The 230686-nt window shown below is 56.9% G+C and carries 182 protein-coding genes, 1 tRNA gene and 1 riboswitch (2 of these 184 cut by a window edge); of the genes, 84 read left to right on the forward strand and 99 right to left on the reverse strand.

Annotation, left to right across the window (positions count from 1 at the left end):
• The 3 genes in view from I2E69_RS01135 to I2E69_RS15425 are tightly spaced (at most 15 nt apart) and all read right to left on the reverse strand, a layout consistent with a single transcriptional unit that may run on beyond the window.
• Positions 1 to 196: the beginning of a relaxase/mobilization nuclease domain-containing protein gene (locus I2E69_RS01135; protein WP_229095318.1), read on the reverse strand. The gene continues 1115 nt to the left of window position 1, outside the view; the window shows 196 of its 1311 coding nt (coding positions 1–196); it begins with the start codon at positions 194 to 196; the stop codon falls past the left edge of the window.
• A 15-nt stretch (positions 197 to 211) separates the two neighbouring features.
• Positions 212 to 334, reverse strand: coding sequence for a hypothetical protein (locus I2E69_RS15340; protein ID WP_262894096.1), 123 nt, complete (start codon positions 332 to 334; stop codon positions 212 to 214).
• Positions 319 to 525 (reverse strand): hypothetical protein, encoded by a 207-nt coding sequence (locus I2E69_RS15425; protein WP_222705222.1) that lies wholly within the window; start codon positions 523 to 525, stop codon positions 319 to 321. Before I2E69_RS15425 ends, I2E69_RS15340 begins: the two co-directional genes overlap by 16 nt.
• On the opposite strand from I2E69_RS15425, the gene I2E69_RS01140 reads away from it, so the two are divergent.
• Entirely contained in the window at positions 451 to 735 is a 285-nt protein-coding gene (locus I2E69_RS01140; protein WP_195458310.1) for a hypothetical protein, read from the forward strand. The two genes, I2E69_RS15425 and I2E69_RS01140, sit on opposite strands and share 75 nt — an antisense overlap.
• A 471-nt stretch (positions 736 to 1206) precedes the next feature.
• On the forward strand, positions 1207 to 1656 hold the full coding sequence (locus tag I2E69_RS01145) for a ParA family protein (RefSeq protein WP_229095319.1): 450 nt from the start codon (positions 1207 to 1209) through the stop codon (positions 1654 to 1656).
• Between the two features lie 223 nt (positions 1657 to 1879).
• Here I2E69_RS01145 and I2E69_RS01150 read toward each other — a convergent pair whose 3' ends face one another.
• The 6 genes from I2E69_RS01150 to I2E69_RS01175 all read right to left on the reverse strand — a co-directional run bounded on the left by I2E69_RS01150 (position 1880) and on the right by I2E69_RS01175 (position 10459).
• Positions 1880 to 4264: a DUF4906 domain-containing protein gene (locus I2E69_RS01150; protein ID WP_195458311.1), complete on the reverse strand. Its 2385-nt coding sequence runs from the start codon at positions 4262 to 4264 to the stop codon at positions 1880 to 1882.
• A gap of 1 nt (position 4265) precedes the next feature.
• Positions 4266 to 5408, reverse strand: coding sequence for a hypothetical protein (locus I2E69_RS01155; protein ID WP_195458312.1), 1143 nt, complete (start codon positions 5406 to 5408; stop codon positions 4266 to 4268).
• Positions 5409 to 5422: 14 nt separating this feature from the next.
• Complete coding sequence (locus tag I2E69_RS01160; protein WP_195458313.1) at positions 5423 to 6457, reverse strand: FimB/Mfa2 family fimbrial subunit; 1035 nt, start codon at positions 6455 to 6457, stop codon at positions 5423 to 5425.
• A gap of 201 nt (positions 6458 to 6658) precedes the next feature.
• Positions 6659 to 8395 (reverse strand): Mfa1 family fimbria major subunit, encoded by a 1737-nt coding sequence (locus tag I2E69_RS01165; RefSeq protein WP_195458314.1) that lies wholly within the window; start codon positions 8393 to 8395, stop codon positions 6659 to 6661.
• A gap of 40 nt (positions 8396 to 8435) precedes the next feature.
• Positions 8436 to 9872 carry a DUF3868 domain-containing protein gene (locus I2E69_RS01170; protein ID WP_195458315.1) on the reverse strand — a complete coding sequence of 479 codons (1437 nt, stop codon included), beginning with the start codon at positions 9870 to 9872 and terminating at the stop codon, positions 8436 to 8438.
• A gap of 11 nt (positions 9873 to 9883) precedes the next feature.
• The gene (locus tag I2E69_RS01175) at positions 9884 to 10459 is read right to left on the reverse strand and encodes a DUF3575 domain-containing protein (RefSeq protein ID WP_410489082.1); all 576 of its coding nucleotides are present in this window, start codon (positions 10457 to 10459) and stop codon (positions 9884 to 9886) included.
• Between the two features lie 950 nt (positions 10460 to 11409).
• Between I2E69_RS01175 and I2E69_RS01180 the strand changes: the two genes are divergently transcribed.
• Positions 11410 to 12597, forward strand: a complete 1188-nt coding sequence (locus tag I2E69_RS01180) for a helix-turn-helix domain-containing protein (RefSeq protein ID WP_195458317.1) — start codon at positions 11410 to 11412, stop codon at positions 12595 to 12597.
• Complete coding sequence (locus I2E69_RS01185) at positions 12594 to 13721, forward strand: helix-turn-helix transcriptional regulator (RefSeq protein WP_195458318.1); 1128 nt, start codon at positions 12594 to 12596, stop codon at positions 13719 to 13721. The genes I2E69_RS01180 and I2E69_RS01185 overlap by 4 nt, the downstream gene beginning before the upstream one ends.
• Before the next feature lie 169 nt (positions 13722 to 13890).
• Here I2E69_RS01185 and I2E69_RS01190 read toward each other — a convergent pair whose 3' ends face one another.
• From I2E69_RS01190 to I2E69_RS01265, 16 genes are all read right to left on the reverse strand, one after another.
• Entirely contained in the window at positions 13891 to 15849 is a 1959-nt protein-coding gene (locus I2E69_RS01190) for a hypothetical protein (RefSeq protein ID WP_195458319.1), read from the reverse strand.
• Between the two features lie 9 nt (positions 15850 to 15858).
• Complete coding sequence (locus tag I2E69_RS01195; protein WP_195458320.1) at positions 15859 to 17796, reverse strand: discoidin domain-containing protein; 1938 nt, start codon at positions 17794 to 17796, stop codon at positions 15859 to 15861.
• A 16-nt stretch (positions 17797 to 17812) separates the two neighbouring features.
• The gene (lepB, locus tag I2E69_RS01200; RefSeq protein WP_195458321.1) at positions 17813 to 18679 is read right to left on the reverse strand and encodes a signal peptidase I; all 867 of its coding nucleotides are present in this window, start codon (positions 18677 to 18679) and stop codon (positions 17813 to 17815) included.
• A gap of 1 nt (position 18680) precedes the next feature.
• The gene (locus I2E69_RS01205; protein ID WP_195458322.1) at positions 18681 to 20552 is read right to left on the reverse strand and encodes an O-antigen ligase family protein; all 1872 of its coding nucleotides are present in this window, start codon (positions 20550 to 20552) and stop codon (positions 18681 to 18683) included.
• Positions 20549 to 23728, reverse strand: coding sequence for an efflux RND transporter permease subunit (locus I2E69_RS01210; RefSeq protein ID WP_195458323.1), 3180 nt, complete (start codon positions 23726 to 23728; stop codon positions 20549 to 20551). The genes I2E69_RS01205 and I2E69_RS01210 overlap by 4 nt, the downstream gene beginning before the upstream one ends.
• Positions 23725 to 26781, reverse strand: coding sequence for an efflux RND transporter permease subunit (locus I2E69_RS01215; RefSeq protein ID WP_195458324.1), 3057 nt, complete (start codon positions 26779 to 26781; stop codon positions 23725 to 23727). Before I2E69_RS01215 ends, I2E69_RS01210 begins: the two co-directional genes overlap by 4 nt.
• Before the next feature lie 12 nt (positions 26782 to 26793).
• On the reverse strand, positions 26794 to 27870 hold the full coding sequence (locus I2E69_RS01220) for an efflux RND transporter periplasmic adaptor subunit (RefSeq protein ID WP_195458325.1): 1077 nt from the start codon (positions 27868 to 27870) through the stop codon (positions 26794 to 26796).
• 8 nt (positions 27871 to 27878) lie between these two features.
• On the reverse strand, positions 27879 to 29429 hold the full coding sequence (locus I2E69_RS01225) for a TolC family protein (RefSeq protein WP_195458326.1): 1551 nt from the start codon (positions 29427 to 29429) through the stop codon (positions 27879 to 27881).
• Between the two features lie 13 nt (positions 29430 to 29442).
• Positions 29443 to 31353 carry a transglutaminase domain-containing protein gene (locus I2E69_RS01230; RefSeq protein WP_195458327.1) on the reverse strand — a complete coding sequence of 637 codons (1911 nt, stop codon included), beginning with the start codon at positions 31351 to 31353 and terminating at the stop codon, positions 29443 to 29445.
• Positions 31354 to 31403: 50 nt separating this feature from the next.
• Positions 31404 to 31871: a DUF1573 domain-containing protein gene (locus I2E69_RS01235; RefSeq protein ID WP_195458328.1), complete on the reverse strand. Its 468-nt coding sequence runs from the start codon at positions 31869 to 31871 to the stop codon at positions 31404 to 31406.
• Positions 31872 to 31878: 7 nt separating this feature from the next.
• Positions 31879 to 32442, reverse strand: coding sequence for a hypothetical protein (locus I2E69_RS01240; protein WP_195458329.1), 564 nt, complete (start codon positions 32440 to 32442; stop codon positions 31879 to 31881).
• 16 nt (positions 32443 to 32458) lie between these two features.
• Positions 32459 to 32992: a hypothetical protein gene (locus I2E69_RS01245; protein ID WP_195458330.1), complete on the reverse strand. Its 534-nt coding sequence runs from the start codon at positions 32990 to 32992 to the stop codon at positions 32459 to 32461.
• The gene (locus I2E69_RS01250; protein ID WP_195458331.1) at positions 32985 to 34127 is read right to left on the reverse strand and encodes a 6-bladed beta-propeller; all 1143 of its coding nucleotides are present in this window, start codon (positions 34125 to 34127) and stop codon (positions 32985 to 32987) included. Before I2E69_RS01250 ends, I2E69_RS01245 begins: the two co-directional genes overlap by 8 nt.
• Before the next feature lie 62 nt (positions 34128 to 34189).
• Complete coding sequence (locus tag I2E69_RS01255; RefSeq protein ID WP_195458332.1) at positions 34190 to 34444, reverse strand: NVEALA domain-containing protein; 255 nt, start codon at positions 34442 to 34444, stop codon at positions 34190 to 34192.
• Between the two features lie 70 nt (positions 34445 to 34514).
• Complete coding sequence (locus tag I2E69_RS01260; RefSeq protein ID WP_195458333.1) at positions 34515 to 35534, reverse strand: BF3164 family lipoprotein; 1020 nt, start codon at positions 35532 to 35534, stop codon at positions 34515 to 34517.
• Positions 35535 to 35540: 6 nt separating this feature from the next.
• Positions 35541 to 35759 carry a hypothetical protein gene (locus tag I2E69_RS01265; RefSeq protein WP_195458334.1) on the reverse strand — a complete coding sequence of 73 codons (219 nt, stop codon included), beginning with the start codon at positions 35757 to 35759 and terminating at the stop codon, positions 35541 to 35543.
• A gap of 128 nt (positions 35760 to 35887) precedes the next feature.
• Between I2E69_RS01265 and I2E69_RS01270 the strand changes: the two genes are divergently transcribed.
• The 4 genes from I2E69_RS01270 (at position 35888) to I2E69_RS01285 (ending at position 39384) form a co-directional block, all read left to right on the forward strand.
• Positions 35888 to 37243, forward strand: a complete 1356-nt coding sequence (locus I2E69_RS01270; RefSeq protein ID WP_195458335.1) for a sensor histidine kinase — start codon at positions 35888 to 35890, stop codon at positions 37241 to 37243.
• Positions 37230 to 37913 (forward strand): response regulator transcription factor, encoded by a 684-nt coding sequence (locus I2E69_RS01275; protein WP_195458336.1) that lies wholly within the window; start codon positions 37230 to 37232, stop codon positions 37911 to 37913. The genes I2E69_RS01270 and I2E69_RS01275 overlap by 14 nt, the downstream gene beginning before the upstream one ends.
• A gap of 130 nt (positions 37914 to 38043) precedes the next feature.
• The gene (gene dinB, locus I2E69_RS01280; protein ID WP_195458762.1) at positions 38044 to 39114 is read left to right on the forward strand and encodes a DNA polymerase IV; all 1071 of its coding nucleotides are present in this window, start codon (positions 38044 to 38046) and stop codon (positions 39112 to 39114) included.
• 60 nt (positions 39115 to 39174) lie between these two features.
• Positions 39175 to 39384: a hypothetical protein gene (locus I2E69_RS01285; RefSeq protein ID WP_195458337.1), complete on the forward strand. Its 210-nt coding sequence runs from the start codon at positions 39175 to 39177 to the stop codon at positions 39382 to 39384.
• A gap of 90 nt (positions 39385 to 39474) precedes the next feature.
• Here I2E69_RS01285 and I2E69_RS01290 read toward each other — a convergent pair whose 3' ends face one another.
• The 3 genes from I2E69_RS01290 to I2E69_RS01300 form a co-directional block, all read right to left on the reverse strand.
• Complete coding sequence (locus I2E69_RS01290; protein ID WP_195458338.1) at positions 39475 to 40659, reverse strand: hypothetical protein; 1185 nt, start codon at positions 40657 to 40659, stop codon at positions 39475 to 39477.
• Positions 40660 to 40795: 136 nt separating this feature from the next.
• Positions 40796 to 42088, reverse strand: coding sequence for a threonine synthase (thrC, locus tag I2E69_RS01295; protein ID WP_195458339.1), 1293 nt, complete (start codon positions 42086 to 42088; stop codon positions 40796 to 40798).
• Positions 42089 to 42103: 15 nt separating this feature from the next.
• Complete coding sequence (locus I2E69_RS01300; RefSeq protein WP_195458340.1) at positions 42104 to 43030, reverse strand: homoserine kinase; 927 nt, start codon at positions 43028 to 43030, stop codon at positions 42104 to 42106.
• A gap of 802 nt (positions 43031 to 43832) precedes the next feature.
• Between I2E69_RS01300 and ilvD the strand changes: the two genes are divergently transcribed.
• From ilvD to I2E69_RS01330, 6 genes are all read left to right on the forward strand, one after another.
• Positions 43833 to 45659, forward strand: coding sequence for a dihydroxy-acid dehydratase (ilvD, locus tag I2E69_RS01305; protein ID WP_195458341.1), 1827 nt, complete (start codon positions 43833 to 43835; stop codon positions 45657 to 45659).
• Positions 45660 to 45672: 13 nt separating this feature from the next.
• A complete protein-coding gene (ilvB, locus tag I2E69_RS01310) occupies positions 45673 to 47409 on the forward strand; it encodes a biosynthetic-type acetolactate synthase large subunit (RefSeq protein ID WP_195458342.1) in 1737 nt (578 codons plus the stop codon).
• A 13-nt stretch (positions 47410 to 47422) separates the two neighbouring features.
• Positions 47423 to 47953: an acetolactate synthase small subunit gene (gene ilvN, locus I2E69_RS01315; protein ID WP_195458343.1), complete on the forward strand. Its 531-nt coding sequence runs from the start codon at positions 47423 to 47425 to the stop codon at positions 47951 to 47953.
• Positions 47954 to 47976: 23 nt separating this feature from the next.
• Complete coding sequence (gene ilvC / locus I2E69_RS01320; protein ID WP_195458344.1) at positions 47977 to 49023, forward strand: ketol-acid reductoisomerase; 1047 nt, start codon at positions 47977 to 47979, stop codon at positions 49021 to 49023.
• Positions 49024 to 49190: 167 nt separating this feature from the next.
• Positions 49191 to 50297: an ROK family protein gene (locus I2E69_RS01325; protein WP_195458345.1), complete on the forward strand. Its 1107-nt coding sequence runs from the start codon at positions 49191 to 49193 to the stop codon at positions 50295 to 50297.
• Positions 50298 to 50307: 10 nt separating this feature from the next.
• Positions 50308 to 51273: a type I phosphomannose isomerase catalytic subunit gene (locus I2E69_RS01330; RefSeq protein ID WP_195458346.1), complete on the forward strand. Its 966-nt coding sequence runs from the start codon at positions 50308 to 50310 to the stop codon at positions 51271 to 51273.
• 73 nt (positions 51274 to 51346) lie between these two features.
• Here the strand turns inward: I2E69_RS01330 and I2E69_RS01335 are convergent, their stop codons facing one another.
• Genes I2E69_RS01335 through I2E69_RS01355 form a run of 5 tightly spaced genes read right to left on the reverse strand, consistent with a single transcriptional unit; the run spans position 51347 to position 62026 of the window.
• Positions 51347 to 53623, reverse strand: a complete 2277-nt coding sequence (locus tag I2E69_RS01335) for a PL29 family lyase N-terminal domain-containing protein (RefSeq protein WP_195458347.1) — start codon at positions 53621 to 53623, stop codon at positions 51347 to 51349.
• A 19-nt stretch (positions 53624 to 53642) separates the two neighbouring features.
• Positions 53643 to 56219 (reverse strand): DUF4955 domain-containing protein, encoded by a 2577-nt coding sequence (locus I2E69_RS01340; RefSeq protein WP_195458348.1) that lies wholly within the window; start codon positions 56217 to 56219, stop codon positions 53643 to 53645.
• A gap of 11 nt (positions 56220 to 56230) precedes the next feature.
• The gene (locus I2E69_RS01345; RefSeq protein WP_195458349.1) at positions 56231 to 57769 is read right to left on the reverse strand and encodes a sulfatase; all 1539 of its coding nucleotides are present in this window, start codon (positions 57767 to 57769) and stop codon (positions 56231 to 56233) included.
• Between the two features lies 1 nt (position 57770).
• Entirely contained in the window at positions 57771 to 60800 is a 3030-nt protein-coding gene (locus I2E69_RS01350; RefSeq protein ID WP_195458350.1) for a chondroitinase family polysaccharide lyase, read from the reverse strand.
• A gap of 11 nt (positions 60801 to 60811) precedes the next feature.
• Positions 60812 to 62026 (reverse strand): glycoside hydrolase family 88 protein, encoded by a 1215-nt coding sequence (locus tag I2E69_RS01355; RefSeq protein ID WP_195458351.1) that lies wholly within the window; start codon positions 62024 to 62026, stop codon positions 60812 to 60814.
• A 184-nt stretch (positions 62027 to 62210) separates the two neighbouring features.
• Here I2E69_RS01355 and I2E69_RS01360 point away from each other — a divergent pair, with 184 nt between their 5' ends.
• From I2E69_RS01360 to I2E69_RS01400, 9 genes are all read left to right on the forward strand, one after another.
• Complete coding sequence (locus I2E69_RS01360) at positions 62211 to 65162, forward strand: chondroitinase family polysaccharide lyase (protein ID WP_195458352.1); 2952 nt, start codon at positions 62211 to 62213, stop codon at positions 65160 to 65162.
• A gap of 30 nt (positions 65163 to 65192) precedes the next feature.
• A complete protein-coding gene (locus I2E69_RS01365; RefSeq protein ID WP_195458353.1) occupies positions 65193 to 68324 on the forward strand; it encodes a SusC/RagA family TonB-linked outer membrane protein in 3132 nt (1043 codons plus the stop codon).
• 23 nt (positions 68325 to 68347) lie between these two features.
• On the forward strand, positions 68348 to 70180 hold the full coding sequence (locus I2E69_RS01370; RefSeq protein ID WP_195458354.1) for a RagB/SusD family nutrient uptake outer membrane protein: 1833 nt from the start codon (positions 68348 to 68350) through the stop codon (positions 70178 to 70180).
• Positions 70174 to 71199: a DUF5017 domain-containing protein gene (locus I2E69_RS01375; RefSeq protein WP_195458355.1), complete on the forward strand. Its 1026-nt coding sequence runs from the start codon at positions 70174 to 70176 to the stop codon at positions 71197 to 71199. The genes I2E69_RS01370 and I2E69_RS01375 overlap by 7 nt, the downstream gene beginning before the upstream one ends.
• A 143-nt stretch (positions 71200 to 71342) precedes the next feature.
• Entirely contained in the window at positions 71343 to 72440 is a 1098-nt protein-coding gene (locus I2E69_RS01380; protein ID WP_195458356.1) for a phosphotransferase enzyme family protein, read from the forward strand.
• Positions 72441 to 72443: 3 nt separating this feature from the next.
• Positions 72444 to 73085, forward strand: a complete 642-nt coding sequence (locus I2E69_RS01385; RefSeq protein ID WP_195458357.1) for a carbohydrate-binding family 9-like protein — start codon at positions 72444 to 72446, stop codon at positions 73083 to 73085.
• A gap of 136 nt (positions 73086 to 73221) precedes the next feature.
• Positions 73222 to 75171 carry a 6-phosphogluconolactonase gene (locus I2E69_RS01390; RefSeq protein WP_195458358.1) on the forward strand — a complete coding sequence of 650 codons (1950 nt, stop codon included), beginning with the start codon at positions 73222 to 73224 and terminating at the stop codon, positions 75169 to 75171.
• Positions 75172 to 75217: 46 nt separating this feature from the next.
• A complete protein-coding gene (gene nagB / locus I2E69_RS01395) occupies positions 75218 to 76018 on the forward strand; it encodes a glucosamine-6-phosphate deaminase (RefSeq protein ID WP_195458359.1) in 801 nt (266 codons plus the stop codon).
• Between the two features lie 164 nt (positions 76019 to 76182).
• Positions 76183 to 77208, forward strand: coding sequence for a LacI family DNA-binding transcriptional regulator (locus tag I2E69_RS01400; protein WP_195458360.1), 1026 nt, complete (start codon positions 76183 to 76185; stop codon positions 77206 to 77208).
• 90 nt (positions 77209 to 77298) lie between these two features.
• On the opposite strand, the gene I2E69_RS01405 is transcribed toward I2E69_RS01400, so the two are convergent.
• Both I2E69_RS01405 and I2E69_RS01410 read right to left on the reverse strand, forming a co-directional pair.
• Positions 77299 to 78390, reverse strand: a complete 1092-nt coding sequence (locus I2E69_RS01405) for a DUF4465 domain-containing protein (protein ID WP_195458361.1) — start codon at positions 78388 to 78390, stop codon at positions 77299 to 77301.
• A gap of 3 nt (positions 78391 to 78393) precedes the next feature.
• The gene (locus tag I2E69_RS01410) at positions 78394 to 79458 is read right to left on the reverse strand and encodes a DUF4465 domain-containing protein (RefSeq protein WP_195458362.1); all 1065 of its coding nucleotides are present in this window, start codon (positions 79456 to 79458) and stop codon (positions 78394 to 78396) included.
• Positions 79459 to 79601: 143 nt separating this feature from the next.
• Positions 79602 to 79803, reverse strand: a riboswitch (cobalamin riboswitch).
• Positions 79804 to 79852: 49 nt separating this feature from the next.
• On the opposite strand from I2E69_RS01410, the gene fabD reads away from it, so the two are divergent.
• From fabD to I2E69_RS01430, 4 genes are all read left to right on the forward strand, one after another.
• Positions 79853 to 80734, forward strand: a complete 882-nt coding sequence (gene fabD / locus I2E69_RS01415; protein WP_195458363.1) for an ACP S-malonyltransferase — start codon at positions 79853 to 79855, stop codon at positions 80732 to 80734.
• 162 nt (positions 80735 to 80896) lie between these two features.
• Positions 80897 to 82126, forward strand: a complete 1230-nt coding sequence (locus I2E69_RS01420) for an ROK family transcriptional regulator (RefSeq protein ID WP_195458364.1) — start codon at positions 80897 to 80899, stop codon at positions 82124 to 82126.
• Positions 82126 to 82653, forward strand: a complete 528-nt coding sequence (locus I2E69_RS01425) for a GNAT family N-acetyltransferase (protein ID WP_195458365.1) — start codon at positions 82126 to 82128, stop codon at positions 82651 to 82653. Before I2E69_RS01420 ends, I2E69_RS01425 begins: the two co-directional genes overlap by 1 nt.
• Positions 82654 to 82664: 11 nt before the next feature.
• Positions 82665 to 83627, forward strand: a complete 963-nt coding sequence (locus I2E69_RS01430) for a hypothetical protein (RefSeq protein WP_195458366.1) — start codon at positions 82665 to 82667, stop codon at positions 83625 to 83627.
• A 63-nt stretch (positions 83628 to 83690) separates the two neighbouring features.
• Here I2E69_RS01430 and galK read toward each other — a convergent pair whose 3' ends face one another.
• Positions 83691 to 84821, reverse strand: coding sequence for a galactokinase (galK, locus tag I2E69_RS01435; protein WP_195458367.1), 1131 nt, complete (start codon positions 84819 to 84821; stop codon positions 83691 to 83693).
• 230 nt (positions 84822 to 85051) lie between these two features.
• Here galK and I2E69_RS01440 point away from each other — a divergent pair, with 230 nt between their 5' ends.
• On the forward strand, positions 85052 to 85816 hold the full coding sequence (locus I2E69_RS01440; RefSeq protein WP_195458368.1) for a glycerophosphodiester phosphodiesterase family protein: 765 nt from the start codon (positions 85052 to 85054) through the stop codon (positions 85814 to 85816).
• 66 nt (positions 85817 to 85882) lie between these two features.
• Here the strand turns inward: I2E69_RS01440 and I2E69_RS01445 are convergent, their stop codons facing one another.
• Positions 85883 to 86677, reverse strand: coding sequence for a DeoR/GlpR family DNA-binding transcription regulator (locus I2E69_RS01445; protein ID WP_195458369.1), 795 nt, complete (start codon positions 86675 to 86677; stop codon positions 85883 to 85885).
• A gap of 202 nt (positions 86678 to 86879) precedes the next feature.
• Between I2E69_RS01445 and I2E69_RS01450 the strand changes: the two genes are divergently transcribed.
• Positions 86880 to 88454 carry a glycerol-3-phosphate dehydrogenase/oxidase gene (locus I2E69_RS01450; RefSeq protein WP_195458370.1) on the forward strand — a complete coding sequence of 525 codons (1575 nt, stop codon included), beginning with the start codon at positions 86880 to 86882 and terminating at the stop codon, positions 88452 to 88454.
• 158 nt (positions 88455 to 88612) lie between these two features.
• Positions 88613 to 90001, forward strand: coding sequence for a phosphoglycerate transporter protein PgtP (gene pgtP, locus I2E69_RS01455; RefSeq protein ID WP_195458371.1), 1389 nt, complete (start codon positions 88613 to 88615; stop codon positions 89999 to 90001).
• Positions 90002 to 90020: 19 nt separating this feature from the next.
• Here the strand turns inward: pgtP and I2E69_RS01460 are convergent, their stop codons facing one another.
• From I2E69_RS01460 to abc-f, 4 genes are all read right to left on the reverse strand, one after another.
• The gene (locus tag I2E69_RS01460; RefSeq protein WP_195458372.1) at positions 90021 to 90596 is read right to left on the reverse strand and encodes a M48 family metallopeptidase; all 576 of its coding nucleotides are present in this window, start codon (positions 90594 to 90596) and stop codon (positions 90021 to 90023) included.
• Entirely contained in the window at positions 90593 to 92323 is a 1731-nt protein-coding gene (locus I2E69_RS01465) for a DUF4153 domain-containing protein (RefSeq protein WP_195458373.1), read from the reverse strand. Before I2E69_RS01465 ends, I2E69_RS01460 begins: the two co-directional genes overlap by 4 nt.
• 90 nt (positions 92324 to 92413) lie before the next feature.
• A complete protein-coding gene (gene rlmB / locus I2E69_RS01470) occupies positions 92414 to 93145 on the reverse strand; it encodes a 23S rRNA (guanosine(2251)-2'-O)-methyltransferase RlmB (protein WP_195458374.1) in 732 nt (243 codons plus the stop codon).
• Between the two features lie 83 nt (positions 93146 to 93228).
• Entirely contained in the window at positions 93229 to 95169 is a 1941-nt protein-coding gene (gene abc-f / locus I2E69_RS01475) for a ribosomal protection-like ABC-F family protein (RefSeq protein ID WP_195458375.1), read from the reverse strand.
• 78 nt (positions 95170 to 95247) lie between these two features.
• On the opposite strand from abc-f, the gene I2E69_RS01480 reads away from it, so the two are divergent.
• The gene (locus I2E69_RS01480; protein WP_195458376.1) at positions 95248 to 95808 is read left to right on the forward strand and encodes an HD domain-containing protein; all 561 of its coding nucleotides are present in this window, start codon (positions 95248 to 95250) and stop codon (positions 95806 to 95808) included.
• A gap of 5 nt (positions 95809 to 95813) precedes the next feature.
• Here I2E69_RS01480 and I2E69_RS01485 read toward each other — a convergent pair whose 3' ends face one another.
• The 5 genes from I2E69_RS01485 to I2E69_RS01505 form a co-directional block, all read right to left on the reverse strand.
• Positions 95814 to 96308: a DUF4375 domain-containing protein gene (locus I2E69_RS01485; protein WP_195458377.1), complete on the reverse strand. Its 495-nt coding sequence runs from the start codon at positions 96306 to 96308 to the stop codon at positions 95814 to 95816.
• 5 nt (positions 96309 to 96313) lie between these two features.
• Entirely contained in the window at positions 96314 to 96964 is a 651-nt protein-coding gene (gene rpe / locus I2E69_RS01490) for a ribulose-phosphate 3-epimerase (protein WP_195458378.1), read from the reverse strand.
• A 115-nt stretch (positions 96965 to 97079) separates the two neighbouring features.
• Positions 97080 to 98279, reverse strand: a complete 1200-nt coding sequence (locus I2E69_RS01495) for an ABC transporter permease (protein ID WP_195458379.1) — start codon at positions 98277 to 98279, stop codon at positions 97080 to 97082.
• The gene (locus I2E69_RS01500) at positions 98276 to 98923 is read right to left on the reverse strand and encodes an ATP-binding cassette domain-containing protein (protein ID WP_195458380.1); all 648 of its coding nucleotides are present in this window, start codon (positions 98921 to 98923) and stop codon (positions 98276 to 98278) included. Before I2E69_RS01500 ends, I2E69_RS01495 begins: the two co-directional genes overlap by 4 nt.
• Positions 98924 to 98995: 72 nt before the next feature.
• Complete coding sequence (locus I2E69_RS01505) at positions 98996 to 100570, reverse strand: DUF4836 family protein (RefSeq protein ID WP_195458381.1); 1575 nt, start codon at positions 100568 to 100570, stop codon at positions 98996 to 98998.
• A gap of 180 nt (positions 100571 to 100750) precedes the next feature.
• On the opposite strand from I2E69_RS01505, the gene I2E69_RS01510 reads away from it, so the two are divergent.
• Both I2E69_RS01510 and I2E69_RS01515 read left to right on the forward strand, forming a co-directional pair.
• Complete coding sequence (locus I2E69_RS01510) at positions 100751 to 102181, forward strand: DNA recombination protein RmuC (protein ID WP_195458382.1); 1431 nt, start codon at positions 100751 to 100753, stop codon at positions 102179 to 102181.
• Between the two features lie 83 nt (positions 102182 to 102264).
• A complete protein-coding gene (locus I2E69_RS01515) occupies positions 102265 to 104880 on the forward strand; it encodes a glycoside hydrolase family 31 protein (RefSeq protein ID WP_195458383.1) in 2616 nt (871 codons plus the stop codon).
• A gap of 70 nt (positions 104881 to 104950) precedes the next feature.
• Here the strand turns inward: I2E69_RS01515 and I2E69_RS01520 are convergent, their stop codons facing one another.
• Positions 104951 to 105502, reverse strand: a complete 552-nt coding sequence (locus I2E69_RS01520; RefSeq protein WP_195458384.1) for an RNA polymerase sigma-70 factor — start codon at positions 105500 to 105502, stop codon at positions 104951 to 104953.
• A 264-nt stretch (positions 105503 to 105766) separates the two neighbouring features.
• Here I2E69_RS01520 and I2E69_RS01525 point away from each other — a divergent pair, with 264 nt between their 5' ends.
• The 7 genes from I2E69_RS01525 (at position 105767) to I2E69_RS01555 (ending at position 116734) form a co-directional block, all read left to right on the forward strand.
• The gene (locus I2E69_RS01525) at positions 105767 to 106111 is read left to right on the forward strand and encodes a BACON domain-containing protein (RefSeq protein ID WP_195458385.1); all 345 of its coding nucleotides are present in this window, start codon (positions 105767 to 105769) and stop codon (positions 106109 to 106111) included.
• Positions 106112 to 106151: 40 nt separating this feature from the next.
• Positions 106152 to 107129, forward strand: a complete 978-nt coding sequence (locus I2E69_RS01530) for a FecR family protein (RefSeq protein ID WP_195458386.1) — start codon at positions 106152 to 106154, stop codon at positions 107127 to 107129.
• Positions 107130 to 107229: 100 nt separating this feature from the next.
• Positions 107230 to 110649 carry a SusC/RagA family TonB-linked outer membrane protein gene (locus I2E69_RS01535; protein WP_229095321.1) on the forward strand — a complete coding sequence of 1140 codons (3420 nt, stop codon included), beginning with the start codon at positions 107230 to 107232 and terminating at the stop codon, positions 110647 to 110649.
• Between the two features lie 17 nt (positions 110650 to 110666).
• Positions 110667 to 112037 (forward strand): RagB/SusD family nutrient uptake outer membrane protein, encoded by a 1371-nt coding sequence (locus I2E69_RS01540; protein WP_195458387.1) that lies wholly within the window; start codon positions 110667 to 110669, stop codon positions 112035 to 112037.
• 28 nt (positions 112038 to 112065) lie between these two features.
• On the forward strand, positions 112066 to 114093 hold the full coding sequence (locus I2E69_RS01545) for a fibronectin type III domain-containing protein (protein ID WP_195458388.1): 2028 nt from the start codon (positions 112066 to 112068) through the stop codon (positions 114091 to 114093).
• 61 nt (positions 114094 to 114154) lie between these two features.
• Complete coding sequence (locus I2E69_RS01550) at positions 114155 to 115021, forward strand: sugar phosphate isomerase/epimerase family protein (RefSeq protein WP_195458389.1); 867 nt, start codon at positions 114155 to 114157, stop codon at positions 115019 to 115021.
• Positions 115022 to 115039: 18 nt separating this feature from the next.
• Positions 115040 to 116734, forward strand: a complete 1695-nt coding sequence (locus I2E69_RS01555; protein ID WP_195458390.1) for a DUF6528 family protein — start codon at positions 115040 to 115042, stop codon at positions 116732 to 116734.
• An 88-nt stretch (positions 116735 to 116822) separates the two neighbouring features.
• On the opposite strand, the gene I2E69_RS01560 is transcribed toward I2E69_RS01555, so the two are convergent.
• The 5 genes from I2E69_RS01560 to dnaG form a co-directional block, all read right to left on the reverse strand.
• Positions 116823 to 117377 (reverse strand): hypothetical protein, encoded by a 555-nt coding sequence (locus tag I2E69_RS01560; protein ID WP_195458391.1) that lies wholly within the window; start codon positions 117375 to 117377, stop codon positions 116823 to 116825.
• 91 nt (positions 117378 to 117468) lie between these two features.
• Positions 117469 to 118176, reverse strand: coding sequence for a tRNA (adenosine(37)-N6)-threonylcarbamoyltransferase complex dimerization subunit type 1 TsaB (tsaB, locus tag I2E69_RS01565; protein ID WP_195458392.1), 708 nt, complete (start codon positions 118174 to 118176; stop codon positions 117469 to 117471).
• A gap of 4 nt (positions 118177 to 118180) precedes the next feature.
• Positions 118181 to 118966, reverse strand: coding sequence for a Cof-type HAD-IIB family hydrolase (locus I2E69_RS01570; protein ID WP_195458393.1), 786 nt, complete (start codon positions 118964 to 118966; stop codon positions 118181 to 118183).
• A gap of 41 nt (positions 118967 to 119007) precedes the next feature.
• Positions 119008 to 119472 (reverse strand): SsrA-binding protein SmpB, encoded by a 465-nt coding sequence (smpB, locus tag I2E69_RS01575; RefSeq protein ID WP_195458394.1) that lies wholly within the window; start codon positions 119470 to 119472, stop codon positions 119008 to 119010.
• A 326-nt stretch (positions 119473 to 119798) separates the two neighbouring features.
• Complete coding sequence (gene dnaG, locus I2E69_RS01580; protein ID WP_195458395.1) at positions 119799 to 121772, reverse strand: DNA primase; 1974 nt, start codon at positions 121770 to 121772, stop codon at positions 119799 to 119801.
• A 99-nt stretch (positions 121773 to 121871) separates the two neighbouring features.
• Between dnaG and uvrB the strand changes: the two genes are divergently transcribed.
• On the forward strand, positions 121872 to 123917 hold the full coding sequence (uvrB, locus tag I2E69_RS01585) for an excinuclease ABC subunit UvrB (RefSeq protein ID WP_195458396.1): 2046 nt from the start codon (positions 121872 to 121874) through the stop codon (positions 123915 to 123917).
• Between the two features lie 25 nt (positions 123918 to 123942).
• Here uvrB and I2E69_RS01590 read toward each other — a convergent pair whose 3' ends face one another.
• From I2E69_RS01590 to I2E69_RS01615, 6 genes are all read right to left on the reverse strand, one after another.
• Entirely contained in the window at positions 123943 to 124434 is a 492-nt protein-coding gene (locus I2E69_RS01590) for a GtrA family protein (protein WP_195458397.1), read from the reverse strand.
• A complete protein-coding gene (locus I2E69_RS01595) occupies positions 124434 to 125357 on the reverse strand; it encodes a hypothetical protein (protein ID WP_229095322.1) in 924 nt (307 codons plus the stop codon). Before I2E69_RS01595 ends, I2E69_RS01590 begins: the two co-directional genes overlap by 1 nt.
• Positions 125358 to 125368: 11 nt before the next feature.
• Complete coding sequence (gene lgt, locus I2E69_RS01600) at positions 125369 to 126241, reverse strand: prolipoprotein diacylglyceryl transferase (protein ID WP_195458764.1); 873 nt, start codon at positions 126239 to 126241, stop codon at positions 125369 to 125371.
• A gap of 159 nt (positions 126242 to 126400) precedes the next feature.
• Complete coding sequence (locus I2E69_RS01605; protein WP_195458399.1) at positions 126401 to 127453, reverse strand: sensor histidine kinase; 1053 nt, start codon at positions 127451 to 127453, stop codon at positions 126401 to 126403.
• Between the two features lie 4 nt (positions 127454 to 127457).
• Entirely contained in the window at positions 127458 to 128054 is a 597-nt protein-coding gene (locus tag I2E69_RS01610) for a riboflavin synthase (protein ID WP_195458400.1), read from the reverse strand.
• A gap of 5 nt (positions 128055 to 128059) precedes the next feature.
• Positions 128060 to 128689: a helix-turn-helix transcriptional regulator gene (locus I2E69_RS01615; protein WP_195458401.1), complete on the reverse strand. Its 630-nt coding sequence runs from the start codon at positions 128687 to 128689 to the stop codon at positions 128060 to 128062.
• A gap of 42 nt (positions 128690 to 128731) precedes the next feature.
• Between I2E69_RS01615 and I2E69_RS01620 the strand changes: the two genes are divergently transcribed.
• A tRNA-Arg gene (locus I2E69_RS01620) sits at positions 128732 to 128806 on the forward strand.
• Between the two features lie 246 nt (positions 128807 to 129052).
• On the opposite strand, the gene I2E69_RS01625 is transcribed toward I2E69_RS01620, so the two are convergent.
• Together I2E69_RS01625 and I2E69_RS01630 are read right to left on the reverse strand one after the other, a co-directional pair.
• Positions 129053 to 130360 carry a hypothetical protein gene (locus I2E69_RS01625; protein ID WP_195458402.1) on the reverse strand — a complete coding sequence of 436 codons (1308 nt, stop codon included), beginning with the start codon at positions 130358 to 130360 and terminating at the stop codon, positions 129053 to 129055.
• Positions 130361 to 130428: 68 nt separating this feature from the next.
• Positions 130429 to 130977, reverse strand: coding sequence for an RNA polymerase sigma factor (locus I2E69_RS01630; protein ID WP_195458403.1), 549 nt, complete (start codon positions 130975 to 130977; stop codon positions 130429 to 130431).
• A gap of 135 nt (positions 130978 to 131112) precedes the next feature.
• On the opposite strand from I2E69_RS01630, the gene I2E69_RS01635 reads away from it, so the two are divergent.
• The 4 genes from I2E69_RS01635 to I2E69_RS01650 all read left to right on the forward strand — a co-directional run bounded on the left by I2E69_RS01635 (position 131113) and on the right by I2E69_RS01650 (position 135492).
• Positions 131113 to 131826, forward strand: a complete 714-nt coding sequence (locus I2E69_RS01635; protein ID WP_195458404.1) for a hypothetical protein — start codon at positions 131113 to 131115, stop codon at positions 131824 to 131826.
• 160 nt (positions 131827 to 131986) lie between these two features.
• Entirely contained in the window at positions 131987 to 132994 is a 1008-nt protein-coding gene (gene ruvB, locus I2E69_RS01640) for a Holliday junction branch migration DNA helicase RuvB (RefSeq protein WP_195458405.1), read from the forward strand.
• A gap of 37 nt (positions 132995 to 133031) precedes the next feature.
• Complete coding sequence (locus I2E69_RS01645) at positions 133032 to 134045, forward strand: hypothetical protein (RefSeq protein WP_195458406.1); 1014 nt, start codon at positions 133032 to 133034, stop codon at positions 134043 to 134045.
• A 163-nt stretch (positions 134046 to 134208) separates the two neighbouring features.
• Positions 134209 to 135492, forward strand: coding sequence for a malic enzyme-like NAD(P)-binding protein (locus I2E69_RS01650; RefSeq protein ID WP_195458407.1), 1284 nt, complete (start codon positions 134209 to 134211; stop codon positions 135490 to 135492).
• A 133-nt stretch (positions 135493 to 135625) separates the two neighbouring features.
• Here I2E69_RS01650 and I2E69_RS01655 read toward each other — a convergent pair whose 3' ends face one another.
• Together I2E69_RS01655 and aroB are read right to left on the reverse strand one after the other, a co-directional pair.
• Entirely contained in the window at positions 135626 to 136717 is a 1092-nt protein-coding gene (locus tag I2E69_RS01655; protein WP_195458408.1) for a hypothetical protein, read from the reverse strand.
• Between the two features lie 99 nt (positions 136718 to 136816).
• Positions 136817 to 137830, reverse strand: coding sequence for a 3-dehydroquinate synthase (gene aroB / locus I2E69_RS01660; protein ID WP_195458409.1), 1014 nt, complete (start codon positions 137828 to 137830; stop codon positions 136817 to 136819).
• An 81-nt stretch (positions 137831 to 137911) separates the two neighbouring features.
• Between aroB and typA the strand changes: the two genes are divergently transcribed.
• The 5 genes from typA (at position 137912) to I2E69_RS01685 (ending at position 142422) form a co-directional block, all read left to right on the forward strand.
• Positions 137912 to 139714, forward strand: a complete 1803-nt coding sequence (gene typA, locus I2E69_RS01665) for a translational GTPase TypA (RefSeq protein WP_195458410.1) — start codon at positions 137912 to 137914, stop codon at positions 139712 to 139714.
• 2 nt (positions 139715 to 139716) lie between these two features.
• Positions 139717 to 140034, forward strand: coding sequence for a hypothetical protein (locus I2E69_RS01670; RefSeq protein ID WP_195458411.1), 318 nt, complete (start codon positions 139717 to 139719; stop codon positions 140032 to 140034).
• A gap of 90 nt (positions 140035 to 140124) precedes the next feature.
• Entirely contained in the window at positions 140125 to 140769 is a 645-nt protein-coding gene (locus I2E69_RS01675) for a DUF4377 domain-containing protein (RefSeq protein ID WP_195458412.1), read from the forward strand.
• Between the two features lie 361 nt (positions 140770 to 141130).
• A complete protein-coding gene (locus I2E69_RS01680) occupies positions 141131 to 141382 on the forward strand; it encodes an NVEALA domain-containing protein (protein ID WP_195458413.1) in 252 nt (83 codons plus the stop codon).
• Between the two features lie 5 nt (positions 141383 to 141387).
• Positions 141388 to 142422 (forward strand): hypothetical protein, encoded by a 1035-nt coding sequence (locus I2E69_RS01685; protein ID WP_195458414.1) that lies wholly within the window; start codon positions 141388 to 141390, stop codon positions 142420 to 142422.
• Positions 142423 to 142470: 48 nt separating this feature from the next.
• Here the strand turns inward: I2E69_RS01685 and I2E69_RS01690 are convergent, their stop codons facing one another.
• Positions 142471 to 142836 (reverse strand): YbaN family protein, encoded by a 366-nt coding sequence (locus I2E69_RS01690; RefSeq protein ID WP_195458415.1) that lies wholly within the window; start codon positions 142834 to 142836, stop codon positions 142471 to 142473.
• 184 nt (positions 142837 to 143020) lie between these two features.
• On the opposite strand from I2E69_RS01690, the gene I2E69_RS01695 reads away from it, so the two are divergent.
• Both I2E69_RS01695 and I2E69_RS01700 read left to right on the forward strand, forming a co-directional pair.
• Positions 143021 to 143464 carry an RpiB/LacA/LacB family sugar-phosphate isomerase gene (locus tag I2E69_RS01695; protein ID WP_195458416.1) on the forward strand — a complete coding sequence of 148 codons (444 nt, stop codon included), beginning with the start codon at positions 143021 to 143023 and terminating at the stop codon, positions 143462 to 143464.
• Positions 143465 to 143493: 29 nt separating this feature from the next.
• Positions 143494 to 144450, forward strand: a complete 957-nt coding sequence (locus I2E69_RS01700; protein WP_195458417.1) for a DUF3667 domain-containing protein — start codon at positions 143494 to 143496, stop codon at positions 144448 to 144450.
• Between the two features lie 47 nt (positions 144451 to 144497).
• Here I2E69_RS01700 and ispE read toward each other — a convergent pair whose 3' ends face one another.
• A complete protein-coding gene (gene ispE / locus I2E69_RS01705) occupies positions 144498 to 145346 on the reverse strand; it encodes a 4-(cytidine 5'-diphospho)-2-C-methyl-D-erythritol kinase (RefSeq protein WP_195458418.1) in 849 nt (282 codons plus the stop codon).
• Positions 145347 to 145379: 33 nt separating this feature from the next.
• Between ispE and I2E69_RS01710 the strand changes: the two genes are divergently transcribed.
• From I2E69_RS01710 to I2E69_RS01770, 13 genes are all read left to right on the forward strand, one after another.
• A complete protein-coding gene (locus I2E69_RS01710; protein ID WP_195458419.1) occupies positions 145380 to 146345 on the forward strand; it encodes a GSCFA domain-containing protein in 966 nt (321 codons plus the stop codon).
• Between the two features lie 23 nt (positions 146346 to 146368).
• A complete protein-coding gene (locus I2E69_RS01715) occupies positions 146369 to 147931 on the forward strand; it encodes an alkaline phosphatase family protein (protein WP_195458420.1) in 1563 nt (520 codons plus the stop codon).
• 146 nt (positions 147932 to 148077) lie between these two features.
• The gene (locus I2E69_RS01720; RefSeq protein ID WP_195458421.1) at positions 148078 to 148494 is read left to right on the forward strand and encodes a SufE family protein; all 417 of its coding nucleotides are present in this window, start codon (positions 148078 to 148080) and stop codon (positions 148492 to 148494) included.
• 3 nt (positions 148495 to 148497) lie between these two features.
• Complete coding sequence (locus I2E69_RS01725; protein WP_195458422.1) at positions 148498 to 148818, forward strand: metal-sulfur cluster assembly factor; 321 nt, start codon at positions 148498 to 148500, stop codon at positions 148816 to 148818.
• 1 nt (position 148819) lies between these two features.
• Positions 148820 to 149773 carry a DUF2851 family protein gene (locus tag I2E69_RS01730; protein WP_195458423.1) on the forward strand — a complete coding sequence of 318 codons (954 nt, stop codon included), beginning with the start codon at positions 148820 to 148822 and terminating at the stop codon, positions 149771 to 149773.
• A 195-nt stretch (positions 149774 to 149968) separates the two neighbouring features.
• Positions 149969 to 153262, forward strand: a complete 3294-nt coding sequence (secA, locus tag I2E69_RS01735) for a preprotein translocase subunit SecA (RefSeq protein ID WP_195458424.1) — start codon at positions 149969 to 149971, stop codon at positions 153260 to 153262.
• Positions 153263 to 153307: 45 nt separating this feature from the next.
• Positions 153308 to 153757: a dCMP deaminase family protein gene (locus tag I2E69_RS01740; protein WP_195458425.1), complete on the forward strand. Its 450-nt coding sequence runs from the start codon at positions 153308 to 153310 to the stop codon at positions 153755 to 153757.
• 116 nt (positions 153758 to 153873) lie between these two features.
• Positions 153874 to 154608 carry an SDR family NAD(P)-dependent oxidoreductase gene (locus I2E69_RS01745; protein WP_195458426.1) on the forward strand — a complete coding sequence of 245 codons (735 nt, stop codon included), beginning with the start codon at positions 153874 to 153876 and terminating at the stop codon, positions 154606 to 154608.
• A gap of 72 nt (positions 154609 to 154680) precedes the next feature.
• A complete protein-coding gene (locus I2E69_RS01750) occupies positions 154681 to 156213 on the forward strand; it encodes a histidine kinase (protein WP_195458427.1) in 1533 nt (510 codons plus the stop codon).
• Positions 156214 to 156342: 129 nt separating this feature from the next.
• The gene (locus tag I2E69_RS01755; protein ID WP_229095326.1) at positions 156343 to 158976 is read left to right on the forward strand and encodes a zinc-dependent metalloprotease; all 2634 of its coding nucleotides are present in this window, start codon (positions 156343 to 156345) and stop codon (positions 158974 to 158976) included.
• Positions 158977 to 159125: 149 nt separating this feature from the next.
• Positions 159126 to 162485 (forward strand): SusC/RagA family TonB-linked outer membrane protein, encoded by a 3360-nt coding sequence (locus I2E69_RS01760; protein ID WP_195458428.1) that lies wholly within the window; start codon positions 159126 to 159128, stop codon positions 162483 to 162485.
• A gap of 12 nt (positions 162486 to 162497) precedes the next feature.
• Positions 162498 to 163853, forward strand: a complete 1356-nt coding sequence (locus tag I2E69_RS01765; RefSeq protein ID WP_195458429.1) for a RagB/SusD family nutrient uptake outer membrane protein — start codon at positions 162498 to 162500, stop codon at positions 163851 to 163853.
• A gap of 89 nt (positions 163854 to 163942) precedes the next feature.
• Positions 163943 to 164692, forward strand: coding sequence for a LytR/AlgR family response regulator transcription factor (locus I2E69_RS01770; protein WP_195458430.1), 750 nt, complete (start codon positions 163943 to 163945; stop codon positions 164690 to 164692).
• Between the two features lie 182 nt (positions 164693 to 164874).
• Here I2E69_RS01770 and I2E69_RS01775 read toward each other — a convergent pair whose 3' ends face one another.
• The 3 genes from I2E69_RS01775 to lpxK are packed head-to-tail and all read right to left on the reverse strand — an operon-like array spanning position 164875 to position 167198.
• Positions 164875 to 165360 (reverse strand): single-stranded DNA-binding protein, encoded by a 486-nt coding sequence (locus I2E69_RS01775; RefSeq protein WP_195458431.1) that lies wholly within the window; start codon positions 165358 to 165360, stop codon positions 164875 to 164877.
• 4 nt (positions 165361 to 165364) lie between these two features.
• The gene (locus I2E69_RS01780) at positions 165365 to 166171 is read right to left on the reverse strand and encodes a purine-nucleoside phosphorylase (RefSeq protein WP_195458432.1); all 807 of its coding nucleotides are present in this window, start codon (positions 166169 to 166171) and stop codon (positions 165365 to 165367) included.
• A complete protein-coding gene (gene lpxK, locus I2E69_RS01785; protein ID WP_195458433.1) occupies positions 166155 to 167198 on the reverse strand; it encodes a tetraacyldisaccharide 4'-kinase in 1044 nt (347 codons plus the stop codon). The genes I2E69_RS01780 and lpxK overlap by 17 nt, the downstream gene beginning before the upstream one ends.
• Before the next feature lie 213 nt (positions 167199 to 167411).
• Here lpxK and I2E69_RS01790 point away from each other — a divergent pair, with 213 nt between their 5' ends.
• The 4 genes from I2E69_RS01790 to rd are packed head-to-tail and all read left to right on the forward strand — an operon-like array spanning position 167412 to position 170180.
• Positions 167412 to 168710, forward strand: coding sequence for a peptidoglycan DD-metalloendopeptidase family protein (locus I2E69_RS01790; protein WP_195458434.1), 1299 nt, complete (start codon positions 167412 to 167414; stop codon positions 168708 to 168710).
• Positions 168711 to 168714: 4 nt separating this feature from the next.
• Positions 168715 to 169452: a 2-C-methyl-D-erythritol 4-phosphate cytidylyltransferase gene (gene ispD / locus I2E69_RS01795; RefSeq protein ID WP_195458435.1), complete on the forward strand. Its 738-nt coding sequence runs from the start codon at positions 168715 to 168717 to the stop codon at positions 169450 to 169452.
• Positions 169436 to 169960, forward strand: a complete 525-nt coding sequence (locus I2E69_RS01800) for a PH domain-containing protein (RefSeq protein WP_195458436.1) — start codon at positions 169436 to 169438, stop codon at positions 169958 to 169960. Before ispD ends, I2E69_RS01800 begins: the two co-directional genes overlap by 17 nt.
• Before the next feature lie 55 nt (positions 169961 to 170015).
• Positions 170016 to 170180, forward strand: a complete 165-nt coding sequence (gene rd / locus I2E69_RS01805) for a rubredoxin (RefSeq protein WP_015547243.1) — start codon at positions 170016 to 170018, stop codon at positions 170178 to 170180.
• Positions 170181 to 170401: 221 nt separating this feature from the next.
• On the opposite strand, the gene I2E69_RS01810 is transcribed toward rd, so the two are convergent.
• Positions 170402 to 172423, reverse strand: coding sequence for a dipeptidyl-peptidase 3 family protein (locus tag I2E69_RS01810; protein WP_410489084.1), 2022 nt, complete (start codon positions 172421 to 172423; stop codon positions 170402 to 170404).
• Positions 172424 to 172493: 70 nt separating this feature from the next.
• Positions 172494 to 173276, reverse strand: a complete 783-nt coding sequence (locus I2E69_RS01815; RefSeq protein ID WP_195458437.1) for a DUF1080 domain-containing protein — start codon at positions 173274 to 173276, stop codon at positions 172494 to 172496.
• Between the two features lie 157 nt (positions 173277 to 173433).
• On the opposite strand from I2E69_RS01815, the gene panC reads away from it, so the two are divergent.
• The 5 genes from panC to I2E69_RS01840 all read left to right on the forward strand — a co-directional run bounded on the left by panC (position 173434) and on the right by I2E69_RS01840 (position 181634).
• A complete protein-coding gene (gene panC / locus I2E69_RS01820; RefSeq protein WP_195458438.1) occupies positions 173434 to 174270 on the forward strand; it encodes a pantoate--beta-alanine ligase in 837 nt (278 codons plus the stop codon).
• Positions 174270 to 174629: an aspartate 1-decarboxylase gene (panD, locus tag I2E69_RS01825; RefSeq protein WP_195458439.1), complete on the forward strand. Its 360-nt coding sequence runs from the start codon at positions 174270 to 174272 to the stop codon at positions 174627 to 174629. The genes panC and panD overlap by 1 nt, the downstream gene beginning before the upstream one ends.
• Before the next feature lie 172 nt (positions 174630 to 174801).
• Positions 174802 to 175314, forward strand: a complete 513-nt coding sequence (locus tag I2E69_RS01830; RefSeq protein WP_195458440.1) for a DUF456 domain-containing protein — start codon at positions 174802 to 174804, stop codon at positions 175312 to 175314.
• Positions 175315 to 175325: 11 nt separating this feature from the next.
• Positions 175326 to 178226 (forward strand): M16 family metallopeptidase, encoded by a 2901-nt coding sequence (locus tag I2E69_RS01835; protein WP_410489085.1) that lies wholly within the window; start codon positions 175326 to 175328, stop codon positions 178224 to 178226.
• Between the two features lie 303 nt (positions 178227 to 178529).
• Positions 178530 to 181634: a response regulator gene (locus tag I2E69_RS01840; RefSeq protein ID WP_195458441.1), complete on the forward strand. Its 3105-nt coding sequence runs from the start codon at positions 178530 to 178532 to the stop codon at positions 181632 to 181634.
• Between the two features lie 70 nt (positions 181635 to 181704).
• On the opposite strand, the gene ahcY is transcribed toward I2E69_RS01840, so the two are convergent.
• The 24 genes from ahcY to I2E69_RS01960 form a co-directional block, all read right to left on the reverse strand.
• Positions 181705 to 183114: an adenosylhomocysteinase gene (gene ahcY, locus I2E69_RS01845; protein WP_195458442.1), complete on the reverse strand. Its 1410-nt coding sequence runs from the start codon at positions 183112 to 183114 to the stop codon at positions 181705 to 181707.
• Positions 183115 to 183120: 6 nt separating this feature from the next.
• On the reverse strand, positions 183121 to 183486 hold the full coding sequence (locus tag I2E69_RS01850) for a riboflavin kinase (RefSeq protein WP_195458443.1): 366 nt from the start codon (positions 183484 to 183486) through the stop codon (positions 183121 to 183123).
• Positions 183486 to 184592 (reverse strand): AI-2E family transporter, encoded by a 1107-nt coding sequence (locus I2E69_RS01855; protein ID WP_195458444.1) that lies wholly within the window; start codon positions 184590 to 184592, stop codon positions 183486 to 183488. The genes I2E69_RS01850 and I2E69_RS01855 overlap by 1 nt, the downstream gene beginning before the upstream one ends.
• Before the next feature lie 4 nt (positions 184593 to 184596).
• A complete protein-coding gene (locus I2E69_RS01860; protein ID WP_195458445.1) occupies positions 184597 to 185280 on the reverse strand; it encodes a phosphatidylserine decarboxylase family protein in 684 nt (227 codons plus the stop codon).
• Positions 185281 to 185299: 19 nt separating this feature from the next.
• On the reverse strand, positions 185300 to 186136 hold the full coding sequence (locus I2E69_RS01865; RefSeq protein ID WP_195458446.1) for a phosphatidate cytidylyltransferase: 837 nt from the start codon (positions 186134 to 186136) through the stop codon (positions 185300 to 185302).
• A 45-nt stretch (positions 186137 to 186181) separates the two neighbouring features.
• The gene (gene ftsH, locus I2E69_RS01870) at positions 186182 to 188278 is read right to left on the reverse strand and encodes an ATP-dependent zinc metalloprotease FtsH (RefSeq protein ID WP_195458447.1); all 2097 of its coding nucleotides are present in this window, start codon (positions 188276 to 188278) and stop codon (positions 186182 to 186184) included.
• Between the two features lie 8 nt (positions 188279 to 188286).
• Positions 188287 to 188637 (reverse strand): ribosome silencing factor, encoded by a 351-nt coding sequence (gene rsfS, locus I2E69_RS01875; RefSeq protein ID WP_195458448.1) that lies wholly within the window; start codon positions 188635 to 188637, stop codon positions 188287 to 188289.
• Between the two features lie 279 nt (positions 188638 to 188916).
• On the reverse strand, positions 188917 to 189657 hold the full coding sequence (locus I2E69_RS01880) for a DUF805 domain-containing protein (protein ID WP_195458449.1): 741 nt from the start codon (positions 189655 to 189657) through the stop codon (positions 188917 to 188919).
• 11 nt (positions 189658 to 189668) lie between these two features.
• The gene (locus I2E69_RS01885) at positions 189669 to 193889 is read right to left on the reverse strand and encodes a BACON domain-containing protein (protein ID WP_195458450.1); all 4221 of its coding nucleotides are present in this window, start codon (positions 193887 to 193889) and stop codon (positions 189669 to 189671) included.
• Between the two features lie 19 nt (positions 193890 to 193908).
• Complete coding sequence (locus I2E69_RS01890) at positions 193909 to 195480, reverse strand: FtsX-like permease family protein (RefSeq protein ID WP_195458451.1); 1572 nt, start codon at positions 195478 to 195480, stop codon at positions 193909 to 193911.
• Positions 195477 to 196349: an ABC transporter ATP-binding protein gene (locus I2E69_RS01895; protein ID WP_195458452.1), complete on the reverse strand. Its 873-nt coding sequence runs from the start codon at positions 196347 to 196349 to the stop codon at positions 195477 to 195479. Before I2E69_RS01895 ends, I2E69_RS01890 begins: the two co-directional genes overlap by 4 nt.
• Positions 196350 to 196354: 5 nt before the next feature.
• Positions 196355 to 198799: a type VI secretion system protein TssR domain-containing protein gene (tssR, locus tag I2E69_RS01900; RefSeq protein ID WP_195458453.1), complete on the reverse strand. Its 2445-nt coding sequence runs from the start codon at positions 198797 to 198799 to the stop codon at positions 196355 to 196357.
• Between the two features lie 24 nt (positions 198800 to 198823).
• On the reverse strand, positions 198824 to 199456 hold the full coding sequence (locus I2E69_RS01905) for a hypothetical protein (protein WP_195458454.1): 633 nt from the start codon (positions 199454 to 199456) through the stop codon (positions 198824 to 198826).
• Between the two features lies 1 nt (position 199457).
• The gene (locus I2E69_RS01910; RefSeq protein ID WP_195458455.1) at positions 199458 to 200318 is read right to left on the reverse strand and encodes a hypothetical protein; all 861 of its coding nucleotides are present in this window, start codon (positions 200316 to 200318) and stop codon (positions 199458 to 199460) included.
• Positions 200319 to 200398: 80 nt separating this feature from the next.
• On the reverse strand, positions 200399 to 201949 hold the full coding sequence (locus tag I2E69_RS01915) for a hypothetical protein (protein ID WP_195458456.1): 1551 nt from the start codon (positions 201947 to 201949) through the stop codon (positions 200399 to 200401).
• Positions 201946 to 203052, reverse strand: a complete 1107-nt coding sequence (locus I2E69_RS01920; RefSeq protein WP_195458457.1) for a serine/threonine protein kinase — start codon at positions 203050 to 203052, stop codon at positions 201946 to 201948. The genes I2E69_RS01915 and I2E69_RS01920 overlap by 4 nt, the downstream gene beginning before the upstream one ends.
• Positions 203053 to 203077: 25 nt before the next feature.
• On the reverse strand, positions 203078 to 204346 hold the full coding sequence (locus tag I2E69_RS01925; RefSeq protein ID WP_195458458.1) for a hypothetical protein: 1269 nt from the start codon (positions 204344 to 204346) through the stop codon (positions 203078 to 203080).
• Between the two features lie 19 nt (positions 204347 to 204365).
• Positions 204366 to 205799, reverse strand: coding sequence for an FHA domain-containing protein (locus tag I2E69_RS01930; RefSeq protein ID WP_195458459.1), 1434 nt, complete (start codon positions 205797 to 205799; stop codon positions 204366 to 204368).
• 33 nt (positions 205800 to 205832) lie between these two features.
• Positions 205833 to 206399: an FHA domain-containing protein gene (locus I2E69_RS01935; RefSeq protein WP_195458460.1), complete on the reverse strand. Its 567-nt coding sequence runs from the start codon at positions 206397 to 206399 to the stop codon at positions 205833 to 205835.
• 9 nt (positions 206400 to 206408) lie between these two features.
• Positions 206409 to 207566, reverse strand: coding sequence for a PP2C family protein-serine/threonine phosphatase (locus tag I2E69_RS01940; protein WP_195458461.1), 1158 nt, complete (start codon positions 207564 to 207566; stop codon positions 206409 to 206411).
• On the reverse strand, positions 207567 to 208556 hold the full coding sequence (locus I2E69_RS01945; protein WP_195458462.1) for a serine/threonine-protein kinase: 990 nt from the start codon (positions 208554 to 208556) through the stop codon (positions 207567 to 207569).
• A 42-nt stretch (positions 208557 to 208598) separates the two neighbouring features.
• Positions 208599 to 209342 (reverse strand): FHA domain-containing protein, encoded by a 744-nt coding sequence (locus tag I2E69_RS01950; RefSeq protein ID WP_195458463.1) that lies wholly within the window; start codon positions 209340 to 209342, stop codon positions 208599 to 208601.
• A 308-nt stretch (positions 209343 to 209650) separates the two neighbouring features.
• On the reverse strand, positions 209651 to 210874 hold the full coding sequence (locus I2E69_RS01955) for a site-specific integrase (protein WP_195458464.1): 1224 nt from the start codon (positions 210872 to 210874) through the stop codon (positions 209651 to 209653).
• 260 nt (positions 210875 to 211134) lie between these two features.
• Positions 211135 to 212034, reverse strand: a complete 900-nt coding sequence (locus I2E69_RS01960; protein ID WP_195458465.1) for a hydrogen peroxide-inducible genes activator — start codon at positions 212032 to 212034, stop codon at positions 211135 to 211137.
• Between the two features lie 291 nt (positions 212035 to 212325).
• Here I2E69_RS01960 and trpS point away from each other — a divergent pair, with 291 nt between their 5' ends.
• From trpS to I2E69_RS01975, 3 genes are read left to right on the forward strand one after another with little or no spacing between them, the layout of a single operon-like run.
• On the forward strand, positions 212326 to 213450 hold the full coding sequence (trpS, locus tag I2E69_RS01965; RefSeq protein ID WP_195458466.1) for a tryptophan--tRNA ligase: 1125 nt from the start codon (positions 212326 to 212328) through the stop codon (positions 213448 to 213450).
• 3 nt (positions 213451 to 213453) lie between these two features.
• Entirely contained in the window at positions 213454 to 215235 is a 1782-nt protein-coding gene (locus I2E69_RS01970) for a chloride channel protein (protein WP_195458467.1), read from the forward strand.
• A complete protein-coding gene (locus I2E69_RS01975) occupies positions 215236 to 215574 on the forward strand; it encodes a PAS domain-containing protein (RefSeq protein ID WP_195458468.1) in 339 nt (112 codons plus the stop codon). It begins immediately after the preceding gene.
• 30 nt (positions 215575 to 215604) lie between these two features.
• Here the strand turns inward: I2E69_RS01975 and I2E69_RS01980 are convergent, their stop codons facing one another.
• From I2E69_RS01980 to lon, 6 genes are all read right to left on the reverse strand, one after another.
• The gene (locus I2E69_RS01980; RefSeq protein WP_195458469.1) at positions 215605 to 215889 is read right to left on the reverse strand and encodes a YciI family protein; all 285 of its coding nucleotides are present in this window, start codon (positions 215887 to 215889) and stop codon (positions 215605 to 215607) included.
• 6 nt (positions 215890 to 215895) lie between these two features.
• Positions 215896 to 216861 (reverse strand): SIS domain-containing protein, encoded by a 966-nt coding sequence (locus tag I2E69_RS01985; protein WP_195458470.1) that lies wholly within the window; start codon positions 216859 to 216861, stop codon positions 215896 to 215898.
• A complete protein-coding gene (gene kdsA / locus I2E69_RS01990) occupies positions 216862 to 217614 on the reverse strand; it encodes a 3-deoxy-8-phosphooctulonate synthase (RefSeq protein ID WP_195458471.1) in 753 nt (250 codons plus the stop codon).
• Positions 217615 to 217636: 22 nt separating this feature from the next.
• Entirely contained in the window at positions 217637 to 218476 is an 840-nt protein-coding gene (locus I2E69_RS01995; protein ID WP_195458472.1) for a DUF5919 domain-containing protein, read from the reverse strand.
• Positions 218477 to 218490: 14 nt separating this feature from the next.
• Entirely contained in the window at positions 218491 to 219246 is a 756-nt protein-coding gene (kdsB, locus tag I2E69_RS02000) for a 3-deoxy-manno-octulosonate cytidylyltransferase (RefSeq protein ID WP_195458473.1), read from the reverse strand.
• A 170-nt stretch (positions 219247 to 219416) separates the two neighbouring features.
• Entirely contained in the window at positions 219417 to 221846 is a 2430-nt protein-coding gene (lon, locus tag I2E69_RS02005) for an endopeptidase La (RefSeq protein WP_195458474.1), read from the reverse strand.
• Positions 221847 to 221963: 117 nt separating this feature from the next.
• Between lon and I2E69_RS02010 the strand changes: the two genes are divergently transcribed.
• The 6 genes from I2E69_RS02010 to ileS all read left to right on the forward strand — a co-directional run.
• Entirely contained in the window at positions 221964 to 224591 is a 2628-nt protein-coding gene (locus I2E69_RS02010; protein WP_195458475.1) for a valine--tRNA ligase, read from the forward strand.
• A gap of 124 nt (positions 224592 to 224715) precedes the next feature.
• Positions 224716 to 225180, forward strand: coding sequence for a ribonuclease HI (gene rnhA, locus I2E69_RS02015; RefSeq protein ID WP_195458476.1), 465 nt, complete (start codon positions 224716 to 224718; stop codon positions 225178 to 225180).
• Between the two features lie 133 nt (positions 225181 to 225313).
• Positions 225314 to 227143: an ABC transporter ATP-binding protein gene (locus I2E69_RS02020; RefSeq protein ID WP_195458477.1), complete on the forward strand. Its 1830-nt coding sequence runs from the start codon at positions 225314 to 225316 to the stop codon at positions 227141 to 227143.
• Between the two features lie 3 nt (positions 227144 to 227146).
• Positions 227147 to 227713 carry a sugar O-acetyltransferase gene (locus I2E69_RS02025; RefSeq protein WP_195458478.1) on the forward strand — a complete coding sequence of 189 codons (567 nt, stop codon included), beginning with the start codon at positions 227147 to 227149 and terminating at the stop codon, positions 227711 to 227713.
• Positions 227714 to 227835: 122 nt separating this feature from the next.
• Entirely contained in the window at positions 227836 to 229680 is a 1845-nt protein-coding gene (locus I2E69_RS02030; RefSeq protein ID WP_229095327.1) for an ATP-binding protein, read from the forward strand.
• 229 nt (positions 229681 to 229909) lie between these two features.
• Positions 229910 to 230686, forward strand: partial view of an isoleucine--tRNA ligase gene (gene ileS, locus I2E69_RS02035; protein WP_195458480.1) — the 5' portion only. The gene runs 2619 nt beyond the window's last position; the window shows 777 of its 3396 coding nt (coding positions 1–777); its start codon is at positions 229910 to 229912; the stop codon falls past the right edge of the window.

Genomic DNA, 230686 nt, shown 5'->3' on the forward strand with positions numbered 1-230686 from the left:
CGATGTCGCGGTGCTTGAATACATAGTAGGGCTGGTCGCCGAAGCCCATGCGCTCCATGTATTCGCGGGCAATCTCCGTAAGCTGTTCATCGGTCAGCTTATCGCTGGGGTCGGGATTCAGCGATACGTGGAATACCGGGTCTTTGATCTTCCGGGTATTGAGGTAGGGCTGAAAACTCAACAGGGCGCGCCGCATGTCGAATGTGTCGGACTATTCGCAGTCGCCTAAAACCTGATTCCCGTACAGAACGGACGCTTCGCCGTTCAGCACTTTCCCGGCGTTGTATTCCAATACGCCGCGAATGGATGCGCCTTTGGTTATTCGACCGACCATCTGCGATTGAATTCTTCGGTCAGACGAATGACCTGCCCGAAAAGCACGGTCAGCTCTTGGGTATGCTTCTCCAGCCGTGACAATAGAGCCACGGCCCGGCGGTCGTTAAAATTCGTATGGATGGCTTTGACGGTCTGGTTGTAATTGACCCCGACGGCCCGGATTTGAGCGTAAAGATTCGTCAGACGCAGGTAGTAGTCGTGCGCGTCCTTGTTGGTCTGAACGACCCGGAACGGTCAGCCGAAGATACGGCTGATGATAAACTGCGATCTGCTTCTCACTCCGGCTTTGAGCATCATGTTCCGAAGCTGGGTTTCCTGCTGATGATTCAGCCGGAAATTGTGGTAGTACGTCTTGGGGTCGGCGACCCGCTTTTTGTTCTCCATAAACTGATATTTTAAGGTTAATCGACTTGGGAGATTGACCAGCTCGGTTTTTCGGCCTTCCGTTAGTGTGGCACAAAACGTAGTTTGTGACACAATAACACACCTTGCTATTTGCCCTACGCAAATAAAATCCGTCCCCACGGGACGAAAAGGAGTTGCCGCGGGCAACGACCTTTGACCTTTGGACCTCTATACCGAATTGGTGATCTTCCCGCTGCAAAGGTACGGCCTTTTTTCGCTCGTGATTCGGGTCAATTATGACCGTTCATAACCGTTCAGTGCCCTCCGGGTACCTTTTCGCGGTTTCCACCCCTTTATTTGTGACGTGTTTCCAAGGATTCCGGCGCGGAGTTGGTCGAACCTCGGGGTCGGACGGGCCGCAGGGTCGAACGGGCCGCAGGGTCGAACGGGCCGCAGGGTCGAACGGGCCGCAGGGTCGAACGGGCCGCAAGATATACGAATAATGATAACCTAAAAAAATAAATTATGAACAAAGAACCTATTTCTATTTCATTCGCCAATCAAAAGGGAGGTATTGGCAAATCGACACTCACGATTCTGGCCGCTTCCTGGCTGCACTACGTTCGGGGACTGAATGTGCTGGTCGTGAATTGCGACTTTCCGCAGAATAGTATCTATGAGTTGCGGGAGCGTGAGAAAAAAGCCGTCATGGAGAGTGATACCTACAAGCTGCTGCTCCAGCGGCAATTCGAGCGGCTCCAGAAGAAAGCCTATCCGGTGCTTCGCTCTACACCGGATTATGCAAAGACCGACGTGCGTGTATTCCTCGACAGTGAACCGGAAGCCTACGACGTGGTACTTTACGACCTGCCGGGAACCATGAACACAAATGGTGTGCTCTACACGATTTCGCAACTCAATTACCTGAGGGGGGGGGTACAAAAAATGCTAAAAGCCGGCACGAATAAGTGCTAAACAACGGCCAAAGCAACGTAAAAGCCTTATAGTAAACAACTATAAGGCTTTTTTCTTTTGCGGTTACAACAGCAGCAGGCCAAACTGCGACAAAAAAGCATCACTAATTCGTAGCTAAAACTAAAAAATCATCTTGGTTACGATTTTTCCCTGTTTCAGGTTACGAATTTCGTGAAACATTCGTCACTCTCCACTGGTTATCAGAATTTTAAAGCACACTGCTTTATTTCGAATCGCGCACGCATCGGACCGGTCCTGCCACCGACTTTACATAATAAAAATAGAATTGGTATTCGAATATATGGAACAGGCTATGATCCTTATGGATATGCAAAATGTTCACTCGATTGTCTGTGTCCGTGGTTGCATTATGGTAGTTCCCGCAACTGCTTGTACGAATACCTCCTCCGTCGCCTACACGTGTTCCCTGTGTCGGAAAATAAGATGTCGGACCATCTTTCCATTTCTGCATATACATATTCATTCCATATCCGTTCGCAAACTTGTCGTCATAATTGATATCGCTCATAGATGCCGGATTGATTCCCGTATCTGTAAATTCGAGCCATAATTCACCCGAAGCAACCCTCCAGCCTGTGGGACAGGGGTCGAAAATGGATTTCTCCGTCCCGTAGTTGTCGTATATATGGACATTATTATTCGAATTAACCGTGTAGGCTTTCATTCCATCGGCGGCCGGTTCCAGTCCACCCCAAAGTTTGTTGTCGCTTTCTCCGGTCGGACACCAGTCGCCATTATTGAAGTAGTTGTTCTTTGCTTGTACATAGGCTTCATTTTGTTTGACTGCGTTCGTTCCGCTGATAAAAACGGTGGGATTGGCGATGGCGTGTCTGACGGCTCCGGTCAGGGAGCTTCCGATCACCGAATGGAACAGCTTGGTTTCATCGGCAGCGGATGTCTTATGCACTTCGACCTGGTTGGAGTTGTCATAATGCAGATCCGTATGCTCGTCGTTATAATCCTGATACTCGCTTGCGATATACCGTAAAGGCGGAAACGGGTCCTTTCGTCCCCACTGGTACAACATGCCGAAAGCCTGCGTCATCGGATCCGGATACCGGTGGAGACCGTTTCCTACGCCTTCCTGATTCTCCGCCAGCGCTCCGAGATTGCATGACATGACGGCATAACCCTGAATGCGAGGTTTTTCGGGATATATGCCGTTCTGGTCCCAGTCGTATGTGTAATAAGTAACGGCCCTGCCGAGATTGTCCGGCTCATCATCCGTAACCCAGATGTGCCAGGACCATATAATGTCGCCCGTGCTATTGTAAGCACCGATCAGGGCATTGCCTTTCTTTTGCGTTCGGACATAGATTTTCTGATGAATGTCGCCCGTATTCTCACCGAGTTGCACCAGCGTCCCGTTCGTATTATCGCCGATGCAGTCTTTGGTTTGCCAGATAATGCCGACGCGGGCTATTTTCAGATTCTCGTCATGGGGACTCAAATAGTCTGCAAAATTGTATCCGCCTCCTGTCTCTACACGGTAATAGGGCTCAAAAGAGAGGAAACCGTCGGGTTTGACGACAAAACAGTTGGCCGACGGATTGTTTTGGCCTTTCTCCCCCGTGATAGTCACCGTTATGCGGTAAACCTGATTGCGCTGGATATTGAAATTGTTGAAGGAGTTTCCTCCGGGATAAGCCTCATAGAGATATCTTTCACCGCCGACTTCGGTGGTTATATCCACCACAAGCGCATTGGAGGGAGCTGCATCGGACTTGCTGCCGCCCTGGGTTTCCGTTTCCCCTTGCAGGTTTTCAGGGACATAGAAGACGGCCCATTCCTTATCTTCATTCTTCTCCAAATCCGAGGCGGCAAAGGCTATGGAACCGAATGTCGTTCCGTCGGGAAACGGAACCGCATCCATCGGTTCGTCATTGCCGTCGCCGGCCAAGGTCTCTACCCGGCAAATATTCGGGATTTGCCTTACGTTGACGTTGTTCAGTTTCATCTCCGCCTTCAGCATCTCTACCTTTACTTTGAGTTTGGCATACATGCGCGTAACCGGCACTGTGACCGTAATACCCGTCATCACCTCCACCTCTTCGCTCGCTCCGGCCATCGGTATCGACACCTTGTCTATCGACCGTAACGGGAAAGCCGTAGGCAGGGTTTGCTTTTTCAGTTGCTCCAACTGCCGGAATTTTTGCCAGGAAGCATCCGTGCCGTCGTTGGCCCAGTTGTCATAGCCCGTGTTGGTCACGACATGTACGACGGACGGAACTCCGGCTTTCAGGTATACGGGCAGGTCTTGCAACATCGCCTGGTCGGTGACGGTATAGTAGCGCGGCTTTATCAGCAGTTCTTGCGTTGCCGCATCGTACTGGAATACCCAGATGTCGTGTATCTCCTTTTCCTCCGCAGTTTCCTGCTCGGGGGTGCCGCTCGGCATGGATGCCCTTGTATCTACCTGAGCTTCAACGACAAATGTATTGACGGATAAATTCAATAGGGCTTCCGCCAGTTCGCCCTCATCGAAAACCGCACCGTTTGTTCCGTTTGTCTCCGGTTGCAGTTCTTCTGTGCAACCGCCCGTTGCGGCGGCAGCCAATAAAAGTATGAATAAAAAGTAATGTTTCATATCAGTCGAAAGTATATTCGTTGTCATAAGCATATTGCCATTCCTGCACGTTCACCGTGAGCCGGTTGTCGCGGACGGTGACGGTGAAACGGTAGAGATTGTTGCGAGAGATGTCGAAACGCCTGGCATTGTCGTTATTATCCGTCTTTCCGCTCTCATCGTAATTTGCGAAATAAACTTTATACGGCTCATCCTCACCGGTTTGTACATCGAGTCTGACTTCAATGCACGAGTACTTGTCTCCAGCATCGATGTTTCGGTATTCGGGCAGGTAGGCAATCCATTTCTCATATTTGCTCCCGTCAGCACCAATCGACTGGTATGCGAAGCAGAAATTTTGTATTTTCTCTTCCGCATCGTTGCTATTATCCACGAGGTGCAGGTCGCTGACGTAATCGCTGTTCCACTCACCGCCGTGATCGTAGTCGTCCTGCGAGAAAACGTCTTTCGGGGCACAATATCCCTTGTTATTGTAGCGACGAATCTTCACCTCGCTGAACGACAGGTCGAAATGGCCGTCCGTTTTGAGTATCACCTCCGTCTTTGCCACGGCACGGAGCAGGGTGACAGGCTCGGGCAGCAATGTGGCCTCCCCGGACCTGAACGCTATATTGTTGTATTCGCGAACCCCATAGAAAGGAATCAGTCGTTCCGGCCCCAACTCGAACGAAGAAAAACTATCGAACTGCCCCCATCCGGCATCGCAGATATCCGCAAGCAGCGTTTCTCCTGCCTTTATCGTATCGTCGCCGTATTGCGGCCAGTTGGCAAGTACGACCATCTTGAAATTCTGGTGAGCGGCCAACGCGGCGGGGGCCTTGCCAAGCATACTGTAATCCCTGTAATCGCTTTCTTGGGTCACCACGAAACCGTCCGGCTCAAAACGAGCGATGAGCTTATTGTCGGAGGTGAAAAAATAAATCCTGTAGTTGTTGTTCTCTATGTCTATGTAGTTTTCATACGTTTCGCCAACTTCATAGCCTTCACCGGGCTCCGGGCTTCTTGTGGGCAATCTGAAACCGATGCTGAGAACTGGTTCTTTATCGGATACGCCGAAGGCCTCCGTGTCTTGGCTGCACGAGCTCCCCCACAACACAAGGAGCAGCAGAGTCCCTGTGATGATATGTCTTGCCACATTCTTCATTTGCATTCCTCCTATTACAATTCGCTGTTTTGCAGCACCACTTTCCAAGAGTTGATGTAGATGTAGGTATCGAGCCAACGGTCGCCTTCATCGAGGAAGAAGACCATGTCGTACACGTCTTGCCTGTCGAGATACTCCTGATCGTCCATATCCCGGTTATAGAAACCTTTCACGAGCAAGGCGTAGTCGATAAGGGGAATGGAGAAAACCGTTCCTCCTGTTTCCTTGTTGGTCACGGTGAGCCGAGGCTCCTGTTCTTTCACGAGACGCGGCACGGTCAGTTCGGCTATGGCCGCACTGAAAGCAGCGCGAAAGACGGTCTGCGTCCCTTCGGACCGGGAGGCTACGCCCGCTTCCCCGGCGTCGGTATGCCAAGCGTAGAAAGTCACCTGCTCGTCGGGCAGCAGCGCGTTGTCCCAATCCATACTTCCGTTGGTGTCGGTAATGGTGAAAACGAACTTGTCTTTGTCCACGGCCTCTCCCGAAAGGTGCTGCAACACCACTCGCACATTGTTGGTGTTCTTCACCAACGGCACGGTATAAGTGTACGTACCTTCTGTTTCTCCGAACGTCTGTTCAGGCAGCCATCCGTGAAACAGGCGGTCGAGGTCTTCGGCGACGAATGCTTTGTTCCCGGGATCGTGCTGCCGGTTAAGCGTGCAGGTCAGTTCTTTACCGACGGCTGTTTCGGGTATCGAGAAAGAGCCTTTGTCGGTAGTGCCGCACCAAGCAAGCAGGTCGTATTTACCCGGTTCTACGTCTACAGTCATGACATAGCCGTCGGCCGCAAGGGCTTCTCCCTGTTCAGTACGCTGCCAGACCACTCTGCCTTCGGCATCGAGCAGGTAGAGTGTCACTGTGTTCACCTCGTGGGCAAAGGCATCGGCAAACTTCATGTTGTAATCGTAACGGAACGTCACACGGTAGTTCACCGAGCAGTCGCCCTCATCATCATAGATTAAGCCGTCGCAGGCATATAACATCGAAGCGCAAGCGATGGCCGCCAGCATCTTGCCGCTTGAATTTCTTATGTAAGACCGTATATCCATTTGACTTATGTTTTTATATTATATCGTATGCTGCGGAAAATGCCGCAGGGGATTTTCATTTTCGGAGGGAAATGGCAAATGCGCCCTTTCCGATTCCGTCCTCTCTTTGCGCCGGAGCGGAAGCGCTTTTTTAACCATTCCATGAGAGTGAACCCCCTCATGGAATGGTTGTTTACATGATAATGATCGATTCCGGAAAAATTAAAGTTCCACATTCTGGCTGACAATCTTCCACGAGAGGATGTTGATTTTCGCGCCAACGTAATACGTGTCATCATCCGGATCGCCGGGCACGATCTTTTCGTTCCCGTCAAAGATTCCCTTGCCTATTTTTTCCAATTTGTCAATGGTGACTACGTAGTGGTGATTGCGCACAATGCCGTATTTGGCTTCCGGAATAGTTCCGTTTTCTGCGACATCGGCATTGTTGAGGTGTTCGATCGGAATGTTGTAGTACATCAATCCGCCGTCGTAAGCGGTGGCGCCTGCGGATGCTGCCGCCAAATCGTCGTTGAGAGCGGTAATAATCTGATCCGAGCAGTCAGAGCCGTCCTCTGCATACAACGGGGTTGCATTCTCATTGACAAATACCACTTTCACTTCTCCGTCGCCCATATTCTCCAGTTTCACATACTCTTTGCCGATCTGGGTGTATTTTGTGTTGCCTTGATCGTCTTTGCCGTTCTCATACCACACGGTGTGTTGGTTTCTCGTCTTCAGTACGCTGAGCACGTATTCGAGGAAGGAGTCCTGTTTGAACAGCACGCCGTTGTAACGCACGAGGTCGAGCGCATTGCCGCTCGCGTCGCAAACCCTGGCTTTCAGCAGGATGCTTGTAGCGGCGGACGGGAAGTTGGCGGAAACGACCGTACTGGTGTTGGTGTTCTCGGCGCAATAGGCCGGAGTTCCCAATGCGGTCAGGCCGTTTTCCAAATCGACATAGTTCAGGTATTCGGAATTGGCAGGGACACCCGCGGCATTTTCGGGATAGCCGGAAAAACCGTAGTTGAATGACTGCCCCCAGTGGCTGCGGTAGTCGATCGGTCTGTTCCAGGTAAAGCCCAAATCATCGTTCGCCCAGGTTGCATCTATATTCTTGACCATGTACGATCTCTTTGCCGTGGCGTTCAGTTTCCATCCGAGCAGTTCCACATAAAGCTCTTCCGAAGCAATGCCGCCACTTACAGCCGAGTTTTCTTCGCCCGCCACGGTGACCTTTATCGGATAACGTCCATTGGCATCGCTTACGAGTTGATCGGACACGCCCAGGGTTACTTTGGCTGCCAAACGCTCCACATAGACGGTCACGGTATTGACGATGGCATTGACATCCGTCATCGGTTCGAGCGAGAAATTCTCCTCGTTGACTTCCGTTACGAAATACACAGCCCGATTGGCTTCGGTATAGCTCGTCGTGCTCATGGTAAAGTAATCGGTCGTGACGTTATCGGTTGTCGACGGGTAATAAATGCCTTCCGCATTCCCGTCCGCAAGCACCGTTTGCATCTCCTCGAGCGTGTTTCCATGCAGGAAGCCCGTCGGTTTGTTGAGCACCGCTACCATATACCTGGGATAGTTTTTCCTGCCCAGTTCTTTCAGCACGACGACGTTGTTGCTCGTAAATTCAATGTTGCCGGTAGGATTTGTCGTCGAGGGGTTGCCACCCGTCCAGACATCACCTTGTGTAACGAATACGCCGTCGGCATCGTAAAAATAGAAATAGGCGTTTTTAACGGACTGTTCGTTCGTCCCGTATTCGAATTCGCCTTCCTGCGCCCTCGTAAGGGAGCTTGCATCGGCGAGCCGGACATTGATGTATGCCTCGTCTGCCGTGAAAATCTTCGGGGTATCATCCGGAATGGTTCCCGATTCATCGTTCGAGCATGCGCACAATGCGGCACATGCGAACAAACCTAAAAATAATTTTTTCATCTTCATAAATGTGTGTTTTTGACTGTGTTAATGATATATATTTTTGTTAACGCCTCCCTTTTTCAAGCTGTTCGAGTGTGATGCCGGCCTGCTCCAATCCGAGCGATTGCGCTTCGTTCAGGTAGCGCCTGGCGCTGTCGTAATCCTTTTGCCGGACGGCCAGCGCACCCCGGGCATAAACCGCCTCAGGCGAATCGCCCGCTTTGGCAAGGTAACGTTCCGCCCCTGCGAGGTCACCGCGGCGCATTGCGGCGTTGGCGGCATTGAGGTTGGCAGCGGTGTCATCCGGGAACATGCGCACCGCAGTCTCGAACACCTCGGTGAACTCGTCCGTACCGGGTTCATACTCCTGCGCCACGAGGTAGAACTCGTTCAGACTCAGCTTCTGCGGCCGCTCGCGCATGATCCGTTTTATCTCTTCCACGTCGCTGTAACTGCGGATGGTGTAAGCGATACGGTAGTCGGTGCGGCGCAGCGCCGGATAACAGTTCTGTAACAGAAAGCGGTATTCCTCCGGACAGGTGCTTTTTATCTTCCACTCTTTGGCATCCGGCTCCAAATCGCCGTCTATCAAAGCGATGATCCTCGTGCGATGTTCAAGGTTCGACCGTTCCACGTAACGACGCAATCCGGCCCAGTCCTCCGGTTCATAATCGGTCGTTATCATATCGCCTTCAAACCGGTAGAGTTGCTGTATGTGTTTCTTCAATGCGGCGGTACGTCCGATAGCCAGTTCTTTGTTATGCGCATACGGACTTTCGGGCGAAGCGTAACCTTTCAGCCATACCGAAGTGATGGTTATATCCATGTCGCTTCGCACGGAGTCGATCGATGACTGTATTTTCCCAAGTTCGGCAGTGTTGCGTCGATAGCCCGGATAAATCACCGTTTGGTCGACCGGGAAGTCGATGAACGCCGAACCTTCGAGTGAATCCCGTTTTTCGATCTGCCCTTGCGGGCGTACATATACCAGTTCGGGGAAAAACGCCTCGGTGTGTCTTCCGAGCATCCCCCTCTGCTCATCCAGCAACGTGCTGCAACACCCGTAGTCGCTGCGATGAAGCGACAGCACGGAGCCGTTCATCCATTCGGCGTACGGTACCAAGTTGTGGTATTCGATGGTATCGGGCTTTTCCGAGACCTTATAGCTCTTTTCATCCTTACCCGAGAGCATGCTCTCGCCGTTACGTACATAGAAATAGTAGCGCCGTCTGCCGTAAACCCCTACCGATTGTAGGTTGAGCGAGTCGTTGCCCTTGACTAACCATGGCGTAAGAAGCACAGCACGGTTATTGTCCACGTCGAGCCCTGACAAATCCCAAAGCATGTCTATGGCGATGTACCCGCCGTTGCGTTCGATCCTGAGATTCTCAATGGCAACGCCGTCCACGATGTCCTGTTTCCGCGTGTCGATTGCGGTCTGCGCTTCCGCTGTCGTAACCATGCCCAAAAGGGCTGAAAGGATATATAATCTCTTTTTCATCTTGTACACGATTAAAATACATAAACAAGGTTGATTGCCGCTTTCGTCGGCCCCACGTAATGGTGCGGCTTGTCCGATTCTATCTTCCTGCCGCACCCGGTGCACCGGAAGCGGTCATAGCGCGTATAGGCATAACCAAAGCCTATCTCCGCCTCGAGGTTCCAGTGCCGCCCCAGTATCCACGCATAACCATAAGCGATACCTGCGCCGACGAACCAGCCCTGATAGCGGCTGTCCTTCAGCTTACGGGCATCCGTGCCGAGAAAGTTGATTTTTCCGTCGAAACCTCCGATGTTATACCGTCCGCCGTGAATGTGAGCACCCACGAAGTGCCCCGAGAAGCGGTCGCAGAACCAGTATCTGGCTTCGGGTTGAACAACCCAGTGTTTCCAGCGCCGGTCGTGCGCGAGCGTCCATGCGTTGAACTGCCCCGTAATGTCCAAAGTCCATTTCGGTGCGAGTCCGACTTCTATTCCCAAATTCGGATTCAGGAAAGCATCTGCCAGAACATTACTCTTGACAGCCACGTTCTGGGCTTTGACGCCCTGCGTCATACCGGTGGCGGCAACTACCAGCAGGACGAACATTCGTTTTATAACTCCATTATTCATATCTTTATGGCTATGGTTAATTATTGCGTTGCAAATTTTACAGTCTGTCCTTGCATGGACAGTCTCAAAAGGACAGTTACGGTGTCCTTGCTTTTTTTTAACATGATTTTCGTGATTTTAAACCTGGTTAAATTGTTCTGAGAATATTTTGCAGCTACTTCCGGAGTGTTCCGGCAATTCATTTTGGGCCTGCCACGTATCTATGGAAGTGCCTTTCTGCCGGCGGAATGTCCGGGTCGGTCTCGGAAAAGGCAGCTGCTGTTATGATGGTAAAATGAACGGGAATACGAACTTCCGGTCGGACATGAGGTCGTGCAATGCCTTCAATCTTTTTTTGCGTTGTCCGTAAAGCTGCTGTAGATGTCAGCTCTGCTGATACGGAACAGCATGGCGAGCGTCCCGGCAGTATCCGGCATTACCGGCTCGGCGGCGGGAAATTGCCTCCACATGTTCGCAGCGACGATAAAACAAAAGGTATATAGCGATATTTTTTCATTATATATGTAGGACGGATGAAATGACTAAAAAACGATTTTACATTTTACAATGGAATTGTGTTTACCCGATTCGTGTTTTTTTCTGAAAAATAGCAGGGTATATTTTTTGTTCTGCACAAAGGAAACGATATATTTGCTATCGCATAATGTCAAAACGTATAAATCACATCGGCAAAATCGTAATGACCATTATACGCAAACTGCAATTTTGTAACGGATATGTCAAATCAGCAAAACCAACTCGTTTCGAGACGACCGAAGTTTCACAATCGATAGTCTTAATACAAACAAAGACAGCAAATTAAGCCACCCTTACGCGCCATAATGCCGGAAACATGCAGCCTGTGACCGTCTACCTGAATAATTTTTAGCACACCGAAAAAAACAGCAGAAATACACACTCGAGAGCGGTAATTTGAATTCGACGACATGGAAGCATTTGTCACATACGGCAACTTGATGATCTATATTTTACCGATATGTTGTTCGGCCATATGCTCGGTCTTCTCCTTATTATTGATATGGAATTATCGCAATCTCGCCGAACGAAAGTTAAGGCGGGTCGTGAGCATCTATTGTATTCTGATAGCCGTGTGGTGGGCGTCCGTTTTATGGCATACGCTCTCCGACGATCCGGTATTCCTTCCGGTCGACATTCCTTTTGCCCTGTCGTATATCTATATTCCCGTATTGTTCTACAACATCGTTTATTACCTAACCTATTTGGGGAACAAAAGAAACTTTCCCGTACTGAATTACCTTTGGCCGCTCCCTGCGCTGGCAATTATCCTGACAGCGGCCGTCTGGATATTGCCACATGGGGAAGAAATTGCCGGATTGTCGCTGGCCGAGCGCTATGCGAATTTTTACATCTCCAGCTTTTTGCTGCGGTTCATCACGGCAATAGCCTATATCGTTCCGACCTGCCTGCTGTTGTCGCGGTATTATAAGCAGGCGGTAGTACAAAAGGTCGACACGGATCGGAAATCTTTCAGTATAAGATCATCGCATTGGCTCGTCGTGCTCTTCGTGCTTTTCATCGCTATATGGCTGATCGCATTTTTGCCTTCGGTAGTCTGTTCCACCCGATGGCTCGTCCGCCTGAACGCGTTATGTATCATGGCCCAGGAGATCCTGCTTACGTACCATGTTATCCGCAGGCAGTATCTCTCTTACAAAACCTCCGATTTGTTCCCGCCCGCCGGAAAAAAGAGCGAGAATAACGGGTTGATCGCCAAACAGCGCCTTGTGCCGTCCGACACGCGAGGACAATTGAACAGGAGGGCGTTCGAAAACTATTTGTCTCAAAAAAAACCATACCTCGACCCCGATTTCAAACTGACCGACATGGCTGAGGCGATGGGGGTGAACCGTACCGTCATGTCCAATTTTATCAATCAAACTTACGGCATGAATTTCAACCGCTACCTGAACCAGTGGCGGATCGAGGAGTACCAGATTCTGATGGCCCTTCCTTCGAACGAACGTAAAAATCCGTATCAGGTAATGGTTATGGCAGGATTCAAAGACTCCCGGCATTTCCAGCGTGCGGTTCAATTGGAGAAAACACACAAAGAACAGGCTAACGGCGAATTGCAAACAGATAAAAAAGAATGAACCAAGATATCGGACGTGCAATAGTTTTCTCAATTCCAGTGGTAAGCGCGGCGGTCGGCCTGATCCTGATTTCGCTCGATACGACCCGCTCTTCCAATACGGTCGACCGGAAGATACATTACAACATGATCGCTGTATACAGTCTGATTATGCTGTTCTGGAGCGGATTGGTCATGCATTCCATCGCCCGCGATATGTTCATCGCATACCTGCCCGTCTTCTTTTCCTCATTCGGTTTTATTCCCGTATTCCTGTACCAGATTACTTATCTTATTACAAGTATAAGTGAACGGAAACGTTTCCCTGCATGTCATTTCGTCCTCCCGGCATGTTTAACCTTAATTATCTGCGCGATTGCTTTGACAGTTCCGTTCCGGCAGCGATGGGCTGCCATTTATGATAACGAGACAAGCCTGATAGCCGTGCTCGTCGACAGCACGTTCATCGTCTGTATTTTGCTGTGTATTCTATATTCCTGGCTGAGCCTGCTCCGCATAAAGTCGTATAAACGCAGGATAATCGACTATTCCGCAGATATCTACCGGATGTCGCTGGATTGGCTCTCCTTTATCGTCCTCTTCAGGGTCGTGCTGCAAACCCTGCCGATAGCCGGATTGATATTGGGCGTCGCCCTGTTCAATAAGTTGGGGTTTATCTGGACATTTACGACATTGCCGGCGGTCTTCACCCATATCGTGCTCTGCCTGAGTATCCTTTCAGAGAATTACGTGATTTTCGAGCCGGTTACCGCCAAAGAAAAGGAAACGGCCGTGTCGGCAAATAATGTGCTGTTGGAACGGCAACAGGTCGAAAAATATTTGGAGGATCGGAAACCTTATCTGAATCCGGAATTCAAGATAACCGACATGGCCAGGGACCTTTTTTCCAACAGGACTTATATATCGGCTTTCATTAACCGGGAATATGGCGTGAATTTCAATCGTTTCATCAATAATTACCGGCTGAAGGAAGTGGAAAGATTACAGTCGGAGGTTGTGCAGCGAAAGCAAAAAATATCTATGTTAGAGATCGTTATCCATGCTGGATTTAGTAATTATCGCAGTTATTTCCGGGCCAAGAACATGGTGAAAAACGAAGCCGTTTCGATAAATCAGAAAATATAACCGGAGCCGATCTGAGAATCAAGTGAGGAGCGCCAATACGATCTGCGAACTTCAGAGAGCTTTTAATGATGAGCGATACCATAAAAGATAAGGTTACTCTAACTTACCTCATAAATTTTGCGATATAAACATCGGTCTTTTGCCTTGCATCTATTCCTTACCGCGAGACTCAATACCATACCGGAACGCCGTCCGCATAAAGGAACACACGGTCCTGCTCTCCCCGGGAGAGTCCCTTTATATAATACAGGCCGCCAAGGGGAACCTGGTCGAAGTCGATGTAGATACGTTCGGCCCTTTTACGCTCAAGTAGTTTCCAGCCGCCATCCTGCCAATAATACAACCCATATTCGTCGCCGGGACAAATCGCATTGCCGTCGCCGCGCCTGATATAGGCAATCTTTTCCAGGGCAACCGGCTTCCCGAAATCAAAGCCTACCCATCTTGTCGAATCCTGTACTGCAAAATAGGTCAGCGGATCGTTATCGTTGATGTGCCCGGGGGTATCGTAATTCGGATTACGGATCGGCACAGAGGGAGAAAAGAGCGTACCGGTTATCCGTTGCCCGGTCTCTTTTTCGTAAAAATACAGTTCGGCAAAATCGGTCGATTTGTTCGAAGACGACATAAGCCGCCAATAACGGCGAGGCAACGTGTCGGAGGGGGCTATTTCGCCCGAGAGGAGATTCCATTCGGGGAGTTCCGCGACCGTTTCAGCCCGCCTGAAACCGGGGTTGTCAGCCGCCTGTATCCGCCCCTTCTGCAAATACCGTTTAATGGAATAGATGTGGGAAAACGCCGGAAACTTGCGATCCAGCCGAATGGTCCCGAATCGGGTCGTATCCGCATGCGGGAAAGCGATGCCGCCGCGCGAATCGACGATAAACGGTTCCGATATCGGGATAATCGTCCCGTCACGGAATCCGACGACCAGGTAGAGGATATCCCGCCCGACGCTGGTAAACGACGCCCGGTTGCGCCGGATTCGGCCGATATCGACAGGAACCCACTGGCTGTTGTCGAAGACGGCGAGGTAAGCATATTTCGTCCCGGCTCGCTTGCCGGACAACGGGACGGAGATGTCGACGGTCCGGCCGTATTCATCGGTAACATCTTTCATAAACAGGCGGGACAGCGACTTCGGGATGCTGCCTTCGCGTTCGAGCGCCTCCAGAAGAAGCGGATGCGGGGCGTATGTCTCGCGGAAGACCTTCGCCAGCCCGTTATCGGTATAATGATAACTCCCGGGATAGGATCGGAACGGTTCGTAATCGATATTCCGCCGTTTGGTAGCGAGGATATTGTTCCAGTAATGCCCGCCCGAACGGTCGGGCCAGTTCGGCGTGAAGTCGAACGCCACCGGAATCCCCTTGCTCCGGCAATTCAGCAACCCGAAACGGGAACGGTCGAAGCAATCGCCATAGGGTTGTTTGGCCAGGGTGTTCAGACGCAGGACTTCGATAAGTTTTACGTCCTTCACTCGCTGCATTTTCACGCTATCTTCAAAATGCGCATTGACGGCCTCTGCGGCACGCCGCGCATTGAATTTGTAGTCCTTGATCTGGCCGATATAATCCAACTCTCCGCGTCCGAAATCGACCCAGTCCCGTTTCCAGGTGTCGAGCGGTTGTTTCTCCGCGCATTTATACGGCAGTATGTATTCGCAGAAATCCTCAAACCGGAGATGCCGTAGGTAATCCAACGTCTGCCACTGGGTAAACGAATAGTCGATGTTCCAGATCAGGTAATCGGCTTCGATTACCTGTATATCGAAGGACAGGGTGAGCAAAGGCTTGAACTCTGCGGCAATCGCGTTCGTTTTCGCCAGGAGTTCATCGCCGTCGGTATCGCTTGAAAACAGGGAATCCAACGCATCGCAATAGGCATAATAGGATTCCGCAGAATAGGACGTATGATAAGGCATGTGACGGATCAGGTATTCCGCGGCACGGTATTTCTGGCTGTCGGCCGGATTCTGCCGGTAATGGTCCAGCACTTTCTCCAGCTCCGCACGGTTATCGCCGGCGTAACGCAATGCCCTGTCGACAGCCGCACCGTAGCGACTGCAGGCGCAGACCGCCGCAACGGACAGGATGGCGAGGGTCCGCCGGAATGCTAATCTCAACATCTCGTTTTTTTAATGCCAGTGTACACGGTCGTTTTCCCAGGTAAAAATCCGCTGCGAATAACCCCGGTCACCGCGGATAAAATAGAGGCCGTCGGCAGGCAGCCGGTCTGTTTCGAGCATCACATCGGCAACCGTCTGCGTATCGGAAAGCACCCATTTGCGGTTATCCCAATAGTAAATGTCATACCTGTCGCCGACACAGATCGCATTGCCGTCCCCGCGGCGTATGTAGGAAATCCGGTCCAGGCCGACCGGCTCACCGAAGTCGAATCCGACCCAGTAATCCGTCCCTTTCACCCGGCAATAGGTCTCCGGATCGTTATCGGCGATATGCTCCGCCCGGTGCTCCCGGTCGAGCGATTTGCCGGAGTCGATCAGGCGTCCCTTTACGGGCTGTTCGTCCCCTTTCCTGTAAAAATAAATCTCGGCCATGTTGTATTCATCCTTGCCGACAGCCCTCAGCCGCCAGTAACGATAGGGACGGCAGGACAGGGATTCCGTTCCCGAGGTCATCTTCCAGCGGGAAATCGAAGCCACGATGTCGGCATCACGGAAATCCGGACGATCCGAGGCCTCGATCAATCCGTTGCCGAGGTATTCCGTTTTGTAGAATACATGCTGGTACATCGGGTTTTTCCGGTCCAGCACGACCCGCTGCCGGCGGGTCGTATCGGCCTCGATATATCGGGTTTCACCCAGGGCGCTGAGCGTAAAAGGCAGGCTGGCCGGTTCCAGGTTCTTGTTGCGGTACACCATAGCCATATACGTTATATCACGCCCCATGTTCCTGAACAAGGCATATCCCCGGCGAACTTCGCCCCAGTAGACCGGAACCCACTTATTGTTGTCGAAGGTGGCGATGTAGGCCAGTTTCTCGTGCTTGTATTCCGGGAACAGGCGGATTTTCAGATCCGAAGTCTGCTCGTATTCGTGCGTTACATCCTCCGCACACAGGTGGATTACCGACTCGGGCATCTCGACGCCCTGCGACAGCAAACGATACAACTCCCCGTTGACTTTATACGTCTGGCGGAAAATTTTCGAATACCGGGCATAGACGTAATGCGGATAGTTCGGATTGCTGGCGAACGGATTGAACATCAGGTTGATTCCGCGCGTCGTATGGACCGAGCACCAACCGTGCCCGTAAATCCGGTCGGGCCACTGGGGCGTGAAGTCGATAGCCACGGGCAGGCCCTTGCTGCGCATGAGCTGGATGGCCGAAGTCGCATAGTCCCAGCAGGTCCCGCCGCTCATCTTCATAAAGGTCGTAGGCCGGGTTATCGGCATGAATTTCAGGTCATGGAGCCAGATTTGCGGAGAAATGCCCGACTTCATCGTACCGTTCACCCGGGAAACGGGCGCAAGCGGATTGAACTCATAATCGTAATTCTGCTGTATCTGGTCGTAAGATTCCGACCGGCAGACGTTTTTCATCGCTTCGCGCCAATCGTCCAAAGGCTGCGTGTCGATACATTTGTAGGGCAGCAGGTATTCGCAGAACTGATCGAAGTTCAGGTGACCGGCCCATCCGGTATGCTTCCAGTCCTCGAAAGCCGCTTCGATATTGCGGATCAGATAATCGGCAGAGACCACCTGAATATCCCGCTGGGTGTAGACCTGCGGTTTGAGCGAGTCCGACACCCGTTCTATCTGTTTCATCACCCCCGTCCGGTCGGGAAGCGACAACAACGAATCCACTATATCATAATAGGCTTCGTACGCCCCGCCGACGGAGGTATGGAACGGCATGTAACGGATCAGGTATTCCGCCGCGCGGTATTTCTGGCTGTCGGCCGGATTCTGCCGGTAATGGTCCAATACTTTCTCCAGTTCCGCACGGTTCTCCCCGGCTTGCCGCAAAGCCTGGTCCAACGTCGGCGCATTATGCCGGCAGGAAACAGATAATAACAGGATCAGGCTGAAAAAACGGATAAATCTTGTCATACGCTTGAAATTTTATTTACTCTACCCTCTTCCACCAGCGGCCCGAGCGGCGATTGCGGGTATAGGGGTCCTCGGAATAGCTGATACGGCGGACTACGCCGATGATAAATTCCTCAGGGACAAATCCCAGGTAGCGGCTGTCCTTCGAATCGGAGACGTTATCGCCGCAAAAGAAGTAATAGTTATTGCGGAACGTATACACCGGAAGGGGTTGGCCGTCGAGCAACGCCCGGCCTTCGGTGTATTTCAACTGCCCGCCGGTTTCATATTCGATCACCGGTTTATAGAGTTTGCAGTTACGCCAATCGAGGTCGATACGGGCCCCTGCCTGCGGAACATACAGCGGACCGAAATTCTTGATCGTCCAGCCGAAACGACGGTCGTCGTAGGGCATCGCCCGAAGTACCTTGGGATGGATCAGCGAATCGGGCGTTTCAGCGAGACGGCGCTGCTGTTCGAGATTCCCGATCGGATGAGGATAACGGTTGTTGCAGAAATAGCTGTCCCGGACAGATACGGAGTCCCCCGGGGTCCCGATACACCGTTTGGAATAGACGTAATTGATCCGGAACTCGATCCGGTTGCGGTCGTACCCGCGCGGAGCGTTGAACACGACCACATCGTTGACCCGCACCTTCCTGATACCGGGCATCCGAAAACTGCGGAGCGGAATATCCTTCCCGAATTCGAACTTTTTGTAGATGCGCGCCCCGGCGATCAGTTTGTCGACCAGGATGCGGTCCCCGACGATCAGCGTCGGCGTCATCGAATCCGAAGGGACAACGAACTGGTCGCAAACGAAAATCCGCAACAACAGCCAGCCTGCAAACAACAGACATCCCACACTGAGGGTCCAGAACAGGTATTTCAGAATTCGCTGCATATTAATCCTTTATTTCGGAAGAATCCGGACAATCCGACAACTCACGCAATTCGGCCTGCATCTCCCGCGTTTGAACGGACTCGACCTTGGGCTTATAAGCGGCCACGCGGCAGGCAGTCGCCCGGGCTTTCTCCGTTTGTCCGGTCGAGAAGTAGAGTTTTGCGAGGAGGTATAACGGATAGACACGATCCGGAATCATAGAATGGGCATGCAGATATGCCTGCTCCGCCGCCCCCTGGTTTCCCAGGACTTCGTAGTTCTTACCCGCTATATTCCAGAACATCGGATCGCTGCTGATCTGCATGCCAAGTCCAAGGATTTCGTTGCTCCGCCGGTAATCGCCCGCCTTGTGCAACGCATAGCCATAGTCGTAAAGAAACCGGAAATCCCACTGCATAGCGGTCAGGAAACGGGCTCCGTCCTCAACGATATAATCATACCGTCCGGAAGAGGCCCAGATGCGGACATCGCTCCATTGCCGGCTGGCATTCACCCGCAACTTGCTGCGGCCGTACAACCCCGGCCAGCAGGCAAAGCATCCCGCAAACAACAGCACGCCGAGTGCAAACAGCGCCCCTTTCCGGAAATGGAATACCGGCTTGCCGCCAACAGCCGCCAGCAGCAGAACGAAAAGCAGGCGCAAGGGCAGTACGCTCCACGGATAGGAGAAGCAGGCAAACAGCGCAGCCGTCAGCAGTCCGTAGCCGAGCGGATTCCCCTGCCGGATCAGGTTCAGAAAGGCCGTTAGCGTCAACAGGATCAGCAGAATAAACCCGCCGACTCCGGTCTCTGCCCCGAACTGGAGGTATTCATTGAATCCCGATTCGGGACATCCCGCAACCTGTATCTCTTTTTCAGAGCGTTCTTCTGCGGCAAAATAGGCGGCCTGTTCCTCTCCGAACGCCCCGGCAAAGTTCCCGAGTCCCACGCCGCAAAGCGGATGGCGAAGCATAATGCGGGTGTCGATCTTCCACATCAGCAGACGCCCGTCCGCCGAAGGGCGTTTCAGCAGGTATGCCCCCGTGGCGCCCCCTCCCAGCAGAAGCAGTCCGAGCCCCGAAAACAGGGCCACACGCAGCGGATTCGCCTGCCAGGCCCGGCGGAAACGGCCGATAAACCCGAGTTCGCAGAGGATCAGCGCCACACATCCGACCGCCGCGGCGATAAGTCCGGCCCGGCTCATCGTGGCCGGGAGCACGACCACTGCCAGAATCGCCGCTCCCCAACCCAGCAGGTAAGGGGCGACACCCAGGATCAGGACGGCCGGACGCTGTCGGCGGAACCGGGACCACGAACTGAATACGCGGGTTGCAAGACGTTGCCAACGGGCGACACAGGCGAGACCGCAGACACCGGCGACAGCGACAAATCCGGCATAAGGACCCGGATTGAAGAACGTGCCGGTGATTTTGAACAGGCCGTGGTTCGAATAGGCAAAACCGTAAATCTGGCGTATGCCGATCCATGCCTCGTACATCCCGAAACCGCACAACAGCATCAGCAGCACAGTCATGGTCCGCCGCTCGGCCATATAAACGATGCGCAATGCAATGTAGAGCATCGCAAGCTGCAACAGGTCGTCGTACTTCACGGGGCCCGACAGCCCGGCACAGCAAAACCGGCTGATCGTGACCCCGGCAAAAAGGAGGGCGGCCAAAAAGTCCGTGCGATTAAGCCGCAGGACCGGACGGAAAATCGGGCAGAAACAAACGGCCAGCACCAACAAAGCGAGCGTCGCATGGAGCGTCGAAAGCACATTGTCCTGCAAATCCTGGGTCGGCACGTCGATGGCCGCAGCCAGCAGACACCAACAGACGGCTCCGAAAAGGAACAGCGACAAGTAACGGGGCAACCTATTTACATGCTTGATCATCGTGTTTTTCGGGTTTTATTCGTACGCATCGGAAGAAAAATCGGCAGGTAGACGACCAGCGCCACTATCGAAAACAGCGTTCCGCTGATGGCGGCGACGGCGAATGCGAACCAGAAAACTTCCTCGGGACCATCGTAAAGGAACGGGACCAGCCCCAACACGGTAGAAACGACGGTCAGCATAATGGGGACGATTTTGTGGTTGTAAGCTTTCAGGTAGAGCGGGATTCCCCGTTTCAGGGAGGTTTCGGCCCAGTTGTCTTCCTCGTTGATCAGGTAGATACCGGCATTGACGACAATGCCGCACAGCAGGACGAAGGCGGCGAATCCGCCCTGATCGAACACGAAATCCGACCATCCGAACGTCAGGAAAACCCCGATGAACGAGATCGGGATCATCAGAATGATGACGACCGGTTTGCGCAGCGATTCGAAGATGATGGCGCACATCGTATAGATGATGGCGATAACCAACAAGATCAGCCACACCTGCTGTTGTTTCTGCTTCTGCCCGAAGTTGTGCGAGGGAGAATCCGCGCGGAATCCGATCGGCAGCACCTCCTCGTTGAGTCGTTTCACCGTGCGTTCGATCAGGCGCTTCCCGAGTTCGTAAGAACCGATGAAGTCGAATCCGACAAGGATTTCGTAGGATTGTTTGTAACGGCGGATCGAAACGCCTGTACGTTGTTTCTCGATCGTCCCGACAGCCGAGAGCTTCGTGCGCAGCGAGTCGATCCGTACCTGCGCATTGGTTATGTGCCAGCGGTCGAAACGATCTCGGTCGCCCGATTCAAGCACGACCTGTTGCAGTTCGTGGCCGTCGTAAACCGGCGTCAGGCGCGATTTATAGAGCATCGTACTGAGAATGCGGTAATAATCGGTCACATCGAGCCCGGCCACGGCGATGCGTTCATCGTCATAGCGGATGTTAAACTCGTTGTGAGGCAGCGTCCAGGCATTGCCGTCCATGATCTCGGGCTCCGCGACACGGCGGTTGAGCGACAGGGAGTCAATCAACGCATCGGCATAGGCCGACAGTTGGTCGTAATTGTAACCCCGGAGCCGGATCTGGTTGGGACGGTAACTGCTTACGACGTTGTTGTTGAACGAATTGTCGTCGATGCCCCAGACGCGCCACGTCGCACCGCCGAAATTGATCGCCGCCGCCGTGAGTTCCTGCTTGAGCATCAGGGGAAAAGACGTATAGACAAATTCGGGTTTAAACGTGATTTCGATCCGGGCGTTATCGTACGAATAGACGCGCGTGCGGAACATCTCCACCTCGTCGAAACGGCTGATGTAATTTTCCATATGCCGCACGACTTCGTTGAGTTGCTGCACGGTGCACCCTTCGGCCATGCCGGCATTGACATACAACACCTTCTGTTCCGGTTCGCGGAAATTGTTGTAACGTCCCGTCGCGGTATTGAACAGGTGGAGCGACGAGCCGAAAACCTTGTCGATGGTCGAGCGATGATCCGACACGAACCGGCTCTGCATGACGCTGTTATACCATTCGGAGCGTTTCGGGAGCGGTTTTCCGCCCTTCGCTTCGATCTTGTCGGGCAACAGGAAAACGGGGATGCCGAAGCCCCAGACCAGGATTACGATGAAAATCCAGCGGTGGCGGCGTCCCCAGGCGATAAAGCGTCCGTAGAGGTGCGAAAACCGCACGGCGAACCGTCTCCGGCGGACGGAGGAAACCGTCATGCTGCGCCCCAGCGGGAATTTGTCGAGCAATGCGGGGATGAAGAGCAGCGCCACGAGCAGGGAAACGACAAGGTTGATAACGATCACCAGCGAGAAATCGGTCAGATTGGCCTGTTGTTTCTCGGGCAGCAGCCAGACGATTCCCAGCGCCCCGATCGTGGTAAGCAGGGCTCCGAGGATCGAGACGAAAACCCGCCGGTCGCGGTAGTAGCTGTAATGATCGACCATGATGATCGACGTGTCGATGATGATGCCGAGCGATACGGTGATGCCTGCCAGCGTATAGATGTGAATGTCCAGCCGGAACAGGTTGTAGAAGACCACGGCCACGAGGATATTCACGACGAGCGTCGCCGTGATGATCAGCAGGTAGCGCAGATCGCGGCTGACAAGGTAAACGAACAACAGCAGGATGGCCACGCACAGCAGCGTACGGAGGTATATCTTCTGCAACTCCCCCGTGACATATTCGGAAGCGTCGTAGGTCAGCGTCGCCGAAAGTTCTGGCGGGAAAGCCGCCTGCAGGCGGTCCATCTCCTCCCTTACCGCCGCAGTGACGCGCAGCATGTTCGTATGGCCTTCGCAGGAGACGGCAAGGTTGATGGTGTTCAGTCCGTTGATCCGGAAATAACTCGTCGGCAAGGCTTCGTTCCAGCGCACCGACGCAAAATCGCGCAGGTAGTAAATCCGGTCGCTGCGGCGCAGGATGGGGATTTCCCCGAAATCGAGCGACGCGCGGTTGCGCAGCTTCAGGACGATACTGTGATCGCTCCCGTCCTCCCCGGGGAGGGTCGTGAGGCCGACCACCTCGCTGCGGAAATAGTCCCTGAAAGCGGATGCGAGGTTCGAGGCCGTGATCCCGGTCGCCTCCATGGCCTTAGGATCGAAGGTTATCACCCATTCGAAGGGCGTAACTCCCGAAAGGGAGACTTTCCCGACCCCTTCGATCCGCGAAAGCGGTGCGGAAACATAATTGGAAACATACTCCTCGATGCGTTCGGACGGAAGGTCGGCCTTGATGGTGTAGATCAGGGTTTCGGACTCCCGGCTGCCCGACGTAGCAAGCGAAATAGCGGGATAGCTGACCTCTTCGGGGAGCTTGGCGTAGAGGTTACGGATTGCCGAAGCCACCTCGAAACGAGCCGCCGACATATCCGTACCTTTGCGGAACCACACCGTGACGCTTCCCCGCCCTTTCGACGAACGCGACGAAACGCTTTCACAGCCGGCGACCGTCGAAAGCGTCCCCTCGATGCGCGAAGTGGCGCCCTGCTCGACCAGCCGCGCCGAGGCGTCGGGCCACGAGAACGAGACATCGATCTTCCGTTCGGAAACCGTCGGCGTGTACTGGATATTGAGCATAGGAAGCATCGCGACGCCGATAACCGTCAGCGCCGCCATGATCAGCAGCACCGAGAAGGCCGGAATTCCGCGGCGCGGGGAGGATATGTTCCGCGGGGCATTCATCGGCGGGGTCTGTAAATCTCGTAGTAAGCCAGCGGAATGAAGAAGACGCTGACCAGCGTACCGACGATCATACCGCCGATAATGACCAGCGACATCGGGAATTGTAGGTCGGAGCCCATGTCTCCCCGGGAAAGGAAGGGCACTTCGGCCAAAATCGTCGTGAGCGATGTCATCACGATCGCCTTCAGACGCCGCTTGCCGGCCTCCATGATGGCATGTTTGAGTTCCAACCCCTGCCGCCGCAGCGTATTGATCGTATCGATCTTGAGGATCGAGTCGTTGATGACGATACCCGACACCACGATAAGGCCGATCATCGACATCAGGTTGAGCGTCTGGCCGAACAGCCACAATATGACCAACGCCCCGAACAGGTCGATGATGATCTCCGAGAGGATGACCCACGGCTGCACCAGCGACTCGAACTGCGCTGCCAAAATAAAAAACAGCAACAGCAGGGCTACGACCAGCACGCCGACGAGTTGCCCGACCATGCCGCGGTTGGAGAAATAACTGCCGCTGAAACTCACCTCGAAATGCTCGTCCCCGGCAACGCACTGCCGGATTGCGGCGATGACGGCCGGCACATCCTTGGCCCGGGGCGCCAGATCCAACGGATAATAGTTGCCCTCAGCCCCTGCAACGACACTTTTCAGATCACGGGTCATCGTCTGCCGCATCAGGATGCTCACCGGGATTTCAGCCTTGGAGGTATGGATAAAAGTGTTGCCGAGCAGGTCGTCGAGATTGCGCAGGTTGTTGCCGATCACGACCGGAAGCGACTCGTCGCCCGTCGTCACCGTGAAGAGCGTATTCTCGTTCAGGGCGTTACGCAGCGTCGTGAGCAAATCCCCGAACGAAACCCCGTAAAGCGCCATCTGCTCGGGCTGTGCGACATAGAGAATGTCTTCCTGCATCGGAACGGGAGGTATCTCCAGGCCGGGCAATGCGTCCCGGATGCGGTCGATCAGCCGCTGCAACTGGTCCGGATCGGCGCTGCGGCCCGTCGTCGAGCGTAGCCGCGCCGTGAGGACAGCCTCCCTGTCGGCAAAGATCATGTCGAAGATATTACCCGACACCCCGAACGAACAGCGGGCTTCGGGCGCATGGGCCGCAAGGTAATCGCTCACCGACTGCTGCACGGGTTTCACATCGGCGGCATCGTGGCATTTCAGATAAATGGTAGCCTCGGCCACTCCGTTCTCCTCGGTGTGCGAAAGAATGAACTGCTGGATACCGGCCATGGTCGTGGATTGCAGAATCCGGTCGCCCAGCGACGCGACGAGCGCCTGTGTGCGCCGGCCGTTCTCCTCGGCCGAAATCCGGTCGTTCCAGTCGATGCGCACCAGCATGTCGCTGTAAGTCATCTGCGGCAGGCGCTCCTTGTCGATGTCCCAGAAAAGGGCCGCCAGCCCCACGATGGAAACGGCGTAGATCGCCCACATCAGCCAGCGGCGGCGGAAGAACCATTTAAGCCCGGTCTCGTAATATCCGACGATCCGGTCGAACGAAAAACGCTGGAGCCACGGGGTAGGCCGGAATGTCTCCTGGCGGTTGTACCACCAGCGGTAATAGACCGGCAGCAAGGTGATGGCGACCCCGTAGGCCACGAAAAGCGTGATAGCGACGGCCATCGCCTGGTCGTAGAAAAGCGCCCCGGCCATACCGTTGATGAAAATCAGCGGAACAAACACCGCACAGGTCGTGAGTACGGACGAAAGCATCGGGGCGACGACCTCTTTCGTTCCCCGGGTAACGGCCCGGGTCAGCCCTTCGCCCCGCTGCCACCGGGCGGTAATATTGTCGATGACGACGATCGAGTTGTCGACCATCATACCGATTCCGAGGATGAGCCCCGAAAGCGAAACGATGTTGATCGAAATGCCCAGCAGGTAGAAGACCAGCAGCGAAACGATCAGCGTCACGGGGATGGTCAGCACCACGAGCGTCGGCGACTTGAGGTCGCACATGAAAAAAAAGATGATCAGACAGGCGAGCAGCGTTCCGAAGAGGATATTGTTCACCAGGTTCGAGATCGAATAGTCGAGCAGTTCGGTCTGGTCGCGCGTAACCGTAAATTCGATATTCGGATAATCGCGGCGGAACTGCCTCAACTGCTTGTTCAACTCCTCCTTGAGCTTCGACATCCGGGCGTCGGCCTGTTTGATGACTGCCAGGGAAACCGCATCCCGGCCGTCGGAGAGGACCATCCCCTGCCGTTTGCGGGAATGTTCGACAACGTCGGCCAGTTCCTTGAGACGGAACAGGCGTCCGTTGATCTTCAGAAAGATGTTCTCAATGTCGCCGCGACCGCTCACTACCGAACGAAACTTCACGCTGTACTGGTACTCGCCGTCGCGGATCGTGAGGCTGCCCAGCGTCACGTCGGCCTTCTTAAGGGCGCTTTCGATCGTCCCCATCGTAATCCCCGCCTGCCGCAGTTTTGCTTCGTCGGGGATAATCAGCAGTTCCGGGGCCACCGTGCCGCTCAGGTCCACCATCGCCACTTCGGGCAGTTGCTCGATGCGCTTGGTGATCACCTGCGAGGCAAAACGGCTCAGGGCCGAAAATTCGTCCGACACCGGGTGCAGTTCATCCCTCGCTCCGGCCGGACGCTCGCCCCGCACCGTCAGGTTGATATAGAAGGCCGGAATGTCTGTAACGCTGGCCTTGATCACCTTGGGGCGTTCCAGGTCGCGCGGCAGGGAGGAGACCGAACGGTCGATCTTTTCGTTGACTTCGATAAACAGGTAGTCGATATCCGCCCCCTGCTCGAACGTGAGGCGAATGATGCCGCTGCCTTCGCGGGCCTCGCTGCGAAGATCGGTCAGTTGCGAGAGCTGGATCAACTGCTGGCGCAGCGGCGTGATGACCGTCTCGTCCAACTGCCGCGCCGGAGTACCCTGCGCCGGAATCTGGATCGTGATATACGGCGCGTCGACATCCGGGACGAGGGAAACCGGCAGCAGACGGGTGCTCACGACGCCCAGGATGATCAGGACAACGGTGATCATCGTTACGGCAATGGGCCGGTCAAGAAGTTTGCGCAACATAAGCGTTCCCGTTTAGCGATTGCCGCCGAGCGTGACTTCCGAACCGTCGGCCAGATTCAGGTTTCCCGAAACGATCACCAGGTCGCCCGGATTGAGTTCGGCCCCGCGATCGGTATTTGCCTCGACGACGTATTCGCGGCTGTTGGCCAGCGAGGTGTGGACGTAGGTCCACTGCGCCTTACCGTCCTTATAGCGGAACAGGACTTCCAGGTTGTCGCGGATGACCACCGCGTTCTTCGGCACGACCAACCGGCCGGGAACGCGCTGCCGCACGGCGACACGCACGTTCATACCGTCGGCCAGCGTCCCGTCGTTGCCGACCTCGGCGTCGACCTGCACCTGTCCGTGCTCGTCGATCGAGGGATTGACGGCCAGAATGCGGCCCCGAACCTCTTTGCGCAGATCGGCGAACGGACTCACGGCGACCTCCATGCCCGGACGCAGCAATCCGTATTCGGATTCGAGTACCGTAAACCGAACGTTGAAACGACTGTCGTCGAGCAGGGTGCAAAACTCCCCTTTCGATTTTTCATAGACCTGCTGTTCCACGTCGGCTACTTTCCCCGCAAAAGGAGCCCGCAACGAACACTGCTCCAGACTCCGGAGGGCGCTCCGGAGCGAAGCCGTAGCATCGGCGTAGCCCGAGCGGATACGCGCCAACTGTACGACTTCGGCCGGAGGAGTGACGGTGTCGCCGAGCGAATAACCCTGCCCTACGAGCACGTCGAAAAATCCCAGCCGGGCTTTGTCCAGGGCCAGTTGCGCCTTGTGCAACTGAAGGGCGTATTCCGTCGTATCGAGCCGGGCGATCAAACTGCCCTGCCCCACCCGGGCGCCGTTTTTCGCATCGATAACGGCGATAACTCCCGAAACCGGAAACGACAGCGTACTGCGCCGCGAGGCGATCAGGCGGCCGTTGCTGATCAACTCGCGCTGGAAATCGCGCCGCTGCAACGTGTCGACCGTCACCTGGTTGTATTCGATCCGGTGCTGCATCCGGTCGGCCGAAGCATCCGTTTTCTCTTTTTTCGTCTTGCCGCAGCTCCCGAGAAGCGCGGCACAAAGCATCCACAGCGTGTATTGTTTCATGGCAGGGGTTATTCTTTGATGAGTTTGTCGAATTCAGCGTTGATGTCGGTATGCGACAGGAAGTCGTAGAGTGTCTTGCGTCGCAGCGAATAGTAGTAACTCCAGAAATCGGCCAGCGCCGAAACATAAGTCTGATTGGCCTGGTCCTTCTCGGTCTGGGCCGTATTCATCTCCGTCACGGAAACCGTTCCCCGGCGGAAATTCTCCATCGCGATCGTATAGCGGCGTTCGGCAACCTCCCGGGCCCGGGCGGCCACGGCGCACTGGTTGCGCTGGTTGTGGAATTGCTCGATCAGCGTATAAACCGTATGCCGGAAGTCGATTTCGTTCTGCTCGATCTGGTTGCGGACCATCTCGGCCTTGGCTTTGGCCATACGGACGCGTCCTTTGCCCATGCCCCAGTCGAAAATCGGGATCGAGAATTGCAGCCCGACGACCTCCTGGTCCAGCAGGTTCGAATAGGCCGTCCGGAACGTCTCCCCGGTCTGCGACAGACCGAAGCGGGCGTTTATCGTCGCCGACGCACCCCGTTCGGCCTTGGCCTGGGCCACACCGGCCTCGGCATTGAGCGACTTGATCTCATTGCTGATATCGAACGACGAATTTTCGAGCGCCTTGTTCAGGACGAGGACGTAATCGATCTCGATAGCCGGAATCCGGTCGTCGAGCACAGGATCGACATCGACATTCTCGTTATAACGCAGGTAAGAGTTGAGTTTCATCTGCTGCTCGCGGACTGCCAGCGCCGTGTCGTTGATCGACAGGCTGTCGTTGAGCATGCGCAACTGGAGTTGCAGCAGCTCGTCCTGCGTAATGCTGCCCAACCGGAGCCGCTGTTCGGCGATTACGTGCAGCGCCGTGGTATTGGCGTAGTTCTTAACGGCAATGGCGTGCTTGGTTTTGGTGAGCAGCAGGTTGAAATAATAGTTCACGGCCTGGGTCGTGACATCTTCCATCGACTCGATGTAAGTACGCTTCGCCAGTTCGTACTCCTTCGGGGCGATCTTCTTGTTCCATTTGAATTTGTTGTAGGCAAAAAGCGGCTGCGTATAGGAAAGCGTGATCGGTTGGGAATAGTAGGACTTGGTTTCTTTGGGGGCAAACTGGTCCAGCCGGTTCAGCGACGAATAGAGTTGCAGGGTTCCGCCCGTCAGTGCGATGTTCTGACGGATGGAGATTCCCAGCGTATTTTGCAGGTTGTAGTTGTCCAGATAACGCAATTCGCCCGTATCGTAATCCTGCAACAGGCGCAGCGAACGGTCGAAACTCAGCACTTCGCCCGACAGGTTCAGCGACGGAAGCCGGCTGGCCTGAAACGACCGGAACGACCAATAAGACGAAAGAAAAGTATATTTGGCGACCATCGCCGCAATGGACTGGTTCTGGGCGGCATAGATCGCTTCGTCGAGCGTCAGCCGGACGTGGATCGCCTCCGGCTGCGAAGGACGCGCTACCCCGGCATCCGGCCGTGGCGAAGGTTGAGACTGTGCCATCGCGGGCAAAAAGCAGAGCGGTCCGGCCACAGCGGCCAAAAATAGTTGCAGTATTCTGAATCCCATGTCTTTCTTTATTTTACAACCACATTATAGTTCCGTTATGGTGGGTAAACGGACGGTTTTCGATTCCTTTCGTATCGCAGACGAGCAACAGCAGCGCATCGTTCGGAATATCGTCAAATTCCAGCCATGTCTGGTTCCCGGCCCGTCGACCGCCGACGGTCTCCCATTTTTCCCTGTTCCAGGCATAGAGCGTATATTCATAGCCGGGATAGACATTGTTCCCGTCGCTCCGCCGGAACCAGAGGATTTTCGAAACATCGGCCGGACGCCCGAAATCGAATCCGATGCGGATATTCGGTTCCCGCATCGGGGCGAAGGTAAGCAGGTCGCCATCGTCGATCATCAGAATACGCGCTTTGCTTTTTTCGTCTGTCACATCCGCGAAAATACGCTCGGGACTGAGTTTGCGGTCGCCGTCGAAGAACAGCAATTCGGCGATGTCGCACCACCACGTCGTCGTCGACCGAATCCTCCAGTAACGGAACGCATCCCCGAGTTCGACCGGTTCGGTCCCGGCGAGGACCAGGGTATCCACCGGTAATTCGAACACGGTCCGGGCATTGCGGAATTGCGGATTATCGGCCGCTTCGACGATGCCGCCCATCAAACTGCCCGACAAATTCGCGTTGTTGATCGTTTCATACATGCCGTATTTCCGGGTGACGCGAATCGTCTGGCGATGAAGCGTATCCGGACGGAAGAACTGCATCGTCCCATCGGACTTCAGGAAAAAGGGATCGCCCGCAGGATGCATCACCCGCTGCTTGTCATATACTACCGGCATATAAAAAATATTCCGCCCGATTTTCTCGAACCGGGCCTTGCCGCGGCGGTATTTTCCCCAGCAGACCGGAATCCAGTCCTGATTATTGAAAACAGCCAGGTAAACGGTCCGCCCCAGTTCCGGCAAGTCGTAAATCGCACACTCGACCGTATCGGCTTTCGTATACTTCTCGGTAATATCGCGGGAAAAAAGGCAGGGCAACGAAGGTGGCATCCATCCGTCCTGTGCCAGGATCCGTTCTACCTCGGGATTCGAACGATACGTCATTCGGAAAACCTTGGGCAAAGGCCGGTCTGCAAAATACGACTCGCCTTTCGTGTCGTAACCGGTAAAAACCTCATCCTGATGTCGGTGGTTGATAACCGTCATCCAGCAATGACTGCGCGGCCGTGTAGCCCAGTTGGGGATGAAATCGACCCCGACCGGAATGCCTTTGCTGCGCATGATCTGCGCCGTTGCAATGCTGGTTTCGGTACAGGTTCCTTTGGGCAGGTTGGTTATCGTCGTCGCCCGGAAGACCGGGCAGGGATTGGGATCGGCGGTATACGAGCGTTTGAGTTTATACAGCACCTTGTTGACATCTTTCGCCGCAATCCGCGGATTGTCGCGCCACAACTCGCTCGGATGTTTCCCCAGTTCCCCGTTATACAGGCCGGCCAGTTCCGTCCGCCAATCGGTCAAAGGCTGCATATCGGCGCATTTATAGGGAAGCAGGTATTCACAAAATTCGTCGAAATCAAGCAATCCGGCCCAAGGTTTATTCCTCCATAAATCAAACGCCTGCTCAATATTACGGATCAAATAATCCGAGGAAACAGTTTGTATATCGAAATGAGTTCCGATCTGCGATTTGACCCGTAAATATTCGTCGGCAATAGCTGCTGTTAACGAATCGGGATCTCCATAGCAGGGAATCATCGAATCGATGCGGTCGTACATCGCTTCGATCGCTGCGTCGTAGGACCTGTGCAGCGGCATGTACCGGATCAGGTATTTCGCCGCACGCAGTTTCAGGGAATCCGCGTCACTTCGATAATGGTCCAGCACTGCCTCCAGTTCCGGTCGGTTATCCCCGGCAGCCCGGAGCGCCTGCCTCAACTCCCGCCGCTCGGTGTCGCAGGCGACAAAAAGTAGGATCAAACAGAAACAAGGCAAAAGACGGCGCATCGTCCGGGATGGGTTAAGGGTTTCTAATTTTCGGTTCGGGGGCTGTTCGCGACAACACCCTGGATGGCAAAAGTTACGGGATTGGGATTGGCGCTGTGACGCACGGCGATTTTTTTGAAGAACGTTCCCGGCTGCTCGGCGGAAAACTGGATTTTGAATACGGTTTTTCCGCCGGGCGGAACGGGCTTTTTATCCCACACGACCTTAGTGCAATGGCACGACGTATAGGCGTCGAGCAGCACTAGCGGCTTGTCCGACCGGTTTACGGCCTCCAGCGACAACTCGCGGCTTTCGCTGACAGGAATCTCGCCCAAGTCGACGACCGACTGACCGAATTTCAGCACATCGTCCGTTTCGACCGTGTTATTCTCCATATCCACAGTCTGCTCCAATGCAGCCATATTGGCTGCCGCCAACGTATCGGAAGGCTTCGGGGCGGTTCCGCAGGAGACGATGAAAAGCAAAGGTGCAAAAGTGCAGAAATGTTTCATTTTGCAATTATTTTTCGGGAACATAGACGCCGTCGTGAGCCAGCATGTTGTCTAAAGTCGATTTAAACAAGGACCACATCGCGTCGCTATATATAGGGTTACCGACTAAAACAACTTTATTTTTTTTGTCCAAAAGGAATGTGTGAAACCGAGTATCTGATGGGATTTGAGTATTTTTTTTTCGCAACTCATTCAATTTATCAATATATACTGGAAATTCAAATGATTGTTGCTCTAATAGTGTTATAACTTCGTGATATTTATCACTTTCCGGAGCAAATATAATAATAGGTGCAAATCGCTTTTGTGAATCTATTTTGAATAGTTTCTCGAAATCATATAAATGACTAACTCGACATGGGGTACAACCATCAGAAGTATTATATATTACTAACTTGATATCATTAACGATCTTTTTAGGCAAAGAATCAGACAATTGCCCATTCTGGACAATTTCCATATTAGATGGGATATATATTGCTGTCATATTTAATAGTTCAAGTTCCTTACGGACTTGTCGCTGTGAACAGCCAACAAAAAATATCCAAATGAGTATTATAATCAAACGCATAAAGCATCCTATTTTATTATAAACCATTATGATCTGTTTGAATGTTTTTCTTAGCAAGAATAAATTGAGATGGAAACATAGTTAAACGTTGTCCCATAGGAGCTCCTCCATATATTGTATTATCGGCTCCTAATATCCAACCTGATAATGTACCAAAAAGAGACAAGCCTTTGTTAGCTTCTAAAAATTCATTCCCATAATCAAAAAACACAGGATAGTCAATTGTGCATTTTTTTAGTAATGCTAATAAATCGTTTTCGTCATTTGGGTGAATTCCACATATATAAAAAAGGTATTCAAATTCCGGATTTGCTTGCATGAACTTTTCGTTTTCCCCATTAATTAAAATTGTTGAAGAAAAATATACACGAGTAAGACCAATACCATACATATAAGTAACAACTTTGGGACGCTGGGAATCAAATTGATATCCTTCCAAAATCCCATATTGATTGTATACATACTTTGGAATTGGCGTTCTTATCTTCTGAGAAAAAGAATTGCATCCTTCTGATAGAAACAACAATAATAACAATAAGTATCTATACATTTTTCAATTTCAAACAAATAATTACTGGATTATCAGTTTCTTGTAACATATCTATAACATCTGGATTAGCTAATAATGTATTTTGTTTCCAATTACTATCAATTAATCTTGCAGCATCTACAATTCCCAATAAAGTATTAGACACAAACGATTGTAATGCAGAATGTTTCGCTAATGGAGACGATAAATCGTCATTAGATTCGTAAGCAGCCCAATGCCATTTTCCAGTTTTCTTTTCACCAATACCATATGCAAATATAACATTACGCTGAGGGTCTTGCAAATCGGCCTCAACTAACCAATAATCTTTATTTTGGGCGGCATATGAAATAGAAGCAAACGACCTGTCTAATAAAATATGAGCAGCTTTCATAGGGTCATTCTGTTCAAAAAAATCCCGAGGAATAGCATATTTACCAAAATCAAATTTATATACAGTATGTATCAGATTATCTTCGATTTGATAAATGCAATTTGTTAATTGTTCTCGCAAGAATAATTGTTTTCCTGCCGATATAAACACGGGAGAGATATCTCCAAACGAAAATATTCTAGCCTCAGAAAAGAGATATTTTTCAACGATTTCATCATTTTGAATTCGAAGTAAACGTTCTGGATAGGCTCCATTTGAGAATCCACTATAAGCCCACAAAGTTTTTCCGTTACGATATATTTGTCGAGCCTTTGCTTTGACAACCATTTTTTCAATAAAAACACCAGCCAAATTATAAATATATTCGCAACTATTGGGACTTGAATAAACGTGAATCTGCCGTTCTTCATCTACAAATACATTATCTATTGTAACATATTCATTACCACCTCTACCGTGCCGTCCAATATGATTAAGGAATTGACCATCAGATGAAAACCGAGTTATCTGATTCTTTGAAAGATCCACTATTAAAAAATTATCGCCAATCGCTACCACCTGCAATTCGGATCCCAACAATGACTCCGAAATTGTTTGCAAAGGAACAATAGTTATCGACTCAATTAACTCCTTTTTGTTTTCTAGCTGTTGAGAATTCGAGAAATTATACGAAACCACATAATCAGCCTCGTCAACTGATAATCGATTAGAAGTACATGCGCTGCAAAGCACCATAAGAAATAATATGAAAAAATGCTTCATATTTAAAATAATTAAAGTAAAAACGAAGGACAAAGGCTAGAAATTAGCCTTTGTCCTTTTAATCAACAATCTGTTATACAATAAGCCTCACTACAATAATATGCCAATGAACACCTTACACATTTCAGATAAATCCCCAATAGGCCAGGACAACGACCTGTATCCTGCCATAAAGTCGAAGATTCTCCACTCGCTAGAGCCTCGACATTTGCATTCAGCAAATCAGATACATTCGTTTTGTTGTAGACCGAGAACCCGGTTACAGCGGCGGCGGCCATCAATGCGACAGCCCCCGCGAGAAGAATTTTTTTCTTCATTTTTGTAAATTTTAAAAGGTTAACTAATAAATAAGGCCATGCGTTATGGCTTCTCTATCCCAAACCGTAGTCACCGGTTCAAATCCAACCTGTAAATTAAAGAACGAGACGGGGTATGCGCCAATCCATACAACAGACCTTGACTGTTGTCGAACCGAATCGCACTAAGGGCCTGCGAAACGTGGAAAGCTTCGATATAGTTGCCCGACCAATCGAAAGTGACCAGATAGTCACAACTTTCCAACCCTAACCCCGCCTCGTTATATGTTTTTCCCGAGTAAATCGTATATATATATTCATCGCTGCACGTCACGCCAAAGAACCCGTTGACATTCGATTTCCGGATTGCCGCGACATGCATTTTCCCGGCAGTCGTCGGTGCGATATCCGGATAATGATATGCGATTCGGGCAATGGCGGCGATCGAATCCCCCTCTATCGCATTAATCTCGATAATCCCGCAATTGCTGTTTACGCAGACAAAACGGGAACAATCCGGCTTCATCGCTAAACTGCTGTTTATGTATGCCGTCGGCAGCAATTCGCTCTCGATCTTGCGGTCCCCCTGCGGATACTCCCCGAAAAAACCGACCTGTCCGGATTTCAGGTTTACAAGCCGATAGCGTCCTTCGGGATAAATTCCGGTAGAGATAACCCGATCCCCGTCGGTAATGCAGGTAACCAATCTTCCGGAAGGGAGTTGCTGCTGCGAAACGACATCCTGAACCACCGATACCATCATATTCGTGTTACAATCCGCAACTACGATATGTCCGTTATTATCCAGATTTGTAGTCGTAATCATTTCCCCGGGGCCCCGGCCGCGCTTTATAATACTGGTGTAGGAATCGTCGTTCAATCCGTAACGGACCAGCAGGTCTTCGCTGCCAGGACGCTGGGACAAAAGCCACAGTACACTATCAACCACGGCAAAATCGGTTACACCGAACGCTTCAATCGAATCAAGACATAGAAACTCCTCCATAGCAGCTTCGGGGGCTTTATCCAGATTTGCCAATGGATTTTCACCCGTAGAACCACCCTTACAGGCAACAAAAAGCAAAAGCGCTATGAATAGAAAGAGTCTCATACAAATTTAGTCGGCATATCTCATTCCGTATACATAATTCCCGTAATCATCAAAACAAGTCCCATTTATAACGACGCAGCCATCACCTAATTCTTCATTAAGGCTTAATGCCTCCACATTTAAGAGTAATAATTCCGTTGTAATATTTTTGTGAGTTGCGATTAAATAGCTCAATACAGATAATCCAACCAACAGACCGCAAAACAAAATTTTAATTTTCTTCATAGTAACACACGCTTTGTTTGACGGATTCAAAGGTACTTGACCCGAACGAGAGTTATGTTATTTATAAGTTATAAATATTTTTTTCAGTCGTTTTTTTACTACTTTTGAAAACGTTTTCCCCATGCAAAATGAACAAACGAGTAAAAATAGCGATTCTGATAGCCCTTATAGGAGTAATTGCTATTCTGGCATTACAGGCATTATGGGTATCGACATCGTACAAACTGGAACAGAAAAAACTTATCCAAAGAGCCGCCCCATTAACTGAAGAAGCCGTACACGCTGTCATTTTAAAGAATTCACATACCTGGTGGCATGTAATACAAAATCAATATGGTAAAAATATAAAACCATACATAGGCGGTTTTAATTATGAGGATAGTACAGTCACAATAAAAGTCTATAATTCAGAAACCGGCCTCTATAATCTATTCGGCAGAAAATGTTCAAAAACAGACTTGGCTAAATATGGAATGGGATCACATATGCTTTATCATGTATGCGGATTAGATATGAACCAATTCAATCAACAGTTGGACAGCATATTTCGGGCAAACGACATCCAAATTCCTTATATTATTGAAAAAGTAAATACCCAGACCGGACGGGTTGAAAAAAGTACGAACGACGAGTTGGACGATGGCGTTTTTACGGTTGTCTGCGACACTCTGCACCTGGGGATAACTCAAACGGACGGCGTCGTTGTGAAATTCGACGGCTCCTATTCGGGAATGTTCGCCCAGATTCGTTTTATCCTTCTGTCGTCGTTTGCCATCACGCTGTTGGTGGCAGTGATTCTGTTCGGCATTATCCGGATCATCGTTTACCAACAAAAGCTGTCGGATTTTCGCGAGAACTTCGTCCGGCATATGATTCACGAAATAAGGAATCCGATCGGTTACCTGAAACGGGTTCTGAATCTTTCCTCCCGGACCAACGATGACAAGAACCTGCAAACGGCATCGAAAAAGATCGGCCATATCAACCTGCTGATCGAAAAGCTGCTTTCGACAACCTCGAACAGCCTGAAAATCCAAACCCAGAAGATCGACATCCGATCCGTTCTGGAAAACATCCGGGAATCCTATCCCGATGCCGATATAAGATTGGAAATCGCACCGGACATCTCAACGTTCAAAGCCGATCCCTTACACTACGGCAACGCTTTGCTGAACCTGGTCGACAACGCCATTAAGTATTCGCCCGACGAAAAACGGGTTCTGATCCATTGCTATAAAGAAAAAAGGAGTGTCTGCATCCTGGTTCAGGACTGGGGAATAGGCATCCCGCTGGAATTCCAGTTGATGATTTTCGACCGGTATTTCCGGGTTCCACTCAAAAAATCGGTCAATGTCTCGGGATTCGGCCTGGGGCTCGGCTATGTCAAAATGGTCGCCGAAGCGCATGGCGGAACGATCGCTTTTTCAAGCATCTATAAACAAGGCAGCGAATTTATAATATGTATTCCGTATGACAGCGAATAAATGTACCATTTTATACGTCGAGGACGATGTCGATTTTGCAGAACTCAACATCCGATGGTTCGAACAGCAGGGATACGAAATAGTACATGCCCCGAACGGAGCCGAAGCGATCAAAGCATTCAAAGAAACGGCTCCGGACATCGTCCTGCTGGACATCATGCTTCCCGATATGATGGGATTCGAAGTATGCAAACAAATACAGGAGATCGACGAAAATATCCCGGTCATTTTCCTGACATCGTTATCCGACACCAAGAATGCAATCAAGGGGCTTGAGTCAGGGGCTTACGATTATATTCGCAAGGACACGGACCTGGAGGAAATAGAGGTGCGCATCAAGGCGATCCTGGCCCGTACCGGATACAACAACATAGTTCCCATTACGGACACCTGCCACATCGACAACAGAAAACTGGCGGTTGTCATCCAGGGCAACGAGTATCCCCTCAACAATCGAAGCATCCGGCTGCTGCAACTGCTCCTGCAACAGAAAAACCACATCTGCGAACGGGACTTTCTGACGGCGAAGATATGGGGCGACAACAAGATCAACGCCGATATTTACCTCAATCAGTCGATAGGTACTTTGCGGCGTATATTATCCGCCGACAAACGGATAACGTTGAAGTCGTTCCGGAATACCGGCGTCATGCTGGAAATCGACAAATAAACAGGACCTGCCGTCCTGAATGCGAAACGACGCGGCGACCTCCCGCAAAGCCCGGTTCGCCGGAAAGGAAATCCGGACGGCGGAAACGAAATAATTTACGCTATTTTTGCGTTATCAGACGTACGCCCCGATGTCCCAACGCAAGATTATCCATATCGACATGGATGCTTTCTACGCATCCGTAGAACAGCGCGACTGCCCCCGATACCGGGGCCGTCCGATTGCGGTCGGACACGACGGGCCGCGCGGAGTCGTCGCCACGGCAAGCTACGAAGCCCGTCCCTATGGAGTACACTCGGCCCTCTCTTCCGCATTGGCCAGGCGGCTATGCCCGGAACTGATCTTCGTCCCGGCACGGTTCGATGTCTACAAAGCCGTTTCGCAGCAGATTCGCGCCATCTTCCGTGAATATACCGAACTCGTAGAACCCCTTTCGCTCGACGAAGCGTTCCTGGACGTAACCCATGCCCGCTCGGCAACGCTGGTCGCCCGCGAGATCAAAACGCGCATCTTCGCTGAAACCGGATTGACGGCTTCGGCCGGAATCTCGGTCAACAAGATGCTGGCAAAGATCGCCTCCGACTACCGGAAACCCGACGGATTGTTTACGATTCCGCCGGACCGGATCGAGGAATTCGTAGCCGGGCTGCCCATCGAGCGCTTCTTCGGCATCGGCGAGGTAACGGCCGAAAAGATGCACCGCCTCGGTATCCGTACCGGAGCCGACCTGCGTCTCTGGAACGAGGCGGCACTCGTGCAGCATTTCGGAAAAGCCGGACACAGCTATTACGGCTATGCCCGGGGTATCGACGAACGGGAAGTTACGCCGAACCGCATCCGCAAATCGCTCGGCGCAGAAACGACCTTCGAGGAGGACACGGACGACCGGGAACAGTTGCGCCTCGATCTGTCGGCCGTACGCGAGGAGGTCTGGAACCGCCTGATGCGGCATGAATTCAAGGGTAAGACCGTGGTCCTGAAAATCAAGTTCGACAATTTCAGGCAGATAACCCGCTCGAAAACCCTTTTCGCACCGGTCGATTCTTCCGAAACGCTCCGGCAGGTATCGGAAGAACTGCTGGCGGCGGTGGATTTTCACGGGCGCAAAATCCGGCTGATAGGCCTTACCGTCGGCAATTCACCGGAAGCCTGCGCAGAGTGCGTGCAACTCCGTTTCGACTTCGATAATCCGGAACCGTAACAACCCCTGTCATCACCGGAAACGGTACGACCTTTGCACCGCTTCGGCCAAAACGAAACGATGAAACGTACCGACGACCAAAAAGCAAAACGACGTGCGGCCGACCTGCCGCAGGAAACCACCGTAACGCAAATCACCCCCGATGACATACTCGCCGACGGCGGCCCGATTGCGCCCGCAACCGACGACGGCACTCCGACCGAACGGCAGTTGGAGGAGGACGTAGTAACGGTCAACCCCTCCATCGACAGCATGAAAAGCCGGGGATAACAGCTTATTGCAAACGCTCTGTTCCTTCCAGTTTATAAAACTACCCGGCTGCTCGCAGGAGCAGCCGGGTAGTTTTACTGTTGAAAACGATTATTCGACCAACTGGAAGGGAGCATCCGCATCGCCGGTCCACCGATAAAGGCAGACGGTGCTGCTCTGCTGTTTGGTCTCCTTCGACCGGGCGTTCTGCGAGATGTAGAAATAACCTCCCCCGAGCGGACACAGGCCGGTCGTTCCCCATTTGAAATCCCAGCCGTAGATGCCGTCGGCCGATTTTCCGGCAGGAAGCAACGAGAGCACCTCGCCTTCGGTAGGCGTATCGAAACCCTGCAAAAGTTCCTTTCGGGCGGGTTTGCCGCCGTCGATCACAAAGAGCGAATAATTGGGGTATTGGGATTTTTTACCTTTGTAAACCGCGGCATAGCAGTTTCCCGACGCCGGATCGTAAGCCAGGTTCTGGATTCCCCACGAGGTGTTGCCCGTGCGGACGAAATACTTGCGGTCGGGCGTCGCAGGACCGCTTTTATGGAGATTGTTCTGCGAAAGCGGCTGCTCGAAGCGCTTCCAATCCTTCGTATCGTAAGCGAGCAGTACCTGGTAATCGTTGTCCGTACGCAGCGTGTCGCCGTAAATGCCGTAAGCCACATAGAGATAATCGCCGCCCTCCTTGCTGCCGAAGCGGGGTGCGAACGTCACGCCGTCGATACCCGAGCAGCCGAACCGGTGCTCGACCGTCCGACCGCCGTTCTCCGCCGTTGCGAAATAATCGTCTACGGCCTCCTTGATATAGACGGTCGTCATCACATGGTCTTTTTCGGCATCCATATCGGGACGATCGATGCGGTCTACATCGAAAATAGCAACGTAGAAACCCGTTTGGTCCTTTTCATCTTCCGGAGCGACCTGGCCGGCGTCGAGCGTCTTGCGGATGCCCTTGCCAATCACATCGTCCTTGTATTCGAGCGAACCGTAAACACGTCCGTCGGCAGGATTCATCGTCAAACAGCCCAAATGGCCCGTCACACCGTCCACACTGCCGATCAAATTACCTTCGAGGTCCATCTTCAGCAGTTTGGTCGTAAAAGAGAAATAAATGTAGCCGCGTTCGAGGTCGACGGCAATGCCCTGCACATGGAACGGACCTTGCTCGCCCGAGCGGATTTCACGCGGGAGTTTACTCAGGTCGGGGGCGTTTTTCGCACGATTAGCGCCGGACGGGCAGGCCGTCAGCAACAACGGAACGATCAGCAACGGAAGCAGACGTTTGAAGTTCATCGGAAGTTTTTTTACGTTAGGAAACAGTTTGTTTGCTTTTTCGCAACAAATATAAACAAAAGCAACCTAAAATACAACCCGAAACGAAATAAAAAGAAAGAATCCCCGACTTGAAGAAGTCGGGGATTCTTTCTTCTCAGACGTTTGCAACGAACTCTTCAAGGGCGGCAAGGTCGACCGCCAGCGGTTCGGAGGACTGGGGCCGTTGCGTGAGTCGTTCCAACCGCTCCGGAAGCGGAACCCGGGCTCCGGTCACCGACTCGATGACCTCGCCGAACTTGGCGGGATGCGCCGTAGAAAGGTAGAAACCCGGCTTATTCAAAGCCATCGAAGCCGCATAGCCGACAGCGCTGTGCGGGTCGGAGAAATAGCCGTAACGCTCGTACAACTCGTCGATCGTGCGGCGGATGCACGCATCGTCGCAGCGGAATCCCGCCAGTTCGGCGCGCAGCATCTCCGGATCTCCGGCGCAGAGCCACAGCATCCGTTCGAAATTGCTCGGCGCACCGACATCCATCGCATTGGCCGGGGTCCGCACCGAAGGCCGCGGGCGATAGATGCCCGTGCGGATAAACTCGGGTACGACATCGTTGACGTTCGACGCGGCGACGAAGCCCCCGACAGGCAGCCCCATGCGCTGGGCCAGCATACCTGCCGCGAGGTTGCCGTAGTTGCCGCTCGGCACTACGACGACAGGGCGGTCGCCACCCGTGGCCTGCCGCCACTGGCAATAACCGTAGAAATAGTAGAACGCCTGCGGAATCCAGCGCAGCAGGTTGATCGAATTGGCCGACGTTACCCGCCGCCGGGAGCGGAACACCGCATCGGCGAAGAGTTCCTTCACGAGCCGCTGGCAGTCGTCGAACGTTCCGGCCACGCGCAGCGGATGGATGTTGCTGCCGAGTGCGGTCATCTGGCACTCCTGCAGGCGGCTGATTTTCCCTTCGGGATAGAGCACCACGACCTCGACGCCCGGCACGTTGTAGAATCCGTGCGCCACGGCACTGCCCGTATCGCCCGACGTGGCGGTGAGGATCACCAGTTTTTCATCGGCGGCGCCCAGCAGACCGATCATCCGGCCCATAAACCCGGCGCCGAAATCCTTGAAAGCACAGGTCGGACCGTGGAACAGTTCCAGCGTATAACGCCCCCGCCCGACTACGCGCAGGGGTACGGGAAAGTCGTAAAGGCCGTCCAATTCCCGCTGCATGACCTGCGAATCGAAATCGTCGCCGAAGAACAGCCCGGCCAGATAGCCCGCCAATGCGGGATACGATTCAGCGGCCAGACGCTCCACCTCCGCCATGTCGGCCTGTGGAATCCGTTCCGGAACAAACAGTCCTCCGTCGGGAGCCAGTCCCATCAGCGCGGCCTCGCGCAGCGAACAGCCGTGTGCATATTCGGTATCTCTCGTACTGTAAAATTTCATCGTCGTCCGTTTTTGTTATACGATAACCCGCGCCCCGGCATTCGACACACGGCCCGCATAGATATTACAACCGATTCCCTGCCCTTCGAAATGCCGCTTCATCGCTTCAGAAATCCGCACGGCGATCTCGTAATTGGATGCCAGGGCAAAAACCGAGGGTCCCGATCCGGCGATATTCATGGCCAGCGCGCCTCCGGCCAGCACCTGCTCCTTCAACGCATCGTAACCGGGAATGAATCCCTTGCGGTAAGGCTCCGCAACGACATCGTGCATCGAACGGCCGATCAGCGCCACGTCCCTCAATGCAAACCCGGCGACCAGTCCGCCGACGTTGCCCCACTGCGCAATGGCATTCGACAGGGGGATCTGCTTGGGCAGAACCTCGCGCGCGTCCTTGGTGCTGACCACGATGCCGGGATGCGCCACGGCATAGAAGAAGTTATCGGGCACAGGCAGTCTTACGATGTCGAAAGGTTCGTAACCGCGGACCAGCACCACACCGCCCAACAGGGCCGGACCGACATTGTCGGCATGGGGCGTGCCACCGTTCAGCGCTTCGCCCATCATGGCGAACTCCACCAACTGCTTGCCCGAAAACGGACGGCCCAGCAGTTCGTTGATACCATAGACCGCCGCAGCCGACGACGCGGCGCTCGACCCGATACCGCTGCCGGGAGCGATCTTCTCGACCAGTTCGATTTCGACACGCACGGGACGGCCGTATGCTTCGAGCATGGCCCGCACCGCGGGCGTAATGACGTTACTCTCGATATCCTCGGGGAGCTCCACCCCACTGCGGTTGCGGATTTCAAATCCTTCGGCATTCTCCTCGACACCTACTTCCAGCACATCGCCCACTCCGTCGAGCGTAAGGCCCATTACGTCGAAACCGCATCCCAGATTCGCAACCGTTCCCGGCGCGAAAACCTTAATATATTTCATAACATTTTTTTTGATGAATTAAACTACCGTTATCTGATTTCCTGCTTCCGCTCCCGGCAGCCTCGGCCGGAATATGCATACATGTATGCGACGGATATTGACTACTGAACCCCCACAGGGGTCGTGGTAGTCGTCGTGGTAGTTGTGGTGGTCGTGAAGATACCGGTATAAACACAGCCTACGGGATTGCCGATAAATCCGCAACCTCGTCCTGTCGTCGTTATATGCCGTTTGGTAACCATCATCGGCAAATATAAAACAAATATTTTAATAATCCAAATCGTTGTAACAATTTGTAAGCACCCCGCAGCCGCACAGACAACCCTTTATATATATAGGAGTAGCACAAAAGGACCGTAAAAGACGCTTCGGGAACAAAAAATGAAAGCCATTCAGTGCATTCCAGCCGGGACAGATCGCAAAAAGCCCCTAAAACCGCACTCGGAGGCCAAAAACAAGCTTTCGGATTGTAAGTAAATACGAGATATCACAGACAGTTACGAATCCAAGAAGAGGATATGCTTCCGGACTGTTACAATATTAAATTTTTTTAGGAAATTATTTGTTCAAATAATTTAATATCCATACCTTTGGTCCAGACAAAGAAGAAAAACCGGCAATGAACGCCCTGAATCATTCGAATATTATCGTCATTACCCTGCTGCTCGTCGTCCTTAGAAGATAACGGGAGAAAGGTGGCGTATATATTTGATCGACAAAATAAAGCCTTTCTCCCAACCGGGGAAAGGCTTTTTTGTTACAGGGCCGCAGTCCGGCGGGAGACTGAAACGAAAACGGAAAGATGAAACACACACTCAGAAGCGCCGTCACGACGACGGGCCGCCGGATGGCGGGAGCCAGGAGCCTCTGGCGCGCCAACGGCATGCGCGAAGAACAATTCGGCCGACCGGTCATCGGCATCGCCAATTCGTTCACCCAGCTCGTACCGGGGCATGTGCACCTGCACGAGATCGGACAATATGTCAAACAACGCATCGAAGCCCTCGGGTGCTTCGCTGCGGAGTTCAACACCATCGCCATCGACGACGGCATCGCCATGGGCCACGACGGTATGCTCTACTCGCTGCCTTCGCGCGAAATCATCGCCGACAGCGTCGAATACATGGCCAATGCCCACAAGGTCGATGCACTGGTCTGCATCTCCAACTGCGACAAAATCACGCCCGGCATGCTGATGGCCGCCATGCGGCTCAACATCCCCACGGTCTTCGTCTCGGGAGGACCGATGGAGGCCGGAAAATTCGGCGACCGCAGCGTCGACCTGATCGACGCCATGGTGATGGGCGCCGACGACTCGTGCAGCGACGAGGACATCGCGCGCATCGAACGCTGCGCCTGCCCCGGCTGCGGATCGTGCTCGGGTATGTTCACCGCCAACTCGATGAACTGCCTCACCGAAGCGCTGGGACTTTCGCTGCCGGGCAACGGCACGATCGTCGCCACACATGCTTCCCGCCGCCGCCTGTTCGAGGACGCCGCGGCGCTCATCGTCCGCAATGCCGAACGTTACTACTTCAACGACGACGATTCGGTGCTCCCGCGCTCGATCGCCACAAAGGCGGCTTTCAACAACGCCATGTCGCTCGACATCGCCATGGGCGGTTCGACCAACACGGTCCTGCACCTGCTGGCCGTGGCCCACGAAGCCGGGGTGGATTTCACGATGCAGGACATCGACCGCCTCTCGCGCCGGGTTCCCGTGCTCTGCAAGGTCGCACCCAACTCGCACTACCACATCCAGGATGTCAACCGCGCCGGAGGGATTTTCGCCATCCTGGGCGAACTCGACCGCGCCGGACTGCTCGACACCTCGGCGCAGCGCGTCGACGGGCGCACGCTCGGCGAGGCCATAGCGGCCTGCGACATCCTCAGCCCCACGGCTTCCGATGCAGCCCGGCGCCGTTCGCTGAGCGCCCCGGCAGGTCATTACAGCCGCGAACTGGGCGCCCAGCACTCCTATTACGAAGAGCCGGACACCGACCGCACGGCGGGCTGTATCCGCGATGCAGAGCACGCCTATTTCCGCGACGGAGGACTGGCCGTACTGACGGGCAACATCGCCCGTTCGGGCTGCGTGGTCAAAACCGCGGGCGTCGACGAGAAACTGTTCGTCTTCCGCGGACCGGCACGCGTCTACGAGTCGCAGGAACAGGCCATGAACGGCATCCTCGCCGACGAGGTGCAGGCCGGCGAAGTGGTCGTCATCCGTTACGAAGGCCCCAAAGGCGGGCCGGGCATGCAGGAGATGCTCTACCCCACGTCGTACCTCAAATCGAAGAAACTCGACAAGGCCTGCGCGCTGATCACCGACGGGCGTTTCTCGGGCGGCACGTCGGGCCTTTCGATCGGCCACGTCTCGCCGGAAGCCGCCTCGGGCGGGGAGATCGCCATCCTGCGTACGGGCGACGAGATCGAGATCGACATCCCCGCACGCACGATCCGCCTCGTAGCGGACGACGCAGAGATAGCCGCCCGCATGGCCGCACAGAAACAGTTCCGCCCCGTAAACCGCAACCGCCACGTACCGACCTCGCTGCGCGCCTATGCGCAACTGGTCAGTTCGGCCGACAAAGGCGCAGTACGCATCATCGACGAAGACGAAGAATAAAACCGCATCGACTATGAATACTCCCCAATCCTCCCGCCCCGAAGAGCGACGCACGGCCTCCGACCCCGTGATCACAGGATCGAAGGCCCTGATCGAATCCTTTTTACACGAAGGTGTAGACATTCTCTTCGGCTACCCCGGAGGCGCGATCATCCCCGTTTACGACGCGCTTTACGACTACCGCGACCAGTTGCGGCACATCCTCGTCCGCCACGAGCAGGGCGCCGTCCACGCCGCACAGGGCTATGCCCGCGTCAGCGGCCGCGTCGGGGTCTGCCTCGTAACCTCCGGCCCCGGGGCCACGAACACCGTGACAGGACTCGCCGACGCGCTGATGGACTCCACGCCGCTGGTGCTCGTCACCGGGCAGGTAGGCTCGTCACTGCTGGGAACCGACGCTTTCCAGGAGACCAATTTCGTCGGCATCACGCAGGCCGTCACCAAATGGAACTGCCAGGTCAAGCGCACCGAGGATATTCCGGCGGCCATCGCCAAAGCCTTCTACATCGCCCGTTCGGGCCGTCCGGGTCCCGTCGTAGTCGACATCACCAAAGACGCGCAGTGCGGAACGGCCCCCTTCCGCTACGAAAAAATCACGTCGATACGCAGTTACATCCCTTCGCCCGAGCCCGACGCAGAGCGCATCGCCGAGGCTGCGCGGCTGATCGACCAGGCCCGCCGCCCGCTGGTAATGGTGGGCCAGGGTGTCGTCCTGGGCAATGCCGAAGCCGAATTGCAGGCACTGCTCGACAAGAGCGGCATGCCTGCCGCCTCGACCCTGCTGGGCCTCTCGGCCCTGCCGACCGACCACCCGCAGAATGTAGGCATGCTGGGCATGCACGGCAACTACGGCCCCAACATCAAGAACCAGGAGTGCGACCTGCTGATCGCCGTAGGCATGCGTTTCGACGACCGCGTGACGGGAAGCCCCGCGCATTTCGGCGCCAATGCCAAGGTGATCCACCTGGAGATCGATCCCGCGGAGATCGACAAGATCGTCCATGCCGACGTTCCTGTCGTGGGCGACGTGAAACGGTCGCTGCCGCTCATCACCGAACGCATCCGCAAGCGCGACCACAGCGAATGGATCGCCGGATTCCGGACCTGCGACAAGATAGAATACGAAGCGGTGATCCGCAAAGCGGTGCATCCCGCCGAAGGGCGTATCCGCATGGGCGAGACGGTCGACGCCGTGAGCCGGGCCTACGGCAACGACGCGGTGCTGGTCACCGATGTCGGCCAGCAACAGATGAACGCGGCCCGTTATTTCGGATTCCGCCGCAGCCGCAGCATCGTCACCTCGGGCGGTCTGGGAACAATGGGATTCGGACTTCCGGCGGCCATCGGGGCCAAACTCGGCGCACCCGACCGTGAAGTGGTGCTCTTCGTCGGCGACGGCGGCCTGCAAATGACCATCCAGGAGCTGGGCACGATCTTCCAGTCGCACGTTCCCGTGAAAATCGTCCTGCTGAACAACTCGTTCCTCGGGATGGTCCGCCAATGGCAGGAACTCTTCTACGACCGCCGCTACTCTTTCACCGAGATGGTCAACCCCGATTTCGGGCTGATCGCCCGCGGCAACGGCCTCAGCTACCGCTGCGTCGAACGGCGCGAGGAACTCGGCGAAGCGATCGCCGCCATGAAAGCCTCGGAAGGCGCCTTCCTGCTGGAAGTACGCGTCGAAGGCGAAGAAAACATTTTCCCGATGGTCCCGGCAGGCGCCCCCGTATCAGAAATCCGGTTCGAGTAAAATGCAGAAACCTATGGAACAAGAGTACATCATCACCGTATTTTCGGAAAACAAAGTGGGCCTGCTGAGCCAGATCACCACCGTCTTCACCTGCCGCGACGTGAATATCGAGAGCCTCACGACCTCGGAATCGGCGCTTCAGGGCATCCACAAATTCACCATCGTGGTCCGCACCACGCCCGACCAGGTCGACAAACTCGTACGGCAGGTCGAGAAGAAGATCGACGTGCTGAAAACCTTCGTCTACACCTCCGACGAGGTGGTACAGCAGGAGATAGCCCTCTACAAGGTCACCCGCAGCCGGAATGTCGAACAACTGGTGCGCAAGCACAACGTCCGCATCCTGGAGATCGACGAGGACTACATCGTCGTCGAAAAAACCGGACACAAGGCCGACACGCAGGCGCTGTTCAAGCTGCTGCAACCCCACGGCGTACAGCAATTCGTGCGCAGCGGCACGGTGGCCATCATCAAATCGCGGCGCGAACTGCTGAACGAATACCTCGAAGAGATCGAACGACTCAACAACAAACAACATAATTAATCAATCTTAAATCACAAAAAACTATGGCACAGATCAATTTCGGCGGCGTTGAAGAGAACGTCGTAACCCGCGAGGAGTTCCCCCTGAAAAAAGCGCTCGAAGTCCTCAAGGACGAAACCATCGCCATCATCGGCTACGGCGTACAGGGCCCCGGACAGTCGCTCAACCTGCGCGACAACGGATTCAACGTCATCGTAGGCCAGCGCGAAGGATCGAAGAGCTGGGACAAGGCCGTTGCCGACGGCTGGGTTCCGGGCGAGACGCTCTTCGGGATCGAAGAGGCCGCCGAGCGCGCCACGATCATCCAGTACCTGCTCTCCGACGCCGGACAGATCGCCGTATGGCCAACCATCAAGAAGCACCTCACGCCGGGCAAGGCGCTCTATTTCTCCCACGGATTCGGCATCACCTACAAGGAGCGTACGGGCATCGTGCCCCCGGCCGACGTGGACGTGATTCTGATCGCCCCGAAGGGTTCGGGAACCTCGCTGCGCCGCATGTTCCTCCAGGGCCGCGGACTCAACTCCAGCTATGCGGTATTCCAGGATGCGACGGGCCGCGCTTTCGAGCGCGTCGTGGCGCTGGGTATCGGCGTGGGTTCGGGCTACCTGTTCGAAACCGATTTCAAGCGCGAGGTTTACTCCGACCTGACAGGCGAACGCGGAACGCTGATGGGCGCCATCCAGGGCATCTTCGCGGCCCAGTACGACACGCTGCGCGCCAACGGCCACACCCCCTCGGAGGCCTTCAACGAGACGGTCGAGGAGCTGACGCAGTCGCTCATGCCGCTCGTCGCCGAAAACGGCATGGACTGGATGTATGCCAACTGTTCGACCACGGCCCAGCGCGGCGCGCTCGACTGGTGGAAGAAGTTCCGCGACGCCACGAAGCCCGTTTTCGAAGAGCTCTACAAAGAGGTGGCCGCCGGCAACGAGGCCCAGCGTTCGATCGACCTGAACAGCAAGCCCGATTACCGCGAGAAACTCAACGAGGAGCTGCGCGACATGCGCGAAAGCGAGATGTGGCAGACCGGCGCCGTTGTACGCAAGCTGAGGCCCGAGAACAACTAATCGCATCTGCGACCCGGTTCTTTTTGATTCAAAATCTTGGCCGGACGGAATTTTATACGTAATTTTGTACCTGCAAATGAAGCAGGTCCCTGAACGGGAGACGAGTTGGGAAAGCAATTTGCCAACTCGTCTTTTTTTAGATGAACTAACCATAAAACCGCGATAAAATGTATAGTTACGACAACCGGGTGGTCATCACCCTCGACGCAGGCGGCACGAATCTCGTGTTCGGCGCCATGCAGGCCAATAAATTCATTGTGGAGCCCATCACGCTGCCTTCGAACGCCAGCAGCCTGGACAAATGCCTCGCTACGATGGTAGAAGGTTTTCAGCAGATTATCGCCCGCCTGCCCGAGAAACCCGTGGCTATCAGTTTCGCGTTCCCCGGCCCGGCCGACTATCCCAACGGCATCATCGGCGGTTACCTCCCGAACTTCCCTTCGTTCCGCGAAGGCGTGGCGCTCGGACCGTTCCTCGAAGCCAAATTCGGTATCCCAGTTTTCATCAACAACGACGGCGACCTGTTCGCCTACGGCGAGGCGCTGGGAGGCGCACTGCCCGAGGTCAATGCCCGGCTGGAGGCGCTGAACAGCCCCAAACGCTATAAAAACCTCGTCGGCTACACCTTCGGCACGGGTCTCGGCGTCGGCATCGTGGTCGACAACCAGCTTAACCGGGGCGACAACTCGTGCGTCGAAACTTTCTGCCTCAAGCACAAGAAGATGCCCGAAATCATCGTCGAGGACGGAGCGTCCATCCGGGCCGTGAAACGGGTCTACGGCGAACTGACGGGCAACCCCGACCACGGGCTAGAGCCGAAGGATATCTGTGAAATAGCCGACGGAACGCGCGAAGGCAATGCCGAGGCCGCCCGCAAGGCTTTCGCCGAAATGGGCGAAATCGCCGGCGACGCCATGGCTACGGCCGTGACGCTGATCGACGGTCTGATCGTCATCGGCGGCGGCATCACGGCAGCCCGCAAGTGGATCATGCCGAGCCTGTTGAAGGAACTGCGTTCAAAGATGCACACACTCACCGGCGACGAACTCAACCGGGTGCAAATGAAGGTTTACGACCTGGACGACGAAGCCGAATTCAAGGAGTTCGCAACGGGTGCACAGCGGCCGTTGCAGGTCTACGGAACGGACCGTTACGTAACCTACGACCCGCAGAAACGCATCGGCGTGACGATCTCGAAGCTGGGGGCCAGCCAGGCCATCTCGGTCGGCGCATATGCTTTCGCCCTGAGCCAACTGGATGCAGAAAACGCATAAATACAAAGTCATGTACAAGTTTCAACCGATTTTAAAATCCCTGATCTGGGGCGGCGAGAAGATCGCCCCCTACAAAGGAATCAGCACCGACCAGCGCAACATCGGCGAGAGTTGGGAACTTTCCGGCGTAAAGGACAACGAATCCGTCGTCGCCGAAGGCCCCGAAGCCGGGACGACGCTCCCGGGTCTGATCGCCCGCCACGGCGCGGCGCTGCTCGGCAAAGAGAACTACGAACGTTTCGGCGAGGAGTTCCCGCTGCTGATCAAATTCATCGACGCCCGGCAGGACCTCTCGATCCAGGTGCACCCGAATGACGAACTGGCGTGGGAGCGCCACAAATCGAAGGGCAAGACCGAAATGTGGTATGTGGTGTCGGCAGACAAGGATGCGCACCTGCGTTCGGGATTCTCGAAGCAGGTGACCCCGGCCCAATACGAGGCCAGCGTGGCCGACAACACGATCACCGACATCCTGGCCGACTACAAGATTCATCCGGGCGACGTTTTCTTCCTGCCCGCAGGCCGCGTGCACTCGATCGGAGCCGGTTCGTTCATCGCCGAGATCCAGCAGACCTCGAACATCACCTACCGCATCTACGACTTCAACCGCCGCGATGCCGACGGCAACACCCGTGAACTGCACACCGAGCAGGCGAAGGGCGCCATCGACTACACCGTGCTGCCCGACTACCGTACGCACTATGAAGCGGCGCAGGACGCCCGCGTGGAACTGGTTTCGTGCCCCTATTTCACCACGTCGCTCTACGACATGACCCGTCCGCAGACGCTCGACCTCGCGGCGCTCGATTCGTTCGTCGTGGCGATCTGCATCGAGGGACGCGGAACGCTCACCGACGACAGCGGTGCGACGGTGACGGTACACCAGGGTGAAACGGTCCTGATCCCGGCCTCGGCCCGGTCGCTTACCTTCACGCCCGACGGGGGCATGAAAGTCCTGACGAGCTGGATCGGCTGATTCTTCCCACCCCAATAAAAAACTCCGGCCTGCTTTTCGCAGGCCGGAGTTTTTTCGTCGCGGCAGGCCGGAATTACTCCGCCTTGAACCACGCCTTCGTGTCGTAGGTCGCTCCCGCACCCGTCTTCACCACCGAAGCATCGACCGGGAAATACCCTTTCGCCGCATTCATCGACGAGAACGGCACTTGCACCCCTTCGCCCATCTGGTTGTTCTCAGGAGTGTAGTTTCCGGTATGCTTCACCGACCAGAAATTAACATTGGTCTCAACAGGCGTCGTATAGAGGTAGTTATACGACACGTCCGCCTTATCATTGGTGAAATCCGCCGTATTGTAGACCGCTGTCAGGTAGTTCTTGGCGCTGACCCCGGTGTAGTAACCCACATTCTTGGTCACGGTCAGCCCGGCAAGAATATACGCGCGGACCAGGATATTGGGCTGGTAAATGTCATAGAGCGTATTCTCCGTAATCTCAATCCGGAGGTTCTTCGTATCGTACTGCGCATTGTTTCCGCATTGCAGGATATAGGCCTGCGTCGGCGCGGTTGCATATAGCACGTTATTTGTCAGCTTGATGCTCTGCATCGGATAGCCTCCGGCCTTGGCGGTCGTCGTGATCGCATACAGCGCCGGCTGGTCCCCTGCGCCCGCAGGATACATGACGAACGAATTGTCGACCAGAATGTCGTTGAAACTCCAGTTCGCATTATTGTCGTAGATGAAGTAACGCTTTATGTCGAGCGTACAATCCACCAGCAGCAGATCGGGGTTCAAGTTCTGCGCATTAGTCGTCGTGAAGGTGTTGGAGGTGTTTCCGATCAGGTGGAGGTTCATTACGGCCACATTCCGGTTGCAACGCATCTCAGGCAGGGTCAGCGCCGCCTGTTCGCGCTCCTTGTAACGGCCTACCAGCACGAGATCGGCCGTTCGTCCGGCATTTACCGAACCTCCGTCGACCGTATGAGCCAGCGCCGACTCATCCGAGTTGTCGACAAAGATCAGGCCGCCCGCCTGGAGAATGGCAGCGGTAAGTTCCGCCGGTTTGAGCAGTTGCGCATCGGGATAAGCCGTCTTGTTGATCGTCAGGCTGCCCAGCGTGATGTCTTTCCCGTCCTGATAATCCTGATAGTAGTCCGTCTCGGTGGAAACGGGAGGCGCCGCCGTCGTATTCTGCACGCTTGCGACCTCGCTCGTCAGTTCACCGGCATAGGCAACCACATAGATCGTGTAGGCCGTATTCGCCTCCAGATTTTCGACCGTCACACTCGTACCCACGCCGGCCGTACCGTCGGCAAGGACCTTGGCAGCGTCGGGGGCCGCCTCCGTCGATTTCTGGCAGATGTATTTCCAACCGTCGGCATTGGCCGAAGGAGCGATGTCGAAGGTCAGTGCCGACTGCGTAGGCTCTACCGTTACAGAAGCAGTCACCGCAACCGTCGGGGCGACAGGCGCCGTCCCGGAACTCTCGACCTGAATCTTGGCGACCGTCGAAAGTCCGTTGGCCGCAAATGCTTCGATAGCCACGTCTTTCGACGTATCGGCCGTAGCGCGGGTCGTGGCGGCAGGCGCCGTCACGATCAGTTCGGCCTTCTCACCGACAGCATCGGTAAGGCGTGCCGTCCAGCCTTCGGGGGCCGACAGCTTCGTCTGCTCGACGCCCTTGATCTCCACGTCGAAACGCTTGGTAGCCCCGGCGTCGAACGTCTGCACGCCCGGGGTCGGCATAACGATCCGGCAGAAGAAATCGCTCAGGATCGGGATGCGCAGTTCTGTACCGTCGAGCAGTTTGATGTAAAAATCGTCGCCGTCGACCTTCACCGTATCGAAAAACTTGTCGGTCACCGTGCCCGAACCGATGGCCTCGACCGGTTTTTTATTGGTGTCGAGCACATTCTCGAAGGTCTTACCGCCGTCGTAGCTCACCTGCCAGTAGCCGGTAGCCTCGTCAATGCGGAACTGGGGCGTCGTGCCATCCTCGGCCACAGCCTTGACACCGAGCGACGTAAAGGTCGCACCGTTGTCGGTCGAGACCTGCCATTCGCCCTTGTCGCTGATCGAAATGATCGGAATCACGGCCTCGGCCTCGCTGCCCTGCACCAGTTCGATAATCTCACCGTTGGTCAGCGTGATGGTGTATTTGCCGCCGGAGTTCTCGACCTTGGAGATCGTGGCTCCGCCGTAGAGTTTCTGCAACGCCTCGATGTTGCCGTTAAGCGCGTCGACCTGCGTCTCCAACGCCTGCACGCGGCTCTTCAGGTCGTCGATCGCATCCCACAGGTCGTCGTTGTTGTCGCACGACTGGAATACCGCAGCCACCGCGACGAAGAACAGGATCAGATACTTTTTCATAATTTATCGTGTGTTTTATTTATTTTAAAGAATTGAGCCATGCAGGAACATACCCCAGCCGTTCGCGCAACTGCGCTTCGTAGAGCGACAGCGGTTCGACGGCTGCACCGTTGCTTTCGAGGTATTTCACCTGTTCGGCGCTTTCGTCGAAAGCGACCGACGCACCGTGGAAACCGACGATGATCGGCGGCATGGTTTTCCACCACTTGTCCGAAGAGAGCCACCACTTGAACGGACCGGCTCCGAAATCGTGTGCGGCACGCGTAGCATTCAGGTTCCAGATCGTCAGGTCGCCCAGGTGGTTGGGTACGTTGGTCTCGTCGCCGCCGAAACGCCATTGCACGAATCCGCCCGTACAACGGTCGACAAGCGTAGCGCGCGGCTGTTTGGAATGCGATTCGAAGAAGGCGTCGTCGCCCCACGTGTTGTTCCACAGTACGGCCCCCAGCGAGGTGTTCGAGACGCCCGAAGCGTGATACTGTCCGGCATTCTCAAAATACCCCGTACTCGTATAGGGAGGCGACACGGCCTGCCCGCGGCTGTGGTCGTAAACCTTGCCGATAAAGATACGCGAGGACGACTGCGAACGTACGCCCGAATGGCCGCGGTTCCCGCTGATCTCGATGTCGTAAGCCGAGCAGTTGGCGCTCGACACGATCGAAAGCGCTTCGCTGACGCCCTTGAAATCGACGCGGCGGATCCACGAATTCGTCAGCCGCATCATGTTGAGCGGCTTGTAAGCCCCGTCGTCCTGCCACGAGGCGTGATGTCCGAAATTCTCCTTCGAGCGGCCCTCGAAGGTCACGTCCTCGACGCCGACGTTCTCGTAATGCGGAAATTTACGGATTTTCCAGTTCCATTTGGCTTCCACGGCGTACATGATCGGCTCGGCGAAGGTCAGGCGGTTGCCGCTCACGGATGCCACCTGGTGGTAATCCTCGACCGTAACGGTCAGGATATCGGTCATGTTGCCCTCGACCCGGTGCGGTGCAAGCTCCTGGGCTACCAGCACCGGATCGTTGTTCGAAAGCGAGAGGCACACCCAATCGCCCGACGAAATGCCGGCCGCCGAGGCCACCTCCACCGAGAACGCGCCGCGGGGCGCATCGCCCGTCACGGCCGTAAGGTCCGAAAGCCCCGAATTGTGCTTGATATTGATCATCACGGGCGACGACCACATGTTCTGCGGATTGGCCGGAAGATTCGGCGTGTCCATTACCAGCGTCGTCTTGCCGCGGCCTGCGCCCTTGAGCACGAAATTGCCGCCGCGGATGAAAATCTCCTCGCTGACGTTGTTGCCCTTCGAGTCCTTCTCCGACTGGTTTACCGCCGAAGCATCGTAGCTGTTGTCATCGTCGTCGTGGAGGATGAAACGCCCCTCGGGAAAATAGATCACCGCCCGGGCATTGGCGTTGGCCAGATTGGCCCCCGCATCGCTCTGTCCCGAGAGTTTCAGCTCCTTGAGCAGCTTCACGAACGCTTCGCGCGACGACTTCACTCCCGTGGGATCGGCGCCGTAATCGACGACGTTGTAAATTTTATAGCCCAGTCCCCAGGCATCGGCCGGAGCCTCTTCGCCGTGTTTATAACCGGCATACGAATAATCCAGCAGAACGTTATCCGCAGTTCCGGCCTTAAAATTTTTCCACGCCTCGGCGGCGTTGGCATCCATCTGCTCATTGAGCAGCGTCACTTTCAGCGTTACGAGTTTCCGGTATTTCCGGTCCGAATAGATCGTCATCGAAACAGCCGCCTCCTGCGAAGCGGCGTTGAACGTCGCAGGGGCCGTGACGGTCAGCGTCGTCTCGCCGAGCACCGCCGACCACCCCGCAGGGGCGTCGATCACCGCTTCGGCGACCCCCGTCTGCACGACCTCGAACGCCCGGGTCTCCCCGAGGAAGAACGTCTCGTTGTCGGAAGCCGTCACCGTCAAGGAAAACTCGTCGAGGACGGGAAGCGTGAGCTTCTCACCGCCGAGCAACTCGACGGAGAGCAGGCCGGTCTTCGTATCGTACACCACCGACTTGAAAGCCGAACTGTAACTGACGACGACCTTGTCACCCACGGCATTGACAGGCTTGTTATCCTGCAAAAGCAGTGTATAGGTCACTCCGCCGTCGAGGCTCACGAGCCACTCGCCGTCGGCCGAAACTTTCAGTTGCGGGGTAATTCCTTCGGCGCCGGGTTCGTGCTCGCCGCCGGCGACAGGCCATGCCGAAACATATTCACCGTCGACTTCCAATCGCTTGGGGTTTGCACCGCCTTCGAGACTTACAGTCCAGTAGCCCTCGGCGTCGATACCCATAACGGGAACCAGCGCCTCGATCTTCTCGCCGAGGATGACGGGCAACCTGGTCCCGTCGCTCAGTTCGATCTCGTAGCCCGTGGCATTGGACTTGACGCCGACGATAATCGTCGATTCGTCCATCAGGCGATGGAGCGCCTCGATCGAGGTATTCACGCTGCCGATCTTCGATTCCAGCGCGGCCACGCGGTCGCGCAGGTTTTCGATCTCGTCGCGGATACCGTCGGTATTTTCACACGATTGCAGAACCAAGGCCGAAACCGCTGCAATCCACAAAAACAATTTGTTCATATCCGATATTATTAGTTACTCGTATCATAAGGAACCACGTCGGCCAGCACGCGTTCGCGGAACCACACATCGTCGTTATCGCGCAGCAGCACGGCCAGTTCGCGGCACAGCGAGGCGAACAGTTCGGGGTTCTCCTCCGGCGCGAGGTTGTGCAACTGGTAGGGATCGGCGGCATCGTCGAACAGCAATACGCGTTCGAGCCGGCCGTCGCGCCCGATGCGCAGCTCCATCGTATGCGTCGAAGTCTTTACGCCGCGCGCCTGGGCGAAGAAGCCGCGGACCATTCCGTCGGCATCGCGTTCGCCGTCGAGGTTGCGCATGTAAAGCGCCGCGCGCGGACGCCGGGGCTGCACGGCGTCCTGCCGCAGCAGGGCCGAATAGTCACGCCCCTCGACGCTCGCGGGAATCCGTTCGCCGAGGCCCGCCAGTCCCAGCAGTGTGGGCATGATGTCGGGCGTCGACAACAGCATGTCGTCCACACGGTGGGGAACCCGCCCGGGATAGCGCACCAGGAAGGGAATGTTCAGCGATTCGCGCCAGATCGAATTTTTGGGGTCGGCGGTCGAATGGCTGGTCATCGTCTCGCCGTGGTCCGAGGCGAAGACGACGATCGTATTCTTCGTGAGTCCGGCTTTGTCCAGCGCTTCCATGAGGCGGCCGAACTCCCGGTCGATACCGCTCACGTTGGCAAAATAGTAACGCGCGGCGGCAGCCTTGTCCATCGTCGTATCGGCGTTGTCGCGCACGAGCAGTTCGGTCAGCGACTTATCCTTGTAAAGTTCATACCCCTCCAGGTCGCAGTCGTCGGTCGAGGCATAGGGCGAATGCGGCGGATTCATGCCGATCATCATCAGGAACGGCTTTTTAGGATCGCGGACGCCGCCCTTGTTTTCGATATATTCGATGGCTTTGGAGACCTCGTGCTGCGGCGACCACTCGTCGATATCGTGGCGGTTGCCCGCGGTGTCCCAGTAATGGGGATGCTTGTGCACGTCGTACGTGCCGTAGGAATACCAGTAGTTGAAGCCGTGGCGGCGTTCGGGCGGGGTGTAGGCGTCCCACTCGGGAACGTCGTCACTGACATAGGTCCCCGGACGCTGGGGGTTGTTCCTGGTCGGGAAATCGGCGTGCAGTTTGCCGATGTAGGCGCAGTCGTAACCCGCCGCCGAGAAGACATCGCCGATACACTCGGCATCCTCGCGCAGCGAACTCTCGGGCCGCTCCGACATGCAATTCAGCACTACGCCGCTCCGCTCGGGATACATACCCGTCAGCAGCATGCCCCGGTGGGGACTGCTCACGGGGAAGTTACTCACCGCCTCGGTCAGCACCGTGGCTTCGCGGGCAAAACGATCGAGGTTGGGCGTCACAACCGGATCGCCCTTCCACCCCACCTCGGCGGCAAACTCCGGATCGCTCCAGAAGCCCAGCGAGGAGTTGCGGTACTGGTCGGGAAAGACATAGATCACGTTGGGGCGCTCGGCCGCCGACTGCCCGCAGGCCGTCAGGGCAAGGCCCGCAAACGGAATTACAGTTTTTACTTTCAACATTTTATCGTATTTCAATCAGATTCACTTCGCGCGTCGCGCCTTCGCGGCACGTGAAGGTCAATCGGGTGTTTTCGCCTTCGGCCTCGGCACGGCATCCCGGCGTATCGCCGTCCGGCTGCCAGCGGCCGCGGATCACGACCGCCAGTTCCGATGCCTCCGAGGGGTTATCGATCCACGTGCGGGAGTAGATGCTCCGCTCGACGCGTTTTCCGTCGGCATCGAACACTTCGTCGCTCGGCCCCTCGTAAAACCGCAGGTCGGGGTCCGCGACGCTCACCGTCAACCCGCCTTTGCCGCCGCCGATCATTACCAGCGAAGGCAGCGACACGCTTTCCAGCACACCCACACCCACCTTACCGGCGGCAAAGAGCGCATAGCCCGTAATACCCGACGGCCTGTCGCGCAGGATGTGCGCCGAAGCGTCACGGCGCAACACCTCGTAGGGCAGTTCCCGGCCGTAACGCGCCACGTCGTCGTCCGACGCGTGCACGACCAGCATGTATTCGTACCCGCCGCCGCTGACCACGCCGCCGTGGTCGATCCATGCCGTTGCGAAATTATTTTCGGTCGGAGCATCGGTCTCTTCGTCGAGCGAGTGCTGGAGCGTCTTTTGGATATGCACCCGGCCCTGCGGCACGAAGTAAGCGTTGCGCAGGTTGTCGCGCAGGACCGCACCGCCCGAAAGTTCGGCCCGGTAGGGGAATTCCGTCGCAGCAACGCCGTTCACGATGACCGGATCGGCCTCATTCTCCAGAAAATTCTGGAACAGCGTCGTGTGCAGGCCGCCCTCGGCCTTGTTTTCGATGTCCGAACCGAGGCATACAACCCGGTCGTCGAACAGGAAAACCGATTTGAGCGCCCGGAGCGAACCGTTGTATTTGTCGTGCTCGTGCAGTTTCATCGCGAACATTCCGTCGCGGCCCCGGTGGCTCACACCTCCGGCAAATGCTTCGTCCGAAAGGAGCATCTCCTCGTAGCCCGAACAGGTGTCGACATTCAGGATGTCGGCCTTCATTCGCTCCATCGGGATTTCGAGCGCCGTCGTCCCGGGAATGTGACGCCAGTCCCAGCCCTCCTGGCGGAATCCGCTGCCCAAAGCACTCACGGGATCACCGTCGGCAAGCAGTTGCACGCTGCCGTGCGTCAAATAGCGGCCATAGTGGTTGGCGCCCTGATAAATCTCCGCCGCCCAGAGGTAGCGGCTGTGTCCCGCAACCGTAACGAGCCAATCGCTGCGGCGGTGCGACACCGAGGCGTTATATCCGTAAACGCGGGTTCCGACGGGCGAAGGCTCGGGGACAATACCTTTTTCGGCGAACAACCGCGTATAAGCATCTTTTCCTTTGGCCACACGCAGGTAGGCCGCGGCCAGTTCCGCGTCGACCGCCTCACGGCCATCGGGCGACCCGGCGAGGGCCAGCCGGGCATAGTGCCACGGAATCAAGGCTCCCTTTCCGTCGGGATGGCGGCCCGAGAGGGCCAGCGGGAACGACCGCAGATTGCAGTAGAAACGCATTTCGAGCAGCGCGCGTTTCAGGTTTTCATGGCTTTCGGCACTCACCGCGAACTGCGTGTTGGAGAGCAGCCACACGGCATTGACCGCCCCGCCGCTGAACCCGTCCACGGCATAGGCCGGATAGTGGCGGCGGTGGTGGAAAACCGTACCGTCGCTCTTGAAGCAGGGCCCGGTTCCCTCGGTAACCTTATAGCCGTTGTCGACCCAGCGGGAGAAGGCTTCCAGATAGGCCGCCTTGACCGGAGTGTCGGGCAGCATCACGATGCTCGCCAGACGGCCGATGAGCGACGTATTGAAGGCGTCGATGTCCATGCCCGGCTCCGCAGGCGGAAGTTTCACCTCGCCTACGCCCGAGAACCACTCCATTGCCTGCTGCACGTCGTGCTCCAGCCCCGCACGGCGCAGTACGTCGCGCATGATGACCGGAGCCGTATAGAAATTGCGCATGCTGTAACCCAGATGGTGCAGGGTTCCCAAAGCACTTCCCGCGGCAAAACCCTGATCCAAAAGATGCCGCGTCAGCAGCACGTACATCCGTTCCAGCTCGGCCCGTTCGGCGGCGTTGGCAGCGGCATCGTGGGCCACGGCGACCTGAAACATGAAATCGTTGTATTTGCGCAGCGTCTGGTCGTTGTCGTTGAACAGTTTGCCGATAGCGGGGTGTCCGAGGTTGATGTAGGTTTCGGCATAACGTACGAACCAGATCGGTTTGCCTTTAACCGTCCCGTCGGGATTCTCCGTAATGCCGTAACCGGCGAAGCGTTTACGCAGGGCATTCATTGCCGCCGGCTTTTTGTCTTCCAGCAACAGCTCCCGCAGGCGTTGTCCGACGGTCGCCATATCGCGCCTCTCAGCCTCGCTGATCACGGCCGGGACCGCGGGCATCGGGTTGCGCCACGATCGCAGCAGCGTGAGCCAGTGGCTCGTGGTCGCAGCGTTGATGAACGGAGCCTGGAAATCGGCCGTATGGTGTCGCACGTCCTGGAACGACGAGAGGATCAGGTGGTCGAAGAACAACTCGCCTTTTTTGACGCCTTCCGCCCTGATCACCAGTTCGTCCATGCCCTCCTCGGGGCGGCCCTGCATGTCTCGGTCGAAAGCCACCCATGCGCCGCGCCAGCCCGAGAACTCCAGTCCGTAGTCGAACCACGCGCAGGTGCGCCCCGCCTTGCGGAACTCGAAGTGCAGTTTGCCCGTCAAAGCCTTCGGGGCGTAGACCCAGAAAACGAAGGTCGAGACGGAAGTCTCCTTGGGATTGGGATTTTCCGACAGGTAACCCACCGGGGATTCGATACGCACCCCGGCCCCCTCCCGCGACCATTGCCAGCGGACCGAACGGGCGCCGTGCTTGTAATGGTCGCCCGAAACACTCAGCGACGAGCCTTTCGATGCCGTAAAAGGCGCCGCAGACTCTTCGAACGAGAGAATCCGTGCATCGGCGACCTCCCGCACCGACTGAGCCGGTGCGGCCAGCGACCATACCGACGCAGCGGCGAGAAATAACAGTTTACGCATGGGCATCGGGTTTAAAACAAGGGCTCACCCGCCTCCACGCGGCCTTTGCGAATCAGCGCTTCGAGGAAATAGTAATCGGCATAGTTCAGCGGCACGTCGACGTTGCTGCCGTGCGGAATGCTGCCCACGGAGTGCATCAGCAGAAAACCGCCGTTCCCGCCCACCGGGGCGCGGTAGGCCGGCGAAGAAAGCGACTCGATGATCTTGTCGGCCTTCTGCTTGTAAAGGTCGTTGCCCGTATAGGTGTATATTTCATAGAATGCCGATGCGATAATGGCGGCCGTCGAAACGTCGCGCGGTTCGTCGGGGATGTTCGGCGCATCGTAGTCCCAGTAGGGAACCAGGTCGGCAGGCATATTCTTGTCGTTGAGCATGAAATTCGCCACCTTCTCCGCATGGTCGAGGTAGCGCTTGTCGCCCGTGTAGCGGTAGCAGGCCGCATAACCGTAAACGGCCCACGCCTGCCCGCGCGCCCATGCCGAATCGTCGGCATAACCCTGCGCCGTGCAGCGTCCGCGCACATCGCCCGTCGTCAGGTCGTAGTCTACGACATGGTAGCAACTGAAATCATCACGGAAATGCTCCTTCATCGTCCGGTCGGCATGCTTCACCGCGATATTATAATAGGTGCTGTCGCCCGAGAACTCCGTAGCCTTGAACATCAGTTCGAGGTTCATCATGTTATCGATGATCACCGGGACCTGCCAGCCGCGCTCGCCCTGCCAGCCCCGGTCGGAATCCCACGACTGGATAACGCCCGGAACGGGACGGTAACGCGTCGCGAGCGATTTGGCCGTCTGGACGATCACGTCCTTGTAGCCGGGAACGTTTTTCAGGCGCAGCCCGTTGCCGTAGCTGTCGTAGATCATGAAGCCCACGTCGTGATGCCACTGGAGGTATTGCACCGAGTCGAGGATTTCGGTGTGTTTCTGCGCACGCGCAGCCCACTGTTCGTCGCCCGTCAGTTCGTACATATACCACAGCGTTCCGGCAAAGAAACCGCTCACCCAGTCGTCGACGGGCACGTAGTCGATCCGGCCGTTCTTCCAGGTCGAAGGAATGCGGATCACACCGCCCGTTTCGCTCGAATCGGCCAGCATGCCGATCTGCTTTTCGGCGATGGCAATATTCTCGCCAATAATCGACGCGCGCTTCCCGGGCTGCGAGCAGGCTGCGGCTCCTGCGAGGAGGAGTGCGGCGATCGTGTATTTAAATACAGTCTTCATAAATAGGTAATTAACGTTTTATTTTGGTAAACCAAATCAACTTTCCGGACAAAGATAAAGTTTTTTCCAGACTTTCAACATATTTTAATAACTTTTTCTGATGAAAATAAAATTTTTATTATTTTCTATCGTTAAAATTTTGGTTATCCAATTTCTTTATCTACATTTGGCCAAATAAGATTCTATGAAAAAAGTATTAAATTACGGAGTGTCAGCGATTTTAGGGTTATTCGCCACTCTTTGGAGTCAAAACGCCGCAGCAGCGATAGATGCTAAAATCAGCTTTGAAACGGAAATTCCCAAAGCTTTCGTATGCGGCGAAAACAGCACAGCCGAACTCAGCGGCCTCCGCTACAAGGACGGAACCCATTCGCTGCGCTGGTCGTGGAGCGCCCCTTCGACGCTTCGTTACAACGATTTCGGACAACTGATGCGCTCGATGCGCGTCAAAGGCGCAGGCGTCATGCTCTGGATCTACAACCCCAAAGCCGTCGACGCCGACATGCGTTTCTCATTCGAGACGCCCACCGGCGAAGTCCCCTACTGGTTCGATTTCCACATGGACTTCACGGGCTGGCGCGCCTGCTGGATCAAGTACAACGACATGCCGGGCGACCACGCCTCGCAGCAGGTTTCGCGGCTCATCGTTTCGACGCCCGCCGGAGTCGAAAGCGGGGAGCTGTTCCTCGACCGCCTGACCTTCTCCGAAGTCAAACTCCACGACCAAATCACCCCCGACAAGCAGATTCCCGACAACAACTGCAACCTCAAGCGCGAATTGTGGCACTGGGCCCGCCTCTGGGAATGGGAACAGTATGCCTACGAAGAGCCGTTGCGCGAGATCACCCCTGCGGAGAAATCCCAGCTCGACGCCGTGAAGTCGCGCATCGAAAGCATCGTCGCGGCCAACATGTCGAGCACCAACTACATCAACGGCACGATCATCCCGCGCGCACTGGCGACCTATGAGAAAGCAGAAATCCGCCGCACCGCCGACGGAGGCGTACTCGGCGCACCGCTGCTCTCGAACGACGAGTGCAACCGCCCGAAAGGCGAACTGCGCCTCGACGACATCGAAAACATGCTCAACGCCTTTGCGCTGAACAGCTACATCAACAAGGATTCGAAATACGACGACGACTTCTTCCTGGTGATAGACCACGCTATCGACCAGGGCTTCGCCTTCGGCCACGGCAACGGAACCAACCACCACTACGGCTACAACGTGCGCAAGATTTACGACGCCATGTGGCTCATGCGCGACAAGATCGCCACCCGCGGCAAAACCGACGAATACGTCAAGGTCCTGGCCTACTGGAGCGGCCTTGCGGAGACGCGCAAGCCCTATGTCTACGGGCGCGACGAGTTGCTGGACTCGTGGCACACGCTGCTCATCCCCAAGATTATCAGCGCCCTGATGCTTCCCTCCGAAGCCGAACAGTACCGCGCCATGAAGGGCCTCGGAGTGTGGCTCTCGGGCAGCCTCGACTTCACGCCGGGCACGATCGGCGGCATCAAACCCGACGGCACGACCTTCCACCACGGCGGCTTCTACCCGGCCTACTCGACCGGAGCGTTCGCCATGATCGGCTACTACTGCAAAGCCACGGCCGGGACCGATTTCATCCTCTCCGAGCCGGCTCGCCGCAACTTCAAACTGGCCCTGATGACCATGGCCAACTACACCGACCTGCGCGACTGGGGCCTCGGTCTCGCCGGCCGCCATCCCTTCGGCAAAAACGGCCGCATTCCCGACGCCGATGTCAACGCCTTCGGCTATCTGGCCACGCAGGGCGATCTGACGGGCAGCGGCAAGGGCGCGGACACCGAACTGGCAGGCGCCTACCTGCGCCTGAAAGGCACGGACAAGGAGCTGAACAACCTTTTCAAGAAAGAGGGCATATCGGCAGGACCTACGCCGTCGGGCTTCTTCGTCTATAATTACGGCGCTGCAGGCATTCACCGCCGAGACAACTGGATGGTGACGCTCAAAGCCTACAATTCTGATGTCTGGGGCTCGGAAATATACACCAAAGACAACCGCTACGGACGTTACCAGAGCTACGGCTCGGCGCCGATCATCGGCTCGGGCAATCCCGTGACGGCCGCCGCGAGCGGATTCGTACAGGACGGCTGGGACTGGAACCGCGTACCGGGCGCCACGACCATCCACCTGCCCTACCCCGAACTGGAAAGCCCGCTGCCGGGAACGCTCATGGAGCGCAATCTCGAGCGTTTCTCGGGCGCCTCGTCGCTCGAAGGCCGCAATGGCGTACTGGCCTTCCAGTTCGTCGAGAAGGATCGCAAGAACTTCACCCCGGGCGCTACTGCCCATAAGTCGGTCTTCTGCTTCGACAACCGGATGGTCTTCCTCGGCAGCGGCATCGACAACGACAACTCCGCTTATCCCACCGAAACGACGCTCTTCCAACTGCAACTGGACAGCCCGGGCGAACAGCTGGAAGTCGACGGACAAGTCTACGACGCCTTCCCGCTCAACCTCACGAAGGGCGGCGAACGGCTGGCACTCTCCGACACGAAGGGCAACTTCTACGTGGTGAAGAACGCCGGGGCGGTGAACATCGTCAAGCAGGAGCAGACCTCGCCCAACGACAAGACCCGCGCACTCCAGACGGGCAACTTCGCCACGGCTTGGATCGACCACGGCCGCGCGCCCAAGCAGGCCGAATACGAATATGCGGTCTACATCCAGCCCTCGAACAAAGAAATTACACGCTTCATCAAGAAAGACGGCTACGAGGTGCTGCGCAAGGACAACACGGCCCACGTCGTAAAGGACTTCGCCACGGGCATCACGGGCTACATCTGTTTCGGGGAGTACACGGGCGAAGGCCTTGTGCGCAAGGCGACTGAAGAGACGATCTTAATGGAGCGCACCGACGCGGACGGGCAGGTCGTGATGAGCGTCTGCACACCCGATCTCGGCCTCACGGAGAAGACCTACACCACGCGCCAGGAGAGCCAGCCCATCGAAAAAGAGGTGCTCCTCGACGGCGCATGGGAACTCGCCGCACAATATCCGGGCGTCACGGCCGTTTCCCACGATACCGGAACACTGCTGAAGATAACCTGCCGCCACGGACAGCCCGTGGAGTTCCGGCTTAAGAAGAAATAACCATTTTTATCCCACAACCTATCTATTTTTATGAAAAAAGCACTTAAACGCATGGCTGCGGCAGCGCTGCTGACCCTGTCGGTATTCCGGGCAGGGGAAGCATTCGCTCAGAGCACCGTGGACGGACGCGTGGTCGACGCCAACGGTGCACCGCTGGTGGGCGTAACCGTACTGATCAAGGGGACGCAGTCGGGAACGGCCACGGGCGCCAACGGCAGTTACTCGATCAAGGCGAAGGAGACCGAAACACTCGTCTTCTCCTACCTCGGTTACACGACCGTCGAGGAATATGTCGGCAAACGCACCGCGATCAACGTCAAAATGACCGAAGAAGCTTCGCAGATCGGCGCCGTCGAGATCGTCAACATCGGTTACGGAACCACCACGCGCCGCGACCTCACCGGATCGGTAGCCAAAGCCGACCTGGGAACGATGATGAAGGCCAACGTCACCAACTTCGACCAGGCGCTGGGCGGACGCATCGCCGGCGTGGTAGTCACCACGGGCGACGGCTCGCTGGGCTCCGAGGCCAATATCACCATTCGCGGCAACAACTCGCTCACGCAGAGCAACGCCCCGCTCTACATCATCGACGGATTCCCGTCCGAAGGTTCGTTCGCCGCGTCGATCAACCCCGCGGACATCGAGTCGATCGACGTACTGAAAGACGCTTCGGCGACCGCCATCTACGGTGCGCGCGGCGCCAACGGCGTCATCGTGATCAACACCAAGCGCGGCAACGAGGGCAAGCCCACGGTGAACTTCAGCGCCGCATTCTCGCTCAACAAGATCGCCAACAAAATGGACCTGCTCGACTCCTACGAGTTTGTGAAATTACAGCAGGACTGGGGCGTCGACATGGACAAAACCTATTTCAGCGAAGGCCTGACGCTGGACGACTACCGCAACATCAAAGGCATCGACTGGCAGGACCGGCTCTACCGCACGGCTTTCCAGCAGAACTACAACGTCTCGCTCTCGGGCGGCAACAAGGAGGGCATGCGCTACAACGTGGGCTTCTCGGCACTCGACCAGGACGGCATCATCATCCGGTCGAACTTCCAGCGTTACCAGGGCAAGGCCAATTTCACGCTGCCCATCTCGAAGAAACTGTCGCTGAACGTGAACACCAACTATTCGCGCACGGTAACCAACGGCGTGACCCCCACCACGGCACAGACGACCTCGTCTTCGTCGGGCTGGCTCATGTTCTCGGTCTGGGGCTACCGTCCGGTGACCTCCCCGGGGCAGGACATCCTCGACTCGATGCTCGACGCGGACGTAGCCGGATCGGACGACTATCGTTTCAACCCGGTGAAGACCGCTAAAAACGAGTACCGCAAAACGCTCGTGGACTACCTCAACGCCAACGCGGCGCTGACGTGGAAGATCACCCCCGAACTGACGTTCAAGACGACGGGCGGCTACGTGCTCAACAAGCGCCGCCGCGAGGAGTTCAACGGCAGCCAGACCTACACCGGATACGCCGGATCGCCCAGCGGCAAGGGCGTCAACGGCGCCATCTACTGGACCGACCAGACGAGCTGGTCGAACGAAAACACGCTCAACTACAAGAAACGCGTGGGCCGCGACCACAACCTCGACCTGATGGCCGGCCTCTCGCTCCAGGGACAGAAGAACACCTACGACGGCGTTTCGTCGACACAGATCACCTCCGAGGAACTGGGCATCGCGGGTATTTACACGGGTAACTACCAGAAGGTCCAGAGCAACTATTACGACTGGCGGATGATGTCGGCTTTCCTGCGCGCCAACTACAACTTCCGTTACAAATACTACTTCACCTTCTCGTTCCGCGCCGACGGTTCGTCGAAATTCCCCTCCGACAACCGCTGGGGTTACTTCCCCTCGGCCGGTCTTTCGTGGAACTTCAACCGCGAGAACCTGCTGAAAAAGAGCGAATGGATGAGCAATGGCAAGCTGCGCCTCTCGTGGGGCCTCACAGGTAACAACCGCACGCAGACCCCCTACGACTTTTATTCGCAGATCACCGTCAACCCCGGCTCGGGCAGCTCGCTCGACTACGTGTTCAGCGGCGAGCGCGTGCCGGGCTACTACGTTTCGAACATGGCCAACGAAAAGCTCAAGTGGGAAACCACCGAGCAGTGGAACGCCGGCCTCGACCTCGGATTCTTCGAGGACCGCATCAAACTGACGGCCGACTGGTACGACAAGGTGACGCGCGACCTGCTGCTCTACGCCCTGCTGCCCGCCTCGTCGGGCTTCGAACAGGGGATGCTCAACATCGGCAAAATCCGCAACCGCGGGTTCGAACTGACGCTCGAAACGGTCAACGTCAAGAACCGGCAGTTCCAGTGGTCCACCTCGTTCAACATCGCTTTCAACCGCAACAAAATCCTCGGACTGGTCGACGGGCAGAACACGCTCCAGAGCTCCGTGTCGTGGGAGACGCGTTTCAACTCGCAGTTCCCCTACATCTCGCAGGTGGGCAAGCCCACGGGCATGATGTACGGTTTCATCTACGACGGAACCTACAAGGCCGAAGATTTCGACGACAAGGGCAACCTCGTCGGCGGCGTTCCCTCGTTCAAGGGCAACACGATGCAGCCGGGCGACATGAAATACCGAGACATGAACGGCGACGGCGTCGTCGACGACTACGACCGCACGATCATCGGATGCGGACAGCCCCTTAACACGGGCGGTTTCGGCAACAACTTCAACTGGAAGAATTTCGACCTGAATATCTTCTTCGCGTGGAGTTACGGCAACGACATACTCAACGCCAACCGCCTCGTCTTCGAATCGGGCTGGAAGAGCCAGACCAACCAGTTGGCCTCCTACGCCAACCGCTGGTCGCCGGAGAATCCCACGTCGAACATCCCGCGCGTCGGCGCCACGGGCCGCGAGGAGTACTCGTCGCGCGTGATCGAGGACGGTTCGTTCCTGCGCCTGAAGAACATATCGCTGGGCTACACGCTGCCGAGCCGTTCGCTCCGCAAAGCGGGCATCAGCCAGATGCGCGTCTACGTCTCGGCCGACAACGTCTGGACGCTGACGGGTTACAGCGGCCCCGACCCCGAGGTTTCGACCCGCAATTCGGTATTGACCCCCGGATTCGACTGGTCGGCATATCCCCGCGCATTCGGCTTCACGGCCGGCGTAAACCTCACTTTCTAACGGTTTAAACGCAACATTACGCTATGAAAATCAAACGCATATACAGACTGGGAACACTGGCGCTGCTCGCAGCGGCCTTCTCGGCATGCAGCTTCCTCGACACCGATCCGCAGATCATTCCCGACGAAGGCTACTACAACAGCGAGAAGAAGCTGATCTACGGCCTTGCCGGCGTCTACGGCGTGCTGAACAGCGAGGCGCTCTACGGCCACTATTACTCGCTGCAAATCGCCAACGCCGACGACCTCTGCTATTTCAACAACTACAACAACGGCGAATCGCGTCCGGACCGGTACAACCACAGCGCCGGCACGACGGTCATCTACGACGCCTGGTCGAAACTCTACGAGGGTATCAAGAACGCGAACCGCTACATCGAAGCCGTCGAGAAGACGAACATCGATCCCGAAGAACTTTCGGTCGACATCGGGCTTTACATCGCCGAAGCTCGCTTCCTGCGGGCCTACTACCACTTCCTGCTGGCACAGGCGTGGGGCGACGTGCCCCTGCGGGTCAAGGCGACCACCTCGCCCAACCCCAACGACGTGCAGATGGCGGCAACGCCGCAGGAGCAAATCCTCAAATGGTGCGCCGACGAGATCGAAGCCACGATTCCCGACCTCTACGAGACTGTCGAAAACACCCCGTCGCGCGTCAGCCAGACCGTCGCCCAAGGCATCCTGGCCCGCGTCTACCTCTTCATGGCCGGGGAGACGGTGAAAGAGATCGAAGGGCTGAGCAAGAAGGAGATGTACAACCAGGCAGCCTACTGGGCAAACCAGGTGATCATCTCCAACAAACACGACCTGAACGACAGCTACGAAGAGGTCTTCATCAACATGATCCGCGACCAGTACGACACGCAGTACCACGAGTCGATGTGGGAAGCCGAATTCCTCGGCGACCGCACCAGCGCTACGAACTGGACGAACGGGCGTATCGGCGATCTGATCGGCCTGCGTTCGCAGTCGGGACTGACCAACTATTCGGAGTGGGCCTGCAACTACTCCTACGGTTACTACAACGGCTCCTACACCCTGTGGCAGCTCTACTGGACCGAAGATCGTACGGCCGACGAAGCGTCGGACGCCACGAAGATCACCGACGTACGCCAGGAATGGAACCTGCCGGGCTACAACTTCCGCGGCCTGAACAACCAGAAGATCACCTACAAGAACAAGGAAGGCGTAAGCGTGACGCGTTACCTGAAGCAGGCGCAGAGCATGTACAAAACGCCGTGGCTCTACAACAACGGCTTCGCGACGCCCGACATCGAAGGTCTCGACCAGACCATCACCGATGCGTTCGACCCCGCCGACCTCGTATACGATCCGACAATCATGTGCGCGATCCGCAACGCCGGCAAATGGCGCCGCGAGACGGTTTACGAAAAGCAGATGTCGGCCAAGAGCCTCTATACGACGATCAATTTCCCGATCCTGCGTTACGCCGACGTGCTGCTGATGTATGCCGAAGCGATCAACGAATACGCCGGGGCGCCGGACGACCAGGCCAAGGAGGCCATCCGGAAAATCCGCCGCCGTGCAGGCATCAAGACCGACGAGAGCCAACTCAGCGACTATCGCTCGTTCCGCGATCTGGTGCGCAATGAACGCGGACGCGAACTGGCTTTCGAGGGGCTCCGCAAATGGGACCTGATCCGCTGGGGCATCTTCGTCGAGAAGATGCACAACGCCGGGACCAACGCCCCGACGGAGAACAAGTACCACAACGTCAGCTACACGAACTACCTGGCCGCGAACTACGCCAACGTCGCCGCCCGCCACATCTACCTCCCGATCCCGACCAAGGAACTGGCGGTGAACCATGCGCTCAAACAGAACTCTTTATGGTAAAACGCATAATTGCAGAGCATACGATGAATACGAAACGAATCACATACCTCGCAGCGGCGCTGGCCTTCGCCTCCGTGGCAGCCTCGTGCGAGCACGATGAAATCTACGAGCCGCTGGAATTCTCGGTACAACTGGCGCCAACGAACACCTACCTCACGGGCGACCCCGTCGCCTTCAATTTCAGCGGCAACGCCGATTTTATCACCGTCTGGACCGGCGACACGGGACACGAATACAAGCACAAGGACCGCACGACGGTCGACGTTGCGGACATCGAGTCGTGCGAACTGGAGATCGAGATCAGCCAACAGTACGGCACGCTGAACAACCTCGACCTGTTCGCAGGCAACAAGTTCGCAGGACTCAACGGCAGCGACGCCGCCACCGACCGCCCCGTGGTCGAAGCCATCGCGGCAAGCAGTTACGCCGACTGGAAGCAACTGGCTTTCACGCCGAACAGCGCCAACAAGTTCGAGACCTACACCTTCGACATCACAGAGTTTGCCGACAATTTCTCATGGGGCATGCACCTCTATTATCCGGACCCCAAGACAACGATGCGTACCTACCGTATCAACCCGAAAATTACGGTGCGGTTCAAGGGTTACGACACGCAGGTATACAACTACCTGGACATGGAGTTCGTGCCCTTCTCGCTCGCCGCACAGCACGCCGAAGACCCCTACATCCACAATGTTTCGGGCAACGGCAACCTGAAATTCCAGGGCCAGCCGGGAGCGAACAATACAGCGAACATCGTCTTCCAGGGCTTCAGCGCCGGGGCTTTCCCCGAGATCGAACAGTGGGCTTTCATGCAGCCGATCGCGCTCAACACGATTTCGCCCGACACCGGACAGAACATCAAGGGCGTAACCGACGACCTGCCCAGCTACGAGTACACCTACACCAAGCCGGGAACCTATACGGCGACCTTCATCGTCGCCAACGGCAACTACCAGGGACAGTCGGCCCCGACCCGGTACGAAGTGACGTTCACGGTGATCGACCGAATCGAATAACCCGGCCGAAAGCTTTCGAAAGCCCGCCCTTCCACAAGAAAGGCGGGCTTTTTCATAACATCCGGTTGCATTTCTGCGTTCTTTTCAGTAACTTTGGAGGTGCAACGTAACCTTAACAACCAAAACCGAAACAACCTGATCGTATGAAGGCTGAATTACAGGAAATAGCATCGCAGTTCGCGCTGGAAGGCGCCATCACGGCAATCGACTCGCTGGGCGAGGGTTTCATCAACGACACGTTTATCGTCCGCACGGCGGGCAACGCGCCGGATTATATCCTCCAGCGTAAAAACAAGAACATCTTTCCCGATGTCCCGGCCATGATGGAAAACATCCGCAAAGTGACGGACCATATCCGCCGCGGCGTCGAAGCCGCCGGAGGCGATCCCAAGCGCGAGGCGATGACGGTCGTAGCCACACACGACGGGAAGCTCTACCATGTAGACGCCAAAGGCGATTACTGGGCCGTTTCGGTTTTCATCAGCGACACGATTGCTTACAACAAGGCCGACTCCCCGGCGCTGGCCCGCAAGGGCGGCGAGGGCATCGGTAAGTTCCAGGCCCAACTGGCGGACTTCACCGAGCCGCTGGCCGAAACGATCAAGGGCTTTCACAACATCCGCCACCGTTTCGTGCAGTGGGACGAAGCCTTGAAGCGCGACGCCGCCGGCCGCGTGAAAGACCTCCAGGAGGAGATCGGCTGGATCGAGTCGCGCCGCGGCGAGATGCTCGCCTTCTGGTCGAAGGTCGAGGACGGCACGATTCCCACGCGCGTGACACACAACGACACGAAGATCAACAACATCCTCTTCGACAAAAACGGCGAGGTATTGTGCGCCATCGACCTCGACACGGTGATGAACTCCACGTCGCTCAACGACTTCGGCGACGCCATCCGTTCCTACACCAACACGGGCGACGAGGACGACCGCGACCTTCAACGCGTCGGCATGTCCCTCGACATGTTCCGCGCCTACACCGAAGGATTCCTTTCGCAGCGGGCCAAACAGCTCAACCAGGCCGAAATCGACCACCTGGCATTCTCGGCGCGTTACATCACCTTCGAACAGGTGCTGCGCTTTTTGATGGACTACATCGACGGCGACACCTATTATAAGATAAAATACCCCGAACACAACCTCGTGCGCACGCACGCCCAGTATAAACTGCTGCAAAGCATGGAAGAGCAGTACGGCACGATGTGTGAAATCGTACGGGAAACCGTAGCCAAATACAAATAAACAATGGACATTCGCAAGATAGCGGGAATCGCGCCCGATGACCGGGCGGCCGTGGAAGAGGCGTTCGCCGGCATCGACTCCCAGCCGATCGCGTGCTGCAACTGGCCCGCCGAATTTCCCTATGCACCGGAAGTAAGTTTCCGGATGTTCCATACGGGCGACTACCTGATGCTGCGTTTCGACGTTGCGGAACGCTACACCGCTGCGCTCGTCACGGAGGACAACGGCGAGGTTTGGACCGATTCGTGCGTGGAGTTCTTCATCGCCCCCGACGACGGGATGTACTACAACTTCGAAACCACCTGCATCGGGCGCATGCTTCTCGGAGCGCGCAAATCGCGGACCGAAGCCGAACACGCCTCCCCCGAGGTGCTGGCGAGCGTAAAGCGCTACACGACGCTGCCCGGCGAGCCTTTCGCCGAACGCGAAGGCGACAACCGCTGGTCACTCACGCTGGCCATTCCCCCGCAGGCGCTTTTCCGCCACGGATTCACCGACTGGAGCGGCGCGGAGGCCCGCATGAACCTTTACAAATGCGGCGACAAGCTCTCGCACCCCCATTTCCTGTCGTGGCGGCCGATCCGGACCGGGAAACCCGATTTCCACCGTCCCGAGTTTTTCGAACGGGTCGTATTTGAAAAGTAAAACGCATAGAACCGAGCCGGCGAATAATCCGGCCGCGATGCGCCCCTTCCGAGGAAGAAACACAGGGCCGGGCCGAAACCATGGAAACAACCGGAAACGATGCTAAAACAGAGAAAAGATTAAATAATATCAAGCAATGAACAACAAGTATTCACTCCCCAAAGACGGAGGCCTGATTTCGGAATCGGCTCCCCGTGACATCATCCACCGTTACGAGAAAATCCACACCAAAGTCTACGAAAACGAGTACGAAGGCGTGCAGTACGTTGCCGACAACATCGTCAAGGCAATCCGCACCTACAACGAAATCCACTGCTCGAACGAAGTTTACGAGGAGTCGCAGCCCTTCGTACTGGGCCTCACGACGGGGCGCACCCCGCTGGGACTCTACCGCGAACTGGTAAAACGCCACAACGAAGGCCAGATCAGTTTCCAGAACGTCGCCGTTTACAGTCTCGACGAGTTCTACCCGATCAAATCGACCGAACAGCAGAGCCGCAACTACCGCATTCACGAGGAGTTCCTCAACCACATCGACATTCTGCCCGAGAACGTCCACATTCCCGACGGTACGATTCCTGAAGACCGGATTTCGGAGTACTGCGCATCGTACGACCACGCTGTGCGGCACATCGACCTGATGATCATCGGCGTCGGCGAGGACGGCCAGATCGGCTTCAACGAACCTGGGTCGTACTCCCGTTCGCGCACACGGCTGGTGCAGTTGACCTACAACACCCGCAAAATCCAGTCGGGCGCCTTCTTCGGCCTGGAGAATACGCCCAAGATGGCGATCACGATGGGTATCGACACGATCATGCGCGCCAACCGCATCATCCTGATGGCCTGGGGCGAGGAGAAAGCCCGCATCGTCCAGCGGGTCGTCGAGGGCGAAATCACGGACCAGGTTCCGGCCTCCTATCTGCAGGCACACCCCAATATCGAAGTAGTTATCGACGAGAACGCCGCACAACTCCTGACCCGCGAGCAGACGCCGTGGATGGTAGGTCCCTGCGACTGGACGCCGAAGTTCGTCCGCAAAGCCGTGGTGTGGCTCTGCGGCGTAGTGAAAAAGCCCATCCTGAAGCTCACCTATAAAGATTACATCGAAAACTCGCTGGGCGAACTGCTCGAGCAGGGCCGTGCCTACGACCAGATCAACATCGACGTGTTCAACGACCTCCAGCACACGATCACGGGCTGGCCGGGCGGCAAACCCAATGCCGACGACTCGACACGTCCCGTCTCCTCGTCACCCTTCCCCAAACGGGTGATCGTTTTCTCGCCGCACCCCGACGACGACGTGATCTCGATGGGCGGTACGTTCATCCGCCTCGTGCAGCAGGGCCACGACGTGCATGTAGCCTACGAAACCTCGGGCAACGTAGCCGTACACGACGACGTGGTGCTGCAAAACATCGACACGGCCCGCGAACTGGGCTATGGCAACCACTACGCCGAGGTCGAGAAGATCATCGCCGGCAAGAAAAAGGGCGAACCCGAGCCGCGTCCCCTGCTCGACCTGAAGGGCGCCATCCGCCGCGCCGAGGCACGGGCCGCAGTCCGCTCGTTCGGCCTGAATCCCGACACCAACGCCCACTTCCTCAACCTGCCGTTCTACGAAACAGGCGGCATCAAGAAGGGCCTGCTCACGGAGAAGGACATCGAAATCATCGTCAAACTGCTGCGCGAAATCAAGCCTCACCAGATCTACGCCGCCGGCGACCTGGCCGATCCCCACGGCACGCACCGCACCGCCATGGAGGCCATCCTGGGGGCCCTCGAAGTCGTGAAAGACGACGAATGGCTCAAGGAGTGCCACCTGTGGCTCTACCGCGGCGCCTGGATGGAATGGGACCTCGGCATGGTGGACATGGCCGTGCCCCTGTCGCCCGACGAACTGATCATGAAGCGCCACGCCATCTACCGCCACCTCTCGCAGAAGGACATCATGCCGTTCCCGGGCAGCGACCCCCGCGAATTCTGGCAGCGGGCCGAGGAGCGTACGCAGAACACCGCAAAGCTTTACGACCAGCTCGGCATGGCCGAATACCAGGCTATCGAGGTTTTCGTGAAGATGTTCTAAGCCTCTTCGCAAAAACGAATGAACATATAACCAAAACAATTACCCCATGCGCTTAATTATCGAAAATACCCCGCAGCAGGTGGCCCAGTGGGCAGCCAACTACATCATCGCCCAGATCAAGAACAAGGAGCAGTATACCTCCTCCCCCTTCGTGCTGGGACTCCCGACGGGTTCGACCCCACTGGAAACCTACAAGGAACTGATCCGCCGCCATAAGACCGGCGAAGTGTCGTTCAAAAATGTCATCACGTTCAACATGGACGAGTATGTGGGCCTTCCCGAGGAGCACCCCGAGAGCTACCACTCGTTCATGTGGAACAACTTCTTCAAGCATATCGACATCAAGCCCGAGAACGTCAACATCCTCGACGGCAATGCCGAGGACCTGGTGAAGGAGTGTGCCGACTACGAGGCCCGCATCGTCGAGGCCGGAGGCATCGACCTCTTCATGGGCGGCGTAGGCGAAGACGGCCATATCGCGTTCAACGAACCGTTCTCGTCGCTCAACTCCCGCACGCGCCTCAAGACCCTGACGCAGGACACCATCCAGGTCAACGCCCGTTTCTTCGGCGGCGATATCAACCTCGTGCCGAAAACCGCCCTGACGGTAGGCGTGGGCACGGTGCTGTCGGCCAAGAAGGTGCTGATTCTCGCCACGGGCCACAAGAAAGCCCGCGCAGTGCGCCACGGCGTCGAAGGTTCCTACAACCACCAGTGGACCATCTCAGCCCTGCAGGTGCATCCCAACGGAATCCTCGTGTGCGACGACCCGGCTGCCGAGGAGTTGCGCGTAGCTACCTACCGCTACTTCAAGGACATCGAACGGGAGAACCTGATCTCGAAATAAGCGCATTTTCGAATACGACGAATCCCGCAGGGTTTTGCCCTGCGGGATTTTTTTCAATGCCCCGAACCGGAAAACGGAACATCCGGCTGCATTTCAGGGCCTGATAATTTGTTAATTGCGGGAAAAATTTTATCTTTGTAGAGCATTGCTTATATGGTGAAATCGTGGGAGTATCGCTCAAAGACATAGCCTGCAAGCTCAATCTCTCGAAGACGACCGTCTCGTGGGTCCTCTCGGGTCAGGGTGCAAAGAAAGGAATCAGCGCGGAGACCCAGAACCGCGTATTCGCCTGCGCCCGCGAACTCGCCTACGAACCCAACCTGCTGGCCCGGAGCCTCAACACGGGCGCCTCGAAAACCATCGGGCTGATCCTGCCCTCGATCTCGGACACCTTCTTCGCGCACATCGCCGACCGGATCGAATCGGAGGCCGAAAAGGAGGGCTATTCGCTGATGATCGCGGGCTCGGGCTCCGAAGCCGAACGCGAAAACGCCCTGATACGCCTTTTCCGTTCGAAACAGGTCGATGGCATTATCATCGCCCCGGCAGACGCTTCGGGAAGCGAAATCGACAATCTCGTGGCGAGCAATTTCCCCGTGGTGCTGTTCGACCGCTGCCTTGCTAAAACAGAGGCCAGTTGCGTCGTTATCGACAACGAACTGAGCAGCTACGCGTTGGTCAGCCACCTGACCGCCCGGGGATTCCGCCGGATCGCCATCATCACGACCGTTCCCCACCTCCCGACCATGCAACTACGGCGCGAAGGCTACCTCCGGGCACTGGCGGAAGCAGGCCTTCCGGCCGATCCCCGCCTCTACGGGGAAGTCACCTATGCCGGTTACCGGGAAAACACCCGCGACACGCTCGACCGCATCCTCCGCGCGGCGCCCGATACGGACGGCTTTTTCTTCACCACGCACATCCTCGCCACCGAAGCCCTGCGCTATTTCCACGACCGCGGCATCAGCGTCGACGACGGCAGCCGGGGACTCGCCTGCATGCACGCGGACCCGCTCTTCCGCCTGGCGGCTCCGCGAATGAACGTCGCCCGCTTCCCGGTCGAGGAGATCAGCGCGAACGCCGTGCGCCTGCTGCTGCGGCAAATCCGCGAAAGCCAATCGCCCGGCTCCGCCCGCCCGGCTCCCGAATCGGTGGTGCTGCCCTGCCGCATGGAATTCCGGGACGAATAACTCATAAAAAGCCGATACGAAGAACCCGCAAGACTTGTCTGTCCTGCGGGTTCTCACCGGAAACCAATCTCTAAATAATCCGGTTCCCAATTATTCCTTAGCGGCCAATATGATCCTGTCGACGGCAAAATAGGCCGGAGCAAGTAATCCGAACTCATTTACCTCGTTCGAATCAGGCGAGAAGGTCAGGCAGTCCACTTCACCCAAAGCCGAAAGATCGACCATTTTCCAGTCCGACACTTTTTTCGTCCCCTCGATCAGCGTACACTCCACACGACCGGTCTCATCCCCATTGAGCGAACCGGTAATTTTCACCTTATAATAATAAGAGGCGGCATCCACCTGCATCGGTTCGTAAGGGTACGTAATCGCAGTGTTGGCCATATAGAGGTAGCGCACCTGACGCGGCTCCACAAATTCGATTGTCGGAATTGCATAGCCTTCCGTATAACCGTCGAAAAAACCGATCATGCAGTTCGAAGAACCCTTTGCACCCTTATCTGCCCATACCATGAACTGATTCGCGTAATCAACGCTGGTTGCGGTTTTCCCATAATTGGCGGTGACCACGAAACCAGCCCAGTAATCCCCGTAACCGGTGTCAGCCGAAAAATGGGTCCCGAACCAGACATTCTGGTCCGAAGTCGAGCAAAGATACCCGTTATAAACGCCGCCTTCAGCCAATTCGTCGTAATAACCGCCCTTCGCCCAGAAAACATGATGGTGGTTACCTGCCGCAGAACCGCCGCTAACGGTAACATCACCGAGCTGCACGGGTTCGCCGTCGATAGCGAGCATGCCCTCTTCGGACTCAAACGAGATCACATCGTCAGTCTCGGGAGCGGGACCGGGTTCAGGTTCGGTTACATGCACAGTGCAGGTTGCCGACACCGAACCGTATGTCGCCGAGATTTTGGCGGTTCCGGCAGCCACCGCTGTCACAAGGCCTGCGTCCGAAACCGACGCGAACTGCGTGGCGTCCGAGGACCATACTACCTTGTCGTCCGTATCGGCCGGTGTCGGCGTAGCGGAGAGTTGCAGGGTTTCGCCGACGACGAGGTCCTTTTCCGTGCAGTCCAGCACGACCGCAGTCGCCGGAACCCGCGTGTTGTCATCGTCCGAGCAAGCCGCAAACACGGCGGCAATCAATGCAATGCAGAAAAATTTCGTCAGTTGTTTCATTTTTTATTTTTTTAAGATTATGTCATCCACACAAAAATAGTAAGGAGCCGACCGGTCGCTGCTCTTCACGGTAAAAGTCAGGCAATCGACCTTGCCCAACGCCGTGAGGTCGAAGGTCTTCCACGAATCGACCTTCCCGGCGCCTTCGACGAGCGGACACTCCACCACCCCGGTCTGCACATCGTTCAGTTTTCCCGTGATATTCACGACATAACTGTCGCCCTCACGGCCTTTGAAATAATGATATGTCCAACCCGAATTGGCCAAAGCGATCGAAACGACTTCACATGCGCCGCCCGTGAAGTCGATCTGCGGACTGGTGTAATCGCCTGGCATTGCCATTCCTGAAGAACGGATGTCGTAGCAAACTGCAAAAATCGCCGATCCGCCGGCTCCGCTTTCGGCATACGCCTCGAACTGGTTTTCAACGCCGCCCGAACTGCCCCGGTTCGCATTGGACGAAAGGACAAAACCGCCCCATGTATCGAAACGAGCGTCGTAAAGCGTTCCATCGCAATAATACGATGAAAACCAAACAGCATCGTCGGCGGTCGAAAAATAGGGACCGGCATAATAAAGCTGGTCGTAATCATCATATATATCTCCCGCCTCGGTATACTCCTTGGCCCAGCAGACATTGGAGTAAGTGTCCGTATTTTTACCGCTCACTACAGAAATCGTCCCGAGGGTTACCCCCAGTCCATCGACAGTTGTCATTTTTTCAGATGCCTCGAATGAAATCAGTTCATCGACGCGAATCGTACAGCGGGCGGAAAAATCCCCGCACGAAGCCGTTACGACAGCCGTACCCGAAGCCACTGCTTCGACCAGGCCCGTATCCGATACCGTAACCACATCCTCATCGTCCGAGCTCCACGCCACAGGATCGGCAACGTCCCCGGGCGTCAGTGTTGCTGCTAACTGCAAGGTCTCTCCGGGAACGATTTGCGCCTTGTCCTTGTCAAGTGAAATACCGGTAACGGCAACAGGCGGCACATCGGATTTCTCATCCGAGCAAGCCGTCAGCAAGAGGACTGCAAATGCAAAAAGGAAAAATTTTTTCATCATAATATGTGCGTAAAAATAAAAAATCCGGTCCCGGAACCTCCCGGAATCGAACCTTTTTCACGCCCATACCCGCATTCCGATAATGAAATACAGAGACTTATGACGGTCCGTTCTCCGCAGACGCATCCGAAAAAAAGATTCTTCCCCTCGGGAAGTCACAAGGCAGGTCTTCTGGCTCGTTCCTGCCGCAACGCCTTCCCGGTTCTGGAACCAGTGGCTTAAAGCGTGTTGCGGCAACTCTCGGAACTTACAGCAGCGGGAACTGCTGCCGATTTTCACGGCATTCCCTTTTAATCACACGGGGCCTTGCCCGGCCCTTTGTGAACCATTGCGGTGCAAATTTAGGAAATTAATTTATATCTTTGCCCCCGCAAACATATAATTCGTGAAAATTATGAAGCACGCATACGTATTCCCGGGCCAGGGAGCCCAGGCTGTCGGAATGGGTAAAGACCTCTACGACAACGTTCCCGCAGCAAAGGAACTCTTTGAGAAAGCCAATGAAATCCTCGGCTTCCGTATCACCGACATCATGTTCGCCGGTACGGACGAGCAGCTCAAGCAGACCAAAGTCACCCAGCCTGCCGTATTCCTCCACTCGGTCATCATGGCCAAGGCGCTGGGCGTAAAGCCCGACGCAGCAGCCGGACACTCGCTCGGCGAATTCTCGGCACTCGTCGTTGCCGGAGCCCTTTCGTTCGAGGACGGCCTGAAGCTCGTTTCGAAGCGTGCGATGGCCATGCAGGCAGCTTGCGAGGCCCAGCCGGGCACGATGGCCGCTATTCTCGGCCTGGAGGACAGCGTGGTCGAGGAGATTTGCGCATCGACCGACGGAGTCGTCGTAGCCGCCAACTACAACTGCCCGGGCCAGTTGGTCATTTCGGGAGCCGTAGAGGCCGTAGAGGCTGCCTGCGAGAAGGCCAAGGCCGCCGGAGCACGCCGCGCGCTGCGCCTGCCCGTAGGCGGGGCATTCCACTCGCCACTGATGGAGCCCGCCAAGCAGGAACTTGAAAAAGCGATTGCCGAGGCGCCGTTCCAGACCCCCGTATGCCCGATTTACCAGAACGTAGACGCCAAACCGTATATCGATCCCGTCGCCATCAAAGCAAACCTGATCGCCCAGTTGACGGCTCCCGTGCGCTGGACCTACATCGTGAAGAACATGCTGGCCGACGGTGTTACGGAATTCACCGAACTCGGTCCCGGCAATGTGCTCCAGGGCCTCATTCGTAAGGTAGACGCCAACGCGGTTGTGGAATCGAAATCGACTTTATAAAACAAAAAGTCGCGCTTAAAAAAATAACGCCCTGATTTTCAGGGCGTTATTTTTTATTATCTCATTTTAAAACAAAATTTATTAAATTTTATTAATAACTTGTTGCATTTATTAAATATACTTATTATATTTGCAGAGTTAGTTAAAAATGAGACTGGAAGGATGACATCACTGACCGAGTTTTTCAACAAGCACGAAGACGATGCCCTGAAGGGCATTACGCACAAGAACAGCATTATTAAGCGCAACATTATTGCGCACATGGCCGTCAACGGCGAATGCACGCTCTCGGAGTTAACGAAGGAGCTTCACATCAGCGTTCCGACGATCACCAAGCTGGTCCAGGAACTGGTCGACGAGAACATCGTCACCGACCTGGGCAAGGTGGAGACCCCGGGCGGACGACGCCCCAACATCTTCGGCCTGGCCAACTCGGCCATCTATTTTGCCGGAGTGAACGTCGGCCGTGACAACATGCGGTTCATGATCACCGACCTGCAAAACAACATCATCAAGGAGGAGAACGATTTTACGTTCGAACTCCTGGACCGTCCGCAGTGCTTCGAGCGCATCTGCTCGGGAATCGAGAATTTCATCGGCACGTGCGGTATCGACCGCGGCAAGATTCTCGGACTGGGCGTCTGCATGTCGGGCCGTGTGAATCCCGAAACGGGGCGCAGCTACAAATATTTCACATCGAGCGAGCAATCGCTGCGCGACGTACTCGAAGAGCGTGTCGGCATCCGCGTACTGCTCGAAAACGACACCCGGGCACGCTGCTACGCCGAGTACACCTGCGGCAAATCCAAGGACGAGAGCAACGTGCTCTACCTCCACATGGGCCGCGGCGTCGCCATCGGCATCGTGGTCGACGGACAGCTCTACTACGGCAAGAGCGGCTTCGCGGGCGAGTTCGGCCACATCCCCTTCTTCGACAACGAAATCATCTGCTCGTGCGGCAAGAAAGGCTGTCTCGAAACCGAGGTTTCGGGTATCGCCATCGAGGACAAGATGTGCCACCTGATTCAGAAAGGTGTGAACACCATCCTCAAAGAGAAATACGACCAGCAGAAAACCATCCACATCGACGACATCATCGCGGCGGCCAAAAACGACGACAACCTTTCGATCGAGCTGATCGAGGAGGCCGGCGAGAAGGTCGGCAAAGCGGTGGCGTTCCTGATCAACACGTTCAATCCCGAGACCGTCATCGTGGGCGGTAACCTCGCGGCGGCAGGCGACTACATCATGCTGCCCCTTAAGTCGGCCACCAACAAGTATTCGCTCAACCTGGTGTACAAGGACACCAAGTTCCGCGTGTCGAAGATGACCGAAAACGCCAACGCCTGGGGCGTGGCGATGCTTATCCGCAACAAGATCATCGGACTGTAATGAATATCGAAGGCCGCACCATACGGCTGCGGGCCGTAGAACCGGGAGACGCCGACCTGATGTACGAGTGGGAGAACGACTACGACATCTGGGCGGTCAGCGGCACGACGGAGCCTTTTTCGCACTACCAGATGCAGCGTTTCGTCGAGCGACACCAGAACATCATCGGGGTTCTCTGCGACGGACAGTTGCGGCTGATCGTCGAAACACTGCTGAGTGCCAAGCCGGTCGGGGCGATCGACCTGTTCGAATACGACCCGATCCATCGCCGGGCGGGCGTCGGCATCCTCATCTACGAGCAGAGCAACCGGGGCCGGGGCTACGCCTCCGACGCTTTGGAAACCCTCTGCCGTTATACGCACGACACGCTGCGCGTTCACCAGCTTTGGTGCAACGTCGGAGCCGACAACGAAGCGAGTCTGCGGCTGTTCCGCGGCGCGGGATTCATCGAAGTCGGCGTCAAACGCGATTGGATGTGGCGGCCCGACGGCTATCACGACGAGGTGATACTGCAAAAAATACTGTAATCGTATCCACGATGAAATACCTGCAAGCCGTATTGGGGATACTGTTTTTGACGTTGACCGTCTATGCTCATAATCCCGGCGCAGATGACAGTCTTCCATGGATACCTTTCACCTGGGAACCCGAGAATCCGAATAAAGGCATCCCAGAGAAAACTCAATTTTCAATTCCTGTAAAAATCACAGGAATTTCGCAGCAATTCGAGGCGCTAATCAATTTAAATTCCATGGCGAGGACCATGCTCAATGGATATGCATTCGACCGCTGTTTAAAAAAATACCCAGCCCTAAAACAGCGTATCGACACAACACGCATCGCTTACATCCAAGACATTTTTTGTCCATTCCTGACAAAGATTGAATTAACGCTCGGGGAAATCGTTTTTCCAGAAACAGACATACCTCTATTCTACAATTACCTGTATACAGCGGCAGATTCATTGTCAGCAAAGTCTGAAAAACGAATCGCCACTATCGCCACGGACTTTTTCGCCGATGGAGTCCTTGTCATCGACTACCCGAATGAACGGCTATGCCGACTCAACGAAATAGCCGAGTCGTGGAAAGAGAAGTTCTATTTCGTCGACATCAGAAAAAGCAAGGATTATCCGAAAGTAATCCTGCCTTTGAAAATTGCCGGATCAACCCGCAACGTGATCTTCGAAACTGATTGCAATATGTTCCCATTGCTTTCCACACCATCAAAGATATCTAAAATCATCGATGCAAAGTGCTGTACCGATACCCTCTTGCTCGGATATGGAGCGGAGCGGATCGAACTGTACGGTTACAAGATCAAGGGAGCCGTACGATTGGGGCCAATCGTTTTCGATTCGTGTCCGATATATGAAGTCGAATATATCGACGACGACGATTTGAACAAAGCGAAAGTCTGGGGAATCATCGGTAACCGGTATTTTCTGAACCGGACAATCGTCATCGACTATAAAAACGGGAAATTCGGAATTTCTTATTAACCTATAAAAACCAAAATACCCGGCCTGGTTTCCAGCCGGGTATTTTATAGCAAACACCGGAGTTTACTCCAGCCGCCGCGAGCCGTCGGAGATCACCACGTCGTAGACCTTCGGTTCGTGGCCGTACTTCGCGTTGAACTTCTCTTTTGCCGTAGCGATGAACTTATCGTAGAGGGAGTCCTTCACCAGGTTGATCGTGCAGCCGCCGAAACCGCCGCCCATGATACGAGAACCCGTTACGCCGCACTCCTCGGCAACCGTAGCCAGGAAATCCAACTCCTCGCACGACACTTCGTAGTCCTTCGACATGCCCCAGTGGGTTTCGTACATGCGCTTGCCGACCGTTTCATAGTCGCCCTTCTCGAGCGCGTCGCACACATCCAGCACTCGTTTTTCCTCGCCGATCACATAGCGCGCGCGCTTGTAATCCTCCTCCGAAATCTGGTCCTTGACGGCATCCAACTGTGCCATCGTAGCGCCGCGCAGGAACTCCTGGCCCAGCACCTTCGCAACGCGCTCGCACGAAGCACGGCGGTCGTTGTAGGGAGAACCTACCAGTTCGTGCTTCACGCGCGAATCCAGCAGCACCAGCTTATAGCCCTTCGGATCGAACGGGAAATAGGCATACTCCAGCGAACGGCAGTCCAGGCGGATCAGGTTGCCTTTCTTGCCGAATACCGAAGCGAACTGGTCCATGATGCCGCAGTTCACGCCGCAATAGTTGTGCTCGGTCGACTGGCCGATCTTGGCGAGTTCGAACTTGTCGATGCCGCAGTTATAAAGGTCGTTGAGTGCAAAAGCGTAAGTCGACTCCAGAGCCGCGGACGACGACATGCCAGCGCCCAGCGGAACGTCGCCGGCAAATACCGTGTCGAAACCGCCGATCTTACCGCCGCGCTTCTGCACCTCACGGCACACGCCGAAAATATAACGAGCCCAGCTTTCGGCCGGTTTGTCCGCCTCGTTCAGCCCGAATTCCGAGCTTTCGCCCAGGTCAAGCGCATAGGCGCGAACTTTATCCGTGCCGTTGAGTTTGATCGCAGCGACGATGCCTTTGTCGACAGCGCCCGGGAAAACGAAACCCCCGTTGTAGTCCGTGTGCTCACCGATCAGGTTGATGCGGCCCGGGGATGCGAACAGAATGGCGCCTTCACCGTAAAGTTCCGAAAATTTCTTGCTGACTTTTTCTTTCATTATCGAGAGGTTTTAAGTTATGATTAGCTGATAAATCATACGAAGATAGAAAAAAATCCGCTTATCGCCGCATTTTCCGCCCGAAAATTGCATATCCGAAACCAATAAAAACCCATATCAACAGGATGAAAGTAATCGTTTCGGCCGCCTTTCGACTTGTAAATCCGGAAATGTTTACTAACTTTGTAATGCTTTCGTTTCAGAAGCTACCAACTAACATTTCAAACGATATGACAAAAAACCTTATTCTGGCCGCCGCCATGTTGCTCGCAGGAGGCGCCGTCGTCGCACAACCCAAAGTAATTTCGCACCGCGGTTACTGGACTGCACCCGAATCGGCGCAAAACTCGATCGCATCGTTCACCAAGGCTGACGCCATCGGCGTTTTCGGTTCGGAGATCGACGTATGGCTCACTGCCGACAACAAACTGATCGTCAACCACGACCGCGTTTACAAAGGCACGAATGTCGACATGGAGAAATCCACCGCCAAGGAGATCACGGCCATCAAGCTGCCCAACGGCGAAAACATTCCCACCTTCGACGCCTACCTCAAACTCGTGGCCTCGAAACCCAACACGCGCCTGATCCTCGAAATGAAGTCTCTTTCGGATTACAACCGCGAGGACCTCGCAGCCGCGAAGATCGTCAAGCAGCTCAAAAAGTACGGTGTACTGGACCAGACGGATATCATCGCCTTCTCGATCAACGCCTGCATGGCTTTCAAGAAGCTTATTCCCGACACCAAAATCTACTACCTCAACGGCGACCTGGCCCCCAAGAGCATCAAGAAACTGGGACTGGCCGGCATCGACTACTCGATGAAAGTGCTCCGCAATAACCCCGAATGGGTGAAGCAGGCCCACGACCTGGGACTCGAAGTCAACGTCTGGACCGTGGACGAAGAGGAGGATATGAAATACTTCATCGACCTGGGTGTAGACTACATCACCACCGACTACCCCGAACGCCTGCAGGCTCTGCTGAAGAAATAAAGGCTTCGAATCATAAAAAAGAGCGGCAAATTATTTTGCCGCTCTTTTTTATATTATAGGTATGTCTCAGACATCCACCACCGTCACCTCGATGCCGCGCTCACGCAGGCGGTCCAGGTAAAGTGGCTGCACGCCGCTGTCGGTGATGATGCGGTCCACCGCCTCCAGGTCGCAGATCTTGCTGAATCCGCGGCGGCCGAATTTCGAAGAGTCGGCCAACACCACGACCTTCTGCGCGGCATTGATCATCGCATCGTTCAGCGAGGCTTCCAGCATGTTGGTCGTCGTCAGCCCGAACTCGGTGTCGATGCCGTCTACACCGACGAACAGTTTGCTGCAGTTGAAGTTGCGCAGCATCGACTCGGCGAAGGGTCCTACGACCGACACCGAACTGCTGCGGGTGATACCGCCCAGTTGGAGGACATCCACATCGGCGTGCTGCGAAAGGATCTGGGTCACGGGGACTGCCGCCGTGATGACCGTCAGGTGGCCGATAGGCTTGATCTCGCGGGCCAGGAAAGCCATCGTCGTTCCCGAAGCGATGATGATCGAATCGTCCTGCGAGATGAGCGCAGCGGCAGCAGCACCGATGGCACGCTTCTCGGCCACGTTCTTCTTCTCCTTCTCATTGACGTGACGGTCGCTGATATAGGGACTTATGAGGATGGCACTGCCATGGGTACGGTAGAGCTTCTTCTGCTGTTCGAGGTACGACAGGTCCTTGCGGATGGTCACTTCCGAAACCTTGAAGAGTTCGGAGAGTTGCGTCACCGAAATCGAACCGTTCTGCTGCAACAGCGCCAGAATGCGGCTGTGCCGCTCCGGAAGGCTCAAAAGGGGTTCTTCGCCTGATTTATTCATGCGCAATTTAAATTTTAGTGTTTAGAAGTACTAATATACGAAAATTATTCGAAATACACACATTTCACCGCGATAATTTTCCTTCCCGGAAGAAATAATCCAGGCCATCAGAATATTTCAAAATAAAAGCTATTTTATTTTGAAATAGCCAAAATCATTTGTACTTTTGTTCCGAAACGAAATGAATCAACAAACAGATACTATGGAAAGAGCGTCACAAATCAAAAAATTGTCCGAGAAGGGCAAAATCTGGGACATGGTAGTCGTAGGCGGCGGTGCAACCGGACTCGGCGTTGCAGTCGATGCAGCCACACGCGGAATGAGCGTAGCGTGTCTGGAGAAAACCGACTTCGCAAAGTGCACGTCGAGCCGTTCGACCAAACTCGTGCACGGCGGTGTACGCTACCTGCAGAAAGGCGACGTGATGCTGGTGCTCGAAGCGCTGCGCGAGCGCGGCCGCATGAAGGCCAACGCCCCGCACCTGGTGAAGGACCAGGCGTTCGTCATTTCGAACTACCGCTACTGGGACAATTTCCTCTACTTCTGCGGCCTTACCTTCTATGATATGCTTTCGTTCGGCTTCGGCTACGGACGTTCGAAATACATCTCTGCCAAGAAGGTGATGAAATACATTCCCACCTCGGTCGAGAAGGGACTCAAAGGCGGTGTCGTATACCACGACGGCCAGTTCGACGACTCGCGTATGGCCATCAACCTCGCCCAGACCTGTGTCGAGAACGGAGGCACGGTCGTGAACGAGGCCACCGTAACGGCCATCGTACACGATGAGGCGGGCAAAGTCGCCGGCGTGAAGTTCGTCGATAACACCACCGGCGAAGAGTATACCCTCAAGGCGCGCAGCGTCGTGAACGCCGCCGGCTGCTTCGTCGACGACATCATGCACATGGACAGCCCCGACCACAGCAAGATGGTCACCCCGAGCCAGGGTGTACACATCGTCCTGGACATGAAATTCCTCCAGAGCGACTATGCGATCATGGTCCCCAAGACCTCGGACGGCCGCGTGCTGTTCGCCGTGCCCTGGCACGACAAAGTCGTCGTCGGAACCACCGATATCGTGCGTCCCACGCCCGAAGAGGAACCCCGCCCGCTGAAGGAGGAGATCGACTTCATCCTCGGCACGGCCAGCCTTTACATGAACCCGGCTCCCACCTATAAGGACATTCTTTCGGTATTCGCAGGCCAGCGCCCGCTGGCAGCGCCCAAGAAAGAGGGCAAGAGCACGAAGGAGATTTCACGCAGCCACAAGATCATCACCTCGGACAACAACCTGGTAACGATCACCGGCGGCAAATGGACCTCCTACCGCCTGATGGCCGAGGACACCGTAGACAAGGCTATCGAGATCAACGGCCTTCCCAAGCGGAAATGCGTGACCAAGAAACTGCACATCCACGGCTACCGCAAGAACCCCGACCTGGCCGACCACATGTACGTTTACGGTTCAGACGAGCCGAAGATCCTGAACATGATCAAGGACAACCCGGCGCTGGGTGAAAAGCTTTCGCCGAAATACGGCTACACGCTGGCCGAGGTGGTTTGGGCTGTACGCGAAGAGATGGCCCTCTCGGTCGAGGACGTGCTGGCACGCCGCGTGCGACTGCTGTTCGTCGATGCCCGCGAAGCGATGGCCGCAGCCCCGAAAGTTGCCGAAACGATGGCACGCGAACTGGGACACGACCAAGCCTGGATCGACGCGCAGGTCGAAAGTTTCACCAATCTGGCAAAAAATTATATCTTTGCAGGAGACAAGTAGGCGCACCGGTTGCCTATCCTGAATAAAATGAAAACCGCCTAATCCCCGAAATCCGAATATCCCCGAAGCCCCGTCCCGACAAGGAGGGGCTTTGGGGTAAAGTCGGAGCCGCAGCAGCGGACACGGCGGAAAGGCCCTAAAACTATCAACCTAAATCTATGTGGAAATTGCTACAACCCCCTGCGTATAAACCGGAAATGGAGGCCGACAAAGTAGACGCGAAATACAAACGCATGCGCCTGCAAGTGTTCCTCGGCATCTTCATCGGGTATGCCGGATTCTACATCGTCCGAAAGAATTTCTCGATGGCGATTCCGGAGCTTACGCTCCTCGGCTTCGACCAGAGCGAACTGAGCATCGTTCTCTCGATGAACGCCATCGCCTATGCCCTGTCCAAATTCCTGATGGGAAGTGTCTCGGACCGCAGCAATGCGCGGGTGTTCCTGCCGCTGGGACTGGTGCTGGCCGCCGTGTCGATGATGTTCATGATCGTTCCGGTCACGCTGCTCGGCCCCGAGCACAAGCGACTGGCCATCATCCTCATGGCAGTCCTGAACTTCCTGGTGGGCTGGTTCAACGGAATGGGCTGGCCTCCGTGCGGCCGCGTCATGACCCACTGGTTCTCGATCAAGGAACGCGGTACGAAGATGTCGATCTGGAACTGCGCCCACAACGTGGGCGGCGCGCTGGTAGGTCCGATGGCCGTCTACGGCGCCATCTGGTTCGGCTCCTGGTTCTACGGCAACCACTCGGAGTTCTACTTCCTGATAGGTACTTATCTCTTCCCGGCGGTCGTCGCCATCTTCGTCGCGATCCTGGCCTACGTGCTGATCCGCGACACACCGCAGTCGTGCAGCCTTCCGTCGGTAGAAAAATGGCGCAACGACTACCCGAAAAATTACAGCGCCAAGCAGGAAGAGGTGCTTTCGACCCGCGAAATTTTCTTCAAGTATGTCCTCAATAACAAACTGCTGTGGTTTATCGCCATTGCCAACGCTTTCGTCTATATGGTACGTTACGGATGCCTCGACTGGGCTCCGACCTACCTCCGGGATGCACAGGGTTATGACATCAAGCAGGCAGGCTGGGCTTACTTCGCGTATGAGTTCGCGGCCATTCCCGGCACGCTGATCTGCGGCTGGCTGAGCGACAAGGTATTCCACGGGCGGCGCGCCATCCCTACGATCCTCTTCATGGCGATCGTCGCGGTATTCATTTTCCTCTACTGGCAGTTCTCGTCGAATTACGTCATCGTCACCATGTCGCTGATCGCCATCGGGTTCTTCATCTACGGCCCGGTAATGCTCATCGGCGTACAGGCTCTCGACCTGGCCCCGAAAAACGCTGCCGGAACGGCTGCCGGACTGACCGGATTCTTCGGCTACTTCCTCGGCACGGCTATCCTGGCAAATATCGTGATCGGCTCGGTGGCCGACGCGGCGGGCTGGGACTGGACGTTCATACTGCTCATTGCAGCCTGCTTCCTCTCGATCGTCTTCATGGCGTTCACCTACAAGGACGAAAAGGAGATGCTCGGCCAAAAATAGCACGGCCGTCCGAAGCGACTCAACGGATTACGAAACCCCTTAACTCCCGGTTAAGGGGTTTTTCGCGTCCTCCGACCAGGCGGTCGACCAGAGCGTGAAACCGCGGCGAATGGTTGTGATGAACCGTGTGGCAGAGTTCATGGACGATCACATAGTCGCGCAGATGCTCCGGGAGCGTCATCAAAAAGAGGCTCAGCGAGATATGGTTCTGCCCCGAACAACTCCCCCACTTGGTGCGCGAGGCGCGGATAGTCAGTTTGGCGTATTTCAGTCCCGTCTGGGCGGCAATACGTTCGATACGTGCAGGGAGGTCGGCTTTGGCGGCGCGGCGCAACTCCTCGATGCGGGCCTTCGCTTCGGCAGGCGGCAACTGCTCAGGCAGCGCGGCGCGCTTGCGGGACAACCGTTCGCGTGCCGCCTCGATCCACCCGGCTTTCTGTTCGAGAAAAGCCAAAGCCCGCTTCTGCGACACTCCATAGGGGAATGACAGCCGCACGACGCCCGTCGCGCGTACGCTGATCGAAATCCGGCGAGCACGCAGCGTCTGCGAGAGCGTCACCTCGCCCAACCGGGGATGCACATGGACCGATGTCATCGCATCCAGAGGGAATGGACCAGCACGCCGGACAAGGTCGTAAGCGAATCTTCGTGGGAGATGTCCAGCCGTTCGAATACGATCCGGCAACGCTCGGTACGGTAATCGAGCAATCGGAGCGTTTGCCCGTCAGTAGGAACGGCATCCTCCGCAGGAACGAACCCGCTTTTTTCCAACTGGGCACTCAGCAGTTCAGCACCCGGAATCAGCAGTACCGGCTGTTCTTCGCCCAGCCAAAAACCCAATGTATCGTTATCAAAGCGATAACCGTCCTCGCCCCAGTAGTTCAAATTCGTGTAGTAACGCGAATAGCCCGCAACGGTTTCGAACGAAGCATTGGCAGGCAGCGTAACGTCGATCCTCCGGCCGGTATCGTACGAGGAGACGTATTCATAATCATAACCCCACTTCACATAATCGCGCATCCCGTCCGGGAAGATTGCGGCGAAGTCATCAAGGTTCTTCACGCCGAAACGGCTGAAAGCCGCACTGTCGTGCCGGATGTAGTCGAGCGATTCGTAGAGACGACGATACTCGGTTTTATAAACCGTATCGGCCAGCGGCATCGGAGCCAGCATCAGCCGTCCGTCGGCATCGAGACGGTCGAGCGACCGGGCGATCCGCTCCGCACGCTGCATCTGCGACTTCACGGCGACATGCTCCGGTTCGAGTACCGGGACATAAGCCAACGCTGCAAAACTCACCCATGCCGCAAGGCATACCCACAGGTAGCGGCCCGTACGCTGCGACAGGAACAGCAGCACACAGAGAGTCATCAGAGAGCCGCATACCAGGAGATAAACGCGCGGTTCGGTCAGCCCGTATTCACTCGTACGGCGAACCACGCCGATCCAGAACAGCACCAGCACGGGCAGCGACACGAGGCTGAAACGGTCGAAAAACCAGTCGTACATCCGCTTTTCGGAGAGTTGCTGCAACGCTTTGACCGCGAGGGCCGTCATCGTGAACCCGAAAGCCATGTAGGCCACACCGCCCTCGGGCAGCGACCACGTAAAGAGGATTTTGGCCATGTAAAGATAGAGGATTGCGGTATAGATCAGCAGCGCAGGCGTCACAATGTAGTTCAACAGCACTTCGAGGATGCGGCCGCCCCGGCATTCGGCGCCGCGCCAGCGGTCGGCCATCATCAAAAAAAGCAGGGGCACGCCCAGCGTCTCGCCGATCGAAGCGGCCCAGACCGCAACATGTTCGATCCATTTGCCCTCGAGCCCGAAGATGTAGGTCGTCGAATAGAGTATCGCGTAGAAAAGCCCCAGCGCAACACCGACAAATACAAAGGCCAACAGGCCCGAGCGCAGCCAAATAATCGCCCCGCTGACGAAACGGTCGTTCTGCACGGCACGAAGGCTCAGCAGGAGCAGCAGCGGCGCCAGAATGCCGACCGAAATAAAGTAAGGCGCGCTTTCCACCCAGGCTTCAAGCCCGCTCCATAATGTCAGCGGCACAATCGGCATCCAGCAAACCCAGTAAACCCGCCGCCACGGCCCCCGCCCCGCCAGGACGTTAAGCGCCAGCGCCAGTGCAAAGAACAGCGGCACGGGAGCCAGTTTTTCGAACAGGTCGTTCCCGCTCCAATCCAGTTCGTAGGTCAGCAGACACCATACGCAGGCATAGAGCGCAAGGAGCATTTCGACCGGATACGACCGCACGACCCGCACAGCCCCTTCGCGGAGCCAATGCAGGTATAATTCCAATTTCGCTTTCATCGCTTTGTAAGAATCTATATGGTTATCGGATTCCGAAGGTTTCATTCGCGGCCTTTCGGCCCCTGTTCGCTGATCCGGGCTTCCAAAGGGTTACCCGATGCGCTGGCGAACCACCTCGAAAAGCATCACCGCGGCAGCAGCCGACACGTTCAGCGACTCGATATGTCCGATCAGCGGAATGGCCAGCTGCTCGTCGCAGAGTTTCAGCACCTCTTTCGAGATACCCGTATCCTCAGCGCCCATCACGATCACGGTAGGCTTGCGGAAATCGGCGTCGTAAAGCAGTTTACAACTCTTTTCCGTAGCGCCGACGATCTGGTATCCTTCGGACTGCAACTGTTTGAGCGTATTGCGGACCGACCCCACACGGCACACCGGGATCGCCGTCAGCGCCCCGGCCGACGAACGGATCGCCTCGGCATTCACAGGAGCCGAATTTTTCAGCGGCGTGATCAGCCCGTGTACCCCGGCACACTCGGCCGAACGGGCGATAGCTCCGAAATTGCGAACGTCGGTCACCCCGTCGAACAACACGATGAGCGGCGTCTCGTCCTCGGGCACTCGTTCCAGGATGTCTTCCAACTGAACATACTCGATGGCTGCCGTCTGCGCCACGACTCCCTGGTGGTTGCCGCGTGTCAGGCGGTTGAGTTTTTCGACCGGAACCTCCTGGTAACGGAGGCGGTGGCGCATGCAAAGGTCTTTCAGCTCCTGCATCAGCTGCCCTTCGGCCCCTTTGCGGACGTAGAGTTTCTCGATCTGGCGTCCAGCTTCAATGGCTTCGGCCACGGGACGAATCCCGAAAATAAGGTTATTATCCATTATCGTAAAAGCATTATCTATTCATTGTGCGGCTTCGACCTTTGATCTTCCCGCTGCTGATTCCGGGTTTCGTAAGTTGGGAATCACTCGTTTTCGACGATTTCCAGTTCATACGAAGCCTTCTCCCACTCGTGCATCAGGTGTTCGTAGCGGGCTTTCAGGTCGTTGTAAGCCTTGTAGTCGGCTTCGTTGTATTCGACCGCGGCGGCGAACCGGGCATCGTACTCCGCAATCTGCTTCTCGACGGCCCCCAGATCGGCCTCCACGGCCTCCACGGCCTTCCTGAGCTTGCGAAGCTGCTTCTCCTGCTCTTTCTTCTGCTCGTAGGAGAGTTTGCCCGACGCGACCGTTTCCTCACCCTTCGGAGCCGCGGTTTTGGCGGGAACGTCCTTTCGTTCGATCTCCTGCAACGACTCCAGCTTGCGCTTTTCGAGGAAGTAATAAATGCCGCCCAGGTACTCCTTCACCCCGCCGTCGCGGAACTCGTAGACCTTCTGCACCATACCGTCGAGAAATTCGCGGTCGTGCGATACGATAACCACCGTACCGTCGTATTTCATGATGGCGTTCTTGAGGATATCCTTCGAACGCATGTCCATGTGGTTCGTCGGCTCGTCGAGCACCAGCAGGTTCCGCGGCTCCAGCATCATGCGGGCCATCGACAGACGCGCCCGTTCGCCGCCCGAGAGGACTTTGACCTTCTTATCGATGTCCTCCCCGCGAAACAGGAATGCACCCAGAATATCGCGCAAACGGGTCCGGATGTCGCCCACGGCCACGCGGTCCAACGTATCGTAAACCGTAAATTCGCCGTCCATCAGGTCGTCCTGATTCTGGGCGTAGTAACCGATATTGACATTCGCCCCGAGGCGGACCGACCCTTCGGTCGGCGCCAGTTGTCCGACCAGCATGCGCGCAAGGGTCGTCTTGCCTTCGCCGTTGCGGCCCACCAATGCAATTTTGTCGCCCTTTTCGATCACGAAATTCGCGCCGCTGAAGACGTGCTTCGCGCCGAACGACATCCCGACCTCGTTGATCTCGGCCACAATCTGGCCCGAACGGGGCGCAGGCGGGAACTTGATATTGAGCGTCGCCAAATCCTCCTCTTCGATTTCGAGACGGTCCAGCCGCTCCAACTGCTTGATGCGCGACTGCACCTGGTTCGACTTGGTGGGCTTGTAGCGGAACTTCTCGATGAACTCCTCGGTTTTCTCGATCATCCGCTGCTGGTTTTCGTAGGCCGCCATCTGCTGCGCCCGGCGCTCGGCGCGCAGGACGACATATTTCGAGTAGGAAACCTTATAGTCGGTGATCTTACCCAACGACAACTCCACCGTGCGGTTGGTCACGTTATCCAGGAAAGCACGGTCGTGCGAGATGAGCAGCACCGCGCCGTTGTAATTCTTCAGATACTCCTCCAGCCACTGGATCGACTCGATGTCGAGGTGGTTCGTCGGCTCGTCGAGCAGAAAGATCGACGGACGCCGCAACAGCAGTTTCGCCAACTCGATACGCATGCGCCAACCGCCCGAAAACTCGCTCGTGGCGCGTCCGAAATCCGACCGTTTGAATCCGAGGCCCAACAAGGTCTTTTCGATGTCCGCGTCGCGGGTCTCACCGCCGAGGATATGGTAATGATCCTGCGCATCGTTCAGCCGGTGCAGGAGCTGCTCGTATTCGGGACTTTCATAATCGGTGCGCTCGGCGATCTCACGCGTCAGGGCCGCAATCTCGGCCTCCAGCCGGAGCACTTCCTCGAAGGCCTTGGCGGTCTCCTCCACGAGCGTCGTGGTATCCGCAACGCGCATCGTCTGCGGCAGGTAACCGATCGTGCAGTCGCCGTTGGGCGTCACGGTTCCCGACGTGGGCTGCTGCTCGCCCATGATGATGCGCAGCAGCGTGGTTTTGCCCGCGCCGTTCTTACCCACCAGACCGATGCGGTCCTTCGGATTGATCAGCAGCGAAATATTGTCGAAGAGGGTCCAGCCCCCATAACTTACGGTAAGGTTATCGAGTGAAATCATAGCGAATCTAAAATCACGGCAAAGTTAGCGATTTAATCCGACATATCGTATCTTTGCGACCTGAAACAGACCCCTGTTATGGAAAAGTTGAAGCGCTACCTGCGGTTCATCCGCGAAGCCGAACGGCTGAAAAACACCCTGCGTTCGGCCCACACTTCGGCCGGACGCCACGAGAGCACCGCCGAACATACGTGGCGGCTGGCCCTGCTGGCCCTTGTCCTTGCGGACGAGAAACCGGAACTCGACCTTTCGAAGGTGCTGTCGATGTGTCTGGTCCACGACCTCGGAGAGGCCTATGAAGGGGATATTCCGGCCGTCGTACAATGCGATCCCGCCGCCAAAGCCACGGCGGAACAGTCGGCCGTGGACCGCCTGAGCGTCCTGCTGCCCAACGCCGCAGGAATCCGTATCCGGGAAATATGGGAAGAGTACGAAGCGTGCGCCACACCCGAAGCCCGCTGGGTCAAGGCGCTCGACAAGGCCGAGACCATCCTCCAGCACAACCAGGGTGCGAACCCCGCCGGATTCGACTACGAGTTCAACCTAAGCTACGGCGCGGAATGGTTCCGCGACGACGACCTGCTATGCAAACTGCGCCGCCTGCTCGATGCAGAGACGGCGCAGCATGTCGAACGCTAAGCGTCTTATTTTCCAGGAACAAACTCTTCGGCACGGCTCCGGACGAACCCGGCAAGAAGCGCCTGGAACCGGTTCTTCTCCACTGCCGCGTAATAGGCCGCATCGAAGCGGTCGAACAACTTCTCTTTATAACTGGCCGAGAAGCCCTTCATCGTCCCGTCCCACAACTCTGCAAGCCGCTCCCGGCTGGCGTCATAACAGTCGTTAGCCTGCCGGACGATCTCCGCCAGGTCCGCGGCTCCGGCCCTGCCAAACGCCTGTTCGGCTCTGCGGCCCTCGTCGCCCATATTGTAATAATACTGGTTGAACCCGCCGTTGCGCACCTCGCCGTCGAGCATCACCATGCTGACGAAATCGCGCTGCGCGTCGTTCGCCTCCTCCGCATCGGGAAGGCTGTAAAGCACCCGGAAGTACAATTTTTTGGGAGGCAGCGTCCCGATCTCTTCCCGTGTCAGGGCGGAGCTGCCGCCCCCGAAAAAACTTTTCAGGAACCCGAACATGACCGTCAGGCGCTGAGTATCTTCACGATTTCGGCCTGCGGGTCCGCAGCGCCGAAAACGGCATTGCCGGCCACCAGCACATCGGCCCCGGCCCCGTAAACCTCGCCGGCATTGTGCGACGAGAGGCCGCCGTCGACCTCGATAATCGTTTCGAGGCCCATTTCGCGGGCTATGGCGCGCAGTTCCCGTATCTTCCCGAACGACCCCGGAATGAACGACTGTCCGCCGAATCCCGGCTCGACGCTCATCACCAGCACAAGGTCCACGAGCGGCAGCACGCCGCGCAAGGCCTCGACCGGCGTCGCGGGCTTGATCGAAATGCCCGCCTTAGCCCCGGCCTGGCGGATCATCGCAACGCATCCCGCGGGATCATCCGTCGCCTCGAGGTGGAAAGTCACCAGGTCGGCGCCCGCCTCGGCGAAGCGTGCAACGTATTTCTCCGGCTCGACGATCATCAGGTGCACGTCGAGGAACTTCGGAGTGGCCTTGCGAATGGCTTTCAGCACCGGGAAGCCGAACGAAATATTGGGGACGAAAACACCGTCCATCACGTCGATATGAACCCATTCGGCCGCACTGGCGTCGACCATCCGGGTATCGCGCTCCAAATGGCCGAAGTCGGCCGAGAGCATTGAAGGAGCTACTATTCTGTTCATTGTGCAGTTCTCTTTTTCCTACCTACAAAGATAGGCATTTTTCGCGGAATCCCGCATATCCGGGCGGGGTTTCAACACACAATCCGCTCGTACGGACCCCCGCTCCGGCGACCCGTCAGCGTTTTCCGCAGCCGAGACCTGCGATCTTCCGGCGGATCGCCAACCCGTTCAGCAGCGAAAGCAGCAGTGCAAGTCCGATGCCGCACAGCAGCGTGACGCCCATGCCTGCCGGACGATACCCCTCCTGCAACGCCTCCAGCGACGGCAGGTAACTCAAACGCACCAGCCACACGGCCAGCAACGCGGCGAACAGCACTCCGAAATTCAGCCCGAACGTCAGCATCCGGTAAGGCTTCGCCACACGCGCCGGGGCATATCCCAGCAACAGCAGGGTTTCGAGTTTGTCGCTGTTTTTCTGCAAGAGCAGGAAAATGCTCAGCAGCAGTATGTAGAACGACATCGCGCTGAACGCCAGCCCCACCCCGGCCACGCCGCTTGCCGCGAGTTGCAAAAAACGGGTCGCCTTGCCGTCGTCGCGGCGGTCGCCCTCAGCCTCGTACCCCTTGCGGGCGAGGTAATCCGAGATGGCGGCATCGACCGGACGGTCGGTTTCGACAATGACCCGCGCCGGAAGTTTTTCCCCGGTCCCCGTTCCGAACCGTTCGTTCGACCAGCGGATGAACGCATCAGGCACGAGGATCGTATTCAGGCGGTTCGACAGCCCGACGATACGGCCCCGGAACTGCTCCGCGCGACCGTTCCCGGCAATGTCGATACCGAGGCTTACCCGGCGGAAGATACCTTCCGAAATCTGCGGCAACCCCTGCGACCGGGCAAAACCATAGTTATAGAGGTTCACATAGTTGCGCGGAATGATGATGGGAATATCCCGGCTGCCGGGCTCATAGTTCCATTCGGCGGGCTCCACGTCGAGAAACCGGTCGGGAACCGATTCGAAAAACAGGTAGGTCGAAAGGTTGATGCTTCCCACACCGACCGACCCCGTTATCCGGTAATCCGCCGCAGTCAGCGCCCCGACCTCCCGGACAAACGACTGTGCCCTAAGGTCGTCCACTTCTTCTGCCGTAAAATCGCTGTTACCCAATCCGAGCGTATTGAACGCACTGACACGCTTCGAAAGCACCAGGTAGTCGCCGCGCAGGAACGAATCGGGCTGGTCCAGAATCGGCACGATATCGCGGTAAGCCTGCAAGGCCCCCAGCACGACGGTCATCCCCACCAGCCCGGCGAGGGCGAAACCGACCATTTGGGCCGTACTCAGATGACAGCGGAGCAGTTTCCAGAGCAGTCTCATAACGTCAGGATTTTATGGTACGGCAGCCCGAGCCGACAGCCGACCGAGGTTACGATTACACCTGCACCCCGGGCCTGCGCCTCCTCCAGCAGCAAGCCGGCGAGTATCTTGCCGTTTGCGGCATCGAGATGGCTCACGGGTTCATCGAGCAGGATGAAATCGAACGGCTGGCACAAACAGCGCACGAATGCGACGCGCTGCTGCTGCCCGAAGGAGAGTTTCCCGGCAGGCGTATCCTTCTTATCGGCAATCCCGGCCGTTTCGAGCAGGCGTCCGATCTGTTCGGGTGTCTTAAACGAAGTCAGCTCGTTTTTCAGGCCGAGGTTCTCGGACACGGTCAACTCCCCGAACAATCGCAGGTCCTGGAAAAGCAGGCTCAGCGACCGCCTCCGCAGGTCGCCCCACCGGGCTGCGGAAAAAGCCCGGCAATCCGCATCGCCGAACAGGATACGGCCCGCATAATCGTTTCGCGAACCGTACAGGAAACTGCACAGCGAAGATTTTCCGGTTCCCGAAGCGGCTTCGACCAGATAATACTCCCCCTTGCGGAACGTCACATCGCGTCCCCACACGTCCGACTCCCGGGAAACCGGATCGTCCGCAAACGCATCGGGCACTACCTGCTGTAAAGTTATCGACTCCATAAACTCCATATTTCGAAGAAGCGGCCGTTCGATTCCGGACGGCCGCTTCTCGGTATTACCACCGGTATTTTTTTACAAATCACCCGTTTCCGGCACGTACTGGCGAATCAGTTCGCCGGTTTTGTCGCAAATGGTCTTGAACGCATTCTGCTCCTTGTCGGTCATGTTGACGACGAACGTTCCGCCCTCCATCGTACCATAGGCTTCCATGTTATCGAAGATGCCGAGAATCGAGAACACTACTTCCACCTGCGGCGTATCGTTCGCTCCGGCGAACTGGGCCACCAGAGCATTCACGCCCTTGAAATCGAGGTAGAACGTACCGGATTTACCTTTCACGATGCGGTCCAGCGATGCCAGCGACTCGAAATCGACGCCGTCCAGCGCCGATTTCACGGCAGCATCCGTCGTACAATAGAACACGTTGCCCTTCACGCCGAACAGCACCGAGATATCGCCCATGCTGAACAGATATTCGCCCTCGGCAGTCTGCTGGATAGGCATGCCTGCCAGGCTCGTAACGATCGTCTGCAACACGACCGGGTCCTTGACCTGAGCCAGCACCGAACCGATCGGATAGCGTCCGTCAGCGGTTATCCCCGAGAACGAAATCACGCAATCGCCGTTGAAAGCATCCATTACCTGTTTGATCATCGGGTTGGTCAGCATCATCCCGTAACCGGGCATTGCAGCCAGCATCGCATAGAGTTTTTCGCCGTCGAGTCCGTAGGAAACCGTGCCGATGGTGTTGGCAGGCACATAACGCAGCAGGTCGCCGGTCTGGGGTTTCACGTATGCGTAATACTCCATCGCCTTCTTCTCGCTCTCCTTGTCTTTATACGCCATCGTAGCGTTGCAAACGACACTGCCCTTCTCGAAATTGAGGGAGCCGATCATTGCCGATCCTTTCAGTATATCCATCATGGGCATCGTGCTCAGCATCGGATTATTCGTCAGGAACGATGCATTGGCATACGACATTACGACGTTAACGTCGTTCTGCCCGGCCAGTTGCGCCGCGATGGCCTTGTTCCCCATCAGGCTTTGATCCTGCTTCTGGGCAAACAGTTCCCGGACCTTCGCTTCGATGCCGCCGCAGGGGTTCGTCCTAAAAAAGAGCATGCAGGCAATGTCATTATAGGCACAGACTCCGCTTTCGGCCGACTCCTCGCCAATCTTAACGACGGAAACGCCGTTCTCGGTCACCGTCTCGGTTCCGCTCTTCTCGTTGACCCGGGCGATCAGGGCGTCCAGCTTAGCCTTATCGCCGACCGGGAACAGCACACCGCCGCTCACTTCGGGATTATTGATGTCGGCGCCGCCCATCGACATGAACAAGAAAAGGTCTTTTTTCAGGTCGAGGCCCGATTCTGCGGGATTCTCCAGCAGTGAAAGCAGGTATTCCGTCTCTTCGGCGGACAGGTTCTCCGCTTTGTCCAGTTCCGCCTTGAGACGGTTGAAAAGCGGATTTTGGGCGGCATCGCACGAGCCGCTCTTCTCCATTAGCGATGCGGCGTTGACCGACACCGTCATGAACGAATCGGCAGGCAGGACGTTCCGGTAATCGGCCCCGCCGCCGCAGGAGACGATCAACACGGCCACCGCCGCAAGGCAGGCAGACTTGATGATGGGTAAAAGGTTCTTCATAAACGAAAAAATTAAGGGTATATTCTATTCAGCAGCAAAGGTATAAAATTCGGGAAAGGATATGCCGTTCCGGGGCAAATAAAATTGCACATTACCCCGAAAATTCCGATCCGCCGCACGAGCGTGTCGTTTTCCGGGAATAATTTGTTATTTTTGTAGGAAATACACGACCGAACAACCATGACCCTTTCCCTGCTTTCCATACTGGCAATCTGCTGCCTCGCGGCAATCCTCGTCATCGTCCTGCTCCTGTGGCGCCGGGAGTCGCGCAAACTCGCCGACTCGGAAACGCGCGAACGTGACGCCGTAACCCGCCTTTCGGCGGCCGAAGCGCGGCTGGCCGCCGCCGAACAGGCCGCCTCGGCCGAAAAAGAGTTCCGCCTGCGGTACGAGGAACAGATACAGTCGCTGACCGAACAGCGCACACGCACCGAAGCCGAATTGGCGGCACTACGCGCTGCATCCGACACAGAGCTTTCGGCCCTGCGGGCACGGAACGCCGAGGAGCGCGCCGCCGAAAAAGCCGAACGCGAACAACTCGAAGAACGCTTCCGCCAGCAGTTCAAGAACCTCGCGACGGAAATCCTGGGCGAGCAGTCGCAACGGTTCAAGGAGACGAACAAGGAGTCGATCGACATCCTCCTCAAACCGTTCCGGGAAAACATCGTCGACTTTCGCAAACGCGTCGAGGAGATTTACACCACGCAGACTTCCCAGCGCGGCGAACTGAAATCGGAACTCAAACGCCTGATGGAACTCAACCAGACGATTTCCGCCGAAGCCCAGAACCTGACCAACGCCCTGAAAGGCAATTCGAAGGTCCAGGGCGACTGGGGCGAGATGCTGCTCGAAACCATCCTCGACAGTTCGGCGCTCTCGAAAGGCATCCACTACGAGACGCAATACAACATCAAGGACGAAGAGGGACGCAACCTGCGCCCCGACGTGGTGCTGCACCTGCCTGAAAAAAAGGACATCGTCATCGACTCGAAAGTCTCGCTCACGGCCTTCGTGGGTTACTCCTCGGCCGACAGCGACGAAGAACGGCGGCGCCATCTCGCAGCGCACGTCGCCTCGGTGCGCCAGCACGTCACCGAACTGGGCCGCAAGGAGTACCAGCGGCGGCTCAATTCGCCCGACTTCGTCATCATGTTCATCCCCAACGAACCGGCGTTCCTCGCGGCGTTGCAGAACGACACGACCATCTGGTCCGACGCCTACGACAAAAAGGTGATCATTTCGTCGCCGACGAACCTTTTCGCGCTGCTCAAACTCGTCGCCGACCTCTGGAAATACAACGACCAGGACAAAAACACCAAGGAGATCGCCGCCTGCGGGCTGAAACTCTACGAACAGCTCGTGGCCTTCACCTCTTCGCTCGAAGGGGTCGGCACGGCGCTCGACAAGGCCCGCGACGCTTACGAGGATGCCCACAAACGCCTCTGCTCGGGCAACGACAACATCATCCGCGTCGGCGAACGCCTGCGCAAGACCGCCCGCCTGCAAACCAAGCGGCAGCACGCCGCGCGGACACTCGAAATCGCCGGCAGCGAGTCGGACGGGGACGATCTTCCCGAAAAACCCACGGCGCTGCCCGGCGGCGAGGCATAGTTCCTCTGCTAAAAAATACGTCCGCAGGCTCATCGTTTTGCCTGCGGGGTGTGTCTATTATGCAAACTAACCTTTCTAAAAATATGAAAAGAGCTACAATTCTTTTTACGGCGTTGTGCCTGACGCTGGGCGCGGCAGCAGCCGGCAACCCCAAAGCCGACCCCAAGGCGGTCGTCGAAGCGGGGAACGCCCGTTTCACGGTGCTCACGCCGCAACTGATCCGCATGGAGTGGAGCGAAGACGGACGTTTCGAGGACCGCGCCACGCTGACGTTCGTCAACCGCGAAACCCCGGTCCCTGCCTTCAGGGTCCGCGACACGAAATCGAAAGTGACCATCACCACCCCGGCCCTCACGCTCACCTACGTCAAAGACGGTAAATTCACCGATAGGAACCTGAAAGCCGTCTTCCGGCTCAACGGTAAAGAGGTCGTCTGGACCCCCGGCCTGGAAAACCCGCAGAACCTGATGGGCACGACCCGTACGCTCGACGGCTGCGACGGCCGCAATCTGGGCCGCGAACCGATGGAGCAGGGACTCCTGTCGCGCGCAGGCTGGTCCGTGGTAGACGACAGCCGGCGGCACGTGCTGACGCCCGACGGTTCGAAATGGAAGGAGTGGGTGGAAACCCGCCCCGAGGGCGACCGCCAGGACCTCTACCTCTTCGCCTACGGCCACGACTACAAACAGGCGCTCGCCGACTTCCAACTCGTCGCAGGCCGCGCGCCGCTGCCCCCGAAGTACACGTTCGGCTACTGGTGGAGCCGCTACTGGCAGTACTCCGACAACGAGTTCGTCGACCTGGTCGGGAAACTCAAATCGATCGACATCCCGATCGACGTACTGATCGTCGACATGGACTGGCACGAGACCTGGGGACTCCGGAAGAAGAATCCCGCCAAGGACGAATACGGACAGCGCATCGGCTGGACTGGCTACACCTGGCAGAAGGAGCTGTTCCCCTCGCCGGCGAATTTCCTGAAATGGACCGAGACCGAAGACCTCAAAGTGGCGCTCAACCTCCACCCGGCTTCGGGCATCCAGCCTTATGAGGCTGTTTACGAACCCTTTACCAAAGAGTACGGATGGACCGGGAAGGGCAAACCCGTGCCGTTCCACATCGACGAGCAGAAGTGGGCCGACGCCTATTTCAAGACCGTGCTGAACCCCATGGAGCGCCAAGGCGTCGATTTCTGGTGGCTCGACTGGCAGCAGTGGATGGAGTCGAAATTCACTCCGGGGCTCTCGAACACCTTCTGGCTCAACTACACCTTCTTCCACCACGCCGAACAGCAGAACCCCGCCCTGCGTCCCTTCATCTACCACCGCTGGGGCGGACTCGGCTCGCACCGTTATCCGCTGGCCTTCTCGGGCGACACCTACGCCAAATGGGAGACCCTGGCCTTCCTGCCCTACTTCACGGCCACCTCGTCGAATGTCAACTACGGCTATTGGGGCCACGACATCGGCGGGCACATGTTCAAAAAAGAGACGAAGGAAACCGATCCCGAACTCTATACCCGCTGGCTGCAGTACGGCGTCTTCACCCCCATCTTCAAGACCCACTCCACGAAAGACCCGCGCATCGAGCGCTACCTCTGGTTCTTCCCCGACCACCTGTTCGTCATGCGCGACGCCATCCGCCTGCGCTACACGCTCGCACCTTATATCTACGCCGCAGCACGCACCAATTATGACACGGGCGTCGGCATGTGCCGCCCGATGTACTACGACCACCCCGAGCAGGACGAAGCCTACAACGTTCCCGAGCAGTTCATGTTCGGCGACGACATTCTCGCCACGGCTATCGTCGAGCCGGTCGACAGCGTCACGGGACTCGCTGCACGCAAAATATGGTTCCCCGAAGGCAACTGGTACGACTGCGCCACGGGGGCGATGTACCAAGGAGGCCGCACCGAAACCCTGCATTATACCCTTTCGGAAAATCCCTGGTACGCCCGGGCCGGAGCCATCCTCCCGATGAATCCCGCGAACGTGAAAAACCTCCAGCAGCCGTGCGACACGCTGGTGCTGACCTTCATCCCGGGAGCCGACGGGGAACTCAGCCACTACGAGGACGACGGCGTCAGCCAGCAGTACACGACCGCCTACGCCGTCACGAAAGTCACGAAACACCAGGAAGGCAACACCGTCCGCGCCGTCATCGCACCCCGCAAAGGCTCTTACGAAGGAGCTCTGGCCAAACGCAGTTATGAACTGCGATTCCCCGCCACCTTCCCGCCCGAATCGGTGACGGTCAACGGCCGGGAGATTCCCTACGCCCGCTTCCCGAAGGCCGGCCAGTGGACTTACGACGCCTACACGCTGGCCCCGGTCGTCTACACGGGCGAAGCGGCCTGCGACCGTCCGCTGGAGGTCGTGCTGACTTTCAGCGAGCATGCCGTGACGCATCAGGCCGATCTCTACGGCAAGAGCGGCGTTTTCAAACGCTGCGTCGACCTGACCGTCGAATTCAAAACCGAACAAGGAAAGGTGGAGCCCTACCTGATGCTGCCCGTCGAATACCTCAACGTATCGCAGTGCCCGAACTTCATCCTCGAAGACCCGTTCCGCATCGCCGACTACCTCGCAGCCTACGAGAAAAACAAGTCGGTGCTGTTCGACACCACCGACAGGATGACGATCATCGGCGACAATTTCAAAAAACGCCTGCGCGAAGTGATCGGAAGCGTGAAATAACCGCGCACCTGCATAGAAAATCCCCGGAAGTTCATTCCGGGGATTTTTTATTTGAAGGTGAGATGAACCGCTACACGAAGAACGCAATCGCCGAAAGCAGTTTGCGCAATTCGGCCAGCGCTCCCGAGATATGATACTGCACGGTCTTGGGGCTGATATTGAGCGCCTCGGCAATATCGTTGTAAGACATATTTTCGTAACGGCTCATGCAGAACACCTTACGCCGCTGCTCGGGCATATTGCTCACCGCCAGGTCGATCATCTCCATCAGGTCGTTCGTCGATACGCGGTCGTCGGTATCGGCAGGCGCTTCCGTCCCGCCCGCCACAGCCTGGGCCTGGTATTTCGACTCCACCTGCCGGTGTTTGAAAGCATTGAAAATGGCGTTGCGCGTCATCCGGAAAAGATACCCCTTGAACGACATGACGTTGCCCACGGTCTTGCGCTGTTCCCACACCCTGAGAAAAATATCGTGTGTAATATCCTCTGCCTCAACGCTATCTCCGAGCAGCCGGAACGCAAAGTCCCGTACCTTCGCGGCATAACGCAGGTAAAGGATATCGAGAGCCTCGGTATCCCCTTCCCGCAGTTTCCGCAACAGGATATGTTCGTCGCTATTCATGGTCCGTTTATGCAAATATAGATTTAACTCCAAAGAATCAAAAACCTTTTCGAATTATTTTTTTATTTATTCACGACTATTTTATAAAATATTCACGGTTTTCACCCCGTCCACCATGGCTCCGAACGGCTCCAACGCGCAAAACAGCGGCCATGCAAAAAAAATGTAAAAAATATCGCCGGACAGACTGGCATCCTGCCGCCGAAAGTTGTCTTATTAATAGAAACGGATCCGAAAAAATCGTTTAACCCGAAAAAACCTAACATGAAAAAACATCTACTACTCCTACTGACACTCGTATGCGTGTGCCTGGCAAGCAGTTGTAAGGACGAAGATGAGGCGGCTCCCGACAGTGTGTACATGTACAGCACGACGGGAACGGTGGATGCCGCCGCCGGCACGCACTCCGTGACGATCTTCACCACCTGCGCCTGGACGGCCTCCGCAGACACCTGGATCACCGTCGACCCCGTCGCCGGCGGCGAAAAAGGCATCCATGTCGTGAAACTCGGCTACACGGCCAATCCGTCAGCCGGTCCGCGTACCGGAACTGTCACGTTCAAGGCCGGAACCTATACGGAGACCTTCACGCTGACACAGAAACAGTAACTGTCCGCAGGCAGCATAAACCCCAACACGCCCGGCTACCATGAGCAAACAGCAGCGCAAACAAATCATCGACTACATTTTCAACAATCCGAATGTTCCCGCAGAAATCCGCCGGGCATTCGAAGAGTGGATGCTCACCCGTGAAAACGAGGCCGAGATCGACGAAATCCTGTTGGAAATGTGGAACAGGCATACGGCCGACGCCACGATCGAAGAGACCCGGCTGGGCCTCCAGCGGCTCCATGCCGCGATCAAACCCGGACGGGTCCGCATGCTGGGACGCCGCATACTGCGCTACGCCGGCATGGCCGCCGCTGTCCTGCTCATCTTTGCCGGAGGTTACTACTTCGCCGCACGGACCGTCCGGCCCGCCGAAGAGATTACCCTGCTGACGGCCAAAGGCAATGTCGGCGAATTCACGCTGCCCGACGGCTCCCGTGTCTGGCTCAACGGCGAAAGCCGGCTGAAATACTCGGCGGAGTTCTCCGGCCCGACGCGTGAAGTCGCCCTCTCGGGCGAAGCCTTCTTCGAAGTCCGCAAAGACTCCCTGCGGCCGTTCCACGTCAACATGGACAACCTGCAGGTCGAGGTCCTGGGAACGTCGTTCGACGCCATCGGTTACTCGTTCGGGTCCCACCAGGAAATTATCCTCAAAACCGGATCGGTCAAAGTCTCCGGCGCTGACCTCGGCAAACCCGTCCTGCTGCGGCCCGACGAAAAATTATCGTTGGACACCCGCACCCGGCAGGTCACCGTCCGGCAGGTCGACGCCCGGAACTATTGCAGTTGGTTCGAGTCCCGCCTGATCTTCGACAACACGCCGCTCGCAGATATCATCACCAATCTCGAACGCAGGTACAACGTCGAAATAGCGCTCTCTTCACACATCCGCGTCGACAAACGGCTTTCGCTGGTCGTCTACCACGAACCGTTGGAAGACATCCTGGATGTCATGGCCACACTCATCCCGATCCGCTACCGGATCGACGGCAACCAAGTGCTGATAACCAAGAAGTAAATTCCTGAAACAACGAGCTGCCATCCCAGCCGGCGCCTCCCCGAAGAGGTTCCGGAATACCCTTCATTTGAACTGAAAAACCGAAAAACACCCAATTACCATGAATGAACCCAACGTTTTAAAACGGATTTGCCGACGCCTCTGCGCCGTCATCATCCTGTGTGCGGTGTCGGCCGTCCCGGCTTCAGCCCAGGTGCCGAACGTCACCCTCGAGGCGAAAAACGTCACCGTCAAAGAGCTCCTGCGGCTCATCGAAGCCAACAGTCCCTACACGTTCGCCTATGCCGACGCCGACATCACCCCCGGGAAACGGGTCTCGGTAAAGGCCGAGAACCGGAGCATCGAATCGATCATCGCCGAAGTCCTGCCCGAGGTGAATGTCGAGATTAAGGGACTGAAGATACTACTTACGACCCGTTCGGGGGGGGGTAAACCCGCCGCCCGCAATGCCAGCGCCAGCCGGACAATCACGGGCCGCATAACCGACGACGAGGGCGCCCCGGTAGTCGGTGCGACCGTCATCCTCAAGGGCACAACGACCGGAACGGCGTCGGGTCTCGACGGCAACTATTCACTCAATATCCGGCAGAGCAACGCCGTACTCGAAATTTCACTCATCGGATACAACAAAGTCGAACTGGCCCTCGCCGACAACCAGACGCGGGCCGATGTCCAGCTGACCGCCGATGCCATCGCCATGGACAACGTCGTGGTCGTAGGCTACGGCGTCCAGAACAAACGCGACGTGACGACCGCCATCTCGTCGATCAAAGCCGAGGATTTCGCCGGCGTCCCCAGCTCCGATTTCCGCGACGCCATGGCAGCCAAAATGCCGGGCGTGCAGGTGCTCCAGTTGGGCGGCCAGCCCGAAGGCAACGTTTCGGTCCGCATCCGCGGCATCCAGTCCGCCACGTCGGGTAACGACCCGCTGTATGTCATCGACGGCATTCCGTGCGACGCCCGGGCCTTCGCCAACCTCGACGGCAGCGACATCGAGAGCCTCGAAGTGCTCAAAGACGCCTCAGCGGCAGCTATCTACGGTTCGCGCGGTTCATGCGGCGTGATCCTCATCACCACCAAACGCGGCCAGAGCGAACACCCCGTCGTCAGCTACGACGGACAGTTCAGCGTTTCGAACGTCACCAAAACGATGGAAATGCTCGACGCCTACGAATTCGCCCAAATCTTCAAGGAAGCCCGCGACGGCGCCTACCTGTTCAACGTTCCGACCGGTTCGATCGACGATCCCTACGAGAGCCGCCCGCAAACCTACCACCGCGTCGACCCGCTCATCACGGCCTACCTGCAGGACAAGACCGGCACGATGGTCAACACCGACTGGCAGGACGCCATCTTCCGCACGGCCTACTCGACCAAACATTCGCTCTCGATATCGGGCCGCACCAAGAGCATCAACTATTTCGTCGGCGCCAACTACCTCTACCGCGAAGGCACGATCATCGGTTCGGACTTCGAACGCTACGGGCTGCGCGTCAACCTCGACGGCAAGCGCAACCGCCTGAAATACGGAGTCAGCTTCTCGCCCTCCTATTCGAAGTCGAACTACGTGGACGCCGACGCCCAGTACGGCGGCGACGGCGTGATCGCCTCGGCGCTGATGGCGCCCCCGGTTTTCCCGGTCTACAACTCCGACGGCTCCTACAACTGGGATATGAACGGCTTCCTGCGCATCAATACGTGGGACACCCAGACCAACGAGGTGCTCAACCCCGTGGCGCTGGCGCTCGAAATCGACGACATCCGCGAAAAACTCAACATCCTGGGCAACGTCTTCGCTTCCTACGAGTTCATCAAGGGCCTCGAATACAAAATCACGGCCGGCGGCGACTACTACTCTTACATCCGCAACTACTACCGCCCCTCCTCGCTCCCCTTGCGCGGTTACAAATACCTCGACGCGCAGTCGACCCCGTCGGCTAACTATTACAACAACAACTATTTCCACTGGACCCTCTCGAACCAGCTCTCCTTCAACCGCTCGTTCGGCGACCATACGATCAATGCCGTAGCCGTCTACGAAGCCGAGAAATACACCACCCAGACGGCACAGATCGTCTCGACGGGCACGATCGGCGACGACAAGATCCGGTCCACCAAGGGCAAAACCATCGACCAGGACAACACCTACAACAACAAGTACGCCTATACGTTCGCCTCGTGGCTTCTGCGTGCGCAGTACTCCTACAAGGGGCGTTACATGGCTTCGGTCTCGGTCCGCGGCGACGGCTCGTCGCGCTTCGCCCCCAACACCCGCTGGGGTTACTTCCCTGCGGCAAGCATCGGCTGGCGCATCAGCGATGAAAACTTCATGCGCGGCATCAAGTGGATCGACGACATGAAATTCCGCGCCAGCGTCGGCCAGACGGGCAACGCCCAGATCGGCAACTCGGAATACCTGGCGCTCTACGGCACGACGAACATCGACCTGGGCAACGGGCTCACCTCGCAGGTCTACCCCAAACAGATAGCCAACAACGACCTGGGCTGGGAGAAGAATACCCAGTACAATGTCGGTGTAGACATCAGCCTTTGGCGCGGACTGCTCGGGCTGAACGCCGACTACTACTATTCGAAGACCACCGACATGCTTTTCGACGTTCCCGTCTCGTCGGTATCGGGCCTCACGACCTCGAACATGAACATCGGTTCGATGCAAAACAGAGGTGTCGAATTATCGCTCTCCTCGCGCCGCACGTTCGGCGACTTCTCCTACGCCGTTTCGGCCAACTGGTCGCTCAACCGCAACAAGGTGCTGAGCCTCGGCGACGAAAACGCCGACATCATCAAGGAGTCCTCCTACGCCGGCGGCTACTACATCACCCGCGTCGGACAGCCCGTCGGCTGTTATTACCTGATGGTCCAGGACGGCATCTTCCACAACCAGGAGGAGCTGGACTCCTACCCGCATTTCGACACGGCGCAGGTGGGCGACTTCCGTTTCGTCGACGCCAACGGCAACGGCATTCTCGAAAAAGACGCCGACCGGGTGATCGTAGGCAACTACATGCCCGATTTCTACTACGGATTCTCGGTGAACCTCTCCTGGAAAGGCTTCGACCTCGCCGCAGCGTTCCAGGGGGTCTACGGCAACGAAATCCTCAACCTCGAACGACGCTACCTGCTCAATATGGAGGCTTCGTCGAACATGATGCGCGAATCGCTCCAGCGCTACCCCTACGGCGAACTGAACCGCGCGACCCGCAAATCGAGCGGTAACAACGGCGCCTGCACCTCGACCTTCCACCTGGAGGACGGCTCCTACCTGCGCCTGCAAAACCTCTCGCTGGGCTACACCTTCCCCGACAAATGGACCCGCCGGGCCGGAATTTCGAAACTGCGTATCTATGTGCAGGGCAGCAACCTCTTCACCTGGACCAACTATTCGGGCTACAACCCCGAGGTCAACAAGCGCGCGGCAGACGCCCTGCGCCCCGGCGAGGACTACTGTTCCTACCCGCTTTCGCGCACGTTCAGCGTCGGCATCAACTTTAACCTGTAATTTCAAAGACGAAGATTATGAAACTGAAATACTACCTCGTTTTCACCGCTTTCGCGCTGAGTTCGTGCGGCGAAGGCTTCTTCGAACAGTACCCCAGCAACGACATCACCGAAGGCAACTTCTACAAAACCGACGATGATTTCAACCAGGGCGTCGTCTCCTGCTACGCCAAACTCAAGACAATGATGAGTTTCCACCTCACGGAGATCGGTTACCGCAGCGACGAGAACATCCTCGAATCGATGGCCGTTTCGACGCAGGACCGCTACGACATAGACAATTTCATCGAGACGGCGAGCAACGGCATCCTGAGCGACATCTGGGATGCCTGGTACAACGGCATCTACCGCTGCAACGACGTACTCGACCACATGCACGGCGTGCAGATTCCCAACTACGACAAATACCGCGGCGAATGCCTCTTCATGCGCTCCTGGTGGTACTTCAACCTCTACCGCACGTTCGGCGTGGTTCCGATCGCCCGCACGGTCGTACCCCCGGCTGCGGCCAAACTCATCCCGCGCTGCACCGAGGCGGAGATGTACAGCCTGCTGACCGAAGACCTCGCCGAGGCCGCACGCCTGCTGCCCGCGACCCGCGGCGCCGAGACGGCCCGTGTGACCGGTATCGCGGCCTACACGCTGCTGGCGAAAGTATATCTCACGTTCGGCAAGCACGCCGAAGCCAAGACCGCACTCGAAGAGGCGATGAAGGCCACGGGCTACGGACTGGAATCCACGACGAAACGGGTCTTCGACATCAACAACAAGATGAACAAGGAGGTCATCTTCGCGCTCTACTACAACAAGACCAACGACAACGGACACGGTTACTGGTACAGTACCAATACCGATGTAATGGCCGACATCCGCAACCCGACCCCCGAATTCAAGGCGATTTACGACGAGACCGACAACCGGCTGGCGCTGATCAGCACCTACACGAAGATACAGAGCAACCTCTTCGCCATGACCAAGTGGTACGACACCTACGACGCTACCTACAATACGCAGGTAGGCAACGACTTCCCGCACCTGCGCTATGCAGACATCACGCTGATGTACGCCGAAGCGCTCGCCGAAACGGACCTGCCGACGGCGCTGACATGGCTCAACAAAACCCGCACCCGGTCCGGACTCGACGAACTGACCTCGGACGACGTGAAGACCAAAGCCGAGTTTATACGCGAACTGGCCGCCGAGCGCGGACGCGAATTCGCCCTGGAAGGCCACCGCTGGTTCGACCTCGTGCGGCTGGGGCTGGCCGTGGAGCATTTCCGCAACCTGGGTTACACGCTCGACGCCCACAACCTGATCTTCCCCATCCCGCAGAACCAGATCGAGATCGTGAACAACCCCTCGATCCTGTGGCAAAACCCCGGTTTCTAATTCATCAACCCTTAAAGTCAAAACAAGCATGAAAAAGATAATCAACCTGTTGCTGGCCACAGTCCTCACGGCGAACCTCGCAGCGTGCTGGACCGAGGACATTCCCGAGGCGGGTGCGGCGCGTCACCAGGTCACCGGCCTCACGGCTACGCCGGGCGATGAAGAGGTACTGCTCTCGTGGAGCATGCCCGAAGGCTGGAACCCGACGGACTTTATCGTCTACTACACCGACTCCGATTCGAAAACCGTGACCCGGCGTACGGGCGGCCCGATGAACTGCACGGTAAACGGGCTTACCAACGGCACGCAGTACACATTCTACGTGCAGGCCGTCTACGGCGAAAACATCTCGAACTACGTGGGCATTACGGGCAAACCGTCGACCACGCGGTTCCCGGTCACCGACCTCGCGGCCGAAGCGGGCAACGCCTACGTCACGCTCACGTGGTCGAAACCCGCAACGACGGTGCTCTCCTATACGCTCTCCTACTACAACGAAGACGCTACCGGCGACGTGACGGAACAGCCCATCGACAAGGATGCGACCACCATCACGCTGGACAACCTGGTCAACGACAAGAACTACTACTTCTCGCTGGTGGCCAACTATGCCAAGGGAACCTCTGAAGCGGCCACCATCAAGGCCATGCCGACCCAGGCCGTCCCCTACACCCTCGACCGCGACAAGGCAGCCAAGAATCAGCCCATCACCTTCACGTTCAACACGGCGGATTACCCGACGGCCACCGATGTCAAATGGACTTTCCCGGGCGATGTCGTAAAGCAGGGCACGGTCGTCAAATACGGACTCGGATCGATCGGCACGCAGACCGTGAAACTGAGCGCGACCATCAACGGCAGCGTACGGAGCTGGAACCTCGAAGTCGAGATTCGCGAATACGTCGTTTACAGCACCGACTGGGCGCAGGACGGCTCGAACTACAACGGTTTCAAAGGCACTTGTCCGGTATTCTCGCCCGACGGGAAAACCGTCTACATCATCACGTTCAACAAGGTGGCGGGCCTGTACGCTTTCGACCTGGCCACAGGCAGCGAGAAGTGGCGTTACGTCCCGGCAGCCAAGTCGAACAGCTACAACATGCTCACCGTGAACCCTGTCACCGGCGACATCTATTACGGAACTACCACCGCCGGGCAATTCTATGCCGTGACCGCCGAAGGTCAATTGAAGTGGACCTTCACCGAGGCCGGCTCCATGCAAAGCTGCTCTCCGGCCGTCAATGCCTCCGGAAGTGTCGTTTACATCAGCGACGCCACGGGCAACACGTTCGGGATCGACGCTTCGTCGGGATCGAAAATCTGGTCCTATGCAGCCGGCGCCAAAGGCTGCGGCCTGCTGGTCTTCGCGAACGAACTGCTCGTCGGCACGACCTCCAACGCCATCTTCCTCAACGCCGAAACCGGAGCGGAGATCGCCAAAGTCGCACTGGGCTGCACGATGGTCGACAATACGGGTTTTGCCGTCAGCAACGACAAGACACTGGCCTATTTCGGCGCTAAATCCGGCTACATCGGGGCCGTCAACCTGACTTCGCGCACCATCCACGGCCGCCTCCTGGCCGGAGGCGGCAATGCCACGGCCAACGACATCTACGAACCCGTCGTAGCCCCCAACGGCTCGGTCTTCGCCGGATCGAAGAGCGGCGAGGTGTTCAACGTGAAGGGCGACCTTTCGGCCAAAAACTGGGAATATGCGCATACCCCCAGCGGAACCCCGCTCACCAACGCATTCAACTTCGCGCACCCCTGCGTCGACTCCGAAAACCGATTCTACATCACGGCAGGACAGGCTTCCAACGTCTCCTACATTTTCGATGCGAACGGCAACGTCCTCGACTCGTGGAGCTACGAGGGCAGCGATACCAACCAGAAACAGATGGGCGGCAACAACTACCTCGACGGCGTTCTCTATTCGGCGTTCATCGGCAGTTCCTCGAAAAACGGAATCTTCGTCGGCAAATACGTCGGAGGCGAACGGGCTTCGAGCTGGAGCACCCACGGCGGGGACCTCTGCGGCTCGTGCTGCGTAAAATAACCGATTCGGGAGGCGCCGGCCGCACCGGGGCCTCCCTTTACATCCCTAATCCGTAACCGCAATGAAAAAACTTATAATCCTCAGCATGGCCTTTCTGCTGATAGACTCCGTTTCACAAGCCAAATATCCGGTCGGCATCTCCCTCAGCATGCTGAAAACACCCTCCGCGGAGGGACTCGCGCAAATCAAGGCCTCCGGGGTCGATCACGTCGAAGTCGTCTTCAACTACTTCTGGCGCAATGCCCCCGAGAACGAATGTTACACCCGGGCCTACCGGGTCAAGGCGCTGCTCGAAGAAGCCGGGCTCAAAGTCTGGTCCTGCCACCTGCCGTTCAGCCGCCAGCTCGACATCTCGGTGACCGATCCGGCGCTGCGCGAGCAGAACGTCGTGCTCATGGAGCGGATGATCCGCCTCGCGTCGATCTTCGGCCCGCAGCGTCTCGTGCTCCATCCCAGTTCGGAGCCGATCACCGACGAAGAACGGGAGACCCGCCTGCAGAACTCGGCCAACTCCATCGGCCGCCTCGCGCTGGCCGCCAAAGAAATCGGCGCAGTGCTCTGCATCGAGAACCTGCCCCGCACGTGCCTGGGCCGCGACTCGGGCGAACTCATGCGGCTCATCGCCGACTACCCCGAAGTCATGGTCTGCTTCGATTCGAACCACCTGCTCAAAGAGGAGCATGCACACTTCTTCGAGACTGTCGGCAACCGCATCGGCACGATCCACGCTTCGGACTACGACCGCAAGGACGAACGGCACTGGCTGCCGGGTGAAGGCGTCATCGACTGGCCCGATTTCCTCCGCCGCCTGCAGGCTTCGGGCTACAAGGGAGTCTTCATGCACGAAGTCCGTGCCGGGGAGGCCGCCACACCCGAAAACATCGTCAAAACCTATAACGAGGTAATACTCGGCAACAAGAAAAAATAACCGACAAAATACACTGCCATGAAATACGGACTGCTGAATAAAATCCGGCCGATGCTGTGGCTCGGCCTCTGCGCCGCCAGCCTCGGTGCGGGGTGCTCGAACGACGACTCGGGCGAAACCTCGGAACTGGCCGCCAAAGTCACCCTGACACTTTCGAAATACTACAACGACCAGGGCGCGACATCGCTCGTCACGTGGAAAAGCTCCGACCGGGGAGCCGTCTTTGCCGTCAAACACGGCGTGGCGGAGCCCGCCTACGCGGCGCCGATCCTCCCCGGATCCCAGAAGTCGCTCTTCCTCTTCACGGTCGACGCTCCGGCGCATGCCGATGCGACGCTCGTGGGCTTCTACCCTTCCGACGCGGCCCTCGCGTGCGAAGACAACACCCTGAAGGCGACCATTCCCGCTACCCAGAGCGGCAGCATCACGCCCTGCCTCGTCGGCAAGGCCACGGCCCGCGCCAACAGTTACGAAGGCTACGACATCGAACTCAAACAGCTTTTCTGCACGATGTACGTCAGCGTCAAAAAGGGAAATTACTCGATCAGCAAGGCCGTCGTCAAAGCCAACGGCGGCGAAACGATTGCCGGGGATATTTCGATCGGCATCGACGACGGGTCGGTCAGCGCATCGGCGCAGACGATCACCGTGACGCCGCCTTCGCCCATAGACTGCACCGGCGAAGCCCGGCTGATTCCGGTAATGATAGCCCCCGTAACGCTCTCACAAGGGTATACCGTGACCCTCACCGACACCGACGGCCATTCGTTTTCGGTCGGTTCGACCGATCCTGTGACGCTCACGGCCGGTGACAAGATCGAGACCGACGACGCCCGTTCGACAGAGGTAACCGAACTGATCTTCTGCGGCGACAACATGGTCTACATGATCGATGCGGGATTGGCCGACGAAACGGGCTACAAAAATGCCGTCACGTGGAGTTGGGACGCCACCACCGCAGCAGAGACGCTCGGGCTGGCCGCGTCGCGCTGCAACCACCTCGACGACTGCAAGCCCGTCGACAACGGCAAAAAGCTCCTGGTCACGAGTTCCTACAACTGGTGCGCGCTGCTCGACATCGCAACCGGGGAGGTGCTCTTCCACACCACGGCAGCCCCCAACGCCCATTCGGCGGAGATGCTCCCGGACAACCGCATTGCCGTAGCCTGCTCCGAAGGCAGCGGCTCCAACAACAACAAAGTCCAGGTCTACGACATCGCGCGCCCGAACCTCGTTTTGTTCCAGTCGGAACTCGGTTCGGCACACGGCGTAGTCTGGAACGAAACGACCCAGCGGCTTTACGCCATCGGGGGCCAGAGCCTCCAGATTTACAAGCTGAAAGACTGGACGGGCGCAACGCCTTCGCTCGAACTGGAGAAAACCGTACAGACGCCTTACGGCGGCCTGCACGACATGTCGCTGGTCAACTCCAACACGCTCTGCATCGGCGGACGCCGGGCATACCTCTACGACATCGGCGCCAACCAGTTTACCGAAATGACGCTCTTCGCCAGCTCCACCGCCATCAAGTCGATCAACTACAACGACGACACGGGCGAATTGTGGTACACCGATTCGACGATTCCGGAAGGTTCGCAGTCCTGGTCGACACAGACCATCCGCTATGCCGCCGACCGAAACGGCTCCGCCGCGACGCGTACGATCAAAGTCCCCGACCTGGATATGTACAAGGTCCGCGTCATGAGCTGGTAAGCCTCACCCAAAGCCCCCACCCGGCTAACGGAAACGCCGCCCGAACGTTACAACGTTTCGGACGGCGTTTCTCAATTCGGGTACTCTGTTATCGCTTTGTTTTCCAACTCTTGCGCATCCGCGATTCGATGCCCGGCGTCGCGTCGAGCGCAAGGGCCTCCACGAGGTCGTCCCACGACTCCGCGACCCAGCCGACACGCTCCCGGCAATGTTTCAGCACCTCCACGGCCCAGACCTTCACCGCGACTTTCGCCTCCGGATCGACCGCCCATTCGGCAGCCGTCTCCGCAATCCTTTCGAGAGCGTCGCCATCCGGTTCATAACGTTCCAGCAGGTCGGCCATGATCTTCCCGAAATGACGCCGCGCGCTGGCATTGCCGCACGCCGGGAAATCGGTCCGGCAAAAGGCATCGGCATACGGCAGAAACGAACCGGGCGAAGCGAAGTAGATGCGTTCGAGCACATAAGCACCCCGGAACAACACTTTCCGGCGTACGGGCTTCGGCAACTCCGGGTGCGGCGAAGTAGCCGTCTCATACAGCAACGCAACAGCATCCGCATCACGGACCAGCCGGGCCGTTTCATCGGCAAAATTGCCGTAAAACCGCTCCGACAGGAGTTTTATCAAGGCTTCGCGCGTCATAAAGATTCCGATTTGCCGTCAGAGCAGGTGCGGTTCCGGGCTTCGGGAAGCAGGCCGCCGCTCCAACCGCGATTTATCGTCACGACAAATCTCAGAAGAGTTTTTTCCTGGAAGTGGTCACCACAAAGTCTTTCAGGTAGAAAGGCTCGAAATAAGCGATGTCCACCGTGCGGCCTTCGTCGAGCGCCTGCTGGGCCAGCCGCGCAAGTCCGCGGGCCGACGGGGTCACCTCGACCAGCGTCGCATCGGGCAGCACATCGGCACACTTGCGGGCTCCGCTGCCGAAAATCACGAACGGGCGTCCCTGCCCGCGAAACGCCGCAAAGCTCTCCGTATCGATCACTTCGGCCGAAACCTCGCTCTGCGGTCGGCCGTCGGCGTCGAACACCTGCGCATAGACCTCCATGCGCCGCGCATCGACCATCGGGCACAGATAAGCATTCTCCCAGCCTTCGACCGAAAGAATCCCCGCCTCATAATCTTCGCAGGCCACCTCGGCCAGTGCGTCGAGCGACCCTACGGCCACCAGCGGCTTCTGCAAACCGTAACAAAGCCCTTTGGCGAACGATACGCCGATACGCAATCCCGTGTACGACCCGGGCCCCTTACCCACAGCCACGGCATCGAGATCTTCGGGAGCAATCCCCGTCTCGCGCAGCAATTCGTCGACGAACACGCCGACCTTGCGGGCATGGTCACGCCCCTCGTCGCTCTCGCGCAATGACAGCAGTTCGCCGTCCTTGGCGATCCCCACGGAACAAACGTCCGTTCCGGTTTCAATGCAAAGAATCAAAGACATATTTTTATTGTTTATCTATAATCCCAAAGTGCTCCAGCGCCTTCCGGATGCCGTCGTCGTCGACCGATGCGGTAATGTAATCCGCGGCATTCAGCGCCTCGTCGCAGGCATTGCCCATCGCGACACCCACACCTGCGGCCCGAAGCATCGCAACGTCGTTGCCGCCGTCGCCGAAAGCCATCGTTTCGTCGTGTGCAAACCCGAAATGGGCCGCAAACTCCGCCATGCCGGTTCCCTTGTCGACACCCCGCACATTGATATCCGCGAAAACCGGACACCAGCGCGTCGCCACGAGCGACGGCAGTTCGGCCATTACCCTGCGCTCGGTCTCCGGGTCGAAGAAGAAACACATTTGGCAGCACTCGCAGTTTTCGAACAACTCGTAGAGGTTCGTTTCGACCGGCATGGGATGGGCCACCATCCGCGACCACTCCTCGGCGCCGGGCGACAGGCGATTGACGAACAATCCCTCGTTCAACTCGAAGGCCAGCGAGAATCCGTACCGGTCGGAGAGCTGCATGGCACGTTCGAAATCGGCCCGCGGAATCGGATGCCGGGCCACGACCCGCCCGTCGCGCATCAGGCAGTCGGCTCCGTTCAGAGCCGCCACCCCGTCGTAGGGAATCTCCCCCAACTCCCCGAGGTCGCCGGCTGCGCGTCCCGTAGCGATGAAGAGTTGCACACCGCGCGCATGGGCCTGCCACAGCGCTTCCAGCGCCGAAACAGGTACTTCGTGGGTCTTGAAACTGATCAGCGTTCCGTCCACATCCAAAAATATCGCTTTCGTCATAAGTGTCTATCGGTTTCTCTATCCGCCGTCTTCGCAACGAATTATTTCCTATACGTTTTCATCGCCTTGTCCATCTCCCGTTTGGCGTCGTTCTCCTTCAGGTATTCACGCTTGTCGTACGACTTACGGCCACGGGCCAGCCCCACGACGACCTTCGCCAGACCGCGCTCGTTCAGGAACAGGCGCAGGCCCACGATCGTGAGCCCCTTGTCCTGTGAAGCGCGCTGGAGTTTGTCCAGTTCGCGCGCCGTAAGCAGCAGCTTGCGGTCGCGGCGCGGGACGTGGTTGTTGCAGGTTCCCCAGGCATATTCGGAGATATTGATGCCGCGCACCCACAGTTCTCCCCGGTCGAAATAGCAGAACGTATCGACCATCGAAGCCTTGCCCGCACGGATGGATTTGATTTCCGTTCCGACGAGCACAATGCCCGCAACGTACTCTTCCAGAATCTCATAGTCGAACGTCGCGCGCTTGTTCCGGATATTTATCTTTTTCTGTTCACTCATAATACTCAAAAACGGCACACAAATTGCAATTTTAACAGCAGGGGGTGGGAATCGGTCAAGGTAACTAATTCTTTTATCTTTGATATGTTTTACACATCTTTCTGTTTATTTTCTGTTTGCACACGGTATGCGCAGTGATGCGTGTACGACCCGAGACCCGCCCCTTTTTTTAATAAAAATTCCTTATCCCGAGTCCCCCTTTGACAAAGGGAGATTTAGAGGGAATATTAATATAAATCCGGCATTTTCAATGCCGCAACCCGCATTTGACGGGCAAAACAGCCAAAAACCATCCTATAAATCCAGCTCAGCCCGCCGAATGCGGGTTATAAAATCAGTCGTTGTATTTTCTTTGCAATGGATACTTTCACCTTGTTGTAATTGGACAGGCGCTGCACCACGTCGCGCATCTCCTCGTCGGTGATCTCCTCATCGCCGAGCCGGCTCTGCAACTCCTTGATCAACGCATCGACCACCTTCGACTTGTAGAGCGTCACGGCCTTCGGAACACCCACGGCCAACATCTCGGCATCGCTGTCGATGTGTATCTCCTTGCGACGCCACAATTCGCTTGCCACATAGTTGTCGTCCGAGGTGAGGATGTCCACCGACATGTTGCACACCTCGGGATCGATGTGGTTCAGGAAGACATGCGCCGGAACCTCCGTCCCGGTCCCCAACTGCGCCCACTGCTCACGGTAGGCGGCCATGATCTTGTTGTAGACGGGATTGCGGAAGACGATATTGTCGTCGTTCAACTCCGCGAAAATCACCTCCGCGACGTTGCACGCCACCATCGTGCGTCCCTCCTTGAAATCGAACGAGCAGTGTCCGTATTTGAGCAGGTATTTCACGATCTCGCGTTCCAGCGTCTCGAAACTGCTCCCCGCCTCGACCTGCTTGACAAACTCCACTTCGGGCTGCTTCGCCTCCCGTTGTTTGAGCGTCGTCTGGCGCCGCAGGAATTCATCCGCCTCGCGGTCGCCCGACGTGGTCATACGCTTGCGCGCCACCTCCGAGATCAGAATCTGCTCGTCGATGTCCATGATCCGCGCGCACTCCTTGATGTAGACCGAACGCTGGATCGGGTCGGGAATCTGCGACACCGACTGCACCATGTCGGCGATCAAGGCCGCCTTTCGGATCGGATCGCCCTCGGCATCCTTCAACAGCAGTTTAGCCTTGAATTCGAGAAAGTCCTGCTCGTTGGCGCGGATGTACTCCTGCACTTCGGTTGCCGTATGGCTGCGGGCGAACGAGTCGGGGTCCTCGGGCTCGGGCAGCAGCACCACGCGCACGTTCATACCCTCCTTGAGGATCATGTCGATGCCGCGCAGCGAAGCGTGAATACCCGCCGAGTCGCCGTCGTAGATCACCGTGATGTTCTTCGTAAAGCGGTTCAGCAGGCGGATCTGCTCCGTCGTGAGCGACGTGCCCGACGACGACACGACGTTCTCGACTCCCGCCTGGTGCATCGAAATCACGTCGGTGTAACCCTCCACCATGATAGCGAAGTCCTGCTGCTGAATGGCCTTCTTGGCGAAATAAAGGCCGTACAACTCGCGTTTTTTGCTGTATATCTCGCTCTCCGGGGAGTTCTGGTATTTGGCTACCTGCTTGTCCGTGCGCAGCGTACGGCCGCCGAACGCCACGATGCGGCCCGAAATATTGTGCACGGGGAAGATCACGCGGTCGCGGAAGCGGTCGTAGAGCGAACCGTCGCTCTCGCGCTGCAGCGAAAGGCCCGTCGAAACGAGGAACTCCGCCTTGTAACCCGCAGCCATCGCATCCTTCGACATCCGGTCGCCCTTGGCCGGGCAGAACCCGAGGCCAAATTTCTGGATCGTGGCGTCGGTCATCCCGCGCTTCTGGCGAAAATAGGCCAGTCCCACGCTCTGGCCCTCGGTCTCACGTTGGAGGTAGTTGGCAAAATACTCCGCGGCCCAGCCGTTCAGGGCGAACATCGACTCACGGTCGTCGTTGCGGCGCACCTCTTCGTCGGTCATCTCCTTCTCCTTGACCTCGATGCCGTAACGTTTGGCCACCATCTTCAGCGCCTCGGGATAGGTGATGTTCTCATGCTCCATCAGGAACGTCACGGCGTTGCCGCCCTTCCCGCATCCGAAACATTTGTACACTCCCTTCGAAGGCGAGACGACGAACGACGGGGTTTTCTCGTTGTGGAACGGACAGCAGGCCTGGTAGTTCACGCCCTTGCGTTTGAGCGTGACGTATTCGCCGACGATATCCACGATATCTGCGGCGGCGTAAATGCGGTCTACTGTTTCCCTGTCGATCATAGCGTACAAAGATACGGAAAAATATCAAGAATGTTATCGGACATACGCCACAGCCTGCGATTTCCGTTCTATATCCGAAAAAATATGTAACTTTGTCCTATGGATTTCAAACTCGTATCGGACTACGCCCCGATGGGCGACCAGCCGGAGGCTATCGAACAACTCGTGAGTTCGATCGAACACGGTTCGAAGCACAACACGCTGCTGGGCGTGACGGGCTCCGGAAAGACGTTCACGGTGGCCAACGTCATCGCACAGTTGAACCGTCCGACGCTGGTCCTGAGCCATAACAAGACCCTCGCGGCACAGTTGTACGGGGAGTTCCGCAACTTCTTCCCGGAGAACGCCGTGGAGTATTTCGTATCGTATTACGACTATTACCAGCCGGAGGCCTACCTGCCTTCGTCGGACACCTATATCGAGAAAGACCTTTCGATCAACGCCGAAATCGAAAAGATGCGTCTGGGCACGGTAGCCACGCTGCTGTCGGGCCGCCGCGACGTGATCGTCGTGTCGAGCGTCTCGTGCCTCTACGGCGCGGGCAACCCGGCGGATTTCCACGCCACGGCCATCAACATCAAGGTCGGGCAGGTCGTGAGCTACAAACATTTCCTCTACAAACTGGTCGAAGCGCTATACACCCGCACCGAACGCGACCTGGAGCCGGCGACGTTCCGCGTGAACGGCGACACGGTGGACATCATGGCGGCATTCGGCGAGTTCGGCAACCAGTGTTTCCGCGTGATGTTCTTCGACAACGAGGTCGAAGCCATCCAGTCGATCGACCCCGTCACGGGACAGCGCATCGCCTCGCTCGACAGCATCACGCTCTACGCCACAAATCTTTTCGTGACGACCAAGGAGCGCATCAACGCCGCCGTGCAGCAGATTTACCTCGACCTGGGCAAACAGATCGAGTTCTTCGAGCGCGCCGGACGCCCGATGGAGGCGCAGCGCATCAAACAGCGCGTGGAATACGACCTGGAAATGATCAAGGAACTGGGCTACTGCCCCGGCATCGAAAACTATTCGCGCTATTTCGACGGCCGCGCCGCCGGAACGCGCCCCTTCTGCCTGATCGACTACTTCCCGAAGGACTACATGATGGTCGTGGACGAGAGCCACGTCACCCTGCCGCAGGTCCACGCCATGTTCGGCGGCGACCGCGCCCGCAAAGAGAACCTCGTGGAATACGGCTTCCGCCTTCCGGCCGCCAAGGACAACCGCCCGGTGACCTTCTCGGAGTTCGAGCAGTTGCAGGGCACGTCGATCTATGTGAGCGCCACGCCCGCCGACTACGAACTGATGAAGAGCGAAGGTGTGATCGTCGAGCAGTTGATCCGCCCCACGGGCCTCGTGGACCCGCCGCTGGAGGTACGCGTGACGCTGAACCAGATCGACAACCTGATCGAAGAGATCGACAAACGCGTGAAAAACGACGACAAGGTGCTCGTGACGACCATCACCAAACGCATGGCCGAGGAACTTTCGAAATACTTCGACCGCGTGGGCGTGCGCAACCGCTACATCCACTCGGATGTCGACACGCTGGAACGCATCCAGATTCTGGAAGACCTGCGGGCCGGAATGTTCGACGTGTTGGTGGGCGTGAACCTGCTGCGCGAGGGCCTCGACCTCCCCGAGGTGGCGCTCGTCGCGATCCTCGACGCCGACAAGGAAGGGTTCCTGCGTAACGTCCGCTCGCTCACGCAGATCGCCGGACGCGCCGCACGCCACTCGCAGGGCAATGTGATCCTCTACGCCGACACCTGTACCGATTCGATGCGCTACGCCATCGAACAGAGCAACCGCCGCCGCGAAAAACAGGTGCGCTACAACATGGAGCACGAAATGCTGCCGCGGCAGGCGCAGAAGAGCGGCTCGGGACAGAGCGCCCTGCTGGCAGGCCGCATCGACACTTCGGAGATCGACATGACGACCTACCCCATTGCCGAAGACCACTACGCCACGGCGGCCGACGTGCAGAAGAACTACACCGCCAGCCAGAATATCGACGCACTGATCGACAAGGCGCGCGAGGACATGGAACGTGCCGCCAAGTCGCTGGACTTCCTCGCTGCGGCGAAATTCCGTGACCGGATGTACGAACTCCAGAAACTTCGGGAGGAGAACCGCAAGAAATAAAAAAGGACCGGAATCCGGTCCTTTTTTATTCCAGTTTTTCAGCGTGCCGGAAGGTGAAATATTTCGCGGCGAAGAAGCTGTACACCGTAGTGACGCACGTCGCCAGCATCTGCGAGGGCGTAGCCCAGACACCGCAAACCTCGACAAAGAATTTCAGGCAAAAGTAGTTGACCACAACCGAACCCGCAACCGACAGGAGGTAGCGGAACAACTGGGTTCCGGAAGGAATCGGCGAACGGCGGAACGCCACGTTGCGATTGAGCCAGAATCCCGCGAAAAAGGTCAGCGGAAAGGTAATCAGCATCGCTGCGACATGCGGCGAAATAGCTATGAACCCGAAATCGAGCAATTCCTGATCCAGTACGAAATTGTAAACGAAGAAGTAGCAGACCCAACTGAAAACGACGTTCATACCGCCGCAGACCGCATAGCGGAATACCCGCCGGGGCAGAATCGCAGCGACGGGGCGAATATAAAACCAGTCGATCGCCTTGGCTATCAGCTCCGCAACAGTCATCAACGGGCAGTATAGGTCCACATGCCGGAGAAAACGTCACCCTGTTCACGGATAAAATTCGTGCACATCGCAACTTCGTCCGACGAGAAAGGGGAAACCATGTATTTTTTCCCGAAATAGTAAATCCGGCAGCGGAATACAGAGTCTTTGGCCACGGCTTCCTGCGCAGCTCGAACCGCATTTTCCGGGGTGCTGAAAACCCCCAGCACCACATAATGACGGCCCGGAAGCAATGCCATCGGCGTTTCCGACACCTCGTATTTCTGTTCCGGCATCGTCCCCGAAACAGCGTCCGCCGGTAAAACCGGCTCTTCGGCCTTCGGCAGTTCCACGGCCGGGGTCTCAGCCAGGGCATCGGTCGCTCCCCCGGCAACCGGCAGACTGTCGGGAGCAGCCGGGACCTCCGCCACAGCAGCCGTCTCCGTCTCTTCGGGATAAAGCAGCAGGAATTCCCGTCCGCCGTAAACGACCGCGACCAGGATCGCCGCGACGCCCACCCACAACGGCCAGTCGAAACGGCGCTGCACACGAATCCGCACAGGTTCGTGCCCCTGCGGATTCAACCTCAGGTCGAATGCCTCGTCGAGGATGAAATTCTTGAATTTCAACTCCCCGACGCCTTCGACAGTCAGCAGGTTGACTTGATGGACCCGCTCGATCCAACGCTCGTAAACGGCTTGCGCCTCGGCTTCAGGATCCTCGTATTCACCGCTTTCGAGCAGGACACGGGCAATCTCGTCGACCAGCGACACGCCCCGCTGCTGCGAGGTGAACGCCACGGTGCGACACGGCGGCAACACGGTGCGCCGGCTGAGCCGTTTCGCCCCCTGACGCTCGGTGTAGAGCGACCCCACGCCGGGAAAGTAAACCTCCCCTACGCCGGCCAGCAGGTTGCCGACAAGCCTGCCTATCTGCTCTTCCATCGGATTACCATTCATTTTTTCTTCTTTTTTGACGTTGCAGCCGGGGCTTTCGGAGCCGGAGCCGGAACCGTCTCGGGCTGTGTAACGCCCCGCCAGATCATATAAATTCCCAACAGGATGAACGGAATGCTGAGCCACTGCCCCATGTCGAGGGTCCAGCCCAGTTCGAAAGGCTCCTGCTCGGTCTTGATGTATTCGATGAAGAAACGCGTGAGGAACGTACCGATCAGTCCGATTCCGAACAGGATGCCCGGACGGCGGCGCGCAGTGTCTTTCCTGTAGTACAACCAGCAAAGGATGCCAAAAGTCACCAGGTAGCAGATCGCCTCGTAAATCTGCGTCGGGTGCACCGCCGCGGGAGCGAACTCGCTCACCCATTTATGCGAACGGACAAACTCGAAGCCCCACGGCAGGGTCGTCGCCTGGCCGAAAATCTCCGAGTTGAAAAGATTGCCCAGCCGCACGATCGCGCCGCCGATGCCCACCGGAATCATAATACGGTCCAGCGACCAGATGTAAGGCAGCTTGTTGCGCCGCGAAAAGAGCCACAGGCCGATCAGCAGGCCGATAGCAGCACCGTGGCTGGCCATGCCGCCGTCGCGGAATCCCGTGATGATGGTCCACGGCTTCGAAAGATACTCCATCGTGTCGTAGAACAGACAGTGGCCCAATCGCGCCCCGAGGATCGTGGCAAGCGTTCCGTAAATGAAAATCGACTCCGAGACCTTTGCAGGCAAACCTTCGCGTTTGACGAAATTATCGAAGAATTTCGCGCCTATCAGGATGGCCAGCGCCCACATCAGGCCATAGTAACGAATGTCGAGCGACCCGATGCTGAACAGCACCGGATCGAAATCCCAGACAATACTTAACGGTTGTAGTATCATTTATATAAGTTTATCCATTTTTTCGGCCCCAAGACCGCTCCGGGCCGCCGTAGTCGCGGCAGGATGCCGCATATTCAATTCCGCCCGCCCCAAAACCCTCAAAGGGCTCGTCGCAACGCAGCCAAGTCCTCAGACAGCAGGCTGACGGGCAGGCCTTTATTTATTCATATCCTGCAAATTCACCTTTTTCAGCGTAAAGGAGAATGTGCTGCCTACACCTACTTCGCTGCGAACCGTAATCCGCTCGCCGTGGGCCTCGACGATGTGTTTGACGATGGCCAGTCCGAGGCCCGTGCCGCCCTGCTCCCTCGACCGCCCCTTATCCGTCCGGTAGAAGCGTTCGAACACGCGCGGCAGGTCCTCCTTGGAGATTCCCGAACCGTTGTCCTCGACCTCGACCAGAATCTTATCCAGCATGTCACGGAAACGGATGCGCGTCTGGCCTCCCTCCTTGCCGTAACGGATCGAGTTGATAATCAGGTTGACGAACACCTGCCCGATGTAATGCTTGTCGGCCGACACCCAGAAGGGCGAGGGCAGGTTGTCGGCTCCTTTGACCGAAATCCGGATCTCCTTTTTGTCGGCTTCCATCTCCGCCTGTTCGGCGATCTCCTTGGCCAGCGCCACTACATCGAACCGCTCCATATTCAAGCGGTTCATGCTGCTTTCGAGTTTCGAAATAGTGTCGAGGTCGTTGACGATATTGATCAGGCGGTCGATGCTCTTCTCGGCGCGTTCGAGGTACTTGCGGTTGATCAGTTCGTCCTCCAGCCCGCCGTCGAGCAGCGTCGAGATATAACCCTGGATATTGAAAATCGGGGTTTTCAGTTCATGGGCCACGTTACCAAGATACTGCTTGCGGAAACACTCGGCCTCCTTCAGGCGGGCGATCTCCTTGTCGTTGGTATCGGCCCAGGCCGTCAGTTCCTCGCCGATATTCTCGACGCGCTTGTCTTTCAGTTCCGAGAAAATCTCGTTGGTGTGCACGTCGCGCGAAAGGACGATCGAATAAATAGGCTTGAGCTTGTAAGCCACATACTTACGGATGATGAACAGCGCCGCGAGCGCCACCACGATGAACGCGCCTGCCGATGCGCAGAGCGTAATCCACCACACGACGTGGAGCAACATCATGCCCACGGCGACGATAACTGCGGCGAGCAGGGCGATCCACAGCGACGCCCCCTCTTTTGTCTTGATGTGTACCATAGGCTTACTTCATGTAATTTTGCATCAGCCGGGCGATATACTTGCCCACGATGTCGAATTCGAGGTTCACGACCGACCCGACCTCGATGCGGCAGAAGTTCGTATGCTCGAAAGTGTAGGGAATGATCGCCACCCGGAAACTGTTCTCTTTCGAGTCGCAGACCGTGAGGCTCACGCCGTTGACCGTCACCGAACCTTTCTCTACCGTACAGAGTCCAGCGCCCTGCGGCTCGTACTCGAAGGTGAAGTACCAGCTTCCGTCGGCATCCTCTTTGGCCGTGCAGACCGCCGTCTGGTCGACGTGGCCCTGCACGATATGTCCGTCGAGCAGCGCATCGGGTTTCATCGACCGTTCGAGGTTGACCAGGTCGCCTTCGCGGAGCAGCCCGAGGTTGCTCCGGTCGAGCGTCTCTTTCATGGCCGTCACGGTATAGGTATCCTCCGTGATGTCCACAACTGTCAAACATACGCCGTTATGTGCTATGCTCTGGTCGATCTTCAACTCCTTGCAGAAATCCGCACGGAGCGTAAAATCCTTGTTCTGACGGTCGGTACGAATCGAAACCACTTCCGCCGTACGTTCCACGATGCCTGAAAACATATTCGTCAACTATTTATGATCAATTTGCCTTTTACGTTGTAGACCGACACTATATCACTGACATTCAAAACGATGTCGTCATAGTTTTCCCGATCTCCGGCCACCAGGCGGACTTTGCCCTCCTCATCGGCGGCCCTAACTATCCGCAAAGTTACAATTTTTCGGCAGACAATCACATATTCACCCCCGGGAATAATTGCATCCCGGTCCACGGCCTTCAGCAGCACGACCGTTCCCGGCGGCACGGTGGCTCCCATCGCCCGCCCGGTATAGCACATCGCCAGGTCGCACGCACCCAGCGGGGGCACGACGAGGTTGCTCTCGGGTTCGAGGTGTTCGAGGTGTGCGATGCCCTGTTCGACATCCACGTTATAAAAAGGTATCTGCGCGCCGCGTGTTTTCTCTTCCGAGAACATCTGTCCTTCGCCGGTCAGCAGCCACAGTTTGTCCACCTGGGGGAATTTCGCGACGATCCTGTCGGCAACGTCGAGCGAAATACCGTTGTTGCCGCGCTTTATCTGATAGAGGTTTTCACCGCGCGCAAGGCCGATATATCGCGCAAAATAGTTTGTCGACATATTTGCCCACTTGATTACGGCTTCAATTCTTTGCCAATTATTCTGTTTTTCTCGCATTTCTTTCGAATATTAAAAAATTTTTCGCATCTTTGCACACCCGGTCCCGTAGTTCAATGGATAGAATATAAGATTCCGGTTCTTACGATATGGGTTCGATTCCCGTCGGGACTACCATGACACAAGTGTGCGACAAGCGCACTTGTGTTTTTTTATCGTATTTGGGCGAATGCAAGGTCGGGCGTCACTTATATTTGTTCAACAAAAATAGTAACAAATTTCGATCATACAATAAAAAATAACATTTTTAGACCTGCAAATAGCAGTTTAGGGCACACCTATGTATATATGAAAGGAGGAATCCGCACACCCGGGGTGCGAACTCCTCTTATACAATAAATGTGCGATTTAAAAAATCAGACTTTAAAAAGAGAGGCGCACGCCCAGTCTCAAGGTTAGCGTCAAGGGGGAATCCGTACGGGCTGTACGCAATTCCGTTTCTGTAAAGTAATACGAACCTTCGGGTTCGAAATAGAGCCCTACCATACTGCCTACGCGGTATTGCGCTCCCACGGCGGCAAGCGCCGACCACTGTACTCCCGGTTCGTCCATGGTCTTGGAGCCGAGTTTTGCCGAGACACACTTCTCGACCATTCCGCCCGCACCCATATACAACGAGAAGCGGCCGCGTTCGAGGAACTGCCAGTTCACCCGGAGGGGAACCCCTATGAAATGGAGCTTTTGGCCCACATCGTCCGAAGAGTACTGCATCCTCACATCCGAACGCAGCAGGGTGTAGTTCACACCGCTTTCCAGCGACAATCCATGTGCGAACTCCTTACGCACGGAGAGACCGAAACTCAGCGGTTGGTGGTGGCGGAACGAACTCTCGCCATATTCATTCCGGCGCAGGGGCGCTATTTTATCACCGTTGCCGACCACCGACGAAGCATCGCTTGTCGTCGAGGAATAGAGCAGCCGCGGGGCCAGGGTTCCGCCTGCGCCGCCCGACACGCCGCCGCCGGCAAAGAGCGAGAACGACGCTGTTTTGCGCGGCTTGGTGTAAGCCACGAACGGCTCGTCGGAGAACGCCGAACGGCGGGCCGTACCGGTTGCCGCCGACCGCACAGCGGACTGTCCGGACGCCTGTTTCGATGCCGGTTTGGCCTTTTCGCCGGACACGTCTTTCGCTTTTTCCCCGGAAACTTCCGGCGCCGCATCCGCTTCGACCCTCGCTGCGGCCGCATCGTCGGCCTCCGAAACCGCAGACTTTAGCATTGCTTCCGCAGGCTGCGCAGCGGTCAATGCCAGAAGCGTTTCCCGGGCCGGAACGGAGGTGGTTTCGGCGATTCGCTCCCGGGGCAGTCCGACAACCTGTGCAAGGGCGTCCTGCACGGATTCGGGTTCCGCCTGCTGCGGTATGGCAACCGCGGCTGCGCCGTCCTCCGCTGCCGATGCGATAACAGTCCCATCGTTTTCCAACGCCTTGTCCGGCCGGAGCAGGAATTCACCTGCAACGACGCAGATCAGCACCGCAGCGGCTGCGGCGGCAAACCGCGGCCAATAGATCCGCCACACGGACCCGCGGGGTTTGGTCCCGGGAGCCTCCGGCTCCTGAGCCGCACCGCCCAGCTCGCGTTGCAGACGCTCCCAGCCCCCGGCCGGGGGCGGGAGCTCGGCGTCGCGAAGCGCGCTCCGCATGGCATCGGTCCAATCTTTGTTTTGTTTCATAGTTCTATGTGAGTCCGGCAGCACCGGATGATCCACCTTGTTTTAAATATTCCCGGAACTGCATCCTGTCAATGCGTCTCCAGATAAGCCCTGATCCTGCGGGCCAGCAGGGCCCGGGCGCGAAATAATTGCGAAGAGGAGCTTTTCTCGTTGATTCCCAGCATCCGGGCGATGTCGCGGTGGGAATACTCTTCGATGCAGTAGAGGTTGAAGACCGCCCGGTAGCCTTCGGGCAACTCGCCGACGAACTGCATCAGCACGTCGCGCGGAACACGGGCCATCTCCGAAACATCGGGCTCCGCCACCTCCGCTGCGGCTTTGCCTTCATCGAGCGCCACGCTTCCCAGTTTATTGCGGTTGCGAATCCATTCGAGCGCCACATTCACCGTCACCCGCTCGATCCAGGCACGCAGCGAACCGGGTCCCCGGTAGGTGAAGCGGTCGAACGCCCCGTAGATTTTCAGGAAAGCGTCGTGGAGCAGATCCTCGGCCGTTGCACGGTCGCCGGCGTAACGCATACATATCGCCAACAGACGGCCTGCATAGCGGTCGTACAGCTCTTTCCGGGCCGTATCGTCCCCGTTCCTGCACCCTTCGGCCAGTATCTGTTCCTCCATCTGCATTACTCAATACACTCTATAAATGCGGCGGAAGGCAAAAGACTGCATGCCGTGAAAAAAAATAATTTTTCATGCAGTATTCCGCCCTGCCGGACGTTTTAAGAGCGAAAGGTAACATAAAATACGGATATTATGAAAAAATTTGGTTTATTCCTTATCGCGGCCCTGGCCGGCACAGCGTTTACTTCCTGTAACGACGACGACGGCGATTACCCGAAATATTCGCCGCTCATCACCACCGTCCACTCGCTCGACGGCGGAGACTACTATTTTCAACGCGACAACGGCGAGACGCTCTACCCGGGCGACAAGAGCCGCGTCCCGGGTTACAAACCCGATCCCGACAAAACGCAGCGGACCATCATCTGGTTCAACCTGCTCTCGGGCATTGAAGGCTACGACTATAACATCGCCCTCTACAACGTCGAAAACATCTTCACCGGCACTTCGATGATCGTGGACACGCAGGAGCAGCTGGACGAACTGGGCAGCGAGAAGACCGGCTTCCAGAACAACACGTTCAACCTCACCAAAGAGTGGCTCACCTTCTACGCGCTCTATCCCGTGTCGGACAACTCGAAACACGACTTCACGGTGATCGTCAACAACGTGGAGAGCGGCAGCGAACCCGCGCCCGCACAGGAGGCCGACGACAATTACCTGAACCTGGAACTGCGCCACAGCGCAGGCGGCGACACGGAGGGCTACACCAAGGGGTACTACCTCTCGTTCGACCTCACACCGCTCGCCGGGCAGCTCGAGGGTAAGAAAGGTGTCATCCTGCACATCGAGACCCGCGAGAACGGCCTCCAGGAGATCAAGCTCGACCTGCCGCAGGAGAAGTAGCCACTCCTCAATCGGCAGCTGTTCCGGTCCGCCACTCTGCGGGCCGGATTTTTTATGCCCCGCCCCGGCACTCCGCAAGCCCCCGCAGCAAACCGCCTTCCGCCGGATTGTTTTTTCGTCCAAACGGCACAGATTTGCCGAAAATCGCTATCTTTGCATTATGTCAATCGTACGCAATACCGAAAGCGATCTCGAATTCGAAAACAAGATCCGCCCGCAGGAGTTGGAAACCTTCTCCGGGCAGGACAAGATCGTCGAGAACCTCCATATCTTCATCAAAGCGGCGCTCATGCGCGGCGACTCGCTCGACCACGTCCTGCTGCACGGCCCTCCGGGTCTGGGCAAAACAACCCTCGCCAACATCATCTCCAACGAAATGGGGGCGCAGCTTCGCGTCACGTCGGGCCCCGTGCTCGACAAGCCGGGTGATCTGGCGGGCCTGTTGACCAACCTCAATCCGGGCGACGTGCTTTTCATCGACGAAATCCACCGCCTCAGCCCAATCGTCGAGGAGTATCTCTACTCGGCGATGGAGGACTATAAAATCGACATCGTGCTGGACAAAGGCCCCTCGGCCCGTTCGATCCAGATCGAACTGGCGCCCTTTACGCTGATCGGCGCCACGACGCGCAGCGGCCTGCTGACTTCGCCCCTGCGCGCACGTTTCGGCATCCAGTGCCACCTCGAATACTACGACGCCCCGGTGCTCGCGGGTATCGTGAAACGCTCGGCACGCATCCTCGACGTTTCGATCGACGACGATGCGGCTCATGAAGTGGCCCTGCGCTCACGCGGCACGCCGCGTATCGCCAACGCCCTGCTGCGCCGCGTCCGCGACTTCGCGATGGTCAAGGGCGAAGGACACATCGACCTCGAAATCACCCGCATAGCCCTCACGGCCCTGAACATCGACTCACGCGGACTGGACCAGATGGACAACAAAATCCTGGGCACGATCATCGAGAAATTCAACGGCGGTCCCGTAGGCCTGAACACCGTGGCTACGGCCGTAGGCGAAGAGGCCGGGACAATCGAGGAGGTCTACGAGCCGTTCCTGATCAAGGAAGGCTTCCTCAAACGCACCCCGCGCGGCCGCGAAGCGACTCCGCTGGCTTATGAACACCTCGGATTCACATCCCCCCGGGGCAGGGAAGCCTCGCTTTTCTGACCGAGGGGAGGCAACTTACCCATCTAACCCAAACTACATGCAAAACGTTCGCCTCCTCCCCTGCTTGTTGCGCCTCCTGATCGCCGCGCTGCTCTTCCCGAGTGTCGGCTGTGCGCCCAAAATCTACTCCAGCTTCCAGAAAAGCTACCCGGCACGGCCCGAAGGGTCCACCGTGCTGGTCTACAACCTCACCGACACCCTGCCCTCCCAGGCCGAGGTGCTCGGCAGCGTCGAGGTCCGTGACAACGGCCTCTCATCCAACTGCGGCTTCCGGCAGGTCCTGCAACGGGCCAAGGACGCCACGAACAACGCCGGCGGCAACGGACTGATCCTCACCTGGCACAAGGAACCCTCGGCATTCGGCAGTTCGTGCCACCAGATCGCTGCCAGCGTCCTGCGGCTGCCCGACTCCATTTACACGGCTTCTTATTTCGACAATATCGCACTCCAGAGCTACCGCACGAACTTACTGTACATCCCGGCCAATACGGCCCAGAAGGCGAACCACCCGGCCAGCTCCGAACGCAAACCCTGCGCAATTATGATCAACGCGGGCGCGGCCTTCGTCCTCTCCAAGACCAAAACGGCCGAAGGCGTCACCGGAAACCCGCGCCGCGGGCTCGACATCAACGGCGCTTTCCAGTGGACGGCACGCAGCGGACTGGGTTTCGGGCTGCGCTATTCGGGCTATTTCACCTCGGCAAAATTAGACGGTACGAAATTCGACATCCGCCTGCATTACGTAGGCGCAGAGTTCGTCATGCGCCAAAACCTCGGGCGCAAATGGGCCTTCCACGAATCGATCGGCCTGGGCTATGCCCAATACAGCGAAACCATCTACAAACTCTCCATGAACCAGGCCGGTCTGGGCTGCCACGTCGACCTCGGCGTCGAATACAAACTTTCACGGAGCGTCGGCCTGGGCTTCAGCATCGGGGCTTACAGCGTCAGTTTCAATACGTCGAACTATGCAGACTCGGAATCCGCTTCGTACAAAAACGACGGTATCGCCCGCCTGTCGCTCGACGGAGGCCTGCGATTCTATTTCTGACCCTTCGTCCTGCCGTATCATCCGACAAGACCGGGCCGGAATCAACAGAGACTGCCGTTTTATTTCTAAAATATTTTCGAAAAATTCTAAAAATTGTTAAGATCGGGACAATAATTGTACTATATTTGCCGTTAGAGTTATTAGGTTACTAACGGAAAATGAGATGAGTACAAAAACGCAACTTGACGATGCGGCGCTGCGCTATCACAGCGAGGGTCGTCCCGGAAAGATCGGGATCGTACCGACCAAACCCTATCACACGCAATACGACCTGTCGCTGGCCTATTCGCCCGGCGTAGCGGCTCCTTCGCGGGCCATTGCCGAGGAACCGGACGACGTTTACAAGTACACGGACAAAGGTAACCTCATCGCCGTGATCTCGAACGGCACGGCCGTACTCGGACTGGGCAACATCGGCCCCCTGGCGGCCAAACCCGTCATGGAGGGCAAGGGCATGCTCTTCAAGACCTATGCAGGTATCGACGCCTTCGACATCGAAGTCGACGCCACCGATCCCGAGGAGTTCATCCGCACGGTGAAAGCCATTGCACCCACCTTCGGAGGCATTAACCTCGAGGACATCAAGGCCCCGGAGTGCTTTGAAATCGAAACCCGCCTGCGTGAAGAGCTCGACATCCCGCTGATGCACGACGACCAGCACGGCACGGCAATCATCTCCTCGGCAGCGCTGCTCAACGGCGCGAAGATCGCCGGCAAGGAACTCGACAAGATGCGCGTCGTGGTCAACGGCGCAGGAGCCGCCGCCATCGCCTGCGCAAAACTGTTCATCGAACTCGGCATCCGCCGTGAAAACGTGGTGCTCTGCGACAGCCAGGGAGCCGTCACCGTCTACCGCGAGGACATCAACCCCATGAAGCGCGAACTCGCCACTACACGGCGCATCTCGACGCTCGCCGAGGCGCTGCACGGCGCCGACGTATTCCTGGGCGTTTCGAAGGCCGACACGCTGACGCCCGAAATGCTGCGCACGATGGCCGAAAACCCGATCGTCATGGCCCTCGCCAACCCCGATCCCGAAATCGCCTATGACACCGCAATGCTCTCGCGCCCGGACATCATCTTCGCAACGGGCCGTTCGGACTACCCGAACCAGGTCAACAACGTGTTGGGCTTCCCCTACATCTTCCGCGGCGCACTCGACGTGCGGGCTACGAAGATCAACGAGCCGATGAAACTCGCTGCGGCGCATGCGCTGGCCGAACTGACCCGCGAACCGGTTCCGGCGATGGTCCTGCGCGCCTATGGAGTCGAGAAACTCGAATTCGGCCGCAATTACCTGATCCCAAAGCCAATGGACCCGCGCTTGCTGTGCACTGTCACCACGGCCGTAGCCAAAGCCGCCATCGAATCGGGCGTCGCCAAAAAACCGATCACAGACTGGGACGCTTATGCCGAGAAACTCCGGAAACAATATCAGTTGGAATAATAAAAAATCCGACCTCCAATAACCTGCACCCCGAAAGTTCGATAAAGAACTTTCGGGGTGCAGGTCATAAGAGAGAGGGGGGGGGCAATGCAATCCCGCGCGATGCAATACGATCAAACGGTTCTCGAAAGCATTACTCGCATAACAATTTTATCCGTAAATATTGACAATCCGGGCTTTTCTCGAAATAGAGTTGCGTATGAACGGCTTTCAGATAGAAACAGCCGTCCGAAGCCCAAAACATGCCTGCATAGTCGGTGTCAACCGGCATCCAGTTCGTATAAGTCGTGGTCATGATATTTTCGATCTTTCCCCCGTCCGTTATTCCATACAGCTCCACATTGGATTCGGGGTCATAGGGATAGCCCGAGATACAAATGATATATTTTCGATCGGGCGAGACGTACGGAAATCCACAGAAACCCAGACACTGCTGCTCGCCTGTGGTTTTATCGTAAAACTCATATTCCCACCATTCATTACCTTGTATATAAATCACATACTGGTCCAGGATTCCGTATTGCCCTAAATAACTGAATTCGTTTCCTCCATCGCCAACGATCGGTCTATCGACGAGCCGCACCTCTTTTTCGTCGGCTTTCAGGGTAATCACGCCATCAACCTTTCGAAAAGTCGCCGTATCCGCAACGAAATAATCGACTCTGTTATTCGCCAGGCTGTCGAACGTCTCTTTACCAATCAATTCCACTTCCAAATACCTGTCAAGGATTTTTGAACTTTCATTATTGTTCTCATCCAGACAACTGACTATGTTCAAATCGTCAGGAATAAGTTTTATCTTCGAAAGGCCGCCCACTGCGTCTTTTTTCACGAATACCTTTTCCCATCTCGAACCTTCGATACGATACCGTTCATCCTGCCACTCCCGTGCGACCAAACTCCTGATGCCGTAAAAATCAGCCGCCGTGTCAATGACCTCCAGGAGGTCGCCGTAGCTGTAATGCAACAGCCTTTTTGCCGCGTCATCGGGCTCCTGCCTGGCATCGACGCCCCGCCTGTCGGTAACATAAACCCTCTCGATGACCTTAACCGAATGATAGTCTATCGGATAACCTTCCAATTCCGACTCTGTCGGCAACGAACTCTTTTCGGCTACCTCGCTGTCAGCCGCCCGCATCGCATCCGTTGCCGGTTGACTGCTTTTTCGGTTCAGGCAACTTCCCGCCAGGAAACAGAGCGTTAAGAAAATTACTGTTCTCTTCATTATATTCCGGGTTCTCGTTTTCAAAATCAAATCCGTCTCCCTTGATTCCCGCTCGAAAAGCAGCAAAGAAGAACGTCGGCTGTCAAAACAGGGGGAGGGTCAGAACAACGCCGCAAAGGCATCCACCGTCATCGGCCGCACCTCGCAGTCGCCGATACCGACCGGCAGGACGATGCGCAGCATGCCGTCCTCGTTCTTCTTGTCCTTGCCGACCTCTTTTAAAAGGCGTCTCACCTCCACGGGCGGCGTCAGATCGAAGCCCAGATTCGTCAAGAGATTCACGATCCGGTCACGGTCGGTCGGCGTCAGTACGCCCAGCTTCACGGCGGCCCCGGCGATCAGCACCGTACCTACCGCCACCGCTTCGCCGTGGTTCATGCGGTTCGAACACTTCTCGATGGCATGCGCCAGCGTATGTCCGAGGTTGAGTTTGCGGCGGTCCCCCGACTCGCGCTCGTCGCGCTCGACGATGTCGGCCTTGACGCGGATCGCGGCCGAAACGGCGTCCGACAACAGATCGGTATCCGTGCGCAGTGCCTCGAAGGTCGTCTGCTCGATACGTCCGAACAGGTCGGCGTCGGCGATAATCGCCGCCTTGACTACTTCGGCCAGTCCGGCCCGAAACTCCCTGTCGGGAAGCGAGCGCAGCAATTCCGGGTCGCAGATGACAAACTGCGGCTGCGTAAAAGTCCCGGCCATATTCTTGTATCCGTCGACGTTCACACCGTTCTTGCCGCCCACCGAAGCGTCGACCTGCCCCAGCAGCGTCGTCGATATGAATCCGAATTTCAGACCGCGCATATAGGTCGACGCAGCGAATCCCGCCACGTCGGTGACGATACCGCCCCCGACCGCCAACACGAACGTCGAACGGTCGACACCCAGTTCGATGAAACGGCGGTAGATCGTCTCGACGGTCTGCATCGTTTTGATGCTCTCGCCCAGGCCGATCAGCACGGTGTCGTAGTTGGCCAGTACAGGATGATACAACCTGTCGATCGTGGAGTCGGAAACGACCACCACACGCCCCTCGGGAAGTACTCCGGAGAGAATATCCGCTGTCGGTCCGATAAAAATTTCGCTCTGCTGGCGAACGTTGAAGGCAGGTTTCATTATTTAACTTTTTTAAGAAACAAGCAAAATTAGTATAATTCCCCGAGAATTTGTTACCTTTGCACCACAAAATATACTTTTATGCAAAAACTGCGCAATATTGCGATTATTGCCCACGTCGACCACGGCAAGACGACACTCGTCGACAAACTGATTCTGGCGGGACACATTCTCCGCGACAACGCCAAACCGACCGGCGAACTCATACTGGACAACAACGACCTGGAACGCGAACGAGGCATCACGATCCTTTCGAAAAACGTTTCGGTCATCTACAAGGACTATAAGATCAACATTATCGACACCCCGGGCCACGCCGACTTCGGCGGCGAGGTCGAGCGCGTGCTGAACATGTGCGACGGTGTGCTGCTGCTCGTCGACGCCTTCGAGGGCACGATGCCCCAGACGCGTTTCGTGCTGCAAAAAGCCCTCGCGCTGGGCAAAAAGCCCATCGTGGTCGTCAACAAAGTCGACAAACCCAACTGCCGCCCCGAAATCGTCAACGAGCAGGTTTTCGACCTGATGTTCTCGCTCGACGCCACCGAGGAACAGCTCGACTACAAGACCATCTACGGCTCGGCCAAGCAGGGCTGGATGTCGCACAAATGGAACGAACCGACCGATTCGATCGTCCCGCTGCTCGACGCCATCGTCGACGAGATTCCCGAACCGACGATCGTCGAGGGTACGCCCCAGATGCTCGTCACGTCGCTCGAATATTCGGCCTACACGGGCCGTATCGCCGTGGGTAAGGTTACGCGCGGTTCGCTCAAGGCGGGCCAGATGGTCACCCTCGCCAAGCGCGACGGCGTGACGATGCAGAAAACCCGCATCAAGGAACTGATGGTCTTCGAGGGCCTCGGCAAGAAGAAGGTCGAAGAGGTCCCCTGCGGCGAAATCTGCGCTATCACGGGCATCGAAGGCTTCGAGATCGGCGACACGATCTGCGACTACGAGAATCCCGAACCGCTGCCTCCCATCGCCATCGACGAACCCACGATGTCGATGCTCTTTACGATCAACAACTCGCCCTTCTTCGGCAAGGACGGCAAATACGTCACCTCGCGCCACATCAAGGAGCGCCTCGACCGCGAGCTGGAGAAAAACCTCGCCCTGCGCGTGACGCCCGGCCCTTCGGCCGATTCGTTCAACGTCTTCGGGCGCGGCGTGCTGCACCTGTCGGTGCTCATCGAGACCATGCGCCGCGAAGGTTACGAACTCCAGGTGGGCCAGCCCCACGTCATCATCAAGGAGATCGACGGCAAAAAATGCGAGCCGATCGAGGAGATGACCGTCGACTGCCCCGAAGAATATGCAGGCACGGTGATCGACCTTACGACGCGCCGCAAGGGCACGCTGACGAACATGGCTTCCGACGGCGAGCGCACGCGCCTGGAATTCGATATTCCCTCGCGCGGTATTATCGGCCTTCGCTCGAACATGCTGACCGCCACGGCCGGCGAAGCGATCATGACCCACCGCCTGAAAGGTTTCGAACCGTGGGTCGGCGAAATCGAGATGCGCACCAACGGCTCGATCATCTCGGGCGAGACCGGCACGGCCTTCGCCTACTCGATCGACAAACTGCAGGACCGCGGCCGCTTCTTCATCAGCCCGATGGAGCAGGTTTACGCCGGTCAGGTCATCGGCGAGCACACGCGCCAGAACGACATCACTGTGAACGTCACCAAAGCCAAGCAGTTGACCAACATGCGCGCTTCGGGTTCGGACGACAAAACGTCGATCGCTCCGCCGAAGGTCTTCTCGCTCGAAGAGGCCCTCGAATACATCCAAGGCGACGAATACGTGGAGGTTACTCCCAACGCCATGCGCCTTCGTAAGATCCTGCTCGACGAAAACGACCGCAAACGCGCGGCGAAATAGCGATGGACCATTTCACCCTTTCGCTCGCCGTAGGCGTCGTCGTCGGAGCGCTGGATGTCATCCCCATGATTTTCCAGAGGCTTCCGGCCCGCTCGTGTTTCTCGGCGTTCTTCATCTTCTTCTTCGCCGCAGTGATCGTCTTTTACAGCGACCTGCCCTACCTCCCCTGGTGGGCCGACGGCATGGGCGTCACACTGATGCTGATGATCCCCGTGCTGTTCACCTTCTCCGGCAAAGAGCGCAAGGCAATTCCGGTCGTGCTGTTTAACGCACTGCTGTTCGGCTTCCTGATCAGCGTCGCGGAACGTTACCTGGCATAACCCGAAAAACGGACTCCGGTCCGTTTTTTTTGTGCCAGTCCATGCAGTATCAGGGCATTGGCCCCGTTTTTAGGGAAACCTCCGACCTCTATGAAAAAATACTTCGCCCTGCTTTTGCTGCTGCCGCTCGTCTTCGGCGGCTGCGACGACGACAAGTCGTACACCGAAACCTGGACCGTCGCCCCTGAAAAAGGCGTTACGGGTGTCTTCATGGGTTTTGGTTATGTCCCGGCCTATATCGTAAAAAAAGGGTCGGATGCCAACTGGGAAATCGCCCCGGGCCCGATCGAGGGATTCGCCTTCGAAAAGGGATACCAAACCGACATGCTCGTCCGCATCGACCATGTCCCCAACCCTCCCGCCGACGGTTCTTCGTTACGGTATACCATGATCCGGCAACTTTCGCGCATACCCGCCGAACCGTCCGTCGATCCGAAGACATTCAGCCCGGAACTCGAAATCGTCATCGCCTCCGAGCGTGCCGACAACCATATGGCCGCCTACTGGTTCAAGGACACGCGCTACCCCGAACCCCGCTGGCAGGCGTTTCCCTGGGAGATCGAAGGCTTCGACTTCAAACCCGGTTACGAAGCGTACGTACGCATCCAGCCCGTCGCCGAATACGACAAGGCGCAGGAGCACCTGATCGACAACGACTCTTGGACCGTAAAATACAACCTGAAGGAGTTGATTTCGAGCGAGAAAAAAGATTCAGAAGGACTGCCCAGCTTTTAATATTTCCGCCCACACCGTCTTTCAGCAGCAAAACTGCCATCAAAACCATCCGCATACCATATTCAGCAGAAGCCGTACTCTGCCCTGTCTTTATCGCTCCGCATTCACGCCGTTCTTTTTCTGCAACAAGCGATAATACGGAAATCCACCGCCAACAACAACGGCCTTGCTTGGTAAAATAACGTAGGGGGGGGGTATCCAACGATAAAAACGGGTCCTGTATGGGCCCGTTTTTTTCCGAAACAAGCTGTCTCAGAATTTCCGCATATACATATTATTTTAATTTCACCAATAAAAAATTGTATAATATAAATTATTATCATACCTTAGTATTCAAATATCTCCTTAAAGCACCTGACTTATGAAAAAAAGTTTTATTCGATCAGCCATTGCTGTTTCATTTTTAGTAAGTGGATTCGCTCTTTATCAATCCAACAACAACAACTCTTTGTCCGATTTAATCGAAGCCAATGTCGAGGCATTATCTCGCGACGAAAGCCCTTGTGATAATTTCAATGGTTATCGAAGGATATTGGAGGGAAATGAGCGTATATACGACTGCTGCTATGCAGAAAAAACCGGCAGGGGAAAAGAAGATTGCAAACGATGGTAAACAGGTTGTCCAAGCCGGGAATCGTCGTATGGCTGCTCCTACTGGCAACCTTGACAGGCTGTGTAAAAAAAAGCGGGGACGGGATCGTTTTCCGCAAAAAGGCAGACCTTTCGCCTGTCGTCTGCAAGGCAGATTCAATTGCCCTGCCGTTCCTGTTCTACTCCGAACGCTGGTTTCTTTCGCATGGAGACCTCTATGTACTCAATAGCCGGGCAACGCCGTTTCTGACCATATATTCCCTTCCTGAACAGCGGGTGCGGACACAATGGGGAAATAGCGGACGCGGGCCGCATGAGTTTCCGATACCTTCGCTCGGCGAAATGCACGAAAAAAACCGGGTAGCGGTCTATTCGAACAGCCTGAACCGAATGGAAATGTTCGAACTGCGCGCGGACAGCCTGGTTTACCTGTCGGCCTTCCGGTTCCCGATCTGGATGAAAAGGCAACGCAATCTGCCCAAACCTTACACCCGTCTCGTGCAGTACAACGATACGCTGTTCGTCGGTACGAGTTTTCTGCCGCGCCAAATAGCCGTGGAGTTACTCGATATGCGAAACGAACAGATCGTCGACGCCGTCGATTTTCCGCTACGGCCGGCCGATGGCGGCTACTCCGCCCCCTTCGAATGTAAAGCCGCCCTCTGCGCAGGCCGTATGGCAATAGCATACCGCTATATAGACCGTATCGAATTGTACGACCTCACCCCCAAGGGATTCTGCCTGACGCACGTATTGGGAAGCGACTCCGCCCAAGAAGAACTTTGCGCCCAGGACCGCGACGATGAAATGTATTTTTACTATTCGGATGTTGTCTGCTGCGAACGATATGTCTATGCGCTTTGGCAAGGGGTACTGACCGGCAATCTCGGAAAAAGGGAATCCCGCATCGAAATCATCGACGCCGAAAACGGCGAAACGCTCCGCATTTTGTCGTCCGACCATTATCTGACCGATATCGTCATCGATGAAAAGGCCGGAATCATCTACGGTCACGATCCTTTGAACGAAGACTGCCTGTACGTTTTCCGAATCCCGGCATAACGCCGCTTCAACAAATTCCCCATTGCCGGATATGTATCCGGCATTTTTTTATTTGCGGAGCGTTGCGAACGAGAGGATATGCCACGTGACGCCGACGGCCACCGCCAGCAGCGCGGTCTGGGCCCACCACCACTGCGTGAGCAGCGCGCAGACACAGTAAAGCATCGTGCCCCACATCAGGGCGATGGAAATGATTTTGGCGCGCATGGGTATGGCGCGGTTTTCGCGGAAATTGCGGATGTATTCGCCGAAGTAACGGTGCGTGATCAGCCATTCGTAAAGCCGCGGCGACGAGCGGACCCAGAGGGCCGCCGCCAGCAACAGAAACGGCGTAGTGGGCAGCAGCGGGACGAAGATGCCGACGATACCCAGCACGAGCGCAACGCACCCCAATATGGCGAGGAAAATTTTCACGGCACAAAAATAGCATAAATTCGGGGCCCCACCGCACGGCAAAACGGGATTTTTACCTATCTTTGATGTCGCAACGGCACTTTTACGAACCGGAAGGCCGTCCCGAACCGGATACGACCCGGTTTGACAATAGTCCGGCTTTTTATATAATTTGTAATAGAGAACACAAATAAACCGAAATACGATGAAAAAAATAGGCATCGCCAGCGACCACGCCGGCTACGAAATGAAAGAATTCCTGGTAGGTTATCTCAGCGCCATGGGTTACGAGGTGCTCGATTTCGGGACCCACTCGCCCGAGAGCGTCGATTACGCCGACTACGCGCACCCGCTGGCCGCGGCGATCGAAAACGGCGAACTGGAACAGGGCATCGCACTCTGCGGCTCGGGCGAAGGGATGGCCATGACGCTCAACAAGCACCAGGGCATCCGTGCCGGGCTGAGCTGGGAGCCCGAAATCGCTTCGCTAATCCGCCGTCACAACAACGCCAACATCATCGTCTTCCCGGCGCGTTTCATCACCAACGACGAAGCCGTCAAGATGCTCGACGCCTATTTTGCCGCCGAGTTCGAAGGCGGACGCCACGAAGCGCGCCTGGCCAAGATGCCCGTAGCGGGCTGCAAATAAGGCCCGCTCCGTCCGAAGAACCTGCCCGAATGTCCACACACCAGCTTTGCCGCAACTGCGGTCACATTGTCGACAACAACTACTGCCCGGCCTGCGGACAGCGGACTTCGACACGGCGACTGGGCTGGGCGGCACTCGTGGAGAGCGTCACCTCGACCTTCATCGGCGACGAGGCCTACGGACTGCGGGGCATGAACATGCGCAAGGGAGCCGTGATGACATGGCTCTCGATTCTGTTCCGGCCCCACCGGGTCATTCCCGAATTCATCGCGGGCTGCCGCCGCAAATACTTCAACCCGGTTGCTATCCTGCTGTTGCTGTCGACCTTCTACGCCGTGGTCTTCCTGCTCGTGGGCAAGGATCACACACCGATCGCCGCCGATGACCAACCCCTGTTCCAGTGGCTCGTAAGCACCTACATCGACTACGCCTCGCTCCACCCGGCGGGCTACCTGCTGTTGGTGCTGCCGTTTTTTGCACTGGCTATGAAGACGGTTTTCCGGCGAAAAACCGATCTACGTTATGTCGAGTACCTATACATCGGCATTTTCCTCTCGATCTTCGAAATCACGCTGATGATTGCGGCGCTCCCGGCCGAACTGCTGATTCCATGGTACAGCAGTTTCTACATGCTGACACTGCCGCTGTTCCTCTATACGACATTCGTTTTCCTGAAAATCTTCGGGCTGAAAAAGAAACGATCGGCCCTGCTGCGCACGCTGCTCGCCAACCTGCTGCAATACGTTTACATTTTCGTTGCAACATTGGTCCTCTGCTCGGTCGTCGTCGGGGGCTTCTACCTCGTTTCTCCCGAGAAGTGCCGCGAAACATTCACCTTCAACCGCAGTTTGCACGCCGGGCAACAGGAAGGCGAGACGCAGAATCTCCTCCGCGACACCATCCAGGAAATCGTCGAAGCCCTCAGCGATACGGATGACGAGACGCAGACCGTGCAGTCTCCGACGGATTCGCTCCCGGCAAGATAAGTATGGATTCAGGCCGCTCCGGGAGAACTCCCGGCCCCGGCAGAAAATTACAGTTCGAATACGAAAGGCGAAAGATTTTCCAAACTTTTGTTTTTCGGGTTCCGACCGCCGTCAAAAAGTCCGAAGACCGCCGAACCGCTGCCCGACATCGAGGCATAAACAGCCCCCTGGGCCAGCAGGCACTCCTTTGCGGCGAGAATAGCCGGATGCGCGGCGAGAATATGTTCTTCGAAATCGTTGGTAACCAGGCCTTGCCACTCGGCCACAGGCCGCCTGAGACGTTCCGCGAGCGGCGTTTCCGGAATCCGGGGCTGCACCCCGGCATAGGCTTCACGCGTCGAAACCCCCTCGTCGGGTTTGATAATAACCAGCGTCATTCCACTCAGGTCCAGCGCGAAAGGCTCCATCACTTCACCTCTTCCTTTACATAACTGCGGCGTATTGCGCACGAAGAAAGCCGTATCGCTGCCCAGTTCGGCGGCACGGGCGATCAGCTCGGACTCGGAAAGTCCCAGTGCAAACAACTCATTGACAGCGATCAGCACAGCCGTACCGTCTGCCGATCCCCCGCCCAGCCCCGCACCGAACGGCACGCGCTTGTCAAGGCGGATCGACACGCCGTCCACGCCGTAATGCCGCTGCATCAGCCGGAACGCCTTGAGGCAGATGTTTTCTTCGGGGGCGCAGTCCACAGCCAACCCTTCGGCCCGGAATGCAGCGCCGGGTGCACCGGTCGCCCCGCACACACTCCCGGACGCGCCGGTGCGCACCACCTCCACCTCGTCGTAGAGGCCCGCGACGGGGAACATGACCGTTTCCAAATCATGAAAACCGTCCGCGCGGCGGCGCAGAATGTCGAGGCCCAGATTTATTTTGCAGTTTGCTCGCAAGATCATGGAACAAAGGTAAGAATTTTCTATTTTTGTCGTATGAAATTCCGCACCGAAATCGAAATGGCGCCCCTCGGGGTGAAAATCGGCTATGAAAACCGGACACTGACGCTCGGTTCGTGCTTCGCGGCACACATCGCCGAAAAGCTCACGGGAGCCAAATTCCGGGTCGTGAAAAACCCTTCGGGCATCCTGTTCAACCCGCTTTCGATCGCTGCGACGATCCATAGTTACGCTGCCCCCGCACCCGTGGTACACAGCGAACTGGGATTCGGGGAGGGTTTGTGGCATCATTTCGGATTCCACGGCGATTTCTCGGCCCCGACAGCCGACGAGGCACTGCAAAAGATGAACGCCGCGCGACAGGCCGGAGCCGAAGCGCTCCGCGCGGCCGACCGCGTGATCCTCACCTTCGGCACGGCATGGGTCTACGAGCACGCGGGAGAGGTAGTTGCCAACTGCCACCGCCGGCCCGCCGCGGAATTTACCAGAAGACGGCTTTCGGTAGATGAAATCGTGGAAACATTTGCAGGGCTGATCGAAGGGCCGCTCAACGGGAAACAGATCATCCTGACGGTCAGTCCTGTACGACATATCGGCGACGGATTGTCCGGCAACGCCGCAAGCAAAGCGACGCTGCGGCTGGCCGCCGAGCAGTTGACCGAAAGGTTTAAGTGCGTCGTCTATTTCCCTGCATTCGAAATACTTACCGACGACTTGCGCGACTATCGTTTTTATGCCGACGACCTGGTACACCCCGCGCCGCAGGCCATTGCCTACATCTGGGAGAAATTCGCTCCGGCAGCCCTGACGGACGAAGCCCTGCGGCTGCTTCCGGAGGTCGAGGCGATCGTTGCGGCGGCCGCCCACCGTCCCCGCAATCCGCAGAGCGAAGCCCACCGCGCCTTCTGCCGCCGCCAACTGGAACGGATCGCCGCACTTTCCGACATCGATTTTCGGGCGGAAACGGCGTATTTCCGCCGATGTCTCGAAATAAATTCGTAAATTTGCGGCCAATTCATCGCACAATGACAAAAAAACTATTCGTATATGCCATAGCCGCCCTGGCGGCACTCCAGAGCGCCGCGGCGCAGCCCCGGCTGATCGTCCAGATCGTCGTCGGCTCGATGCGCGGCGAAGACCTCGACCGCTACGCCGAAAACTTCGGCGAAGGCGGTTTCCGGCGCCTCACGGAGGGCGGCACGGTCTACGCCGACAGCCGCTACGACTACCTGCAAACCACCACGCCCGTCTCGCTGGCCACGCTCACCACGGGGGCCATGCCCTCGACGCACGGCGTGATCGGTTCGCGCTGGGTCGACTACACCACCAACAAGGTCGTCGAACTGACCGCAGGCCGCAAAGGCCCCGGCGCCTACCACCTGATCGCCCCGACGCTCTCGGAAACGCTGTTGCAGCACGCCCCGGGCAGCCGTTCGGTCACGATCGCCCCGGAAGCCGTCTCGGCCGTGGTGATGGCCGGGCACTGCGGAGAAGTGTTCTGGCTCGATTCCGCGCGCTGCGACTGGGTGACTTCGCCCTACTACGCCGCAGAGGTTCCCGAATGGATCGCCCGCAGCAACCGCGAACGCTACAACCTTTCGTACATCGCCAACGAGTGGCGCACGCTCTTAGAGCGGGGGCGCTACCTCAATACCCGCAATTACGACATCGCACTGGCCGGAAAGAACAAAAAGGAGCAGGACCGGAACGGCGCGGGACGCCTCAAAATGCGGAGCGACTTCGAACGCCTGCTCTACACCCCGGCAGGCAACACGGCGGTGCTGGGACTGGCCAAACAAGCCATCGCCCAATATAAACTCGGAGACGACAAAATCCCCGACCTGCTGAACATCTGCCTCGACACGCCGCGCCGCATCAGCGAAGCCTACGGACCCGAGTCGGTCGAAGTCGAAGACATGTATTACCGGCTGGACCGCGACCTGGCCGACTTTCTGACCTTCGTATTCGCACAGGTCAAGGACGGGAACGCGATGGTGGTGCTCACCTCCGACCACGGAACCAGCCCCTCGTTCGACGCCGGGGCCGCCGAGGCCGACCGCTTCAACCCGCGGCAGTTCGAGGTTATCGTCAACGGATTCCTCAACGTCCGTTACGGCATGGGCGACTGGGTGGTGGGATACAGCGACAAATGCGTGTGGCTCAACCACAACCTGATCTACGAGCGGGGCCTCAACCTCGCCGAAGTGCAGAACGAAGTGGCCATCTTCGCCATGCAGTTCAGCGGCATTTCCCATGCGCTGGCCGCAACGGCCATGCGGACGAGTTATTTCGGCAGCGGCTATGCGCGGCGGATGCAGAACAGCTTCTATCCCCGCCGTTCGGGCGACGTGATCCTGAACCTCATGCCGGGCTGGATCGAGGAGCAGGAGCGCTGCTGGTCGATGTCGGGGTCGATGTACGGTTACGACACCGAAGTGCCGCTGGTATTCTACGGCAAAGGCGCAGGTCCGCAGCGGGTGAAACGCCGCGTGGACATGACGGCAGTGGCCCCGACGCTGGCACGCCTTGCCGGCGTGCGCGAACCGGCGGCTTCGGAGGGCGGAGTTTTGGAGGAAATTGCAGAATGAACGAGGAGTAATTTCGACCGAAACCCGGTCGCATGCGATAAGGCCCTCCCGAGGGAGGGGTTTGGGGCGGGGTCAGACTTGCAAACGACGCCACGGGTGGCGACAACGACGCACGGAAGAGAAACGACCATAAAAAACGTTATACCATGGATAGCATACAAGAGGAGATCATCGAAGAGTTTTCCGTATTCGACGACTGGCTCGACAAATACGACTACCTGATCGGCCTGAGCGAGACGCTCCCGGCCATCGCGGCGGAGCACCGCACGGAGCAATACCTGATCCAGGGCTGCCAGTCGCGCGTCTGGGTCGACGCCAGACTGGAGGACGGCAGGGTTTATTACGCCGCCGACAGCGACGCCATAATAACCAAAGGCATTATCGCGTTATTGATTCGCGTACTGAACGGACGCACACCGCAGGAGATTCTCGACACGGAACTCTACTTCATCGACGCCATCGGCCTCGCGGCCAACCTCTCGCCCACGCGGGCCAACGGACTGGTGGCGATGGTCAAGCAGATGCGGCTCTACGCCCTGGCATTCGCAAGCAAAAACAAGTAAGACATGACACCCGAAGAGATATTGCAGGTCGAAAAAGACATCGTCGCGACCCTCAAGAACATATACGATCCGGAAATCCCGGTCAACATCTACGACCTGGGGCTGATCTACGAAATCGACTACACGCCCGACGGCGTGGCCACCATCCGCATGACGCTCACGGCCCCCAACTGCCCGATGGCCGACATGCTCGTCGAAGACGTGAACATTCAGGTCGGAAAGGTCAAAGGCGTGAAATCGGTGAACGTCATCCTCACGTTCGACCCCGTGTGGGACAAGAGCATGATGTCCGAAGAGGCGCTGCTGGAACTCAACCTGTTCTGACATGGCGGATGCGGAGGCACGGACGATCGAACGGCTCAAGGCCGGAGCCGGGGCTTACGCCTGCGGCGGATACCTGGCCGCGCTCGACGAACTGCAACGCACCGAAATCGGCACGGCACTGATCTTCGACCGCCTGCAGCGGAAAATGCACACGGTCGAAGCGCTCCGCAGCGAAGCCTCCGAGAACTGGAACCAGACCTTTTACCTGCTCTATTTCCGCACGCTGGGCGACCGGCAGAACCAGGAGGCCTACCTGCGACTGGCACGGAAGGTCCCCTACAAAATCGTACTGCGCGAACGACTGGCGCCGCACGCCGTCGAAGCGATGCTCTTCGGAGCTTCGGGACTTCTGGAACTCTACCGCAACGACACCTATACGCTCGACCTGAGGCGCAGTTTCGAATACCTCGCGGCAAAGTACGACATCGAACCGATGGACGCCTCGGAGTGGGCGCTCACGGAGATTCGCCCGGCCAACCATCCCGTGCTGCGGCTGGCGCAGGCCGCGGAGTTCTTCGCGCAGGACGAATTCGTGATGGAACGCGCCATGGCCTGCCGCACGGAGGAGGAAATACGCCGCCTTTTCTCGATCGAAGCATCGCCTTACTGGCGTACGCACCATATTCCCGGTGCAGAGAGTGACGAAAGCCCCAAGCGCATCGGGGCGTTCAAAGCCAACATCATCGGAATCAACCTCGTCGTGGTCCTGCAATTCGCCTACGGCAGCTACACCGGCAACGAGCGGCTGCGCGACAGCGCCCTCACGCTGCTGGAACGCCTGCCGGCCGAGGACAACCGTTACATGCGCGCGTGGCAGGCGGCGGGGATACGCCCGCGCAACGCCTTCGAATCGCAGGCCCTGCTGCAGTTGGCGACCGAATACTGCGCGGCGAAACGCTGCGCAGAATGCTTTGTCGGACGGCGAATCGCACGATACCCGAACAACCTGAAATAACCGCCTGCCATGAACGCCATCAACTACATCCTGGAACACAAGGAGTTCATCTCCTGGAAATCGGACATCGGGAAACTGGCCGCTCCCCGACCGCAGGATCAGCATGCAAAAAGCCCGGCGGAAGATTGACAAATTGCAAAAAATAAGTATCTTTGTAGGATTTACAACCCGAACCCGAATAACAACAAACGCATTATGGATATAGTTGCAAGTATCATCAAAGCCCTCTTCGGCTCGAAAGCCGACAAGGACCGCAAACAGATCGAGCCTTACCTGGAGAAGATCAAGGCCATCTATCCCTCGATCGAGAAACTCTCGAACGACGAATTACGCGCCCGCAGCGAGGACCTGAAAAAACAGATCGCCGATTTCATCGCCGCAGATGAAGCCCACATCGTCGAGCTGAAGGCCCTGCTCGAAAAGCCCGAAACGCAACTCGAAGAGAAAGAGAAGATTTCGAAAGAGATCGACGAGACCACCAAACGCATCGACGAGAAGATCGAAGAGGTGCTCGACCGGATACTGCCCGAGGCTTTCGCCATCATGAAGGACACGGCACGCCGTTTCGCCCAGAACGAAACGGTCGTAGTGACTGCCAACGCATTCGACCGCGACCTGGCGGCGACAAAGGATTTCGTCACCATCGAGGGCGACAAGGCCATCTATGCCAATCACTGGCTGGCCGGCGGCAACGACATGAAGTGGGACATGGTCCACTACGACGTGCAGCTGTTCGGCGGCGTGGTGCTCCACCAGGGCAAGATCGCCGAGATGGCGACGGGTGAAGGAAAAACCCTCGTGGCGACGCTCCCCGTATTCCTCAACGCACTGGCCAAGAAGGGTGTGCACATGGTGACGGTGAACAACTACCTGGCCAAGCGTGACTCCGAGTGGATGGGTCCGATGTACCAGTTCCACGGCCTGTCGGTGGCTTGTATCGACGATACGCAGCCCAACTCCGACGAACGCCGCAAGGCTTACATGGCCGACATCACATTCGGAACCAACAACGAATACGGCTTCGACTACCTGCGCGACAACATGGCTTCATCGCCCAAGGACCTCGTACAGCGCAAACACCATTTCGCCATCGTCGATGAGGTCGACTCCGTATTGATCGACGACGCCCGTACGCCGCTCATCATCTCGGGTCCCGTGCCCAAGGGCGACGACCAGATGTTCGAGCAGTACCGTCCGGCGATCGAGAACCTCTACAACCTCCAGAAAAACCTCGTGACGGGGCTGCTCGCCGAAGCGCGTCAGTTGATCTCGGAGGGCAAGAACGACGAAGGCGGCGTGAAACTCTACCGGACGCACAAAGGTCTGCCCAAATACAAGCCGCTGATCAAGTACCTTTCGGAGCAGGGCGTCAAGGCGCTGATGCAGAAGACCGAAAACACCTACATGCAGGACAACAACCGTCGCATGCCCGAAATCACCGACGAGTTGTATTTTGTCATCGACGAGAAACTCAACTCGGTGGAATTGACGGACAAGGGTCATGAGGTGCTGTCGAAATACTTCAACGAAGACGGATTCTTCGTGATGCCCGACATCGGGGCCGAAGTCGCCGAACTGGAGAAAAGCAATCTGACCGCCGAAGAGAAAGCGCAGAAGCGCGACGAGGTGATCAACGACTATTCGATCAAATCGGAGCGCGTGCACACGGTGATCCAGTTGCTGAAAGCCTTCGCTATGTTCGAGAAAGACATCGAATATGTGGTGATGGACAACAAGGTGAAAATCGTCGACGAGCAGACCGGCCGTATCCTCGAAGGACGCCGCTATTCGGACGGACTGCACCAGGCCATCGAGGCCAAGGAGCACGTGAAGGTCGAGGCCGCAACGCAGACCTTCGCCACGATTACGCTGCAGAACTACTTCCGTATGTACCACAAGCTGGGCGGTATGACCGGTACGGCCGAAACGGAGGCATCGGAGTTCTGGAGCATCTATAAACTCGACGTGGTGGTGATCCCGACCAACCGCAAGGTGGTTCGCGACGACCGCCAGGATTTGATCTACAAAACCAAGCGCGAGAAATACAACGCCGTGATCGAAGAGATCGTGAAGCTCGTCGAGGCGGGCCGTCCGGTACTGGTCGGCACAACGTCGGTCGAGATTTCGGAGTTGCTGAGCCGCATGCTCAAACTCCGCGGCATCAAGCACAACGTCCTGAACGCCAAGCAGCATGCACTGGAGGCGCAGGTCGTAGCCGAAGCCGGCCGCTCGGGGCAGGTGACCATCGCGACCAACATGGCCGGCCGAGGAACCGACATCAAACTGACGCCCGAGGTGAAGGCCGCGGGAGGTCTGGCGATCATCGGAACCGAACGCCATGAAAGCCGCCGCGTCGACCGCCAGTTGCGCGGACGTGCCGGCCGTCAGGGCGACCCCGGATCGTCGCAGTTCTTCGTATCGCTCGAAGACGACCTGATGCGTCTGTTCGGTTCGGGCCGCATCGCCGCGATGATGGACCGCATGGGCCTGAAAGAGGGCGAGGTAATCCAGGCGGGCATGATGACCAAGGCCATCGAGCGCGCCCAGAAGAAGGTCGAGGAGAACAACTTCGGCATTCGTAAGCGCCTGCTGGAATATGACGACGTGATGAACTCGCAGCGCGAGGTGATCTACACCCGCCGCCGCCACGCACTCTACGGAGAGCGGATCGAGATCGACCTGAACAACATCATGTACGACTACGCCGAGAACTTCGTCGAGGAAAACCGCGGCATCGAATTCGAAGACTTCCGCATGGAGCTGATCCGCGACGTGGCCGTCGAGCCGGAGATCGACGAGGCGACCTACAAGGATGCCAAGCCCGGCGAACTGGTCGAGGCGATCGTCAAAGCGCTCAAGGAGGCTTACGCACGCCGTGCGAAAGCCGTAGCCGATACGGTGCGTCCGGTCATGGAACGCATCTACGAGGACCGCAAGGATCAGTTGGATTCGAACATCTACTTCCCGCTGACCGACGGACACCTGGGCTACAACGTGCCGGTCAACCTGCTGAAATGCCAGAATACGGACGGGGCGGAAATCTACAAGGTATTCTCGAAAGTGGTGATGTTCACCACCATCGACGACGCATGGCGTGAGCACCTGCGCGAGATGGACGACCTGCGCCAGAGCGTGCAGAACGCCACCTACGAGCAGAAAGACCCGCTGCTGATCTACAAGTTCGAATCGTTCGGACTGTTCTCGAAAATGATCATCAAGGTCAACCGCGACGTGCTGGCTATCCTGAACAAGGCCTACATCCCCGTGCGCGACCAGAATGCCGAGGCTGTACAGCGCCAGCAGCAGGAGCGCGCCAAGGTCGATGTCAACAAGTTGCAGGCCTCGCGCATGCAGGCCGCAGCGCAGGCCGGACAGCAGGAGCAGCAGAAACCGATGCCCATGCACGTCGAGAAAAAAGCCGGACGCAACGATCCGTGTCCCTGCGGCTCGGGTAAGAAGTACAAGAACTGCCACGGCAAAGGCATGTAACAAGGCACGCCTTTGAGGGGAGTTCGCGGATAAAGAATACGGAATATGGCTTACAACGAGGAGAAACAATACCAGTTGGACCTGCGCTACCTGCGCATGGCAAGCATCTGGGCTGAAAATTCATACTGCGTACGCCGCAAGGTAGGAGCGCTGATCGTCAAGGACCAGATGATTATTTCAGACGGTTACAACGGCACTCCGTCGGGCTTCGAGAATATCTGCGAGGACGAAGAGGGCCGCACAAAGCCCTATGTGCTCCATGCCGAGGCCAATGCCATCACGAAGGTCGCCAAGTCGGCCAACAACTGCAACGGCTCGACGCTCTACATCACGGCGGCGCCCTGCATCGAATGTTCGAAACTGATTATCCAGGCGGGCATCAAGCGGGTGGTTTATTCGGACGATTACCGTTCGGAAGAGGGTTTGAACCTGCTGCGCCGCGTAGGCATCGAATGCGTGCAGTGCGAACTGGGGCAAAAGGAGAAGCAGGACTAGTAAAAACGGAGCATCGGAAACGGCGCTCCGCTTTTTTATGGATCCGTGGCGAAAATTTGCATATCCCGCATACATATTGTATATTTAGGTAGGCAAAAACCGAAAAACAAAGCGGTATGAAACGAATCGTCATCGTAGGCGCCACGTCGGGCATCGGGCTCGAAGTGGCACGGCTATCGATCCTCGCAGGATGGCGGGTCGGAGCGGCAGGGCGCCGTACGGAAGCCCTCGAAGCGCTCCGCGCCGAAGCGCCTGCACAAGTGGAAATTCAGTCGATGGACATCACCCGCGACGATGCTCCCGAGCTTCTCGCCCGGCTGACCGAACGCCTGGGCGGCATGGACATCTATTTCCATGCGTCGGGCATCGGCAGCCGCAATACCGAGTTACGGCCCGACATCGAAATCGCGACCCTGCGCACCAACGGCGAAGGATTCGTGCGGATGGTCACGGCAGCCTTCGGCTATTTCCGCGGACACGGAGGCGGGCGCATAGCCGTCATCAGTTCGATCGCCGGAACTAAGGGGCTCGGGACGGCCCCGGCCTATTCGGCGACCAAACGGATGCAGAACACCTATATCGACGCGCTGGCGCAGCTCTCCCGCATGGAGGGATACGGCATCCGGTTTACGGACATCCGTCCGGGATTCGTCGCAACGCCGCTACTGGCCGGAGACGGACACTACCCGATGCTGATGCACACGGAAAAAGTCGCAGCGCGCATCATGCACGTCCTGCGGCATCCGCGCCGCCGCGTGGTCATCGACCGCCGCTACGCCGTGCTGGTCTTCTTCTGGAAACTGATTCCGGAGTGGCTCTGGGAACGGCTGAAAATACGCAAAAACGACTGAGTAAAACCCCGCAGGAAGATTTCCGCGGGGTTTTTCGCAACAGGGCCGAAAAAATCATTACATTTGTTCCGCATGGCACGACGGCGACACACACCCAAAGGGCGGCTTCTGGTGACGGGAACGATTCTGTTGTTCCTGCTCGTGGCGGGCATCGTAGTCACCGGGCGCATCATCAACGGCATGGCCGTGCAGATGAGCGACCGCATCGTCATGCAGATCAGCGAATACCATTGCAGGCTGCTGCAAGTCGAATTCAAACGTTCGGAAGAGGTGTTGGACGCCTCGGCGCAATTCATGCGTACGCATACCGCACCGACGGAGGCCGAGTTACGCGTACTCGCGGCGACACTGATGCAGCTCGATCCGAAAGCGGGATGCGTCTGGTTCACGGAGCCGGGGAGTCGTACGATCCGCAGCTATCCACGCAGCGATGAGCCCCGGACCACGGAGGCCGCCACGGATTTCAGGCAGCAACTCATCGCCGGGGCAGGCGGCGACTCGATCCGCAGCCGCGTCAGCGGCTCGGGGGAGGTCCAGGTCTGGAGCATGGCCTGCCGCGTGACGGACCAGTCGGGCCGCAAGCACATTTGCGGCGTCGATTTCCCGTTGCCGGAGATCTATGCCTACATGACGCAGAGCCCGGCCAGCAGCAGTTATGCCACCCTGTTCAATCCCGAAGGAGTGATCGTCTACCACCCCGACAGCCTGAAACTGGGCCTCCCGGCGAGCAATTCGACCGGACTGACGGCATTCCGGGAGGTTATAGCCACCGGAAAACGGGTCTCCGTCTACGCGGTTTCGGACTACCTCAGCGTCGACGAGGAACGCATCTACTACCCCATTCAGATAAGCGGCCGCCGCTGGGTGGCCGGCATCGGCATCCCGCGGCTGGTCATCGAGCAGGAGGTCGACGATTTCCATTTCTACACGATTCTCACAGCCGTGATCTCGGTGCTGTTCTTCGCCGTGCTGCTCGCCGTGGCTCAGCGTCGCTGGCGCCGCGAATACGACCTGCGCCGCCTTTCGGAACGGGAGTCCGAGCAGTTACACCTGCAACAGGTATTGGAGCAGATCGATCCGCACTTCCTGTTCAACTCGCTCAATTCGCTCTATGCGCTGATCCGCTGCAACCCCGACCAGGCCCGGGAGTTCACGCTCACCCTTTCGCGCGTCTACCGCCGGGTATTGGAACGCCGCAAGCAGATACTTTCGACACTCTCCGAAGAGATCGATTTCACGTGGCAGTATTACACGCTGCAAAAAATCCGTTTCGACAACCGTATCGAACTTACCACGGCCATCGACCCCGCGCTGCGCAACTGGCGGATTCCCTCGATGAGCCTCCAGACGCTGGTTGAAAACGCCGTCAAGCACAACAGCATCACGGGCAGCAATCCGCTGCATATCCGCATCCGCACCGAAGGAGAAAGCCTCGTGATCGAGAACAACTACACCCCGCGTAACGACCGCAATGCGGAATCGCTGGGCGTGGGGCTGGAGCGCATCCGTTCGGTCTACCGGTTCTACACCGAGGAAAACATCACGATTTCGGCCGGCGAAGGGACCTTCAATTGCCGGTTACCGCTGTTGCCGCCCGAAAAGTAATCCGCCTAATCGCGGCATTCACTCCCCCAATCGGGGCATTCGCCCCCGATCACTTTTCTTTAAAAAAATTAAATTCTATTATTGCATCCTGCGGATTTTGTATATCCGCAACAAAAACTGCAATAATAAATGATGAATAAAAGACGATTGACCGGAACGATGCTTGCACTCGCGGCGCTCTTCCTGCTGACGGCCTCGCCAGCCGAAGCGAAGGGCAAACCGGGCCGCAAGTCGAAGAAAACCGAAGCCGCAGCCGAGAAAGCCGACACGACCAAAAAGGACAAGAAGGGTTACGAAGCACTGCTGAAAGGCGCCGTGACCGATAAGGGTATGTTCGACGTACATCGCAAAGGCACGGATTTCTGGTTCGAGATTCCCGACTCGCTGATGGGACGTGAAATATTGATCGTCAACAAGATATCGGGCGTCCCCTACGTCCTGAACGACGCAGGCGTCAACAAAGGGATGGGTTACGGCGAGAAGATCGTGCGTTTCCGCAAAGACACCCTTTATAAAAAGGTATGGGTCATGACCTACGACCCGCGCATCACCTCGCCCGAAGGCGACCGCATCACCCGTTCGGTGAAGGACAACTACCGCGAAACGGCGATCGAACAGTTTCCGATCGAGGCCTACAACCCGGACTCTACGACGGTGGTCATCAAGGTAAACAAGGTCTTCGACGGCAGCGAGAAGAGTTTCAACAACGTTTTCGGCGCGATCGGACTGCCCGGCTCGCCCAAGAAGGAGCTTTCGAAGATCGAATCCGTCAAGTCATTCCCCGAAAACATCATCGTCAAGTCGCTCCTCTCGACCTCGCATACCGAAGAGGGAACCACGATTCCCCTGACCGTGGACATCACCTCGAACCTCGTGCTGCTGGACAAGGAGCCGATGCGTCCCCGTTTCTCGGACGACCGGGTAGGATATTTCGAAATCGGACACCTCTATTTCAACGACAAACAGCAGAAGGCCGAAGAGCGGGCGTTCATCAACCGCTGGCGGCTGGAGCCGAAACCCGAAGACGTAGCACGCTACAAGCAGGGAGAATTGGTGGAACCTAAAAAACCGATCGTGCTCTGGATCGACCCGGCGACCCCGCCCGTATGGGTTCCCTACATCAAGAAAGGTATCGTCGAGTGGCAGGAGGCCTTCGAGGCCGCAGGCTTCAAGAATGCCATCGTAGCCAAAGAGGTCGATCCCAATGACAAGGAGTTCGACATCGACGACGTGCGCTACTCGGTGGTGACTTACGCCGCATCGGAGATGGCCAACGCCATGGGTCCCTCGGTGATCGACCCGCGCAGCGGCGAGATCATCGAAGCCGACATTATCTGGTGGCACAACGTAATGAGCATCCTCCAGGCCTGGATCCGATTGCAGACCGGCGCCGTAGACCCTGCGGCGCGCGGCAACACGCTGCCGACGGAGCTGATGGGCAACGCCGTGCGTTTCGTCTCGTCGCACGAGCTGGGGCACAGCCTCGGACTGAAGCACAACTTCGGGGCTTCGTACGCCGTGCCGGTGGATTCGCTCCGCTCGAAGACCTACACCGCGGCGAACGGCACGGCCAGTTCGATCATGGACTACGCCCGTTTCAACTACGTGGCGCAGCCCGAGGACGGAATCACGCAACTGACGCCCAAGATCGGAACCTACGACAAGCATGCCATCAACTGGGGTTACCGCTGGCTCGACGTAAAGGACCCGCACGAGGAACTGCCGACGCTCAACGCCTGGCTGCGCGAGCACGAAAACGATCCCGAATACTGGTACGGCGAACAGTCGCGCGAGGGCATCGATCCCCGCTCGCAGTCGGAAGACCTGAGCAACGACGCCGTCGAGGCCAGCACATACGGTATAAAGAACCTCCGGCGCATCATCCCCCATGTGACGGACTGGAGCTCGGAGGACGGCAAACTGCAATACGAAGGCGGCCGGTTCCTGATGGCCATTGTTTTCCAATGGCTGACCTATGCCGACCACGTGAAGACCAACGTAGGCGGATTTTATCTCAACAACGTCGTTGCGGGCCACGACATCGACCGCTATGTACCGGTTCCGGCCGACTACCAGCGCAAGAGCGTCAAATACCTGATCGACGAGGTGTTCATCACCCCCGAATGGCTGTTCAACGCCAAAGCGTGGGATAAGGCCTATGCGCAGCGTATGTCGCCCGTGGGACAGATGGAATACGCGCCCTACAATTTTGCGCGCGAACTCCAGTATAAGACCTATTACGAACTGCTGGCCGACCAGCGGCTGGTACGCATGTACGAAGTCGAGGCACGGCAGGGACGCGGGGCGAAGACCTACACGCCCGAGCAGATGCTGGACGACATCACACGCGCCGTCTTCATCCGTCCCGGCGGCCGTACGCTCTCGCTCTACGAGCGGATGAGCCAGAAGAACTACGTCGACGCACTGATCGTCTCGTCGAACCTGACGATGGTGAAGACCACCAAATTGGGATCAACGCTCCACGACCACGCACACGACGGGCGCGGATGCACATGCTCGCTGATGCAGGACGCTCCCGAACTGGCCCTCGAACCGCTGCCGAGACCCGAGGAACTGGAATTGCGGACGGCGCGCAACTACGACATGATGCAGCGTGTGAGCGAGACGACATCGGCCAAGCGGGCTGAAATGCGGAGGTTGCTGACAATTGTCCGGGGCCGCTTCGAAAGCGGCGACCAGGCGACCCGCAACCATTACCGGGATTTGGAATTAAGGCTGAAAGAAGCCTTGCGAATGTTATAAACCTCAGAGCTTCAAAGCCGTCTTCCATCCGGAAAGACGGCTTTGAAGCAACTAAGGGGAGACTTAAACAGGTTACAATTCCAAACAAATACACAGAAAACAACTTCGATTTAATAGATAAACAACTCAAACACATCTATATTTGTAATATGAAAAAATTCCTTACGCTATTCGTTCTGGTCTGTCCGCTGTTCGCTCTCGCACAGCAAACCCGGCAGATTTCGGGCCAGGTGCTCGACCGCGCCGACGGAGCGCCGCTCGTGGGCGCTACTGTCTTCATCGCGCCCGAGGAGACCCAGGCCAAAGACTACAACCCGCAGGGAACCATCGCGTACGAGCAGGGGCGTTTCGCCTTCAAACTGCCCGTGAGCGTCAAGAAAGTCGTAGTCAGCTACCTCGGATACGAGGCGCAGACACTCGATATTTCGGGTAAGAGCAACTTTACGATCTATCTCTCGGCATCGGAAAACAAGGTGGATGCCGTAGTGGTGACCGGATACCAGCGCATCGAAAAGCGCAAGCTGACCTCGTCGATCTCGAACGTCAAGATGTCGGACATCTCGCGCGACGGCGTGGCGAGCGTCGACGAGATGCTCTCGGGTTCGATCGCCGGTCTCGTATCGACCCCCACCACGGGCGGTCCCGGTGCGGCCAGCAAAATCAAAATCCGAAGCACCGTAACGCTGAACGGCAACACCGACCCGTTGTGGGTATTGGACGGCATGCCCCTCGAAGGCAACGACATCCCGTCGGACTGGTCGTCGAAGGAGAACATCGACAACCTCTACAACATGTCGATCGCGGGCCTCAACCCGTCGGACATCGAAGACATCACCATCCTGAAAGACGCCGCGGCAACGGCCATTTACGGAGCGCGCGCGGCCAACGGCGTCATCATCATCACCACCAAGAAAGGAGCCCGCAACCAGGCGACGCGCGTCAACGTTTCGGCATCGCTGTTTGTAACGGACCGTCCCAACCTGGAGAAACTCAACCTGATGAACGCTTCGCAGAAGGTAGACCTGGAACTGGGGCTGGCGGCGAACGGCACGCTGGACTACATGAAAAACATGGGCGGCGTGGCCCGCATCCTGGACAAGGCGGGCGAAAGAGGCCTGCTCATCAACGGCGGATCGTTCTCTTCGCTCTCGCCCGAGACACAAGCGCAGATCAACGCCCTGCGCAAGAACGGAACCGACTGGGGTAAGGAGATTTACCGCGTGGCCCTCAACCAACAGTACAGCATCAGCCTCTCGGGCGGCGGCAACAAGGCCAGCTACTACTTCTCGGGCGGTTACTACAACGAGCAGGGAACGACCGTCGGAACGGGCTTCGAGCGTCTGAACCTCACGCTGAAGACCGACTACGACCTGCTGAAGAACCTGCGTTTCGGCGCTTCGGTGTTCGTGGGACAGAACAAGAACGATTCGTATGTCTCCGATACGGACGTATTCACCAACCCTTCGCGTTACACGCGTTCGGTAAACCCCTACCTGAATGCCTACAACGCCGACGGCAGTTACATCTACGACCCGGACATGACCTACAACCTCGGCAACGAGGAGACCATTCTGGACTTCAACTACCTCGAAGAGCGCGCCCGCACGGAGTACACGCTCAAAACCCGGTCGATCAAAACGATTTTCGACCTCGATTACACGCCGGTAAAAGGACTTAAACTCTACACGCAGTTCGGTTTGCAGGTCGACAATTCGATGACCGAGAAGATGGCGCAGGAGAACACCTATTTCACACGCAAATACAACCACAAATCGCGTTACGACGGGGAGTCGTTCCTGCCCCAGGGCGGCATCATCCAGAATTGGAACGGCGACCTGTCGCAGTACAACTGGAAAGCACAGGCCGAGTATTCGGGCACCTACGGCGGAAAGCACGAGCTGGACCTGATGGCCGGTCTGGAGATGCGCGGCGTAACGAGTACGACCATACACACCAAAGGCTTCGGTTACGACCATAAAACCATGACCTCCAAGCCGGTGAATTTCCCCGACGGGAGCAAATACGTCGACGACAAAAACTACCAGCAATACCTCAAATCGTTCTACGAAAACCGCTACCTGTCCTACTTCTTCACCGGATCGTACACCTACGACAGCCGATACACCTTCTTCGGCTCGATGCGTTACGACGGTACGAACCTCTTCGGCGTGGACCCCAAGTACAAGTTCAACCCCATGTGGTCCGTTTCGGGAGCCTGGAGCATCAACCGCGAGAAGTTCCTGCGCGACGCCCGGTGGCTCGACAACCTGCGCCTGAGGGCCTCTTACGGCGTTCAGGGCAATATCGACCGTACGACATCGCCTTACATCCTCGGCACGTGGGCCAATACGACCATCGGCAACGTGAACGAGGACCGCATCGACGTAACCTCGCCGCCCAACCAGAACCTGCGCTGGGAGACGACCTATTCGTGGAACACGGCGCTCGACTTCTCGGCTTTCGAAAATCGCCTCGGCTTCACGTTCGAACTCTACGGCCGGAGCAGCGAGAACCTGATCACCACGCGCACGATTCCCTCGGAAACGGGATTCACATCCACGTCGAGCAACTACGGCGAAATATCGAGCCGCGGCGTCGAATTCACCCTCAATACCGTGAATATCCGCACGCAGAATTTCCGGTGGGAGACCCAGATCAACCTCGCCCACAACACCGACAAGGTGGAGAAAATCCGCATCGACGACGACAGTTGGACCCCCTCGGTGCAGGGATATTCGTCGAGTGCGCTGTTCACGATCAAAACCGCCGGACTCGACGAGTACGGCATCCCGATGTTCTGGAAGGACGGAGAGAAGGTCTCGCTCCAGGAGTTCGTGAACTTCCGCCTCGAAGACCCCTATGGCATCGCCTGGTATTCGCCCGCAATGGACATATCGCAGAAGGATGTCCGCTCGCGGCTGACCTACTCGGGTTCGATGAACCCGTCGGTAACGGGAGGCTTTAACAACCGGTTCTATTTCCACAACTTCGATCTGGCGATTTCGTGTAATTTCGTCTTCGGACAGAACGTCATGCGTTCGCCCTTCTACAATCCCACGGCAGTCAACCCGGGGCAGAACTACACGACCGACATGCTGCAGGTGTGGTCGCCCTCGAACCCTTCGGGCCGGTATCCCGCCATTGTCGGCAACATGCAGGCCGACGGTTCGGAATGGAGCGAATGGGCCGAGAATCCCGATCCCTACCGTGTCATGAGGTGGATCATGGCGAACTATCCTCCCAGCGAGACGTCGTTCTTCAACAACCTCGACATCTGGCAGAAAAAGATGAACTACTTCCGTGTGAACAGCATCCGCCTGGGCTACGCCTTCCCGGAAAAAATCACCCGCAAACTCCACATGTCGGGGCTGCGCGTTCATTTCGAGGCCCGCAACCCGTTTGTAATTGCAACCAATTACGACGGCTATTTCGACCCCGAGACCTATGGCAACATCTACGCACAGCCGATAGCACGCACCTACTCGGTAGGCCTCAACATCACTTTCTAACACTTGGCAATTATGAAAAAAACAGCATATATCCTACTCCTCGCACTGGGTCTTGCCTCCTGCAATTACCTCGAAATAGAGCCTGTGGGCAAAGTCATACCCCATAAGACATCCGAATTCCGGGCTCTGCTCACCGAGGGCTATTTCCGCTTTCCCTATTTCGACTCGAAAACTTACACGGGACTGCTCTCCGACGAGGCCGGATATTTTTACGAAGGAACCATCTGGGAGGCCAGCGTAGGCATGGCACTCTCCTACAACTACCGCTGGGACTACGGCCGCCAGATGAAAGAGTATCCTTACAGGGACTACTACCGGGCCATTTTCCAGGCCCAGGCCGTGATCGACGACATACTGGACGCCGACAAGGATTCCGAGGAATCGAACGAACAGATCATGGCTGAGGCCTATGCACTGCGTGCCTATTCGTATTTCGACCTGGTGAACCTCTACGGTGCACCCTACAACCCGGAAACGGCTGCCACGGACCGCACCGTGCCGCTGGCCCCGGAGATCGACATCGAACAGAAATACCGTCCCTCGAACGTCGCCGCCGTCTACGGGCAGATACTCGACGACATCACCGCTTCCGAACGGCTGATGGAGGTCGAAAAACAGGAAACGAACTACAACTACCGGTTCTCGAAGCATGCGCTCACGGCTTTCAAGGCGCGCGTAAAGCTCTACATGCGCGACTGGCAGGAGGCATACGACCTGTCGGCGTCGCTGCTGCCCGAATACGAACTCGTGGACCTGAACAATCCTCCGAAGGCCGACAGCCTGCCGTGGAAAGCCCCGTCGAAAGAGATGATCATGGCCTGGGAACGGCCTTTCAGCGGAGCAGCCGGCGACCTGCGCAATGCCGGGTTCCTCTCGGAACACCTGCTCGCACTGTTCGACGAGGCGAACGACAATCGCCGTGCGTACCTCAAAAAAGTGACCGATTACAACACCTCCACCGTCGGCTACGTTCCCGACCGTTCGTCGTCGGACCGCGTGTCGATCCGCATCGCCGAGATGTACCTGATCGCCGCCGAAGCGGGTTCGTATCTCCCGGCGGAACTGGAGAACGCCAAGACGTACCTGCTCACCCTGAAGGCCAACCGGCTGAAGCCCGAAGCGATGGACGCCGAGCGCACGAAGGTCGAAGCGATGAACGCCGAGCAGTTACGTGCGGAAATCGCCGACGAGCGTGCCCGCGAACTGGTCGGAGAGGGACACCGCTGGATGGACCTGCGCCGCACGACCCGGCCGGCCATCGTCCACAAGTACGGAGACCAGACCGTATCGCTGGTCGAGAACGACTCGCGCTATACACTGCCCTTCCCGCAGTCGGCCATCGACAGCAATCCCGAGCTGAACAATTAGCAACGGTGAATCCGGCGGCCCTGCGGGGGCGCGATGAAAAAACAGTCCGGTTTTTGCACCGGACTGTTTTTTTTGTAATTTTACGCGTCATGAAAGCCATTATCATAGAGGACGAGCCGCTGTCGGTCGCCGAATTGCGCACGACGCTCGCGGAAGTTGCGCCGCAAATCGAGGTCGTCGCTACGGCCGCATCGGTGGCGGAAGCTGCCAAAGTCATCACCGGCGTCAGTCACGACTTGATTTTCATGGACATACACCTCGAAGACGGCAGCGGATTCGACATCTTCGAACGCACAGACATCACCGTACCCGTCATTTTCATCACGGCCTACGACTCCTACGCCCTGAAAGCCTTCGAGAACAAGGGCATCGACTACCTGCTGAAACCCTTCGGACGCGACGATTTGCAACGCGCGATCGATAAGCTGGGACTACTATCGGGGGGGGGAAGCCCGTCTGCGGAGCCTGACGGCCCGACACTGGTGTCTCCGGTTTATCAGGAACGCTTCCTGGTACACATGGGCGCCCGGATGAAATCGGTCACCACGGCCGAGATCGCCTACTTCATGGCCGACGGCAAATACCTTCACCTCGTGACGCACGACGGAAAGGACTACATCGTCGACCGCACGCTGACCGAGGTGGGTGAAAAACTGCCGCCGAACCTCTTTTTCCGCATCAACCGCCGCTTTATCATCGCATTCGACTCGATCCGGGAGATGATCCGCTACTCGGGCAGCCGGATCAAGGTGGTGCTCAATCCACCCCTCGCCGAAGGCGAGGAGGCGTTCGTCAGCACCGACCGGGCACAGGATTTCCGGCAATGGCTCAACCGGTAACGCTCCGGACCATACGATCATAGGCCGTCTGAGAACGGATTTCGGATTATCCCTGCAATTTTTGATTTTAAGCGAATGAGTTTCGCGCATCGTGAAGAACGGGGCGGATGGATAGTACTTGAGGTACATTCCATTCGCCCCGTTCGAGGGATGTGCGGAAATAGCCGCTTACAAATCGAAAATTAAAAAGGCAAATCGTCGGGATCGTCCGCCGGAACCGAAGGAGCCGCGGGCTGCGGCTGCGGGGCTGCGGCCGGACGGGGAGCCGGCTGTTGGTAGCCGCCCTGCTGCGGTGCGCCGTAGGCCGGAGCGGGAGCGCCTTCCGAAGCGGGATTGTCCGAGCGGCGGCCCAGCAGGTTCATCGTATCGGCCAAGATTTCGGTCGTATAGCGTTTGTTATTGTCCTTGTCCATCCATTCGCGGGTGCGCAGGCGCCCCTCGACATAGATTTGGGAACCCTTCTTCACGTAGCGGTCCACCACGTCGGCCAGACCGCGCCAGAGCGTGATCGTATGCCATTCGGTGTGCTCCTTCGTTTCGTTCGCGGCACGGTCGAACAGGCGCTCGGTCGTAGCCAGGCGGACACGGGCGACCTTCACGCCGCTCTCGGTAGTACGCACTTCGGGATCGATGCCCACGTTGCCAATCAAGATAACCTTATTTACCATTTGCTTACAGGTTTTTAATCATTTTACGAAAAACGACCTCCATGCGTACACCGGCTTTCTTGCCCTGGCGCTGCACGTCCTCGTGGTCGCCCACTTCGTCGGACAGGCCGCAGTTGGTGATGACCGAGACGCCGAAAACAGGGATCGACATATGGCGCGCCACGATTACCTCGGGAACGGTCGACATGCCCGCGGCATCGCCGCCGATGGCTTTGAAATAGCGGTATTCGGCCTGCGTCTCGAACGTGGGACCCGTGCCGCCGACATAGACGCCGTACTGGAGTTTGATGTTCTCCTCCTCGGCGATCTTCGTGGCCGCAGCGATCAGGGATTTGTCGTAGCAGTTGTGCATATCCGGGAACCGGGGGCCGAGTTCTGCCATGTTGGGGCCGATCAGCGGGTTGGGCATCAGGTTGATGTGGTCGGTGATGACCATCAGGTCGCCCACGCGGAACGAGGTGTTGATGCCGCCCGAAGCGTTCGACACGAAAAGGTATTTGATGCCGATCTGCTGCATCACGCGCACGGGGAAGGTCACCTGCTGCATCGTGTAACCCTCGTAGAAGTGGAAGCGTCCCTGCATGGCGACGACTTTGCGTCCCTCGATCAGGCCGAAGATCATGCGGCCTTTGTGCCCCTCGACGGTCGAAACGGGGAATCCGGGGACATCCTTATATTCGATGACGAATTTAGCGTCGATCTTATCGGCGAAATCGCCCAGACCGGTCCCGAGGATGATGCCCACTTCGGGGGCGAAATCTCCGGTCTCAGCTTTGACAAAAGCGGCGGTTTTCTTAATTTCCTCTAACATCTTCTTCTAGTTTTTGCAGAAAATCCGTTGCCGAATCCTCTATGAATGAAATATTTATCGGTAAATAGTATAGCTTACGGCGAATCTCCGCAGGGATTTTCGCCCGGTTGGTCATCTTGACGGCATCCTTCTCGGTGGTAACAATTACCGCGCCCGGATGCTTCGCGAGCAACGCCGTCAGCGCGTTCATGTCGCGGACCTTATAGACGTGATGGTCGTCGAGCGTCATTTCGGCCGCGACTTCGTAGCGTCCGCGAAGCGTTTGCAGGAAAGGCTTCGGGTTGCCGATACCCGAGAGGGCGATTACCCGCTGTCCCTGCACCAACGGCGCGTCCGAGGCTTCCTCGGCATAGAGCGGCTGGGGCATGAAACTCTCGAAACGGGTGAAATAGACCCGCTGGTAGGCCACCTGGATCAGCACCTTGCGCAGGATGCGGCGGTCGATCGGAGCCATCCGTTCGGGGCACTTCGTAACCACGAAATAATGGGCACGGTGCAACTCTTCGGGCAGGTCGCGCAGCGTCCCCACGGGCAGCATCCTGTCGTGCTGGACGGGACGCGTAGCGTCGATCATCACGATGTTGATCTTCGGCTCCACATAGCGGTGCTGGAAACCGTCGTCCATAATGATCAGGTCGACCTCGGGGTGCTCGGCGCGGATGCGGCGAATCCCCTCGGTGCGCTTTTCGCACACGGCGACCACCGTATCGGGGAATTTGAGTTTGATTTGCAGCGGCTCGTCGCCCGAATCGCGGTAATGCGAATCGCATTTGACCTCCAGATAACCTTTCGTACGGCGGCCGTAGCCGCGCGACAGCAGCGCTACATTGTGCATCTGGGTCATGTAGGAGATTACCATTTCGGCCATCGGGGTTTTACCCGTACCGCCGACGGTGATGTTACCGATACAGATGATCGGGATGTCGAATTTCTCGCTCTTGAGAATGCCCCAGTCGAAGAGGCGGTGACGAAACGTCACCCCCGCTTTATAGAGGAAGGCCGCAGGCGCGAGCAGGAATTTGAGCATCTTTCTACCGGTTTGAACGGATAACTTTCAAAGGTAGCAATTTTTCCCGGGACCTCCAAACCTAAAACCGCAAATCTGGCTGCAACAGCGCAAATCGCATACTAAACACAATAGAGTGTGCGTTTTTCAGAACGGGTCAGACAAATGGCGTCCCGGCAATCCTCAAAAAAAATTTGGGATTGCGCCCGGCTTGTACTATCTTTGCTCTCATCTATGAATTATCTGAAAATATCGATATGCGCCCTGCTGCTCGCAGCGGCAGGCGCCTGCAACCGGACCCAGGGGCCGGTGGTGGAAGTGGAGAGCGCAGAAGAGCCCCACAACATGCTTTACGGCATCAATGCCGACGATTACCGTACCGAAGCCGGGGAAGTCGGAAGCGGCGAAACGCTGGGGAAAATCCTCAACGGATTCGGTGTGTCGGCCCTCACGGTCGACCGGCTGGACAAGGCCTCGAAAGAGATTTTCCCGCTGCGCAACATCCGCGCCGGGCATAAGTATACGGCTTTCATTCACGAAGATTCGCTCTACGCACCGCATCTCGACTACCTCGCCTACGAAATATCGGTCACCGATTACGTAGTCTTCGGATTCCACGGCGACTCGGTATCCGTGCGCAAGGATGCCAAATCCTACACCCTGCGCCGCACGAAAAAGAGCGCCGTGATCAACTCCTCGCTCTGGGGTGCGATCATGGAACAGGACCTCCCCTACGCGCTGGCCGCCGAATTGGAGGACATTTACCAATGGACGGTCGACTTTTTCGGCATCCAGAAGGGCGACAGCTTCACGGTGATCTACGACGAGCGGTTCATCGACGACTCGGTGTCGGTGGGCATCGGACGCGTCTGGGGCGCGAAATTCTCGCAGGGCGGCAAGGAGTATTACGCCATTCCGTTCCGCCAGGGCGGCAAAATCCAGTACTGGGAATCGGACGGCGCGAGCCTCAGGAAGCAGATGCTCAAGGCTCCGCTGAAATACTCGCGCATCAGCTCGAAATTCACCTACGCCCGCAAACATCCGATTTACAAGGTTTACCGCCCGCACACGGGAGTCGACTACGCCGCGCCGAAAGGCACGCCCGTACACGCCGTAGCCGACGGCACGGTGATCTTCAAGGGTTGGGCCGGAGGCGGAGGCAACACGCTCAAGATCAAGCATCCGGGCAGTCTGCAAACAGGTTACATGCACCTGAGCGGCTATGCCAAGGGCATTTCGAAGGGTTCGCGCGTGTCGCAGGGGCAGTTGATCGGTTATGTCGGTTCGACGGGAGCCTCGACCGGCCCGCACCTCGATTACCGCGTCTGGAAAAACGGAACGCCGATCGATCCGCTGAAGATTCCGTCGGAACCGGCGGAACCGATCTCGAAGGAGAACCGCGCACTGTTCGAATTTGTCCGCGACCGCATCTCGGCCGAACTCAACGGCGAAATAAAACCCGAGGAACAGATTACGCAGCTCGATTCGCTCGTACTGCCCGCAGCAGTCGCACAAACACCCGCAAAACAATAAGCCAATGGAACGCACGGGAGTCATCATCGTAGCAGGAGGCAGCGGACACCGCGCAGGCGGCGCACGGCCCAAGCAATTCCAGTTTCTGGGCGGCATGCCCGTACTGGCGCGCACGATCAACAATTTCGCCGCGGCACTGCCCGGGGCTGAGATCGTGGTGGTGCTCCCCGAGCAGCATATCGACTTCTGGAAGAACCTCGCAGCCCGTTTCGACGTGGCGAAACACGAAGTCGCCGCAGGAGGCCCCGAGCGGTTCGACTCGGTGAAGAACGGGCTGGCGGCACTCGCCTCCGATCCCTATCTGATTGCCGTGCAGGACGGCGTACGTCCATTGGGAACCACCGCGATGATCCGCCGTGTGGCCGAAGCCGCCGCAAAGCACGGGGCGGCGATTCCGGTCGTAGAGCCCGTCGACTCGTTCCGCGAAACGGACGGGGAGCCCGACGCCGCGGGCAATATCCCGTCGCACATTGTCGATCGCCGCTGCCTGCGCATCGTACAGACCCCGCAGGTCTTCCGCGCCGACATCCTGCGCCGGGCCTATAACGCCGGATACCGTGTGGAATTTACCGACGACGCGTCGGTGGTCGAGGCCGCCGGGCACGAAATCTGCTTGGCAGAAGGCGAGCGCGAAAACCTCAAACTCACGACTCCCGAGGATTTCACCGTCGCCGAGGCTCTGATTGCCGCACGCGAAGAGGCCGAAACCGAAGAAGAGACAAACGATGCCGAACACGTATAAATACCGTTTCGATCACAACACGATCTACTGGACGCTGGTTTACATCATCGTCTTCGTCCTGTTGGGCGGGTTGCTGTACCATCTTTACGAAGGTGGCTACCTCTCGGCATGGTTCACCTCGTTCATCGTGGCGCTGGTGGCCCTGATGTCGCTGTCGATTCCCCGCAAAATCGTGGTGACGGACGAGACGGTAGAAGTGCGCTGCCTGCTGGACATCACCGAGATACGCCGCGACGAAATCGCCTCGGTACGCCGCGTGGACCCGCAGCACATGAAATGGTTCCTGCCGATCTTCGGCGGATGCGGATTCTTCGGCTATTACGGCCACTTCATCGACCTCCGCAGGCTCGACCGTGTGCGGCTCTACGCTTCGGAATGGCGGAATTTCGTCGAGATCACAGACATCTACGAAGACCGTCTCTATGTCTCGTGTTCGGACGCCGACCGCCTGGTGGCCGAACTTACTCCGCCGGGCGGCAACCGCCCCGACGAAGAAGAGGATGCCTGAAAAGGCGGCAATGAATTTGCATAGCATTTATTCACCTTATAAAAAACAGCAAGAGATGAAAAAGTATCGTTGTGTAGTCTGCGAGTGGATTTACGACCCCGCAGTCGGCGATCCCGACGGAGGTATCGCCCCCGGAACGCCGTTCGAAGAGATTCCCGACGACTGGGCTTGCCCGGTTTGCGGAGTCGACAAGAGCAATTTCGAAGAGGTCGAAGAGTAAGACCCGCTTTCGGAAAAACAGCAGATGCGTCCCAGACCGGGGCGCATCTTTTTTGGAGACACCGCAGCTGAAATTTCCCCGTGCGGAGATTCGGGCGACGTGCGGCAGGCGGATCGGAATCAGATTGTGGTTAAACGAAAAACGGCACGGATGGGGAGTATTGAATACATCCCATCCGTGCCGTCCGGAGGCAGGGTAAAAGGCCCTGCAAAATCGAAAATCTAATTGACGTTGGGCAGGAAGGAGTAATCCTTCGCATAGCCGAGCATCTGCTCCACGTAGTTGGCGGGGTAAGAAATCTTCACGTCAACGATCTTGCCGTCCTTCTCCACCAATTCGTATTCGGGATTGACGAAGCCGCCGTAAGGCTCGATATTGAGCGCATAGTAACGGTCGCGAACCTCCTTGTGCAGTTGGGGATCGACCGTCACGGCATACTGCTCGACCAGTTTATGGCCGGCCTCGTAGTCGCCCTCGGACTTGATGCGCTGCACCTCGCGGAGCATCTCGCCGAAAAGTTCGCGGAGTTTATCGAAATCGTTGACCACGGCGTAGGTCTTGCCGTTCTCCTTCACCATCTCGATCACGTTGTCGGCTTTGCCGCGCTCGTAACACCACTCGCAGATCAGTTTGCGGTTGCGCATGTGCGACTCCTCGACGTTCTTGCCCGGCTCGATGCGCGCCAACTGGGTCATCATGCCGTTCAGGATATACTTGGCATAGCCCGCCTTGGCAACGTCGAGCGAAGGAATCAGCCCCAGTTCGACCAGCTTGGGATCGCCCAGGTAGTAGAGTCCGAACAGGTCGGCGCGGGCCTCTTCGAGCGTCGAGCCGTAACTCTTCAACTCGCCGCCCTTGACGCCCGGAGCCAACTGCCCCGAGCCGTGACCCAGGCACTCGTGAAGGTCGGTATGCAGGTCGTCGGCCAGTTTGCCGTATTTGTCCATCCGCTCGCGGTCCTCGGCGCGGAGCACGAACTCCTCGTTGAAGCCGTTGCCGTGGGCGGCCATATCATAAGCATAGGTGATGTTATCGATCGTGACCGACTTCGAGCCGTATTCCTTGCGAATCCAGTCGGCGTTGGGCAGGTTGATGCCGATAGGCGTTGCGGGATAGCAGTCGCCGCCCAGCATCGCCACGGTAATAACCTTGGCCGAAACGCCTTTCACCACCGGCTTGCGGTAAGCCTCGGCCACGGGCGAGTGGTCCTCGAACCACTGAGCATTGTCGGAGATAATCTCCGTACGGTGGCAGGCCTCGGTATCCATAAAGTTGACGTTGGCCTCCCACGAAGCCTTGCGGCCCAGCGGATCGCCGTAGTCCTCGATGAAGCCGTTGACGAAATCGACGTTCGAAACCGTATCCTTTACCCAGCCGATGTTGTAACGGTCGAACTCCTTCAGGTCGCCCGTCTTATAATAGCTGATAAGCGCTTCGATGTTGGTTTTCTGGGGTTCGGCAGCGACAGCCTGCGCTTTTTCGAGCCAGTAGACGATCTTCTCGATGGCCGGCGAGTACATGCCGCCCAACTTCCAGACACGCTCGTAGATGCGTCCCGTGTCGTCCTTCACCAACTGCGAGTTCAGCCCGTAGGAAACCGGCTCGGGATTGCCCGCATCGGCAGCAGCAACACCGGCATAGAACGCTTCGGCTTCGGCCTGGCTGACGTTGTGGTAGTAGTTGCTCGACGAGGTAAGCAGCAGGTCGTCGCCCGCCTTCTGGTTGAGCCGTGTCTTGTAGAGCGCAGGATCGAAGATCGCCCGGCAAACGTCGCCGCGCAGGGGATTCAGGGAGCCGAATTTCTCCTCGGGGATGGTCTCGATCACGTCGAGCAGGTAGCCTTCGGTAAATTCGGGTACGAACTTGTCGTTCGAATAGTGGTGGTGGATGCCGTTTGCGAACCAGACCTTTTTGAGGTACTTCTCCAACGCCAGCCATTCGGCCGAAGTACGGTCGCCCTGGTAGTTTTCGTAAACGACTTCAAGCGTGCGGCGCACGGGAAGATTCACCGGGCAGTTCTGGTCGAAAAGAATGTCGCGGCCGCACTTGGCGGCTTCGGAGAGGTAATAGATCAGCTCTTTCTCTTCGAGCGGAAGCTGCTCGAAGCCGGGAACTTCGTAACGGATGACCTTGATATCGTCGAAACGGTCGACGATCCACGGCGCTTCGCCCTTGGAGCCGCCGCACGAGGTCAAAGCGGGAATAATAAATGTCATGGATGCAATAGCAAAAAACTTTTTCATAATGTAATTACAGCATTGGGGTTCGTCAAAAACAGTGCAAATCGGGTTATGGGAATCGCGGAGCGCGGTTTTACATCTCCCGGATCCAGATATTGCGGAAACTGATCGGGGCGCTCTTGTCGCCGTGCGACTGGAGGCGGATCGGACCTGCGCCGTGGGGGATGACTTTCGGGAAACCGATATATTCCGTAGTTCCGAGGATCGTCGTGTTGTCCTGGAGCACCACGCCGTTCTGGATGACCGTTACGCGCGGCGGCACGCGGTAGGTTCCGTCCTCTTTGAAAACCGGGGCGGAATAGATGATGTCGTACACGTTCCACTCGCCCGGCTTGCGCATGGCGTTCGCCAGCGGGGGCGTCTGTTTGTAAACACTGCCCGCCTGTCCGTTCACGTAGGTCTCGTTCCCGTAGTTGTCCAAAATCTGGATCTCGTACATATTCTGTAAGAAAACACCGCTGTTTCCGCGGGCCTGGCTCGTTCCGGTTATACCTTCCGGCACGCACCACTCCAGGTGCAACTGGAAATTTCCGAACTCCTGCCGGGTCACGATGTCGCCCTTTTTCTTATCGACCGTAAAAACGCCGTCATGGACGGTCCACTCGGCAGGGCCGTCCGTCTTTGCGCTTTTCCAGGCCGAAAGGTCGCGGCCATCGAACAGGACGATGGCGTCGGAAGGAGCGCTGTTCGTCCGGATATCGCCCGGGGTAACCACCTTGGGCTGCGGCGTCCAGTATTCGGACATGCCGGGACGCATGGGCTCCGGTTCGGGGTATTGATTCTGCGCCGTTGCGCCGGCACAAGCCGCACTGGCCCAGAGGAGCACGGCGGTTTTCAGGGAGAGACACCTGTTCATAATCAGAATTTTAGTCGGTTCAAGGATTTATATCGCATACAAAGATAACATAAACCTTCCGGAATAGCTTCCGGTCCTTTTATAATTTTTCATTTTTCATTTTCCATTCTTAATTATCTTTCCTACCTTTGCCCCGCAACTCGTTTCAAGCAAAGAGATGAAAGTATTTACAAGCGTCAAGGAACTTCGCGCCGAACTGGACCGGGCGGACCAGTCGGAAATCGGCTTCGTACCCACGATGGGCGCCCTGCATGCAGGACACCGTTCGCTTGTGGAGCGTGCCCGCAGGGAGAATGCCACGGTCGTCGTGAGCATCTTCGTGAACCCGACGCAATTCAACGACAAGAACGACCTGAAGCACTACCCCCGCACCCCGGAGGCAGATGCGCGCCTGCTCGAAGAGGCCGGTGCGGACTTTGTGCTGATGCCCGCGGTCGAGGAGATATATCCCGAGCAGGACACCCGGATTTTCGATTTCGGGCAGATCGACAAAGTGATGGAGGGCGCAACGCGTCCCGGGCACTTCAACGGCGTGGCGCAGGTCGTCAGCCGCCTGTTCGACATCGTGCGTCCGGCGCGGGCCTACTTCGGGGAGAAGGATTTCCAGCAGATCGCCGTCATCCGGGCGATGGTGGCCCAGTTGCAACAGCCCGTACAGATCGTCGAATGCGAAATCGTCCGCGGAGAGGATGGGCTGGCGCTCTCGTCGCGCAACACGCTGCTCGACACCGAACACCGCGCTGCCGCACCGCACATTTACGCCACGCTGAAAGCCGCCGTCGCCAAATCGCAGGAGCTGACGCCCGCCGAACTCAAGGCATGGGTCACGGCCGAAGTGGAGCGCAACCCGCTGCTCAAGGTCATCTATTACCAGTCGGTCGACGCGCTGACGATGCAGGAAGTCGCCGCATGGAGCGATTCGCCCCGCATTCAGGGCTGCATCGCCGTCCAGGCCGGCAACATTCGTTTAATCGACAACATCCGAATCCGATAATGAAATTCCAGATTGAAGTCATCAAATCGAAGATTCACCGCGTAACGGTCACGCAGGCTGACCTGAACTACGTGGGGAGCATCACCATCGACGAGGCGCTCATGGAGGCGGCCAACATGATCGAAGGCGAGAAGGTCCAGATCATGGACATCGACAACGGAGAGCGTTTCGAGACCTACATCATCAAGGGCGAACGCGGAAGCGGCTGTATCTGCCTCAACGGAGCCGCCGCACGCAAGGTGCAGGTGGGCGACGTGATCATCATCGCATCGTATGCGCTGATGGATTTCGAGGACGCCAAGCAGTTCCGCCCGTGGATCGTTTTCCCCGACACGGCGACCAACCGGCTCGTGAAATAACCGAACGCCGGCACGGCCGCAGGCCGAACAGACACAAAATCTCCCCGAAAAGGGAGATTTTTTCGTATAAACCGTTATCTTTGCAAGAGATAACTACTGCAAAGACAGGCGGCCCGGTGTATCTCCCCCGGTTTACGTCCTGCGTTTTCTTTGCAGGGTCAAGCACTCTCCGATGGACATAACCCTCTCCATAGCCGCGTTCCTGCTCTCGATACTGGGCATCGTCGGCTGTATCGTACCCGCCCTGCCGGGCGTGGTGCTGAGCTACGCAGGCCTTCTCTGCGCCTGGTTCACCTCCTACTCCCACATGACGACCGGGGCGCTCTGGATATGGCTCGCAGTGACGGTCACCGTAAGCGTCGCCGATTATTTCCTGCCCGCCTGGATGACGCGCCGCTTCGGAGGATCGCGCTCGGGAGCCATCGGCGCCACGGTGGGCGTCTTCGCCGGATTTTTCCTCTTCCCGCCCATCGGCATCATCGTCGGGCCCTTTCTGGGCGCCGTGCTGGGCGAACTCTTGAACGACCGCGGTGACGTTCCGAAAGCTTTCCTGGTGGGATTCGGGTCGTTCCTCGCCTTTATCGTCGGCACGGGAATCAAGCTGGCCGCTTCGGTGGGCATGCTCATTCACGTCGCTACCGACACCTACCCCGCACTCCGGGAGTGGTTTGTAACAACTTTCTAAAACATATGCGTATGAAAAGGTTTCTACTACTAACGGCGGTCGTCCTCGCAATGCTCGCCTCGTCTTGCAGCAAATACAAGTACGAAACGGTTGCGGGAGATCCGCTGAAGACCCGGATTTACACGCTCCCCAACGGCCTGAAGGTCTACATGAGCGTCATGAAGGAGCAGCCCCGCATCCAGACGGCCATCGCCGTAAAGGTCGGCGGCAAGAACGACCCGGCCGAGACGACGGGCCTCGCCCACTACTTCGAACACCTGATGTTCAAGGGAACCCAGCAATTCGGAACCGCCGACTACGCCGCGGAGAAACCGATGCTCGACCAGATCGAATCGCTGTTCGAAGTCTACCGCAAAACCTCGGACGAAGCCGAACGCGCGGCGATCTACCACCGCATCGACTCGATCAGCTACGAGGCTTCGAAAATTGCCATTCCGAACGAATACGACAAACTGATGGCTGCCATCGGCGCCAACGGGACCAACGCCTTCACGTCGCAGGACATGACCGTATACGTCGAGGACATCCCCTCGAACCAGATCGACAACTGGGCGAAAATCCAGGCCGACCGGTTCCTCAACCCGGTGATCCGCGGGTTCCACACCGAGTTGGAAACCATTTATGAGGAGAAGAACATGTCGCTGACGCAGGACAGCCGCAAGTTGTGGGAGACGATGGACGCCGCCCTGTTCCCCAACCACCCCTACGGAACGCAGACCGTGCTGGGAACACAGGAGAGCCTGAAAAACCCCTCGATCACCAACGTCAAGAACTACCACAAGACCTACTACGTGCCCAACAACATGGCGGTCTGCGTCTCGGGGGATTTCAATCCCGACGAGATGATCGCGACGATCGACAAGTATTTCGGCGGCATGCAGCCCAACCCCGAACTGCCGAAACTGGAGTTCGAGCCCGAGAAGCCGATCACCACGCCCGTGGTCAAGGAGGTATTCGGCCTCGAAGCCGCACGGGTCATGATGGGCTGGCGCCTGCCCGCCGCAGTGGACCAGTCGAACGACGTGGCTGACATCGTAGGCTCGATACTCTACAACGAGCAGGCGGGTCTCATCGACCTCGACCTGAACCAGCAGCAGAAGGTCCTCTCGGCCTACGCCTATGCCTCGTCGCAACCCGACTACGGAACGTTCATCATGGCGGGCAGTCCGAAAACCGGACAGTCGCTGGACGAGGTGCGCGACCTGCTGCTCGCCGAAGTGGCGAAGGTTCGTGCCGGAGAGTTCGACGAAGGGCTGATCAAAGCCTCGATCAACAACTACAAGATGCAGTTGATGAACGAATTCGACAAATACGACCAGCGCGCCATGTTCTACGTCTACTCGTTCATCTACGGTAAGGAGTGGGCGGACGACATCAAACAGTTGGACCGCATGGAGAAGATCACCAAACAGGATGTCGTGGAGTGGGCCAACAAATTCCTCGGCCCCGAGAGCTACGCCATCGTCTACAAGCGCGAAGGCAAAGACCCCAACGAGCAGAAGATCGCAGCCCCGAAGATTACGCCCATCGCCACCAACCGCGACGCCCAGAGCGCTTTCCTGGCCGAGATACAGGGTTCGGAGGTGAAGCCTATCGAACCGGTATTCGTCGATTACAAGAAGGACATGGCGCAGTTCGAAGCCCGCAAAGGCATCGAAGTGCTCTACAAGAAAAACGAGAGCAACGACATCTTCACGCTGACCTACGTGTTCGACACCGGCACGGAGAACGATCCGGCGCTCAACCTGGCCTTCGACTACCTGGGCTACCTGGGGACCGACTCGCTGACGGCCGAGCAGATCGCATCGAAGATGTACGACATCGCCTGCTCGTTCTCGATGCGCGCAGGGGCCAACCAATGTTCGATCTCGATTACGGGTCTGAGCGAGAACATGGACGAAGCGATGGAAATCGTCGGGGGACTGCTGACCGGAGCCAGGCCTGACGAGGCGATCCTCGCGAACCTCAAGACCGATATGATGAAGAGCCGCGCCGACGCCAAACTCAACCAAAGCCGCTGCTTCCGCGCCCTGCAACAGTATATGCTTTACGGCGGCGATTTCATCCGCCGTACGACGCTGACGAATCCGGCACTCGAAACGACGACTTCGGAGGCGTTGCTGGCCAAGATCCAGGACCTGCTGGGCAAACAGCACGAAGTGTTGTACTACGGTCCGCAATCGGAAAAGGAGGTGACCGAGGCTTTGGCCGCACACCACAAAACACCGGCGGAACTCCAGCCTCTCGAAAAGAAACACGTACAACTGCTCCCGACGGACGAAAGCCGGGTGCTGATGGCCCAGTACGACGCCAAGCAACTCTACTACATGCAGTTCTCGAACCTCGGCAAGCAGTTCGACGTTACAGCCGACCCCGAAATCACGCTTTACAACGAGTATTTCGGCGGCGGCATGAACTCCATCGTGTTCCAGGAGATGCGCGAAGCCCGCGGCCTGGCCTACTCCGCAGCGGCACGCATCATGCAGCCGGGCTATGCCGACAGAAATTACGGTTACATGGCTTTCATCGCCACGCAGAACGACAAGATGCAGACGGCAATCGAAGCCTTCGACGAAATCATCAACAATATGCCCGAATCGGAAGCGGCGTTCAACATCGCCAAGGACGGGCTGATTTCACGCCTGCGCACCGACCGTACGGTAAAGGACCAGGTGCTGTGGAGCTATATCGACCAGCGCGACATGGGCCTGACGGAGGACCGTAACAAGCAGATTTTCGAGAAGGTTCAGTCGATGACGCTCGCCGATGTAAAAGCAGCACAGGAAAAGTGGGTCAAGGACCGCAAATACGTTTACGGTATCCTGGGCGATATTCAGGATCTCAATCTCAATTACCTCAAGACACTCGGTCCCATCCAGACCGTCTCGCAGGAGGAGATTTTCGGGTATTAATTCCCCGCAACGAAACGAAAAGGAACAACTTCGGCCATAAGGTCGGAGTTGTTCTTTTTTACAGAACGACCGGGCTGCTTCCGCCGGCAGGACCTGGGTGTCGCGGCATTCGCTTAACCGTCAGGCTCCTTTGAAAAAATGCCTCTCAGTGGCTTCAGTCCCGGAATATATCCTTTTTTCCATGAAAATTTATTTTTCGGGAAAGACGATACAAACGACAAAATTATTACTACATTTGGCGCATTAAGGGCGATATAACCCAAAGCAAACTACACGAATTCGTCATTTAGCCTCTTGTCCTCCATGGAAGAATGCCTTTCTCCCAACGACATCCTCACCCGTCTTGCGTTCGACGGGCAGTCGGACACCATTCTGGATTCTTTACCCGTAGGTGTAGAAATCTACGCCCCGGACGGTAAACTGCTCTATATGAGCAAAACCGATGCACGCATCTTCGGAACCGACCGCAATGAGATCATGGCTGCCGGAATCAACCTCTTCGAAAACCCGAACATCCCCGAAGAGGTCAAATATGCACTCCGGAACAAAATCGAGATACACAAACGTATCCCGTACGATTTCGACCTCGCCATCCGGCAGGGATATTTCCCGACCGACAACCGGAATACCATCCAGATCGAATACAACGGACGCCCGATCCTCAAAGCCGACGGAACGATCGACGGTTATGTCTTCATCATCGAGGATGTCACCGAAACGGCCCGCAAGGAGGAAGAACTCCACCAGAGCAAACTCAAGACCGAGCTGGCGATCCGCGAATCGAACATCATGCTCTGGGAATTCGACGTGGCGCAGAGGGTCTTTTACAGCGACAACGAGCCGCTGAACGCCTATGACCGTTCGAAAGCCATTTCGATACAGCTTTACACGCAGACCGTGCACCCCGAAGACCGGGAAGACCTCGACGCCGTCATGGAAAAACTGGTCGGGGGAGCCGATTTCAACTTCTCGATCGACGTGCGCATCCTGCTGCCGGACAACCCCGAATGGCAATACTGCACCATCAGCGGATCGCCCTTCGAACGCGACCGGAACGGACGCGTCACACGGTTCGTCGGGACCCGCAAGAACAACACCGATCTCCAGAAACGCCAGCTCCTCCAGGACAAGATACTAAACAGCATCCCGCTGCCGATCCACATCAAGGACATCGACTCGCGTTACGTCTTCTGCAACGACGAGAGCAAGCGGATGTTCGGGACCAGCATCGAAAAATCGACCTACGACGTGATGGACGCCGAACAGGTCGCACGTATCGAAAAAACCGACAAGGAGGTATTCGCCACCGGGACACCCTACCTGGGACTGGAACGCATCTCACTCAAGGACGGGCGCAGCTACGATACGATCGTCCGCAAAAGCATCTTCCACGACGCAGGCCGGGACCTGCTGCTTAACATCCGCTGGGACCAGAGCCTGCAAAACGAACTCGAACGGCGGGCCAAAATGCTGACGCTCACGCTGGAGGTGATGGACGCCTACACGTGGTTCTACGAACCGGAGAAAAAGGCGTTGAGTTTCGGCGAGGGTTTCGACCGTCCGGGACGCGACCGGTCGAAACTCAATTCCCTCGACAAATTCCTGGAAGCGATCCATCCCGACGACCGGCAGCAATTCGCCGACGCCATCGACGAGGTCGTCGCACAGGAAAACGCCCAGTGGAACGCCGAGGCACGCGTGGATTTCGACGGTTCGGGCAAATACGAATGGTGGCGCGCCCGCGGATTGCTCGAAACGACACGGCGCGACGAGGTTACGTATAAATACATGTACGGCATGTCGATCAATATCGACACGATGAAGCAAACCGAATTGAAGCTGCGCCGCAACAAAGAGGAACTCGACAATCTTATCCGGCAGAACGAACTGGTGCTCAACAACACCAACTCGGGACTCGCCTATATCACGACGGACTATATCGTGCAATGGGAGAATATCTCGGTATGCTCGAAAAGCCTGTCGTACGAAGCCTACAAGAAGGGCGAACCCTGCTACAAAACTTCACACGGACGGACCTCGCCCTGCGAAGACTGCGTCATGCAGCGGGCCATGGCGTCGGGACAGCTCGAACAGATCAAATTCAAGCTCGACGACACGCATACGGTCGAAATATTTGCAACGCCCGTCATCAACGACGGCAAGACCGACGGTATCGTCATCCGCCTGGACGACGTATCGGAGCGCGAACGGATAATCGAAGAGTTACAGCAGGCCAAAGCGCAGGCCGAGCAGTCGGACAAACTCAAATCGGCGTTCCTGGCCAACATGAGCCACGAAATCCGCACGCCGCTCAACGCCATCGTAGGATTCTCGGAATTGCTGCTCAGCGATCCCGATTCGGAGGACAAAGAGGAGTACATCCGCATTATCAACAACAACAACGAGTTGTTGCTCAAACTGATAAACGACATACTCGATCTGTCGAAGATCGAAGCCGGGTCGGTCGAACTGAAATACGAGGAGTTCGACCTTTCGGCGTATTTCAACGGCATGGCGGCTTCGATGCGGCAGCGTATCAAGAATCCGAACGTCAGGCTGATCGCAATAAATCCCCATGCAGTTTGCTGCGTGCGCCTCGACAAGAACCGGATTGCGCAGATACTCACCAACTACGTCACCAACGCCATCAAATACACCCCCAAAGGCTATATTGAAATGGGGTACGAAAGTTCCCCGAAAGGCATTCGGTTTTACGTTCGCGACAGCGGAATCGGAATCAGCAACGAGAAGAAAAGCAAGGTATTCATGCGCTTCGAGAAACTCGACGAATTTGCACAGGGCACGGGACTCGGGCTTTCGATCTGCAAAGCCATCGCAGAATCCATGGGAGGCAGCGTAGGTTTCGAATCGGAGTACGGACAGGGATCGTATTTCTGGGCGTTTCTCCCCTGTGCGCCCGAAACGGAAGAAGGCTCGAAATACGAACCGGCTGCCGCAAAGTCCGGGGTTGACGATGCAACGACCGCCGAGGCTCCGGTTCCGGTCGTGAAATCCGCACCGGCAAACCCGGCAAAGAAATACCGGGTACTCATCGCCGAGGATATTCCGAGCAACTTCCTGTTGGTATCGTCGCTGCTCAAGAGCCGCTACGAACTGCTTCACGCGGAGAACGGACAGGAAGCGGTCGAGATGGCGCAGGAGGACCAGCCCGACCTGATCCTGATGGACATGAAGATGCCCGTGATGAACGGGATGATCGCTACGACGGAAATCCGCAAATTCGACCGGCAGGTTCCCATCGTAGCGCTCACGGCACACGCTTTCGATGCCGACAGGCAGGCCGCGCTGGCGGCCGGCTGCAACGACTACCTGGTCAAGCCGGTAACCAAGATGCAGTTGACGGATATTCTGGACAAATATTTCAGCCCGCCCACGACATCCCGATAAGGGATCGTAAAACGAATCACCCCGGTTTTGGTCGATCCAAAACCGGGGTGATTCGTTATCGGGGCAGGAATTAATAGCGGTAATGCTCCGCTTTATAGGGACCGTCCTCGGGAACGCCGATGTAGTCGGCCTGATGCTTCGTCAGGCGGGTCAGTTCGACGCCGAGGTTATCCAGATGCAGGCGTGCAACCTCCTCGTCGAGGTGTTTCGGCAGGCGGTAAACGCCCACTTCGAGGTTCTTCTGCCATAACTCCATCTGCGCGAGGCACTGGTTGGTAAAGGAGTTCGACATCACGAACGAAGGGTGTCCCGTGGCACAGCCGAGGTTTACCAGGCGGCCTTCGGCCAGGATAAAGATCGAATGGCCGTCGGGAAAGGTGAATTTATCGACCTGCGGCTTGATATTCAATTTCACGGCTCCGGATTTTTCGAGGCGTGCCATCTGGATTTCGTTGTCGAAATGGCCGATGTTGCAAACGATGGCCTGGTCGCGCATCTTTTCCATGTGCTCCAGCGTGATGATGTCGCAGTTACCGGTACAGGTAACGTAGATATTACCCTCGGCCAGTGCGCTTTCGACGGTCTTCACCTCGAAGCCTTCCATCGCGGCCTGCAGGGCGCAGATGGGGTCGATCTCCGTGACGATCACACGCGCACCGTAAGAGCGCATCGAGTGGGCGCAGCCTTTACCTACGTCGCCGTAGCCGCAGACCACGACCACCTTGCCGGCGATCATCACGTCCGTAGCGCGTTTGATACCGTCGGCCAGCGATTCGCGGCAACCGTAGAGGTTGTCGAACTTCGACTTGGTACACGAGTCGTTGACGTTGATGGCCGGAACGAGCAGTTCGCCGGCCTCCTGCATCTGGTAGAGGCGGTGTACGCCCGTGGTGGTCTCCTCGCTCACACCCTTCCATTCGGCGACCGTACGATGCCACCGCTGCGAATCCTCGGCCAGAATCCGCTTCAGCGTATCGAGGATGACTTCTTCCTCATACGAAGAAGGCGCGTAGTCGAGCGTCGAGACGTCGTTCTCGGCCTTATAGCCTTTGTGGATCAGCAGCGTAGCGTCACCGCCGTCGTCGACGATCAACTGCGGGCCTTTGCCACCGGGGAACGAGAGGGCCATGGCGGTACACCACCAGTATTCGGGCAGCGTCTCGCCCTTCCAGGCGAAGACCGGAACGCCTGCGGCGGCGATTGCAGCCGCGGCATGGTCCTGCGTCGAGAAAATGTTGCACGAGCACCAGCGCACGTCGGCGCCCAGCTCCACGAGGGTTTCGATCAGCACGGCCGTCTGGATAGTCATGTGCAGCGAACCCATCACGCGTACGCCCTTGAGCGGTTTTTCGGGACCGTATTTGCGGCGCACAGCCATCAGGCCCGGCATTTCGTGCTCGGAAATTTCGATCTCCTTGCGTCCCCACTCGGCCAGCGACATGTCGGCAACTTTGTAGGGCATGGTCAAATCCAAATACATAGTATTCTAGTTTAATTTCAAAATATATTCCTTATCCTTTTCGATCTGTGCGCGTAACTCCTCCACGGTGGCGAACTTGCGTTCGTCGCGGATTTTTTCGAGCAGTTCGACGCGCAGCAGGCGGCCGTACAACTCGCCGCTAAAGCCGAAAATATGCGTCTCGAGCCTCCGTTCGACACCTCCGACCGAAGGATTGCGCCCCAGATTCGACATGGCGTCGTAGGTTTTGCCGTCGACCTCCGCACGCGAACGGTAGACCCCGTCGGCAGCAGCTATGTCTGCCGGAACAGCCAGGTTGGCCGTCGGAAACCCCAACTCACGTCCGAGTCGGCGTCCGTGTTTCACAACGCCTTCGATCACCGTCCGTTCCATCAGATTTTTTCAGTCAGTTTACGCACCAGCCGGAACTGCGAGAAGAACTCCTTAGCGAAGACGCGCAGCACCGTATAGGAGGGTATCGCCAGCAACATGCCCAGGATTCCGGCCAGCGAGCCGGCAATGAGAATCACCAGGAAGATTTCGAGCGGATGCGCCTTCACGCGCTCGGAATAGAGCGTCGGCTGAAGGATAAAATCGTCCATTCCCTTGAGGATCAGCAGCGACCCGGCGATCACAAAGGCCGTATGGCCCACGGACATGCCTTCGATCGGCGTAACGATCCCCACAAAAACCGAAACCACGCCCCCGATCAGCGGTCCGGCATAGGGTACGACATTCATCACACCCATGACCAGGCCGATGAACGCCGCGTCGGCGGCCTTCATCCCGAAGGCCATCATCACCAGCGTCGCGGCGATCGTAAGCAGAAGGCTCTCCGAGAGGATGCCCGTAAAGTAACGTGCCAACAGGAGCGTCACCGAATCGAGCGCACGGGTGATATTGTCGTGGTAATGTTCCGGAAAAATCGACGTGACCATCGCATAGAACAGCCCGTCCTCCTTAAGGAAAAAGAAAGTAATGAACGAGATGGAGAAAATGGCGATCACCGACGAAAGCACAAGGTTGATGACCGACGAGAAAATCAGGTTGAGCGAATTGATGTCGATGATCTGCTTGAGGGCCGAGGTCAACTCGTCGGAGAGCGAGAATGTACTCTCGGGCAACGAGAAGAGCGTTTGCAGGTCGTGCTGCATCCGGGCAATGGGTTCGCCGATGCTACCTACGACTGCGGCGAAGTCGACATGGGCAAACTGGTTTATCTTGTTGAAAACCAGCGGCACGAACAACGAACACAGGGTAGCGATTACGCCCCAGATCACCACGAGCGTCACCAGGGCCGCAAGCCAGCGGGGAACCTGCCATCCCTTGATATGCAGTCCCGAAAGAAACTTCACCAACGGGCTGCCCATGACGGCCAGCACGGCCGAAATGAGGATGTAGACAACGATCGACGAAAAATACCAGACCAAAAACAGCACGGCCGCAGCAATCGCCGCACCCGCGATGAATCTCAGGAAGGTCTGGGGAGTCGCCTTCATGCCGTTACTCGGTTTCGAGGTTCTTATGCAGGCGGGCGATCGGGGTTTGTGAACCCACGACGGGATCGCCGATCTCTACCAACAGTTCGCTGTCCTTCGGCACGAGCACATCGACGCGCGAGCCGAACTTGATAAATCCGCAGACGCTGTTCTGCTCGACCGTCTCACCCACCTTCATATAGGAGATGATGCGGCGCGCAATCAGTCCCGCGATCTGGCGGAAGAGCACCTTCTGCCCCGCAGGCATGGCGACTACGGTGGTCGTACGCTCGTTTTCGGTCGACGACTTGGGATGCCAGGCCACGAGGAAACGCCCCGGATGGTATTTGAAATATTCGACCGTACCGCCCACGGGAACCCAGTTCATGTGGACATTGGTAACGGACATGAAAATCGAGATTTGCAGCATTTCCTGCTTGAGGTACTCGTTTTCGACGACAACCTCGGTAACGACTACGCGACCGTCGCAGGGGGAGAAAACCAAATCGGCATCGTGGATACGGACCCGGCGGGGTTCGCGGAAGAAGGCTACGATGAAGAACCAGAACAACAACAGCACAAGGGTACTGAACCACAGCAGCGAAACATTCGCATCGTGGACCAGCAGGTGGTAAAACAGCCACCAGAGAAGCACGCAGACTGCGCCCGAAATGCCGATGATTTTGTATCCTTCCTTATTAATTCTCATAACAAAATTGAGTTTGCAGTTACATCACAAAAAGCATATACACAAAGACGAACGGCGCCGAAAGCAGCATGGCATCGAAGCGGTCGAGCACCCCGCCGTGGCCGGGAATCAGCGTTCCCGAATCCTTGACGCCGGCAGCGCGTTTGAACATCGACTCCACCAGATCGCCCAGCACGCCGGTGACGGCGGCGACGAGCGCCAGCCCGGCCCACACCCAGTAGTTGCCATCCTGTACATAAGCAGCAACGAGTCCCATCGCCACGGCCCCGATGATCCCGCCGAAGAACCCTTCCCACGATTTCTTGGGCGAGAGACGTTCGCAGAGGCGGTGTTTACCGATGGACATGCCCACCAGGTAGGCGAAAACATCGTTGGCCCAGATGATGAAGACATAGAAAAGCATCACCCAGGGACTCCACGTTTCGCTGCCGATGATCGGGATGTAGCACATCAGCGAAAAAGGCAGCGCCACATAGACGACGCCCATAAAAGTTATGCCGATATTGGCGGCGGGATTTTCACGCCGACGGTAGAGTTCGCAGATGAACATCGCAGGCAGCAGCAACAGCAGGAAAGCCATCCCGCAGGCAAAAGCCTGCCGGGCGCTGCCGAGAATCTCGATGTCATCCGAAACGAATGCAAAGTTCAGTGCAAAAAGAACGAGTCCCGCAACCAGTCCGACGACCCGCTGGGGTTTGTTGCCCTGCTCTTCGGCCAGCGAATAGAACTCCGTCATGCCGACGGCCAGCAACGCCGCCAGCAGCAGGCCGAAACTCCATTGCGACCATGCGATAGCCCCCAGCATCACCACGGCGAGGATAGCCCCGCTCATCGTGCGCACCCAGAGGTTCTTCATTTTTTCACTCATCAGTTTTTAAGGGTGTAGTGGGTTTCAGACGGGTTATTTGGGTTCGGGAGCGGCGACGGACGGTGCTACGGGAGCCGGCTGGGTCGCAGCGGCATCGGCCTTGGCCGGTTCTCCGGCGACAGCCGCGGCCTGCTTTCCGGCCTTCGGCTCCTCTTCGGCCGACTGGCCTCCCCCGGCCTTGGCTTTCGCCTCGGCTTCCCGACGTTCACGTTCGATATCTTTCTTGCGCTTGCCGAAAATGCGCTCTACATCCTCGGTGAAGACCACCTCGCGGGACAACAGCAATTCGGCCAGTTCTTTCAGGCCGTCGGCATGCTCACGGAGCACCTTCTCGGCCATCTTATAGGCCTTCTCGATCACCTGTTTGGCCTCGGCGTCGATCTGCTGGGCCGTCTGTTCCGAATAAGGTTTCGTGAAGGTCATGTCGCTCTGGCCCGTGGAGTCGTAGTAAGACAGCGTACCCACGTTTTCACTCATGCCGTAGTAAGCTACCATGGCATAAGCCTGCTTGGTGACGCGCTCCAGGTCGTTGAGCGCCCCGGTCGAAATTTCGCCGAAGGTCAGTTGTTCCGAGACGCGGCCGCCCAGCGTCGCGGCCAGTTCGTCCATCATCTGCTCGCGCGTGGTGATTTGACGCTCTTCGGGCAGATACCATGCTGCGCCGAGCGCTTTGCCGCGCGGGATAATCGTCACCTTGATTAGCGGACTGGCATTTTCCAGAATCCAGCTTACCGTGGCGTGGCCCGCCTCGTGGAAAGCGATCACGCGCTTCTCCTCGTCGGTGATGATCTTATTCTTGCGCTCCAAGCCTCCCACGATACGGTCGATGGCGGCGAGGAAATCCTCTTTCGAGATGAATTTCTTGTTGTGGCGGGCGGCGATCAGCGCGGCCTCGTTGCAGACATTGGCGATGTCGGCGCCCGAGAAGCCCGGGGTCTGGCGCGCCAGGAACGAACGGTCGAGCTGCGGATCGAGCTTCAGCGGACGCAGGTGGACGTTGAAAATCTCCTCGCGCTCCTTCACGTCGGGAAGTCCCACCTCGATCTGGCGGTCGAAACGCCCGGCGCGCATCAGCGCCTTGTCGAGGATGTCGGCGCGGTTCGTAGCCGCGAGCACGATGACACCCGTATTGGTCTGGAAGCCGTCCATCTCGGTAAGAAGCTGGTTCAGCGTATTTTCACGTTCGTCGTTGCCCGAGAATCCGGCGTTCTTGCCGCGGGCGCGGCCGATGGCATCGATCTCGTCGATGAAGACGATGCACGGAGCCTTCTGCTTGGCCTGTTCGAAAAGGTCCCGCACACGCGAAGCGCCCACGCCGACGAACATTTCGACGAAATCGGAACCCGAAATCGAAAGGAACGGCACGTTGGCCTCCCCTGCGACAGCCTTGGCCAGCAGGGTTTTACCCGTTCCCGGAGGGCCTACGAGCAGCGCGCCCTTGGGAATCTTGGCGCCCAGTTCCTTGTATTTGTCAGCCTTTTTGAGGAAATCGACGATCTCCATGATCTCGACCTTCGCTTCCTCCAGACCCGCTACGTCCTTGAACGTCACGCGCTTGGAGTTGTCCTTATCGAAGACCTGCGCTTTGGCTTTGCCGACGTTCATAATGCCTCCGCCGCCGCCGGCCCCCGCGCCACGCGACATAGAGCGCATGACGAAAAACCAGGCGCCGATGATTACGACCCACGGCAACAGGTTGATAAGCAGCGAAGTCCAATCGTTGGCCTTGTTTTCATAAATCACCGGGACAACCTGCCCCGACTGCTCCTCGGCGGCTTTGAGGTCCTCGCGGAACGAGTCCACCGAACCGATGGTGAAAATCAGCTGCGCTCCCGACTCGGGAAGGCGTTTAAAACGCTTGTCCACCGAGTCGTTGCGGTACTTGTCGCCGGCCTCTTTCTTGAGGAATACCTGAGCCTGGTCGCGGTTTACAACCTGGATTTTCTCCACGTCGCCCTTCTCCACCATCTCCTGCACGGTAGCCCAGTCACTGGGCAGCGGCGTGTCGTTGACATCGCCGAAGACATACCAGCCGATGATGAAAGCGGCGATCAGGCCGTAAATCCACAACATCGAGGGCCGCGGCATGTTCATATTCATTTTATTGTTGTTCTTGCTTTTCTGTGCCATAATTCGGATTACTCTTCGTATTCATACTTCACCAACGGCGCATCGGCCCACAGCTCCTCGAGCTTGTAGAAGCCGCGCAACTCGGTCTGGAAGATGTGAACGACCACGTCCACATAGTCCATGGCGATCCATACGCCGTTCTGCTGGCCTTCGATGCGCCAGACCTTTTCGCCCAGCGTTTCGAGTACCTTCTCTTCGATTCCGGAGGCGATGGCGCACACCTGTGTCGTGGAGTCGGCGTTGCAGACCACGAAATGCGAACAGATTGCCCCGTCGAATCCCGAGAGGTCCAACGATACAATATTCTTACCTTTTTTATCTTCAATCGCGCTGACGATCGTTTCGATCAGTTTATTCATATAATATCCAAATAGGTATCTATAACCTTACAAAGGTAAGAAAAGAGAATGAGATTTGAAAGCAACGGGGTAAAAATCGCTCCCGTATCGGGCATATTGCCCGGCCGGCAATTCATTATTTCGCCCTTTTTATTGCCGATTTCGCTTTATCGCGGCATTTAAAAACACACGCTCGTTCGCGAATGGCCGAGGCCTCTGCGGCATACCTTAAATAAAAAAAGGAGACGGAAAAATTCCGTCTCCCTCATCTTCGGCTGTAATCGACCGCAGAATCCCCGGTTATGAATACTTGGGATTGGGTCCGTATTGATTGTCACCCGGCGCGCTGTCCATACAATAAAAGACAAAGAACACGATCACCAGAATAAAATTAACGAACGGAATCAGGAACAGCAACAACAGCAATCCGCTTTTCCCCGTATCATGCAAACGGCGCACGGTAACGGCCAAAGACGGCAGAAAAGCGACAAGCGGCCAGATAAACCACCCGACAAACGGAATCAGGGTCATCAGGAAATTGAACAATGCCCAAAACCAGAATTCGCTGCGGCGCGCCCGGCCACTGAAGGTCGCATATTTCGAAAAGCAGGTTTTTATAGCAGCCCCCATACCCATCGAGGTCGGGCCGGCCTGTGAATTATAGCTGTATCCAGCCCCCTGCCCGTTATTGACCGGCATATTGGTGGGCGGCATGCCCGGACGGGCATTGCCCGAATACCCGCCCTGCGCCCCGGGCATCGCATACTGCGTGCCGGCATTCGCCGCAGGCCCGAAAATGCCCGGAAAATCATTCCAGTTCAACTGGGCGCCGCTGGGAAAAACGATCTGGTCGTTGATCGAGATATCACAGCTGCCATGCCGTATCAGGCGTCCGTTGATGTACGTCCCATTAGTGCTGTAATCGGTAAACACGACGCGGTTGAAATCGTCCACCGAGATTTCCGCATGACGGCCACTCACCACCGGATCGTTTACGACGATGTCGTTTTCGGGATTCCGTCCGATATAAAAGGTTCTCATATGGTTTAAGTTTAGGAGTTGTTTTCAGGATTATCCACAGCGCCCGACTGCTCGACACGCACCGTCCGGTAAACGGTCTTGTCGACCGTACTGACCACCCGGACCTCGGCCGTGCGGGCGGCCGTGCCCGGATTCGCCCCAACGGTATTGACCGTAAAGGTTCCGTTGCCGCTGCCCGAGCCGTCGGAGATGTGCACCCACGATTCGGGACATTCGGCGCTCCAGCCGCCGGGACACTCGACGCGAATCGCGACAGGCTCGGTCGACTCCGCCGCAATGGGGACCTCCGAAGGCGTTACGGAGAACGGATAGGCATTCTGGGTAACCGTGACAGATTTCGTCAGGGAAGGCGCGAGGGCGCTTGCGACCGACAGCGTAACACTCCTCGAAGCGGTCCCGGTATTATTGCCCGAGGGGACGATTGACAGCGTCTGATTTCCGGAACCCCTGTCCGGAGTCACCGTCACCCACGACGGAACGTTTTGAACGCTCCATGCCCCCATACAGACCACCGACACGTTCTTCGCCGACGCTCCGAGGGCGTCGAACGATAGCTCTTCGCCCGTCGAATCGAACTCGAAGGCCTTCTGCGAAACGGCAACCTCCTTGACCAGCGAAGGATTGAGGTCGCTGACGATCCGGAAGGTCGCATTGCGCGCAGCGAGCGTCGTATTGTTCCCGACCGAGACGGACAGGGAACCGTTGCCCGTGCCGGAGTTCGGCGTAACTGTGATCCATGCAGGAGCGTTCTGGACGGTCCATCCTGACATGCACACCACAGGCACAGTCTGCGCCGCGGTCGAAAGCGCGTCGAACGAAAGTTCCTCTCCCTTCGAATCGAACTCGAAGGCATTTTGCGAAACGACGACCTCCTTGACCAGCGAAGGATTGAGGTCGCTGACGATCCGGAAGGTCGCATTGCGCGCCGAGGTCGCCGTATTGTTCCCGACCATGACGGATACCGAACCGTTGTCCGAGCCGGAACCGGGAGTGACGGTGATCCACGGCGTGGTGTTCTGGACGTTCCATCCCGACATGCACACGACAGATACGGTCCGGGACTCGGTCGAAAGCGCGCCGAACGATAGTTCCTCTCCCTTCGGATCGAACTCGAAGGCCTTCTGCGAAACGACGACCTCCTTGACCAGGGCAGGATTGAGGTCGCTGACGATCTGGAGGGTCGCATTACGCGCTGAGGTCGCCGTATTGTTTTCGACCCGGACGGATACCGATCCGTCGCCCGAACCGGAACCGGGAGTGACAGTGATCCACGACGGGACGTTCCGAACGCTCCATCCCGACATGCACACCACAGGCACAGTCTGCACCGCGGTCGAAAGCGCGTCGAACGAAAGCTCCTTGCTCGTCGAATCGAACTCGAAGGCCTTCTGCGAAACCGTCACGGGCTTCTTCAGGCCGGGATTGAGCGAACTTACGACATTCAGCGTAGCCGTTCTCGGCTTTGTATCGAGGTTCTGCGTCGGAGTGATGGAAATCCGTCCGTTGCCCGAACCGGAAGTCGGCGTTACGGTCAGCCACGAAGGCGCATCCTGAACCGTCCAGCCCCCCATGCCCGTCACGGTTATCTCCGAAGCGGCGACATCCAGCGTTTCGAACGATACGCTTACGGCCGTTTCATCGAATTCGAAGGCTTGCTGGGTGATCGTCACCGCTTTCTTGAGCGAACTGTTCAGGGTGCTCACGATCTGGACAACACCGCTCCGGGACTTCGTCTCGACGTTGTTCGCCGGGCGGATCGAGATCGTGGCGTCGCCTGAACCGGACGTAGCGGAAAGCCCCATCCACACCTGGGCGTTTTCGACGGTCCATCCCTCCATACAGGTCACATTCACCGTTGAAGTCTGCGTATTGAGCGCCTCAAAGGAGAACGACTCGGAAGCGGAATCGAAAACGAACGGAGCTTGCGTGATGGAAACGGACTTCTCCAGCCCGTTCAGGGTGCTGCGAACGCCGAACGACGCACTGCGTTCGGAAGTCGTCACATTATACGCCGGGGCCACGGTGAGCGTCGCATTGCCCGAACCCGCCAACGGAGAGACATTCGCCCACGAGGGAGCGTTCACCACGGTCCAAACTCCGGAGCATACCACAGGAACCGTATTCGATGCCTTATTGATGGCCTCGTAGGAGAAACTTGCCGGAGAGGAGTCGAATTCGAAGGCCGGCTGGGAGAATGCGATCTCCCGGCTGTCCCCGCTCAACGTACTGTTGACCTTCACGGAAGCCGACCGCGGAGAGAGTTCCCCGTTGGATTCCACCTGGAAGGTCACGGTCGAGTTTCCCGTGTGCGACAGCGGCGCGGCCTTGATCCATGCCGGCACGCCGGTCACGGTCCATCCGGCCGAACACTCCACCGACACGACGTAGGAACCGGAGGTGATGACGGGAACCGCAAACGAGGATTCGGAAACCGAGAACGTGAACTTGTCTTGCGACACGGCGACCTCCAGCACTTTCGTCGTTCCGTTATACGTGCTAGAGAACTGCACCTTGCCGGTACGTTCCGACGCAAGGAGGTTGTTGTCCGCCGAGAGCGTCACCGTGGCGTCGCCCGTTCCCGACATCGCGCTGGCCTGAATCCAATCCGGCTTACTCGAAACAGTCCATGTCGCCGAACACTCGATCGACACGGTGCACCGGTCGGTGGGCAGCGTCGGGTAGCGGAACGTCTCGGGAGCGACCGTGAAGACATAGCCCCGCTGCGTAATTTCGAAGGTCTTTTTCAGTCCGTTGAGCAGGCTCGTTACCGTGATGGTCGTTTTCCGCGGATTCTCGTCCGTATTGGCGGCCTTTGCATTGTAGGTAACGGTCGCATCGCCCGAACCCGAAGTCTGCGAGAACTCCATCCAGCTTTCGGAGCTGCTGACCTGCCAAGTGCCGGAACACCTGATCGTCAGGTTATATTTGTCGGTCGACAGAGTCGGCAACTGCGTATTGGCCGCATTGGCCGTGAAGATAAACGCATCCTGTTTTACGGAGACACGCTCGGAGAGGGCGTTGTGTTTGCTGCGGAACTCGATGGAGGCTGTGCGGTCCGTCAATTCGAGATTCTGCCCTGCGGCCTTGAGCGTAAGCGCCTCCCCGGCTTCATTGCCGGTTCCGGAAGCGGCTGACAGAACGACCCATTCGGGAACCTGCAGCGCCTCCCAATCGCCCGACGAGGCAACCGTAAGGCTCTTATCCGACGTATCGGCGTTCGCAAGGTTGAACTCGAGCGGAGAAACCCCGAAGACATATCCCTTCTGCGACACCTTGATGATCCGCTGGGCGCCGGCATCGCAAAGCAGTACGATCTCGCCGGAGCGCGCCTCCCGGGTCGGGTTGGCGCCATCGACGCTGACCGACAGCGTCGTAATGTCCGAACCTTCGCGCTTGTCGAGCACGATCCAGGCCGGGCTGTTGGCAACGACCCACGGACTCTCGGAATCCACGGTCAAGTCGATCTGACGCGTATCCAGCGCTTCGTATTGAAGTTCCTCCTGATCTACCAGGAAACGCAGGTTTTCCTGAATCAGGACGATTTTATACGAATCCAGGGCCCCGGAAAGTTTCAGGGTCATTTTCCGCGGTTCCCGGGATATGTTGTAGCTCACGGGATTGAACGACAATTCAGCGTCCCCGCTCCCCTCCGAGGCCGAGTAAGCCATCCATTCGTCTGTCACGGCATCCTCGATGCGGGACAACGGGTATTCGGCGGAGGGTTTCTCCGCGTCGTCCTCCTGCTTTTCGACCAGATTGGCCAGCTCCCGGGCCATCGTCCAATCCGTATTGCAATGCAGGTTGATCGTCTCCGCCGCCGTTTCGAACTCCTCGCACTGGTTCCATCTGAAGGTGATCTCCTCACGCGACAGCTCGACATAGGGATACTCCTGGGAAACGGCGACCGATTCCGAGAAGTTTCGGTCGATGGTCTCGAAACGAATCGCGCACTCCCGGTTTTCGTAGGTACGGTTCATCTCGGCCGACATCACCAGCGAAGTCGTCCCGGACCGCCCCTCCGTCTTACTGAGGATCAGCCAGTCGGGCTTATCGTAGACTTTCCAAGCCGCATCCGTGGTAAGGGCGAACGAAACCTCGCTTCCGACGGGAGAAATCACCGCCTCCTCGATGGATATGGCCCCGCCGTTCAGAACTGAAGTCTGTTTGTTTTTGTCTTTGTCGCACGCAGTCAGCAAACCCGCGGCGCAAACAAGGAACAGAAATTTCTTCATATTGAGTCAATTATTAATTTTATCTGTCATATATCAGGTCACCCGGGGTAGCTTTGAGCAGTTTCCCCATAACGGCGTAAACCGTATACACGGATGCGAAGACGATCACCAGCACGGAGTAGAACGTTTTGCTGCTCCACAACGAAAGGTAATCGAAAGTCCCATCCTTCAGCACCCCGAACACCGGCAGCAGTTCCTGCACAGCCCAGGTCGTCGCCAGCGAGAGCACGACGGCGACGAGGACCATGGCAACCATGATCAGCACATATACGCTGATAAGTTCGTAATTGCCGATACCGAAAGCCTTGAATGTACCCAAGTTGCGCTTCACCTTCTGGAAATACGAATGCAGCAGGTTCACGATGAACAGGATGATACATACGATGGCGAAAACGATCATGGTCCACGAAAGAATGTTGGCCATGACGCTGACTTCGTTGAAGTTCTCCTTGGCGCTGATCTGCGACATCTCGATGTCTATATTGAACTCACGTTTGGCAAACTCCTGAAAATCGGAAATCCGGTCCAGATCCGAAAAATGGACCGAGATAAAATCGTTGTCGTCGTCGATGACATCGGCTTCGTTATAGTTGTAAAGGCGGCGCACGCCCGACTTCGCGTATTTGGCCAGGATTTCCTCGTCGATCTCTTTATTGACCCGAAAATCCACCTCGTCATCGTCGTCGAAATAGAGCGAGACGAACCTGCCGCCGCCGATTCCGACCAGCCGCGGCATGCTGTCGTCGTCGTTCGTGTAAAACGACAGGTCTGTTTTCTGCGCCACGGTCTGTTCCAGGTCGGCGACAAATTTCCCGACATCGACCCCATTCGGCACATTGTAGAGGAAGGAGGTGTAATAGCTGCGCTCGTAGAGGTTGAGCGAATGCGCCAGATCCTGCAGATAGAAAAACTTGGTTCCTATGATGTCCATATTGGTCGGCAGCCGTTTCACGACAGCGAGCACCGGTACGGGAACCAGCGCATAATGATCGTGGTAGATGTCCACGAAAAATTCATCCGCCGCTTCGGCATCGCAATACCCGTGGTAGTAAAGATAGGTCGGAATCTCCTTCGTATACCCGAGTTTGTTATACAGGGCATCATACGTTATGATTACGCCGAACGAGGTGTTGTCCAGCGCCGAATCGGGAACACGGTGTCCCGACACAACGTTGTCGTCGCTGAGAATAGCATGGACCAGCGGCGTGTCGATGTCCGCAAAATACCGGCACTTCAGATTCCGGGTGTTCCGGTCGCTGCTGAAAAATGACGTATACCAGTATTTGTCGGTTTGGTATCCCTTATAATGGTATTCGGCCATGTTGTCCTCGTTGCTGAGGCTCTCCTCGAAACGGCTGAAATCGTTCCCGGCGAAATTATTCTTGATGTCGACCCAGTTGATGAACGGATCGTTCATCTTGTACGACAGATAGCCGAGGCTCGCATTGCTGAACGCAATGGCCATGAACGTCGCGGTAAGCACGCCCCACAACAGCCACAGGCTCGAACAGCGTTTACCGAGGACAACCTTTCCCTCCCGCTTGACAAACAACCTGAAATAGTCGTTGGATATTATTTTATCGAGTTTCATATTCTGCCATATTTTAAATACGCTTCGAACTCCTCCGCAGAGTAGGCTTCGCTTCCGTTGGACCAGCGCCGATCTCCGGCCGAAGTAAAGATGCAGTCGTCGTCGATGACTCCGTAATAGGAGATCTCATCGTTTACGGATTTCGACGGACGGCTCTCCTTGCGGATCCGGATGATAACGTCGGCGAACGTAACGGCGAGATGCATATCGTGCGAAACGATAATGGCCGAACTCCCGTCGAACTGCGTGAGTTTCTCCGAAAGCAGTTCCATCGCCTTCACGGCATTGTCGCTGTCCAGATTGCCGGTCGGCTCGTCGCCGAACAGCACCGTAAAATCGGGCAGGATCGCCCGGGCGAAAGCCAGGCGCTGCTGCTGGCCGCCGGAAAGTTCCTGCGTCATGCGGGATTCGTCGATATGGTCCAGACCCAGATCCGCCATCACCTGACGCGCCCGTTCGAACGACGACTTCTGAGAATATCCCTGAAGCATGCGGGTCAGCGCAATATTCTCGTAGGCCGTGAAATTACGCATGAGGTTCGTACTCTGGAAGATAAAATTGAAGTGCCGGAGACGGAACGAGGACAATTCCCGGTCCCGATGCCGCCACAACGCCACAAGGTCCGTCGGATTATCCCCGACCTCGTAAAACAGGAACTTCGTTGCGTCATCGGGCACAATGGTGTTGTTCATCATGCCCAATGTCTCGAGAATCGTACTCTTACCGATACCCGATTCGCCGACGATGAAAACCTTCTTACCCCTCGGGATAACGAGTTTCCGGATCTCGAGTATCACTTTCGACAATCCCGGCCGGTAATGCCTGTCGTAGGAACACGCCAGATTTTCTATTTCAAACAGTTTGTTCATAGTCATTAAGGAAGATCCTCGATGGGAACCCAATAGTAGGTCGCACCGTTAAATTCTTTGATAAATTTATAACCCTTGCTCTGGCGTATCCGGACCAGATTGGCGTATTTCCGCCTGAAATCCGTGATGATCCGCAGGTACTGGGCCGGATTCACGGCCTGCTGGTTCGACAGGTCGTCGAGCGTATTGCCCCGCAGGGCCGATGCGGACTCGTTCAATCCGGCGATCATGTTCATAATGTCGCCGTTGCTGAGCCGCGACATCTCGGCGTCGGTCATACCAGGGGCAAGGCTCCGCACGAGCGCCTTCAGGGCCTCGATATAGGGCGTACGGTCTTTAGTCTGGGAGTTGGACGCAGCCTCCGCCACCGGGGCCAGCCGCTTCAGCAGATCCTGGAACTCCTCCGCCGAGATGAAAATCACCGGCTTGAAGAATTCCCGGCCGCTGGCATCCTGCTTTTTCGCATAGCCGCGGAAATTCACCAGGGCATTGCTGCCCTTCATCGCCTCGACCCACTCCTTGCCGAGCACATTCTCGACAAAGGCGAGGTCAACGTCGATGTCGCCCTGCCCGCCGGCAACTCCCGTCGGAACGGGACCCGCCTTCTGGGTGATGGCCGCAGCGTTTCCCTTCTGGAAAATAAGATCGATCTGGTACTTGATGGTCTTCGCAAAATCCGAAATCGCCCCCGTCATCTGGGAGGTCAGTTTCAAGGGGTCCATCTTACCGCCTCCGACATTGGCATCGGCGAACCGATGGTTGCAGATGTAGAGCTGCTCTCCCTTGACGTTGCCCTTGAAATTGTAGCCTTCCAACGCCCCGGAGACCGATTTGGATTGACCGGCCACCACCTTGATCGCACTATTCAGCTTGACGTACTTCTGCTGGAGGCTCTTTCGCATGAGCGACAGCACCTGATTGTTGAACGAGTTGTAGGCGACGATGTTCTTATTCTGGACCTGGAAACCCATGAGGTGAACGTTTTTTTCGACCACCTTGGCGATGAGCGCCTCGGCCGTCGGGCATTTCAGGTCGGCGGCGGCATTGCCGCAGTCGCCCACAACCAGCATGATATTGCTTTCGCCATCCTTGAATTTCAGTTTGTCCAGCGCCGTCCCCAACCCGAAAAACAGGGCCTCGGTCTGGGTAAGGTCCTGCGGGGAACTCCGGATTCCGTATTTGCCTCCGCTGTCCAGAAAATCGTTCACCCGCGACAGGTTGCGCACGTCGGTCATGGGCAGCACCTCGGCCAACCCCTCCTCGCCGTCGGCATAGTCCCGGTAGATCACCGCGCCGATCTTGATTTTATAATTCTTCGAGAAGAACTGGCATCCCTCCTTGATGGCCTCCTTCACCGCCGGATAATAGGGTTCCATCGAAGAGGTTCCGTCGATCACGATAGCCAGGTTGATGTTCTGCATCTTCTCAAGACGCTCCATCTTGGCCTTCTCGGCTTCATCCACGGGCGTCTCTTCTGTACCGGCAGCCGTTCCGCCGATGGTGCTGAACGTCGAAAGGTTGTAAATCGCCTGGGAACCGTTGTCGAGAATCGGGAAACGCAGGCTGATCGGGTTCATTCGATAGAGATACTGCTCGTATTTCCCCGCCATCTTTTTCTTGAACGGAATCCGGCTGATGGCATTTCCGGAAAGTTGGCCGTCCTTATAGATGTCCACCTGGATTTTGTTCGCGGCGAAATACTCCACGTCCGCGTGCTCCCAGGTAGGCTCCAGGCAGGAACGCTGGTTCCACGGCACGAACGATTGTTCCGGGACCCAGCAGAACAGCACCTGATCGGATACCGAGCCGTCCATGCGGTTCTGAATCGCGAGCAGCGCCATGTCCTTCTCGCGTTTCATGATGAAATAGAAGTTCATATCGGTCGACAATTCGAGCGATTTGCCCTGCTTCGAAGGATCCAGATACCCCCGCCCGAACGACTTGGTCTGCGCATTGCTCGTATTGAGATTGACGCACAGAAGCGCCTTGTTGTAAATGCCCCGATCGTTGGCCAGGCAGTTCTGCCACAGCAGCAGCTTCTTCATAGGAACCCACCCCTTACACTCGGCAGCCTCCGAGATGAGCGGATAGGTGACCACCTTGGGATCGGTATACACCAATGCGTAACCATTCTGAATCCGGGCGATCCGGACCTGCTCGTTAAAGCGCAGGGCGGAGAATTTAACCGATGAACCGGGAGCCTCGTAAGTCGTATTGTTGTCGCGGTCGCTGTACACGTCCCAGTACTTGAACTGCCCCTTCTGCGGAGCGTCGCCCTGCCCGAAATCGGCCGACGCCATCAAGGCTTCGGCCTCGCTCTCCGTGAGAACGATGGAGGCGAGTTTCTTGGGACGGAAGGCTTCGCATTTCTTGGGCATCTGGGGAGCGGCGGCATGGGAACCGCACACAAAGACCGTAACCGAAAAAAGCGTAACGAATATTTTTTTCATTTCAACATAATTAATTTGATTCCATCAATAAGGCATGGGCATGAACGGGACCGAGGAGGGCCACAGTCTCTTGCTTCCGAATGGCAACTCCTTGTCATAGGGCAAAAGATCGTACTCCCCGCTGTAAAGGACATTGACCTTCAGATAGCCCGATTGGATCATCGGCTCCATATCCATCACAAAAAAGAGCGAGGCGATCACATACTCGTTGTTCTGGAGCGACCAAAACGTGGAATTGACATAATAAGTCCACGTCACCGACTTGTAGAGGGGATTCCCCCCGTCGTCAATGATGTCGTTTGCGTTGAAAATATCCTGAACCCGCTGGCGGTCCGTCTTGGGTTCAATGTTGTGCGAACGCTTGGTCTGGAGTTCGTCCACGATCTTGTCGAAATCCGCACGATTGTCCGATTTGGTGTTGACCTCCACGCACAGGGGCGCATCGCCGTTGGGCAGGTAAAAAACGACGGCTATTTCATCCGGATAATTGATCGCATCGGAATAAGCCATCTGCAGGCGTTCGATCAGATACTGCACGGGAGTATTCTCGTCGTGGGCGATGTAAATGAAAGAGAAGTCTTGTTCCGACGACCGCTGCGCATGGACCGACGACAAGCCGAACAACAAACTGGCAACTAATAAACAGAGGCGTCTCATGTCAAATCGTTATTTTAATTTTGAAATAGGTGATGCGATTAAACTGGTCGTATTGCGGAGCACCGACCACCTGCAGCGTCCAGTCGTTCGCCACCTTGCCGTCGAGGATGGCCCCGACGCTGGTGGGAGCATCCACGCCCTCGGGAATCGAGGCGCAGTCGATACGCAACTTGTCGTGGTCGAAGTAAAAGAAAAACAACCGCTCCAGTTGCGAACTGCTCATGTTGAGCATAGACTGGAGTTCGGAGGCGGAGAGCCGCCGCAGTTTGTTGAATCCGCCGACCGTCTTGCTGGCATGGGTGCCCGTACGCTTGTTCACCACCACCAGGTCGTATTTACCGCCGTCCACCGGATACACGTCGTTGAACACCCCGTTCGCCGATGTGTATTTGGCCTCCGAACCGCCGACCTCGCAAAGTTGGTAATTCAAGACATCGCCCGACAGTGCCGAAGCCTTTGCGACGAAACGATACCCGATCTTTTGATAGTTTTTCGATTCCCGGTCGTAGACAAGCGCCTGGGTGATCTCCGGCATGTCGTCCCCCGTCGAAACAGCAGGCGGGGTCTGTTCCGGCACAGCCGGCTCATGCTCCGCAGAGGGCTGTTCCTGCATGGTAGCCGGCTCCGGTCCGGCCGGTGATTCCTGCGGCAATTCTGCGGCAGGGGCCTCGGCCGCCAGTGCCGTGTCCTGCTGCGGAACGGCTTCGGCGGGATTATCCCGGTCCGCCGTTTCAACGGGCAGCAACTCCTTCGGGGCGTGCGCCAAAACCGGAGTCCGAATGCCTCCGGAAGCGGCGGACCCGCCTCCCGTCCCGAAAACGGGAGCGTCGTCCCTGTCCAGCAGCGCCTCTACGGGCATCATATATCCGATCGCAAAGCAGCATAGAAAAGCGGCCGCCATACCAGCAATTCCGAATATCGTCTTGTTATTCATATCTCCTCCTAAAACTTAAACATTAAACCCAGTTCCAGCCACATCGCCTGACGTTTGTACGACACGCAGTCCATAAACGAACGGGTTGCGACATTCTCCTTCAGCCGGGCGGAATAGACCATCGGATACACCTGATCGGCCGCATTGAAATAGTTGTTTTCATTCGATTTATGCACGTCGGTAAATCCAAGTTCGTAGCTGAACTTCACACACAGGAAGAGGTATTGTTTCAGGAGATTATAATTCAGCCCCAGGCCTCCGACCAGGCTCATGTCGGTGGAATTCCGGGCATACGTATTCGGATAGAGGAATCCGTCGTAATCGTTGTCGAGAGACCCGAATGCATTCTCCTGCTGATTCCGGACCGTTTCGCCGCCGTAGTTGCCATAGACCTCGCCCTTTATGTGGAAAGGCGTCACCTTGGCCGAGCCGTTCATGTAAATCTTGGCCCCCACATTCCAGCTGAGTCCGAGGTTTTTCGAAAGTTTGTGATCAAGGCTCAAATACAGCGGAATCACGATGTCGGTGTAACTTACGCCTTCGGTCACGCTCTGAAGATCATAGCAGCGCGAGTAGGCGGCACCCCGACTGTCGTTGGTGACATACGAATACGACATGTCGTTCAGTCCCAGTTCGATCTTACTCGTGGAGAGAGCCACTCCGGTGTAGATGCTGAGGCAGACGGACCTGCCGAGCGGAAGCGCATACCCCACGTCGACGCCGGCTTCGAAGGCCGAGGAATTGTCCGTAGCGAAATTCACCGGCGAGGTGAGCTTGAAGGCGGAACCGATCGTAAAACCCGCCCGGAGTTTCGCCCGCCAACTGGTCTTGCGGTAATGAAACTGCACGAAATCATAGTTTTTTGTCCGGGCGAGCGTGTCGGCCTTGATGCGCACGTCGTCATGCCATGACCGGATGCTCCCCACTGGCGCGAAAGCCTGATCGAAACTATTGAATTCGGGATGCTTTTTCCCGCACCAAAGTCTATCGTCCAAAGACGACGTACGATTGATGACCACGTAATGCTCGGGGAGCGGAGCCTTCTCCGAGGAGATCGCCCCGTCCACCGACGCAATCCGGCAGCAGTCGGCCTCCGGGTCGTAAACGAATTCAACGGAGATATCGTAATCCGACTTGTAGTACTCTTCGGAAGAGTAAAGGACGGCGTTCCGGTCGTTGTAGACGACGCTTTTGGAGAACCCGACGTTCACATACCATGCTCCGTTTCTCCAAACGGGCGGATCGCGCCTGACATTCTTCATCTCCATCGATACGTTCTCCTTGCCGCGCAACAGGTCGGCATACTCCGCCGCCGGGATTTTCTTACCGGCCGCATGGTCCATCAGATCGCAATAGATCAAGGCGTCGCTGTCGCACAGCTCAAGGAAAGCATACTTGGTATTTTCGTCGTAAATCGTGGCGTTCGATTCGTATTGCTCGATGGCCTCCAGCAACTTCGCATTGATGCGGCGCTTCTCCTTATTGGACAGCGTCTGCGCAACGGACGAAACCGGAAGCCAGATGCACAACAGTAATGATACGGTTATTAGGTTTCTCATAGGAGTACTACAATAAATTTCACGATCAGTCCTATCGCAAATCCGCAGACGGGCGACAATATCCAGAACAGCGTCCGATTGCCCTTGTCACCGTCTCCGGAGTCGTTGGCCGAAGGCGCAAACGCTTTCGTGTTACCTCCCGAGGAGGTTCGCTTGAAGATCACACGATCCAAATCGACGATGAATTCCGCGGCTGTGGAATAGCGTTTGAGCTGCGATTTCTGCGTGGCTTTTTCAACGATACGGCGAAGGTCCTTGTTGACGATATCGTTTACCGGGACCTTCCTGGACACCTGGGCCGACAAAACTTCCTGATTCGACCCCGTGAAAGGCAACCGGCCGACACTCAACTGGTACATGAAAATTCCCAGCGCATAGATGTCCGTCGTCCGGTCCTGATGCTCCACGTCGCCCAACGCGAGTTCCGGTGCGGCATAGCTCACCTTGCCGATGAACGAGCCGGCCTGCGTAAGTTTCCGGTCCTGCCCGGGCGACGAGTCGATGTGCTTGCACACCCCGAAGTCGATCAGTTTGATTTTGTTGTCGATCGTAACCATGACGTTGCTCGGGTCGATGTCCCGGTGGATGTATCCCCGGTCGTGCAACGCCATGATGCCGGACAGAACCCCCTTCATGATAAGCACGATTGCCGTGTCGCGGTTGGTCGTATACATCTCGTAGAACTCCTGCGCAAACGGAATCTGCATACCGGATTTGTCCGTAGTCACACCACTCATGATCTGGTCCAGGTTGACGCCGACCAATCGTTCCATCACCATATAATAGCGGACGATGTTCGCGTCCCGCATGGGGTCATACTCGACATTGGCGATAAAGCCATACATCCGCAGCAGGTTCTCGTGCTCGATCTGGATAGACGATTCCCGCATGGCCCGCTCGATGAGCTGGGGATCCCGGGAAATATTCTCGTGGATCTCCTTGATCGCTACCGGGACCCGGAAGCCGCCGGACATCTCGTCCACGCGATAACCCTGGAAAATCCGGCCCATGCCGCCCTCGCCGAGCGGAACGCTGTCACGATCGTATTCGTAATAGACCCCCTGGTTGCGTTCAGCGTCGCCTTGAATCCTTATTACATTCATTACAGGCTATATTAATTGTTCATTTTCATTTTACCCGGATGGCCACGCACTCCGAGTCCTTATTCAACGGCAGGATGACATAAACTCCCGGCCTGGTAAAATAGATGCGCATCCGTACCCGGCCGCCGTCGATCTTCTCCGCATCGTAGGGAACATTCGCGGCTGCGATGTCCGCATCCCTGTATATCGGATATATCCCGGCCCAGAGCTGGTGTTTCTCGGAAATCCCGACACGGTTCTGCATGGTCCTGACCACCCGGAAATCGGAGCAGTATGCCGTGGTGGGCATCTCGATGCAAACACTGTCTGCAAGCGCAACCGTATCCGCCACCGGCTCCTTGACCAGATAGAATGTTTTCCGCCGTTCGGGCATCTTCAGCACCTTGTTCAGCACGGTCTTCCGTCCGTTGAGATAGACTGCCGTATAGTCGAATTCAGGTTTCTGCTCCTTTACCTCGGGTTCCGGCTTCTCGCAGACAGGCTCCTTGTAGTCGGGATTGACGAATTTGTGATACTTGACCACCCGGTCGATCGGCACGATACGCTCGGAGTCATAATCGCGGGATACGATGGAAAGCTGCTTTTGCAGGATCCGGGAGACGATGTAACCTTCGACCGACCCTTCGCCCTCCACTTCGATGCGATCGAGCAGCGGGACCTGCTCCCACAGGCTGACGGAATAATCGATCCGCTCCGAAGCGATGCTTTTGACATCCGCCAACTTGACGACACGAACACTTCCGTCTTCAAGGCGGATGCACAGTTCGCTGCCGATGACCTGTTCGACGACCTGGCCTTCATAACGCTGTCCGTCGTGCAGGGTCACCACATCCCGGACGCCTCGCCCGGCGTCATCCGAATTGACCGTCTTGGTCGTTTTCAGCACATCTGCCCAATCGAGCGTGAAAAAATCCTTCGTGCACGAGAACAACTTCAACCGGGAGCCTTTCTCCAGCATGACCGCATTGCGAAGCGTCTTGTTCCCCTTGAGAGAAACCGTCGCCAGTTCCACCATCTGTGTGGAGTCGTATCGCTCCAGCGCCCATTCACGCAGCCGGGACGGAAGTTTGGCAACGGCCTTACTCGCACAGGCGATCTCCGCAATGTCGCCTTCATCGACATAGATGGTGGCCTTTTCAGTACTGACCGACAACTGCTTGCCGGGGATCTGCTCCGCAATGTAACCTTCGTATACGGAACCGTTCTTCAGGTAGACCTGCTCGATATTCTGCGCCGAAACCGACGCAGCGCCCAGCGAGAGGGCCATCAGGCAGCCACTTACATATTTATTCATAATGAATCTCATTTATGGATTACTCCTCCTCGCGGACCTTTTTCAGCAGGCGGTGGATATATTTCGACTTGATGGCGAAATTGTATCCCTGCGTGCCGGCATAGCCGCCGTGAATGATTCCGACCATACGCCCCTTCGAATCGAACACTGGCGAGCCGCTCGCCCCGTGGTCGGAGATGGCATTGAGACCGTATTGGCACTTTTCGTTGTTCTGGTTGATCTGCCCTCCGGCGCCGACCGCCTGCAACGTCCTGTTGAGGGCGGTTTTCAGCCCGTTGAGGTCCTGCAAGGCCCCGATAAGCGGGAAACCCATCGTATAGACGTGGGAACCCACATTTCTGTTTCCATCGTCGATTTTGGAAATGGGAATGTACGTAGCTCCTTCGGGTAACTTATTGTTCAGGGTCTGGAAAATGGCGATGTCGACATCTTTGCTGTCGCTCGAAATCACCTCCCGGCCTTTGGTCAGATTCGTATCGTCAAAGAACTGTCCGTTGGGGATGACGCCGATAAAATCGAGCACGCCCTCCACCTTGATGTCCGCCAATGCGACGATCTGGCCGTTGCTCTGATGCATCCGCTGATAGGATTTGGCGATGATCTGCGTTATTTCCGCCTCATCACCATACAACCAGGGTTTTGCAACATGGAGGTTCGACACGAAAACGCCGTCCGAGGAGATAAAGAATCCCGTCGCCGCATAGGCGATGCTGTTCGTTCCGTCGTATACGGTCACGACATCGGTGGACGGATCGACGACCCATTCGACCACCTCATGAGGAGTAGAGACTTTATAATGGAAAGAGGCGATGACCATAGCCGTCGCATTCGAGTACTTCTCGTATAACATTTTATCGGAATATCCCATGAAAGCTATCACCGCTCCGACAATAACGGCAACGACGGCGGCACCGCCCAGGACGGCGAACAAGGTCTTTCTGGACGATCCCGGGATGGGATTCTGTACATTGACGCCGGCGCACGCGATGCTGTCGCTGCGCTTCAGCCGTACGTCCTGATCTTTGGGTATCCTCGCGCCATTGACCGTCGTTCCGTTCGAACTGTGGTCGCAGATATACCACTTACCGTCGGTTTTCTGCTTGACAGTGGCATGGAAGCGGCTGACTTGATTGCCGTAGATCTGGCATGTGTTCAACGCGTGGGAGCCGATGCTTTTGAGCACCTTGACATTCTTCGGCATCTCATTCACCGGGACGAGCGACCAGTTCATGTCCTGGTCGGCAAACCGAATGTGATCGTTCCGCGTAACCCGCACATCCTGCTCCGGGGCGATTTTCACGCCGTTGACATAAGTACCGTTGCTGCTGCCTTTGTCCGTAAGCAGCATATCACCGTTGTCCAGTTGCAGTAATTCGGCATGGTATCCGCTCACGTATTTGCTGGTAAATACGATTTGAGCGCGAGCGGAGCTTCCGATAACGTAAAGTCTCATAACAGTATAATTTTTGATTTTCGGGTTAATAGATCAATAGATCGGATCGACGATGGGTTTCTTCTCCGGCTCCTCCTTGCGGGGTTTTTCCTCCTTTTTCGGGCTGCGCTTGACGGGAGGCTTGACCGCGACGCTATCCGTCTTCTCCTCGGATTCCGCCTCCCGGGCCGGGACCTCCTCCAGAATTCTCGCGGGCGGATTGATGGCATCCGACGCGGAACGGAAGAAATGAATGCCGAATTTGCCGCTGCCCGGACCGGCTCCCACAGACACCAGGATGAGCACGACCGCGATCAGTCCCGCCGCACCGAGCGTCCACAAACTCCATTTCAGCAGGCTCCTGTCCTTGGGAACCAGGCTCCAGTCCAACTCCCTCATATGCGCGAACGACACGACATCCTTGCGCGTGACGGGAATCTTCTCGTTGGTGGCCATTCGGATTCCGTTGACATAAGTGCCGTTACGACTTTTGTCGATCAGGAAATACTTGCCGCATCTGCCGATTTTGAGGACAGCGTGTTCACGGCTCACAACATCTGTTGAATCCGGAATGCAAATGTCGCATTCCGGATTGCGGCCAATGGTCAGGATTTTTTTCATCTGGTTGTTTTATTTCTTATTATCTGCCTTCGTATCTTGGGAACCCGTCTTCGGCATGACAAACAGCCGGGGATCCTGCGCGGCAGTATCGGTCGTGCTCTCCTCTTTCGGCGAAGCGCCTTCCCCGCCGACGGACTGCTCCGCGGAATCCGGCTCCTTGTCTTCGGCCGAGGTCGCAGTCTTCGGAACGGCGGGTTCATCCGCCCCGGGTCCGCTCCTTGCAGCCTCCGAAGGGGAAACAGTTCCATCCGCTCCGCTGGCATCGGCCTGTTCGACCTGCGTTTTTCCGGTCGCGGCCGAATCGGGACGGGTCAGCAGGACATACAAAAAGACGCTGACAACCACCAGCGCGGCTGCGACGATCACCGTCCATTTCACGAAAGGCTTCGAAGGGACTTTCATCTGCGAATTACACTGCATCTCGACGATGGCAGCGGTCAGGTTGTCGTAGCTGCCGCCCTTTGTGCGGCCGATCTCCTCGACCCGGTTGGCCGTGCGCTCCAGCACATGTCCGACCTCCTTGGCGGCGAGGCCCGCAAGAAACTCTTTCTCCGGCATGCTACCCCAAAAACCGTCGGTGCACAAAATGAAACGATCCCCTTTCCGGTACGGCAGTTTGCAGATGTCGGGCACAACCTCCCCGTAGATGCCCAAAGCCTTCAGAATAACGTTCGACTGGTCGGAAAGGCGGGCCTGCTCCTCGGACAACACCCCGTTGCGAACCATCTCGAACACCATCGAATGGTCGAACGTCCGGAAAACCTTGCTCCGGCCGCGCAGCTGGTAAATACGGCTGTCGCCTACATGGGCCACCGTGGCGCACTCCTTCGAGAAAACGGCCGCTGTCACGGTCGTCCCCATTCCGTACAGTTCGGGATTGTCGTGTCCCGTCTGGATAACGTCGGCATGAGCCTTGCGAATGGCGTTGTTCAGCGCATCGCCGGGATCGGCGTCTTTGGGCACGGAGGCTATGAATTCAAGGATGCTCTTCACGGCGATCATCGACGCGACGCGACCTCCCTGCATACCGCCCATGCCGTCGCATACGACGACGACAGTGCCGATGGCCGTATCGCAAAAGCCATAATTGTCCTGGTTCTCAGAACGGCCTCCGATCCGCGATTCGGCAATGCCTTTCAACGGGAATTTGGTTTTTATCAGTTGCATCTAGTAAATAAACTGTATTATAATTGCAAAAAGCAACACCAAAGCGAGCGATACGGCCAGCGCCGCACCCACGATCCTCAAGGTTTCGGGGGAGTCCGGTTTGCGGCCCCTCGCCCCGGATAAATAGCGCTCCAGCTCGGCATCCATCTCCATCGACGACCGGTAACGGTCGTCGGGGTTCTTGGCCGTCGCCCTCGCGATGACGGCGAACAGGCCGGGCGGTATCGCATCGTTCTTCGGCAGTTCCAGGTTCCGCTGGTTATGCAGCGTCTCCGACTCCGTCACGCCGTTGAACGGATTGCACCCCGTTATCAACTCATACAAGGTCACTCCGAACGAATAGATGTCCGTGCGCGGGTCTACCACCGCCTCCGCTCCAACATCGGCAATCTGTTCCGGCGCCGCATACTGCGGAGTTCCGATGAATCCATACATGTGTCCGGCTTCGCTTCGGAACGAATTGGCAACGCCCAGATCCATCAGTTTGACGCAGGACCGGCTGTCGATCATGATGTTCGACGGCTTGATGTCCTTGTGAACGACGCCGTTGTTATGCAGATACTGCAAAGCCGACAATACGGGGCGGATATGCTCCACGATGCGGATGATACGCTCATCGGCAGGCAGAAGCGAAAGACGCATCCGGACATGGACATCGAACGTGATGCCCGCGATGTACTCGCTCAAAATGAACATCGGCCCATGACCGTACTCATATTCGCACAATCCGATCATTCTCACGATATTCGGATGCAAAAACCGCAATGAGGCCTCCCGCCTCGCACAATCCCGCACCTGGGCAATCTCCGCATATTCGTCCTTCACCCTTTTGACGGCCACCCGATCCTGATTCGAACAATCGAATCCGAGATAGACGGCTCCCATCGCTCCCTCGCCCAAAGGCTGGCTCGTATAATCATAACAGTACCAGCATCCACCGACGAACAGATAGACGAACGGAGGGTTCCGGCTTACGATAACACGTTGCATGGAATGAAAAAACGCCGACTTTTTCTTGCGATAAGCAACGACCTATTTCTTGGCCGGCATTATCACCGTACCGCGCGAAGGCTCGACCTGTCCGCCGGGGCTCATCGTCCCTTTCGGAAACTGAGGCGCACCGCCCAATCCCGGAGCAGGGCTTCCGGGCATCGAAGGCATCGGGACGCCCGGACCGGACGGCACACCCATACCGAACCCCGCACCGGCAGAAGCTATGAAATCGGCTCGGGGTTCCAGTCCGAGGGATTTGGCGTCTATCAGCACGAAGTACAGCTCATAATGCTCCCCGATCGTAATAATATCGCCGTTATGGCACTCCTGGGCGTCGAATCCGAGACTGCTTCCGTTGAGCAAAGTGCCGCAGGTGGAACGCGCGTCCTGAATCGAAACCAGCACGCTGTCGGGGTTCTTCATCTGGCGGATGACGATTTCGGCATGGTTGTCGGAAATCGTCGCCTCGGAGAGCCGAACCGAACACGAAGTGGCGCGCCCGATCGTGTTCAGTCCCATGTATAGCGGCCAATACTCGCCGCACATAGTCCGCGAAACGCTAAATAGAAAACCCATGATCGGTTTATGCGCCTCCGTCGCGGGCATCCCAGACACCCCCGGCATTGCCGCATTCGTGTTCATCCCCGGGAAATGCGTACCGCTGTATCCGCCCTGAGGCCCGTTCACCGGGTTCACAGGATTCACGGGATTCACCTGGGCCGACGTTCCCTGGTAATCGAAAGCATTGCCCATTCCGGGCACAACAGTCTTGTTGTTGCTCATAGTATTACTATTTGGTTAAAAATTTATTCGTGTTTCTAAAGAAGAAATCTCGAAAAGGAGATTGCATGTTTGTTTATCAGAAGATTGCGAACCGTAAAAAGAAGATTCTTTCAACAAAAATTTCAAATATCGAGTTTTCGGACAATAGGAAAACCGACCTTTTTCAACTATTATTAAGCCTGATTGACACATAACAAAACAGGCCGGTTATCGTCAAAATGATCGGCCTAATGATGTAAAACGCAATTTACGAAAACAAAAAAGTCCGAATTATCGTTGTATTTAAAAAAATAATTATACCTTTGTAATCAACGATCTGCGATTTCTTCTTTAGAAATATTCACCAAATGCGATATGATCGACCGGTTTGCGGCGTCGATTACCGAATTTTCCAGCATGGTCAGATAAATCTGTGTCGTATATTCCGAAACATGCCCCAACCCCGCACTGATCACCGAGATCGGTACGTTATGGTTGCGGGCGGCCGTGGCCCAGCTGTGGCGCGAGGTGTAAGAGGTCAGCCGGCATTCGTCGGGCAGCATTTTCGACAGCTTGCAGAGCATCCGGTTGTAGTTGTTGATGGCGGCCTGGTATTGATCGTACGCCTGCGCAGGCTCCTCTGTCGTCAGAATCGGAAACAGGTAAGGGGATGCCCCCGCCGCATCGGCGTACCGGTCGATAATCGAACGGATGCCAGGCTCTATGCGAATGCAGAGCTGCTGCCCGGTCTTGCGGCGGGTATAGTGGATCGCACCGTCCCGAATATCCGTTTTTTTCAGATAGGCCACGTCTACGAAGGCCATGCCCCGCGTACAGTAGCTGAAGATGAAGAGATCGCGGGCCAATGCCAGTGCAGACCCCGCCGACAGTTCGAGTTTGTGGAGTTGCGAAATCAGCTGCTCGTCGACAGCCCGTTTGCGAGTCCGGTCAACCCCCGTATAGACGTTGTGAAAGGGATAAGTCTGCTCCACGAGGCGCAGCCTCACGGCCTTGTTGTAAACGGCCCGCAGGATACGCATGTAAAACGAAATGGAGTTGCGCACGATCCCGCGCCGGATCAGGTAAGCATTATAACTGTCGATAAGCAGTTCGGTCATCGACGTAAAGGGCAAATCCTCGCCCCGGAGGTAATGTGCGAAACTGGACCAGGCCCTCTCATAGTTTTTGGCCGTTCCCAACCGGTTGCACTCCTGCAACTGCGCAATCTGCTTGCGCATGAAAGCCAGGACGCGGCAATCCGGAGAATCATAAAGTCGGATAATATTCCCGACCCCGTAGGGCTTTCCCGAGTCGTCGAGCTGCCGGATAATCCGCAATAGCAGCATTCGATCGCTGTCTATGCGGTTCTGAATCATCGTCGCTGATTCCGTGGAATCGGCGACCTGCTCCGCCGCCGCATTCCATTCCTCCGGATGCAGACGAATAGCGGTCGTTATCTGCCGGATTTCGCGGCGGTGCGTCAACTGATAGTAGATCGTCCCGGCCTTTCCGGGAACGGTCGACAGACGTAATTTTACCTTAATCGTTGCCATGGTGCGTCTATTTTGCAATCGGAACGGCCGGAAAGCCGCCCGGTGTGAAAAACGAAAAACTCCACTCATCCGAGTGGAGGTCTATGAAGAAACCAAGTATGCAAAAACAAAACACGCGCCCAAGCGTCGATCGAAATTACAATATCGTATTAGCGGCGGTAACAGCCGAAAGCAGAAAGGGGAGGGATTCGATACGGATTTGCAACAAATCCTGCGTCCGGAACCCGCCGTCCGCAGAAATCCTCCGCGCTCCCCGGGTATCAGGCTTTGGCTGCGTCCACGTTAGCCAGGATGGTCTCGGTCAGGGCCCGGATAATCGAGTTCTTGACATACGTGCGGCGCACGGCAACGGCGATCTTGCGCGAAGTGGCTCCCTTCGAAAGGGTTTTCAGGCGGTCGCGGCGGTCGGCGGGGATGTATTCGACAGCCATTTCGGGGATGATCGTCAGACACGACGTACAGTCGACGATGCGCATCAGCGTATCCAGCGACCCCGATTCGAACGAATAGTGCGACGGCATCGAGCGCCGGGCCTGGCACAGTTCGATGATCTGGTCGCGCATGCAGTTGCCGGGGCTCAGGATCACCAGGTCTTTCAGGTCGATCTCCTCGATGCGGATATTCTGCCGCTCGTAAAGCGGATTTTCGGGCGACACGTACGCATAGAACCGGTCGTTGAAAAGTTCCTGTTCGAGGATGCCCTCGCCGCAGGTTCCGCTGGCGACCAGCGCCGCGTCGATGCGGTCGCGCTTGAGCGCCTCGACGATGTCCGAAGTGATCATCTCGGATATTTCCAGTTCGACCTTCGGGTAGTCGTGCACGAAAGCCGGAATGAATTTATGCAGCAGGTAGGGTGCAATGGTCGGGATGACGCCCAGCCGCAGCTTGCCGGCGGTTTCGCCCTTGAGTTCCGCAACGGCCTCGCGGATGTAGTTGTAGGCCTTGATCGTCTCGCGGGCCTGCTCCAGCACGACCTCGCCCGCTTCGGTGGGAATAACTGGCTTTTTCGAGCGGTCGAGAAGCACCACGCCCAACTCCTCTTCGAGAGCCTTAACCTGCATGCTCAAAGACGGTTGTGTCACAAAACAATGTTCGGCGGCAAGCGAAAAACTGCCACAGTTGGCTACGGCCAGCAAATATTCAAGTTGGATAATCGTCATAACAGGCGTCTATTTCAGCAAGCGAAGATATAAAAAAAATCTATACTCGACAACTTTTTTAGGCTCCCCGCATGGTTTTTCGTATGTTTGCGGGAAATAAGTCCGCCGCAGAGACGGGCGGCATTGCGGTAGCATCAAATAATTTGCCGCTTCCCCGGGTTTGCATTATCTTTGCCTCGGAAATGGACACCCGGCTCAGATAGGCTGCGGCCCGGCAAAACTCAAACTGCGTTTGGTTCTGCCCTCGCCTTGCACTATCTTTGTCAGCAAAATAAACGTTTAAAAATAAATATGGCAAAAATCATCCTTACCGGCGACCGTCCTACGGGCCGGCTCCATCTGGGCCACTTCGTAGGTTCGCTTCGCCGCCGCGTCGAGTTGCAGAACTCGGGCGAGTTCGAAAAGATATTCATCATGATCGCCGATGCGCAGGCACTCACCGACAACGCCGACAACCCGGAAAAGGTGCGTCAGAACATTATCGAAGTGGCGCTGGACTACCTTTCGGTAGGCCTCGATCCCGCGAAATCGACGCTCTTCATCCAGTCGCAGGTCGCCGAACTGTGCGAACTGGCGTTCTATTACATGAACCTCGTCACCGTGCAGCGGCTCCAGCGCAACCCGACCGTAAAGGCCGAGATCACGCTCCGCGGATTTGCCGAAGGCGCCGCCGAAGGCGACACGACCCAGCGCCAGGGTATTCCCGTGGGATTCTTCACCTACCCCATCAGCCAGGCGTCGGACATCACGGCTTTCAAGGCCACGACCGTGCCTGTCGGCGAAGACCAGGAGCCGATGATCGAGCAGACACGCGAAATCGTCCATAAATTCAACGCCGTATACGGCGAAACGCTCGTCGAGCCGGAAATTCTGCTGCCCGACAATGCGGCCTGCATGCGCCTGCCGGGAACCGACGGCAAAGCCAAGATGTCGAAATCGCTGAACAACTGCATCTACCTTTCAGACACGGCCGACGAGGTCAAGAAAAAGGTGATGGGCATGTATACCGATCCCGACCACCTGCGCGTGGAGGACCCGGGCAAGGTCGAGGGCAACACGGTATTCACCTACCTCGACGCTTTCAGCCGTCCCGAACATTTTTCCCGGTATTTGCCCGAATATCCCTCTTTGGATGAACTGAAGGCGCACTACCGCCGCGGCGGACTGGGCGATGTCAAGGTGAAACGCCTGCTGATCGCCATCCTCAACGAAGTGCTCGACCCGATCCGCGAACGCCGCCACTATTACGAGGCGCGCATCGGCGAGGTGTACGAGATTCTCCGTGAAGGCTCGGAAAAAGCCCGCGCTGCGGCAGCCGAAACCCTTGCAGACGTTCGTGCCGCCATGAAGATCAACTATTTCGACGACAAAGAGCTGATCGCCGGGCAGGCCGAGCATTTCGCCCAAAACCAATAGCACATGTCCTTCCGCACCGACCGCATCTACCTCGAATTCCTCCGGCTGACCCGGAGGCTGTCGAACAGCCAGATCATGATGCTTCTGGCCGTGGTGGTCGGTGTGCTCGCAGGGCTGGGCACTTACCTGTTCGAGATATTGCTGCACGGCATCAAGAGCGGATTGATACGCTGGTTCCCGGTGGACAGCGCCCATGTCCTCTTTCTGATCTACCCCGCCATCGGCATCATCCTGGCGACGCTGTTTGTCAAATATATCGTTCGAGACAACATCTCCGAAGGCGTGACACGCGTCCTGTACGCCATGTCGAGCCGCAACTCGCGCATCGCCCGCCACAACTGCTGGACTTCGATCGTAGGCGGTGCGACGACCATCGGATTCGGCGGATCGGTGGGTCCCGAGGCCCCGATCGTGCTCACGGGTGCGGCTATCGGCTCGAACATCGGACGGCTGGCGCGCCTCAACTACAAGCACACGACGCTGCTGCTCTGCTGCGGCGCGGGAGCCGCTCTGGCGGCGATCTTCAAAGCCCCGATCACGGGCGTGGTCTTCGTGCTGGAGATCCTGATGCTGGACATCACCGCCGGGTCGGTCATCCCGCTGCTGATCGCCTCGATCACCGCGACGACGATGGCCTTCATGCTGCGCGGCTTCGACCCGATACTGGCCATCACGCTGGCTCCGGCCGATGCGTTCGAACTGTGGCAGATACCGCTGTTCATCCTGCTGGGCGGGCTGAGCGGACTGATGTCGTGGTATTTCACGTCGATGAATTCGCGCGTGGGAAACTTCTTCAAGGGCATCGACAAGCAGTACAAAAAATGGCTCTGGGGCGGCGCGATCCTCGGTATCCTGATCTTCGTCTTCCCGCCGCTCTACGGCGAAGGTTACGAGGGATTCACCTCCCTGATGCACGGCAACGCGCAGGAGCTGTTCAACAACTCGCTCTTCTACCGCTTCCGCGAAATCGACTGGGTCGTCATCCTCTTCGTCATCGCCACGATGTTTTTCAAGGTCATCGCCATGGCTTCGACCAATGCCGCGGGCGGCGTGGGCGGAACATTCGCCCCGTCGCTGTTCGTCGGAGCCTTCACGGGCGCTTCGCTGGCGCTGGTCTGCAACACGCTGTTCGGATGGGAGGTGTCGATCGTTTCGTTTACGCTGGTCGGCATGGCAGGCGTCATGTCGGGAGTCATGAAAGCCCCGCTGACCTCGATCTTCCTCATCGCCGAGCTCTCGAACGGCTACGGACTGTTCATCCCGCTGATGATTACGGCCTGCATCTCGTTCGCCGTGGGCTACTACCTCGACCCCGATTCGATCTACACCAAGCAACTGCGCCTGAACGGCGAACTGCTGACCCACAACAAAGACCAGTCGGTATTTGTCTTCCTGAAACTCGACGAGCTGATGGAGACCGACTTCCTGCGCATCAAGGAGAACATGACCCTGGGCGACATCGTGCACATCATCTCGACGGCGCGCCGCAATATCTTCCCCGTAATCGACAACTTCGGCCGCCTGATCGGCGTGGTACAGTTGGACGACCTGCGCGAGGACATGTTCAAGCACGAGAAATACGGACACCCGATCTCGGATTACATGATTCCGCCCCCGGACCGGATCATGGAGCACGAAGCGATCCTGAGCGTCATGGAGAAATTCGAGGACAAAAGAGCCTGGATGCTGCCCGTCGTGGACAAGCAGGGCCGCTACCTGGGATTCATCTCCAAATCGCGCATCCTGAACGCTTACCGCGAACAACTGGTAAAAATACAGCAATAAATGAAAAGCTCCTTTCCCTGGGCCGAAGAGGTCGACTGCGCCGTCACGGTGTGCGACACCGAGGGCGTGATCCTCTACATGAACGAAAAGGCGCGCGCCACCTACGCCAAACACGGCGATTTGATCGGCAGCAACCTGTTCGGCTGTCACGGAGAACGCTCGGGCGAAATCATCCGCCGGCTGCTCGCGACGAACGGCACGAACGCCTATACGATCGAGAAGCAGGGCGTCCGCAAGATGATTTACCAGACAGCATGGAAGGAGGGCGGAGAAGTCCGCGGGCTGGTGGAAATCTCGATGGAGATACCGGCCGAAATGCCGCACTACATACGGAAATGAAAAAGGAGGTCTGGGGACCTCCTTTTTGTTTTAGAGAAAAGCCCCGAACCCGGGCAGGTGCTTCGTGGGCGAGAATTCGACGACCCCGTAGTCGGCGACGCCGTGGATGCGGAACGGATCTTCACACGTCAGGGCCTCGACGGCTGCGCGGTCCGCAGCACGGCAGAGGATGACGCCTCCCGTGCGGGGATTCTGCGGCCCCGAGCAGAGGAACACCCCTTCAGCATAATGCCGGTCAAGGTATTCACGATGCGCCGCGAGGTATCTCTCCACTTCGGCAAGCGGTTTCTTATAGGAAAGTAGGATAACGAACATTACGCATCACAATTTAATGTCGTAAATCTGGATCACTCCGGAGAGTTTGCCGCCTTCGTCCGTAACGAGCAGCGAGGTGACCTTGTTGCGGGTCATCATCTTCTCGGCCTCGATAAGTTTTTCGCCCGGAGAGATGGTTTTGGGATTACGCGTGGCAATGTCGGCGGCCGTGATGTTGAAGAACTCCCCGCGCAGGCGTTCCATCGCGCGGCGCACGTCGCCGTCGGTGACGATGCCTTCGATCCGCTCGCCGTCGCAGATCACGATCAGACCCAGCCCGCCCTTCGAAATGGCGTGGATCATCTCCGCAGCCGGGCAGTCGGGCGCGACGACAGGCAGGTCGTGGTTGCGCATGACGTTGCCCACGGTCATCAGCAGACGCCGCCCGAGGCTTCCGCCCGGGTGCAGGCGCGCGAAATCGACGCTCGTAAAGCCCCGCATCTGCATCAGCGACACGGCCAGCGCATCGCCCATGGCGATCTGCGCCGTGGTCGACGAAGTGGGCGCAAGGTGCAGGATGCAGGCCTCCTCCTTCACCCCTACGTCGAGGTGCACATCGGAGTTCTTGGCCAGCGCCGAGTCGGGATTTCCGGTCATCGAGACGATCTTATTACCGTTGGAATGGATGAAAGGAATGATTTTAAGGATTTCGTCGGTCTCACCCGAATAGGAGAGGGCCACGACGATATCTTCCTTCGAAATCATGCCCAGATCGCCGTGGAAGGCTTCACCGGGGTGGAGGAAAAAACTCGGGGTTCCGGTCGAAGCGAGCGTCGCGGCGATCTTGCGCCCCACGAGACCCGACTTGCCCATGCCCGTGATGATGCATTTGCCGCGGCTTTCGAGAATCAGTTCCACAGCCGTCGCGAACGCATCGCCGAGGGTGTCTTCCATGCGCTTGAGCGTCAGCATCTCAGTATGGATCGCCTTGCGGGCAACTTCCAGAATCTGCGCCTTCGTAGTATCGGTCATTTACAGCAAAGATTTAATTAACGGTTCCAGTTCATTGAGCGGCAGCATGTTGGCAGCATCGCTCAGGCCGCGGTCGGGATCGGGGTGCACCTCGAAGAAGAAACCGTTGGCTCCGAACGCCCCGGCGGCCCGCGCCATGGCGGGAACGAACTCGCGGTTGCCGCCCGTCTTACCGCCCGCAGCGCCGGGACGCTGCACCGAATGGGTGCAGTCCATGATCACCGTAGGGGCGATTTTGAGCATGTCGGGAATGTTGCGGAAGTCGACGACGAGGTTATTGTAGCCGAACGAATTGCCGCGCTCGGTAAGCCAGATTTCACCGGCTCCGGCCTCGCGGGCCTTTTCGTAGGGATAGAGCATGTCGGCGCCCGAAAGGAACTGGGCTTTTTTGATGTTCACCGTCTTTCCGGTCTTCGCCGCGGCGACCAGCAAATCGGTCTGGCGGCAGAGGAAGGCCGGAATCTGGATCACGTCGACGACCTCGCCGACGGGTACGGCCTGCCACGATTCGTGAATGTCGGTGAGCAGCCGCAGCCCCCACTTCGCCCGCACGTCGGCAAGCATCTGCAACCCCTTTTCGAGTCCCGGGCCGCGGAACGACAAAACCGAGGTGCGGTTGGCCTTGTCGAACGAGGCTTTGAAGATGATTTCCGTGCCGAGGGTCCGGTTGATCGCCGTGAGCTTTTCGGCTACGGTATCGAGCAGTTCGGCCGATTCGATGACGCAGGGTCCTGCGATGAACTTTAGTGACATGGGATTCAATTTACCTTAAACATTAATTTTGCGACGAAAGCCGGGCAATTTCGGCATTCAGGTGTTCGACGAACCCGTCGAATACCACGGGGGCGTTCTGCTCGAGATACCTGACGATACATGCGGACCTCGACCGCTCCCAGATGACATTGAAATGGCCTTCCAACTGGCCGGACAGCGCGCTATCGCCCTTTTTCGACCTGAAAGCGGCGGAATTGACGCCCCGTTTCTCGGCGGTATACAGCCCCCAGACGATTTCGTCGTCGGCCCGGAAGATGGTCAGGTAAGGGCAGCCGTCGTACAGCCGCACCTCGAAACTGCCTTCGTCCGCTTCGTTCAGCAGTTTACTTTTCTTGAGTTCGGCGTAACGGGCCTTGAGTTTCCCGCCGATCTCCACAGCCAGGGCGATGGAGGCGGACAACTCTTTATACACGTCCGCGACCGTCATCTGGTCCTCGGCGGCCCGCTGGCGGACAAAACCGGAAAGGGGATTGAGGAACAGCAGCCGGACCTTCAGCCGGTCACGCAGGATGCGGTCCAACAGGTGATCGTCTTTAGAAATATCCTTGAGCGCCCCGGCGACGGCAATCGACAGCAGGTCGTGATGGTGGCGGACCTGGGAGCGGCTCTTCCGGTAGAATTTAGTCAGGTCGATCCGTTCGTTCGTCAGCAGTTTCATGGGTTCTTCCGGCTCCTTCTCCTTGCATACCTGCAGGATGATATTGACGAAGCAGGCCGCGAAAAGGCCTGTGCCCAACGCCATCAGCAGGCTGCTGACAAACTCGTTGACAAATGAAAGGTTTGCGAACAATATAAATATGACACCCGCCAGGATTCCGATGATATTTATAGTCCTGTTCATACCCCGCCGATTTGCTATTTCCGGTTTTTCAACAAAAACGCTTCGGCCCGTTCGAGGTCTTCGGGGGTATCGATCCCGATCGTCTCGACCTCCGAAATACCCACGCCGATCTTATAGCCGTTCTCCAGCCAGCGCAGTTGTTCCAGCGACTCGGCTTTTTCGAGCGCCGACTGCGGCAGTGCCGTGACAGCCCGCATCACCTCCGCGCGGAAAGCGTAGAGGCCGATATGCTTGTAGTACGTATGGCGCGACAACCACTCTTCGCGCGGCACGCCCTTGAGGTAGGGAATCACCGAACGGGAAAAATAGATGGCCCTCGACTGCGCGTCGAGGACCACTTTCGGGGAATTGGGGTTTTCCAGCGCTTCGAGTCCGTCGGCCTCCGAAAAAGGCTTCACGAGCGTGGCGATGTCGGTCGACGCATCGTCGAAGCAGCGCTTCACGGTCTCCAGCTGCGAAGGCTGGATAAAGGGCTCGTCGCCCTGCACGTTGAAGATCACGTCGTACTCGACACCCTGCTTGCAGTAAGCCTCCCAGCAACGGTCAGTACCGCTTTTATGGTCCGGGGAGGTCATTTCGACCTTTCCGCCGAAAGCCTTCACGGCATCGTAGATTCGCCGGTCGTCGGTGGCGACCACAACGTCGTCCAACACGCCCGCGACCTGCTCGTAGACCCGCTCAATGACGGGCTTGCCGCCCAGCCGGGCCAGCAGTTTAGCCGGAAAACGCGTCGCCGCATAGCGGGCGGGAATAATTGCAATGCATTTCATTGTATAAAAATACCTTTTTTAATCCAAATAACCGCCGCCGGCCTCGTTTTTTTGTCAGGGCGGATAAAATCCGCGGTTTCGGGAAGCCGGCGAGGCAAGAGCATACACGCGGCATGCGGCTGCCCAAACCGGCGAGGGAAACGCCGAAGTTCGCCGCCGTCACGAAAAAACTACACCAGAGCCAGTTTCAGCACCTCTTCGTTGGTCTTCACGTAGTGGAACGTGAGGCCCGCGATATACTCGGGTTTGATCTCGGCGATGTCCTTGCGGTTCTCCTCCGAAAGGATCAGTTCCGTGATGCCGGCACGCTTGGCGGCCAGGATCTTCTCCTTCACGCCGCCCACGGGCATCACCCGGCCGCGGAGGGTCGTCTCGCCCGTCATGGCGATGCGCTCCCTGACTCTGCGGCCCGTGTAGCTCGACACGATCGAGGTGACCATCGTGATACCGGCCGAGGGACCGTCCTTCGGGATCGCGCCTTCGGGAACGTGGATGTTGATATCGTTCTTCTCGAACATCGCGGGGTCGATACCCAGTTCCTTGTAGTGGGCCATCGTCCATTCGTGGGCGATGGTGGCCGACTCCTTCATCACGTCGCCCAGGTTGCCCGTAAGGCTCACCTTGCCCTTGCCGGGCGTCAGCACCGACTCGATGTAGAGAATGTCGCCGCCGACCTCGGTCCATGCAAGACCCGTCACGACGCCCGTCATGCCGCCCACTTCGTACTCCTCCCGGAGGAATTTGGGCATGCCGAGGATTTTCTCGATATCTTTCAGCGAAATTTCGGGAGCGAAAGCCTCGTCGAAGGCGATCTGCTTGGCGCGGGCACGGGCGATCTTCGCCAGGTTCTTGTCCAGCGAACGCACGCCGGCTTCACGCGTGTAGCAGGCGATGACGTTTTCAACGACCTCCGGGGTCATGGTCATCTCCTGTTCCTTGATGCCGTGGGCCTCGCGCTGCTTGGGCAGCAGGTGGTCCAGGGCGATGCGTATCTTCTCCTCCACGAGGTAACCGGCGATGTTGATCATCTCCATACGGTCGCGCAGCGCCGGGGCGATGTTGGCGATGTTGTTGGCCGTAGCGATGAACAGCACCTTCGACAGGTCGTACTCCATGTCGAGGTAGTTGTCGTGGAAAGTGGTGTTCTGTTCCGGGTCGAGAACCTCCAGCAGGGCACTCGACGGATCACCGTGGTTCGAAACGGTCACCTTGTCGACCTCGTCGAGGATGATGACGGGGTTCGACGAACCGCAGCGTTTGATGGTCTGGATAATCCGGCCCGGCATGGCGCCGATGTAGGTGCGGCGGTGTCCGCGAATCTCCGACTCGTCGTGCAGGCCGCCCAGCGAGATGCGGCCGAACTTGCGGCCCAGCGCCGCAGCGACCGACTTGCCGAGCGAGGTCTTACCCACTCCCGGAGGGCCGTAGAGGCAGAGGATCGGGGATTTGAGGTCGCCCTTGAGTTTGATGACGGCCAGGTGCTCCAGCAAACGCTCCTTCACCTCTTCCAGACCGAAATGGTCGTGGTCGAGTTGTTCGCGGGCGCACTTGAGGTCGAGGTTATCCTTCGTCACCTCGTTCCACGGAAGCTCCAGCAGCAGATTGAGGTAGGTCATCTGCACCGAATATTCGGCTACGGCGGGGTTCAGCCGCTCGACCTTCTGCAACTCCTTCTCGAAGGTTTCGCCAACCTCCTCGGGCCAGTTCTTCTTGGACGCCTGCTCGCGCATCTTCTCGATGTCGGCATCGGCGCCGTCGCCCAGTTCGTCCTGGATCGTGCGCATCTGCTGTTGCAGGTAGTAGTCGCGCTGCTGCTTGTCGATCTCCTGTTTGACGCGCTCCTGAATCTGGTTTTTCAGTTCGGCCAACTGCTGCTCGCGGATCAGGATTTCGAGCAACTTGCGGGCACGGGCCAGCAGGCCGGGAGCCTCCAGCAGCGACTGGCGGTCCTCATCTGTGAGCTCCATGTTGGAGCAGATGAAATTGATGATGCCGCGCTTCGAGTCGATGTTCTTAATGGCGAAAGCCGCCTCCTTAGGCATCGACGGCGAAACGTTGATGATGTTCAGCGCCACGTCGCGGATCGAGTCCACGAGCGCCTCGAACTCGATGCTCTTCAGGTCGGGGGTCGAATCGCGCAGAGCGGTCACCCGGGCCTTGAAATAGGGCTCGGTGGTGATGTATTCCGTGATCTCGACCTTCTCCAAACCGTTCAGGATCACCGTGAGGTTGCCGTTGGGCATCTCCAGGATCTTGATGATACGCGCAGCGGTTCCGACCTTGTACATATCGTCCGGCGCAGGGTCTTCGACATCGCTTTCGCGCTGCAGCACAGCGCCCAGGATGCCGCCTTCGGCATTGACGGCGCGCACGAGGTTGATGCTCTTGTCGCGCCCCACCGTAATGGGGGTGATAGCGCCGGGGAAAAGCACCGACGAACGCAGCGTAAGGATGGGTATAATTTCGGGAACTTCGACCTCCTCCACAGGCTCGTCGCCGCCGGTCACGATAGGGATCACGCGGTGATTGCCGTCGAGCAGTTCGGGGAGGAGATTCACGTCGTCTACTTCGATGGTTTCGATCTTATCTTTTTTACTCATAGGATATACAGATATATAATGTTGCAAAGATAACGATTTTTTAGAAATTTTATTTTATCTTTGACAGAATGTTAATAACTTTGCATCCCTATAAAACAAAGTTAAACTGAAAGCGCCATGCAAATCGCAGACAAATACGCACCGCAGCAGATCGAATCCAAATGGTACGACTTCTGGATCGACCGGGGGATTTTCCACTCGGAACCCGACCAGCGCGAACCTTACACGATCGTCATCCCGCCCCCCAATGTGACGGGCATGCTCCACATGGGCCACATGCTCAACAACACGCTGCAGGACGTGCTCGTCCGCCGCGCCCGCATGTCGGGAAAGAACGCCTGCTGGGTTCCGGGCATGGACCACGCGTCGATCGCCACGGAGGCCAAAGTCGTAGCGATGCTGCGCGAAAAAGGCATCGAGAAAACGTCGCTCACGCGGGAGAAATTCCTCGAATACGCCTGGGAATGGAAGGAGAAATACGGCGGCGTGATCCTCAAGCAGCTGCGCAAACTGGGCGCATCGTGCGACTGGGACCGCACGTGCTTCACGATGGACGAACCCCGCACGGAGAGCGTCCTGCGCGTCTTCTGCGACCTCTACGAAAAAGGCAAAATCTACCGCGGCGTGAGGATGGTCAACTGGGACCCCGCAGCGCAGACGGCGCTTTCGGACGAAGAGGTGGTTTTCAAGGAGTCGCACGGCAAACTCTACTACCTGCGTTACCTGGTCGAAGGAACCGACAAGGCGATCATCGTCGCGACGACCCGTCCAGAGACGATCCTGGGCGACACGGCGTTGTGCGTCAACCCCAACGACGAACGTTACGCATGGCTGGCGAAGGACGCCCGCGTCATCGTGCCGCTGGTAGGCCGCTCGATCCCGGTGATCCGAGACGAATACGTGGACATCGAGTTCGGAACGGGAGCGCTGAAGGTGACCCCGGCGCACGACGTGAACGACTACATGCTGGGCGAGAAATACAGACTCGAAACCATCGATATTTTCAACGACAACGGCACGATCAACGACAAGGTGGGCCTCTACGTGGGACAGGACCGTTTCGACGTGCGCAGGCAGATCGAAAAGGACCTCGCGGCAGCGGGCCTGCTGGAGAAGACCGAAGACTACACCAACAACGTGGGTTATTCGGAGCGCACGGGCGTAGCCATCGAGCCCAAACTCTCGATGCAGTGGTTCCTCTCGATGCAGGAACTGGCACAGCCCGCGACAAAGGCCGTGATGGAGGACGCGATCCGGTTCGTGCCCGAGAAATACAAGAACACCTACCGCTACTGGATGGAGAACATCAAGGATTGGTGCATTTCGCGCCAGTTGTGGTGGGGCCAGCGCATTCCGGCCTACTACCTCCCGAAAGGCGGCTTCGTGGTCGCCCTGACGGCCGAGGAGGCACTGGAGAAGGCCCGCGCGAAAAGCGGCGACGCATCGCTGCAACTGAGCGATCTGAGGCAGGACGAAGACGTATTGGACACGTGGTTCTCGTCGTGGCTGTGGCCGATCTCGGTATTCGACGGCATCCGCTTCCCGGACAACGAAGAGATCAATTATTACTACCCCACCAACGACCTGGTAACGGCCCCCGACATCATCTTCTTCTGGGTGGCCCGCATGATCATAACCGGTTACGAGTACCGCCACGAAAAGCCCTTCTCGAACGTCTACTTCACGGGTATCGTGCGCGACAAGATCGGCCGCAAGATGTCGAAGCAGTTGGGCAACTCGCCCGACCCGCTGGACCTGATCGCCCAATACGGCGCCGACGGCGTGCGTATGGCCATGCTGATCTCCTCGTCGGCCGGCAACGACGTGATGTTCGACGAAGCGTTGTGCGAACAGGGCCGCAACTTCGGCAACAAGATATGGAACGCCTACCGCCTCGTAAACGGCTGGACGGTGGACGCCGCGGCGGCACAGAGCGAGAACAACCGCCTTGCCGTCGAGTGGTTCGAGCAGGCGTTGGGCCGCTCGCTCCGGCAGATCGCCGACGATTTCAAGACCTACCGCATCTCGGAAGCCTTCAAGGAGGCCTACCGGCTGTTCTGGGACGACTTCAGCGGCCTGTACCTCGAAATGGTGAAGCCCGCCTACGGGCAGCCGATCGACGCCGGGACGATGGAAGCGACGAAAGGCTGGTTCGACGCCCTGATGCGCGTACTGCACCCCTTCATGCCGTTCGTCACGGAAGAGATCTGGCAGGACCTCGCACCGCGGGCCGAAGGCGACTCGATCTGCGTGGCGCAGATGCCCCGACCCGCGGCCGAAGACGCCGCGATGCTGGCGCGCTTCGAACTGGCGAAGGAAGTTATCACCTCGGTGCGCAACGTCCGCAACCAGAAGAACCTGCCGCAGAAGGAGGCGCTGACGCTCCGGGTCATCGCCGACGAGAACTACCCCGCCGAATTCGCCCCCGTATTGGAGAAAATGGCCAATCTCACGGCCATCGAGACCGTCGCGGAGAAAGATCCGGCCGATGCGGCGTTCATCGTCAAGACGACGCAGTATTTCGTGCCGATGGCGGGCAAAATCGACGTGGAGGCTGAAATCGAGAAACTGACGGCGGAACTCAGCTATCAGGAGGGATTCCTCGCCTCGGTGATGAAGAAACTATCGAACGAACGGTTCGTCGCCTCGGCGCCTGAAAAGGTAGTCGACAACGAGCGCGCCAAACAGGCCGACGCCGAAGCCAAAATCACGGCCATCCGCGAGCAACTGAAAGCACTTAACTAAAAATCCGGCCTCCCCGGCCCCGCCTCGGCGGGGCCGGGGAGTGGACCTGGCCTGCAAACACGGCGGTATGCCGTAAATTATCAACGTCCGGAAACAGCAGAACGGACTTATCGCACGACACGATTTGCCAGCAATTACAATTTACACCGACGGTTCGGCCCTCGGAAACCCCGGTCCGGGCGGTTATGGCGCGGTGCTTCTCTCGGGGCAGCACCGCAAGGAGTTGTCGCAGGGATTCCGCCTGACGACCAACAACCGCATGGAACTGATGGCCGTGTGCGTCGCTCTCGAAACGCTCAAGTTCGAGGGTTCGGACGTGGTGGTTTACTCCGACTCGAAATACGTCGTCGACGCCGTCACGAAGGGATGGGTCTTCGGATGGGTCCGCAAAGGATTCGCGGGCAAGAAAAATCCCGATCTCTGGATGCGCTTCCTGCGCGCATACAACCGCCACAACGTCCGCTTCGTCTGGGTCAAGGGACACGCCGAGACGGTGGAGAACAACCGCTGCGACTTTCTGGCCGTTGCGGCGGCCAACGACAAGGCACACTGGCTGGAAGATACGGGTTACGACCCCGCAGAGCGGTAGACGGCAAAATCTCCGCTCTTTTTTTGGCGCATAGGGAGCCATAGTTCGACGAATTTTCGCACTTTTTTCGCTTTTCGGGTTATTATTTCTATCTTTACACCGTTTATTGCGTAACTAAAACCATACGCTCCGAATGTTCAAGATATACATGCGGCTGTTGGGTTTCGCCCGGCCGATCCGAAAATACGCGATCCCCTACTTCTTCTACTCGCTGTTTTACGCGTTGTTCAACTCGCTGACGTTCATGCTGATCATCCCGATCCTGAACACCATGTTCGACGCCAGCTACTCCTTCGAATACGTGGAGACGCTGCCGCCCGTAGAGTTCAACCAGGATTACCTCGCCACGCTCTTCAACTTCACCTATTCGCACATCTTCGAAGAGTACGACCGCCAGAACGTCCTGGTATTGCTGGCCGTTGTAGCCATCTGCATCAGCCTGATGAGCAATCTGTTCCGCTACCTGGGCGCCTGGACCATGGAGAACATGCGCACCCGGACCCTCCAGCGCATGCGCAACGACATGTTCTCGCGCGTGATGGACATGAACGTAGGTTACTTCAGCGACCAGCGCAAGGGCGATGTCATCTCGAAGATCACCTCCGACGTGGGCGTGGTGCAGTTCTGCATCACCAATACCCTCCAGGTATCCTTCCGCGAGCCGTTTCTGATCATCGGCTACATCGCGATGATGCTGGCCATTTCGTGGGAACTGGCGATCTTCTCGATCCTGTTCCTCCCGGTGGTAGCCCTGCTGATCGGCAGCATCGTAAAGAAACTCCGCCACCCGGCCCGCACCAACCAGCAGCGCATGGGCGAGATGGTGTCGACGCTCGACGAATCGCTATCGGGCATCAAGGTCATCAAGAGTTACAACGCCACGGAATATATCAAACAGAAATACTACGCCATCAGCGCCGACCTGGCGCGCCTCACGCTTTCGATGGCCCGCCGGCAGCAGTTGGCCTCGCCCATGAGCGAATTCCTCGGCATCACGGCCGTGGGCGTGATCCTCGTCTTCGGAGGCTCGCTTGTAGCCAAAGGCTCGCTCGACCCCGGCGGATTCATCGCCTTTGTGGCCATCTTCTCGCAGATCACGCGCCCCGTGCGCACCTTTATCGACCAGTTCGCCAACATCAACCAGGGTATTGCCGCCGGCGAGCGTATCTTCACGATCATCGACACGAAACCCGAAATCCAGGACAGCCCCGACGCAAAAGAACTTACGGGACTGAAAGAGAAGATCGAGTTCCGCGACGTGCACTTCTCCTACGACGGGCAGCGCGAAGTGATCGACGGCATTTCGTTCGAAATACGCCGCGGGCAGACCGTAGCGCTGGTAGGTCCCTCGGGCGGCGGCAAGTCGACCCTGAGCGAATTGCTGCCCCGTTTCTACGACCCTACGGCGGGTGAAATCCTGATCGACGGCGTTTCGCTGCGCGACTACACCCAGGAGAGCGTACGCGCGCACATGAGCGTCGTGGCGCAGGATACCGTACTTTTCAACGACACGATCGAAGGCAACATCGGAATGGGCAAGCGCGGCGCGACGCACGAAGAGATCGTCGAGGCGGCGAAGGTAGCCAACGCCGACTGCTTCATCCGCGAATGCACCTCGGGTTACGACACCAACATCGGCGACCGGGGCGTAAAACTCTCCGGCGGCCAGCGCCAGCGGCTTTCGATCGCCCGCGCAGTGCTCAAGAATCCCGACATCCTGATTCTCGACGAAGCCACCTCGGCACTCGACACCGAGAGCGAAAAGCTCGTGCAGGACGCCCTCAACAACCTGCTCAAAGGCCGTACGTCGGTGGTCATCGCCCACCGGTTGTCGACCATTCACAATGCCGACCTGATCGTCGTCGTGGACCACGGGCGTGTCGCCGAATGCGGCACGCACAACGAACTGATGGAGCGCAACGGCATCTATGCCAAACTGATCGAAATGCAATCCTTCGATTAGGAAATGACGGAACGGGAAAAGATGCTCAGCGGCGAATGGTTCGATCCCCGGGATGCGGAACTCACCGCCATCCGGGACAACGCCACACGCCTGATGCACCGCCTGAACGCCGAACTATGCGGCCACGACGAGGCCTACCGCGCCACGCTGCGCGAGTTATGCCCCGGCTGCGAAGGCTTCATCCGCGAACCGTTCTACTGCGATTACGGGAATAATATCTCGATCGGCGAACATACGTTCATCAACTTCGGCTGCACGTTCCTCGACCTGGCTCCGATCCGCATCGGCCGTCACACGCTGATCGGCCCCAAAGTGCAGTTGCTCACGGCCCTGCATCCGTTCGACGCGGCGGAGCGCCGTGCAGGCCTCGAAGCGGGCCGCCCAATCTCCATCGGCGACGACTGCTGGCTGGGCGGAGGGGTGATCGTCTGCCCGGGCGTCAGGATCGGCGACCGCTCGGTTATCGGCGCCGGGGCCGTCGTCACACGCGACATTCCCGCCGATTCGGTGGCCGCGGGAAACCCGGCACGCGTGATTCGCACGCTGGCTCCGCAGGACAAAACCCAATAACCCGAAGTCCGGTAAAATCATTCGGGGAAAAGTTCTTTTTCTTCCGAAATTAGCTATTTTTGCATAACCATCGAAATTTCGGCTTTTCCGTCATGCACACTGAACGACAAATCCCGCCTGAATTGCTGCAAAAATCACTCGATGCTTCCGGCATCGGATGGTGGCTGCTCGATTTCAGCCGACATGAGATGATCTGCTCCCGACGGGCTGCAGAACTCTTCGGCACGGATCGCACCCGCATATCGTTCGAGGACGTTTACTTGCTGCCCGGAGAGGAGCACCGGGCGCGGATTTATACCCGCTGCGCCGCACTCAAGGTCGTCGACACGCTCGACGAAACATTCGTCACGGCGAACGGAGGCAAATGTGTGCAGACCAAATGCATCGAAGTTCGCAACGATCCGCGGACCGGCGACCGCACCGCCTTCGGAACCGTGCGCAGCGTCGCGGACGGCACGCCCGAAAACGAGGAATCAGCCTCTATCAACGAAAGCTACAAGGCCATACAACGCAATTACAGCCACCTTGCACAACTGATCGAGCACCTGCCCATCGGCTACGTGCGCGTCAACATTCTGCGCGACAAACAGGGCGAAGCGGTCGATTATCTGATCTCCTACATCAACCAGCAGGCTGGCAAGATATTGGGCATCCGTACGCAGGATTACGCCGGGAAAACAGCCCGCGAAACGGGAGCAGACCCCTACGAACACCTTCCGACATTCATGCGGATTCCCTCCCGGGCCTTTTGGGACTACACCTGGAAAAGCCCGGACGGAGGACGTATCTGCCGTTGTTTGATCTACAACACCCCCGGCGACGACGACGAACTGGTCATCCTGCTTGAAGATATTACCGACGCCACGCAAAGCCGCGAACGGCTGGCAGATTTCGAAAACCTGTTCAACATCGTCTCGGACTTCGCCCGTGTCGGCTGCGTCAGCTACAACCCCTGCACGGGCGAAGGCTACGTTAAAGGCCCCTGGGTGGTGAACTACGGAGAACCCGCAGACACGCCCGTTTCACAAATCATCGGGACCTGGCGCAACGTCCATCCCGACGACCGCGCACACCTGAAACAACTGCTCGAACGGCTCGAGCGCGGGGAGATTTCGTCGTGCGCCGAAGAGGTGCGCGTTATCATCCCGAACAAGCCGGTGCGCTGGCTTATGGTCCATGTTCTCTGCCGCGACTACCGTCCGGCAGAGGGCGTAATCGACCTGGCATGCGTCAATTACGACATCACCGAACTCAAACGCACCGAAGAGGAACTGCGCAAAGCGAAGGTGCGCGCCGAGGAGTCCAACAATCTCAAATCGGCATTCCTGGCCAACATGAGCCACGAAATCCGCACTCCGCTGAACGCCATCATCGGGTTCTCGGAACTGCTGGCGAGCGAACGCAACGAAGAGACCTGCAAGGAATACGCCGACATCATCCTGCGCAACAACACCCTGCTGTTGCAGATCATCTCCGATGTGCTGGACCTGGCACGCATCGAATCGGAACGCATGGATGTCGTGCGCATGACATTCGACGCGCGGGATTTCTGCCTGGAAATCGCCGACCTGCTCCGCAGCCAGTGCCATCCCGATGTGGAACTGCGGGTGGAAGAAGGTTTGCCGGAACTCCTGGTTACGGAACACAGGCACGGCCTCAGCCAGATCGTCGGCAACTTCGTGCGCAACGCGTTAAAATTCACAAAAAAAGGCTCGGTGACGATCGGATACCGCCGCCTTTCCGGGGATGTTCGTTTCTACGTCCGCGACACGGGCATCGGTATCGCCCCCAAAGATCAGGAACGCATCTTCGAACGTTTTGTCAAACTCGACACTTTCACCCAGGGGACCGGACTCGGGCTTTCGATCTGCAAGTCGATCGCCGAACAGCTCGGCGGTTGCGTCGGGCTCGATTCCGCCGTAGGGGAAGGTTCCTGCTTCTGGATCGACCTCCCGGCCAGGGAATAATCCGCGCCCCACACCGGAAACAAGGCCCGCAGCAGGACAAGCGCCCGTTTGCGCACATAATACGGCAATCGGACCTCGAAGCCGGACAGGAAGCGCGGCAGCGGTCAGACGCCCCATAAGCGGGCGTCCGTTCCGGCATTCTATAAAACGGGGCTAAAAAACCTATTTTTTAAATCTTTTTTATATCTTTGCAAATTGTCATAAAACAGCAAAGAAATTTCTTACCGATATGAAGTTCAAGGAGTATAAAGGCCTCGACCTGGCCGGCGTAGCCGCCGATGTGCTCGGCGAGTGGGACGCACGCGACACGTTCCACAAAAGCATCACGACCCGTGAGGGACACCCCACGTTCGTATTCTACGAGGGTCCTCCCTCGGCAAACGGCATGCCCGGCATCCACCACGTCATGGCCCGTACGATCAAGGACGTTTTCTGCCGCTACAAGACGCAGCAGGGCTATCTCGTGCACCGCAAGGCGGGCTGGGACACCCACGGGCTGCCCGTGGAACTGGGCGTCGAGAAGAAGCTCGGCATCACGAAGGAGGACATCGGCAAGAAAATCACCATCGAAGAATATAACCGGACGTGCCGGGAGGCTGTGATGGAGTTCACAGGCGCTTGGGAGAACCTGACGCGCAAGATGGGCTACTGGGTGAACATGGACGATCCGTATATCACCTACGACAACAAATACATCGAAACGCTGTGGTGGCTGCTCAAGCAACTCTTCGACAAGGGCCTGCTCTACAAGGGCTACACCATTCAGCCCTATTCGCCGGCCGCCGGAACGGGACTTTCGACCCACGAACTGAACCAGCCGGGCTGCTACCGCGACGTGAAGGACACGACGTGTACGTCGCAGTTCAAGGTAGTGCGCGATGCCAAGAGCGAGAAACTCTTCGCGGGAGTCGAAGGCGACCTCTACTTCCTGGCCTGGACCACTACGCCGTGGACCCTGCCGTCGAACACGGCGCTGGCCGTAGGCCCTGCCATCGAATACGTGAAG

The sequence above is a fragment of the Alistipes sp. D31t1_170403_E11 genome, from assembly GCF_015553985.1.
Lineage (GTDB): Bacteria > Bacteroidota > Bacteroidia > Bacteroidales > Rikenellaceae > Alistipes > Alistipes montrealensis.

Bases quoted from the DNA above. Each gene is read 5' to 3' on its own strand.
- I2E69_RS15340 (WP_262894096.1), bottom strand. From the start codon at position 334: ATGGTCGGTCGAATAACCAAAGGCGCATCCATTCGCGGCGTATTGGAA.
- I2E69_RS01140 (WP_195458310.1), top strand. From the start codon at position 451: ATGGATGGCTTTGACGGTCTGGTTGTAATTGACCCCGACGGCCCGGAT.
- I2E69_RS01145 (WP_229095319.1), top strand. From the start codon at position 1,207: ATGAACAAAGAACCTATTTCTATTTCATTCGCCAATCAAAAGGGAGGT.
- I2E69_RS01150 (WP_195458311.1), bottom strand. From the start codon at position 4,264: ATGAAACATTACTTTTTATTCATACTTTTATTGGCTGCCGCCGCAACG.
- I2E69_RS01155 (WP_195458312.1), bottom strand. From the start codon at position 5,408: ATGAAGAATGTGGCAAGACATATCATCACAGGGACTCTGCTGCTCCTT.
- I2E69_RS01160 (WP_195458313.1), bottom strand. From the start codon at position 6,457: ATGGATATACGGTCTTACATAAGAAATTCAAGCGGCAAGATGCTGGCG.
- I2E69_RS01165 (WP_195458314.1), bottom strand. From the start codon at position 8,395: ATGAAGATGAAAAAATTATTTTTAGGTTTGTTCGCATGTGCCGCATTG.
- I2E69_RS01170 (WP_195458315.1), bottom strand. From the start codon at position 9,872: ATGAAAAAGAGATTATATATCCTTTCAGCCCTTTTGGGCATGGTTACG.
- I2E69_RS01175 (WP_410489082.1), bottom strand. From the start codon at position 10,459: ATGTTCGTCCTGCTGGTAGTTGCCGCCACCGGTATGACGCAGGGCGTC.
- I2E69_RS01180 (WP_195458317.1), top strand. From the start codon at position 11,410: ATGGAAGCATTTGTCACATACGGCAACTTGATGATCTATATTTTACCG.
- I2E69_RS01185 (WP_195458318.1), top strand. From the start codon at position 12,594: ATGAACCAAGATATCGGACGTGCAATAGTTTTCTCAATTCCAGTGGTA.
- I2E69_RS01190 (WP_195458319.1), bottom strand. From the start codon at position 15,849: ATGTTGAGATTAGCATTCCGGCGGACCCTCGCCATCCTGTCCGTTGCG.
- I2E69_RS01195 (WP_195458320.1), bottom strand. From the start codon at position 17,796: ATGACAAGATTTATCCGTTTTTTCAGCCTGATCCTGTTATTATCTGTT.
- lepB (WP_195458321.1), bottom strand. From the start codon at position 18,679: ATGCAGCGAATTCTGAAATACCTGTTCTGGACCCTCAGTGTGGGATGT.
- I2E69_RS01205 (WP_195458322.1), bottom strand. From the start codon at position 20,552: ATGATCAAGCATGTAAATAGGTTGCCCCGTTACTTGTCGCTGTTCCTT.
- I2E69_RS01210 (WP_195458323.1), bottom strand. From the start codon at position 23,728: ATGAATGCCCCGCGGAACATATCCTCCCCGCGCCGCGGAATTCCGGCC.
- I2E69_RS01215 (WP_195458324.1), bottom strand. From the start codon at position 26,781: ATGTTGCGCAAACTTCTTGACCGGCCCATTGCCGTAACGATGATCACC.
- I2E69_RS01220 (WP_195458325.1), bottom strand. From the start codon at position 27,870: ATGAAACAATACACGCTGTGGATGCTTTGTGCCGCGCTTCTCGGGAGC.
- I2E69_RS01225 (WP_195458326.1), bottom strand. From the start codon at position 29,429: ATGGGATTCAGAATACTGCAACTATTTTTGGCCGCTGTGGCCGGACCG.
- I2E69_RS01235 (WP_195458328.1), bottom strand. From the start codon at position 31,871: ATGAAACATTTCTGCACTTTTGCACCTTTGCTTTTCATCGTCTCCTGC.
- I2E69_RS01240 (WP_195458329.1), bottom strand. From the start codon at position 32,442: ATGCGTTTGATTATAATACTCATTTGGATATTTTTTGTTGGCTGTTCA.
- I2E69_RS01245 (WP_195458330.1), bottom strand. From the start codon at position 32,992: ATGTATAGATACTTATTGTTATTATTGTTGTTTCTATCAGAAGGATGC.
- I2E69_RS01250 (WP_195458331.1), bottom strand. From the start codon at position 34,127: ATGAAGCATTTTTTCATATTATTTCTTATGGTGCTTTGCAGCGCATGT.
- I2E69_RS01255 (WP_195458332.1), bottom strand. From the start codon at position 34,444: ATGAAGAAAAAAATTCTTCTCGCGGGGGCTGTCGCATTGATGGCCGCC.
- I2E69_RS01260 (WP_195458333.1), bottom strand. From the start codon at position 35,534: ATGAGACTCTTTCTATTCATAGCGCTTTTGCTTTTTGTTGCCTGTAAG.
- I2E69_RS01265 (WP_195458334.1), bottom strand. From the start codon at position 35,759: ATGAAGAAAATTAAAATTTTGTTTTGCGGTCTGTTGGTTGGATTATCT.
- I2E69_RS01270 (WP_195458335.1), top strand. From the start codon at position 35,888: ATGAACAAACGAGTAAAAATAGCGATTCTGATAGCCCTTATAGGAGTA.
- I2E69_RS01275 (WP_195458336.1), top strand. From the start codon at position 37,230: ATGACAGCGAATAAATGTACCATTTTATACGTCGAGGACGATGTCGAT.
- dinB (WP_195458762.1), top strand. From the start codon at position 38,044: ATGTCCCAACGCAAGATTATCCATATCGACATGGATGCTTTCTACGCA.
- I2E69_RS01285 (WP_195458337.1), top strand. From the start codon at position 39,175: ATGAAACGTACCGACGACCAAAAAGCAAAACGACGTGCGGCCGACCTG.
- I2E69_RS01290 (WP_195458338.1), bottom strand. From the start codon at position 40,659: ATGAACTTCAAACGTCTGCTTCCGTTGCTGATCGTTCCGTTGTTGCTG.
- thrC (WP_195458339.1), bottom strand. From the start codon at position 42,088: ATGAAATTTTACAGTACGAGAGATACCGAATATGCACACGGCTGTTCG.
- I2E69_RS01300 (WP_195458340.1), bottom strand. From the start codon at position 43,030: ATGAAATATATTAAGGTTTTCGCGCCGGGAACGGTTGCGAATCTGGGA.
- ilvD (WP_195458341.1), top strand. From the start codon at position 43,833: ATGAAACACACACTCAGAAGCGCCGTCACGACGACGGGCCGCCGGATG.
- ilvB (WP_195458342.1), top strand. From the start codon at position 45,673: ATGAATACTCCCCAATCCTCCCGCCCCGAAGAGCGACGCACGGCCTCC.
- ilvN (WP_195458343.1), top strand. From the start codon at position 47,423: ATGGAACAAGAGTACATCATCACCGTATTTTCGGAAAACAAAGTGGGC.
- ilvC (WP_195458344.1), top strand. From the start codon at position 47,977: ATGGCACAGATCAATTTCGGCGGCGTTGAAGAGAACGTCGTAACCCGC.
- I2E69_RS01325 (WP_195458345.1), top strand. From the start codon at position 49,191: ATGTATAGTTACGACAACCGGGTGGTCATCACCCTCGACGCAGGCGGC.
- I2E69_RS01330 (WP_195458346.1), top strand. From the start codon at position 50,308: ATGTACAAGTTTCAACCGATTTTAAAATCCCTGATCTGGGGCGGCGAG.
- I2E69_RS01335 (WP_195458347.1), bottom strand. From the start codon at position 53,623: ATGAAAAAGTATCTGATCCTGTTCTTCGTCGCGGTGGCTGCGGTATTC.
- I2E69_RS01340 (WP_195458348.1), bottom strand. From the start codon at position 56,219: ATGAACAAATTGTTTTTGTGGATTGCAGCGGTTTCGGCCTTGGTTCTG.
- I2E69_RS01345 (WP_195458349.1), bottom strand. From the start codon at position 57,769: ATGTTGAAAGTAAAAACTGTAATTCCGTTTGCGGGCCTTGCCCTGACG.
- I2E69_RS01350 (WP_195458350.1), bottom strand. From the start codon at position 60,800: ATGCGTAAACTGTTATTTCTCGCCGCTGCGTCGGTATGGTCGCTGGCC.
- I2E69_RS01355 (WP_195458351.1), bottom strand. From the start codon at position 62,026: ATGAAGACTGTATTTAAATACACGATCGCCGCACTCCTCCTCGCAGGA.
- I2E69_RS01360 (WP_195458352.1), top strand. From the start codon at position 62,211: ATGAAAAAAGTATTAAATTACGGAGTGTCAGCGATTTTAGGGTTATTC.
- I2E69_RS01365 (WP_195458353.1), top strand. From the start codon at position 65,193: ATGAAAAAAGCACTTAAACGCATGGCTGCGGCAGCGCTGCTGACCCTG.
- I2E69_RS01370 (WP_195458354.1), top strand. From the start codon at position 68,348: ATGAAAATCAAACGCATATACAGACTGGGAACACTGGCGCTGCTCGCA.
- I2E69_RS01375 (WP_195458355.1), top strand. From the start codon at position 70,174: ATGGTAAAACGCATAATTGCAGAGCATACGATGAATACGAAACGAATC.
- I2E69_RS01380 (WP_195458356.1), top strand. From the start codon at position 71,343: ATGAAGGCTGAATTACAGGAAATAGCATCGCAGTTCGCGCTGGAAGGC.
- I2E69_RS01385 (WP_195458357.1), top strand. From the start codon at position 72,444: ATGGACATTCGCAAGATAGCGGGAATCGCGCCCGATGACCGGGCGGCC.
- I2E69_RS01390 (WP_195458358.1), top strand. From the start codon at position 73,222: ATGAACAACAAGTATTCACTCCCCAAAGACGGAGGCCTGATTTCGGAA.
- nagB (WP_195458359.1), top strand. From the start codon at position 75,218: ATGCGCTTAATTATCGAAAATACCCCGCAGCAGGTGGCCCAGTGGGCA.
- I2E69_RS01405 (WP_195458361.1), bottom strand. From the start codon at position 78,390: ATGAAACAACTGACGAAATTTTTCTGCATTGCATTGATTGCCGCCGTG.
- I2E69_RS01410 (WP_195458362.1), bottom strand. From the start codon at position 79,458: ATGATGAAAAAATTTTTCCTTTTTGCATTTGCAGTCCTCTTGCTGACG.
- fabD (WP_195458363.1), top strand. From the start codon at position 79,853: ATGAAGCACGCATACGTATTCCCGGGCCAGGGAGCCCAGGCTGTCGGA.
- I2E69_RS01420 (WP_195458364.1), top strand. From the start codon at position 80,897: ATGACATCACTGACCGAGTTTTTCAACAAGCACGAAGACGATGCCCTG.
- I2E69_RS01425 (WP_195458365.1), top strand. From the start codon at position 82,126: ATGAATATCGAAGGCCGCACCATACGGCTGCGGGCCGTAGAACCGGGA.
- I2E69_RS01430 (WP_195458366.1), top strand. From the start codon at position 82,665: ATGAAATACCTGCAAGCCGTATTGGGGATACTGTTTTTGACGTTGACC.
- galK (WP_195458367.1), bottom strand. From the start codon at position 84,821: ATGAAAGAAAAAGTCAGCAAGAAATTTTCGGAACTTTACGGTGAAGGC.
- I2E69_RS01440 (WP_195458368.1), top strand. From the start codon at position 85,052: ATGACAAAAAACCTTATTCTGGCCGCCGCCATGTTGCTCGCAGGAGGC.
- I2E69_RS01445 (WP_195458369.1), bottom strand. From the start codon at position 86,677: ATGAATAAATCAGGCGAAGAACCCCTTTTGAGCCTTCCGGAGCGGCAC.
- I2E69_RS01450 (WP_195458370.1), top strand. From the start codon at position 86,880: ATGGAAAGAGCGTCACAAATCAAAAAATTGTCCGAGAAGGGCAAAATC.
- pgtP (WP_195458371.1), top strand. From the start codon at position 88,613: ATGTGGAAATTGCTACAACCCCCTGCGTATAAACCGGAAATGGAGGCC.
- I2E69_RS01460 (WP_195458372.1), bottom strand. From the start codon at position 90,596: ATGACATCGGTCCATGTGCATCCCCGGTTGGGCGAGGTGACGCTCTCG.
- I2E69_RS01465 (WP_195458373.1), bottom strand. From the start codon at position 92,323: ATGAAAGCGAAATTGGAATTATACCTGCATTGGCTCCGCGAAGGGGCT.
- rlmB (WP_195458374.1), bottom strand. From the start codon at position 93,145: ATGGATAATAACCTTATTTTCGGGATTCGTCCCGTGGCCGAAGCCATT.
- abc-f (WP_195458375.1), bottom strand. From the start codon at position 95,169: ATGATTTCACTCGATAACCTTACCGTAAGTTATGGGGGCTGGACCCTC.
- I2E69_RS01480 (WP_195458376.1), top strand. From the start codon at position 95,248: ATGGAAAAGTTGAAGCGCTACCTGCGGTTCATCCGCGAAGCCGAACGG.
- I2E69_RS01485 (WP_195458377.1), bottom strand. From the start codon at position 96,308: ATGTTCGGGTTCCTGAAAAGTTTTTTCGGGGGCGGCAGCTCCGCCCTG.
- rpe (WP_195458378.1), bottom strand. From the start codon at position 96,964: ATGAACAGAATAGTAGCTCCTTCAATGCTCTCGGCCGACTTCGGCCAT.
- I2E69_RS01495 (WP_195458379.1), bottom strand. From the start codon at position 98,279: ATGAGACTGCTCTGGAAACTGCTCCGCTGTCATCTGAGTACGGCCCAA.
- I2E69_RS01500 (WP_195458380.1), bottom strand. From the start codon at position 98,923: ATGGAGTCGATAACTTTACAGCAGGTAGTGCCCGATGCGTTTGCGGAC.
- I2E69_RS01505 (WP_195458381.1), bottom strand. From the start codon at position 100,570: ATGAAGAACCTTTTACCCATCATCAAGTCTGCCTGCCTTGCGGCGGTG.
- I2E69_RS01510 (WP_195458382.1), top strand. From the start codon at position 100,751: ATGACCCTTTCCCTGCTTTCCATACTGGCAATCTGCTGCCTCGCGGCA.
- I2E69_RS01515 (WP_195458383.1), top strand. From the start codon at position 102,265: ATGAAAAGAGCTACAATTCTTTTTACGGCGTTGTGCCTGACGCTGGGC.
- I2E69_RS01520 (WP_195458384.1), bottom strand. From the start codon at position 105,502: ATGAATAGCGACGAACATATCCTGTTGCGGAAACTGCGGGAAGGGGAT.
- I2E69_RS01525 (WP_195458385.1), top strand. From the start codon at position 105,767: ATGAAAAAACATCTACTACTCCTACTGACACTCGTATGCGTGTGCCTG.
- I2E69_RS01530 (WP_195458386.1), top strand. From the start codon at position 106,152: ATGAGCAAACAGCAGCGCAAACAAATCATCGACTACATTTTCAACAAT.
- I2E69_RS01535 (WP_229095321.1), top strand. From the start codon at position 107,230: ATGAATGAACCCAACGTTTTAAAACGGATTTGCCGACGCCTCTGCGCC.
- I2E69_RS01540 (WP_195458387.1), top strand. From the start codon at position 110,667: ATGAAACTGAAATACTACCTCGTTTTCACCGCTTTCGCGCTGAGTTCG.
- I2E69_RS01545 (WP_195458388.1), top strand. From the start codon at position 112,066: ATGAAAAAGATAATCAACCTGTTGCTGGCCACAGTCCTCACGGCGAAC.
- I2E69_RS01550 (WP_195458389.1), top strand. From the start codon at position 114,155: ATGAAAAAACTTATAATCCTCAGCATGGCCTTTCTGCTGATAGACTCC.
- I2E69_RS01555 (WP_195458390.1), top strand. From the start codon at position 115,040: ATGAAATACGGACTGCTGAATAAAATCCGGCCGATGCTGTGGCTCGGC.
- I2E69_RS01560 (WP_195458391.1), bottom strand. From the start codon at position 117,377: ATGACGCGCGAAGCCTTGATAAAACTCCTGTCGGAGCGGTTTTACGGC.
- tsaB (WP_195458392.1), bottom strand. From the start codon at position 118,176: ATGTCTTTGATTCTTTGCATTGAAACCGGAACGGACGTTTGTTCCGTG.
- I2E69_RS01570 (WP_195458393.1), bottom strand. From the start codon at position 118,966: ATGACGAAAGCGATATTTTTGGATGTGGACGGAACGCTGATCAGTTTC.
- smpB (WP_195458394.1), bottom strand. From the start codon at position 119,472: ATGAGTGAACAGAAAAAGATAAATATCCGGAACAAGCGCGCGACGTTC.
- dnaG (WP_195458395.1), bottom strand. From the start codon at position 121,772: ATGATCGACAGGGAAACAGTAGACCGCATTTACGCCGCCGCAGATATC.
- uvrB (WP_195458396.1), top strand. From the start codon at position 121,872: ATGGATTTCAAACTCGTATCGGACTACGCCCCGATGGGCGACCAGCCG.
- I2E69_RS01590 (WP_195458397.1), bottom strand. From the start codon at position 124,434: ATGACTGTTGCGGAGCTGATAGCCAAGGCGATCGACTGGTTTTATATT.
- I2E69_RS01595 (WP_229095322.1), bottom strand. From the start codon at position 125,357: ATGGAAGAGCAGATAGGCAGGCTTGTCGGCAACCTGCTGGCCGGCGTA.
- I2E69_RS01605 (WP_195458399.1), bottom strand. From the start codon at position 127,453: ATGGTACACATCAAGACAAAAGAGGGGGCGTCGCTGTGGATCGCCCTG.
- I2E69_RS01610 (WP_195458400.1), bottom strand. From the start codon at position 128,054: ATGTTTTCAGGCATCGTGGAACGTACGGCGGAAGTGGTTTCGATTCGT.
- I2E69_RS01615 (WP_195458401.1), bottom strand. From the start codon at position 128,689: ATGCGAGAAAAACAGAATAATTGGCAAAGAATTGAAGCCGTAATCAAG.
- I2E69_RS01625 (WP_195458402.1), bottom strand. From the start codon at position 130,360: ATGAAACAAAACAAAGATTGGACCGATGCCATGCGGAGCGCGCTTCGC.
- I2E69_RS01630 (WP_195458403.1), bottom strand. From the start codon at position 130,977: ATGGAGGAACAGATACTGGCCGAAGGGTGCAGGAACGGGGACGATACG.
- I2E69_RS01635 (WP_195458404.1), top strand. From the start codon at position 131,113: ATGAAAAAATTTGGTTTATTCCTTATCGCGGCCCTGGCCGGCACAGCG.
- ruvB (WP_195458405.1), top strand. From the start codon at position 131,987: ATGTCAATCGTACGCAATACCGAAAGCGATCTCGAATTCGAAAACAAG.
- I2E69_RS01645 (WP_195458406.1), top strand. From the start codon at position 133,032: ATGCAAAACGTTCGCCTCCTCCCCTGCTTGTTGCGCCTCCTGATCGCC.
- I2E69_RS01650 (WP_195458407.1), top strand. From the start codon at position 134,209: ATGAGTACAAAAACGCAACTTGACGATGCGGCGCTGCGCTATCACAGC.
- I2E69_RS01655 (WP_195458408.1), bottom strand. From the start codon at position 136,717: ATGAAGAGAACAGTAATTTTCTTAACGCTCTGTTTCCTGGCGGGAAGT.
- aroB (WP_195458409.1), bottom strand. From the start codon at position 137,830: ATGAAACCTGCCTTCAACGTTCGCCAGCAGAGCGAAATTTTTATCGGA.
- typA (WP_195458410.1), top strand. From the start codon at position 137,912: ATGCAAAAACTGCGCAATATTGCGATTATTGCCCACGTCGACCACGGC.
- I2E69_RS01670 (WP_195458411.1), top strand. From the start codon at position 139,717: ATGGACCATTTCACCCTTTCGCTCGCCGTAGGCGTCGTCGTCGGAGCG.
- I2E69_RS01675 (WP_195458412.1), top strand. From the start codon at position 140,125: ATGAAAAAATACTTCGCCCTGCTTTTGCTGCTGCCGCTCGTCTTCGGC.
- I2E69_RS01680 (WP_195458413.1), top strand. From the start codon at position 141,131: ATGAAAAAAAGTTTTATTCGATCAGCCATTGCTGTTTCATTTTTAGTA.
- I2E69_RS01695 (WP_195458416.1), top strand. From the start codon at position 143,021: ATGAAAAAAATAGGCATCGCCAGCGACCACGCCGGCTACGAAATGAAA.
- I2E69_RS01700 (WP_195458417.1), top strand. From the start codon at position 143,494: ATGTCCACACACCAGCTTTGCCGCAACTGCGGTCACATTGTCGACAAC.
- ispE (WP_195458418.1), bottom strand. From the start codon at position 145,346: ATGATCTTGCGAGCAAACTGCAAAATAAATCTGGGCCTCGACATTCTG.
- I2E69_RS01710 (WP_195458419.1), top strand. From the start codon at position 145,380: ATGAAATTCCGCACCGAAATCGAAATGGCGCCCCTCGGGGTGAAAATC.
- I2E69_RS01715 (WP_195458420.1), top strand. From the start codon at position 146,369: ATGACAAAAAAACTATTCGTATATGCCATAGCCGCCCTGGCGGCACTC.
- I2E69_RS01720 (WP_195458421.1), top strand. From the start codon at position 148,078: ATGGATAGCATACAAGAGGAGATCATCGAAGAGTTTTCCGTATTCGAC.
- I2E69_RS01725 (WP_195458422.1), top strand. From the start codon at position 148,498: ATGACACCCGAAGAGATATTGCAGGTCGAAAAAGACATCGTCGCGACC.
- I2E69_RS01730 (WP_195458423.1), top strand. From the start codon at position 148,820: ATGGCGGATGCGGAGGCACGGACGATCGAACGGCTCAAGGCCGGAGCC.
- secA (WP_195458424.1), top strand. From the start codon at position 149,969: ATGGATATAGTTGCAAGTATCATCAAAGCCCTCTTCGGCTCGAAAGCC.
- I2E69_RS01740 (WP_195458425.1), top strand. From the start codon at position 153,308: ATGGCTTACAACGAGGAGAAACAATACCAGTTGGACCTGCGCTACCTG.
- I2E69_RS01745 (WP_195458426.1), top strand. From the start codon at position 153,874: ATGAAACGAATCGTCATCGTAGGCGCCACGTCGGGCATCGGGCTCGAA.
- I2E69_RS01750 (WP_195458427.1), top strand. From the start codon at position 154,681: ATGGCACGACGGCGACACACACCCAAAGGGCGGCTTCTGGTGACGGGA.
- I2E69_RS01755 (WP_229095326.1), top strand. From the start codon at position 156,343: ATGATGAATAAAAGACGATTGACCGGAACGATGCTTGCACTCGCGGCG.
- I2E69_RS01760 (WP_195458428.1), top strand. From the start codon at position 159,126: ATGAAAAAATTCCTTACGCTATTCGTTCTGGTCTGTCCGCTGTTCGCT.
- I2E69_RS01765 (WP_195458429.1), top strand. From the start codon at position 162,498: ATGAAAAAAACAGCATATATCCTACTCCTCGCACTGGGTCTTGCCTCC.
- I2E69_RS01770 (WP_195458430.1), top strand. From the start codon at position 163,943: ATGAAAGCCATTATCATAGAGGACGAGCCGCTGTCGGTCGCCGAATTG.
- I2E69_RS01775 (WP_195458431.1), bottom strand. From the start codon at position 165,360: ATGGTAAATAAGGTTATCTTGATTGGCAACGTGGGCATCGATCCCGAA.
- I2E69_RS01780 (WP_195458432.1), bottom strand. From the start codon at position 166,171: ATGTTAGAGGAAATTAAGAAAACCGCCGCTTTTGTCAAAGCTGAGACC.
- lpxK (WP_195458433.1), bottom strand. From the start codon at position 167,198: ATGCTCAAATTCCTGCTCGCGCCTGCGGCCTTCCTCTATAAAGCGGGG.
- I2E69_RS01790 (WP_195458434.1), top strand. From the start codon at position 167,412: ATGAATTATCTGAAAATATCGATATGCGCCCTGCTGCTCGCAGCGGCA.
- ispD (WP_195458435.1), top strand. From the start codon at position 168,715: ATGGAACGCACGGGAGTCATCATCGTAGCAGGAGGCAGCGGACACCGC.
- I2E69_RS01800 (WP_195458436.1), top strand. From the start codon at position 169,436: ATGCCGAACACGTATAAATACCGTTTCGATCACAACACGATCTACTGG.
- rd (WP_015547243.1), top strand. From the start codon at position 170,016: ATGAAAAAGTATCGTTGTGTAGTCTGCGAGTGGATTTACGACCCCGCA.
- I2E69_RS01810 (WP_410489084.1), bottom strand. From the start codon at position 172,423: ATGAAAAAGTTTTTTGCTATTGCATCCATGACATTTATTATTCCCGCT.
- I2E69_RS01815 (WP_195458437.1), bottom strand. From the start codon at position 173,276: ATGAACAGGTGTCTCTCCCTGAAAACCGCCGTGCTCCTCTGGGCCAGT.
- panC (WP_195458438.1), top strand. From the start codon at position 173,434: ATGAAAGTATTTACAAGCGTCAAGGAACTTCGCGCCGAACTGGACCGG.
- panD (WP_195458439.1), top strand. From the start codon at position 174,270: ATGAAATTCCAGATTGAAGTCATCAAATCGAAGATTCACCGCGTAACG.
- I2E69_RS01830 (WP_195458440.1), top strand. From the start codon at position 174,802: ATGGACATAACCCTCTCCATAGCCGCGTTCCTGCTCTCGATACTGGGC.
- I2E69_RS01835 (WP_410489085.1), top strand. From the start codon at position 175,326: ATGAAAAGGTTTCTACTACTAACGGCGGTCGTCCTCGCAATGCTCGCC.
- I2E69_RS01840 (WP_195458441.1), top strand. From the start codon at position 178,530: ATGGAAGAATGCCTTTCTCCCAACGACATCCTCACCCGTCTTGCGTTC.
- ahcY (WP_195458442.1), bottom strand. From the start codon at position 183,114: ATGTATTTGGATTTGACCATGCCCTACAAAGTTGCCGACATGTCGCTG.
- I2E69_RS01850 (WP_195458443.1), bottom strand. From the start codon at position 183,486: ATGGAACGGACGGTGATCGAAGGCGTTGTGAAACACGGACGCCGACTC.
- I2E69_RS01855 (WP_195458444.1), bottom strand. From the start codon at position 184,592: ATGAAGGCGACTCCCCAGACCTTCCTGAGATTCATCGCGGGTGCGGCG.
- I2E69_RS01860 (WP_195458445.1), bottom strand. From the start codon at position 185,280: ATGAGAATTAATAAGGAAGGATACAAAATCATCGGCATTTCGGGCGCA.
- I2E69_RS01865 (WP_195458446.1), bottom strand. From the start codon at position 186,136: ATGAAGAACCTCTGGGTGCGCACGATGAGCGGGGCTATCCTCGCCGTG.
- ftsH (WP_195458447.1), bottom strand. From the start codon at position 188,278: ATGGCACAGAAAAGCAAGAACAACAATAAAATGAATATGAACATGCCG.
- rsfS (WP_195458448.1), bottom strand. From the start codon at position 188,637: ATGAATAAACTGATCGAAACGATCGTCAGCGCGATTGAAGATAAAAAA.
- I2E69_RS01880 (WP_195458449.1), bottom strand. From the start codon at position 189,657: ATGAGAACCTTTTATATCGGACGGAATCCCGAAAACGACATCGTCGTA.
- I2E69_RS01885 (WP_195458450.1), bottom strand. From the start codon at position 193,889: ATGAAGAAATTTCTGTTCCTTGTTTGCGCCGCGGGTTTGCTGACTGCG.
- I2E69_RS01890 (WP_195458451.1), bottom strand. From the start codon at position 195,480: ATGAAACTCGATAAAATAATATCCAACGACTATTTCAGGTTGTTTGTC.
- I2E69_RS01895 (WP_195458452.1), bottom strand. From the start codon at position 196,349: ATGAACAAACTGTTTGAAATAGAAAATCTGGCGTGTTCCTACGACAGG.
- tssR (WP_195458453.1), bottom strand. From the start codon at position 198,799: ATGAAAAAAATATTCGTTACGCTTTTTTCGGTTACGGTCTTTGTGTGC.
- I2E69_RS01905 (WP_195458454.1), bottom strand. From the start codon at position 199,456: ATGAGACGCCTCTGTTTATTAGTTGCCAGTTTGTTGTTCGGCTTGTCG.
- I2E69_RS01910 (WP_195458455.1), bottom strand. From the start codon at position 200,318: ATGATGCCCGTAGAGGCGCTGCTGGACAGGGACGACGCTCCCGTTTTC.
- I2E69_RS01915 (WP_195458456.1), bottom strand. From the start codon at position 201,949: ATGAGAAACCTAATAACCGTATCATTACTGTTGTGCATCTGGCTTCCG.
- I2E69_RS01920 (WP_195458457.1), bottom strand. From the start codon at position 203,052: ATGAATGTAATAAGGATTCAAGGCGACGCTGAACGCAACCAGGGGGTC.
- I2E69_RS01925 (WP_195458458.1), bottom strand. From the start codon at position 204,346: ATGAATAAATATGTAAGTGGCTGCCTGATGGCCCTCTCGCTGGGCGCT.
- I2E69_RS01930 (WP_195458459.1), bottom strand. From the start codon at position 205,799: ATGAGACTTTACGTTATCGGAAGCTCCGCTCGCGCTCAAATCGTATTT.
- I2E69_RS01935 (WP_195458460.1), bottom strand. From the start codon at position 206,399: ATGAAAAAAATCCTGACCATTGGCCGCAATCCGGAATGCGACATTTGC.
- I2E69_RS01940 (WP_195458461.1), bottom strand. From the start codon at position 207,566: ATGCAACTGATAAAAACCAAATTCCCGTTGAAAGGCATTGCCGAATCG.
- I2E69_RS01945 (WP_195458462.1), bottom strand. From the start codon at position 208,556: ATGCAACGTGTTATCGTAAGCCGGAACCCTCCGTTCGTCTATCTGTTC.
- I2E69_RS01950 (WP_195458463.1), bottom strand. From the start codon at position 209,342: ATGAGCAACAACAAGACTGTTGTGCCCGGAATGGGCAATGCTTTCGAT.
- I2E69_RS01955 (WP_195458464.1), bottom strand. From the start codon at position 210,874: ATGGCAACGATTAAGGTAAAATTACGTCTGTCGACCGTTCCCGGAAAG.
- I2E69_RS01960 (WP_195458465.1), bottom strand. From the start codon at position 212,034: ATGACGATTATCCAACTTGAATATTTGCTGGCCGTAGCCAACTGTGGC.
- trpS (WP_195458466.1), top strand. From the start codon at position 212,326: ATGGCAAAAATCATCCTTACCGGCGACCGTCCTACGGGCCGGCTCCAT.
- I2E69_RS01970 (WP_195458467.1), top strand. From the start codon at position 213,454: ATGTCCTTCCGCACCGACCGCATCTACCTCGAATTCCTCCGGCTGACC.
- I2E69_RS01975 (WP_195458468.1), top strand. From the start codon at position 215,236: ATGAAAAGCTCCTTTCCCTGGGCCGAAGAGGTCGACTGCGCCGTCACG.
- I2E69_RS01980 (WP_195458469.1), bottom strand. From the start codon at position 215,889: ATGTTCGTTATCCTACTTTCCTATAAGAAACCGCTTGCCGAAGTGGAG.
- I2E69_RS01985 (WP_195458470.1), bottom strand. From the start codon at position 216,861: ATGACCGATACTACGAAGGCGCAGATTCTGGAAGTTGCCCGCAAGGCG.
- kdsA (WP_195458471.1), bottom strand. From the start codon at position 217,614: ATGTCACTAAAGTTCATCGCAGGACCCTGCGTCATCGAATCGGCCGAA.
- I2E69_RS01995 (WP_195458472.1), bottom strand. From the start codon at position 218,476: ATGAACAGGACTATAAATATCATCGGAATCCTGGCGGGTGTCATATTT.
- kdsB (WP_195458473.1), bottom strand. From the start codon at position 219,246: ATGAAATGCATTGCAATTATTCCCGCCCGCTATGCGGCGACGCGTTTT.
- lon (WP_195458474.1), bottom strand. From the start codon at position 221,846: ATGAGTAAAAAAGATAAGATCGAAACCATCGAAGTAGACGACGTGAAT.
- I2E69_RS02010 (WP_195458475.1), top strand. From the start codon at position 221,964: ATGCAAATCGCAGACAAATACGCACCGCAGCAGATCGAATCCAAATGG.
- I2E69_RS02020 (WP_195458477.1), top strand. From the start codon at position 225,314: ATGTTCAAGATATACATGCGGCTGTTGGGTTTCGCCCGGCCGATCCGA.
- I2E69_RS02025 (WP_195458478.1), top strand. From the start codon at position 227,147: ATGACGGAACGGGAAAAGATGCTCAGCGGCGAATGGTTCGATCCCCGG.